141 protein-coding genes and 1 tRNA gene (1 of these 142 cut by a window edge) are annotated in these 230,686 nt (G+C 41.7%); 77 read left to right on the forward strand and 65 right to left on the reverse strand.

The window, feature by feature from the left end; genetic code table 11:
* Positions 1-250: 250 nt before the first annotated feature.
* The 8 genes from rimP to BACINT_RS06585 all read left to right on the forward strand — a co-directional run bounded on the left by rimP (position 251) and on the right by BACINT_RS06585 (position 10,626).
* Positions 251-718, forward strand: coding sequence for a ribosome assembly cofactor RimP (gene rimP / locus BACINT_RS06550; RefSeq protein ID WP_007661583.1), 468 nt, complete (start codon positions 251-253; stop codon positions 716-718).
* 4 nt (positions 719-722) lie between these two features.
* Positions 723-2,045 (forward strand): transcription termination factor NusA, encoded by a 1,323-nt coding sequence (gene nusA / locus BACINT_RS06555; protein WP_007661584.1) that lies wholly within the window; start codon positions 723-725, stop codon positions 2,043-2,045.
* Positions 2,046-2,112: 67 nt separating this feature from the next.
* Entirely contained in the window at positions 2,113-5,199 is a 3,087-nt protein-coding gene (gene infB / locus BACINT_RS06560; RefSeq protein ID WP_007661585.1) for a translation initiation factor IF-2, read from the forward strand.
* Positions 5,200-5,300: 101 nt separating this feature from the next.
* Complete coding sequence (locus BACINT_RS06565; RefSeq protein WP_007661586.1) at positions 5,301-5,807, forward strand: CvpA family protein; 507 nt, start codon at positions 5,301-5,303, stop codon at positions 5,805-5,807.
* On the forward strand, positions 5,807-7,264 hold the full coding sequence (gene sufB, locus BACINT_RS06570; RefSeq protein ID WP_007210913.1) for a Fe-S cluster assembly protein SufB: 1,458 nt from the start codon (positions 5,807-5,809) through the stop codon (positions 7,262-7,264). The genes BACINT_RS06565 and sufB overlap by 1 nt, the downstream gene beginning before the upstream one ends.
* Before the next feature lie 24 nt (positions 7,265-7,288).
* Positions 7,289-8,041 (forward strand): Fe-S cluster assembly ATPase SufC, encoded by a 753-nt coding sequence (gene sufC / locus BACINT_RS06575; protein WP_007661587.1) that lies wholly within the window; start codon positions 7,289-7,291, stop codon positions 8,039-8,041.
* Between the two features lie 3 nt (positions 8,042-8,044).
* A complete protein-coding gene (sufD, locus tag BACINT_RS06580) occupies positions 8,045-9,388 on the forward strand; it encodes a Fe-S cluster assembly protein SufD (protein ID WP_007661588.1) in 1,344 nt (447 codons plus the stop codon).
* Between the two features lie 23 nt (positions 9,389-9,411).
* On the forward strand, positions 9,412-10,626 hold the full coding sequence (locus BACINT_RS06585; RefSeq protein WP_007661589.1) for an aminotransferase class V-fold PLP-dependent enzyme: 1,215 nt from the start codon (positions 9,412-9,414) through the stop codon (positions 10,624-10,626).
* A gap of 66 nt (positions 10,627-10,692) precedes the next feature.
* Here the strand turns inward: BACINT_RS06585 and BACINT_RS06590 are convergent, their stop codons facing one another.
* A complete protein-coding gene (locus tag BACINT_RS06590; protein ID WP_044154808.1) occupies positions 10,693-11,736 on the reverse strand; it encodes a CNNM domain-containing protein in 1,044 nt (347 codons plus the stop codon).
* Positions 11,737-11,823: 87 nt separating this feature from the next.
* Entirely contained in the window at positions 11,824-12,165 is a 342-nt protein-coding gene (locus BACINT_RS06595; RefSeq protein ID WP_225663114.1) for a hypothetical protein, read from the reverse strand.
* 167 nt (positions 12,166-12,332) lie between these two features.
* Here BACINT_RS06595 and BACINT_RS06600 point away from each other — a divergent pair, with 167 nt between their 5' ends.
* Positions 12,333-12,653, forward strand: coding sequence for a heavy metal-binding domain-containing protein (locus tag BACINT_RS06600; protein WP_007210905.1), 321 nt, complete (start codon positions 12,333-12,335; stop codon positions 12,651-12,653).
* Between the two features lie 174 nt (positions 12,654-12,827).
* Here BACINT_RS06600 and BACINT_RS06605 read toward each other — a convergent pair whose 3' ends face one another.
* From BACINT_RS06605 to BACINT_RS06620, 4 genes are all read right to left on the reverse strand, one after another.
* Complete coding sequence (locus BACINT_RS06605; RefSeq protein WP_007660818.1) at positions 12,828-13,823, reverse strand: IS110 family RNA-guided transposase; 996 nt, start codon at positions 13,821-13,823, stop codon at positions 12,828-12,830.
* Positions 13,824-14,219: 396 nt separating this feature from the next.
* Positions 14,220-15,434 (reverse strand): sodium ion-translocating decarboxylase subunit beta, encoded by a 1,215-nt coding sequence (locus tag BACINT_RS06610; RefSeq protein ID WP_007661601.1) that lies wholly within the window; start codon positions 15,432-15,434, stop codon positions 14,220-14,222.
* 8 nt (positions 15,435-15,442) lie between these two features.
* A complete protein-coding gene (locus BACINT_RS06615; protein WP_007661603.1) occupies positions 15,443-15,874 on the reverse strand; it encodes a hypothetical protein in 432 nt (143 codons plus the stop codon).
* A 102-nt stretch (positions 15,875-15,976) separates the two neighbouring features.
* Positions 15,977-16,414: a hypothetical protein gene (locus tag BACINT_RS06620; RefSeq protein ID WP_232288748.1), complete on the reverse strand. Its 438-nt coding sequence runs from the start codon at positions 16,412-16,414 to the stop codon at positions 15,977-15,979.
* Between the two features lie 159 nt (positions 16,415-16,573).
* On the opposite strand from BACINT_RS06620, the gene BACINT_RS06625 reads away from it, so the two are divergent.
* Both BACINT_RS06625 and BACINT_RS06630 read left to right on the forward strand, forming a co-directional pair.
* Entirely contained in the window at positions 16,574-17,071 is a 498-nt protein-coding gene (locus BACINT_RS06625; RefSeq protein WP_007661606.1) for a hypothetical protein, read from the forward strand.
* A 24-nt stretch (positions 17,072-17,095) separates the two neighbouring features.
* The gene (locus BACINT_RS06630) at positions 17,096-18,754 is read left to right on the forward strand and encodes a flotillin family protein (RefSeq protein ID WP_007661608.1); all 1,659 of its coding nucleotides are present in this window, start codon (positions 17,096-17,098) and stop codon (positions 18,752-18,754) included.
* Positions 18,755-18,841: 87 nt separating this feature from the next.
* Here the strand turns inward: BACINT_RS06630 and BACINT_RS06635 are convergent, their stop codons facing one another.
* On the reverse strand, positions 18,842-19,648 hold the full coding sequence (locus BACINT_RS06635) for a LytTR family DNA-binding domain-containing protein (protein WP_007661610.1): 807 nt from the start codon (positions 19,646-19,648) through the stop codon (positions 18,842-18,844).
* 4 nt (positions 19,649-19,652) lie between these two features.
* On the reverse strand, positions 19,653-20,441 hold the full coding sequence (locus BACINT_RS06640; protein ID WP_007661611.1) for a LiaF transmembrane domain-containing protein: 789 nt from the start codon (positions 20,439-20,441) through the stop codon (positions 19,653-19,655).
* 259 nt (positions 20,442-20,700) lie between these two features.
* Between BACINT_RS06640 and BACINT_RS06645 the strand changes: the two genes are divergently transcribed.
* The 12 genes from BACINT_RS06645 to BACINT_RS06700 all read left to right on the forward strand — a co-directional run bounded on the left by BACINT_RS06645 (position 20,701) and on the right by BACINT_RS06700 (position 48,911).
* Positions 20,701-24,702, forward strand: a complete 4,002-nt coding sequence (locus BACINT_RS06645; protein ID WP_044154809.1) for a hybrid sensor histidine kinase/response regulator transcription factor — start codon at positions 20,701-20,703, stop codon at positions 24,700-24,702.
* A gap of 22 nt (positions 24,703-24,724) precedes the next feature.
* Positions 24,725-27,604: a glycoside hydrolase family 2 TIM barrel-domain containing protein gene (locus tag BACINT_RS06650; RefSeq protein WP_007661617.1), complete on the forward strand. Its 2,880-nt coding sequence runs from the start codon at positions 24,725-24,727 to the stop codon at positions 27,602-27,604.
* A 210-nt stretch (positions 27,605-27,814) separates the two neighbouring features.
* Entirely contained in the window at positions 27,815-30,073 is a 2,259-nt protein-coding gene (locus BACINT_RS06655; protein WP_007661619.1) for a sialate O-acetylesterase, read from the forward strand.
* 23 nt (positions 30,074-30,096) lie between these two features.
* Positions 30,097-33,123 (forward strand): DNRLRE domain-containing protein, encoded by a 3,027-nt coding sequence (locus BACINT_RS06660; protein ID WP_007661622.1) that lies wholly within the window; start codon positions 30,097-30,099, stop codon positions 33,121-33,123.
* Between the two features lie 128 nt (positions 33,124-33,251).
* Positions 33,252-36,311 carry a SusC/RagA family TonB-linked outer membrane protein gene (locus BACINT_RS06665; protein ID WP_044154810.1) on the forward strand — a complete coding sequence of 1,020 codons (3,060 nt, stop codon included), beginning with the start codon at positions 33,252-33,254 and terminating at the stop codon, positions 36,309-36,311.
* Positions 36,312-36,329: 18 nt separating this feature from the next.
* Positions 36,330-37,934 carry a RagB/SusD family nutrient uptake outer membrane protein gene (locus BACINT_RS06670; protein ID WP_007661626.1) on the forward strand — a complete coding sequence of 535 codons (1,605 nt, stop codon included), beginning with the start codon at positions 36,330-36,332 and terminating at the stop codon, positions 37,932-37,934.
* Between the two features lie 42 nt (positions 37,935-37,976).
* Positions 37,977-39,797, forward strand: coding sequence for a BACON domain-containing protein (locus BACINT_RS06675; RefSeq protein WP_007661628.1), 1,821 nt, complete (start codon positions 37,977-37,979; stop codon positions 39,795-39,797).
* Between the two features lie 20 nt (positions 39,798-39,817).
* Entirely contained in the window at positions 39,818-41,368 is a 1,551-nt protein-coding gene (locus tag BACINT_RS06680; RefSeq protein WP_007661631.1) for a hypothetical protein, read from the forward strand.
* 521 nt (positions 41,369-41,889) lie between these two features.
* Positions 41,890-44,274, forward strand: coding sequence for a DUF2264 domain-containing protein (locus BACINT_RS06685; protein WP_007661634.1), 2,385 nt, complete (start codon positions 41,890-41,892; stop codon positions 44,272-44,274).
* A 25-nt stretch (positions 44,275-44,299) separates the two neighbouring features.
* Positions 44,300-45,688 (forward strand): sulfatase family protein, encoded by a 1,389-nt coding sequence (locus BACINT_RS06690; protein WP_007661635.1) that lies wholly within the window; start codon positions 44,300-44,302, stop codon positions 45,686-45,688.
* Between the two features lie 30 nt (positions 45,689-45,718).
* Entirely contained in the window at positions 45,719-47,524 is a 1,806-nt protein-coding gene (locus BACINT_RS06695) for a family 43 glycosylhydrolase (protein ID WP_007661636.1), read from the forward strand.
* A gap of 19 nt (positions 47,525-47,543) precedes the next feature.
* Complete coding sequence (locus BACINT_RS06700; RefSeq protein WP_021967119.1) at positions 47,544-48,911, forward strand: sulfatase family protein; 1,368 nt, start codon at positions 47,544-47,546, stop codon at positions 48,909-48,911.
* A 180-nt stretch (positions 48,912-49,091) separates the two neighbouring features.
* Here the strand turns inward: BACINT_RS06700 and BACINT_RS06705 are convergent, their stop codons facing one another.
* From BACINT_RS06705 to BACINT_RS06760, 12 genes are read right to left on the reverse strand one after another with little or no spacing between them, the layout of a single operon-like run.
* On the reverse strand, positions 49,092-49,712 hold the full coding sequence (locus BACINT_RS06705; RefSeq protein ID WP_007661639.1) for a M50 family metallopeptidase: 621 nt from the start codon (positions 49,710-49,712) through the stop codon (positions 49,092-49,094).
* Positions 49,713-49,729: 17 nt separating this feature from the next.
* Positions 49,730-50,950 carry a hypothetical protein gene (locus tag BACINT_RS06710; protein ID WP_007661640.1) on the reverse strand — a complete coding sequence of 407 codons (1,221 nt, stop codon included), beginning with the start codon at positions 50,948-50,950 and terminating at the stop codon, positions 49,730-49,732.
* 11 nt (positions 50,951-50,961) lie between these two features.
* The gene (locus tag BACINT_RS06715; RefSeq protein ID WP_007661642.1) at positions 50,962-51,426 is read right to left on the reverse strand and encodes a hypothetical protein; all 465 of its coding nucleotides are present in this window, start codon (positions 51,424-51,426) and stop codon (positions 50,962-50,964) included.
* Between the two features lie 9 nt (positions 51,427-51,435).
* Positions 51,436-57,573, reverse strand: coding sequence for a hypothetical protein (locus tag BACINT_RS06720; protein WP_007661644.1), 6,138 nt, complete (start codon positions 57,571-57,573; stop codon positions 51,436-51,438).
* Between the two features lie 11 nt (positions 57,574-57,584).
* A complete protein-coding gene (locus BACINT_RS06725) occupies positions 57,585-58,415 on the reverse strand; it encodes a hypothetical protein (RefSeq protein ID WP_007661647.1) in 831 nt (276 codons plus the stop codon).
* A gap of 28 nt (positions 58,416-58,443) precedes the next feature.
* A complete protein-coding gene (locus tag BACINT_RS06730) occupies positions 58,444-61,110 on the reverse strand; it encodes an acetate and sugar kinases/Hsc70/actin family protein (protein ID WP_007661648.1) in 2,667 nt (888 codons plus the stop codon).
* Positions 61,111-61,122: 12 nt separating this feature from the next.
* A complete protein-coding gene (locus BACINT_RS06735; RefSeq protein WP_007661650.1) occupies positions 61,123-64,545 on the reverse strand; it encodes an acetate and sugar kinases/Hsc70/actin family protein in 3,423 nt (1,140 codons plus the stop codon).
* Positions 64,546-64,550: 5 nt separating this feature from the next.
* The gene (locus BACINT_RS06740; RefSeq protein ID WP_007661652.1) at positions 64,551-65,588 is read right to left on the reverse strand and encodes a hypothetical protein; all 1,038 of its coding nucleotides are present in this window, start codon (positions 65,586-65,588) and stop codon (positions 64,551-64,553) included.
* Positions 65,589-65,593: 5 nt separating this feature from the next.
* The gene (locus tag BACINT_RS06745; RefSeq protein ID WP_007661654.1) at positions 65,594-68,257 is read right to left on the reverse strand and encodes a hypothetical protein; all 2,664 of its coding nucleotides are present in this window, start codon (positions 68,255-68,257) and stop codon (positions 65,594-65,596) included.
* A 12-nt stretch (positions 68,258-68,269) separates the two neighbouring features.
* Positions 68,270-71,443 (reverse strand): acetate and sugar kinases/Hsc70/actin family protein, encoded by a 3,174-nt coding sequence (locus BACINT_RS06750; RefSeq protein ID WP_198136845.1) that lies wholly within the window; start codon positions 71,441-71,443, stop codon positions 68,270-68,272.
* Positions 71,355-71,888 carry a hypothetical protein gene (locus BACINT_RS06755; protein WP_007661658.1) on the reverse strand — a complete coding sequence of 178 codons (534 nt, stop codon included), beginning with the start codon at positions 71,886-71,888 and terminating at the stop codon, positions 71,355-71,357. The genes BACINT_RS06750 and BACINT_RS06755 overlap by 89 nt, the downstream gene beginning before the upstream one ends.
* Positions 71,889-71,919: 31 nt before the next feature.
* Positions 71,920-73,209, reverse strand: coding sequence for a hypothetical protein (locus tag BACINT_RS06760; RefSeq protein WP_007661659.1), 1,290 nt, complete (start codon positions 73,207-73,209; stop codon positions 71,920-71,922).
* A gap of 333 nt (positions 73,210-73,542) precedes the next feature.
* Between BACINT_RS06760 and BACINT_RS06765 the strand changes: the two genes are divergently transcribed.
* On the forward strand, positions 73,543-73,905 hold the full coding sequence (locus BACINT_RS06765; RefSeq protein WP_007661660.1) for a hypothetical protein: 363 nt from the start codon (positions 73,543-73,545) through the stop codon (positions 73,903-73,905).
* 282 nt (positions 73,906-74,187) lie between these two features.
* Here the strand turns inward: BACINT_RS06765 and BACINT_RS06770 are convergent, their stop codons facing one another.
* From BACINT_RS06770 to BACINT_RS06790, 5 genes are read right to left on the reverse strand one after another with little or no spacing between them, the layout of a single operon-like run.
* Positions 74,188-75,066 (reverse strand): helix-turn-helix domain-containing protein, encoded by an 879-nt coding sequence (locus tag BACINT_RS06770; protein ID WP_007661661.1) that lies wholly within the window; start codon positions 75,064-75,066, stop codon positions 74,188-74,190.
* A gap of 58 nt (positions 75,067-75,124) precedes the next feature.
* Complete coding sequence (locus tag BACINT_RS06775) at positions 75,125-76,507, reverse strand: KAP family P-loop NTPase fold protein (protein WP_004291661.1); 1,383 nt, start codon at positions 76,505-76,507, stop codon at positions 75,125-75,127.
* Positions 76,508-76,534: 27 nt separating this feature from the next.
* Positions 76,535-77,059 (reverse strand): hypothetical protein, encoded by a 525-nt coding sequence (locus BACINT_RS06780; protein ID WP_007661662.1) that lies wholly within the window; start codon positions 77,057-77,059, stop codon positions 76,535-76,537.
* Positions 77,022-77,756, reverse strand: a complete 735-nt coding sequence (locus tag BACINT_RS06785; protein ID WP_004291659.1) for an ImmA/IrrE family metallo-endopeptidase — start codon at positions 77,754-77,756, stop codon at positions 77,022-77,024. The genes BACINT_RS06780 and BACINT_RS06785 overlap by 38 nt, the downstream gene beginning before the upstream one ends.
* Positions 77,743-78,096 carry a helix-turn-helix domain-containing protein gene (locus BACINT_RS06790; protein ID WP_004291658.1) on the reverse strand — a complete coding sequence of 118 codons (354 nt, stop codon included), beginning with the start codon at positions 78,094-78,096 and terminating at the stop codon, positions 77,743-77,745. Before BACINT_RS06790 ends, BACINT_RS06785 begins: the two co-directional genes overlap by 14 nt.
* A gap of 489 nt (positions 78,097-78,585) precedes the next feature.
* On the opposite strand from BACINT_RS06790, the gene BACINT_RS06795 reads away from it, so the two are divergent.
* The 5 genes from BACINT_RS06795 (at position 78,586) to BACINT_RS06815 (ending at position 82,583) form a co-directional block, all read left to right on the forward strand.
* On the forward strand, positions 78,586-79,809 hold the full coding sequence (locus tag BACINT_RS06795) for a site-specific integrase (protein ID WP_007661663.1): 1,224 nt from the start codon (positions 78,586-78,588) through the stop codon (positions 79,807-79,809).
* Between the two features lie 225 nt (positions 79,810-80,034).
* Complete coding sequence (locus BACINT_RS06800; protein ID WP_044154815.1) at positions 80,035-80,547, forward strand: hypothetical protein; 513 nt, start codon at positions 80,035-80,037, stop codon at positions 80,545-80,547.
* 344 nt (positions 80,548-80,891) lie between these two features.
* Positions 80,892-81,275, forward strand: coding sequence for a hypothetical protein (locus BACINT_RS06805; RefSeq protein ID WP_007661667.1), 384 nt, complete (start codon positions 80,892-80,894; stop codon positions 81,273-81,275).
* A gap of 7 nt (positions 81,276-81,282) precedes the next feature.
* Positions 81,283-81,774, forward strand: a complete 492-nt coding sequence (locus BACINT_RS06810) for a hypothetical protein (RefSeq protein WP_007661669.1) — start codon at positions 81,283-81,285, stop codon at positions 81,772-81,774.
* A 35-nt stretch (positions 81,775-81,809) separates the two neighbouring features.
* Positions 81,810-82,583: a hypothetical protein gene (locus BACINT_RS06815; protein ID WP_007661671.1), complete on the forward strand. Its 774-nt coding sequence runs from the start codon at positions 81,810-81,812 to the stop codon at positions 82,581-82,583.
* Between the two features lie 415 nt (positions 82,584-82,998).
* Here the strand turns inward: BACINT_RS06815 and BACINT_RS06820 are convergent, their stop codons facing one another.
* Entirely contained in the window at positions 82,999-83,661 is a 663-nt protein-coding gene (locus BACINT_RS06820; protein WP_007661673.1) for a hypothetical protein, read from the reverse strand.
* A 147-nt stretch (positions 83,662-83,808) separates the two neighbouring features.
* Here BACINT_RS06820 and BACINT_RS06825 point away from each other — a divergent pair, with 147 nt between their 5' ends.
* From BACINT_RS06825 to BACINT_RS06845, 5 genes are all read left to right on the forward strand, one after another.
* On the forward strand, positions 83,809-84,219 hold the full coding sequence (locus BACINT_RS06825) for a helix-turn-helix domain-containing protein (protein ID WP_007661674.1): 411 nt from the start codon (positions 83,809-83,811) through the stop codon (positions 84,217-84,219).
* Positions 84,209-84,676: a hypothetical protein gene (locus BACINT_RS06830; RefSeq protein ID WP_007661675.1), complete on the forward strand. Its 468-nt coding sequence runs from the start codon at positions 84,209-84,211 to the stop codon at positions 84,674-84,676. The genes BACINT_RS06825 and BACINT_RS06830 overlap by 11 nt, the downstream gene beginning before the upstream one ends.
* 68 nt (positions 84,677-84,744) lie before the next feature.
* On the forward strand, positions 84,745-85,773 hold the full coding sequence (locus BACINT_RS06835; protein ID WP_007661678.1) for a hypothetical protein: 1,029 nt from the start codon (positions 84,745-84,747) through the stop codon (positions 85,771-85,773).
* Between the two features lie 28 nt (positions 85,774-85,801).
* Entirely contained in the window at positions 85,802-87,325 is a 1,524-nt protein-coding gene (locus BACINT_RS06840) for a hypothetical protein (protein ID WP_007661680.1), read from the forward strand.
* A gap of 3 nt (positions 87,326-87,328) precedes the next feature.
* A complete protein-coding gene (locus BACINT_RS06845; protein WP_007661682.1) occupies positions 87,329-88,282 on the forward strand; it encodes a hypothetical protein in 954 nt (317 codons plus the stop codon).
* 1,616 nt (positions 88,283-89,898) lie between these two features.
* On the opposite strand, the gene BACINT_RS06855 is transcribed toward BACINT_RS06845, so the two are convergent.
* The 5 genes from BACINT_RS06855 to BACINT_RS06875 form a co-directional block, all read right to left on the reverse strand.
* Positions 89,899-89,972: transfer RNA gene (locus BACINT_RS06855), tRNA-Ile, on the reverse strand.
* Positions 89,973-90,067: 95 nt separating this feature from the next.
* Complete coding sequence (locus tag BACINT_RS06860; RefSeq protein ID WP_007661686.1) at positions 90,068-90,379, reverse strand: DUF4491 family protein; 312 nt, start codon at positions 90,377-90,379, stop codon at positions 90,068-90,070.
* A gap of 10 nt (positions 90,380-90,389) precedes the next feature.
* A complete protein-coding gene (locus tag BACINT_RS06865) occupies positions 90,390-90,854 on the reverse strand; it encodes an Lrp/AsnC family transcriptional regulator (protein ID WP_007211685.1) in 465 nt (154 codons plus the stop codon).
* Between the two features lie 192 nt (positions 90,855-91,046).
* Positions 91,047-91,913: an FKBP-type peptidyl-prolyl cis-trans isomerase gene (locus BACINT_RS06870; RefSeq protein WP_007661689.1), complete on the reverse strand. Its 867-nt coding sequence runs from the start codon at positions 91,911-91,913 to the stop codon at positions 91,047-91,049.
* 21 nt (positions 91,914-91,934) lie between these two features.
* Positions 91,935-92,531 carry an FKBP-type peptidyl-prolyl cis-trans isomerase gene (locus BACINT_RS06875; RefSeq protein ID WP_007661691.1) on the reverse strand — a complete coding sequence of 199 codons (597 nt, stop codon included), beginning with the start codon at positions 92,529-92,531 and terminating at the stop codon, positions 91,935-91,937.
* 192 nt (positions 92,532-92,723) lie between these two features.
* Here BACINT_RS06875 and BACINT_RS06880 point away from each other — a divergent pair, with 192 nt between their 5' ends.
* Positions 92,724-93,425, forward strand: coding sequence for an SIR2 family NAD-dependent protein deacylase (locus BACINT_RS06880; protein ID WP_044154921.1), 702 nt, complete (start codon positions 92,724-92,726; stop codon positions 93,423-93,425).
* A 170-nt stretch (positions 93,426-93,595) separates the two neighbouring features.
* Here BACINT_RS06880 and BACINT_RS06885 read toward each other — a convergent pair whose 3' ends face one another.
* From BACINT_RS06885 to BACINT_RS06895, 3 genes are read right to left on the reverse strand one after another with little or no spacing between them, the layout of a single operon-like run.
* Positions 93,596-94,342: a glycosyltransferase family 2 protein gene (locus tag BACINT_RS06885; protein WP_007661695.1), complete on the reverse strand. Its 747-nt coding sequence runs from the start codon at positions 94,340-94,342 to the stop codon at positions 93,596-93,598.
* Positions 94,335-95,600 (reverse strand): glycosyltransferase family 4 protein, encoded by a 1,266-nt coding sequence (locus BACINT_RS06890; protein WP_007661696.1) that lies wholly within the window; start codon positions 95,598-95,600, stop codon positions 94,335-94,337. Before BACINT_RS06890 ends, BACINT_RS06885 begins: the two co-directional genes overlap by 8 nt.
* Positions 95,597-96,871: a glycosyltransferase gene (locus BACINT_RS06895; RefSeq protein ID WP_007661700.1), complete on the reverse strand. Its 1,275-nt coding sequence runs from the start codon at positions 96,869-96,871 to the stop codon at positions 95,597-95,599. Before BACINT_RS06895 ends, BACINT_RS06890 begins: the two co-directional genes overlap by 4 nt.
* Before the next feature lie 129 nt (positions 96,872-97,000).
* Here BACINT_RS06895 and BACINT_RS06900 point away from each other — a divergent pair, with 129 nt between their 5' ends.
* The 4 genes from BACINT_RS06900 to BACINT_RS06915 all read left to right on the forward strand — a co-directional run bounded on the left by BACINT_RS06900 (position 97,001) and on the right by BACINT_RS06915 (position 100,238).
* Positions 97,001-97,852, forward strand: coding sequence for a hypothetical protein (locus BACINT_RS06900; protein WP_044154922.1), 852 nt, complete (start codon positions 97,001-97,003; stop codon positions 97,850-97,852).
* Positions 97,849-98,601, forward strand: coding sequence for a cytidylyltransferase domain-containing protein (locus BACINT_RS06905; RefSeq protein ID WP_007661705.1), 753 nt, complete (start codon positions 97,849-97,851; stop codon positions 98,599-98,601). The genes BACINT_RS06900 and BACINT_RS06905 overlap by 4 nt, the downstream gene beginning before the upstream one ends.
* Positions 98,602-98,683: 82 nt before the next feature.
* Entirely contained in the window at positions 98,684-99,721 is a 1,038-nt protein-coding gene (locus BACINT_RS06910; RefSeq protein ID WP_007661707.1) for an N-acetylneuraminate synthase family protein, read from the forward strand.
* A gap of 13 nt (positions 99,722-99,734) precedes the next feature.
* Positions 99,735-100,238, forward strand: a complete 504-nt coding sequence (locus BACINT_RS06915) for a KdsC family phosphatase (RefSeq protein ID WP_007661708.1) — start codon at positions 99,735-99,737, stop codon at positions 100,236-100,238.
* Here the strand turns inward: BACINT_RS06915 and BACINT_RS23305 are convergent.
* The 5 genes from BACINT_RS23305 to BACINT_RS06940 form a co-directional block, all read right to left on the reverse strand.
* Entirely contained in the window at positions 100,213-101,205 is a 993-nt protein-coding gene (locus tag BACINT_RS23305) for a glycosyltransferase (protein ID WP_007661709.1), read from the reverse strand. The genes BACINT_RS06915 and BACINT_RS23305 overlap by 26 nt on opposite strands.
* 12 nt (positions 101,206-101,217) lie before the next feature.
* A complete protein-coding gene (locus BACINT_RS06925) occupies positions 101,218-102,231 on the reverse strand; it encodes a glycosyltransferase family 2 protein (protein ID WP_007661710.1) in 1,014 nt (337 codons plus the stop codon).
* A complete protein-coding gene (locus tag BACINT_RS06930; protein ID WP_007661711.1) occupies positions 102,231-103,676 on the reverse strand; it encodes a lipopolysaccharide biosynthesis protein in 1,446 nt (481 codons plus the stop codon). Before BACINT_RS06930 ends, BACINT_RS06925 begins: the two co-directional genes overlap by 1 nt.
* 3 nt (positions 103,677-103,679) lie before the next feature.
* Positions 103,680-105,719 (reverse strand): methionine--tRNA ligase, encoded by a 2,040-nt coding sequence (metG, locus tag BACINT_RS06935; protein ID WP_007661712.1) that lies wholly within the window; start codon positions 105,717-105,719, stop codon positions 103,680-103,682.
* Positions 105,720-105,975: 256 nt separating this feature from the next.
* Complete coding sequence (locus BACINT_RS06940) at positions 105,976-106,908, reverse strand: acyltransferase family protein (RefSeq protein ID WP_007661717.1); 933 nt, start codon at positions 106,906-106,908, stop codon at positions 105,976-105,978.
* Between the two features lie 494 nt (positions 106,909-107,402).
* Between BACINT_RS06940 and BACINT_RS06945 the strand changes: the two genes are divergently transcribed.
* Both BACINT_RS06945 and BACINT_RS06950 read left to right on the forward strand, forming a co-directional pair.
* On the forward strand, positions 107,403-108,095 hold the full coding sequence (locus tag BACINT_RS06945) for an HAD family hydrolase (protein ID WP_007661724.1): 693 nt from the start codon (positions 107,403-107,405) through the stop codon (positions 108,093-108,095).
* 99 nt (positions 108,096-108,194) lie between these two features.
* Positions 108,195-109,331 carry an AAA family ATPase gene (locus tag BACINT_RS06950; RefSeq protein ID WP_007661726.1) on the forward strand — a complete coding sequence of 379 codons (1,137 nt, stop codon included), beginning with the start codon at positions 108,195-108,197 and terminating at the stop codon, positions 109,329-109,331.
* Positions 109,332-109,340: 9 nt separating this feature from the next.
* Here the strand turns inward: BACINT_RS06950 and BACINT_RS06955 are convergent, their stop codons facing one another.
* Together BACINT_RS06955 and BACINT_RS06960 are read right to left on the reverse strand one after the other, a co-directional pair.
* Positions 109,341-110,801, reverse strand: coding sequence for a vWA domain-containing protein (locus BACINT_RS06955; protein WP_007661728.1), 1,461 nt, complete (start codon positions 110,799-110,801; stop codon positions 109,341-109,343).
* Entirely contained in the window at positions 110,773-112,383 is a 1,611-nt protein-coding gene (locus BACINT_RS06960) for an AAA family ATPase (protein ID WP_007661729.1), read from the reverse strand. Before BACINT_RS06960 ends, BACINT_RS06955 begins: the two co-directional genes overlap by 29 nt.
* A 181-nt stretch (positions 112,384-112,564) precedes the next feature.
* On the opposite strand from BACINT_RS06960, the gene BACINT_RS06965 reads away from it, so the two are divergent.
* From BACINT_RS06965 to BACINT_RS07005, 9 genes are all read left to right on the forward strand, one after another.
* A complete protein-coding gene (locus tag BACINT_RS06965; protein ID WP_229036214.1) occupies positions 112,565-113,020 on the forward strand; it encodes a radical SAM-associated putative lipoprotein in 456 nt (151 codons plus the stop codon).
* Positions 113,013-114,083, forward strand: coding sequence for a TIGR04133 family radical SAM/SPASM protein (locus BACINT_RS06970; RefSeq protein ID WP_007661735.1), 1,071 nt, complete (start codon positions 113,013-113,015; stop codon positions 114,081-114,083). Before BACINT_RS06965 ends, BACINT_RS06970 begins: the two co-directional genes overlap by 8 nt.
* A 212-nt stretch (positions 114,084-114,295) precedes the next feature.
* Positions 114,296-116,359: an acetate--CoA ligase family protein gene (locus tag BACINT_RS06975; protein WP_007661737.1), complete on the forward strand. Its 2,064-nt coding sequence runs from the start codon at positions 114,296-114,298 to the stop codon at positions 116,357-116,359.
* 18 nt (positions 116,360-116,377) lie between these two features.
* Positions 116,378-120,553, forward strand: a complete 4,176-nt coding sequence (locus BACINT_RS06980; protein ID WP_007661739.1) for a hybrid sensor histidine kinase/response regulator transcription factor — start codon at positions 116,378-116,380, stop codon at positions 120,551-120,553.
* Between the two features lie 100 nt (positions 120,554-120,653).
* Positions 120,654-122,816 carry an alpha-N-acetylglucosaminidase gene (locus BACINT_RS06985; protein WP_044154925.1) on the forward strand — a complete coding sequence of 721 codons (2,163 nt, stop codon included), beginning with the start codon at positions 120,654-120,656 and terminating at the stop codon, positions 122,814-122,816.
* A gap of 24 nt (positions 122,817-122,840) precedes the next feature.
* On the forward strand, positions 122,841-123,947 hold the full coding sequence (locus tag BACINT_RS06990; protein WP_044154817.1) for an acyltransferase family protein: 1,107 nt from the start codon (positions 122,841-122,843) through the stop codon (positions 123,945-123,947).
* 88 nt (positions 123,948-124,035) lie between these two features.
* Complete coding sequence (locus tag BACINT_RS06995; RefSeq protein WP_007661745.1) at positions 124,036-126,273, forward strand: GH92 family glycosyl hydrolase; 2,238 nt, start codon at positions 124,036-124,038, stop codon at positions 126,271-126,273.
* A gap of 26 nt (positions 126,274-126,299) precedes the next feature.
* Positions 126,300-127,724, forward strand: coding sequence for a glycoside hydrolase family 28 protein (locus BACINT_RS07000; RefSeq protein WP_007661746.1), 1,425 nt, complete (start codon positions 126,300-126,302; stop codon positions 127,722-127,724).
* On the forward strand, positions 127,721-128,956 hold the full coding sequence (locus tag BACINT_RS07005; RefSeq protein WP_052302171.1) for a histidine-type phosphatase: 1,236 nt from the start codon (positions 127,721-127,723) through the stop codon (positions 128,954-128,956). The genes BACINT_RS07000 and BACINT_RS07005 overlap by 4 nt, the downstream gene beginning before the upstream one ends.
* Before the next feature lie 18 nt (positions 128,957-128,974).
* Here the strand turns inward: BACINT_RS07005 and BACINT_RS07010 are convergent, their stop codons facing one another.
* The 9 genes from BACINT_RS07010 to xerD form a co-directional block, all read right to left on the reverse strand.
* Positions 128,975-129,583 (reverse strand): HU family DNA-binding protein, encoded by a 609-nt coding sequence (locus BACINT_RS07010; protein ID WP_007661748.1) that lies wholly within the window; start codon positions 129,581-129,583, stop codon positions 128,975-128,977.
* 256 nt (positions 129,584-129,839) lie between these two features.
* A complete protein-coding gene (locus BACINT_RS07015) occupies positions 129,840-130,391 on the reverse strand; it encodes a hypothetical protein (protein WP_007661749.1) in 552 nt (183 codons plus the stop codon).
* Complete coding sequence (locus BACINT_RS07020) at positions 130,388-132,664, reverse strand: GH92 family glycosyl hydrolase (protein WP_021967279.1); 2,277 nt, start codon at positions 132,662-132,664, stop codon at positions 130,388-130,390. Before BACINT_RS07020 ends, BACINT_RS07015 begins: the two co-directional genes overlap by 4 nt.
* A gap of 121 nt (positions 132,665-132,785) precedes the next feature.
* Positions 132,786-134,402 (reverse strand): RagB/SusD family nutrient uptake outer membrane protein, encoded by a 1,617-nt coding sequence (locus BACINT_RS07025; protein ID WP_044154927.1) that lies wholly within the window; start codon positions 134,400-134,402, stop codon positions 132,786-132,788.
* Between the two features lie 21 nt (positions 134,403-134,423).
* Positions 134,424-137,420 (reverse strand): SusC/RagA family TonB-linked outer membrane protein, encoded by a 2,997-nt coding sequence (locus BACINT_RS07030; RefSeq protein WP_007661754.1) that lies wholly within the window; start codon positions 137,418-137,420, stop codon positions 134,424-134,426.
* A 396-nt stretch (positions 137,421-137,816) separates the two neighbouring features.
* Complete coding sequence (locus tag BACINT_RS07035; RefSeq protein WP_007661756.1) at positions 137,817-139,355, reverse strand: YifB family Mg chelatase-like AAA ATPase; 1,539 nt, start codon at positions 139,353-139,355, stop codon at positions 137,817-137,819.
* 35 nt (positions 139,356-139,390) lie between these two features.
* Positions 139,391-140,425: a TlpA disulfide reductase family protein gene (locus BACINT_RS07040; RefSeq protein WP_007661757.1), complete on the reverse strand. Its 1,035-nt coding sequence runs from the start codon at positions 140,423-140,425 to the stop codon at positions 139,391-139,393.
* Between the two features lie 126 nt (positions 140,426-140,551).
* Positions 140,552-142,243, reverse strand: coding sequence for a tetratricopeptide repeat protein (locus BACINT_RS07045; RefSeq protein ID WP_007661758.1), 1,692 nt, complete (start codon positions 142,241-142,243; stop codon positions 140,552-140,554).
* 138 nt (positions 142,244-142,381) lie between these two features.
* Complete coding sequence (gene xerD, locus BACINT_RS07050) at positions 142,382-143,332, reverse strand: site-specific tyrosine recombinase XerD (RefSeq protein WP_007661759.1); 951 nt, start codon at positions 143,330-143,332, stop codon at positions 142,382-142,384.
* Positions 143,333-143,571: 239 nt separating this feature from the next.
* On the opposite strand from xerD, the gene aroQ reads away from it, so the two are divergent.
* The 3 genes from aroQ (at position 143,572) to BACINT_RS07065 (ending at position 146,204) form a co-directional block, all read left to right on the forward strand.
* Positions 143,572-143,994 (forward strand): type II 3-dehydroquinate dehydratase, encoded by a 423-nt coding sequence (gene aroQ, locus BACINT_RS07055; RefSeq protein WP_007661760.1) that lies wholly within the window; start codon positions 143,572-143,574, stop codon positions 143,992-143,994.
* A 22-nt stretch (positions 143,995-144,016) separates the two neighbouring features.
* A complete protein-coding gene (gene pyk, locus BACINT_RS07060) occupies positions 144,017-145,474 on the forward strand; it encodes a pyruvate kinase (protein ID WP_007661761.1) in 1,458 nt (485 codons plus the stop codon).
* Between the two features lie 100 nt (positions 145,475-145,574).
* Positions 145,575-146,204, forward strand: coding sequence for an O-methyltransferase (locus tag BACINT_RS07065; RefSeq protein ID WP_007661762.1), 630 nt, complete (start codon positions 145,575-145,577; stop codon positions 146,202-146,204).
* Between the two features lie 3 nt (positions 146,205-146,207).
* Here BACINT_RS07065 and BACINT_RS07070 read toward each other — a convergent pair whose 3' ends face one another.
* The gene (locus BACINT_RS07070) at positions 146,208-148,154 is read right to left on the reverse strand and encodes a tetratricopeptide repeat-containing sensor histidine kinase (protein ID WP_007661763.1); all 1,947 of its coding nucleotides are present in this window, start codon (positions 148,152-148,154) and stop codon (positions 146,208-146,210) included.
* The gene (locus BACINT_RS07075; RefSeq protein WP_007661765.1) at positions 148,151-149,242 is read right to left on the reverse strand and encodes a sensor histidine kinase; all 1,092 of its coding nucleotides are present in this window, start codon (positions 149,240-149,242) and stop codon (positions 148,151-148,153) included. Before BACINT_RS07075 ends, BACINT_RS07070 begins: the two co-directional genes overlap by 4 nt.
* Before the next feature lie 137 nt (positions 149,243-149,379).
* Here BACINT_RS07075 and rbfA point away from each other — a divergent pair, with 137 nt between their 5' ends.
* The 4 genes from rbfA (at position 149,380) to BACINT_RS24520 (ending at position 154,630) form a co-directional block, all read left to right on the forward strand.
* Positions 149,380-149,712, forward strand: coding sequence for a 30S ribosome-binding factor RbfA (gene rbfA, locus BACINT_RS07080; protein WP_007661767.1), 333 nt, complete (start codon positions 149,380-149,382; stop codon positions 149,710-149,712).
* Positions 149,709-150,941 carry an FtsX-like permease family protein gene (locus BACINT_RS07085; RefSeq protein ID WP_007661769.1) on the forward strand — a complete coding sequence of 411 codons (1,233 nt, stop codon included), beginning with the start codon at positions 149,709-149,711 and terminating at the stop codon, positions 150,939-150,941. The genes rbfA and BACINT_RS07085 overlap by 4 nt, the downstream gene beginning before the upstream one ends.
* A gap of 187 nt (positions 150,942-151,128) precedes the next feature.
* The gene (locus BACINT_RS07095) at positions 151,129-154,080 is read left to right on the forward strand and encodes a glycosyl hydrolase (protein WP_232288749.1); all 2,952 of its coding nucleotides are present in this window, start codon (positions 151,129-151,131) and stop codon (positions 154,078-154,080) included.
* A complete protein-coding gene (locus BACINT_RS24520; protein WP_007661776.1) occupies positions 154,067-154,630 on the forward strand; it encodes a glycosylhydrolase-like jelly roll fold domain-containing protein in 564 nt (187 codons plus the stop codon). Before BACINT_RS07095 ends, BACINT_RS24520 begins: the two co-directional genes overlap by 14 nt.
* A 79-nt stretch (positions 154,631-154,709) precedes the next feature.
* On the opposite strand, the gene BACINT_RS07100 is transcribed toward BACINT_RS24520, so the two are convergent.
* On the reverse strand, positions 154,710-158,765 hold the full coding sequence (locus BACINT_RS07100) for a hybrid sensor histidine kinase/response regulator transcription factor (RefSeq protein ID WP_044154821.1): 4,056 nt from the start codon (positions 158,763-158,765) through the stop codon (positions 154,710-154,712).
* A gap of 531 nt (positions 158,766-159,296) precedes the next feature.
* Here BACINT_RS07100 and BACINT_RS07105 point away from each other — a divergent pair.
* From BACINT_RS07105 to BACINT_RS07120, 4 genes are all read left to right on the forward strand, one after another.
* Complete coding sequence (locus BACINT_RS07105) at positions 159,297-162,371, forward strand: SusC/RagA family TonB-linked outer membrane protein (protein ID WP_044154822.1); 3,075 nt, start codon at positions 159,297-159,299, stop codon at positions 162,369-162,371.
* Between the two features lie 21 nt (positions 162,372-162,392).
* Complete coding sequence (locus tag BACINT_RS07110) at positions 162,393-164,117, forward strand: RagB/SusD family nutrient uptake outer membrane protein (RefSeq protein WP_007661782.1); 1,725 nt, start codon at positions 162,393-162,395, stop codon at positions 164,115-164,117.
* Between the two features lie 302 nt (positions 164,118-164,419).
* Positions 164,420-164,656 (forward strand): hypothetical protein, encoded by a 237-nt coding sequence (locus tag BACINT_RS07115; RefSeq protein WP_007661783.1) that lies wholly within the window; start codon positions 164,420-164,422, stop codon positions 164,654-164,656.
* A gap of 2 nt (positions 164,657-164,658) precedes the next feature.
* A complete protein-coding gene (locus tag BACINT_RS07120) occupies positions 164,659-166,734 on the forward strand; it encodes a polysaccharide lyase family 8 super-sandwich domain-containing protein (RefSeq protein WP_044154928.1) in 2,076 nt (691 codons plus the stop codon).
* 52 nt (positions 166,735-166,786) lie between these two features.
* Here BACINT_RS07120 and BACINT_RS07125 read toward each other — a convergent pair whose 3' ends face one another.
* Positions 166,787-170,842 (reverse strand): hybrid sensor histidine kinase/response regulator transcription factor, encoded by a 4,056-nt coding sequence (locus tag BACINT_RS07125; RefSeq protein ID WP_044154823.1) that lies wholly within the window; start codon positions 170,840-170,842, stop codon positions 166,787-166,789.
* Positions 170,843-171,082: 240 nt separating this feature from the next.
* On the opposite strand from BACINT_RS07125, the gene BACINT_RS07130 reads away from it, so the two are divergent.
* From BACINT_RS07130 to BACINT_RS07205, 16 genes are all read left to right on the forward strand, one after another.
* Complete coding sequence (locus tag BACINT_RS07130) at positions 171,083-173,758, forward strand: alpha-L-rhamnosidase (RefSeq protein ID WP_007661787.1); 2,676 nt, start codon at positions 171,083-171,085, stop codon at positions 173,756-173,758.
* Between the two features lie 535 nt (positions 173,759-174,293).
* On the forward strand, positions 174,294-177,455 hold the full coding sequence (locus BACINT_RS07135; RefSeq protein WP_007661788.1) for a SusC/RagA family TonB-linked outer membrane protein: 3,162 nt from the start codon (positions 174,294-174,296) through the stop codon (positions 177,453-177,455).
* Between the two features lie 12 nt (positions 177,456-177,467).
* The gene (locus BACINT_RS07140) at positions 177,468-179,156 is read left to right on the forward strand and encodes a RagB/SusD family nutrient uptake outer membrane protein (protein ID WP_007661790.1); all 1,689 of its coding nucleotides are present in this window, start codon (positions 177,468-177,470) and stop codon (positions 179,154-179,156) included.
* 33 nt (positions 179,157-179,189) lie between these two features.
* On the forward strand, positions 179,190-179,567 hold the full coding sequence (locus BACINT_RS07145; protein WP_007661792.1) for a hypothetical protein: 378 nt from the start codon (positions 179,190-179,192) through the stop codon (positions 179,565-179,567).
* 69 nt (positions 179,568-179,636) lie between these two features.
* The gene (locus tag BACINT_RS07150; protein ID WP_044154825.1) at positions 179,637-181,058 is read left to right on the forward strand and encodes a glycoside hydrolase family 28 protein; all 1,422 of its coding nucleotides are present in this window, start codon (positions 179,637-179,639) and stop codon (positions 181,056-181,058) included.
* Positions 181,059-181,193: 135 nt separating this feature from the next.
* A complete protein-coding gene (locus BACINT_RS07155; RefSeq protein ID WP_007661796.1) occupies positions 181,194-183,893 on the forward strand; it encodes a glycoside hydrolase family 2 protein in 2,700 nt (899 codons plus the stop codon).
* Positions 183,890-186,487, forward strand: a complete 2,598-nt coding sequence (locus tag BACINT_RS07160) for a beta-mannosidase (RefSeq protein WP_007661798.1) — start codon at positions 183,890-183,892, stop codon at positions 186,485-186,487. Before BACINT_RS07155 ends, BACINT_RS07160 begins: the two co-directional genes overlap by 4 nt.
* Positions 186,488-186,509: 22 nt before the next feature.
* Positions 186,510-187,700: a glycoside hydrolase family 88 protein gene (locus BACINT_RS07165; protein WP_007661799.1), complete on the forward strand. Its 1,191-nt coding sequence runs from the start codon at positions 186,510-186,512 to the stop codon at positions 187,698-187,700.
* Positions 187,701-187,712: 12 nt separating this feature from the next.
* Positions 187,713-189,176: a glycoside hydrolase family 28 protein gene (locus BACINT_RS07170; protein WP_007661802.1), complete on the forward strand. Its 1,464-nt coding sequence runs from the start codon at positions 187,713-187,715 to the stop codon at positions 189,174-189,176.
* 10 nt (positions 189,177-189,186) lie between these two features.
* Positions 189,187-193,950: a family 78 glycoside hydrolase catalytic domain gene (locus tag BACINT_RS23600; RefSeq protein ID WP_081450311.1), complete on the forward strand. Its 4,764-nt coding sequence runs from the start codon at positions 189,187-189,189 to the stop codon at positions 193,948-193,950.
* Between the two features lie 553 nt (positions 193,951-194,503).
* Positions 194,504-195,040, forward strand: coding sequence for a DUF4890 domain-containing protein (locus BACINT_RS07180; protein WP_007661810.1), 537 nt, complete (start codon positions 194,504-194,506; stop codon positions 195,038-195,040).
* 140 nt (positions 195,041-195,180) lie between these two features.
* Positions 195,181-199,227, forward strand: coding sequence for a hybrid sensor histidine kinase/response regulator transcription factor (locus tag BACINT_RS07185; protein WP_007661811.1), 4,047 nt, complete (start codon positions 195,181-195,183; stop codon positions 199,225-199,227).
* Positions 199,228-199,669: 442 nt separating this feature from the next.
* On the forward strand, positions 199,670-202,828 hold the full coding sequence (locus tag BACINT_RS07190) for a SusC/RagA family TonB-linked outer membrane protein (protein ID WP_007661812.1): 3,159 nt from the start codon (positions 199,670-199,672) through the stop codon (positions 202,826-202,828).
* 20 nt (positions 202,829-202,848) lie between these two features.
* Positions 202,849-204,705, forward strand: coding sequence for a RagB/SusD family nutrient uptake outer membrane protein (locus BACINT_RS07195; protein ID WP_007661816.1), 1,857 nt, complete (start codon positions 202,849-202,851; stop codon positions 204,703-204,705).
* A gap of 29 nt (positions 204,706-204,734) precedes the next feature.
* Positions 204,735-205,418, forward strand: coding sequence for a DUF3823 domain-containing protein (locus tag BACINT_RS07200; RefSeq protein WP_007661818.1), 684 nt, complete (start codon positions 204,735-204,737; stop codon positions 205,416-205,418).
* Between the two features lie 48 nt (positions 205,419-205,466).
* Entirely contained in the window at positions 205,467-207,863 is a 2,397-nt protein-coding gene (locus BACINT_RS07205) for a glycoside hydrolase family 31 protein (protein WP_007661820.1), read from the forward strand.
* A 113-nt stretch (positions 207,864-207,976) separates the two neighbouring features.
* Here the strand turns inward: BACINT_RS07205 and BACINT_RS07210 are convergent, their stop codons facing one another.
* From BACINT_RS07210 to BACINT_RS07260, 11 genes are all read right to left on the reverse strand, one after another.
* Positions 207,977-210,763 (reverse strand): glycoside hydrolase family 2 protein, encoded by a 2,787-nt coding sequence (locus BACINT_RS07210; protein WP_007661822.1) that lies wholly within the window; start codon positions 210,761-210,763, stop codon positions 207,977-207,979.
* 9 nt (positions 210,764-210,772) lie between these two features.
* On the reverse strand, positions 210,773-212,683 hold the full coding sequence (locus tag BACINT_RS07215) for a heparinase II/III domain-containing protein (protein WP_007661824.1): 1,911 nt from the start codon (positions 212,681-212,683) through the stop codon (positions 210,773-210,775).
* Positions 212,680-214,455, reverse strand: coding sequence for a glycoside hydrolase family 88 protein (locus tag BACINT_RS07220; RefSeq protein WP_007661826.1), 1,776 nt, complete (start codon positions 214,453-214,455; stop codon positions 212,680-212,682). The genes BACINT_RS07215 and BACINT_RS07220 overlap by 4 nt, the downstream gene beginning before the upstream one ends.
* 6 nt (positions 214,456-214,461) lie before the next feature.
* Complete coding sequence (locus tag BACINT_RS07225) at positions 214,462-217,155, reverse strand: glycoside hydrolase family 2 (protein WP_007661828.1); 2,694 nt, start codon at positions 217,153-217,155, stop codon at positions 214,462-214,464.
* The gene (locus BACINT_RS07230; protein ID WP_007661840.1) at positions 217,152-218,957 is read right to left on the reverse strand and encodes a hypothetical protein; all 1,806 of its coding nucleotides are present in this window, start codon (positions 218,955-218,957) and stop codon (positions 217,152-217,154) included. Before BACINT_RS07230 ends, BACINT_RS07225 begins: the two co-directional genes overlap by 4 nt.
* Positions 218,954-221,704, reverse strand: a complete 2,751-nt coding sequence (locus BACINT_RS07235; protein ID WP_007661841.1) for a sugar-binding domain-containing protein — start codon at positions 221,702-221,704, stop codon at positions 218,954-218,956. Before BACINT_RS07235 ends, BACINT_RS07230 begins: the two co-directional genes overlap by 4 nt.
* A 29-nt stretch (positions 221,705-221,733) precedes the next feature.
* A complete protein-coding gene (locus BACINT_RS07240) occupies positions 221,734-223,356 on the reverse strand; it encodes a glycoside hydrolase (RefSeq protein ID WP_007661843.1) in 1,623 nt (540 codons plus the stop codon).
* Positions 223,357-223,390: 34 nt separating this feature from the next.
* Positions 223,391-225,010, reverse strand: coding sequence for a RagB/SusD family nutrient uptake outer membrane protein (locus tag BACINT_RS07245; RefSeq protein ID WP_007661844.1), 1,620 nt, complete (start codon positions 225,008-225,010; stop codon positions 223,391-223,393).
* Positions 225,011-225,023: 13 nt separating this feature from the next.
* Positions 225,024-228,044: a SusC/RagA family TonB-linked outer membrane protein gene (locus BACINT_RS07250; RefSeq protein WP_232288750.1), complete on the reverse strand. Its 3,021-nt coding sequence runs from the start codon at positions 228,042-228,044 to the stop codon at positions 225,024-225,026.
* 22 nt (positions 228,045-228,066) lie between these two features.
* Positions 228,067-229,410, reverse strand: a complete 1,344-nt coding sequence (locus tag BACINT_RS07255) for a hypothetical protein (RefSeq protein ID WP_225663139.1) — start codon at positions 229,408-229,410, stop codon at positions 228,067-228,069.
* A 97-nt stretch (positions 229,411-229,507) separates the two neighbouring features.
* A protein-coding gene (locus BACINT_RS07260; RefSeq protein ID WP_007661860.1) for a DUF5107 domain-containing protein crosses the window boundary here: on the reverse strand, positions 229,508-230,686 show its final stretch. Its footprint extends 2,145 nt past the window's final position; 1,179 of the gene's 3,324 nt are visible here — the last part of the coding sequence; its start codon lies off the right edge, out of view; its stop codon occupies positions 229,508-229,510.

The raw sequence follows: 230,686 nt of genomic DNA on the forward strand, positions 1-230,686 counted from the left end.
TAGCGAAAAGAGATAAAAGTGGCGATGCGGCGGCTTAACCTCTGAAACTTATATTATTCATGCGAATCAGGAGGGGAAATTATGTTCATATCCCGTCAGAAATGAAATAGTTACGTCAACTAACCGTTAAAACATTCTTTTTTTCTCTAATATTTTGTAGTCGAATAGATTATTTATATCTTTGCAACCGCAATGGATGAAAGGTGGAGGGGCAATTAAGCTCCTTTTTTTGTTCTTATATAGTTAATCAATGATAGAAAAGAAAACTGTTTGTCAAATTGTTGACGAGTGGCTGGAGGGAAAAGAGTACTTTCTGGTGGAAGTAACTATCAGCCCGGACGACAAGATTGTGGTGGAAATTGACCACAAAGAAGGGGTTTGGATTGAAGATTGTGTAGAGCTGAGTCGATACATCGAATCCAAGTTGAACCGTGAGGATGAAGATTATGAGTTGGAGGTAGGTTCTGCCGGTATCGGACAGCCATTTAAAGTGTTGCAACAGTACATCAACCACATCGGAAAGGAAGTGGAAGTACTGAGAAAAGACGGACGTAAGCTGTGCGGCGTACTGAAAACAGCCGATGAACAGCATTTTACGGTAACCGTGGAAAAGAAGGTAAAGCCCGAAGGCGCTAAACGCCCCACATTAGTGGAAGAGGACGAAACCCTTGCGTATGATGAAATAAAATATACTAAATACTTAATCAGTTTTAAATAAGACTATGGCCAAAAAAGTAGAAACTGTCAGTTTGATAGATACATTTTCGGAATTTAAGGAACTGAAAAATATCGATAGAACCACCATGGTGAGCGTACTGGAAGAGTCGTTCCGTAGTGTGATTGCGAAGATGTTCGGCACCGATGAGAATTACGACGTTATCGTGAACCCGGACAAGGGGGACTTCGAAATATGGCGTAACCGTGAAGTGGTGGCGGATGAAGACTTGGAAAATCCGAACTTGCAGATTGCATTATCGGAAGCACAGAAGATTGATGCTTCTTATGAAGTAGGCGAGGAAGTGACGGATGAGGTAATCTTCGCAAACTTTGGACGCCGTGCTATCTTGAACCTTCGCCAGACGTTGGCTTCTAAGATTCTAGAACTGGAAAAAGACAGTATCTATAATAAATATATTGATAAGGTGGGCAACATCATTAATGCAGAAGTATACCAGATATGGAAGAAAGAAATGCTGCTGCTAGATGATGAAGGTAACGAGTTGCTGCTGCCTAAGACGGAACAGATTCCGAGCGATTTTTATCGCAAAGGAGAAACGGCACGTGCCGTTGTAGCCCGTGTGGACAACAAGAATAACAACCCGAAGATCATTCTTTCGCGTACGTCGCCGGTATTCCTGCAACGTCTGTTCGAAATGGAAGTGCCCGAAATCAATGATGGACTGATTACCATCAAGAAGATTGCCCGTATCCCTGGTGAACGCGCCAAGATTGCCGTTGAGTCATACGATGACCGTATTGACCCGGTAGGTGCCTGTGTAGGTGTGAAGGGTAGCCGTATTCATGGTATCGTTCGTGAGTTACGCAACGAGAATATTGACGTAATCAATTACACGTCCAATATTCAGTTGTTTATTCAGCGTGCTCTCAGTCCTGCGAAGATTTCTTCTATTCGTTTGAACGAAGAAGAACGTAAGGCGGAAGTCTTCCTGAGACCGGAAGAAGTATCGCTGGCTATTGGTAAAGGCGGTTTGAACATCAAACTTGCCAGTATGTTGACTGAGTACACTATTGACGTATTCCGTGAGTTGGATCAGGCTGTTGAAGATGAAGATATCTACTTGGATGAGTTCAGGGATGAAATTGACGGTTGGGTGATTGATGCCATCAAAGCGATTGGTATCGATACTGCAAAAGCAGTGCTGAACGCTCCGCGTGAGATGTTGATTGAGAAGACCGACCTGGAAGAAGAAACAGTGGACGAAGTATTGCACATTTTAAGTTCGGAGTTTGAGGAAAGCGAAGGCGAGCCTGAGTTTGAGGCTGAAGCTGAGCCTGAATCTGAAACAGAAACAGAGACAGAATAAGTGTCTGCTGACATTGGTTTCTGTTTGCACTAACTTCTTTCTCCACATTATTCATTAATTTTTTAGTATGACGATTAGGTTAAATAAAGTAACAAGAGATTTGAATGTAGGAATTTCGACAGTAGTTGAGTTCTTGCAGAAGAAAGGCTTTGCCGTTGAGGCAAACCCCAACACAAAGATTAACGAGGAGCAATACGCCTTGCTCGTGAAAGAGTTCAGTACAGATAAGAATCTTAGACTTGAATCGGAACGTTTTATTCAGGAACGACAGAATAAAGATCGTAACAAAGCATCGGTATCCATAGATGGTTACGAAACTGAAACTGCGGATAAACCGAAAGTGGAAGAAATTAAGACTGTTGTCCCCGAAGATGCACGTCCGAAGTTTAAACCTGTCGGAAAAATTGATTTGGATAAGCTGAACCGGAAACCGGTAGTAGAGAAAGTGGAAGAAAAGAAAGTAGAAGAACCCGTATCTGTGGTAAAGGAAGAACCGAAACCGGAGCCGAAGCCGGAAATCAAACCGGAGCCGAAGCCAGAGCCCAAACCAGAGCCCAGGCCTGAACCAAAGCCGGAACCGAATCCTGAATCCGAACCGGCTCCTGTGGTGAAAGAAATACTGAAACCGGAAGTTGTAGAGAAACCAGCTCCTGCTCCGGTAGTGGCAAAAGAAGAAGTAAAAAAGGAAACGCCTGCTTCCGTAGCACCTGCTGCTAAGGAAGAAGTGAGACCTGCAGTTGCAGAAGAAGCACCAGCAAAGGAGGGAGATGAAATCTTCACCATCCATAAGCCGGAGTTTGTTTCCAAAATCAATATCATCGGTCAGATTGACCTGGCTACGCTGAACCAGTCTACACGCCCCAAGAAGAAGACTAAAGAGGAGAAACGGAAGGAGCGCGAAGAGAAGGAGAAAATCCGTCAGGATCAGAAGAAGCAGATGAAAGAGGCGATTATCAAAGAAATCCGCCGCGAAGACAATAAAGCGAAGGATGGTAAGGAAAAAGAGGCCGATGCCAATGCCAACAAGAAGAAACGTCTTCGTATTAATAATAATAAGGAGAAGGTTGACATTAACAATGCATCCAACTTCCAGCGTGGAAATGACAATCGTGGTGGTGGAGGCAAAGGTCCTCATGCAGGCGGTGGTCAGCAAGGTGCCGGTGGTGGTAACAATCACCAGGGTGGCAACAAGAACAACAACCGTAACAACAATAACAAGGATCGCTTCAAGAAACCGATCATCAAACAGGAGGTTAGTGAGGAAGATGTAGCTAAGCAGGTAAAAGAAACTTTGGCACGACTCACTTCCAAAGGTAAGAGCAAGACTTCCAAATATCGTAAGGACAAGCGCGATATGGCGAACAGCCGTATGCAGGAACAGGAAGACCGCGAAATGGCGGATAGCAAAGTACTGAAGATAACGGAATTTGTGACTGCCAACGAATTGGCAAGCATGATGGATGTTTCCGTAACTCAGGTTATTGCTACTTGTATGAGTATCGGTATCATGGTGTCTATCAATCAGCGTCTGGATGCTGAAACCATTAATCTGGTGGCGGAAGAATTCGGATACAAGACTGAATATGTCAGTGCGGAAGTGGCACAGGCCATTGTAGAGGAAGAAGATGCCGAAGAAGATCTGGAACCGCGTGCGCCGATTGTTACCGTCATGGGTCACGTAGACCACGGTAAAACATCATTGCTCGACTATATCCGTAAGGCGAACGTTATTGCCGGTGAAGCCGGTGGTATCACGCAGCATATCGGTGCTTACAACGTGAAACTGGAAGACGGACGTAAGATTACGTTCCTCGATACTCCGGGGCACGAAGCATTTACCGCTATGCGTGCCCGTGGTGCGAAGGTGACGGACGTAGTTATCATTATCGTTGCTGCCGATGATAACGTGATGCCGCAAACGAAGGAAGCTATCAACCATGCTATGGCTGCCGGTGTACCTATCGTATTCGCTATTAATAAGATTGATAAACCGACTGCCAATGCTGACAAGATCAAGGAAGAACTGGCATCTATGAACTACCTCGTTGAAGAATGGGGCGGTAAGTATCAGTCACAAGATATCTCAGCCAAGAAAGGTCTGGGTGTGAACGAACTGTTGGAAAAGGTATTGCTGGAAGCAGAAATGCTGGATCTGAAAGCAAATCCGAACCGTAAGGCTACAGGTTCCATCATCGAGTCTTCATTGGACAAGGGACGTGGTTATGTAGCTACCATGCTGGTATCGAACGGTACGCTGCGCGTAGGCGATATCGTACTGGCAGGTACAGCGTATGGTAAAGTGAAAGCTATGTTCAACGAACGTAACCAGCGCCTGAAAGAGGCCGGACCTTCTGAACCGGTATTGATTCTGGGATTGAACGGTGCACCTGCTGCAGGTGATACATTCCACGTAATCGATACGGAACAGGAAGCACGTGAAATTGCTAACAAGCGTGAACAGTTGCAACGTGAGCAGGGTCTGCGTACTCAGAAGATGCTTACTTTGGACGAAGTTGGCCGCCGTCTGGCATTGGGTGACTTCCACGAACTGAATATTATCGTTAAGGGTGACGTGGACGGTTCTGTTGAGGCGTTGAGCGACTCACTGATCAAACTGTCTACCGAACAGGTACAGGTGAATGTAATTCATAAAGGTGTTGGAGCTATCTCCGAGTCCGATGTATCATTGGCTGCCGCTTCGGATGCCATTATCATCGGTTTCCAGGTACGTCCGTCGAATGCCGCCGCGAAGATGGCAGAGAACGAAGGTGTGGATATCCGCAAGTACTCAGTGATCTACGATGCTATCGAAGAGGTGAAGGCTGCTATGGAAGGTATGTTGGCACCGGAAGTGAAGGAGCAGGTAACCGCAACTATTGAGGTACGCGAAGTGTTCAATATTACCAAGGTAGGTCTTGTAGCCGGTGCGGTAGTGAAGACCGGAAAAGTGAAGCGAAGCGACAAGGCTCGTTTGATCCGTGACGGTATCGTAATCTTTACCGGTTCTATCAATGCGTTGAAACGTTTCAAGGATGACGTGAAGGAAGTAGGTACCAACTTTGAGTGTGGTATCAGCCTGACGAACTGCAACGATATCAAGGTAGGCGATATTATCGAATCTTACGAAGAAATAGAAGTAAAACAGACTCTGTAAGCGAAATAATCTTTTAGACACGGATTACACGGATTTCACGGATTGGTTTAAAAGAAGAACCGTGTTTATCCGTGTAATCCGTGTCTTTTTCAGATATAGTTATGACAATAATAGATATCATCCTATTGGTGGTGATTGGCGCGGGAGCAGTCATCGGTTTTATAAAAGGTTTCATCAGACAACTGGCATCTATCCTTGGATTGATTGTTGGGTTGCTGGCTGCGAAAGCGCTGTATGTGTCGGTAGCGGAGAGAGTCTTTTCTAGGATAACGGACTCTATGACATTTGCACAGATATTGGCATTTGTTGTGATCTGGGTAGTGGTGCCGTTATTGTTTTTACTGGTGGCATCTTTGTTGACGAAGGCGATGGAAGCAATTTCTCTCGGTTGGCTGAACCGCTGGCTGGGTGCCGGATTGGGGGCATTGAAATTCCTGCTACTGGTGAGCCTGCTTATCTGTGTTGTCGAGTTTATCGACTCGGATAATACGATGATCAATAGAACAATGAAGGAGGAATCCGTGTTATATTATCCTATAGAGTCGTTTGCGGGAATGTTTTTCCCGGCTGCAAAAGAAGTTACAGAACAATATATACTTAATACATAATGCAACCCGAAGAACCCAATAAATATGTAAAGGAACTAACGCAGGAGAAGTACAAATACGGCTTCACCACCGATGTGCATACGGAAGTCATTGAGCGTGGGCTGAATGAAGACGTTGTAAGGCTGATCTCTGCGAAAAAGAACGAGCCGGAATGGCTGTTGGAGTTCCGTCTGAAAGCATATCGTCACTGGTTGACGATGGAGATGCCTACATGGGCACATCTCCGTATTCCTGAGATAGATTATCAGGCTATTTCCTACTATGCCGATCCGTTGGCGAAGAAGAAAGATGCTCCGAAGAGTATGGACGAGGTAGACCCTGAGTTGATAAAAACCTTCAATAAGCTGGGGATTCCCTTGGAAGAACAGATGGCATTGAGTGGCATGGCTGTAGATGCTGTGATGGACTCTGTATCTGTGAAGACTACGTTCAAGGAAACGTTGATGGAGAAAGGAATCATTTTCTGTTCCATCAGTGAAGCTGTACGTGAGCATCCGGATTTGGTGCAGAAGTATCTTGGTTCCGTTGTGGGATACCGTGATAACTTCTTTGCTGCATTGAATTCGGCGGTATTCTCCGACGGTTCGTTTGTATATATCCCGAAAGGGGTACGCTGTCCGATGGAGTTGTCCACGTATTTCCGTATCAATGCGCGTAATACAGGCCAGTTTGAGCGGACGCTGATTGTGGCGGATGATGATTCGTATGTTTCCTATCTGGAAGGTTGTACGGCTCCGATGCGCGATGAGAACCAACTGCATGCTGCTATCGTGGAAATTGTGGTGCATGAGCGTGCGGAAGTGAAGTACAGTACCGTACAGAACTGGTATCCGGGTGATGCCGAAGGCAAAGGTGGTGTCTATAACTTCGTTACGAAACGTGGTAACTGCAAAGGTGCGAACAGTAAACTCTCTTGGACACAGGTGGAGACAGGTTCGGCTATTACGTGGAAATACCCTTCCTGTATTTTGACGGGAGATAACTCTTCGGCTGAATTCTATAGTGTGGCGGTGACGAATAACTACCAGCAGGCGGATACGGGTACGAAGATGATTCATCTGGGTAAGAATACCAGCAGTACGATTGTCAGCAAAGGTATTTCTGCCGGACATAGTGAGAACTCTTACCGTGGCTTGGTGCGTGTAGCTCAAAAGGCGGATAATGCGCGTAACTATAGCCAGTGCGACTCTCTGTTGCTGGGTGATAAGTGCGGTGCGCATACCTTCCCGTATATGGATATCCATAATGAGACGGCAGTTGTGGAGCATGAAGCGACTACCAGCAAGATCAATGAAGACCAGATATTCTATTGTAACCAACGTGGTATTTCTACGGAGGATGCTGTAGGGCTGATCGTGAACGGTTATGCTAAGGAAGTGCTTAATAAGCTGCCTATGGAGTTTGCGGTAGAGGCTCAGAAATTGTTGGCTATTTCGTTGGAAGGCAGCGTAGGATAAGTTTAAAATAAAAAAATAAATATCATGTTAGAAATAAAAGACCTGCATGCCAGTGTAAATGGCAAAGAGATATTGAAAGGCATCAACCTGTCGGTAAAAGCAGGTGAAGTGCATGCTATTATGGGACCGAACGGTTCTGGAAAGAGTACTCTTTCGGCTGTATTGGTAGGTAATCCTGCCTTTGAAGTAACAAAGGGAAGCGTGACTTTCTGTGGTAAGAACCTTTTGGATTTTTCACCGGAAGACCGTAGCCATGAGGGCATCTTCCTCAGCTTTCAATATCCGGTAGAAATTCCGGGTGTGAGTATGGTCAACTTTATGCGTGCAGCGGTGAATGAGCAACGTAAATACAATCATCTGCCTGCTCTCAGTGCAAGTGAGTTCCTGAAGTTGATGCGTGAAAAGCGTGCCATTGTGGAACTGGACAATAAACTGGCTAACCGTTCAGTGAACGAAGGTTTCTCAGGTGGTGAGAAGAAGCGGAATGAAATCTTCCAGATGGCGATGCTGGAACCGAAATTGAGCATCCTGGATGAAACGGATTCCGGACTGGATATCGATGCTTTGCGTATCGTAGCCGAAGGTGTGAATAAGCTGAAAACACCGGAGAACGGTACCATTGTCATCACTCACTACCAACGCTTACTGGATTATATCAAACCTGACGTCGTACATGTGCTTTATAAAGGTCGTATCGTGAAGACTGCGGGACCGGAATTGGCTCTGGAACTGGAAGAGAAGGGGTATGATTGGATTAAGAAGGAGTTGGGAGAATAAATTATGAATGCAGAACAACAATACATAGATCTTTTCTCCCAGACGGAAGCGATGATATGCCAGCACAGCACCGAGGTGATGAATACCCCTCGTGCCACTGCGTTTGCCGACTTTGAGCGGTTTGGCTTTCCTACCCGTAAACAGGAGAAATATAAATATACCGATGTCAGCAAGTTCTTTGAACCGGACTATGGGTTGAACCTGAACCGTCTGGATATTCCGGTAAATCCCTATGAAGTATTCAAATGCGATGTACCCAATATGAGTACCTCCCTGTACTTTGTAGTGAATGATGCTTTTTATAATAAAGCATTACCTGCTTCACATCTACCTGAAGGAGTTATCTTCGGTAGTTTGAAGGAGATGGCAGAGAAGTATCCGGAACTGCTAAAGAAATACTATGGCAAGCTGGCAGATACTTCAAAAGACGGAGTGACAGCATTCAACACTGCTTTTACACAAGACGGTGTGTTGTTATATGTACCTAAGAATGTTGCTTTGGAACGTCCTATCCAGTTGGTAAACATCCTGCGGGGGGATGTGAACTTCTTGGTGAACCGCCGGGTATTGATTGTACTGGAAGATGGCGCACAGGCACGTATGTTGGTGTGTGATCATGCCATGGATGCCGTGAACTTCCTGGCAACCCAGGTGATAGAAGTATTCGTAGGTGAGAATGCTGTCTTTGATCTTTACGAACTGGAAGAAACGCACACAAGTACCGTACGTATCAGCAATATGTATGTGAAACAGGAAGCCAACAGCAATGTATTGCTGAATGGCATGACCTTGCATAACGGTACTTCTCGCAATACCACTGAAGTATTGTTGGCAGGTGAAGGCGCTGAAATCAACCTTTGTGGTATGGCCATTGCAGATAAGAATCAGCATGTAGATAATAATACAATCATCGACCATGCTGTGCCTAACTGTACGAGTAATGAACTCTTTAAGTATGTGCTCGATGATCAGTCTGTCGGTGCATTTGCTGGTCTGGTGTTAGTGCGTCCGGATGCGCAACATACCAGTTCGCAGCAAACGAGCCGGAACCTTTGCGCCACACGCGAGGCACGTATGTATACGCAGCCACAACTGGAAATTTATGCCGATGATGTAAAGTGTAGCCATGGCGCTACTGTTGGTCAGTTGGATGAAAATGCACTCTTCTATATGCGCCAGCGCGGTATTCCGGCACGTGAAGCCCGCTTGTTGCTGATGTTTGCCTTCGTGAACGAAGTAATTGATACCATTCGTCTGGATGCTTTGAAGGATCGCTTACATCTCTTGGTTGAGAAACGTTTCCGTGGCGAACTGAATAAGTGCCAAGGCTGTGCGATATGTAAGTGAGAATATATTAATACCTAAACAACATGTATGATATTCAAAAGATAAGAGCCGATTTTCCCATACTTTCCCGTGAAGTGTACGGCAAACCATTAGTCTATTTGGATAATGGGGCGACGACACAGAAACCGCGTTGTGTGGTGGATGCAATAACGGATGAATATTATTCTGTCAATGCCAATGTGCATCGTGGTGTACATTTCCTGTCGCAACAGGCAACGGAATTGCACGAGGCAAGTCGCGAAACAGTGCGGAAGTTCATCAATGCCGGCTCTATAAATGAAATCGTATTTACAAGGGGAACCACGGAAAGCATCAATTTGTTGGCAGCCAGTTTCGGTGAAGAATTCCTGAGTCCGGGTGATGAAGTGATTGTTTCAGTAATGGAACATCATAGTAACATTGTGCCTTGGCAACTGCTGGCTGAACGGAAGCGTATCAACCTGAAGGTTATTCCAATGAACGACCGCGGTGAACTTCTGATGGATGAATACGAGAAACTTTTTACCGATAGAACAAAAATTGTCAGTGTGGTACATGTCTCTAATGTATTGGGTACGGTCAATCCTATCAAGGAAATGATTAAGGTTGCCCATAACCATAATGTACCTTTTCTGGTAGATGCGGCACAATCCATTCCTCACATGGCAGTGGACGTGAAAGAGCTGGATGCTGATTTCCTTGTATTCTCCGGTCATAAAGTGTATGGTCCTACCGGTGTAGGCGTGCTTTATGGTAAGGAAGAATGGCTGGATAAATTACCCCCTTATCAGGGCGGCGGTGAGATGATAAAGCATGTATCTTTTGAACGTACTACCTTCAATGAATTGCCATTTAAATTCGAAGCCGGTACTCCTGATTATATCGGTACTACGGGACTGGCGAAAGCGCTCGATTATGTTTCTGCCATTGGCATGGATCAGATTGCCGCTTATGAGCATGAATTGACGGAATATGCCACACAGCGATTGAAAACAATCCCTGGTATGCGCATCTTTGGTGAGGCAGCTGCGAAAGGGAGTGTCATCTCTTTCCTTGTGGGTGATATTCATCACTTCGATATGGGCACATTGCTCGATCGTCTCGGTATTGCCGTACGTACAGGACACCATTGTGCCCAACCGTTGATGCAACGCCTCGACATAGAAGGAACAGTGCGTGCTTCCTTTGGAATCTATAATACAAAAAAAGAAATCGATGTCTTGGTGGCAGGTATTGAACGTGTCGGTAAGATGTTTTGATTAGTGATTAGGGGGTAGTGATTAGTGATAACCATCCGCATAGCGCCAATCACTACCCCCTAATCACTAATCATTAATTTTCGCCTCTGCCAGCTTCTTCTGCCACTTATCCCGTGCCAGCTTCTGCATATCCGTTACGGAGTCTTTTTCATCCACAATCTCAAAACCTAAGGCTGTTTCGATAATATCCTCCATTGTGACAATTCCCCAGAAGCAGCCATATTCATCAATCAAGATTGAAATATGCTCTTTCTTTTCAAGCATCTGTTCCCAAACCGTGGAAACAGGACTATTCTTCGGGAAGGAAAGGATAGGGCGGGCCACATCCTTCAGACACATATCGAATCTGTCTTCTGCTAACTTTTCGAGTACAGTCTGCCGCAACACATATCCTGTGATATAATCTTCGCTATCATTATAAATTGGAATACGAGAGTAAAACTTATACTTTCCATCCTGATAGAACTCTTTCAGAGACATACTTTCGGGAGCTGTTGCCACTACAGTACGGGGAGTCATAATGGATTGTGATTTTACTTTATCCAGTTTAATGAGGTTTTGTATCATCTTGTTTTCTTTCATCTGGAAAACACCTTCTTCTACCCCGATGGAAATCATAGCCGAAACCTCTTCGCGGCTTACGGATAATTCTTGTTTGCCGGAAGAAAACAGACGGGTAATCAGCTCGGACAACCACACCAGGGGATAACAGATAATAATAAGGAAATTAATGATACGGGCTGATGGAAGTGCCAGTGTGCGCCAGTAGCAGGCGCCTATCGTTTTAGGAATGATCTCTGAGAGAACGAGAATTAAGATAGTCAGTATGGCGGAGATTACACCGAAGTAAGCTTCTCCGAATATCTTTACCGCTTCGGCACCGACACCGGCCGCACCGACGGTGTGGGCAATGGTATTCAGAGATAATATGGCGGCAATAGGCCGGTCGATGTCTTGTTTGAACTTCTTTAATAAAATAGCGCTTTTCCCGTGTGTTTTCTCTTTGGTGGAGATGTACGACATTGGGGTAGATAATAAAACAGCTTCCAGGATGGAGCATAAAAATGATAATGATAATGCAATGGTTAAATATAATATAACAAGTCCCATATATAAGTTTATTAATTAGACATAGCGGAACGAATGTATGATTCGTCCCGGATAGAATATAAAAATACGGTAATAGAAGGACTTGTGCTAAAGCCGGTATATACAAAGTAGGGAGCGTTCGGGTGAATATACGCTCCTGAGGTTGCACGGTTGGCTACCGTCACTGTATTGATATAAATTAGCGTTCTCAGTAGAGAAAGTATAAGTAGTCGTAGTCTCTGCACAGAGCTTGCGCGCACGGTTTAAAGAAAGTGTACGTGAGATAACAGCTTCATCGTTAAACTCTCCCGACGAATGATGCTCATTTTGTTCGATGCAAAGAAAGGGAGGTTCGTTCTCGGAAAAGGAATTATAATCTTCTGGTTGCAGAGCAAAAAGCACTACGACCAGATACATCATTATTTTAAATATAAAATGCTTTGTTTCCATTTCTTCGGCACAAAGATAGATAAATGCTGACTTTGCTCATATATAGGTGCTCTCTTTTTTGTTTTTTTATTATAATGAAGAGGTATAAAAGCTCTCGCTACTGCAACTTTTCGCTTTATTCGTGCGTCTAATAGGGTACAAATAACTTAAATAAATAGAGAAAGATTATGTTAGTAACAACAACCCCAACTATCGAGGGTGGACGTATCACCCGCTATTACGGTATCGTTTCAGGCGAGACGATTATCGGTGCCAATGTATTCCGTGACTTTTTTGCCAGCATCCGCGATGTAGTGGGCGGACGTAGCGGCTCTTATGAGGAAGTGCTGCGCGAAGCGAAAGATATCGCCCTGCGTGAAATGCAGGAACACGCCAGAGCTCTCGGAGCAAATGCCGTGATAGGCGTGGATTTGGATTATGAAACTGTAGGTGGAAGCGGTAGTATGCTGATGGTAACCGCTTGCGGTACGGCTGTGACAGTAGAATAATAAATACAGGAGGTTGAATTCTAAGTCCTCTCCAAACAATATCTATAAAATCTTACCCAAGTTTACGAACATTAACGTATCCTTGGGTAAGTTTGTATATAGACATAACTACTCTTCGGAAGTGTATAGCTACTTCCTAAACCTAAGATATTTTCGAAGTTAAGGACCTTTTTATTATACGGCTAATGTTACAAATGGAGTCTGCCTTCGTATCACAGCAAAAGACCTTGCTATGATTTTGGCTCTTACAGCATTGATTACAGCTGCTTTATGTTTCCCCTCTGCTATTTTCCTTTTATAGTATGCTTTCATCTGCGGATCCCAAGAGATGGCAGTAATAGCTGCCCGGGTAAGGTATACTTTTACTTCTTTGTTAGCCAATGAAGAAGTCTGCGTTTTTCCCCGTATGGAAATACCTGAAGTATGTTCAAATGGGGCGACCCCACAATAGCAGGCAAATTTCCTCGGGTTGTCAAATCTTTGAAAATTGTCAGTAACACACAGTAATACAATGGCATTGATAATTCCTATTCCTTTTATACTTCTTAATAGCAAGTAGTTTGTGTAAAGCGATGTACTGGCGGCTATTAGTTGCTCCATATCCTCTTCCACCTCCAGGATTCTTTCTTTTATCGACTTGAGCTGCTCTTCCAAAAAAGAAATAGATTCTGTCACATCAGCCAACTTAGCCATCCGGGAGAATGTTTCCAATAACTTTATGCTTGATACTTTTTGCTTGACTAAATTGTCACGTATAATAATCCATCCCCGCAGTCTCACCAAGTCTTTGTCAGGCAATTTGTATAACTCCAGTTTTCGATAGTGTAATACCGCATAGTTCGCTATTCTTTTGGCGTCAATGCGGTCATTTTTGCCTCGTTGCAAGCCTATGGACTTCTTGATGGTCAACGGGCAAACCAAAGCCAGGGAAAATCCCATGGAGACACTGGAAACAGATAACTCTGTGACATAACTTCCCATGTTTTCAGCACAGAACAAGAGTTTGGATAAAGAGAGATGATAACCAGCTATCCAATCCAATAAAGATTGGATCCCAGTTGGAGCGTTATCAAAAGACTTGTGAGACAACTCTTTTTCGTCTGCGGACATTAATGATGCATCGAAAGTTTTTTTTCCTACATCAAGACCTACAAAATGAGAATAATTCATAACTTTGTATTTACAGTATTAAACATGAAGGAGAAACAGCTAATACATTTATTAGGTCGTGAGCCTACAATTCTAACTGGCTAGGTTCTCCTATTAAGAGAGTTGCAGTCTGATTCAGCCTATAGTCATTTAAGACTAGTGTCAAAGTTAGTTCACTGCAACTCTACTTTTCAAATATACACTTATATTTTGTTGTGATATTTAATACTGCAAATGTAAATGTGTCAAAAGTAAGAATCACTATCATTTCGCTCTGTCATCCTGAACGTAGTGAAGGATCTGCTCCCCTGAATGCACAGAGAAGAGATCCTTCGACAAGCTCAGGATGACAAAATGATACGCTTGTCAGAGTTTCGACACAACCTCAAATCAGTGTACCTTTACTTTATAATTATCTTAAAGATATGGAATGATCGTGATATAAATACCCGTAATAATAGCCGAAGTGATGACCCCGGAGATATTTGCCCCCAAGGCATCCCCCAGAATAAACGAGTCAGGATTATCCTTACTAACCAGCTTTTGAGCTACCTTTGCTGTAGTCGGCACACAACTGACAGCTGCAATGCCGATCACCGGATTATAATTTCCTTTCTTAATGAAGTACATGATGTATCCTCCCATAATGCCACCGATACCCGAAAGCAACAGTGCCACTATACCCAATACCAGCAATTTCAGAATTTTCGGATCGAGCAGCAAGTGCGCATCGCAAAGCACGCCCAGCAATACGCCCAACATAAATGTAGAGCCATAAAGCAGCGGGCCGCTGACGAAATCATAAATATGCTTCATGCCTGATTCACGTACGGCAACTCCCAGGAAGAGAGAGAAGAACAACGGCGAAGCCACCGGGAACAAGAAGCACAACACTGCACACAGCACAGCCGAGAATGCCAGTTTCACCTTGGCATCGTAGTTTTTAGGTGCTTTCTTCGAAGTCATCTTGATGGCACGCAGGCGTTTTGGAACCAGTAACTTCACCAGATACGGGTAGCCGCCATACGTTAGTCCCAGATACAGATAAGCCACTGCTGTGATAGGTACAAATAAATGTTTGGCCAGAGCCAGTGATGTGAACAGAACCATAGGACCATCTGCACCTCCTACCATAGCTACAGAAGCACTTTCTTGCAATGTCAGTCCAAGGGCAGAAGCTACGGGTATAGTCAGGAAAGTCCCCAGTTCCGCACACAGCGCCAGGAAAAGGCTGACAAAAGGCTTCTGCAACAGAAAGCCCACATCCAGCAGCGTGCCTATCCCCATAAACACAAAGCAAGCTATCAATCCGTTGCTGAACGTCAGTGTATAGACAGGTTGCAAAAAGTCTATCTGCATCGTATTCATCAGGTCGTCCGTATCCGAAAGCATCGGATCGAGAAAGAGGTTGCCTAATGTGCCGTCCGGCATGAAAAGTGTTCCACAATTGATGGCAATCATACCCAGCCCCATCGGAATCATTACCATAGGCTCAAGCACTCCTTTCCAGCCCAGATATATGAGTAACAAACCTAAAAGGATTAAAAACACACGGGCTGATGCAAGTAGGTAGCCACTTTCCATCATTGTTCCAAAACCTTGGAATAGGGTCGCGAAATCTATATTTTCCATACTATTTCTTATTTGGTCTTACCGGTAGATTTTCCGGACTGTTTCTTATGATATAACATCTCTTCTTGTTGTTTCAGATACATCATGTGCGTATCTTCGGGATAGTAGTAATCCATCAGGTTAGCGTTGGAAACTCCGGCGCTTACTCCATGATAATATCCGCGATAATCGGAAAGCTCACGGTTGACTCCGCGGCTGAATTCTTCGCGTTTATCGTTATAGAGTTCATTTTCTTCTATAGGGATATCCCGTATCATGAGTTCCACCTTCTGGCGCAACTTGCGCAGGCGTCGCAGGCGAAGCAGTTCTTTCTGGTGTGAACTGTAAAAGTCGAATGAGTTGGCAGCAACGGCAATCATTTTGATAATGAAAGCCACGAAGAAGCCGATCACGAATGTAAGCCCCATCATTTCAAGGGTAGCTATTAATAAATCGAGCATAGTAATTACATTAAATTTAGATGTGAATAAACAATAGGTTGACCAAAGACATGCCAATGGCATACCTCCGGTAAAGGGGGGAGTAACAAGTAGAGTGGTGGTTTAAATCAGAATATGCTTCAACTCGTAGACGTAATATCCGTAAGAATAACGGATAGCGCTGGGAGTGAAAGAGAGGCTGGCATTTTGTTCCACCGATAAATGAGTGGAGAATATACGTTGCATCTGTCCTACAGACGGATGGATCTTAAGTTTCAGTAATTTCGATGGAGCGTTAGCTTGATTATAAGAGTTCTCCTGAAAGAGGATGCCGTTGATTTTACGTTCATTGTTTTCATCATTAAAGAACGGGCGGTGAGCAATGGTTGAGTAACAATCTGCTGACATTGAAATGAAACATCCTGTTTGTGTAGGGGTGACGGAAGTATCTGTCGAGGCTTCGGTAATCATCCGAAGTGCCGGCTGTTCCTCTTGCAGAATGACAGACATTCCTAATGAGAGGCACATAAACAGAAATATATAGTGTAGATGTTTCATCATAGCGTCCGTAAACATAACAAATATCTTTGTGTAATGTTGCTTTCCTCCTCAAGAAAATTTTGTTAAATAGAGAACGGTTTCTTTGTGTATGTTCTGCAAATGTGTATATTTGGAATAATATATCTAAATATATTGTAAACCACAATAATTCAAATTCCTATGAGCAGTAATATATTTCTGATTATCGCCGTGGTCACAACTGGTATTTTTGTGATACAGTTCATTCTTTCCATTTTTTTCGGAGACATTGATGCGGATACAGATGTGGATGCCGACATCAGCAGTGTGGTGTCTTTTAAGGGATTGACGCACTTCGGTATCGGTTTTGGATGGTACATGTATCTGATTGGAAATACTGACATTCAGAGTTATGCCATTGCCATTTTGATTGGTCTGTTTTTCGTTTTCGCTGTGTGGTTTCTTTATAAAAAAGCCTATCAGTTACAGCAGGTAAATAAGACAGAAAAGACGGAACAGCTTGTAGGGCGTGAATGTACCATCTACTTTAAACAGGGAGGCAGCCGGTTTACCGTACAAGTAAGTCGCGACGGAGCCATGCGAGAGGTTGATGTGGTATCTGAAATGGACATAATGTATCAGACCGGTGATAAAACCATCATCACGGGCTACGAGGACGGAACATTGTATATTCGGTAAAACAAAACTCAAAAACATAGATTTATGACACAAGAAATGATGATTATGGCCGCCATACTCGTGGCGGTTATCTTACTTACCTTCATTGGTATACTTTCCCGCTACCGGAAATGTAAAAGTGACGAAGTACTGGTAGTATATGGTAAAACGGGCGGTGATAAGAAGTCTGCCAAGTTGTATCATGGTGGTGCTGCATTTGTGTGGCCGATAATCCAGGGATATGAATTCCTGTCCATGAAACCGATGCAGATAGACTGTAAACTGACTGGTGCACTGTCTGCCCAGAATATCCGTGTGGATGTACCGACCACGATAACAGTTGCCATCAGTACTGATGCGGAAGTAATGCAAAATGCTGCTGAACGTATGTTGGGGTTGACAATAGATGATAAACAGAACCTAATAACGGATGTTGTGTACGGTCAGATGCGTTTGGTCATTGCCGATATGACGATTGAAGAGCTGAACTCCGATCGCGATAAATTCCTTTCTAAAGTAAAGGATAACATCGATACGGAACTTCGTAAATTTGGTTTGTATCTGATGAACATCAACATCAGCGATATCCGTGATGCTGCCAATTATATTGTCAACCTAGGTAAGGAAGCTGAAAGTAAGGCGTTGAATGAGGCTCAGGCAAACATTGAGGAACAGGAGAAACTGGGTGCCATCAAGATTGCCAATCAAATAAAGGAACGTGAGACGAAAGTTGCCGAAACACGTAAAGACCAAGATATTGCCATTGCCGAGACTAAAAAATTGCAGGAAATCTCTGTGGCTAATGCTGATAAGGATCGAATCTCGCAGGTAGCTATTGCCAACGCTGAAAAAGAGTCGCAGGTGGCAAAGGCTGAAGCTGAAAAAAATATCAGGATTGAGCAGGCTAATACGGAAAAGGAAAGCCGTATTGCCGAACTGAATTCTGACATGGAGATTAAGCAGGCGGAAGCAGGAAAGAAAGCTGCTATCGGGCGAAATGAGGCTCAGAAAGCTGTGGCACAATCTGATGCCGAACTGGCTGTAACGCGTGCCAATGCCGACAAACAGGCCGGTGAAGCTGAAGCACGTTCGGAAGCTGCCGTACAGGCTGCCCGCGAAATAGCTCAAAAAGAAGTAGAAGAGGCTAAAGCCCGTAAAGTGGAATCTTCTTTGAAGGCTGAAAAGATTGTACCTGCTGAAGTTGCAAAGCAAGAAGCCATTCTTCAGGCTGATGCTGTTGCCGAAAAGATTACCCGTGAGGCTGAAGCTCGTGCAAAAGCAACTCTGGCACAGGCTGAGGCTGAAGCAAGAGCCATCCAGATGAAGTTGGAAGCTGAGGCTGAAGGTAAGAAGAAATCATTGCTTGCTGAAGCTGAAGGTTTCGAGGCTATGGTACGTGCGGCAGAATCTAATCCGGCTATCGCTATCCAATATAAGATGGTAGATCAATGGAAAGAAATTGCCGGAGAACAGGTGAAAGCATTCGAACACATGAATTTAGGAAACATTACTGTATTCGATGGTGGAAACGGAGGTACAAGCAACTTCCTGAATACATTGGTGAAGACGGTGGCTCCGAGCCTCGGTGTACTGGACAAACTACCTATTGGCGAGACCGTAAAGGGAATCATCCATCCGGAAGGAAAGGAAGATAAACAGGAAACCCAAAAGGATGAACCAAAGAAAGACGATAAGAAGAAATAATCAGATAACCTTGTCTGCTAAAAAAAAAGCGAAGAATTCACAATGGGGCGGATTCTTCGCTTTTGTTTTATAGAATAGTTTAGGTCTTTATATTCCCAGTTGTTCTTTCAATAGCCGGTAGCCCGTCAGGCTAACCCGTAATTTAGTTCCGTTTTTCAATAACACTTGGTAGGTTTCTTTTCCGAATAGTTCTACCCGCGATATCTGTGTCACGTTTACAATGGTGGAACGATGGATACGCACAAAGTTGTCACTTGGCAGATGTCCTTCAAAATACTTCATGGTTTGCTCTTTGATGTACTCTCCTGTGGGGGTGATCAAAGTCGCATAATCTCCACACGCCTGGATATATAGCAGTTCATCTACTTTGATGATATGTATTCGTGCCCCGTCTTTTACAGTAATGCGATCAATGGTTTCCTCTTGCTCTTCCGTTTTTTCTGCTTTTACGGATTGCGGTACAATGAATTCATCTTCTTGTGCTTCCGGGGCTTTCACTACTATCAGGTGATACCACAATATAATGGCTATCCATGTCGGTATGCCGAACAGAAGTCTGAAAGGTATGGTAGAGGCAAAAGAGATATAAGGTATTCCTGCAATTCTTACCATAATGTCGCAGACCATGAAGCTGCCCGCAATCCAGAGCAATATTCCTGATACAACCGTAATGACATTTGTCTGGAGAATGGATACTTGGCCTACTACAAACCAAGCCAGGTATGCCAGTGCCGCAAGCCATCCGATTGTTGTGATTCCGTCGATGATGGCAGGTAGCCAGTCAGCTCCGGTATATCCCCACAACAGGGTTGCCTGGATGATTGCCAGAACCAATGCAAGCACAAGCATCGGAAACCAACGATAAGGATAATCTATAATTGGATGTGCTCTCATAGGATTAGTCTTTAATCTCTAATCCACCGAAGGAAATATTTCCACGGATTATTAGTGTACTTTCTTTATTAATATTTGCTCCTTGCCAACGCTTATCCTCGCATCCGCCGGCAAAAGCATTACATTGAGGTACAACATTCCAGTCTGAAGGAATGTACAACTCTATTCCACTACAAGTACAGTCGATATCAATATAGGTTTCTCCCGGTGCAAGATGCGTGTGGCGTAGATCAATGACGGTTCCTCCGAATGAAGCCCGGATACTGGCTCCTTTGAACAATTCATCCAATACGACATGACGTACAGAACCAAAAGCATTGTCGGAACGCAGATAACCGTTTTCCGATTCGCATTGTTGCTCATTGTTTTCCATATTCATGTGCATATGTCCACCTCTTCTTTTAGCCCAGTCCTGGTAACGGCCGTTCATATGGCTTTTCATCCAGCGTTCTCTACGGCGGGATTTTACAAAGAACAAAATACCCGCCACAATCAGTGCAACAGGCCAGACAATGGTTTGTGAGTTCTCCGGTAACCACGATAATCCTCCAACTAAAAAATAAACACCTATCAGGGTGAGGATAGAACCGCTCAGATAATGGCGGCGCGTTATCGTGTAGATACCTAATACAATAAGAAGACTATGCCAGGATACCACTATGCTAAATAAGTCATACGTAATCCAACCTACGTTACGGGCAAACAGTAATATTCCGGAGATGATGAAGAGTGAAGCTATCAGTGCTTTGCCCGATAAACCTGCATGAGACGGGAAGTTTTGTTTCTTTTCCATTATTTCTATTGTTATTGATTCATGGCTCAAAGGTAAGCGAATTATTCATCCCTGTATAGCCCTTCCGGGTGATTTCCGGTAGAAAAGCCGATGAGTTCCGGGTATGAATCGGTGAATTCGGAGGGCTTCCGTACGATATCAACATAGATTTGTTCTATTTTTATATAGGTCATTCATAGATTCCGCTATTTTTGTTTTGCAAAACAGGAACCTTATAACAAAATTGTACGATATGAAAAAGACTCTCTTATCAATAGTAATGTTGCGGATATTGTTGCTCCTTTTATTTCTGGCTCCCGGATTGTTGTTCGCACAGGATATCCATTTTCAAACATTCGGAGTAGAAAATGGCATCTCGCAACCAACAGTTACATCTATTTATCAGGATGAATTCGGAATAATCTGGATAGGTACTAAAGATGGTTTGAATCGTTATAACGGTACTGATTTTTATATATTCCGTCCGGTTGAGAATGATAAACATAGTCTTTATAATAATAATATAGGTACGATTTGTGGTGATAAGGACGGGCATATTTATATTCGTTGCAAGTATGCCGTAGTTGAATATGATATTAAGAAGAATATTTTTCATACAATTCGCGATAATAACATTCAAGCCATTAGTTACGGTAACTCTCGGTTGTGGGCTTGTACTAGGGACTCTTTATTCACCTATAACCGTGCGGAAGATAAGTTGGAATATTATTATCACCTAGAGGATGTACGCTTATCTTGTGTGACCGAAGACCATGAAGGAAACCTATATGTAGGAACCATGAATAATGGCTTGTACATGCTGGACAGTAATAAGAAATGGCTTAATTATCTCCCAACAAAGGATATAACCTGTATTTATGAAGACTCCAAAAAGAATATTTGGGTAGGTACCAAAGATGACGGGCTTTTCCGACTGGACAGGAACGGTGGAAAAACAAACTATGTGCATGCACCTTATAAGAATGGACTTTCCAGCAATTACGTCCGTTGTGTGGTCGAAGATAACTTGGGTAACTATTGGGTGGGAACTTTTAAAGGTTTGGATAAATTGGATGTCACCACCAATACTTTCACCAATTACAGTGAAGATAATAAACCTTATAGCTTGAGTAATTCTTCCATCATCTGTATGATGAAGGATCAGCAAGGAACTTTCTGGATTGGCACTTATTACGGTGGGGTTAATCTGTTTAATCCGGACTATGAGATTTATACCTATTATTATTCCGATGAATCTCAGCAAGGAAAGCTGACCTCTCCTTTTGCCGGACGAATGAAAGAAGACTCTAAAGGAAATATCTGGATTGCAACGGAAGGTGGTGGAGTGAACTATCTCGATCGAAAAACAAGAAGCTTCGCAGAGTTTAAGCATGATATAAATAAGAATTCCCTTGCATCCAATACGGTACAATCTCTGCATTTGGATGAGGAAAACCAGACTCTGTGGGTAGGTACATTACGAGGAGGATTGGATAAATTGGACTTGAAAACGCATCAGTTTACCAATTACAGGCATATTCCGGGGAAAGAGAATTCGTTGATCAATGATGTAGTACGCAAAGTTATTCCGTATAAAGGAAATCTTTTGCTGGCAACCCATAACGGAATAGGTTTGTTTGATCCTCAAACAGGAGAGTGCACAAAGCTACTGAAAGATAGTAGACTCAATAACAGACAGATCATTGATATGCTTCTTGACAGGAACAATAATTTATGGTTCTCTTATTCATTGGGACTGGTTAAATATAATCTTGAAACCCGGAAACGAGATGAGTATTTCGTTCCTAATAGTTCAAACCGGGTTATAGGCAGTAATTTGATAAATGTACTTTTTGAAGATAAGAAAGGTAATATCTGGGCAGGTTCTTCGGGAGATGGTATATTCCTATATGAGCCGGATAACAATTCATTCAAACCGTTTAACTCACACAATTCGGACCTGATCAATGATTATATCCTTGATATAAAAGAGTCTTTGTCCGGCTATCTCCTGATAGCCAGTAATCAGGGCTTTTCACGTTTTGATATGGAGAACCAGCGCTTTTATAACTATAATAAACAGAATGGTTTTCCGATGACGGCATTGAACCCTTACGGATTGTTTGTGGCCAGCGATAATGAGATATTCCTTTCCGGTCCCAAGATGATGATATCTTTCTTTGAAAAAGAATTGAATTCTTATGTAAAGCCCTATCAGCTTAACTTTACCTCATTGGAAGTGAATAACCAGGTTATATTGCCGAATGATGATTCCAATATTCTCTCTGAGTCTATTTTGTATCAGCCACAAATTACGCTGAATCATAACCATTCCATCATCACTATAAATTTCTCGTTGTCCAATTATGTATCGGTACTGAGAAACCGGATTTACTATAAATTGGAGGGATTTGATAAAGACTGGATGAGTGCAGGTTATCGTAAAGGCATTACTTACACCAACCTGAATCCGGGTAGGTATAAGCTAAAGATAAAGAGCTCTGAGGAATATTCCGGTAAAGAAAGTATTTTTAAGGAAATCGATATTGTGGTGAAGCCACCTTTTTACAAATCTGTCTGGGCATATTGTATTTATGTTATTATTGTGATTGTATCTGTCTATATAGTGGTTAGTTTCTATTCTTCCAAATTAAAGTTGCGGGCTTCACTTGAATACGAGAAGAAAGAGAAGAAACAGATAGAAGAACTGAACCAGTCCAAACTTCGCTTTTTTACCAATATTTCACATGAATTTCGTACTCCGCTCACATTGATTGTGAGTCAGTTGGAGATGTTGATGGAAAGGAATGATATTCAGCCGTTAGTGTACAATAAACTGGTAAATATTCATCGGAATACCTTACGTATGAAGCGCCTGATAACCGAGCTTCTTGATTTCAGGAAACAAGAACAGGGTTTCGAAAAGTTCAAATACAGCAAGCAGGATATTTATGCGTTCCTGGATGAAATCTATCTGTCTTTCAAAGAGTATGCACGGGGTAAACAGATTAATCTTGAATTTCTTAATAAGGATAGGAATCTGGAAGTCTGGTTTGATGTAGTACAGCTTGAAAAGGTGATTTATAACTTGCTGTCCAATGCTTTCAAATATACATCTCTGGGTGGTACAGTCTCCTTATCAGTACAGGAATATGAAAATAGTGTGGTTATTCTTATTTCAGATACGGGTATCGGTATTGCCGAAAAGAGTCTGGATAAGATATTCGATCGTTTTTATCAGGTCGACAGCACGGACAACCAGAAAGGTACGGGCATAGGATTGGCACTTGCTAAAAGTATAATTGAAGCCCATAAAGGCAAAATCAGTGTGCGGAGCATGGAGGGAAAGGGAACCACTTTTGTGGTTGAATTGCCTTTGGGAGATAGTCACATTGCCGATTCACAAAAAGTGGCAACTCCCGATATCGATTCATCATGCATTTCAGAGTTGACCATGTATGGTGACAAGGCACTGACTGATGTGATGGATGATGAGAATCCTGCTAATGAATTGGAAGATACAAAGAGTAAAATCCTGATTGTTGAAGACAATGAAGAACTCAGAGGTTTACTGGTTCGTCTGTTCTCCAAAGTATATTCCGTTTGCGAAGCGCAGGATGGTGAAGAAGGACTGGATAAAACAAAAGAAATACAGCCCGATATTGTACTGAGCGATATCATGATGCCCAAGATGTCCGGTATAGAAATGTGCAGGAAGATAAAGAGTAATTTTGAAACATCCCATATCCCAGTGATATTACTGACGGCCCAGACAGCCGAAGAATATACAATGCAAGGGTTAAAAATGGGTGCAGATGACTATGTGACTAAACCTTTTAATGTGAAACATTTGTTTATGCGTTGTAACAATCTGGTAAACAGCAGAAAGCTGTTACAGAAAAAATATGCAAAACAAATGGATAACAATGTGGATATACTGGCAACGAATAGCGCAGACCATCAGTTCATGGAACAATGTGTAGCGTGTATTGAACAAAATCTGGATAATCCGGATTTTGACGTGAATATGTTTGCTCAGGCCATGAATACCGGCCGTACCAAACTCTTCCTGAAGATTAAGGGTATCACAGGGCAGACACCCAATGACTTCATTCTGAATATCAGATTGAAGAAGGCGCAGATGCTACTGAAACAGATGGATACGAAGACTGTTTCGGAGATAGCATATGAAGTTGGCTTCAACTCCCCAAGCTATTTCATAAAACGTTTCAGGGAGTTGTTCGGGGTGACTCCCGCCCAATATCAGAAAGGAGAAGAATAAGTTTACTATTATAATTGATACTATGAAAACAAGATTATTGTGTGCTTTATGTGCATTCTTTCCGTTGTCTCTGTTGGCGGCAAAGGTTCATAAGATAACTCCTATCACTACCGATAAGGATATCAGGATTGAAGTAATGTTGTCTGCTGAGGCGAACGAAAGTTTGTCCCTTGATGCTGTAATTACGCATGCCCGGAATAAGGCGATATTGTGCAGCCATTCCGGAGAATTTTATTTTAAGAATAAAGTGGATACAACGGTGGTCTGGAAAATAGACCAATTGACTCCTGAACTATGGAGTCCTGTTAATCCTGCACTTTATGACTTGGAAGTAAAGGCAGGTACTGAAACTTTGCATAAGCGGATTGGGTTCAGAAAGTTTGAAATGCGGGATGGTGTATTTTATTTGAATGATAAACCTATCTATCTGCGGGGTAATGCCATTAATCCGCCTGAGCGGGGAATACCCGAACAGCTGGAAAGAAGCAAAGACTTTGCACGTGATTATGTTCGCTTTATGAAGAGCCTGAACATAAATATCATCCGTATTCCCGATGATCAGAATTGGATGGATGTGTGCGATGAAGAAGGTATGATGATATTTGCCGGTCGGTATGGTCGCCCCAAACATGCAACCAAGACTGCACCACCGACAGACTTTGACCTGTCACTCAGAACCTATAAGGAGATTGATCTGGGACCGTTCACTCCTCATCCTTCCGTAGTCATCTATATTTTATCCAATGAAATGCCTTATGAAGGTAAAACGGGCGATCTGTATCGGGAGTTCCTGACAAAGATGTGTCGTGAACTCAAGAAATGGGATGATACCAGATTGTATATAGGCAATACCGGTTATGGACTGGGACATTCGGGCGATATCTATGATGTACATAGGTATTGGGGATGGTATTATAATACTTTCCTTACTTATCTCAATATGCGTGATAAGGCGATGTGGCAAAATCCGGGAAGAGTACAACCGATTACTTTTACCGAATGTGTAGGAAACTATACAGGAATAGACGGGCGTTTCAACCTCTGTTCCAGAACCAAACAACCGGGTTCGCAGAAGTGTTGGACAGGACATCTGCCCGATGATGAACAAGCTGGAGCAGCTATGACCTATCAGGCTTTTGTACTGAAGAATGCAACGGAATTGTTCCGTCGGTTGAGAAGTCAAAATAGTTGCTTGGCAGGTACCATGCCCTTTACAATTATATTTCATAACTGGGATGGGGTAAAGTCCTTTGCTGAGATGAAACCGAAACCTGTAGCCTGGCAATATCAGATCAGCTATCAGCCTGTATTACTGAGTTGGGAGAATTGGCAGTCGCAGATTTATGCAGGGAGTAAGCTTGCGGTGGTAGCCCATGTTGTCAATGACGATGATTATGGCAATGATTTGGATGAAGTTCATTTGCAGTGGTGGATTGAAAAGGAAGGTGAGAAAGTATTGGCGGGAGAGATCGATCTTCCATCTGTTCCTTATTATGGCACTTGTAAGAGGCCTTTGTCGATAGATATTCCTCAGAATCTGCCTTCGGGAGACTATACGCTGAAAGGTGAGATTTGGTCGAAAGGCAGTAAGGTGTCCTATAATGAGAGTGAACTGTTCATAGCCGGAAAAGACTGGCGGGGTACAGAGGTGATGAAGAAAACCATTTATGTGTACGATTCTTCGGCAGGAGAGCAAACCTTGAACTGTTTGCAAAAACTCGGTTACCCTGTAAAAGCGGTTCGTATGGTTAAGGAATTACCCCGGAACTCTACCTTAATTCTGGCTAAGAATTCATGGGATGATTCACTGGATAATCAGTCAGGGCAGTTGAAAGAATATGTAAGTAAGGGTGGACGCATTATTTGCCTGCAACAAGATGCTACAACATTCAATCAATCGTGGTTGCCAACTTCCGTGGAGTTTCTGAAAGACAGCAATAATGATCCGGTTTATCTTTCACCGTCTCTGGCCTATGCGGATGGTATGAATATCAATCTCGAACGTCCGTATCATCCGGTTTTTAGCGGATTAACCCCTAAGCAGTTCCGCCTTTGGTCCGACTATACCTCCTATAATGAATCGAAGAAAGGCTTTCCTGCCATTTATCCGGTGGACAAAGGATATGATCTTCGTGAATCCGGGATGGAGAATGTAGCCGTCCTTGCCAACTATAGCCGTGCTTTGGCTGCGACAGCCTTGTCGGAGATGTTTATGGGTGAAGGCTCCATACTGTTGTCTGGTTTCGATTTGATTAATCATTGCGGAGTAGACCCCGTAGCTGATAAACTTCTTTTTAATATGCTTCGTTATATGTCTGTCGACAAGCAGCATGAACCGTATGTGGAAGTAACTGACTCAATTATCTGGGGAGACTATGCTTCCGAACGGGGAATCGTGAACGCACCTTGTAATGGCCTGATGGTAAACACTGTTCCTATCATTCCAAAAGGACAGGAGCATGACCCCAGATATGAAGTGAAGATTGATGAATATGGTTACCAGTACGCCGGTGCTTATGGTGGGTGGAATTCAAAACCGGGTGTGCAATATGTACCTTATGGAAGAAGACCTATGGCTCCATTCACTTTTTCAAAAGGAGGAAGCCCGTTGATCAGTAAATCATCTACCAGCGGTGAAGGATATTTCTACATGACATTGTCCGGGAAGAAGAAAACCATGATTACCATATTGGAGAATCCTGTGGACGAGCCTCTTTACATCAGCATCACCGTCAATGACAAAACAACAGGGAACTATGTGCTTCAACCCAAGCAACAGTTAAGTGTCGAAACAGATATCTCGCATATAAAGAATACAATGAAAGTTTCCCTGAAAGGAGACCGTCGGGTGATATTACTGAAAACAATATTAAGTACAGAGCGTCCGGATCATGCAGAATAAGGTTTCTGATAGTTGCCAATAAGGAGGCAAGACCTTGCCACCGTATTGGCAACATATTGCCACTCTGTTGGCAAAACTTTGCCAATCCGATGGCAAAATACCAGTATTAAACACGACTGTACAAAGTTGCTTCATAAAAGAACGATTGTTATATGTCTTCACTCGGTAAACGGACATCTTTGCAGAGTCATTTTTAAACCGAATTGAACTATGAAACGCATTTTATTTTCTTTATTTTTATTTCTGGCCAGCATCGTTGTTTTTGCTGACGGTGGGTTTACGGTTGCCGATGTTTTTACGGATCATATGGTATTGCAGCGTAATGCAAACGTGAAGATCTGGGGAGAGGCGGCAGACGGTTCGCAGGTTGAAGTGTTGTTTGAAGGACACAGTCGGAAAAGTAAGGCTGTTGATGGAAAATGGATGGTCACACTAAGGACCGGAGAAGCCGGAGGACCTTATAAATTAGAAGTTATAAATGGTAATAATAAGGTTAGTTTTAGAGATGTTTTCGTAGGTGACGTATGGCTGGCGGGTGGTCAGTCAAATATGGAGTTTGCTTTGCGCAGGGTGAAGGATGCGAAGGCGGAAATCGATTTGGCTGATTATCCTCAGATACGTTATTATAAAGTACCGAGAAAATATTATCCGGAACACGAAGTACCTGAAACATCCTGGAAGACTTGTACTCCTGAGACAGCACCAGAGTTTGCAGCTGTTGCTTACTACTTTGCGAAGAATCTGCATAAAGATTTGAATATTCCTATCGGTATCATTCAGCTACCCGTAGGAGGAACGACGGTTGAGGCGTGGACGAGCCGGAAGTTGCTGTTGTCCGATAAAGACTTCCGCCCTATCATAGAGCGTTATGATAGTATTGCTGATGCTTATCAGTCTGGAGAGTACGAGAAGATATATGACCGTTATATTAAGTCTTTGGCAGAGTATAACAAATTATCAGCAGAAAAGAAACAATACATTGGTAAACCTACGGAGCCTATGGGAAAATGGAACTTTCGTCGTCCGGTTGGTTTATCCGAAACGATGTTGAACGTTGTCAGTCCATATACTCTGAAAGGATTTATTTTCTATCAGGGAGAGTCGAATACAGCACGTGGGGCACAATATCGTAAACTGTTCCCCGCTATGATAAAGGAGTGGAGGGCATCGTGGGGACAGGGAGATATTCCTTTCCTGTTTGTACAGTTACCTCGATTTGAAACAAAGACCCGTTACTGGAATGAGTTGCGTGAGGCGCAATACCTCACCTCACTGCATGTGAAGAATACAGGTATGGCCGTTGCTTTTGACCAGGGAAATCCCAAAGATATTCATCCGATTGTGAAAGACACAGTTGGCTGGCGCCTTGCACAGATGGCTTTGGGTAAAGTTTATGGTAAGAAGATCGTTTATCAGGGACCTGAATTTAGAAAGAAAACGAAAACCAGAGACGGCAGTTTACTTCTGGAATTTGCGAATGCGGGTACGGGGATTATTGTCAAAGACGGTTCTTCCTCGCTTTCCGGATTTATGGTTGCCGGTAAAGACGGTCAGTTTTATCCGGCTGAAGCAGTGATTGTCGATAACAATCGGGTACGTGTAAAGAGCAATCAGGTAAATGATCCTGTAGATGTCCGTTATCTCTGGGTGAATAGTGGATACATAAATTTCTTTAATAAAGAAGGCTTTCCCGCCCTTCCCTTCCGCACGGATAAATACAGGTTGGAAACGGAAGGCGTATGTGTCAATCCTGAACCGATGATACCCCAGCTTGATCTGTTCCTTTTCATTGGCCAGTCCAACATGGCAGGACGGGGATATATTACTGATAACTATAAAGGCAGTATAAAGGATGTATACTTGCTGACTCCGAACGGTGATATGGAACCTGCAAGGAATCCTTTAAATAAGTACTCTACTATCCGCAAGCAAATAGATCTGCAAGGAGTAGGCCCGGCCTATTCTTTTGCAAAGGCCATTGCAGACAAAACGAAGCATAAACTTGGGTTAGTGGTTAATGCACGCGGGGGGAGTTCTATAAATTCGTGGTTGAAAGGAGCTAAGGATGATTATTATGGAGAAGCTTTGTCACGTATACGCCAGGCCATGAAGTACGGAACGTTGAAAGCGATTATCTGGCATCAGGGTGAAGCCGATAGTCGGAATCCGGAAGCGTATATGGCGAAGTTACAAAAGCTGGTTGCCGATTTGCGGGAAGATCTGGGAGATACAAAGCTCCCCGTCATTGTAGGAGAGATTGCCGAATGGCGGGTGAATGGGACTTCGGATGCATTTAATAAGATGTTGCGTACGGTTCCCCGGCATATTCCCTATTCCTATTGTGTGTCATCCCGGGAATTGGTGCCCCTGATCAATGAAAATGACCCTCATTTTAGTGCTGACAGTCAGATAATCCTTGGTAGGAGATATGCTGAAGCGGCTTATAAAGCCTGTTACTTTAAAGAATAGAAATACCCATTAAAAGATAATTTATGAGCTTGAAGAAACAACTATTTTTAGTCTGTGGTGCTATTGTTATGCCCTTTTTAGGGCTACATGCAGATAATGTCAATGTAGCATTACACAAACCGGTCACTGCCTCATCGCAGCAGAAAGAGTTTCCGGCATCCAATGTGACGGATGGAATCGTTTCGCGTAAATCTACCTGGATGAGTGGTAAAAGTGCGCGTCCGCCCCATACACTGGATATTAATCTCGAGAGATATTATAATATAAACCGGGTTGTTATCTATACAGGAATTCCGGATGCCGAACAAACAGAGCAGGAGAAAGGAAAAGCACCGGGATTCTGGTCGGTGAAGAATTTTAAGATTCAATACTGGGATGATGCCAATTGGACGGACCTGCCGGATACGGAATGCACGGAGAACAGGTTGGATAAGCTTGAGTTCACCTTTCATCCGGAGTTGCTCACTTTCCAGATTCGTCTGGTATCTACCGATGGTGAACCGATCCGGATTAATGAGTTTGAAGTATACGGTAAGGAAAAGGCGGGTATGCCGATTCCTGTTACTACAGGTGAAGCTCCAAGAGCTTTCCAGGAACCTTTGGAAAAGGAAATGCAGGTGACGGTGGCTAAAGAAATTATTGGTAAGTCCATGAAATATGTGGCTTACAATCAAGGATATTATTTACCCGGAAGTAATGTTTCCGGTTGGCTTGAATACTCTAATGTGAACAGTGTGCGCGTATGGACTTCTCTGAACGATTATATTCCCCAGTCCGTTGTGCTCAATGATAAAGAGCTTTCTACATTGGAGGCTTTTGAGTCCTGTAAGAATGAGTTGCGAAACAATCCGGAGCATAATCGTTTCATTCAATGGGAAACTATTCTGGCGAAGTGTGGGGAAGCACATTTTTCTACCAATTCCATGGTATTCGAATACACGTTGAAAGAATTGAAACGCCTGAATATCGATGCTATTCTTCAGATAAATTCCACCGATTTTGATGGAACGTGGAGTAATAAATGGAAGCAGTGGCAGCGTTTCTATGCATTAGCTTTTTATGCGGCTAAGACAGGGGATGTAACCATGTACGCCATGCACAACGAACCGAATCATCGCCATGCCGGACCAATGAAGATCACCCAGTATGTAGATGCCATGAAAATAGTTTCGGATGCTGTTTATTGTGCCGTGCAGGATGTGAATAGGCTGTATGGGAAGAATCTGAAATCACGTTTTGTGAGTCCGGTTACAGCGGGTTCCAATACAAACTGGTGGGCCGAAGTCGTGAAGAATCTGCGTATTGACTATCGAGGCTTGCCTTCGGACAGGGACTTGATGGATATATTTTCTACCCACTCTTATAATCTTCCGGCAGCAGGTTATGCGTCCAAGGTTTCTGATATAAGAAAGATTATAGTGGAAAATCATCCTTTGAAACAACCGCTTCCGATCGTTTATACGGAAACAGGGCGTTGGATGAATGCATATCTGATCGATAAGGAAGAGACGATGGATTCTCCTTCCTTGTTCACAGAGTGGGCCGGTGAATATACAAACAATACACTCAATCAAGGGTATGGAATGTGGGCTTTTAAGTTTGCCAATACTACCAGCGGAACATATCCGCGTGGCATTAAGTCAGGACATCACTTTATCTGGCAAGGCAAACGGATTGTGGAGGATGCCTATACCAATGTGGCATTGGGTAAGAAAGTAATGGATCTGACTTCATCTCGCCCAGTAGCGGTGAAAGTAGTAACCGATGGTAATAAGGCAGATGCTTCCATGTGGGTGTCTCAAGATACAGATGCAGAGAAATGCCTGGAAATCAATCTGGGAAAAAGTACTTCATTGGGTGGGGCTGTAGTCTATACGGGTTCGGCATATGGAGTTTATACGGCTCCCGACCGGGTGAAGAAATTCCGTTTGCAGTATTGGGACGGTACCGAGTGGGCGGATATAAAAGAAACCGTTGAGAAAGATGCACGTTATGCTCAATCCTTTTTTCTGTTCGATGCTCCTGTAACTACTTCTAAAGTCCGCTTTGTTGCAATGGATAAGGGGAGTATCAAAGTGAGGGAAATCAAACTGTTTGATGCGGAGTCCGTCAAAGAGATTCCTTCCTCTTTTGATATAAGTGGCATTCAGCGTACGGGTGAAGTTGTTCGCCTGTTTGCAAAAGGATTTAAGGAAGAACGCCCGTTGCTGAATACTGTGAAGTCGGTTGCTGATAATGATGTGGATGCAATAACTTCTTTTAATCCGGAAGAAATGAGATATTATGTATGGCTGGTACAACGGAAACTCTCTTCAAACCATCTCACATTGGACCTGAAGTCGCTGAACCTTCCGGTAGGAACCAAGGTGATTGCCGAGGAAGTAAGTGCAAATGCTTATGGTGAAGTGGTCTGGATAAAAGAAACCTCAGAAGAAGGACAGCTTTCGTTTGAACTTCCTGCCCAGAGTGTAATGCTCCTTACCATTCCTATCTGTTCCAATGCTACAAAGACACTGGTGGCAACGGCGGATGCAACCGTTAAGGCCGGGGCAAATAGTGAGAAAAACTTTGGTAAAGCCAAAGTGATGAATATAGAAATGAATGCTTCCCGAGCCAATGGCAATCAGGTTAGCTATCTCAAGTTCGACTTGTCGGGTATGAATAAAGAGGAAATGAATGCCGCTATACTCCGGTTGTATGGCAGTTCGTCAACCAAATCTCCCTATCGCTTCCATGTCTACGCGCTGGATAATAGTAATTGGGACGAAAGTACCCTGAACTGGAAGAATGCCCCCAATCTGGAAAAAGACCAGGTGCGCGTAACCGATGTAGGTAATGCGGCACATGTAGCCGGTGAGATAGTTGTTACTGAAACAGCATCTTGGCATCAGCTTGATGTCACTTCATTGATACGCAAATGCCGGCAGTCGGAAATTACATTTGTATTGATCAGGGAAGTCCGCCAATTGGGAGATGATTCTGATAATAATAAGAATAGTTCTTTCGGAACCAGGGAATCTGTGAATAAACCGGCTCTGATAGCGTGGTAAGCGGAAAAGATTTATTTCGTTCGTACGATTGTGCTTTCTTTCCGTATGATTTTTAGATTCCGATTCTGTGTTTTATGCGAATTTTGTCTTGTTCCTTTATTTAGTAATATATAAATCTAATGTATTAAATGAAAAACTGTTGTTTTAAACTAATCTTATCGGTTGTATTTCTATTGATTATGACCGATGTACATGCGCAGAACGTGCGGGTAACAGGTGTTGTGTCTGATACGCAAGGTCCGTTGATTGGCGTGAATGTTCGCGTGAAAGATTCTGCAACTGGTGTGATTACCGATATAAACGGTAAATATTCTCTTGAGGTACCTTCGAATTCTACACTTGTGTTTTCGTATATCGGTTATCTGAACCAAGAGCATAAGGTAGGTAATAAAGGTGTTATTAATGTAGTCATGGTAGAGGATACCAAACAACTGGAAGAAGTTGTAGTCGTGGGCTATGGCTATCAGCGGAAAAGTGATGTCGCTACTTCTGTCGCTTCGGTTAAGACGGATGAACTGAAAAGTTACCCGGCAGGAAACGTAGCTGATATGCTTCGTGGACGCGTGGCCGGTGTTAATGTAACAAGTTCGTCGGGAAGGCCGGGTTCCAATCCTAATATTACGGTTCGTGGTAACCGTTCTATCAGTGCATCCAATACTCCTTTGTATGTTATCGATGGTTCTATCTCAGACAGTGAAGAATTCAGTACGCTGAGTGCGGAGAACATCGAGTCCATCGAGATTCTGAAAGATGCCGCTTCGCAGGCTATCTACGGTGCCCGTGCCAGCGATGGTGTTATCTTGGTGACAACGAAACGTGGTAGCCAGGGTAAGATGGAGGTAAGTTACAACGGATATGTAGGTATACAGTCTTTATGGCGCAACTTTGATTTCTACTCACCCGAAGAATATGTAATGTTACGGCGTGAAGCAAAAGCCAATGATAAAGGTGTGATTGATGCACGCGAAATATCCATTGCCGAAGCCTTGGGAGATGATGTCATGCAGCAAGTGTGGGCAAGCGGACAATTTATAGATTGGGAGAAAGAGATGTTGAAGAATGCACTCTATCACAATCATGACGTAACATTGCGTGGCGGAAATGATAAGATACGGATGGCTGCCGGTGTCAATTACTTCGATCAGGACGGAATGGTAACTACAGGTTCTGGTTATCAGAAGGCGGCTTTTCGCCTGAATGTGGATTATAACATTAATAAGTGGATTAGCCTTGGTGTAAACTCGTCTTATGCTCTTACCAAATCCGATCGTGAAGACGGTAGTTTCAGCGAGTTTATCACCCGTACTCCGATTGCACAGATTTATAATGAAGATGGTAGCTATTCACGCTATATTAATTCTAATAATGATGTCAACCCGTTCTATAGAGCGGAAAACTATAAGCGTGAGATTTCCACCAATAGTTACCGTTTGAATGTCTTTCTGGAGTTGAAGCCTTTCAAAGGGTTCAATTACCGCCTGAATACATCGTTCTATAACAGAGAACAGGAAGATGGCGAAGCAAAAGGAGTGAATTATCCGGGTGGTGGAGCTACGGCTAAACTGACTGACAGGGAAGACAGAAGTTATCTGATTGAGAACATCTTTACATACAATGTCCCTATTAAAGACCAGAAGCATAAACTGACGATTACCGCAGTACAGTCTGTTGACCATAAGCAGACAAAGCAGTTGGGCTATGCTACCGACCAATTACCGGTGGATATGGATTGGAACTTCATAGCAAACGGACAGTTTACAGGTTCTCCCATACGCTCCTTTACCGAGAATAACCTGGTTTCTTTCATGGGACGTGCTTCTTATATCCTGATGGATAGATATATTATGAATGTTGCAGTCAGAAGAGACGGTTCCAGTCGTTTCGGAAAAAATAACAAATGGGGTACATTCCCGTCTGTTGCCCTTGCATGGCGTGTGAACCAGGAGAAGTTCCTTCAGAATGCAACCTGGATCGATAATCTGAAACTACGCTTGAGTTATGGTATTGTAGGTAATCAGAACGGTATCGGTAATTATACAACTCTTGGTCTGACTGACAAACTCAGATATGAGTTTGGTGATAATTCCTATATGGGTTATCTTCCCGGAGCAGAACTTACCAATCCTAACCTGAAGTGGGAACAATCCAGAACCGTCAACATGGGCTTGGATTTTGGTTTGTTCCGAAACAGACTGTCGGGTACCATTGAGTATTATAAAACCCGGACTACCGATTTGCTTGTTTATCGTGGATTGAATTCAGCCTTAGGTTACGAAAAGATGCTTGATAATCTGGGAGAAACGAAGTCGAGCGGTATTGATATCAGTGTTAGCGGTGACGTGATTCGTACGAAAGATTTCACATGGAGCCTAGGAGCTAACTTTAGTCAATACTCCAATGAGATCGTTAAGATTGACGATCAGGTGGATGAGAATGGAAAACCGTTGAGCCAGCCTGGAAATAACTGGTTTGTAGGTAAACCTATCAATGTATATTACAATTATGAACCGGACGGTATTTATCAATACACTGATTTTGATATTACCCGTGATGCTTATGGCAAACTGACATATACCTTAAAACCAACCATTGATACGGATGGAGACGGTATACCCGACAAAGTTCTGGTACGTCAGGATGCAGTGGCGCCGGGTTCTGTGAAAGTGAAAGACCTGAATGGTGACGGGAAGATTACGGCAGACGACCGTACACCCATCTCCAAAGACCCGGACTTTACCCTGTCATTGAACACAAGTCTTAAATGGAAAGGCTTCGACTTCTTTATGGATTGGTATGGAGTATCCGGACGCAAGATTCAGAATGCCTATCTGTCGGATGCAAACAGTGGTGGTTCATTACAGGGAAAATTGAACGGTGTGAAGGTGAATTACTGGACTCCGTTTAATCCTTCAAATGACTTCCCACGTCCTACCCATAATTCGAATGTGACGTATCAGAGTGCCTTGGCCATACAAGATGCCTCTTACATCCGTTTGCGTACTTTGCAACTGGGATATACATTCCCCACCGCTTGGATTAAGAAAATCCAGCTTCAAAAGTTAAGAGTATATGCAACCGCTACGAATCTTCTTACGTTCACAGACTTCCTGTCGTATAGCCCGGAGTTGACTCCCGGTGCATATCCTGAGTCAAGACAGTTTGTGTTTGGAGTAAATTTGTCATTCTAATTATTAAAGACCGAAAAAATGAAGAAAAGATTATATATAGCAGCTTTAGCAATTGCAGCAATTGCGACGTTGCCTTCCTGTGAAGACTTTCTTAATCCTGAATCGAAGACAGACATCACTTACAACTATCTGATAAGTACTCCCGATGGTCTGAGCCGCGCCGTGATAGGATTATACAATATGGAGAGACAGATAGCCAATGGAGATGGAGGTAACCTGTACGTTGTAAATATGTGCGACTATAATACGGACATCATGGTATTCCGTGCCGGAACCAGTGCAGCTATTGCCCGTCTCAATACGCTATTGCCTAACAATAGTGATATCGAATCATTCTGGACACACCATTATTCCATTATTGGTAAAGCCAATGAAATCATTGTAAGCGCCGAGAACTTGGGGCTTGATGACGAAGTTGTCCATAAAGCATGGGCTGAGGCTAAGTTCTTCCGCGGGCATGCATACTTTGAGCTATGGAAACGTTTTGAACGTCTCTATCTGAATACACTTCCTACTACGGTAGATAATCTGGTGCGTGACTATAAACCGGCATCTACGGAAGAAATATTCAATCAGATTAAAGGTGACCTGGAAGATGCAATAGCCACTCTTGCCTGGGACATTCCGAATAAGGACTATGGCCGTATCACTAAGGCGGTTGCCAAACATGTGAGAGCGCAGGTAGCCATGTGGGAAAAGGACTATGATAAAGCAATAAAAGAGTGTGAAGATATCTTCAGGGATGGCACGATGTACTCCATGATGCCGAAGACGGAAGATGTTTTCAGCGGGGCGGACCTGCGTAACTCCGAAGTGCTGTGGTCCTACCAATTCTCAGAGAACCTGGGAGGTGGTGGAAGCGGTACTCCATTGATGGGACACCGTCTTGCCATTATTACCACTACCCGCTATCAGTCTAATGCCGGATGTACCTTTGAAGCAGCTCAGGGTGGTTACGGTTGGGGACGTGTTTATCCGAATACTTACTTATTCGGTCTGTATGATAAGGAAAAGGACACTCGCTATGAAAAGCTCTTCATCCACAAGTTCTATTACAATGATCCCACTAATGCCAATTATGGCAAAGAGATACCAGCCGATTTGTATGGCAGTTCTGCCGGATACCTAGAGAAACTGCATCCGATGTCAAAGAAGCATTTTGACCAATGGACCAATACTACACAGCCTGACAGGACTTCCAGTTTCAAAGACCTGATCGTTTACCGTTTGGCAGAGACCTACCTGATGTGTTGTGAGGCTTACTTCCATCGCGACGGCGGTTCGAGTTCCGAAGCCATCGAATACTATAACAAGACGTGGAGCAGGGCAGGTAATGCTCGTGAGAACGGTCCGCTTACCCTTGATATGATTCTGGATGAATATGCCCGTGAGCTGCATTTCGAAGGAGTACGCTGGCCATTGCTGAAACGTCTTGGACTTCTCTACGACCGGGCTCGTGAACACTCGGGCGACTTGAAGTCGGAAGACCCGTATCTGGATACCGATTATGCCTTGTGTCGTGATTACTTCGTGAAAGGCAAACACGAAATATGGCCTATACCACAGAAGCAGATAGACCTGATGGGAGCAGAAAACTTCCCGCAGAGCGATCCGTGGAAATAGGAGAGTTGACTTTAAATTATAAATTAAAAACAGAATCATAATATGAAAAAACTAACTCTGGTTTCATTGATTTTGAGTATGATACTGATTTCATGTAAAGAGCGTGGGGAAGTGCGTATCATGCCGGAATTTAATTATGACCAAACCACTATAAACATATCGAAGAATGAAGGTTCTTCTGTAACGGCTCTTATTTATACGACGGAGGGTGAGGTTACCGCCGAGTATACGGCAGACTGGCTCTCGGTAGATGTGAATCCGAAACGTGCCATTTATAAAGCTACGGCTGCCAATGAAACAGGTGAACCGCGTTCGACTGTCGTGAAGCTGGTTTCCGGAGAGTTCTCTGTAGACGTAACAGTGACTCAATCAGATAAAGATGCTTCGGAAGAGAAGGCATTGAAAGTGGGACAAGTGACAGAAGACGGACTCGGTATGATATTCTGGGTTGACCCGTCTGATCCGGAATCCGGAAAGGCTATCTCACTGGAACGTTGGGGCGGCAATCCGTATGAAGCATCTATCATGCCACATGGTGCTCTGTCAGCAGTAGACGGCCCGGCGAATACAGCCCTGTTTGTAAATGCAGGCCCTAATGATGCTGCCGCCTTGTGTACAGCATTGGGAGAGGGTTGGTATTTACCGGCATCCAATGAATTGCTCGATTTGTTTGACGCATACAATGGTATCGGGCATGAAGATCCGGCATTCACCAATGCAGTGCCTGCCAATATCAGCGATACGGAAAAAGCGGCCCGTGCCATGTTCGACCAGTACTTGACCGATTTGGGTGGAGCTGTTATAAATGCAGCGGCTGATACAGGTAATGGTGAAAGCTACTGGGCAAGTACGGAAAGTGAAGATGGGCAGAAAGCAAGATACGTCCGCTTCGGTAAGTATGGATTTGACTTTGGTGCCAAGACAGGTACAAGCCGCTTCGTACGTGCCATGAAAGTGATAGGTAACTATAAGTTCCCCGAAGAACCTGCGACACTGACCGTTACCCCTACCCAGGTTGGACTGACCAGTGAAGCCGGTGCCACGGCAGAGTCTACCGTAACTACGAATAAGAGTTCATATACGGTAACCATTGAAGGTGATGGCTCCACATGGCTTTCTGTAAGCAAGGCAGAAAACAAGATTACATTCACCGCTTTGTCGGAGAATACCACGGATGGTTCGCGTACGGCGACTGTGACCGTCGTAGCCGGTTCCGGTGAAGGCCAGGCTACGGCTACCATTACCGTAAGCCAGCAGAAAGCTATAGCTGTGGAACCTTTCAAGATAGGCGAGTATGTGACGAAAGATGGGGATACGGAACTTGCTGAAGGCGGTATTGTGTTCTGGGTGGACCCGGCAGATCCTTCCAAAGCCAAGATCGTATCTTTGAAACGAGAGAGCCTGAAGTGGACGAACGGTTTTGCAGAAGGTTTTGGGGTAACGGACGGTGAAAATGGATATGCCAATACGCAGACTATAGCGCAGAGTGAACATGCAGCGGATATTCCGGCTATACAATATTGCAAGGAGAGAGGAGAAGGTTGGTATTGGCCGGCAAGAGACGAGCTGATAGCCTTGTATGATGCCTACAACGGAAATCATAGTTCAAGTTTGCTTCCCGGTCAGCTTCCGGCGGAAGAACAGGCTGCACGTGCTGCATTCGATAAGGTCTTCACCGATCATGGCGGCATTCTCCTGAATACAATGGGGGATACGGAAAACGGTGACAGTTATTGGGCAAGTACGGAGACTACCGACGGTAAGAAAGCTTGTTATATACGTTTTGGTAAATATGTCAGTACTAATAACGCCAAGACCGGAAGTGCGCGTTATGTTCGTTGTGTGAGAAGTGTTTCCAAATAAAATCTTTAAAGGCAAATATCATGAAAATAAAATCATTTTATATAACGGCATCCTTTGCGTGTCTGTTTATGTTGACTTCATGTGTAGACTATGAAGTGAAAGATCCTAACTTCATGCCGCCGGACGTTGTTCTGGACGAAGGTGACGACGATGAAATTATAGAGGGGTTGCCGACTCCCGGAGAAATGCAGGCTTACAGTCCTTCACTTCTGGGTAAACCGTATCGTCCGATCAAAGTGAAATATTCGAGCCAGTTTCCACCGGTTGCCAGTTGGACTGAAGCAAATACCCGCATCGTGGCTTATATGGGCGAGTATAAGCCAAGCATAAAAACAGAGAGTGACTACAAGGCTATCACCAATAAATATGGTAGCCTTACCACAGGTGCCAAGCAACAAGCCACAGGACGCTTTTATGTGAAGAAAGTCAACGGTCGTTGGTGGATTATCGATCCCGAGGGATATCCTCACTATGAAAGAAGTGTGACTTCCCTCAGGTATGGTTCTTCTTCGCGTAATAAGGAAGCTTGGAACAAGCGTTTTGGCAATGATAATATGTGGTTATCGAAGACGCAGGCAGAACTGGCCTCTATCGGCTTTCATGGCACCGGTGCTTTTTGTACCAATACATATAGTAAAATTCAGGCGCATAATCAAAGTAATCCCAATGCACCTATGACTCTTGCACCTTCGTTTGGCTTCCTCAGCCAGTTTAGATCGCAGAATGGGCATGCCTATCCAGGAAATACTTCTGATAATGAATTGGGGCTTGTGTTGTACAGTGATTGGGCGGACTTCTGTAAATCTTATATCCGTTCGGCTATGGCGTCTTATTTGAATGATGCAAATGTATTGGGATTCTTTTCGGACAATGAGATAAATTTCTCTTCACAGAATTCAAGAATTCTGGACCGTTTTCTGAAACTGACAGACCGGACGGATATCGCTTATCTGGAAGCTAAGAAGTTTATGGAAGAGAAAAATGCAACAAGTGTGACCGATAACCTGAATAGTGAGTTTGCCGGCAGGTTGGCCGAACTCTATTACAAGGGAGTTAAGGAAGCCATCAAGGAGATTGATCCGGGAATGATGTATCTGGGAACCCGTCTGCATGGAACACCGAAATATCTGCAACATGTGGTGGCTGCTGCGGGCAAGTATTGTGATATCATCTCTATCAATTACTATAGTCGTTGGAGTCCGGAGCTGACTACCTATGTGAAGCAGTGGGGTGAAGATTGGGCGGATGCTCCCTTTATGGTTACTGAGTTTTATACAAAAGGTGTGGAAGATTCTGACCTGAACAACCAGTCGGGTGCCGGATTCTCTGTTCCCACTCAGAATGACAGGGCGTACGCATACCAGCATTTCACTTTGGGTTTGTTGGAAGCCAAGAACTGTGTCGGCTGGCATTGGTTCAAGTATCAGGATGATGATGGTACGGATAATAGCAGTAAGCCCGCTAATAAAGGGGTGTATGACAACTATTACGAGATGTACCCCTATCTGAGTAAGTTCATGAAGGAAGTGAATTACAATGTTTACAACCTTATTGAGTATTTTGATAAATAAACAGATTTATCAGATTGACATTTTGCATTTCTAAAGCCCCGGGAGTCTCTGCTTCGCAGCCCGGGGAGAGGAGGCTTGCAAATTCGCGAATGAAAATCTATATTTGTCAGATTATGAGTTGGATATATAAATACGTACAACTCTAAAAAACGGGAAATAGCTTGTTCGGGCTCTTTGACTATAAGGCTTTTGCAGAATGTATGCTTCTTTGGTACAGAAACTATATACCTAATGTGCAGGAACTATATATCTGACGCGTTGGAACTATATATCTGATACGTCAGAACTATAGATGCAATCTGCAGAATATAGAGTTCCTGTACATAGAATATGTATAACGGGTGTATATTATGCAATATTCCGCATTTATATTCAAACCCAAGAGGCATTGACAGTCTGTTTGGTTTTTCCGGATAAAATGCGTTGTAAGGTAAAAGCCTGTTTCCCTCTCTTTTTGTAAAGACAAATAGGAAATTCAGGTATTATAAGAAATAAAATAATAAGTATAAACCTTTAAAAGGATGATGATGAGAAACGGAAATAAAGTTTTAGTTATAGGTTTGGTTCTGTTGGCAGGATTCGCCTCTTCGGCATCGGCAGTGACAAAAGGTATGAAAAAGGTTGTTGAGGATGCGCTCGACTTCTCTGTCAGACAGTCAATGTCCATGTTCGGTGAGATGAAAGACCAGAAAGGCATATTGCCCAGAACGGCGAAGGATGGAGAGATGATTACCTGCGATTCCGGTTGGTGGACAAGTGGTTTCTATCCCGGTACGTTATGGTATTGTTACGAGTATAGCAATGATCCGCAGGTGAGGGCAGCCGCCGAAGAAATGACTTCGCGTGTAGAAAAGCAGAAGTATACGACCAGCAATCACGATGTTGGCTTTATCATCAATTGCAGTTTCGGCAATGGCTACCGCCTTACCCGTAATGAAGCTTACAGGGAAGTGATAGAGACTGCGGCCAAATCCTTATCCACCCGCTTCCATCCGGTGACGGGTTGCACTCGCTCGTGGAACAGCAAGAAATGGCAGTTCTCCGTAATCATCGATAACATGATGAATCTGGAACTTTTTACGGTAACCTCATCCATGACGGGAGATAATTCTTACTATAATAAAGCAAAGTCTCATGCCGACCGTACAATGATCAATCATTTCCGTCCGGATGGCAGTTCATTCCACGTGGTTAGTTATGATACGATTACAGGAAAGGTGCTGAACCAAGTGACACACCAGGGCGTGGGTGATCAATCTGCTTGGTCGCGTGGTCAGGCATGGGGATTGTATGGATTTACTATGATGTACCGACAAACGGGTAAGAAAGAGTATCTGGACCATGCTATTAAAATCGGTAAGTACATTATGAATCACCCGCGTTTGCCTAAAGATAAAATCCCTTACTGGGACTTTGATGCTCCCGACATTCCGAAAGCTGATAGAGATGCTTCGGCTGGTGCCATTATGGCTTCGGCTTATGTGGAGCTGAGTACTTATGTAGAAGGCGAACTGTGCAAGCAATTCCTTGCAATAGGTGAACAGCAAATAAAGTCGTTGGCTTCTCCGGCCTATCGTGCCAGGAAAGTAGGCGATAACAATCATTTTATCATCAAGCATTGCACTGGTTTCATGGCAAAGCAGTATGAGATAGATGCTCCATTGACGTATGCCGATTATTATTTTGTAGAGGCTTTGCTTCGCTATAAGAATTTGTTGGAAGGGCGTCCGGTAGTTGAGACGATTACGGCTTTCTCTGAAAATCCGGATCGTTCTGCCTGGTTGAGTTCACTCCATCGTATCTCCTATCCGTTGCTGACAAATATGGCGAAAGGTGAACTTCGTAAAAATATGCCGGTTGAATCTATCGCCGCTGATATGCAGAAAAGAAGAGAAGTGACACATCTGGAAGCTTTAGGCAGACTGATTACAGGTATTTCGGCTTGGCTGGAACTGGGGCCCGACAATACGATAGAAGGTAAACTGCGTGCCCGGTACATCGATCTGGCGTTAAAGTCGATTACCAATGGAGTTGATCCGGAATCGCCCGACTACCTGAACTTCAATAACGGACGTCAACCCTTGGTGGATGCCGCTTTCCTAGCTCATGGATTACTGAGAGCCCGTACACAACTGTGGGATAAACTGGATAAGACCACTCAGGAACGGGTAATCAAGGAACTCAAATCATCAAGAGTGATAAAACCTTCCGAAACCAATTGGCTGTTTTTCTCGGCAATGGTGGAGGCTGCCTTAAAGGAATTTACCGGCGAGTGGGAGTATGACCGGGTGAAATATGCCTGTGACCGCTTTGAACAGTGGTATAAAGGAGATGGCTGGTACGGTGACGGGGCCGATTTCCATCTGGACTATTACAACAGTTTCGTTATCCACCCGATGATGGCGGAAGTGCTGGGTGTGATGAAGAAACACCAGATAGAAGGTGCCATACCTTACGAACTTGAACTCGAACGTTATGCCCGCTATGCAGAGCAACAGGAAAGAATGATTTCTCCCGAAGGGACTTTCCCGATAGTGGGTCGTTCATTAGCTTACCGTTTCGGGGCTTTCCATGCCTTGTCCGACGTTGCTTACCGGAAATTGCTTCCGGAAAGAGTGAAACCTGCACAAGTGAGATGTGCACTGACAGCAATTATCAATCGGCAGACACAAGCTCCCGGAACATTCAACCCCGAAGGATGGCTGCGGGTGGGCTTTGCCGGCTATCAGCCTCATATTGGAGAGAGTTATATTTCAACAGGTAGCCTCTACTTGTGCTCTGCTGTGTTCGTAGCCCTCGGTTTGCCGGAATCAGATGAGTTTTGGGCTTCGCCTGCAGCAGACTGGACTTGCAAGAAGGGATGGGCAGGCGTCGATCTGAATGTGGACAAGGCCTTGAAGAAATAAGGATGAATTCTAAGAAGAATTGCTTATGAAGAAATTCGCAAGTGTCGTGTTGTATGGATGTGGCATTTCATTGTTTGCTTCCTCTTGTGTGCAGAAAGCTGAAGAAAAGAAATTGAATGTCCTTTTCATCATGACCGACCAGCAGAGGTATGATATGCTGAGTTGTGCAGGCAATCGCTATGTCAGTACTCCTTCATTAGATCGTTTGGCTGAGAACGGTGTCCGGTTTGAACATAATTATTGTGCAAATCCGGTATCGATGCCGTCACGTTTTGCAATGGCAACAGGACGTTATGCCGGCGAAATAGGTTATACAAATAACTCTACTAAGCCGGATACTTTAAGAGTCTTGCCGGTTGCCCGTGAAAGTTCGGTTGGAAATCTTTTCCGTAATGCCGGCTATCAGACTGTCTATTCCGGTTATCCGGGCTTTTATTGTGGAAGGACTCACATGGAGGAGTATGGTTTTACCCAGAATGGTACGGATTATTACGAGGGTCCTGCCGATTTTGCCGAGAACTTTCTTGCTGGCTATAATCCGGCTCAGGATGAACCTTTTTTCCTATATCTCTCTTTCATGAATCCTCATGATATTTGTTATGGGGCAGGTTTTGATCCGAGATTTCCCGATGAGCTGCGCCCTCATCAGATAGCTGCTACGCAGAAGTACATAGATTTGCGTAAAACACTAAGTGATGAAGAATATCGTGCACAGATACCTCCCGTACCTGCCAATGTGGAACCCAACGGGACGTATGCCGAAATGAAAGCAATCGGTTCCGGTTCCCGTGACTGGACAGAAGAGCAGTGGGATTTCTATCGCTGGATGTATTGCCGGCTTGTAGAAGATGTGGAACAACAGATCGGACGTATCCTGGCTGCGTTGGAAAACTCCGGCCTGGCAGATCATACGATTGTTGTCTTTACTTCAGATCATGGAGAAATGGGACAGTCTCATGGCCTTGTTTTTAAAAGTCGCTTGCTTGAAGAAGCTACCCGTACACCGCTTATTATTTCCGGTCCGGGAGTGAAGAAAGGAGTTGTAGACTCAAAAAGCTTGACTAGCGGAATTGATCTGGTACCTACGTTATGCGACCTGACAGGAATTCCCGTACCGGAGAACTTGTCCGGTAAGTCACTGAAACCGGTTCTGACCGGGCAAACGGATAAGATTGACCGTGAATATATTATCGTAGAGTCTAGTTCAGGCTATCAGATTAATGACGGACGTTATAAGTATACAGCCTTTACGCGTGGAGATAAGGAAGCGTCTTTGATGGATATTCTGGCTGATCCTGGCGAAATGTCCGATAAAGTTGCTGATCCGGTTTATGTAGCAGAGAAAGAACGCTTGCACAGTTTATTGATGAAGGAAATTAAAAAAATAACAGAACAGCTTCCGGCAGAGAAATAAGCCGGAAACTCTATTAATCTCAGTATTGGCATGAAAAATAAATTATCCCTTTTATTGGTGTCTTTTTTTCTCTTCTCCTGTGCGGAGAACAAACAGGTAACGGAACAGCAGACAACGTTTTGTAATCCGATGAATTTGGATTACGGTTGGGGATGTTTCCAGAAGAGAGAGAAGAAAGCCCGTACGGCTGCCGATCCGGTAATCGTATTGTTCAAAGACAAATATTATCTCTTTACTACAATGGATATCGGCGGTTATCGTGTATCCGACGACTTGATTACATGGAAGGATGTCTATTTTAATCCGGAGATACATGCATCTGCCCTTGATATTGACCATTATGTGGCACCTGCTGTAGCTGCGGATGATAATTATGTCTATTTTATAAACTTTACCCGCGACCGTTCCAAAAAGAAAGTAGACGTGATTCGCTCTGCTGACCCGGAAAATGGAAAATGGGAAAAATGCGGTGAGGTACGGCGTATGGCCGATCCTTGTCTGTTTATTGATGACGGGCGCTTTTATTTCTATTATGGGCTGGGTGCAGAGCAATCTACCACTTTCTTTGAAGTGAATCCCGAGACTTTTGAGGAAATAGAAGGTACGAAGAAGGTGCTCCGTGAATATATCACGGACGTTAAAGAGTGCACTTCCGGTTATCACTTCGGGCGCAGAGAACTGTATGATGAAATCGACGCTTCTGCCTGGATGGGTAAGTTCGAGAAGATACCTTGCCCTGAGGGTGCCTGGATTGTGAAGAACAATGATAAGTATTACCTGCAATATGCCACACCGGGAACCATTTGTAACTGGTATTGCGATATCGTTATGGAGAGTGACAGTGCGAATGGAGGTTTTGTTGAACAGCCTTACAATCCTGTTTCGTTGAAGGTCGGTGGTTTTATTGGTGGGGCAGGCCATAGTTGTGTATTCAAAGATAAGTATGGTAACTGGTGGCAGGCAACTTCCATGTGGATTGGTAACCACGATGAATTTGAGAGAAGAATCGGATTGTTCCCGGTATCATTTGATGCGAAAGGGCGGATGAGAACTCATACCGTATTGGGTGATTATCCGATGCTATTACCTCAGAAGAAGTTTGAGCCGCAGGATATCTCTGCTTTTGGCTGGATGCTCCAGTCTTTCAATAAAGCTTGTATGGCTTCTTCTTCGCTTTCGGGTTTTGAACCGGAGAAAGCAGCGGATGAGAATGTCAGGACGTGGTGGTCGGCAGAAAGCGGTAATGCAGGTGAGCATTTCGTAATGAACTTTGGTAAGAAAGTGCAGATTAACTCTGTTCAGATCAACTTTGCCGAACAGGATATAAATCCGGAGGCTCCCAAAGAGACAGACTATCATGCCTACAAACTATATACTTCGAACGATGGGCATACCTGGAAGCTGCTTGCTGATAAGTCCGGAAACAAAACAGCGGTTCCTCATGAATATCTGGAACTCTCCAAACCTGTAGAAGCTTCTTATATGAAGGTGGAGAATGTACATACTCCCAAAGAAGGCAAATTTGCACTGTTGGATTTGCGGGTATTCGGTTCCGGTTATTCGGATAAGCCCGGACAGGTGAAAGAACTTTCTGTGAAAAGAAACCAGAAAGATGGAAGATACGCCTCGATTGCTTGGAATAAAGCATCCGGTGCCGACGGTTATTTGGTTCGCTTTGGTTATCAACCCGACTTTCTGAATCAATGTATTCAGGTGAAGGGAAATGAAACCACTGAACTTTTACTGCATATTCTCACTAAAGGCGTGAAGTATTATTATCGTGTGGATACCTATAATGACAGTGGAATTACGGAAGGTAATGTTATTTCGGAGTAGGACTTTGGTTCTTCTCCCTATGTTGACTTGTGCTGGGCTTATGCAAGCTCAGCACAAGCCTAATGTTGTTATCATCTTTACCGATGATCAGGGATATCAGGACCTTGGTTGCTACGGATCGCCGTTGATACAAACCCCGTCAATAGATGGGATGGCAAGGGAAGGACTAAAACTGACAGACTTCTATGTATCTGCTTCTGTCTCCAGTGCCTCACGTGCGGGCCTTTTAACGGGACGGCTGAATACCCGGAATGGAGTGAAAGGAGTATTCTTTCCGGAATCCGAAGGTATGCCTTCCGAAGAGATAACCTTGGCAGAAGCATTGAAAGAACAAGATTATGCAACAGGTTGTTTCGGTAAATGGCATCTAGGTGACTTGAAAGGTCATCTACCCACAGATCAGGGGTTTGATAAATACTTCGGTATTCCTTATAGTAACGATATGTATATCGGCCCTTCTCAAAAATTTGCGTCTAATGCTGTGTTTAGAGAAGGATATACTCTGTCTGAAGCTAAAGCGGATCAGGACTTTGTGAGAAATGCTCCCAACAGAGCGACGATAAAAAAGAGACTCAATAGTGTATCTCCTTTGTTTGAAGGAGATGAAATCATAGAATACCCCTGTGATCAGTCTACTACTACCCGTCGTTATTTTGATAAAGCGATTGAGTTTGTTGGGCAGAATAAAGAGAAACCTTTCTTTGTTTACATTACTCCTTCGATGCCCCATATTCCTTTATTTGCATCCGAGCAGTTCAGAGGCAAGAGTAAACGTGGGCTTTATGGAGATGTTGTGGAAGAAATAGATTGGAATGTCGGACGCTTTCTCGACTATCTGGATCAACAAGGATTGGCGGAAAATACGTTGGTTATTTTTGCATCTGATAATGGACCGTGGTTAGGCTATAAAGAAGATAGCGGTTCTGCCGATCCGTTACGTGGCGGTAAATTCTCGTATTATGAAGGCGGGGTGCGTGTACCTTGTATTCTGCGTTGGAAGGGTACTATCCCGGCAGGAGTAACCAGTGATGCGATAATTGCCAGTATTGATCTATTCCCAACAATAATGCATTATGTCGGTTGCAAATCGTTCAGGCAGGAGATTGATGGAGTGGATATATCATCATTCTTGAAAAACCCTTCTTTGCGGTTGCGTGATGAGTATGTCTATGTAAGAGGTGGTGAGGTGCATGGAATACGTAAAGGAGATTGGGCTTATTTGCCTAAAACGGGAAATAGTAAGTTTAAGGAAGGTGATGTGCCTGAGTTGTTTAATTTAAAACGGGATATTGGAGAGACTAATAATCTTCATCTGGAATATCCAGAGAAGGTGAAAGAATTACAGGAAGTAATGCAGCTATACCAGGCTTTCAAAGTTAAAAAATAGACTTTTAGGGTATCATTAATGAAAAAACACGCTGCTAAATTCCCATTTAACTACGCATTTTCCTGATGAACTAAAATTAAAAGGTTGTGCCAGCAGTTTATTCGTCCTCCGATAGCCCTTCCTGATGATTTGCGGCGGAAAAATCGGTGAACTCCGGACATGAATCGGTGAGTTAAGAAGCTAAAATGGTGCTAACAGATTTGTCCACATACCCTGGAACTGATAGATGACTGCCCGGTAAATGCCATATTTTACTGCATATAGTATGATGGAAGCATTGAATAACCACCACATGAAGATGAAGGAATAAGAAATCATCTTTCCGTTTTGCTTTATGTCTGTCTGGTTAGGGTGGGTTTGCTGGGTGAAGCAAAGTATGTGGAATCCCAATGTCAGCCCGATAAGAAATTGGAAAATGCATAAAGAGCGTACGGAACTGAGAAGCATCAGCAATAAGATGAAATAAGTGAAGATGGGGAAGCAATAGGGTGCCAATGTAATGAAGATGTTGCTTCTTCCCAGATATTGCGTGCTTCCCTCTTGTTCGTACACTTTCATGGAGTGCATCTTGTTGAGCATCAATATGCTTGCAATGGCGTGGGTCAGTTCATGGGAGAAAGTGGTGAGCCATGCTTCATTTTTCCTGAAGAAGGGACGGATGATGAAAAAGCAGACTATACCAGCTATAAACCACAGATACGCATTGAATGAGCCGAATACTATTTTCATGGTCTGCAGAAGTTGGAAGAATGAAAGTATGCTTACTATGGTTATAAGAATGTATCCTATTATCCGTTTCATGGGTGCATTGTTCTTTTTTAGTCGTTAATGATATTTCCTATTTTCTCAATGAATGGATATATGCGTCCCAGCAGTCCTTTCCGGGCTCCTGATGGCGTACCGTCTTTACCACTCTTACGAACAACAAACTCACCGATTTCGTTTTTGTGAACGATATAGGTCGAAACCATGCCTTTCTCTCTGCCTTGCCATACGATGTTGTTTTCTGCTTTCAGCGGGCAGATGTTTTCGATGATTCTGCTTCCATCGGTTATGCAGAATGGACTTGCTATGGGTACCCTTTGGACTACTGCGTATTCTTCTTGCCGGTTAATCCATATTTCGCTGACTCTGAACCATAGTTTGTATAGTTCTTCTGCCGGCAGCATCCGGTTGATTGTATAGAACAACTCAGGGGGTAGAGTAATGGACTGGGATTTACCGGAGTTATTCTGCCTTATTTCTGCCTTTTTCATCTCAATCATGAAGAACAGTAGCCACATGCAGGCGCGTACATGTTCTTTTGGAGGGAGAATGCTCGAATAGTTGGGCCTGTTGAGATATTCCTCAGTAATGGCAAGGATACAGTCGAGGAAATTGAAGTCGTACTGCAACAGGAAGGGAGCTATTTCGGAAGCTGCCTCTTCGGGAATCGCATAGTGGCGGCAGGTTTGGAATGTCTTCTCTTTAAAATAGGCTATCCAGAATAGGGCTCTTTGTCTCTCATCCACCATTTCTTCCGGTGCATTGATGAACAGAGCGGCACATTCGTTCGCTGTATAAAACTCCTGGAAAGCCGGCAAGTCGGCTTCCAGAACACTCAGTGAGAGTACGGTCTTGTTTCCGCCTTTATAGATTATCACTTTACTTTTTATTTCCAGGCTTTCCCACGGAAAGAATTTTGTCTCGACCGTTATCTCTTCATTATTGACTTTGATGTGCAGCATGTCTTTGCGGGCCAGTTCCCTGTCATTGCTGTATCTCATGATGGTAATACCTGTCGCGTGATTGGCGCATACGATGGCTTGCTGGAAGTAGGTGGAGAAGTTATTGACATTGTCAATCTTATTGCAACGGTTCTCCACTCTTTTCCACAAGGCTTTCGGTTCCCGGTTGACATACAGATATTCGTTGGTTATGACTTTGATTACCCGGTTCTTTATTTTATCAAAGTCTTCCGGCTTTATGCTGTCTTCATTCAGGATGACTTGAACGCATATCCATGCCGGTCTGTTTTCTGCCGCTGATAGATATTTCATTTTATGTATAATTAAGGGTGTAGATAACCTTTTATGTATAACTGGTTGAGCAGGCATACCGGTACTAAGGCAAATTCTGCTTCGTAACCTTCCGCATCCGCATCCTGAATGATGGAGAGTGAGAGGGTTTTGTCTACATTGTCTATCCCCAACTGGTCGGGAAACTCCTGTGCCAGACGGAGTAACTCGTTATTGCCTGCTATCTGGGTAAGTGTGGAGTCGTTTCCCCAATATAGGTCGATTCCTTTTTTCCAGAAACTTTCCTTAATGTCTCTGTTGGAGGCTCCGGCTTTCTGGAAAGCATTTACTAATGTATCCTTTTGGATGTAGGCAAAGAGGTTCTCTGTGGCGTAGTTGCTTTTCATATTTACCACATGAATGTTCTGGCGCAGGCAAAAATAGCCTGCAGTGGCAGTGATTGCTATTAAAAAGAGAGTCACTACGGTATATAAAATCAGTAATCTTATTCTATTCATAGCTTTTTTTTAGTTTTTCTTTTTTCCGTTTCCTGTTATGTAATTCTTGAAATGCTTGGAGTTGACAACTGCCTGTACACAGCCTTTCTGCAAGTCCTGCTTGGCCTTTCCGTTACCTTTGATGTTATCCATAAACATATAGATGACATAGAATTTGGCGGTCCTTCTCTGCTCCTTGTTGGCGGTCTGCAAATCGGTGTCCGAGATGATAACAGCCAATAAACCGGTTTCTTCGTTGATGGAACTATCGTTAATGGTACCGGTCTTGGCATACATGAAGACGTTTCTGTTTTCATCATGCAGCTGCTTCTTTATGCCTTTTAAGTATGTAGCTGTTCCGTAGTCTATGACGGATGCCATTCCTTTGAAGAGGTTGTTTCCCAAGAAACTGGTATATTTGTCTTCGCTGCCCCAAGAGTCATCTATGGAGAAGTCGGTGACTTCATTGTGATATTCCGGATTCACGGTCAGGTGGAAGCTTGTATTCATGGACGCCAGCTTTCCGAACATTTCGGCCATCTTCAGAGGAGTAATGTCCATAAAACGTCTCATACCTAAGGTAACTCCTCTGATGGCTGATGCGTAATTAACTTCGGTGGGATTCTTTCGAAGCTCAAAATCTATAAATGATGGTTCCGGAGCAGTCCACGACTCATTCTGTACGAGTGAGATTTCATAATCCTGTGCATACCTGCGCAAGTCTGCATCTAGTCCGTTGGTGGCGGATTTACGGTAACTTAATATGTTGGAATTCTTGCTTGATGCAAATAAAGACCGTGCAGGCATAGTGAAGTTCTGTTCAAACTGCTGCGCTATCAGGGGATTCTTTTCCTTGGTCGGTTCCAATATCTGATTGAACTTGCTCCTGCGATGATTTACTTCGACAACCGGGAAACTTTCTTTCTTTATATTGTGGGCGACAGTAAATAGAGTGTTGTCTGCACCGTCTGCCCTGCCCACCTGGCAGAATTCCTTGTTGAAGCGTGATGCATCGAACGAGCCTATATAGACCATTACGGAATTGAAGAAGTTACTTGAGCGGTAGATATACTTCTCGATATTGAAGGCCTCACCGGGACCCGGTTCATCCGAAGGCAACGACCTCCATCCGGTTTTCATCCCCAAGGTTTTTCCTGCATAATGGGTTGCATTGTTGTGGGGGGCTTCCATACCTACCAGGCGGAAACCTTCCCAACCTATATTGTAGCCGGAGGTCACAGCGGCAAATGTCATAGGTTTCAATGAAGACCCCGGACCGAAGCGTAGCGGAAAGAGATTCAGATTGCCGAACAAGTCGCGCTCTTCACCTCCCAATGCCAGCATGTTCAGTTTCTCTGCCCATTGGCTATATGATATCTCATCATTGGGATCCAGGCGCAGTTGGGGATTATCCTTAAAATCTACCATTGCCTTTATATGTCCGTCTGCATTGGCAACGATGACACTCATGTCTGCCTCTTTTTTTAGGTTATCCATAATGGCATATAACTCCTGGCTCAATCGCATATCCAATGTGGTTTGGTAAGACTCTATCTTTAGCTTTTGCTCCGGGGTGTCTTGTGCTGTCTGTTTCTGTTTTCTGGTATATACTTTGCTGACAAAGTCCGAATAGGGCTTGGCCCAATAGAAACCGTACTTTTGCGGATAGATAAAGGTGTGGTGTCCGTTCAGCCATATATTTTTTGCCACATATTCTTTGGTTTCAAACAGAAGCTGATGGTTACCCAGCTTGTCGCCCGGCAATACACGCATTACGCTATAGTTTCCGTCGCCTTCGTAAACATCATAGTTGTTCTGATAATAGCTGGTCAGTTGCATCTTCCTACCGGGGGTTGCAGTAAGAATCACAATGGGCGTCTGCTGTGATTGCGGAGTCCATGTGGTTGGTATCTGCCATAGCTTTCCTCCTTCAATAGGTATATCTATCTCTCCAAAGTCTGCTTTGCATACCTCCACTTGCTTCTTGCTATCAAGAAATACCGTTTCGTTGTGGTAGGCGGATGCGGCGGTAAGGTCTCCCTTCCAATAGTTACGGCTGTCGATGGGGTTGTCGTGCATATAGTAGTTTCTATGCAGAGCAAGTTCCAGCATACCTGTATTGCGGTTGGTACGCATGAATATAATATTGGAATATACATTGTTTTTGCAATACGAGTTCAGGAAAGCATATATCAGACCCTTGCCGAACTTGGTAAGCGCATACTTCCGGTTGATGCTGTCGTTGTCCAGTCTGTCCCGCAGTTTGTATGCTTTGTCAAAGTCGTAGAAGAAAGTGGAAACGTCTCCGTCACGAATCAGATTCCGGGCATATTCTTTGGCCATGGGCGAGATTCTGCTGGCACCGGAGCGCTGCTGGTACATTAAGAACAGGCGGTTGATGAATTCCAATTCATTCTTTTCCACATCCGAGAGCGGATTCTTCTGCGAATTATAGCTCATTCGCAGATAGGTGGCATTATCCTGAAGGTAAGTCTCCATCTTAATATTGCTGCTTCTCCATATCCTCTTGTACTGGGCAATGTGATTATTCAGCCTGTCGTTCTTTAGCAGGTAGACAGTGCCTGTGTTCGTCGGCATATCCTGCGTGATGCAGATGTTAAGTGAATCAATGGCATCTGCGTTTATTGTGGAAAGCACTTCCTGGATGGAGGTACCTATGCCTGTCTGATTGGCTACATCCTGGATTTCCTCCAAGTCTGCAACTTTTGTGATGTTAGACTCGAATGCCTTAAAGAAACTTATACATGCAGGACTCTTTCCACCTCCCTTTACAATGCTGTTTGCATATTTCTTGTTATAAGATTCATCCTGGCTGATTTGGTATTCGTTTAACCATTCATTTACAAGTTCCAGAGTCGGCTCGTTCATAGATAAATCAATGTTATAGGTCGAATCTGATTTTACCAGTCTGAAACGCGCTATAGCCAATACTCCGACCAAAATTATCAGAAAGATGGTGTAATGCTTTCCTATTCTTGCAGAAAACATATTGAATCTGACTTGACCTTCATTGTATTTGGCATCAGCTTTCTCCGGCTTCATGTCTTGTGACTCAGGGAATATGGACGCGATAACCATGCCTACCAGAAGCATGATATATACCAAAGAGAAATTACTTTGTATGGATATCATAGGGAAATCCTGCCCAAAGAATATGAACTGGTTCGTTACGGACATCCAAATAAAGATGCACTGAATGCATAAAAGGAGAATTATGCTGACTGCTATATTCCTGTTTATCGTCTTTTTCTTTTGTATGGGGTTAGTGTAAGTAAAGAAGAATAACAGGAAAAATAGTGCCATTATCCCCCAGAAGAATAGCTCTGAATGTTCTGCAATGCCAAAGCGTATGAGAGTAAGGTCTGTCATTTGTGCTCCCCATAATGCACCCAATTTGCTATGGGGGAGCATCTTGAAACGACTTTCGGACAGGTCGTTGGCATTGTCAAGGAAATAGTCGATAATCCATTTGTTTTCGGAAGCCTGCAAAAAACGGTTTATCTTGTTTTCGTTGTCCATGCTTTCTTCTTGCATGATGCTGTTCCAGTCTTTCACCAACACCATGGAGCGATACCGCATGTGCAGCATTGAACTGTCATCGATAAAAATCTTATAGCAGCCGAGTCCTGAAATAACAATCGTGAAAGCTATAACACCTATCCTCCAGTTGCGGTTGAACTTCAAGTTCTGAACCTTACAGCAGGCGTTGACCCAAAAATAAATGATTCCCGTAATGAGTACTGTGAAAAGAATGGCTCCTAAATAGGTCATCGTCAATATGTGTGGAGCCAGGATGCAAGCCAGCACAAAGACTACGCCAATAATGATGTATATGATGTTGAATTTGACCAGACGTTGCCTCTTAATATCTTTCAGTGTCTTCTGCAACCTGTCTTTCTCATTTGTATCCCCGGAATCTGATAATTCTTTAATCCTTTCCTCTAAGATGACTTGCTTCTCCAATAACTTGCGGTAGAAGTTGCCATATATAGGAACCTCATTCGCTTCTATGCATGCCCACTGATAATCACGGAACAGGAAAATGGTGCGCAATAGGACGAAGAATATGAACATTATGGCGTATCCGGAGTCGAATAGCAAGACTGGACCTAAGAAAATGAGGTAATTGAAGAAATGCCATAATGTTAGATTATAGTTGGCAAAACTATGTCGTGGCAATTCTCCATTATAGGATTTTTTGTAAAGTTCGGCAATAAGGTATTCTATAATGAAGAACAGAAGTAATGGAAGGGCTATCAGGAAATACCGAATATAGCCTCCAAAGAAAAAGTGTCCGATGAACGCTGATGAAAGACATATAACCCAGCATATTAGTATGAGCTGTTGCAATGTCAACTTTCGGGGATAAAGCTTTTGGCAAGCTTTGTTGATGCCCCGTGATAACCGGGATTGGGTATAATTCTTCAGATAATACCCTATCTTATATACAATAATAGCTAACTGGAAGCAAGGAATGGCCCACCACCAAGGCTTATAATTAATAATGTTGTTCCACTCAAAACTAGATACTCCTTCGAGGGGAGGGAACACAGATACCCGCCAGTTAAAAAAGAAGCGTACGGTAAATAACACGATTATTATAGTCCATAAGGATAACTCGGCATAAGGGGTATTATGCCGGTGGGATATTTTTCCGTGCTGTATATTGTATGGAGTAATTAGCAGTGAAAAACAGGCTAATGTGCAGATTATGAATAAGTAAATGAAGTACACTTCTGGCTGGAACGGAGTTGTCTCCCGGAAGTTGGTGACTTTAAACATCCAGCTAACGCCACTTTTCTCATTATCGGCCTTTAACAGGTAAACACCTTTTTCTGTCTCTGAGGGGATAAAACGGTTGCTCCACCTGACTACTAAAGAGTCCTCAGTATATCCGGAGTTGTAGGATAAAGACCCTCCTATATGGTTGATGTTACTTTGCTTATGTAAAATATCAAATAGATAATTATTGGATAATTTAAGGTCAACAATATGATTCTTGTCACTGGTGATATAGAATGTCATATCCTTTCCGCAAGGCTCGTCGCTCTTTAAGGGCTTATAATAAGGTAGGGAAAAATGTATCTGTTTGCTATGGGGTAGGACTTTCATTCTCGGAGTGACATATTTGCCGAAAGCATCTACATAGAAATATGAACTCGGAGATAATTGAATACTGCCTTCTGTCTCTTGATAATCAGCCAGACGATATTTTTTGTTATTGTCATTCTCAAAATCAAGAGAGTTATCATTTTGGTAAACTTGTGTGTATAATCCCAAATAGAAAGGTTGCGAACGACAGTCTTTAGGACTTTCGCTACGTATATAATGCTCACGTACGAGTGTTATGCCGTCGACAGAGAATCTGAGTCCTTGGGCTATCTTTACGGGTATCATGTCACGGAGTGCATAACCGCGTTGCAGGTCTTTATCTACAAGACTTGTGTCGATTATTGCTTCTTCGTTTCCATCTATTCCACTTAATGTAAATATGTATAATATCTCCTTCTTTTTCTTTTCAGTGCCCTTAAAAGGGAGAACAGAACAGATTAAATCCCACACATTCTTCTCATTGTACTCGATACGCATAGATAGCTTTTGGTGTTCTGCATTGCTTATCAGCGAGAACTGTGAATGGAACGAGGGCATATTGTTTGCATTGCCAAGATAATATTCCTGCGTGCCGGGAGTACTGACATAAATAGGACGGGAAAAACCTTTGTATTGTAATGTGGAACAACTGTCGGACTGGAAACATAGGTTTAGCTTCCCGGGAGTGATTTCCTCATCAAACAAAGCCGTACTGTCATTGGTAACCAACATTACTTGAGAATCGTTAATCTGGAACCCATTCAAGCCTAAAGCATGATGATCCACGTTCTTGTATATCTGGTCGTCTGCATAGAAATATCTGGAAGCAGTCCAGAAAGAAAATATGGTTATTATAATTAGAAATACTGCACTCTGAAAACGTATATCGATTCCAAACTTTTCCAGCAAACCATACGGATGGTTGCGTTTATTTAAAAGAAACGTAGTTAGCGAAACGATTACAACGGCAAACAGGAAGATAAAACTTCCGGGATGCCCCCAGATAATCAAGGCAATAATTATGCACAAGAAAGCGAAACTTCTCAGTGTATTCATAATCTGTAAATTCAAAATTTATATCCTAAAATAAAGACCTCCAATTGCTTGACGCCTATATTGGTTAAGAGTTGTTTTATCCCTCTGACATCTTTGGGGCATTTGTAGGGATTACCCGATACGGAGGGTACCTCGTTGAAAGTCGCATCCGACGTTTGCATCTGGTTCTTGACGAGGTTAATGTTATAGGTATATCGGTTCAGATAATTGAGATCCCTGGCATACCAACTCAGAAAGTCGTGGAGTGGTAATGCCAGTTCAAAAACAGCCTGTTGTATGTCAACCTGATTTTGAGGGCTGATAATATCTTCACACTCCGCAAGTTTGTCATTCAGCCTTTTCCATTGAGTGTTGTACAAAGCCGACAAGAATTGGTTTGCTGTTGTGAGCCGTTCTATTTTTTGTTCGACCCGGAGCAGCGATTGTTCGTTTACCGGGGATAAGTTTAAGTTAAGGAGAAATGAAATTATCTTCCCGAAGTCTTCGTTTATGGAGCTGTCGGACTGAATATCCGGGAAACTCTTGAATTTCTGGAGATTCTTTCTTATCACTTCAAATTCGGATAACTGCAAGTTTTGTTGCTGCATTTCTTTCCGGATATTTTCCATTGCATCTGCCATGCACTCTTTTTCGTAGAGAACGGATTGCACCTGCCGTTTGGACTTCTGGTACATGGCAAATAGTTTGGATACCAGAATAAGATTGCTGACGATGGCCAGCAGTCCCAAAACCACAAACAGAATTATGAGTGGAGAAGATTCCCATTCAATCAAGAACACAGTGACACTGATAGCTGCTAAAGTTGCAGCAATAGTCAAAAAAGCAACACCTTTTGTATTCATAATATAATTCCTCCTCTTACTATTTTATTTATACGTCATCCTCTATATCTGCAGAGGGGATTCCCTTGCCATTGTCTTGACTGGAACTATTCGTCTTCATATCATTATCTTCTGAAGGTTTTGCTGCAGCAACGGACGTTTCTTCACTTCCTTTTAGGACACTGATTTCTCCTTCATTATCGGCGGTGACGTAAGGAAACTGAGTTTCGAACACTAAATTATCTTGCAATTCTGCTCCTGCAGGTTCAAAATAGAAACAGCCGTCATTGCTGCGGGCAACGAATCTTTCTCCGTCGAAGAATACATTCAGAGATACGGCTTCCTCATTTTTTATATTTGTGTACCTGGGTATTTTAATGATATAGTATTTCCCTCCTATCAGATAGCGGCTGTTAGGTGTTAAGAGCGTCTTACTGCATAGCTCGTCATTGTATGTAATCTCGCGGTCTTCCGTAATCTCCTTTGGTTCTTTCTGTATTGTTGGTGTATAAACCTCACTTATGCTGTCAGGTTCAGAATCCGGGTTCTCAGAATCTCCTCTGATTCCCTTATAAATCTCGAAAATGCGTTTGAACTTGGAAGTAGGTTTATGGCCTTTGGTCTCATCTTGGTCATCCATTTCATTAGTCCCGTTCTTCAGTTCATATTTAGTGGGCCAACCCACCATATCCATATTGCCGTCGTAGATTAACGAGGTATTCAGCGGACCAAACAGACAGAAGTTTTTCACCGTGCCGACACTAACGTTCTTCTTGGTCAGGATTGTACATTTCTCCGAGAATTTACGTCTGATCATTTCCTCGATTTGGGTACGCAATTCGGGAAACAGCATACCACGTCCGGCCAATATCACATAATCGATGGATAAATTGGCCCGATCATTCCATGAATCAATTTCTTTTTCAAATTTGGTGGTGATGGCATTTACCGCATTGGCAATATAGCCATAGTCATCACCCAAGATACTTTTCTTCTTTTCACAGTAGGCAAATGCTTCGACAATGGTGGACAGTTTTATCTCATCTAAATTGGCATTTTTAGGCTCCGACGACATGAATGCCCGCCAATTCTTTTCAGAATTTGTGGCATGAACAGACGTATGGATCTTCTTGTATTTCTCTATAATATGTATTAATAGCGACAGATAATTCCTGTCTTCTTTCTTGTCGGGGTCTGTGATTTGTCTTGTATATTCCTCTACTCTTTGCTTTATCTGGAGGTCTGTGGCATTAGGTTGATATACTTGAAACAAGTGTGCCAATAAATTGGCATATAACGCGAAAGAGATAACGTTTCCTGCACCGATAAAACCGGATCTGTATTTCTCTTCTATCAACCAGTGGAAGCCTTTCTGCCGTGTTTGTACTACGGAGAAATCGGTGGTACCCTTGCCGACGTCAATCGTCAGGATATTCTTGTTTTCCCCAATTGTATTGATTAAGATGTCTTGATGTTGCGTCATCATGCCAAGGAAAGAGGCGTCGCTCTCCGAGAATGTGGAAATCTCACATCCTATAATTGATTTGTATTTCTCCTCTGCCAGAAGTTTGGTTATGTCGCAACGCAAGTCTTTCAGCATTTTGGTAACTACCTCTTGGGTATATGAATTGGGCACAAGTACAATTAGGTTGATTGCTCTATGAGTGGTGTATTCTTTTTCATCATCGTAAGAGTCCTCTTCTTCATCGTCAAGGATGTTTGAGACTGTGTCCAGTATCATTCGGATGAAGAAGTTCATAATGACCCTCCTGTAATGCGACAAGTGGTCGTTTACCGTTTGGCCACTGTTAATCATAGGTAACACAACTCCTCCATATTGCGCTACTTTAAGGTTGGGCATAACAAAATAGTTATTCTTTTCGAATACAGGAATATCCTCTCCCTTGTTGAAGAATATAAAGTTCTGGTTCGTAGGCTCATCCGTGCGTCTCCTGAAGTCTTCTTTCAAGAGAGTGCCGGGAGCATAATAGATTGATTTATAGAGTCTGTTCAGGCGGTCGCTATCGTCATGCTGAATGATTTCGGAATCATCGATTTCTTCTGATTCTTTGTTGCTTTTACTCATTTGCTCCCTATATTGCTTGCGTAAATCCTCGCTGATAATATTTGTCTCACCCTGTTCAACTTCAGATGCCTTCTTCAGCAATTCTTTTCCATATGAATGTTTCACCTTACCGTATAAAGGCATGATGTCGTTTATGCCGAGTTCCTTATCGCGTGCGTGGCATAAAATTTGGGAGGCTTCAGAACCGAAGTCGAATACAGCATCATAAATATGATGTTTATCTGCCACAACCACATAGACATCACCCTCATATTGGATTTCGTTGATTTTTACGATAAGGTGGATGTGGAAACGAGTGGCTTCGTTGGGAAACTGTTTTAAGCGCAAATAGCAATAATGGTCATTGGTCAGTTCTAATCCGTCTTGACTATAAGCTATGCCGCCTTGCTTGAACGTCGTAAATTCAACGGTGATGGCGTCTTCCTTTCTGCTGATGGCAGAAATATTCAGGATGTAGTCGTTACTGAGAGGACCGTCGTAATCTAACGCCAGTATTTTCTTGTAGAAACGGAGTAGTTCGGTATTGTCCACAACAAAAGTGTCAATAGCAACATTCTTCGTTGGCAAATCAGATGGATGCAATGCGATTATTACATCTCTTTGGTTGATAATAAGGGGTACTTTATACATAATGGTTATTTTTTATTGTTCTAAACTGGGCCATATACTCTTTTTGAATGATATATTGCTGTTCTTCTCTTCTGATACACAGGCGCCTACCATAATATCTATGGCAGTTCCCAGATTACAATCGGTTATGGAAATCAAGAGATCCATGTTGTTTGTAATTTGGAGGCGGATAGCTAAATCCTGATTCATGTTAGGATCAAAATTAGGCTGCTGCGTATATAAGACTGTTGTATAGTTGACAGCTTGATAGAGCGAATCGTTTTCGGTCTTCAAGCTTGGATTATCCTGTTGCATGGCTTTCCATACTATTTCCGGTTTTTTGTCATAAGTGCGTACAATATGTATGGCTCCTCTTTGCGTATTGTTAATCTTGATCGTATTATCATACAAGATGTTCTGTTGGGGCTTTATGGTACTGTTTGGTCCCAAGATTTCTTCAAATACCCAGTCTCCGCCATTATTGTACATGACTCCGTAGCGTGCATATATCTTGTTTCTTACAAACGTTACACCTTCCATGCGTTGGTATTTGATGTTTGCATAATTAAGAGCTCCTTCAGCGACAACGGTCTTGCGCTGGTCTCCGGTTAAGGATATTACGTTATACTTCCTGCCCAATTGTTTACGCCATTTGGTATTAATGTTGCTTATGATTTTGTCTGCAAGCCCGGTCAGCTGACTGGCTCTTCCCGTGAACATAAGGACATCAATGGGCACCCTCTTTTCTTTTGTAAAACCTAATGTGGAGAAGAATGCCTCAAGTAGCAGATGGTTGCAGGCAAAGTTGTATAGTTCTATCTCTTTGCCTTTCCTCCAATGACTGTATTCCAACAATTCGGGATTGGCATATAGAGTGTTCGCCGATTGGGCAAACAGGGGTGTGGGCAGTTCAAACTTCATGTTCTCGTACTGAGATGGCATGGTTTTTATGGTACGTATATAGTCTTTATACTTTTTCCGGTATAGCTCAATGCTTTCCATCTTATCTTCTTCTTTGATGTCCAGTGCCACTAACTGCTGCAGGAATTTTATCTGATCATCGTTTAGTGCCGCATGGTTGTTTTCCAGATATTCATCTATGACGTCAAAGGCGAAAGCGTAGTCCAGTATATTCCCGGCATAATAGCAACCTATATTTCCTATGATGTCTATTTCCGTAGCGGTAACCTTGCAATAGCTGATGTCGAGTGTGCCGGCTCCCATATCGTAAACAAGGATGTGTTCGCCTGCCCCTCTGAACAGAGACTCATGCTCTTTTAAACTTGCAGGCGGCAATAATGTATTCCTATTTGTGTAATAATAGCAAATAGCGGCTTCGCTTTCGCTTAGCACAAGTATGTTTTCGTCATCCCGCAGCCATTCGAATGTCTTTTTGGCTGTATCAATAACTTTTTTCGTGTCCGAAGGGCGATATGTATTAGGTACGGTTACCACCAGTTTGCTGATGGTACGGTTTTCTTGCTTCGTCAAAGGCAAAATATAATTCTTAAACAGGAATTGGTAGGCATTCTGAAAGATATAGTCTATTTTGATTAGGGGAGAACGGTTCAATAAAGGCTTTTCCAAGGCGCCTAATACTGTTTCCTTGCCCTGATCCTTAAACCGGATATGGAAATAGTTCTGATAGTTGATTAGCTTTTCACGGCCTACCATGATTTTCAGGCAGGGCAACAAATTGTTTGAGAGGTTGGCATCTTCCAGCATTGTTTTGGTCGGTGAGAGAAAGTAAGGGCTGTCCAATTCCCATTCTTCCTGTTGGGTATCATGCAGGAACAGGAGGTCGGATGACAATAAAGGGGAATTGACATTGCTCATCAAGTCTTTTTCCTCTGTGAACAGTCCTTTCTCTTCTAGGAAACGCTTCTTCTCTGTGTTCAGTGCCAGTATACTGTCGCCATAATAGGCCACGATTGCAGACGTTCCATAGTCTAGGCAGAGCCAGTTGTCTCCGAAGTCGGGTTGCATCGGAATGGTGAAGACTAATGAAACTTCTTTGGCCTGGATGTCCGTTCCTTCTTGATACTTTAGATGAAGTTCGCATTTTACATTGAACTTCATGCCCAATTCCGGCGGAAACAGAGTACGGTCTATCTGTTCTATTAAATTGGAATTTAACTTTAAGAACAGTTCAATGCATTCTTGTCCATTCAGCTGGTTCTGCTGGCGTAAGATGTCCGACCATGAGCAGTTCGTGGCATCTCCTAAAGAGAACACGTCAGATAAAGAACAGCCTTGCGCTATTTTCAGGAAATCACAATGCTTTATTTCTTCCTGCTTCTGGTTCATCAATGTTACACTGTATGTACATCCTTCGGGAAAGAAGGTGCAAGGCTCGATGTCCGGAGCGTCGGAAGCTATATTCTTTAGTTTTAAGGATGCGAAAGAGATGGATTCATTTACGGCGGAAACCTCGTTGATGGTTGCCAGCCGTGACTTCGCCAACGTTATTTCGCGTTTCAATGCATCAAGTCGTTCTCCCGGTTTTAGTAGTAGCAGGTTTTCAATACCTCCTTTCCATTGCTGGCAGGTGACGTATAGCGCGGGACGCGAATTGTCCGCCTTAACTTGAAATGAGAAGTTACGTGTTTCGGTTCTGGGCGGTATGTCTAACTGATTATAGGAATATTCATACTTTATCTGGATTTCATAAGAATCTTTGTCTACCGGATTGGGAGTTAATACCTGGTCTTCCAGGTTCAATGAGAGTGTTACTCTCACCTTGTCGTTCTTTAGCCCATCCACTTCCAGTTTTTGGCTTTCCAGGTTATAGTGCTGTGTTATGATACCATCACATTGTAAGGAGGTGAATGTCAGTTTGTCCAATGCCAGTTCAGCTCCGTTTCTTTTTAGAGAGCACAGACAGGCTGTTATTTTAATAGTGCCGTCATATTCCAGATTGGTTGGATAAGAGAAATATAAGTACCCGATGTCTTTGATGCTATGGGCATGTACGACATCCAGAGATTTGGACTCTACGTGAGGAGACTTTATCGGCTCCGGGGTACAATAAATGATGGCAGTGTATTCCTTTACTATCTGCTTACGGCCCTCAAGATTAATTTTGATGTCAAAATCAACAGAGACTTTGAGCTTTCCGGCTTCTAATATGTCTGATATAGCTTCCGGATCAAGTGCGACATGGAAAGTAATGTTTGCCTTATCAATGCCTATGGAATACCTTTGTAGGGTAACCTTTAAGAGTGTAGCCCCTTGTCTGATTGCCAGTGAATCGGATGCTACTTCTCCGAGAGCTATGGTGGGGGCTGATAATTGTCTTTGGGGTTTAAATATACTCCACACTTTCTTGCTGCTGATTTCTTCGGGTTCTAGGGCTATTTCTTCTTCGATGAGACGGCCCAGGCCTTTCTGTCCGCAGCTGTGCAGAGAAAAAGGAGATGTCTGAGTATTCAGTTCTAACAAAGTTCTATTAGGCATAATCTTTAAAGTGCTTGGTGAATAATAATACTTTTACTGCGCTCATTGTCCGGTGTTATATCGTCCGAATGGATGGAAAGAGTTCCTCCGTGCCTTGTATCTAAGGCAAACTTTATTTTTATCATTTCCGTTTTCTTCTGGATATACCAGATTCCAGCTCCTTCCAATATATTCTTTCCTTCAATTTCTATCTGGAAATAGGTGGATAATTTTAAGAAATCCTTTGCAGCCTGTTGGGGCATTTCTACGGTGAACATGAACTCCTGGGCTAAAGAAAAAGAAGGTATCTGATGCAGCAGTTGCCTGGATACCCATATTCCATTTTCGTCTTTACAAGGGCCATAAATGTTTATTTGACTTTTGAAGCGGCTGCATCCATCTATCGTATCGTGCATGCCGACGCGTTCGATGAATGCTTCTATCGGGTTTTCTATACCATTGCTTTGGTTGTTTATGGCTTGTTCTATGTATTCTTTAGAATATTTTATTTCGTTCTGTAATGTAAGAAGCTCTTGAAGATATTTCTTTAAAATCGCATGGTCAAACAGAACTATTGATTCTTTGCCTTCGATGAAAGCCCATAAAGTACGCCAATATTCAAAATGGAGCACTTTCTCGAATACTTTCTTCTCACGTTCGGATGCTGGTACCGGCAGTCTTTTCCGGATGTGCGATATAATGGACTGATGGATGTTCTGCACCCATATATCATCCCCTGCATTAGTACTGTTTTTTTTGTACTCCGAATAAACCAGCTCGGGCGTGAACAGGCTGCACAAGTAATTCTTGATTCTATCCTTATTGGCTTCGGGTTCTTGTGTGGAGAAAAGCAGAGTTAGTGCTCTGATTTTCCGGAGAGGGGTATTGTACGTCTCGCAGAATAGAATCATTTGCTGTACTATTCGTGTGATGTTGTCTTCTTGCCTGTAAAACAGACAGGGAGACAACATTGGTGGGACATGCATTACGTGCATATCTCCCGAAGCGGTTTTCATGGCGATTCGCACATTATTATAATCTCTTATGTCTAAACTTAGAAACATACGCTTTAATTCTTTTCATGTACAACGATTGGAGTAGCTATCCATTGACCGTTCTGGATGATGCCGATGGAATAAATGTCTATAATCAGGTCTCCGCCGGCTTTCATCAGTGACCGGTAATTGGGTATAAATCCGTTGATGGTCAGTCTGTCGCTTTCATGATATTTTGTAGCATCATACAGCTCCTTATATAATGTCGGTGTCACTAACTGTATGCCGAATTCGGCCAACAGATTTCTCGCTAACATATTCGCGTGAACAATCTTTTCGGTTTCAACCCCACGTGTTTCAAACCACTCTTTTATGCCGTCAGTCTGCATGTAGGCATCCAATATACTCAGGCGGTTCACCCATCCCAGTGAATTCTGCGCCATCTTGCATAATGCAAATGAAAGGATTTTGAATATCTCTTGCAAACTGATGTCTTGCCATAATTGGGTTCCCAAGACGTTCAATACGTTGGTTTCAGAGGTTTCTTCAATATTATTTTTTAGCTCATCGTTGGTTTCATTGATGAAACTGACAATGACTGCTTCTTTAGCGGTAGCTTTTACTTCTTCCAGTATTTCTGATATGTCTTCCAGTATTTTCTGGTATCTTGCACGATAAATCTCCGTATGCTCATTTTTTATACGTTCGTCCATCTCAAGCATCTTCTCGACTTCCGGAATTAAGCCTTTCAGTTGCTCCTGCGGTGTAGCGACATGTTGTAAATTTTGTGTCCTTTCTTTCGGAAATGCCTTTATGAGGCTGCCAACAGACGTTTCGATGCTTTCTTTATAATCTTTAGCCTTTTCTTTTTGCTCACGGGCTTTCTCGATTGCAGTATCAAGTTGGCGAGGCAGTTTGTCTTTTTGGTATGCCCACTCGGATTCCGTGTATAAGTCTTCTACTTTTCCGGCAATCTCTGACATCTGTTTTTTGATTGCTTCAATTGTTTCGGCTACTGTAGGATAGGGGGTATTTATGATTTCCAGTTTCCCTAAATCATTTAATTTACTTTGTTCTATCCTTGTATCAAGTTCCTTTTCCAAAGAGTTTGTGTTCAGAGCGCCTTTTTCCAGGTCGAATTTGTTCTTGACAATACTTAGCAGCTCTTGGCATTCTTGTTTTTCTTCTTTTACCTTTTGAGCAGCAGGCACGATGCGTTGGATGCACTCGGTCAAGGTCTTTGCGCCTTTCAGTACTTCGTCATTGTCGGTCAACTCCTTCAATAATGCAACCAGTTCATCGTAGTATTGGTTGAAACTCTCTTTGTCTGTTACTTGTATGTCTTTTCTGAGTTTCTTCTGGATGTGTGAAATCAAGTCTTGAGTAGCTTTCTTTTCTTCTTGACCTTTTTTCATAAAGGCTACAGCTTCTTTTATGTTTTCGCCTTTGATACCGGTTTTCTTCAAACTTGTCAGTATTTCTTTTTCGGCGATTTCTTTTTGCTTTTCACATGCTGCAGTTGCATCTTTGGTAGCCTTTTCTTGCTTCTCACATTTGTCTTTCCAAGTCTTTACGTCTACGGTAAGTCTAGCTTTTTCTCCTTTTAAGCTCGTAATGTCTTTTTTGTATTGACTCTCTTTTTGGTTCTGTTTTATTTCCGCTTTCTCGTATTCGCGGATGTCTCCTTGTAATTCATTACACTTTTCAGTGGCGTCAAGTAGCTCTTTCTCAAGTGCCTCCTTTGCATGAAGAAGTGCTTCTTTCTCTTGTTGGAGTTTAATGCTGGTTTGAGTCAGTCTTTCTATCTCTTTCTGAGCCATTTGTTTATCTTCTGATGGAGGCAGTTTGTCCTTTGAAATCTGTTTGCTTAAGTTGGCAATGGCAATAATAAGCACTATGACTATGATAATCAAGACGACTATGATAATCAAAGCACTCAATTCCAAAACTGTAAAATGATCGAATGCGAAGGATTGTTTGTTGATTGGCAGATTTTTTATCGGCAGTTTCACAATCTTGTATTCTTCTCTGTCATAGTTCGTCCCATCCGTACAGGTAAGATATGAAACTTTAATATTCACTTCTTCTATTCCCTTCTCTTTTACTGCATTTTCAAACTTCTCTTTGTCTGCTAAAGCAATCTTGATGGAATAGCTATTCCGTATGAATGGTACGGAATCTGTGTCTGCATTTATCCCGATTTCGCGAAGGGCTTCATTGTCTATTTTGAAATTTTTAATCATACCTGCCTTCATACGTAGTTTGAATTCTATTCCTGTAGAATAGATGCCATTGTAATCCAGACTGTCGGAGCACTCTGACAGTTCAACTTCTGCTTGTGGATTTTTAATGAAATAGACACTTGTATTATCCAATATGATTTGCGTATAAGAGGCATTGGTCATATCTAAGATGACAGGAATATTGTTATTTATTGCTACACTATCCCTTGATGAACCTGGAAATGTTGCAAATTCATTCTGCAGTTTAACCGCTAATGCAGCTTTCGGAGCTTTGCCATTGACAACTTTCAGCGTGCATACCGGACAAAGTTCATCACTTAAGTAAATAAAAGTGTCCTTTTGTAGGCTCCATCCTTCAGGGATATTTTTTGCCTTAACACCTTTCTCGGAATAATGTATTTCAAACTTAACTGGTGTTTCCTGGGGAACAACGTTAGCACAATAGAGGCTTACGCTATAAAATAAAGCAGTAATGATTGATATGAGATTTTTCATCGTTATTCTGTTTTAAAAGGTTTCTTTCTGATTAATGTTGAAAACAACCGGCCATACGCTCTTCTTGTAAGCGGAGTTGTCCAGACTGTCAATGGTGGCAGGTACTTCGGGCAATATATATTGGTTGATGGCGAACTTCACATTGTTATCTTTGGTTATGGACACAGAGATGGTCATATCATGTTTGTTGTCGAACACGTCTAACCCCACGGATTGCATGATGGACAGATATTCTGATTTGTTCCTCCATTCCCTTTCGGTCATCTGCTGTGACATATATGTCTGCACAAAGTGGATTCTGTCGGTGCTGCCCAAGTTTATATGTTCTTTTTCGCCTTCGAAGATAATGTTGTCTTGGGAGGCATCTGCTATTCGTTGGGTGCCTCGCTTCAGAATCTCTTCATACTTCCAAAGTCCCTCTGCATAATATAAAATACCATAAGATGCAAACAGTTTGTCCTCTGCGTTGAACTGTATGATGGAGTCTTTGCGGCTGAATATGGAGGCATAGACCATTGCTCCCTCCACCACTACGGTTTTTAGCTTGTCTTCTTTGACAGGGGCTTCCTTCGAGGAAACCTTGGAGGTTGGGGCAGCGTTGGAGCTTTGTACAGATTCGGCCACCCTGTTGCCTGCCGATTCGGCTTGCCGGGTATTGCCGGGCTGCTTGACTTCGTTTTTGTTAAAGCCTCCCAACAAACTGTTCTCTGCCTTTTGCGGAGTATTGGGATATGAGCTTAAGATAGAAGAGGACTTGCTTCTGTTATTGCCTTCGGCTGTATATATAATGTCGCTATAGTCAGTAGTGTCGTCTTCCTGGTCGGGACCTAATTGAACGATGTTGCAGTTGCTTACTCCCCATTTCTCCAAAGCTTCCTGGAAGCTGTCGCGGATTTCCTTCAAACGTGAACTACGTCCGGAAAAGATTACGGTATCAACCTTGGGGTGCTGGCTGGCATCGTAGCCAAGTCCTTCAAAGAAAATGTCCAATAGTTCAGAGGTGACTTCCTTCTTGAATTGTTTGTATAACCTATTATTGCGTACATCATTAATATCTACTTTCACATTGGTCGTTGTACGTGTGTTTCCTATCTTGACATTGTCGGCATACTCCGGCTGGTTCAGTTTTACTTTTACTACGTTTTTGATATAATTCTTATAGTAGTTTGTCAGGTCGCGTTCAGCACCTAAGACACTTTGGTCTAACTTTACGCAATTCCGCAGAGTATCACTGTTTTTTTCATTCTTGGATACTACTTCTGCCAAGATGTAGTCCAAGTAGTTACCGGCTTTATTGATTCCTATCTTTCCGAGGATTTTTACCGTCGTGTGCGGCGTAGCTCCATTTTCCTGCTTCTTGTGGAAATAGGTAAGGTCCAGCGTACCCGCTCCCATGTCATATACCAGTACAAGTTCTTCTTTCTTCAACTGTTCCTTTTGCCGGGCATTCATCTGGTGGTTCAGTGCATGCCAGTTGTGCAGATAGTAGCAGGCAACTGCGTCCGACTCGCTGACAAAGCGGATGTATTCCTCATAGATGTCAGGAAAGTTGTCTTTTACTATAGAGTTTAAGATGCTCTTATGCTTGGGAGTATACGTATTGGGAATTGTGAGTACAATTTTGTTTATAGCCTCTTTGGGCATGGCAGGCTTAATGAAGTAATTGAATAATATACGGTAAACTTCGGAAAACAACCTGTCAATCTTGCCTAACTCAGAGCAAGACTTTATTTTCACCTCATCTCTATCTTCATCCTCTTCAAATATGGCTACAGCCGTCTGCTGCCCTTGTGCATTGAGATATTTGTAGTCTTTGTAAGAATAGAGATTGGGCAGTTCGGAATAGCCCACCAGAGATTTCAGACATGGGAGCAACTGGGTATAGTTACGTATCTGTAATTTTGATGTGGGCGACAGGCATATTGCCAATTTACTATATGGTTTGGTGGTATCTGTTGCACCGAAGGAACCACCTTGCTGCAATATGATGTCCGACGAGATGAAAGGCAGCCCGTTTTCAAGGATGTCCTGCGAATAAGAAGAATCATTGTACCCGCCCCCTTCGAATACTCTTCTTTTTTGCTTGTTCAGGTTTAGGATGTTTGTTCCATAACAGGCGGCAATTGCCGATGTACCATAGTCTATGCACAACCATTTGTCTTGCGGGCGTATGTTGATGGTATGGATGAATCTGTATACGATTTCCTGCGTTGTATTCCGGTTGTCAGGGTTGCCATCCGGGTCTTCGTAGTACGAAATGCGCACATTGATGTCCACTGTGAAGCTGCGTTTGGTTTTATCTCTTGTCTCAATCCGGCCAATCCGTTCCGGATGAAATCGCATCTCGTAGTCAACATAGGAGTTGGGAGCATTGTACAGATTCAGCACGGATGACGATGTGTCTCCGTTGCTGTTTCTTATGGTGAAACAGTTCTCTGTTTCATAACCGTCCCGCATCTCAATCTTCGGGCAATTTTCATGCAAGATTACCCTTGTCTCAAAACTGCTGATGACTATTTTGGCATCTTGACCGTTGACGTTGGAAATGGCATTGTTCTGTAGGCGCAGGATAGAGACGGGTGCCGCATTCAATCCCGGTTGGTAATTGATGGGACGCAACGAAATGTCATATTCGGACACCAGGGGAAGTGGCGAGAATGCATCTGTGGTTCCATCACGGAAAAAGCATCTTAATTCAGAATGGACTTTATCTTTGATGATGAAAAACTCCTTGTCTATTGTGGCAGTGTTTTTCTCTTCCTCCAATTTCAGATAGGAAGGCACATAGTGAAATGTGGCTTTTATGCGAAATGTGGCTTTTTCTGCGGCAGGATTACCCAGACGGTTGGTGTCCAGGAACAAGCCGTATTGAAACTCTCTTCCCGATTCCAATCCCTGAATATCAGTATCCTGGACATAGTCATTGGTACTTTGCCGGCATAGATAGACATCTTGGGTAGCTCCTTCTTCTCCTTCCAAGTAGATGCTCAAGATGCCGTGCAGTCCGGGTGTCGCCTTAAAGGCATTGGGATTCGATACGGTGATATGCCCGATAGCTACAAAGCCATTTAGCGAAGGACGGTAGTTGTACCCATCCTCAAATTCCTTGTTGAGTTGTATCTCCACTTCCGGTTTCTTGTAGTGGTTTCTGAAGGCGACATTGAAGATATAGTCTTTGTGCAGCACATATTTCTCCTTTTTGTTTTTTTTGTCCTTCTACCACCCACCTATATCCTACCTGGTATCGTTTTTGTTTTACCAGCGCTTCTCTCCACTCGTCGGCATTCAGGTTCATTTCCTTGGAAAGCATAACAACCTCCATATCCGTTGTTCCTTTGATGTTGTGTGTGGAGGTGCCTTTATGGATGGCACCGTTATGCTTGATGTAGAGGCATTGCTGTCCATTTTCAATGGAAATGCCCTCTGTGCACGTCGCGTCTTCCAGGCGGACATCGATGTCGGAATTAATCTGCTTGCGTATCCGGGTGGGGATAAAGCCTAACAGCTTGATATAATCAGGGTCTATCTGAAGGATATGTTTGGCTACAGATATCTCCTCTTGATAGGCAAGATCAATGAAGACATCGTTTGTTATTGTTTGTTCATTGTCTGTTATCTTTATGCGTCCCATGATTATTACGTTTTTAGGTTGATAAAATGAATCATTTAAGGTGAATATGCTTTTCGTCGAAGAAGCGTTGATTGTACTGCTTGCTGATGTTTACAACGGCTATGCAAAAGAATATGATGCACAGGAGGGCCACTCCGATGCATCGCCATATCAACGCTGCTTTCTCCTGGTCGTCATCGCAAAAGAACCAGAGGAAAGGCATAGCCTTGAATACGGATGCCGTTTCTTCAAATTCTATCTTTAACTGTCGCACTAAGCCGCGCGAGGCATGCGTTTCGTCACCGTATGCACTCATCACCATAGAGTCGTAAAACCCGTCTTTAATATTTACCCACGACTGCAACTGTAGGGATGTGTTTACCGGTATGGTAGATTCTTTGATATGGAAGAAAGCTTTTCCGTCCGGCATTAATGTGACGGAATCCACCGCTCCCTTTTCATTTTGCAGGGTGACGACTGTCTTCCGTACTTTATAATTAGGATGGTTTCTGTCCTGACATTCAAATTCAATCTCGTATCCACCTTTAGCCACCCGTTTGGCCTTGACTGCCGAAGGATATTCCAGGGCCGTCTCTATGGTGAAATAGCGTTGTAGCGGAAGGATTTCGAAGACAATGGCGGATAAGAGCTTTCCCCGTTCGGTGCAGTCATACTTTTGGATGTACTTGAATTGATAGTTCTCTTGGATATTGGAACAAAGTTCCATTATGGAATTTACATCCAGCTTTTTTGTTTTGTCTTGGCATGCGTTTACGTCTTTTACTTCCTTATCGCTATTATTGCCGTTATAGTGGTCGTCCGTCACCATGACTAAGAAGGTGCGGTTGTTGAGGGCTGTTGCCTCGTCGCTGCCTAATGCTAATAAGGAATAAGGGCGGCTTAATGAAAGCATGGAAAACGAATCGCTCTTTTTTATCCCTTGGGTGGCAAGATAGTTCCACTGCGTATGCAGAATTGCGTTCCGCATTTCATCCTTATCGGGCGTGCTGTATTTCAGTTGCTTGCCGTTTGGGGTGGACAGAACCGTTACAAATTTGTCCATATCCTCTGCTGCTCCCAAGCTGAAACTGATGGCGCTGAAAAGGTCTCCGTCTCTGAAGTACGGTGGAATTTGGGAATCTCCATCCAGCAATATACGGTTTAATTGTCTCAGTATCTTGGGATTTTGGGCTGCAGGTACATTTAGGGATGAGTTTATATTGTAGCCTGCATTGTCGAACGCCAATATCACATGGTGCCTTATCTTGGAGTCAAGCTGTGCAAATAAGAGGCAGGGTAATAGAAATACCCATAGCATGAGAATGTTTTTTATGTATTTCATCGTTTTTAGATATAATAATGGCTGTAAGCTATGCCCACCGTCCTGGATATATATTACTAAGCCAAAGGAAATATAAAGAATGTTATTCGCAAAAATAGGTAAAATGTTTACTTAAAACAAGGAAAAGTTATTCTTTTTGAAGAATAATTTAATGATTAGTAGTCTGAAAACGTAGTGCGTTATGTGTACTATCGGTGATTATTCAACAATGATAAATCGATGGACAAATCAATAGTCTTGAAATGTGTCTTGTTGCTTCTTTCTCGAAATATTTTGTTTTTTTTCTGCAACCAAAGTTCATCCTTTTGCGTCTAATAAGAAAAAAGAAGAGCTATGAAACTAAATTTTTCCATGGATGAAATCCGTATTAAAGTAGAAGAGTATATAAAGAAAGGTGGCCGTGCTACCGGTCGTCCCTTACTGGCAGTCTATTATGTGATGACTGCTGATACGACTCCCGAAAGTGAACGAACCAATATCATGATTGCTTTGGTAGCGATTGTGTTCCCTACAAGCATAGAAGATATTCTGGGGCAACTCTTCATGGTAGGAAAGGGGGGTGCTGCCGTTTATGCCTATAAGAAAGTGAAGAAGTATATTACGCCTCAGATAAAAGATAAGGTGGAGGCTAAACTGGACGAATGGTTCCATGATAATGTGGCGGAGGTGGAGCCGCTATATCTGGAATCGAAATAAGAGCTACAGATTCATAATTTGTATGTCATACATAAAAAATAAAGGTTGCAACTTCTATCAATTGCAACCTTATTCTTGGTGTGGACCAGCCTGGGCTTGAACCAGGGACCTCCAGATTATGAGTCGCAAATATTTGATTTTCAGATATTTGTATTCTATTTCTTTTCATATCCATACCTCTTGATTTCCAAGCCCAAAGATAATATTTCCTTTTCAAATAATATCCCTTATTTTCTTCTATTTTCCTGAGATGTGTGCAAATTGTGTGCAATCAGATTTACTTCAAACATAGTTCATGAAATCATAGTCATCTTTGCTAACTTTACTTTTTATAATATTTTGTGCCTCTATAAAGTCATCTCCATAGTACTGCTTACGTTTTGCTATTTCAGTAGGTTCTAAATTTAAATCTAATAAATCTTCCCATCGGTAATCATTTAATCTATGACTGAGAATGTTGACACTGCATTTTCCAGTAATTAAATCAAAGAACTCATCTTCTGAAACTACTTTCCCATGAGTAAATGTATGGAAACGATTTAGGAAAAGCATAGTCTTATATAATGATACTAATTGATTTTGTCCAGTTCCACCTATTCCATTACTGCTCAAATGCCAATTACTTTCACAATGGATTATACGAAAATCATAATGAGTTTTTTGATAAGCTATTGCTGTAAAATGTTCTTTGACATCAGCGGTGAAAATATAAACAGTTTTAGGCTTGTATTCTTTATATATTTGGATTGCATTCTCTGCCCAAGTATAGGTAAGGCAGTGTTTGTGGAAAGGTGTATTACATCCTGTTTTTAACCAATCTAAATCGATCTCATACTTCTCTGCAAAGCATGATAACATGCTTGATGATGGCATAATACTCCCATTTATGATGTCCTCGATTAATGAAATGCTCTCTATTGATAAATCTTCAGCAATTGAAGCCCCATTAAGCATTGGATCTCTTTTGTTTACATTAAGAAGTTTTATTGCTTCAAGTATTCTTGTATTATATTCAGGGATAGATTGTTTTGTTGATTTATCTATTTCCAGTGTTTCATTTAGTATAGAGATAGGCAATGCAATTTTTTTATTGTTATCTTTCTTTTTGAATATCTCTAAAAGAAATCCTGAAATCAAATTTGAGAAGATTGTTTCTAACATAGGTGCCTTAATTATGATTGATTTTCAATATGGGATTGATAATTCATATATGATTGGATTACGAAATTAGTCTGCTATATAATTCTATTTTATTCAATAAATGTTTGAGTATATTATTCCCTCTATATTCTCCGTCACAATATCTCACATAGCTTCTTAATTCTTCAATTTTGATTTTTGTAGAAAATAAGGGATTTTGCTCTTCATTCAGTAAAACAATTTTTTCTGTTCTTTCATATTCGTTACAGTAGGTCATGTAAAATACGAGTAATTCCACTATTAAAAAGTTGTTTGTTGAGTTGCTAGAAGTTACATTAATTGTGGTTTCAAGAAATGTTACTAATTCTTGGATGTCAAATTGCTTAGATTTAATCTTATTATATATAACCGTTTTATGATTTCTAACATAAACTAAAAAGAAGAATAAAGGCGGAGTAACATATTCTTGATATTCGAAAGATTTAAGAGCTATTCTTGAATGAGCAAATAACTTTTCCAGTTGGCGTAATGTCAGTTTTGACGCATTAGCAAGCATTGCTGCAAATTTTATAAATTCTTCATCTTCTGATTTATTACGAAAAGAATCTAATCTGTTTTGATTGTTGAAAAAGTTCTTGAAATCAAAGTAGTCATATAAATATTCACAGAATACTTTCGGGTCAGGCTCAGGGAGTCTATACTCTAAATCTATAAATCGCAGTAAATAATCTTCGCTATCAATACTTTCGCTACCATAGAATCCTTTAATAGAATTACACATTTGTGATTTATCTATTGATAAAATAAAAACAATTCCATTTACAGAGAAAAAGTGTTTTACTTTCTCTAATACTTCAACAGCATAACTTGGACGACATCGATCTAATTCATCTATAATAAATACTATAGGCTTATCAGGACTTTCAGCTTTAACATATTCTGTTAGTAATTCCTTAAATTCATCAATACCTTTCTTCCTTTTGCAATATTCTTCTATTTCTTTCTCTAAAATTTCGGTTGTTGCTGATAAAGCATTTTCTATAGTTTCCGTTACTATTTCGTTATCTATATAATGGTTAGCTATTGCTTTTCCTAACGAAGGAATTATATTTCTCGTTACAGTAGCAGTAGTTTTTAAAATCTTATTAAATATCCTTTCATCATTCTTGTATAGTAATTTTTTTAATTCTCCAAGGATCGCTACAGAAGGATCAGTTAATAAATCATTTTCCCATGCATTGAAATAGAGGGTTTTATAATCATTGTTTTTTAGTTGCTGCTCCCACATTTTTACGAATGTAGTTTTCCCGCTTCCCCATTGTCCGTTGATGCTCAAAACAAATCCTTCTCTGTAAGAACTAATAATATCGGATAATATTGATGCATATATTTGACGGTTTAATTTGCAATTTTCAAATGGGTTTTCCTTTGAAATAATTATGTCATCGTGCTTTATTGTCATACTTAATTGCTTTTATTCGTGCGCAATTTAGATTTGCACACTGCATATATATTGAGTTATATCAATGATAGGAAGTTTACTTCCTGCATCATTCACAGCCTGCATAAATTCAGTACATTCTTGTTGCGTCATTTTCTTCCTGCAATAAGCATAATACAGAAAGTCAAGGGTTGTCAGATAAGTGATATTGTTTTGGGAACAATATTCTTTTATGTCTCTTAAATTGCTACTCCCTAATACATCTTGGTTATCTCTGCAATAAATCATACACGCACTTTCCCCTTGTCCCAATCTACGTTGCAACGAGAAATACTCTTTCATAGATTCTCCTTTGGGAGAAAATATCTCTTTTCTTAATTTAGAAAAGTAGCAGAGATAATTATCTATGAAACCTCTTGTTTTAGAGTTCTTTGAAACTTCATTGTAAACCACGTCTAATATTATATATTCATATTCGGGGAATATATTAGGCAATAGTGAAAAGTTACCCGCTTCTATAAAATGGATAATTACATCAGCATCGAGTACTATTTTCGTTTTCTTGTGTTCCATTGATACTTATTTTACTGAGTAGCTCCATATAATGGCTTTCTGAAATTTTTTCTTTATCGAATAAATTACGTGCCTTCTCTCCAAAATCACCGATAACCAACCCCTCATTTGCAGCTTCGTATAGAGCTGTATCATATCCGAAACATCTTGCAGAGTGTTTTACTCCTATTTCGGAAAGTTGGGTACGCGTGTTTTCTGATATGAGGCCAATATTTAATAATCGATATAACAGAGCCGAACGAGAGACAGAAAAATAGTGTTCAAGTTTTAAAATCGTTGCTATGGAAATGTTTCTAGTATTTAGTTCTGTTTCAGGTATTAACTGACAAATTCCGGCTTCCGGCATTAATAAGGAGGAGGCAAACATATCCGCATTCTGCTCTACTTTATTTTTACTGTATCCCGGGTTGCATTTATGCGGTGTCGGTTTTTCTTCTATAAATAAGTGATATAACTCGTGGGCAATTGTAAAATGCTGTCTTCCTCGCGGCTGATTAGAATTGATGAGCATGAAACGGTGTCCGGAATTATCCTTTAAACACATACCTGAAAAATTCTCAGACAGGGGTCTGAAAATTGTAAGTACATTCAGTTTTAGGAGCAGGCTTTTCAATGTAATAGGCTCGGATGAACTAAGCCCATTATCTGTACGAAACTCTGATACTTGTCTTTCTATAATAAATTTATTCAGCTTCATTTTGGGCTATTCGTTCCATTTTTAGGTATGATTTCACAATATCCTTGAAATTTGCTATTTCTTTCAAATCACCGTCTTCTAAATCGGAAATTCTAAAAGCGGTGGCCATAATTTCATTATCAGCTTGAATATTATCTTCAAACAGAATAAAAGGTTCACAACCAAATAGATTTGAAAGCCGTTCTAAAATATCGTACGGAACTTCTCTTGTTCCTCCTTCATAATTGCTATATGCAGAACGTTCTATCCCAATGGATTTAGCTATCTGTTCTTGTGTAAAACCGGATAACTCTCTAATTTTCTTTAGATTTTCTCCAATAATTTGATTAATCGTTTTCATGAGTGTCTCCTATAATTTCTGTGGCAAAATTACCTATAATTTGTTGTATATACAAATATTGCCACAAAAAGTTTACCTATTTATAGTTATTTAGATTACATTTTTTGAAATATTTTACAGTAATCGTTATTCGCTATATAGATGTTTGATTCTCTTTTTATAAGAGTATTGTATATTAACAAATGGAATTATCTGTATCTATTGGTTATAAGATATTTAATATTTTTTATTATTTAGTTTTATACGGTTTTTCGACACTTTCTTATGATTATTGAGAGAGCTTTGTCTTCTTGTAGCTGTAGTATATTGTTGTATTACAGTTGTTTATAGTCTTATACTGTCCTTTCTATTGTCTTTTACCCGTTTGAAATTAATGTCTAAACTACTCAAAACCAATATTCAAAAGGCTTCAAAACGTTTATATTTCCATTCAAATGAGGATATATAGACTATCGTAAGTAATTCCGCTTGCGGGTAATCACTAAAACCATGTATAATTATTCAAAAGACGGTATCGTAGTCTCTACGGTACTTGATGCACGTACTGCCAACAAAGAAGGTAAATATCCTGTTAAAATCAAGGTTTATTATCAAAGAAAGCCCAAGTATTATTCTATTGGTGTCTACATGACGAAAGAAGAATGGAACAAGCTGCCGGAAAGTAAATCTTCTGGAAGCCGGAAAATCAGACAAGCCATTGAAAGTAGTTTTTCTTTAGTCCGTATGAATGTTGAAGCTCTGGCAGAGAAAGGAACATTCTCTTTCAATACGCTCAATTTACGTTTGGGAAAAGCTACCGGTGATACTCTGAACAGTGCCATACGAGCTAAGATTGAGGAACTGAAAAACGAAGAAAGAATCGGGACAATGCAGTTCTATCAAACTACATTGGTAATGGTTGAGGAAGTCGGCGGCAAAGATATTCCATTTAGTGCCGTTACGGTTGAATGGTTGCAAAAATGTGAAAGACTTTGGTCAAAAACGAGAAGTATTTCTACAATCGGTATGCACATGAGAAATATCCGTACTTTGATGAATGAAGCCAAGAGAGCCGGCGTTATCAAAGAATCGCAATACCCATTCGGAAAAGGTCTGTTCGAGATAAAGACCGGTATCGGAAGAAAGAAAGGATTGACAAAGAAACAGTTGAAGGCCATTTTCGATTATAAGAGTGAAAATGAAACTACTAACAGATATAAAGACCTCTGGATATTCATTTACTTGTGCAACGGTATCAATCCGACAGACATGCTGAAATTGAAGTTCTCGGATATTGTGGACGGTGAAATATGTTTTGTAAGACAGAAAACAGAGCGCACGACAAAGAACAGGAAAGAGATACGTGCAGTTGTTTCTCCCCAATTACAGACAATAATTGACAAGTGGGGAAACAAGCCGTTACCCGATAATTACATATTTCCTTATATGAAAGGGCATGAAACGGCTATAGAGCGTAAAGCGATTGTACGCGATGTTGTCAAGCGAATCAACAAGCGTATGAAGTTGATAGGTGAAGAATTGGGTATCGGCAATATCACCACATACACCGCAAGACATTCATACGCTACCGTATTGAAACGAAGCGGAGCCAATATCTCTTATATAAGTGAATCCTTAGGACATACCGACCTGAGGACTACGGAAGCATATCTGGCGAGTTTCGAGAAAGAGGAGCGTGCTAAGAACACTAACCTTTTGACCTCGTTTTTGTAGCCTATATAGCCTATATGGGGCCTTTCTTACTTTCCTGTCCGGTAATTCTATTCATAAAGGAAACCGGGCTTTCTTTATGCAAAATTACCGGTGCGAGAGCTTAATTCTGGTTAAGAATATAGTTAAAATACCTTTTTCTTTTATATTCCGACAAAAAAGAGGATATATGTAATGTCCGATGATTCATGTATTCGGAGCATTACTAAATTCAAAATAAATAAAGTTATGGCACGAAAGAAAAAAGTAGAAGAAGAACAACCGGTGACTGCCGAAGTTGTAGAGACTAAAAAGAAATCTTCAAAGAAAGCACCAAAGACTAAAATGTCTGCTCAAAAAGAAAGCATACAGGAAACCGGTGTTCAAGAGCCGATTGTCAAAGAAGAAAATACGAAAGATTCTTTTAAAGACAAAGATTATACAATCGATGAGCTTATAGATATGTTAGGGCCGGATATTGATTGTGAGGATGATACAGAGTTTTCATTAACGGAAGATACTTCTTCACAAGAACAGGAATACATTATGGAGGATATGCTTGCCACATTGGATGAATCAAGCGAAAGTGATGATGAAAAATGTGTTTCAGATGAAGTACTTGATAATTTTGACAAGGCACTCAAAGGAAAAGGTCTTGGTGAAGATTATTTTCGGAAGAAAAAAGAACGGCTCAAAGAGATGGAGTTGGAACATGAGCTTCACGAATTTGCTATTGATGAAATGCTGGATGAAGAAAATTGATTAGATTTGTAATAGCGGCAGTCTCTTAAAGAGATGAAAACTTTTGTAATGTACTTGATTTTATCTAACTTTGTCCTGTCATAGCAATATGACGGACATATTAGAAATTTAAAGTACACGAAAGTGTCTAACTGATTCTCTACGACAAAGTCTGGTAAACTATAAGTAGAACGGGATAGGTTAGCATGTCTCGCGTCATATCTGTATATGGCGTGAGGCTGCTGCTTATTTTAGTTCAAGGTCTTACCAGAGCCCGTCGTATAAAATGAGTTGGCAGTCCTCACGCTTTCGCATTTTATGAACTCTTCTTTGAGGCTGGGGAGAAAACAAAAACTTTATTTAAAATGAAGACATTAAGAATGTTTGCAACCACTTTGATGATGGTTGTATTGTGTGTTGGTTTTGCATCATGTGGTAATGACGATGATAAGGATGAGCCTTCTCCTTATTATACAGCAGAAGAATTGGTAAACACTACTTGGACCGGTTCCAATGCAAAGCAGGATGCCTATGAAATTAAGCTAACGAGCAAAACTGATTTGACATTAAACATTAAGAGCAAGGGTGGAACTGTCTATGTTGATAATGCAGCTTTAAAGTATGAGTACAATGCTGAAAACGGAAACTTTACGTCAAGTTATGAAGGTACTTCCATTAAAGGACAAATAACAAAAACTTCAATGACGTTCTCGTTGGACGGCGAAAAAATAACATTGAATAAAAAATGACGCTCCTATGAACAATAAGAGTAAATTTAATATCATAGCCGGGCTGGCTATGATATTTTTATTTGTTACTTCATGTGATACGGAGAAAGAAGATGTACCGGAAAAAGGGGATGAAATACAAAAGGTAGAAATACCCTCTTCCGATGCAACGAATCCTATTGTAGCAGGACAAATGATAGTTATTCATGGGGAAGATTTCACTGAAAATAGCGAAATATGGATTCAACCTTCCACAGTAACCAAAGCAGAAGGAAAAGAAATGAAAGCTGAAATTATATCAGTTTCAGAAAATGGCATATCTTTCATAACGCCTAAAGTGTCCGGCCAATGCGATATACTTTTAAGGCAGGGCGGTAAAAGCCAAACATTAGGTTCCGTTTATATGGAAGAGAAAGATTTAGAGAGTCTTTCAGAGTATATGTATATTATAGGGGGGCAGAAGAAAATTCACTATCATTACACAAATACGACCAGTCTAATAATTCTTTTCAGAAAGTAAGTGAGTTACAAAAAGGGGATATTATCAAGTTTGTTTTGTCCGGCACTAATGGTAACGGAGTAGCTTATTATTTTCAGGACATATCTGCCTCCGATAAAGTAAGTCTATGTAGTTATGACTTGAAAACCAATAAAGAGCAAGTAATATGTAGTGATTGGCTTACTAAATTCAATAATTCTGCTAACGGACAAGCTATTGGCATGATTGAGGGAAGTTTATGTGGAGTTGAATGTTCCTGGGAAAAAGGTTTTGAAATTATCCAGTTTGGCAATAATGGGACGAAGACCTTGATTAAGACTTTTCCAACAAGTCAGTTAGTTGCAGGCAAAGAGGTAATCAAGTTTTATTGTGAAGACGACAACCTTCTTTTTAACTATGATTCTTCCTCTAAATCTGTATTGGTTACGGGCTCTATTCAATTTAAGGGCGAAGATGATACGTCGGAATGCCTTATATCCTTGAATATAAAGACTGGCGAGATTAAGATGATAAGAGACGAGCAGTCAAAGATATGGTTTCAGACATTGAGTACAGGAAAGCAAATACTATTGCTTGAAACTGATACGGAAATAGACGAAACAACTATCAAGACGATTAACCCTGTAACACTGGAAGTTGGAAACACTTTAGATGTGGTAAAACAATATATATTGCATCCGGTCTATAATGCACAATCCAATTCAATATGTTGGAAGAAACATAATGAATCGGAATATTGTATAATGAAGTATAGTTTGGAAGATAAGACTACCAGCAAAACAATTGCTTCTTTACCTTATATTGAAGCATTATTCTCAATTAAATATTAGAACTTTTAAAATCAAGTGAATCCTCTTGTTGTGACTGTGCAGCAAGGGGATTTTTTTATGCCTTAAAATCTGAACTACCGGAAAAACAAAAGTTCTGTATGTACTATGCTTCTATAAATCAAGCAATTTTTACGTTTCTTCTTTAGCCCCATGCAATCACGGGCTTGCCATATGTTCGTACCTAAAAAAGGCTGTTTTCGTCTCCTGCATCAAGCTTTTCTCTAGCCTCTAATACTCGATATAAAAAAGCAAGAACATATCTCGAATATGAAAGAATAAATTTGAAGTAGAAAATTGTTACAAGAAATGGTTAAGGTAATTAATTGGATTAATGGCTTTAAAGAGGTTTATTTATATTGCTGTATATTCTATTTCCTCTTTTATAAAGAGATTTATTTAACTAACTATATTAATTTTATAAATAATATTTTTTAGGGATTGTTGTAAGATCGCTCAATGTCCAATGTTCATCTTCAAGGTCATCATAAAAAGGTTCAAATATGATATCTGGAAAAGAAAATTCTTTTTTTTCCGGTGATAAATGAAATCCGGTAGTAAGAAAAGTAAACCCTTTCTTATTATACATATTTTTCTCTTCGATTATTGCAAATTCATATTCTCCTATACATCTCAAGATAGCATATTTATAAGGAGACCAACCAATGTGTACCTCCTCATCTTTTTTTATATGCGGAACATCGATAAGTTCAGGATTGAAAAATGCAGAAACTGTTTCGATAAGTTCAGGGGTGAAAGATTCCGGTATTTCGTTAGATTTGAGTTTGTATTTCTCAATGAAATCTCCCCAGCTAAGATAATCAATACTACGTGCTAAAATTCCTAAAGTTTTAGGAGAAACAATTGCTTCATTGTTTTTTCTATATTCCCATACTTTATAAATGGTCTCTTCACTGATAGACTCTGCTTTATTATATTCTCCTCTTCCTCCCAAAGTTTTAAGTTTCTCGTTAATCTTATGTGCCAAAGTTATATAATCCTGTTTTGTTTCAGGATGAACTTTGAATTCATCTTCTATCGCTTTTCTAAATTTACAGAGTTCTGCTGGTGGGTTCTTCATGCCGTTTTTCTATTATTTTTGGGGGTAAAAATACTGTTTTTTTTCAAAACACCAGAAAACACACTACTAACATTAACTAACACCAACTAACACCAACTAACATTTTTAGACATTATAGTACACCGAATAAAAGCCTTTCTTTGCAGCATGAAACAGAAAGATATAATTATGGAAGCTAAAAGTACCACTTATGACACATTACCGGAACGAATAGATTATTTGATTTCGGAGATTAGAGAAGTAAAGGAGTTACTAACGCAAAGGATTGAGAAACCGGAAGAGATTCCCAAATATCTGTCTTTAGAACAAACATTGCTCTACTTGGAAAAGAAAGGATTTTTGGTGAGCAAGTCGAAACTATATAAGATGACTTCTGGGGATATCATACCTTGCCATAAAAATGGCAACAGAATTTATTTTTTCCCGGAAGAACTGAATGACTGGTTAGAAAAACAGTTTGGAACGATGGGTGGAACGAGCCAATACCTTTCAGACCAGAAAACAATAAATAACATTATAAAATCGGCTCAAACTAAAAAATATTATTATGGAAAATAACTATCAAATTGATGATGAGAGAGCTAATTCAAATTTTTCTATCCATTATGACTGTGGTACTTTAATTGCTCAAAAAGACCGAATTGAATTTGAATCATTGGTAGGAGCACAGGGTAAAATTGTTATAGATTTCACCCCACCGAGAGTCTGTCCGTTTATAACGGAATGCTATGAGAAAAAATATGAAAAACTATTTTTGCCTTCTGACTCTGAAGGTTTCGATTTTTTTATTTCTAACAGTGGTTATGTTTCTTCTGATACGAAGTTTAAGACATTTGCTCAACTTTGGGTGGAATATCGCTCTTCGTGTATGGCTTGTTATAGTCTTTATTTTCACTGGCGAGATTTTTTTAAAAAGTTGGTTGGTCTTGGTTTTAAGATGGGACGACATCCGGAAAATAACAAATTGATAGTTTATTGCAAAAAAGATATTTCTGCAAAATGTAATTGGGATTAGTAAATTGAATAGAAAAAGGAGAACTGCCAATTGCAGCTTATTCTTTTTCAAAATTAAAAAATAAAATCATGAATGAAATAATGAAAACGAATCCTCCTTCAAGACTGGCAAAGAAACTAATTAGCCTTAGCGAGGCAGATAACTGGGAGGAGGCGAAAAATGAATGGAAAATGGGACGGTATTATCATATTTCGGAGCATTGCTCATGCCTTTGTAGTTCCAAAGGAGTACATGATATGACTGTAATTGAGAATATATTCAATACTAATCAGATGCATATTTGTAATTCTTGTGCAAGCTTGTATTTCGGAATACAGGAAAGTCTTAAGATTGAATCTGTAGTGCGAAGATTAAAAAAGAACAAGAATTCGCATATGGATAATACATGCTTGACATATTTACATGGAAACGGAATTCTTGGTCTTTTTGAATTTAAAAACTATGAGCTTGTCAGGTCATCCCGAAAAGATGCGTTTAGTGTTTTTTACAGACAAAGAATCAACGAGAGAATTATACATTTTACAAATTTCGCAAATAAATCTATTTTTGAAAAGATTGAAATTCTCATTGCGTGGAGTAAGAAGATGGAAAACCCACATTGTATTTCTGTATTTGTTGAAAAATGGAAGAAGTTAGCGGACACAGGACAAGTTAATATCGCTTGGTTGGATGATTTTATTGAGAAGAACGAAATAGCGCTGTCTCCATTTACAAAACAGGACAAAGAACTGGCTTTGGAAGCTATCCAAGGACAAGTATTTGCCACTTTAGATATAGAAGAATATTTCTGGTCTACAAAATGTAAGTTGACAAAGGATTTGGCGAAACGTATATTGTTTCCATTCTGTATTGAAGGTTTGGAAGATGGCGAAGTCAGTCAGGAAGAAGCTGAAAAAGAGGTGATGGAAAATATGAGGGAAAGAGAAAGAGAGCTTTGGGCATTTTATCTTGCGCAACAGCAAGATTCACAAAGCGATTCCTGGGATGAAGATAATGCTCGTATGAATAAAATTATTAAGGAAGGGATTGCTGCACAGGAAGCCGGTGGAGAGAAAAAAGTGAATGAAAAAGAAAATTCTGTAGCAATAGAAATGTAATTACTAAATCCAACAGAAAAATAAAATTATGGCTGAAATAATGAAAACGAAAGCTAATCCTCCTTCAAGACTGACAAAGAAACTGATTAGCCTTAGTGAAGCTGATGACTGGGAAGAAGCATCTAAAGAATGGGTAATGAGAGGGTATTATTGTGTTTTGGGATATTGTTCGTGTCTTTGCAGTCCTAGAGGAGTGCATAATATAACAGTGATTGAGAATATACATAATTTCAATCAGATGTATATTTGTAACCCTTGCGCAGACTTATATTTTGGTATTCAGGAAAGTCTTAAGATTGAATCTACAGTAAGACGATTAAAAAAGAACAAGGACTTGAATATGGATGATATATGTTTGGCATATTTGTTCAGGAATAAATTTATTGATAGACTTGAACTTAAAAATTACCGACTTGTCAGGTTGTCCCGTAAAGATGAATACAGCCGTTTTTACAGGCAAAGAATCAACAAGAGAATTATAAATTTCACGGATTATGCCAATAAACCAATTTTTGAAAAGATTGAAATTCTTATTGCGTGGAGTAAGAAGATGGAAAACCCACATTATATATCTGTATTTGTTAAACAAAGGAAAGAGTTAGCGGAGACAGGACAAATCGATGTTGCTTACTTGGATGCTTTCATTGAGAAAAACGAAATTGAGTTATCTTCATTTACAAAACAGGACAGGGATTTAGCTTTGGAAGCTATTGGAGAACAAAGACAAAGTACTTTAGATTTGGAAGAATATGTCAGGACTACGAAACTCCGGTTGACAAATGAATCAGACCAATATGTACTGTCTGGATTCTGTTTTGAAGGTCTGGAAGACAATGATACTTATGATGTGGACAGGCAGGAAGAAACTGAAGAATGTAGGGCTATAAGAAAATTGATAAAAGTGGCAAGGGATATTTCGTTGGATTATTCCATAGAACTACAAGATTCTCAAGACGATTTTCAGGATCAGCAACAAGAGCAGATATACGAACTCTTCAGGATTGGGCGCGCCCAACAGGAAGTCGAAGAAAAGAGAAGGGCAGATGAAAAGGAAAGAAAGGAGCAGCGCCTAAAGGATAAAAAGACAATGCAGGAAGAGCGAAAAGTCAGTAAACTGAATCAAGGAAATTTTGACTTTATATATCCTCATGGTTGCGACACCTTAAAATGGGATCACTTTCATGAAAGTGTTATTTCACCCATAGATAAAGATGTCTTAGATGACCTTTCGTATTTGATTTATACTTGGTTTTTGGATATAAAGAAATCTCGTTCATTGAAAAGTTTCATTTACTTTTTTACAAACAGAGAGATTGCTCATAAATTTAAACTTATACCGTATAGTAGAGAGTTTGTGGAAATCATGTATGTAGGCGCTTTGTTACAACTGATTGACATAGATGAATTGGGCGGTATCTTGAATGATTTATATAAGAGTACAGACGATAATATTAAAAGCGATAAAGTCGAATTGTTAAATGAAATATTATCAAAGAAGTCTTATGTAGCTACCCTTAAAGATAATGTAGAAATATTGATTACAAAAAAATAAATTATGAAAAAAGAAAATGGCAATATCGGGCGACAAGGCTTACTCGTTAATTCTATGATGTCTGGAAAAAGAGGTTACAGGCATGAGCTTTTTGGAGATACTTATCTGGAATTTGCTAAAAACAAGAAACTTAATTGGAAGTTTCGAGATTTAGATTCTGCATACAAAAACAGCACTTTTCCTATTACGGTAAATGCATTGGCGAAGCTTACTTGTTTCATGTGTAACTGGATAAAGGATATTGGTGCTTCCTCTGTAATATCTCCTTATTATATCGGTGAGTATTTTGATGATGATTCATTTTCTAAGATGCGTTCAGATTCATGTGGCTTATTTTTTCCTTTTAAGGAAGGCAAACAATGGGCTAATGTGTTTTGGGTTTTGTCACGGCTTAATAAATCATGTATTGAATCATTATTGGGTCGGATATATTCTGATACCAAGGAGGAGGATCAGGGCTCAAAGATTACGGAGCTCATTGGTTTATTAAGTGTTGATGGGTATACGGTACAGCCTCGAATAGGAGATCGTGTATATGTAGAAATAAAACAATCACAGGGAGATAATGAATCCGTTAGAAAGGTTGTAAATAAGGTAAGAACAAAGAAGATTCCAAGTGGAATAAAGCAAAAAACGCTGCAAGAATTGGCTTGTTTTATAGATGGTTGGGTTGAAGAGTTGAAAACAACAAGGGAACCACTTGTTGTTTGGAAGTACAAGAATCCTTACTGGTTTGTTCCCCAAAGGAGAAAGCGTAAAGACTTATATGATTATCTATTATCATGTAAACTTGAGCAGATTACAGCGGTAATTAAAATTGTATATGGTAGTACGGAAGAATCGCAAAAGAGTGAGAAACTGGATAAACTGAATGAAATTTTTAACAAGGATTTTTATGAGATAGCATTTACTTCCAATATCCTGGAAATAAGAAAGATAACAATTGTTTATTTATAAAATAATGAGAGTCTGTATTTGATAATGATTGAATACAGACTTTCTTCTTGTTATTCATTAAATAAAATAGTTTAATTCAATAATAAAATAGTGTTTCGAGAATAAAAGTTATTTCTGCTTGAAGTGATCTCATCAAACAATCACGCATGGTGATGTATGGATAACCAATTGATCGATAAATATTATAAGAATCAATAAGCCGTTTCTGCTTGAAGTGATCTCATCAAACAATCACGCATGGTGGTGTATGGATAACCAATTGATCGATAAATATTATAAGAATCAATAAGCCGTTTCTGCTTGAAGTGACTTCATCAAATAATCATGCATGGTGATGTATGGATAACCAATTGATCGATAAATATTATAAGAATCAATAAGCCGTTTCTGCTTGAAGTGACTTCATCAAATAATCATGCATGGTGATGTATGGATAACCAATCACTCAATAGATATTATGAAAATTAAAAAGCCGTTTCTGCTTGAAGTGGCTTCACCAAACAATCGCGTATGGTGATGTATGAACAATCGATTGATCGATAAATATTATAAAAATTAACAAGCTGTTTCTACTTGAAGTGGCTTCATCAAATAATCGTGTATGGTGATGTATGGATAATCGATCGATTGATAGATATTATAAAAATTAATAAGCCGTTTCTGCTTGAAGTGGCTTCATCAAACAATCGCGTATGGTGATGTATGAACAATCGGTCGATCGATAAATATTATAAAAATTAATAAGCCGTTTCTGCTTGAAGTGGCTTCATCAAACAATCGCGTATGGTGATGTATGAACAATCGGTCGATCGATAAATATTATAAAAATTAATAAGCCGTTTCTGCTTGAAGTGACTTCATCAAACAATCGTGTATGGTGATGTATGGATAATCGATCGATTGATAGATATTATAAAAATTAATAAGCCGTTTCTGCTTGAAGTGGCTTCATCAAACAATCGCGTATGGTGATGTATGAACAATCGGTCGATCGATAAATATTATAAAAATTAATAAGCTGTTTCTGCTTGAAGTGGCTTCATCAAACAATCGTGTATGGTGATGTATGGATAATCGATCGATTGATAAATATTATAAGAATTAATAAGCCGTTTCTGCTTGAAGTAACTTCATCAAACAGTTACGCATAGTGATGTATAAATAACAAAGTCTTGTTTTTCTTATTATGTCTGCTTGAAGTTATACTTCTTGAATCGCTTTTGTTTGGTAGCGGTACAAAAGCTACCTGTTTTCAAAATAATTATGAATTGTAATATCTCTATAACCGGAGAAATAAAGATAGAATCTTGGTTTATTGGAAAATATTGCGAAGAAAAGGGATAACTACCGGTGTGTAGCTTATCTCTTTTCTTATTATCCGTTTATGCAAATTATATGTAAAAGCCTCATCATGGGCATAAATTTGAGAGAACTCTTTGTCAATAGAAGAAGCAGAAAGAAAAAGAATATCATTTACCGGTGTGTCACGTTTATCATTGATTATCACCACTTTCCAGAGGTTGTGTGCAAATTGTGTGCAAGGAGTTTCCGGTAGCATGAAAAAAGCCGCTACAAGGTTGCTTGTAACGGCTTAATTTTCTTTGCTTTATGTCTTGTGGACCAGCCTGGGCTTGAACCAGGGACCTCCAGATTATGAGTCTGTTGCTCTAACCAACTGAGCTACAAGTCCGGTGTTATCCTCATCGGATAGCGGGCACAAAAATAGTATATTCAGTTGAAATATGCAAACCTTTCGGGTAAAATATACTGTTTGCTGCTTTGTTTTTAGAACTTATACGTACGTTTGGGGTTCTTGGGGAACCATCCTTTCTTTACGCGGTCTTCCTGTTCAAAGACTTCTTTGATCGTCCAGAACGAGGAAAAAGCAAATACACCTAAGAGGGAAGCAATCAGGATATTTTCTACACAAAGTGAAGCAGCGACACCTCCGATGCCCAGTACAAGAAAAATCCACCAGCACTTGGTACCCCAATAGTACTCGGCCTTTACTACCACAGGGTGAAACAACCCGATGATAAGAAAAGTACAAATGCCGATGAACAGTCCCGAAAGATGATATTCGTTTAAGAATTCCATAAACTATCTGTTATTTCTCCGGGCAAATGGGAATTTCCTTTTTGATGCTTTGCTCCAGTGAAATCAAAGTTTCAGTAGCGGTTACGCCCGGAATTTCCTGCATTTTGTTATTCAGCAAGTCCATCAGGTGCTCATTATCACGTGCATAAACCTTTGTCAGCATTGTATAAGGACCTGTGGTGAAGTGGCATTCCACGATTTCCGGTATCTTTTCCATTTCGGCAACCACTGATTTATACATGGAACCTTTCTCAAGCTTGATACCTACATACGTGCAGGTTCTGTATCCCAGAGATTTAGGATTCACATGATAACCGGAGCCGACAATAACGCCTAAATCAATCAAACGTTGTACACGTTGATGAATGGCAGCACGTGATACGCCACACTCAGCAGCTACATCTTTGAAAGGAATGCGGGCATTCTGAGAGATGATTTCCAGAATCTGCCGGTCAAGATTGTCTATTTTTTCCATAATATCAATTTATGTAAGTTCTTGTTTTTATCAAATAGTAAGCAAATATAGGACTTTATTTTAATTTCTCTATAAAAATGGAGGAAAAAATAGGGAAAGAGTAAAAAAGAAGCGGACGAAGCAGATGTTTTTGTTTACATCCGTTTTGTCCGCTAAGTTTATGCAGGTGAAGAAGAAATCTTCAGCTGATATTTATTTTTCGATACCAACGAGCTCTACTTCGAATATCAGAGTAGAGAACGGTTTGATCTGACCGCCGGTTTCTCTGCCACCATAAGCCAGGTCCTGAGGAATATAAAGTTCCCACTTAGAACCTACAGGCATCATAGTGAGGGCTTCTGTCCAACCTTTGATAACTTGATTAGCACGGAAAGTTGCAGGCTCGTTGCGTTTGTAAGAGCTGTCGAACTCAGTACCGTCAATCAAAGTACCCTTGTAGTTTACTTTCACTTTGCTGGTGTCAGCAGGAATCTCACCTGTACCTTTGGTGATGATTTTGTATTGCAGACCGCTCGGAGTAGTTACAACACCTTCTTTACCTTTGTTGTCAGCGAGGAATTTTTCACCTTCAGCTTTGTTATCAGCATACTTAACTGCCAAAGCTTTCTCTTTGATGCTTTCCATACCTTCGCGCATGTAAGTTGTTGCAGCTTCTTTAGTCATAACGCCAGTCTTACCTGTGATACCTGCAATGAAACCTGCCAGCATGTTTTCGCGGCTGATAGTCTGAGTAGAGTCGCTACCGAAGATTTGTTGGTTGAAACCTTCTACCCATTGTTTGCCTACCATTTGACCGATTTGCATACCAGTCATATAAGCGAGGTCTTTTTCGCTGGTCTTAGCAGCGCCTTCGTTGAAACCTTTGATGAATTCAGCCATCTGAGTAGTATCAACACCTTGTTGCATCAGATACTGAGTTAAGCCTTCTGTACGAGCCATACCGATGGCATAAGACAATGAGTCAACTTCTGTTTTCAGATTTGCTTTCGGACTTTGTGCAGTACAGGAAGCTAAACCTGCGCCTACTGCAAGAGCCATGATCAATGTTACTTTTTTCATTTTGCTTTTACTGTTTATTTTTTATTTTTGGGATAATATTTCAAGTAATTCTACTTCGAAGATCAGTGTGCTGTGAGGCGGTATCATTTCGCCTGCACCTTGTGCACCGTATGCCAGGTCGGAAGGAATGTAGAGTTTCCATTTGGCGCCTTCGGGCATGAGTTGCAAAGCTTCTACCCAACCGGGGATTACCTGGTTTACACCGAACACGGCAGGTTGTCCGCGTTTGATAGAACTGTCGAACAGAGTTCCGTCAACCAGTGTACCTTCGTAGTGACATTTCACCTGGTCGGTAGCTTTTGCATATTTGCCTACGTTGCCTTCGTTGATGACTTCGTACTGCAAACCGCTTGGCAGGGTAACAACACCCGGACGCTGCTTGTTTTCTTCCAGGAATTGTTTGCCTTGTTCTATGCTGGCGGCATTCATTTTCTCTTCCAGTTCGGCGAAGTATTTGTTCACTATATCGCGGGCTTCTGCATGCGATATAGCGGTTTTGTTTCCTTCTAATACGTCTTTGATAGCTTGTGCAAAGTCATCTACTTCGATGCCTTTTGCACCCATGCTTAATAAATTTTGACCTATTCCAAGGCCGATAGCGTAACTGAATTTATCCATATATCTTTTGGGTTGCGACTGAAAGTGATGTATCTTTCAATCAGTTGCAAAATTACAAGTTGCAAAAGTAAGGGTTTTATTTGAATGATTTATGCTTTTAGGATTTAAATTTTCTTATATCTGTGCCAACTTCGGCAATCTTCTGTATTTTTGTAGGAAAGAAACTGCGATAAATAGAAAGGAGATATGGCAATGAAGAAGAATTTAGTGATTTTGTCCGGTGCTGGAATGAGTGCCGAGAGTGGCATTAGTACGTTTCGTGATGCAGGCGGACTGTGGGATAAATATCCGGTGATGCAGGTAGCCAGTGCCGAAGGGTATGTACGTGATCCGGAGTTGGTGATTGACTTCTATAACGAACGCCGTAAACAATTGCTTGATGTGGAACCGAATGCAGGACATACAGGGCTTGCCGAGTTGGAGAAAGACTTTAATGTGACGGTAGTTACGCAGAATGTGGACAATCTGCACGAGCGTGCGGGAAGTACGCACGTCATTCATCTGCATGGTGAGTTGACAAAGGTTTGTTCGAGCCGTGATCCTTATAATCCTCGTTATGTAAGAGAGTTGAAACCGGAAGAGTATGAAGTGAAGATGGGCGACAAGGCTGGCGATGGTTCTCAGTTGCGCCCGTTTATAGTCTGGTTTGGTGAAGCTGTACCGGAGATAGAAACGGCTATCGGCTATGTGGAAAAGGCGGATATCTTTGTAATCATAGGTACTTCGATGAATGTGTATCCGGCAGCAGGTTTGCTGAATTATGTACCGCGGACGGCAGAGGTGTATCTGATTGATCCGAAACCGGTGGATACGCACTCGATGAGGCAGATACATGTCATTCAGAAAGGAGCTTCGGAAGGAGTGAAAGAACTGAAGACAGAGATTCTTCACTAACTCCTTGTGTTGTCTACAGACTGAAACTTTTGCCATATCTTGCCATCGTTTTGGCACAGTTGTGCCATAGGCATGGCATAGTCTTGCCAAGGCGATGGCAAAACTGTGCCAAGGCTGTGGCACAACTCTGGCACTGTATTAGGTGGAAAGTGTGAGGCTTACTTTGAGTTTTACTTCTTTAATATCATCCGCAATACAAACCATGTATGATGTGCCACGGTACTTACCAGCCCGTAATGTTTCACCATGATGCGGAAGCGTTCCCGTAGGGAGGCTTTCTGATTCTGCGTGGTCATGCCTTCTTCCAGATAATCGATAAGCGTGAGGTGCGTGTTGTGTAACGTCCGTGCTTTTTTCATGATGCGGATGCACCAATCAAAGTCGGCAGAGAAGCGGTATTGCATATCGTAGGGTATGGCCAGACTTCGTTTAGCGAAGAAAGCCTGATGACAAACAAGCATCCCTTGCTTGAAACTCTTCCATGTCAGCACTTCGGGTGCGGAGAGGCGGCGCATACGGAGGAAGTGCCTCTCTTTATTAACCAGAGCCGTTTCACCATAAATAACGTCCGGCAGTTCACCGATTCCCAGGGTATGTACCATCTGCTGCAAAGTGTCATCTTCGTGGAAACTGTCTCCGGCATTGAGGAAACAGAGATAGTCGCCGGTTGCCAGGTTGATGCCTTTGTTCATGGCATCGTACAGTCCCTTGTCCGGTTCGCTGACGATTTGCGTAATGCGGTCGCGATACCTTTCGGCAATGGCGAGGGTGCGATCTTTGGAAGCACCGTCTATAATGATGTACTCTATGTGGTGGTAGGTTTGGGAGATCACACTTAGTATCGTGTCTTCCAATACGGCTTCGGCATTGTAAGTCACGGTGATGATGCTGAACTTGGGCGTAAGGCGATTATGCATGTCTTCCGGTTATTTTGTTGTAAACGTCAATGTATCTTTTGGCAATGGCGCGTTCCGAATAATTGGAAACAGCTTTCCGGCAGGCTTGTTCGGCGAGGGTGGCGTATTCCGGTTCAGTGAGTATCCAGTAGATGCCGTTGGCGAAGTCTTCAACCGATTTATATTGCGCCACATAGCCGTTGTGCAGGTGGTCTATCATTTCCGGTATGCCGCCTACGTTGAAACCTACGCAAGGTATGCCGCAGGACATGGCTTCCATAATCATGTTCGGTAGATTTTCTTCCAGGGATGGGGTGACGAAGAGGTCTACGGAATTGTAGATATCTACCAACTGATGCTCGTTGCTGACGAAGGCGAGCGGATAAACCTTGAAAGGCAACATGTTCTGTATTTGTTGCGACTGGTTACCGAAGACCACAACACCCAATTGTTCTTTCAACTCCGGATATTTCTCTGCCAGCAGTTTGCACGCCTTAATCATGTAATCTACCCCCTTGCGGGTATCCATAATCTTCACCGAACCGAACAGAATCAGTTTACTGTCTTGCGGAAGCATACACTTCTCCCGTGCTGCCTTTTTATCATGAGGCTTGTAGAGGTTGGTGTTGATGGGATTAGGGATATTCGTAATGACGTGTCCGCTGAAAAGGGCACTTTTCTTGGCTCGTTCTTCCAGCCAATGACTACAGGCAACGAAATTGATGTGGCGTCCTTCGTACAGTTTCTGCTTTTTAAGAAATATACGGTGGGAGAGATCTTTCTTTCTGCTTCCGTTATGGATAAAAGGGCAATGATGGCACTCTTCTTCGTAATGCATGCATCCGCCGGAGTAGTGGCAGATGCCGGTGCATGGCCACATATCGTGCATGGTCCAGACTACAGGCTTGCCCGAAGCAAGAATCTTTTCGATGTTCTTTAAAGAAAGCATTCCCTGGTTGATCCAGTGAAGATGTATGACGTCTGCTTGTTGGAATTCCGGCAAAGCGGTGATATCCGTACCGGTATTGGCTATGTCTACAGCAAAGAGATGTCTTTTATTGAAGTGATTGGCCTTCCAGATAACGATTCGTTCCCATACGAATTTCCATACCATGCGCAGGTTGTGGGGCAATTCTACTACGGTGATCTGTTCGGTTTGTTTGTCGCGCACCAGTAGTTTGGCTTTGATGCCGTTATTCTTCAGGGCTTCCATCAGGCGGCTGGCGGCTACAGCCGGACCGCCTATCTTCTCTGTAGTATTAATAAGTAGTATTCTCATTGTGTTACCTTTCTTCTGATTAAGTTCTGGTAGAGGTCGAGATATTGCTTGGCAACGACTTCACCAGAATATTTTTCGGAAACTTCGTTTCGCATATTTTCTTCCGATAGGGTGGCTCGGGCTTCGGTTATTCCCCATCGGATACCCTCCGCCAGACTGTCCGAGGAGAGGTAATCGGCTAAGAAACCATTCTCCTTGTGACGAATAATGTCGGCCTGTCCGCTATTGCCGAAAGACACGGGGACACAGCCGCAGGCCTGTGCCTCGATTAATGTCTGACCGAATGTTTCATAAAAAGATGCGGATACGATGACGTCTGCAGCCGAGTACAGCTGTGAGAGTTTGTCCGTATCACCTATTCGTCCAAAGTAGGTGTAGCTGACGGGGAGGGTGCTGAATAGTTTCTCCGGGTATTTGATTCTGCCGAATAAGGCCAGATGGAGTTTCTCTTGCGGGAATTCTTTCTTTTCAATCAATAGCCGGATTGCCTGAATCAGGTATTCCACTCCTTTGATAGGATCGTCGATACGGGCGGCTCCGAACAGAATGATATATTTGTCGGGCAGGGACAGTTCTTTGCGGGACAGTTCCTTGTCCATGATCCGGAAGTCGGCAAGTGAAAGCGTGTTGGGAATAACGGATATCGGCTTCTCTTTGAGCAAAGTGCTTTGCTGTACTTGTGAGGAGAGCCATTTGCTAACTGCAACGATATTCAGTTGATTGGTGGCATTGAACAGTTTCTGTTTCTTCTTGAATGTCCGGTGTGCCAGGTCGTTTTTGCCTGGGAAACGTAGGAAGGGACAGTTTCCGCATTCACTTTTGAACAGGCTGCAGGTATGGGCATGGTGGCAGATGGCTGTACATTCCCACATGTCGTGCAATGTCCAGACAATGGGCTTACCCGATTCGATGATTTCCCGTATGTTTCTCAGTGAAAGCATTCCCTGGTTTATCCAGTGGAGGTGTATGATATCAGCTTCCCGGAATACGGGTAGTTTGGTTACATTGAAGCCGGTGTTGGCTATGGATATGGTAAAGAGGTTTTTCCGGCTGAAGAGATTGTTTGTCCAGATAACCACTCTTTCCCATAAGAAGGTGTATTTTTTTTGCCAGTTTTTACCTACTGAAATCACCTGTTCCGATTGGCTTTCCTTGTGGAGGACGAGCATCTTCACGTCTGTTCCCGCTGTATAGAGCGACTCCATCAGGCGTCTGGCAGCAATGGCGGCTCCGCCTGTTTTCTCGGACGTATTGATTATAAGTACTCTCATGTTGCGGAATGTTTTGGCAAAAGTACAGCTTTTACCGCTTTATATCCACAAATTCGCGGTTTTTTTAGCCAATAAAGGCGAAAGTATCTATCTTTGCAGAGGAAGTTTTATTATCATTTGACAATGAATATGGGAGAAAAAGGTTTGAAATGGTTGGAACAGCTCTGGCAGTGCTTTCTCAGTATAGTGAAGATTCTGTTGCAGTCCAAGTGGGGTACACGTTTACCGTCTTCTTTCAGCAATCCGGATGAGTTGCTGATATTGGCTAACGGTCCTTCGCTGAACCGTACCGTAGAAGAATCCGCGGACTTCATACAAGGAAAAACTTTACTGGCTGTGAACTTTTGTGTAAGCTCACCTATGTTCGAGCGTCTCCGCCCTGAGCTTTATCTGATTGCCGATCCGTTGTTCTGGATTGTTCCTGAGAAGCGCGTGCAGCTTTTCAAGACAATGGCCGAGAAAACTACCTGGGACATGAATTTTTTTGTTCCTGCCCGTGCTCTGAAAGATAAAGAATGGCAACCCTTATTGGCCGGTAATCCTCATATCAAACTCTATATTTATAACACAACGCCCATTGAAGGCTTCCAGAGTTTCTGTAACTGGATTTTCCGTAAAGGATGGGGTGTTCCCCGTCCGCACAATGTGCTGATACCTTCTATTGCCATGGGGTTGCGTCTGCCATTCCGGAAGATTTATATGGCAGGTGCCGATCACTCTTGGTTGCCGGAAATCACAGTAACAGATGATAACGTAGTATTGATGCACCAGAAGCACTTCTACGACCAGAACAAATCGCAGGCCGACACCGTGAAGCAGGAGAATCTGAATAGCGCACGACTTTATACGATTCTTTATCACATGCATGTAGCCTTCAAGTCTTACTTTATTCTCGAAGCCTACGCCCGCAAATTGGGTAAGGAAGTAATCAACGTTACCCCCGGTTCTTATATCGATGCTTTTAAACGGATGAAAATATGAAAGATGGAATAATTATTCAGGCACGTACCGGTTCCACCCGGTTGCACAATAAGATACTGCTCCCTTTCTATGGCGAACAGCGCATTATCGACATTCTGATAGCCAATATCAAACAGGCTTGTCCGGATAAGTGTATCATACTTGCCACGACCAACCGTCCGCAGGATGATGTACTTGCCGAAGTAGCCCATCAGGCAGGCATCCTCAGTTTTCGTGGTGATGAGGACAATGTGCTCGATCGCTTTATCCGTGCTGCCGAAGTCTTCGGCGTGGATCGTTTTATCCGTGTTTGTTCGGATAATCCTTTTCTGCGTCCCGAAACTTTCAATACTTTCTTTGCTGAACATGCTTTTTGTCCGGCAGATTATATCGCCTATGGCTTTGCTGACGGGCGTCCTACTATTAAATCTCACTTGGGTTTATATTCCGAGCTGACAACGATCAATGCTCTGCGTCGTGCGGCAGTTTCCACACAAGAGAAACTCCACATCGAGCATGTCACCATCTATCTTTATACACATCCTGAAAAGTTCAAGGTGCGTCTGCTTCCTTTGCCTGCCGAGTTGGAGGGCCGTTTCGATCTTCGTTTCACCCTCGATACGATGGAAGACTTTACCCTGCTACAAGAGCTTTATGCTACTTTCTATGAAAAGACTGATCGTAGTGTTCATGCCCTGTTGCAACTGGTGCAATCGCATCCCGAATATCGTGCCAAGATGCTGGAGAATATTGCAAGAAATGAAAAATAGGAAATTAATTATGAATAGTGAGTGATGAATATCTTCCGCTACGCTCACAATCCATAATCCATAATTCATAATTCATAATTTCATGAGTACTTATATAATAGGAGAAATCGGACAGAACCATAACGGTTCCGTCGACATAGCCAAGTTGATCGTAGACCTGGTGTCCCGCCCTGTTCGTGAAGAAGTGTTCAATATAGAACTCCGTCCGATGGATGCGGTGAAACTGACCAAGCGTGATCTGAATGAGGAACTGACGGACTCGCAGATGAACCGTCCGTATGATTCTCCCCATTCTTTCGGACGCACCTATGGCGAGCATCGCGCTTTCCTGGAACTGACGGACGAAGAGCATCTGGAAATCTATAAGCATGCCAAGGCTTTAGGCCTCGATTTTGTGGAAACGCTTTGTTCCAAAGGCTGTCTCTCCTTGTTGAAGCTCTTCACTCCCGACCGCCTGAAAGTGGCAAGCCGTGACCTTACCAACTTGCCGTTGCTGGAAGTAATGGCCGAAACGAAGATACCTATTATCCTGTCTACCGGTATGGCAGGCAAGAAGGAACTGGATGATGCTTTGGAAGTTATCACTCGCTATCATGATAACATTTCTATCTTGCATTGTGTATCCCAGTATCCCACACAGCCCGATAATCTGAATTTAAAGACGATTTCTTATCTGAAACAGCATTATGGTCAATACTGTATTGGTTTTTCAGATCATACCATTGGCATTGCTGCCCCTATCGTTGCTGTAGGTATGGGTGCGGAGATCATCGAAAAGCATGTCACTATCGACCGTCGCATGAAAGGAACCGATCAGCAAGGTTCGCTCGGACCTGATGGTGTGAACCGCATGATACGTGATATCCGTATTGCCGAACGCTGGCTGGGAAAAGAAGAATTGTATATCGACTCCTCGGTGACTTCGGCAAAAGTGAAACTGGAACGTTCTATTGCAACGAATAAAACCTTGCATCCCGGAGACATTATTACTGAAGATGATATCCATTTGTTAAGTCCCGGTGATGGCTTTAAATGGGCCGAACGTGAGAAGGTAGTAGGGCATAAAGTATTGAAAGAAATTCCCCGTAATGAGATCATTTATCCGAGTTCTATCATTTAACTGTTATTGAATTATGTTGCCGAAATTAGTGATTACCGATATTGATGGTGTGTGGACCGATGGCGGAATGTATTATACTGCTGAGGGAGATGTTATGAAACGTTTTTCAGTGAAAGATGGTTGGGGGGTGATATTCCTGCATAAATTGGACATACCTGTTGCCATTATGACCGGAGAAAATTCACAAATCGTTCAGAAGCGTGCGGATAAGCTGAAGATCAGCCATTGCTATATAGGCGTGAAAGATAAAGTCGCTCAGGCCGAAGAAATCTGTCGGGAACTGGGTATCACACTGGATGAGGTTGCCTTTATCGGTGATGATTTGAATGACTTGCCTTTACTGCGGAAAGTAGGCTTTAGTGCCTCTCCTTGCAATACTCCTGACTATGTGAAACAGGAAGTAAAATACGTAACGGTTGCTCACGGTGGGCATGGTGCTTTCCGTGAGTTCGTAGAAAAGATATTGCAAGACAATGGAGCATTGCAGTCGGTTATTGCATCTTGCCTGGAGCGTTGAGTTGTACTTTGGAAGGACGAATAATTCCTAATCCGTAATCGCGAATAAAGAATAAGGGCAAGAAGAAACTTTTTAAGATACAGAGAACTCCTTTGTCTTTCTGAGGGAACAGTTCGTTCCTGTAATGGACACAAATCAATCCGGCCTTGATTATCTCATACAGGGTTCCTGTTTTCATGCATGCAATTACCTGGCGGTCCGGTTTAAATTTAAATTGAATTCGTTGATACAGACGAAAATACTCGCGGCTGATTTGACGCTTCGTGTGGTCGTGCAAAGCACATAATGCAGTATAATAACCATACAACTTATTCTTGTTTGCCTGTCTGCTCGTAAAGGTGCTTGCGTTTTCGTGCCTGCGCCAGTGTACAAGTACTTGGTTGATGTATTTTACATCTCCCATGCTGCTGCATAGTGTGTAAACGAGGCTGTCGTATGATACATTATATGTTTCGAACTGGTGGATAAGCGGAAGCACTTCCCGACGAAAAAGAATCTGATGCCCGTATGCTTTAGGGTTGACAAGTACACTAAGGGGATGCGGATGTTCTCCCCAATCCTTTTTGTGCAGCAGTCCCATATTCGGATTCTTTTGATTAAACAATACCGAATTGTGAAAGATAAGCGTGGAATCTCCGATCTCTCTGATCAGGATTTCTATTTTGTTCGTTTCCCATATATCATCCTGATCGGCACTGGCTATATAGTATCCATTTGCCTTTTGGTAGGCTGACAGGAAATTCTGATTATATCCCAGTCGCCTTGAATTCTGGAACAAATGAATGATGCCAGGGTATCTTTCCTGATAATCATGAATGATTTCAAGGGTGTTATCAGTAGATAAGTCATCCTGGATAATGATTTCTATGGGAGAGTAGGTTTGGTTTAGGAGAGACATTAATTGCTCTTTTAAATATCTCTCTCCATTGTAAGTGCACATTACAATGGAAACAGTTTTATTTGTCATTTTTGCGTGTCTTTAAGAATGCTCAATTGCCTTGATAATTTCTTCTTTTTCCGGTGTGGAGAATGTACAGGGGTAGCTTTGCATACCTCGTACCGCTTTCAATCCTTTCTGATTATATCTCCAGTTAGCCAGTCTGTTTACCCAACGTAACAGGGGATGTTTATGAGTGAACTCCATAATCTTCCTTTTGCCGGAGATTTCGGCAGTGTCTTTAGGCATGTCGCTGATGCTGCAAATAAAGGAGAAAGCATCTTCAAGCGTGTCACCTTCCCGGGCTGCCAGTAATTCTGATAACGCCAGAAGGAAACCTTGATATTCCTCCCGATATTTATGAGAAGTTTTGATAACTGAAACAGGTACGGTGGTTTCGGCTGCGGAACCTGTAATATGTTCGCGGGCACTGTAGAAGTAGGGCAGTGTGGCATATTTGCCGAAGATGAGCGCAGCGTGATTAAAGAACTCTTCCGCTAGGAAAAGGTTGCGGAAGCGCAGGCTTCCATCCGGGTTGAAACAAGCTGCATACATCCTTTGAAAAGCCCGTGTCCGGATGACGGAGTAGAGCAATGAGGCATACATGTTCTTCTCTTGCAAAAGTCTTTCCCGGGGAGTCTCGCCCGTTACTTGTTTATCGAAGTAGCGGATATAGCGAGGGTAGAATGATATTTTCCCTTTACGGGGAGTGAAGGTCAGGTAATGTCCCTGTGCAGTGCTGTAATCAGGGTGTTCGTCCAGAAAGGCAGTCATTTGTGCAATGCCGGAAGGGACAGCGAAATCATCATCAGCACAATAAAGTACATAGGGTGTACTAATCATGGGGAGCACCTCTTTCAGTTTCAGTAGGAAATGCAGTTTAGGGCGGTGCAGATAAGTGATGTCCGGGTACTTCTCCGCATCGGCAAACGGATGGTCGGATGAGTCGGGAACAAGAATCTTGATATCTGTGCGGCTATAGTAGTCGAGCAATCTGCGCAAGCGCTTGGGACGGTTGTGCGCAGGGATGATTACAGTTACATTTTGCAGTGTCATTATTGTATGGTTTTCTTTTTAAACAGATATTGAAGGCTTTCCCTGAATACGATCGACTTCAGGCTCCACATCAGGAATATGTAGAGTGAGGCGGCTAAAGCGACTTTCACTAATAAGGAGAGATAGATATTCTTCACATAACCTGCCACCCAGTAAGTAAAAGTCATTACGGCTACAGATATAATGAGGTAGGGAGCTATATCCTTCAGTGTATTAAACAGGGAAATTCCGATATGTTTATGAGCAAAATAATGCCAGATAAGTAGCCAGAAGATATTGGCTGCTGTATAGACTATCAGCATGACATTCAGTCCGTACGGGTAACTACCCCACACGCATAATAGCTGGAAGATGCCCAGTGCGATGGTGTTCCACATGTATATGTTCGGTCGGCCGATACTGTTCATCAGGTTGGAGTAAAGAGTTGAAATAGGCATGAAGGCCCCCCATACGCACAGTATCTGCATGACGGGTACACAGGGTAGCCATTTCTCTGTGATGCTTATTACAATCAGTTCCTGCGAAACAATGGCGAGCCCCAGCATAGCGGGGAAACTGACAAAGGCGGTGAAGCGCATCAGCTTGCGGAATATGTTTTGCAAACGCTGCGTATCTTCCGAGGCTTCTCTGAATACAGGTTGCCCTACGCTGTTTATCATTCCGAAAATGGTGGAATATCCCATTGTTGTCCATTTGCTTCCCTGTGAGTAGTAACCGGCTTGCTGGATGGTGTAGAAACGTCCCAGCAATGCGGAGAAGATGTTGTTATTGATATGAGTGAAGAGCGAGGTAAAGAGTAATTTACTGCTGAAAGGCAATAATTCCCGCAATGGGTGAAAGCGGAACGAAAAAGTAGGTCGCCAAGGAGAGAATATCCAAAGCAAGATGGTGTTGGTACTGACGTATACAACGGTTTGTACGGCAATTCCCCAGTATCCCCAGCCATGGTAGGCACAACTGACACCTGTAATACCCGAAATGAGGATGGCGGCTATCTGTATCTGACTACGCTCTTTTACCATGAGATTACGGAAAAAGTAAGCCGTAGGGGCAGTACCGAAACTTCCGATGAAGAAACTCAGAAATTGGAAACGGGCCAGCCGGGTAAGCTCGGGGGTATGGTAGAAGTCAGCGATAAAGGGGGCACAAAGAAAAAGTATGAGGTAAAGTGATGCACCGATACTGATGTTGAACCAGAATACGGAATTATAATCTTCATGCTTTACCTCCTTCTTATTGACAAGTGCCAGGATGAAACCACTCTCCGAGAAAATTCCGGCCATGGCAGAGAAGATGGTCAATACGGCCACCATACCATAGTCTGTTGTAGATAACAACCGGGCAAGGAATATGCCGAAGACGAGGTTTAGCAGTTGCATGGCCCCGTTGCCTATTCCGCCCCAGAATAATCCTTTTGCTGTTTTCTCTTTGAGTGACGCTTCCATTAATTACTTCACTTCGCTACCGGGTTTCACTTCTTTCATGGTAGTAACCACGGAGAGTGAACCGTCAAAATTCTCGGCAGAAAGGATCATACCTTCACTGACGATACCTTTCAACTTGCGCGGAGCAAGGTTGGCCACGAAGCATACTTGCTTGCCTACCAGCTCTTCCGGATTGTAATGCTGTGCAATACCGCTGACAATGGTACGGTTCTCCAATCCATCGGCAATCTTGAATTGCAGCAATTTATCGGCTTTAGGAACTTTCTGGCATTCCAATACGGTACCTACGCGAATATCCAGTTTCATGAAGTCATCGAACTCAATGTTCGGGCGGATGGGGTTGGCTTTGTAATTAGCTTCCTCATTGGCCTTCTTTGTATCGAGCAATTTCTGTACCTGTGCTTCGATAACGCTGTCCTCTATCTTTTCGAACAGTAGTTCAGGTGTCGCTAATTGGTGACCGGCCGGCAATAGATCAGTGCTGCCCAGAGTAGCCCAGTCAAAACTGTCCATGTTCAGCATGTTACGCAACTTCTCGCTGCTGAACGGCAGGAACGGTTCGAATGCAATGGCCAGATTGGCAACCAGTTGCAGGGAGATATTCAGGATAGTGGCTACACGATCCATATCCGTCTTGGCGATCTTCCAGGGTTCGGTATCTGCCAAGTATTTGTTTCCGATGCGGGCCAGGTTCATGGCTTCCTTCTGTGCATCGCGGAACTTGAATACATCCAGTAGCTTTTCTACTTCTGCTTTTACGTCAGAAAATTCTTTCAATGTTTCGCGGTCGTAATCCGTAAGTTCACCGGCAGCAGGCACTACACCATCGAAATACTTTTTGGTGAGTTGCAGGGCACGGTTCACGAAGTTACCATAAACAGCCACTAACTCATTGTTATTGCGTGCCTGGAAGTCTTTCCAGGTGAAGTCATTATCTTTTGTCTCAGGTGCATTGGCAGTCAGCACATAGCGAAGCACATCTTGCTTACCCGGGAAGTCTGCCAGATATTCGTGCAACCATACAGCCCAGTTGCGTGAAGTAGAAATCTTATCACCTTCCAGATTCAGGAATTCATTACTCGGTACATTGTCCGGTAAGATGAAACTACCTTCCGCTTTCAACATGGCAGGGAATACGATGCAGTGGAATACGATATTATCTTTACCGATAAAGTGGATCAGACGTGTTTCGGGGTCTTTCCACCAGGTTTCCCAAGTGTCGGGCAACAATTCTTTCGTATTGCTGATGTAACCGATAGGGGCATCGAACCATACATATAACACTTTTCCTTCTGCACCTTCTACAGGCACCGGAATACCCCAGTCGAGGTCACGGCTTACTGCACGCGGTTGCAAACCCATGTCAAGCCAGCTTTTGCATTGACCGTATACGTTGGGACGCCACTCTTTATGGTCTTCCAAAATCCATTGGCGCAACCAGCTTTCGTGTTGGTCGAGCGGCAGGTACCAATGCTTTGTTTCACGCATTACAGGCTTACTTCCACTGATGGCACTTTTCGGATTAATCAGGTCTGTGGGGCTGAGGCTTGTACCACACTTCTCGCATTGGTCGCCATAGGCACCTTCTGCATGGCAGTGGGGGCATTCGCCCGTAATATAGCGGTCGGCAAGGAAAGTTTTGGCTTCCTCGTCGTAATACTGCATACTGGTTTTCTCGATGAATTCACCTTTGTCATACAGCTTGCGGAAGAATTCCGAAGCAGTGTCGTGGTGAGTTTTTGAAGTCGTACGACTGTATACATCGAATGAAATGCCGAACTCTTTGAATGATTCTTTGATAAGTGTATGGTAACGGTCTACTATATCCTGCGGCGTCACGCCTTCTTTCTTGGCGCGTATGGTGATGGGTACTCCGTGCTCGTCCGAACCTCCGATAAAGATTACATCTTCTTTTTTCAGTCTCAGATAGCGAACGTAGATATCAGCGGGTACATAAACTCCTGCCAGGTGTCCGATATGAACCGGTCCGTTAGCGTAGGGCAATGCCGACGTAACGGTAGTGCGTTTGAATTTCTTTTCCATTGTGATATATGTATCTCTTTTGTTATGAGCGCATTTTGGTGTGCAAAGATAGCAGTTTTCCACTCAAAGAAAAAGAGAAGACAATGAAATATCCAACTACATGTGGCAGAAATTTATATTTATTGGTGGCTTAACTGGAATAATATCAATATCGGATTACTGTCTTCGCTCCATCATTTCTTGTCTCAAAGATAGGCTTTTTTATCAATGATTGCAATATTACAGAATTGGTTTTTCAATCCTGGATTTCTTCTTGTTAATTTAATATTGCATCTTGTCCAAAGAAGAAGCGTGAAAAATGTAGTTTATCCATGCTCCATGCTATTACTATACATCCACTCACGGTGATTGCAACGGATATGATCATAAAAAGTATTCCGGTGGGTTCAAAGAATAAAAATGGTAGGAACATCTTGCATAATATTGTGAAAAGAGGGGAGAAGAGAAATATGACAAGAGTATTTCTACCTATAAAATAAGAGCATTGCCTGATCCCCTTGGATAGATAACTGTGTGCATATAGTGATATAATGATAGCCAGATAAGTAATAGTGATACCTGCCAGCGTCCCTCTGTTCAGATTGTCTGGAAAACAGCAGAGTAGTATCATGGGGGCAAGGGCAAGAAGCGATGGCTGAAAGATGCGGATAAATGGTAATTTGCTTTGTTTAATGATTACCCCTGCAAGGAAGTAAATGGCATTGGCAAGCACTATAATTCCACCCCAGTATGATACTGCGAATAGACCAAGACCCAATAATATTACCTGTGATATTGTTTTCATGCGGGTATAGCGGAAAGTCAGGTAATATAGTAGACTACAGATAATAAGCGTGTGGAGATACCAGTAGGGACCCAATGGCTTTATAAATATCTTATGCAATAAAATGCTTGAACTGATTTCCGGTACATTTTCTCTCACGGGTAAGATATGCGACATGAGTACGTAACCTGTTTCCAGACACAGATAGGGAATGAAAATCCATAATAGTTTTCTCATAAAGCTTTTGATATCTTTCTGTACATTAGTCAAATAACCGGATATGATTAGGAAAGCGGGCATGTGGAACGTGTATACGATCTGTTTGATATAAGGATATTTATCTCCTATATATACCAGGTGGAAAGCAACCATTAGAAGGATAAGAATGCTTTTCAGATAGTCTAATTCTTTAATGCGATGCTCCATAGATTGAGTTTTGTATGTTATTGCAAGAATAGCATCCCGATCTCATAAAGGTAATGATTCGTGATAGTTTAATAAGTCTTATATTTGTGTGTAATTTCGTTGCTAATGCTTTCGCCTATACAAAAATAGATAGCTTTTTATAAAAAACAGGATAATAATACTTCTTTATGATAATGTAACTATATTTTAAAATATATATATAAGTATTATTAGAGCTATCTTCCAATCATATTTGAACCGTACCTGAGCTATATCAGAACCATATTTGCTCCGTACTTTCTCCATCTGGAAGTACCTCTGGGTGGAGAAAGTGCGGGGTTGGTACGGAGCAAGTATGTCTCAAGTATGTTCCGTGCAGCTTTTTGAGTTATCTTTTGGATAGAAAGGCGTTAAAAAATGTTCCTCATTTGCTTTGCTCGATATTTATTCCGTGTTTTGTATAACGTAAAACATGTAACGTAAAGTGCGTAATACTATTTATAAAAATAGAGAAGATGAAACATGCTATTAAAGTCATCGCTTTCGATGCAGATGATACCCTTTGGAGTAACGAGCCATTTTTTCAAGAAGTGGAACGAAAATATACAGACTTACTGAGTGAATACGGAAGTACTGAAGAGATTTCGGCAGAGTTGTTTAAGACAGAAATGGGAAATTTGGAATGTTTGGGCTATGGTGCCAAAGCATTCACCATCTCAATGGTTGAAACAGCTTTGCGGGTGAGTGGACAGAAGATTTCAGCAGAGAAGATACAGCAAATAATTCTTTTAGGTAAATCTCTGCTCCAGATGCCGATTGAATTGCTACCCAGTGTGGAAGAAACTCTGAAAGCTTTGAAAGAACAAGGGGACTATCGCCTGGTAGTGGCTACGAAAGGTGATTTGTTGGATCAGGAGCGTAAATTGCAACGTTCCGGACTGATGCCTTATTTTGATCACATTGAAATAATGTCTGATAAGACGGAGAAAGAATATACTCGCCTGCTGCAAGTCCTTCAGGTCGCTCCGGAAGAATTCCTGATGATCGGTAATTCTTTGAAATCCGATATTAAGCCGGTACTGGCTATCGGGGGATACGGAGTATACATTCCTTTTGAGGTGATGTGGCAGCATGAGGTGGTGGATACATTCAACCATCCCAGACTGAAACAGATGAAAAATCCGATGGAATTGTTGGGCTGGCTTTAATAATACAGGTTAAATGTTTGCGCCTATTTGCTTTATCCAATATTTATTCCGTATTTTGTGTTACGTAAAAAGTGTAACGTAAAATATGTAATACTGCTTATGAAAGCTCAGAAGATACAACCCCGGAATCCTTTTTTAGTGTATGGTTATGCGAGTCCTCGTTATTTCTGTGATCGTGAAGCTGAGACACAACAGATATTGTCGGCTTTGGAGAATGAACGAAACCTGACATTGATAGCACCTCGCCGTATGGGTAAGACGGGATTGATAAAAAATGTCTTCTATACCCTGCAAGAGCAGAAGCCGGAAGTTGCCTGTTTCTATATGGATATTTTTGCCACGCGCGATTTATCCTCTTTGGTTCGTTTGTTGGCAAAGACTGTATTAGGGCGACTTGATACACTCAGTGAGAGTGCTTTGCATAAACTTACCTCCTTTTTTCGTTCCTGTCGTCCGGTGATCAGTGCGGATGAGTTGACGGGAGTTCCTACAGTTACGTTAGACTTTGTTGCCGATAAGTCTGAACAGACATTGAAGGAAATCTTCGATTATATGGCTGCTTCCGGTAAGAGTTGTTATCTGGCTATTGATGAGTTTCAGCAAATCACTTCTTATCCTGAGGAAGGCACGGAAGCGTTGCTTCGTTCTTATATCCAGTTTATCCCGAATGTCCGTTTTATTTTTGCAGGTAGCAGCCAGCATTTGATGCAGGAGATGTTTGTTTCCGCCAAGCGTCCTTTCTATCAGAGTACTCAATTGATGGTGCTTCGTGAGATTGATGAAGAGTCCTATTATCGGTTTGCAAGGAACTTTTTTGAGTTGCAGGGGCAAAAGTTGGATAAATCTGTATTTCATTGGATATATAGCCGCTTTGAGGGACATACCTGGTATATGCAGGCAATGCTGAATCGGTTGTATGAGCGAAATGAATCGGTTGTAGATGCCACTCAGGCAGAACAAGTGTTGATGGGACTCCTTGAAGAAAATACGCCTGTTTATCAGAATCTGATCATTATGTTGACAGACAATCAGCTGGCGCTGATGAAAGCTATCGCGCATGAAGGGAAAGTAACGGCACCCAATAGTGGAGAGTTTATTTTGGGGCATGGGCTGAAGACTCCGAGCAGTGTCAATGCAGCTTTGAAATCGTTGGTGGAGAAAGAGCTTGTTTATAAATCTGCTGACGGATATATGGTTTACGACCGTTTTATGGGGATGTGGCTGTTGCGGAACTGACGAGCCGGTCTAATATTTACGGTCTACGTGATACTCTACTCGGTAGATATGATCGAAATGTTCCGTCCATTCGTTCGGGGCAATGCCGATTTGCAGACCGTAAAAGCGAGTACCCTTTTCACGGTGTACACTCATTTGTTCTAATAATTCCGGTTTACATTCAGGGATGCGATAATCGCTGATAAGTAAGACATCTGCATTCATGTAGCGGTTTTCATCAAGCATTCTGAAAGTGTCTTTCAGCATTTGGGTGGCATCTGTGTCTCCACTAAAAGGATGGCTGAAGAATTCCATTAGTTTCAATCGGTCGCGTCGTATATCAATGGTTTTGGTAGACACGGAGAATGAAATCAGAAAACATTCCCTGTTTTGAAGTTCTGCGATCTCTATGAGCTTTATCAGTAGGGAATTAGCCATCTTCTCCGGTTTTCCGGTCATGCTGCCCGAGGTGTCGAGGCATACAATCATAGGGCCTTTCAGGACTGCCGGTTTTACTTCCAGACGTCTGCAGGGTTGCATGATTTCCGATTTGTAACGGAAGGTTTGCAACTTCTGTGTGAAGTATTTCAGCATAAAGACATCTTGCAGTTCATTGTCTGCATAGTATAGCAGTTCCGAAGGGAGCAGGGCATTCAGGTCGTTGCCGATGGTGACACCCAGAATATCACTCTTTTGAGAGTGAGCCAGTTTGTAGGTACTGCCTTCCGTCACATATACTTGTTTGCTACCCTCATCGTCGGCTATTCGGCCCATGCGGTTGGCTACTTTCAGCAGTTCGGGGTATTCCTTTTGCAGTTTTACAATCTTCCGGATATTCTCAAAATCTATGGTATTCCATAGTCCGTTCATCATGCTCCATGCCTGATAGAACTCTTCTTTATCCACTTGGTGCTCTTCCAGATATTCCGGTATCTTATTCAGGCTGGTTTTTAGTTTCTTTTCCAGAAAGTCCTTCTTGATATCCAGGTTTTTCTCTTTCTGCTCCTGTTGCTTTTGATGAAAAGAATCTTCCCAATCTTTCAGCATTTTCTCCCAGACAGTAGAGTCATGCTGCTTATCTTTATCTCCGAACATGTGTTCGTAGAACGGTTCATCGAAAGCATTTTCTTTATAATCGTCTTTGATTTTTCTTAATAATGCTTGCCAACCGTCCCGCTTCTCCTTAACCCAGTTCAAGGCACTTCCCATTTCTCCAAGTTCAGATTGAGCTCTTTGCATCTGGAACTTTTCCTGTTCAAGAAACTGCCAGACAAACTGCGTGGTGATGTCATAGAATATGCGTGCACGGACCTCATCGCCTAACACCAGAACTCTGATGGAAGGATTGTTCATGATGGCCAGTAGATAGAGCAACAAGGGATCTTCCGTTTCGCCGTATAGAGTCTTGGCGCATTCTCCTGTTTGCACAAATTTCTCGACTATCTTTGTATAGAAGTGGATGTCATACTTCTTTTTGGTTAGCCCCGCCATATTGTTGCAAATTGAATTGTAACTTTTCCTCTTCGATCTCTACATTCCGCAGTCTTTTTAATACTTCGTCCGAGTAGCGGGTGATTAACTCTTTATCAGCCGGTGTGACGAACAGATTGTCCGTACATAAGGAACTGGTAAAGGTTGATAGTTGTTGGAAGAGTTGATTCAACTCGTTCCGGTAATTGCGGAGAGTGATCTGAGGCAATTTGTCGAACAGGTTTTGGGAAGATTTGCCGGATGTAGGGAGTGTTTTTTCTCCTTTTTTCCTTTGGCTCATCGGATATCGCACACCGTCTATCAACAGGTATTCTGTTCCTTCCCTGTACAGGTTTACCCGTTGCTGGGAGGCAGATGATGAGGGCGTTCCGCCCGGGTAACAACGAATGATGGAACGTCCCGGATTCAATGGGTCGGGATAGATAACAGCTTGTTTCGGTGCATTTTCTTTCTTCTGTTCCTTCAGAGCCAGATAGTCTACGGCAAAGATGTATGTATGGCCTGTTCCGTGTTCCTCTACATGGTAATAGAAGTAGTCTGTAATTTCCAGTTCATTCCTGGGGGAACAGTTGTTCTTGAAGTCTTCCAAAGCCTGGCGTACACGGCTGATCCGGATGTCGCTTTTAATCGCTTCAGTGATTTCTTCCATTTTTTCCAGGCAGGAGGTGAATAGCTCCCGGATGACCAGTTGATGAATCGGCTCACATTCATCTGCTTCATTCCACAAACAATGGTATAGGGGCAGCAAGTCTGATGAGTTGACCTCTGTACGTCCGTTAATGAAAGCTGAGGCTTTCAGCAATTGTACAATGTTTTTCCAGCGGCGGTCGCTTATATATACGTTTCGGGCAGTGCCTTCATCATCCAGTAGAAGCCGTTTCAGTTGGCGGCGAACGTTAGTAATGTAGTGCAGAATCTCGGCAGATAGTGAAATCCGGTTGATCCGTCCGCGCCAGTCTGCATATTCTTCTTCACTGATTTGCAGTTCTGAAGGCACGTTTATTTCTTTATCGTTGTCATCGAGCAGCATGTTGTAAAAAGTCTGTTCGTCCTTTACACAGGTGCAGATGATACGCAGCAGGAACCGATCCCACAGAGCCTCAAGTCCTTCGCCGTGTGCTGGTAACTCGTTACTGGCGGCAATCAGAAGTTTTAGTGGTAACTTAATTTCGCTATCGCCATTCCGATAGATTTTCTCGTTGATGGCGGTGAGCAATGAATTTTGTATGGCAGGTCCCGCTTTCCATATCTCATCCAGAAACACTACGCTTGCCGTAGGCAGATACCCATCAATGGCACGTTCGTATTTATCAAACTCTTTCAGTCGGTTGATGCTGATAGGACCGAATATCTCGTCGGGAGTAGAAAAGCGTGACATCAGATATTCAAAAGCTTTTGCTCCCTTAAAGGCAGATTTTAGTCTACGCGCCACCATGGACTTAGCTATCCCCGGAGGACCCAGCAAGAGAACACTTTCGCCTGCCAATGCTGCCAATAGTGACAAGCTGAGTTCAGTATCCTTCTCGTAAACCCCTTGGTTGATGGCGGTTAATAGTTGTTGTATTCTGTTTCTGATGTCCATAATTCTTCTTATTTACACTTCATTTTAGGTATGAAGCTTCAAAGATATGAAATCTTTATACGGAATACTGACAAATATTTTGAATTATTGCAGATAAAAAGTTATCTTTGGTGCAGTATTCCCAAAAGAACAGCATTTTACAAAAAGGATATCTAATTTAAGAATGAACATGAGAAATGCTATGAAAATGAAGGAAGAGAAGAAACGATGGTTACATTTCTATAACCGGATATTGTCCGGAGTATTGGTCTTACTCGGTTTTAATGCATGTGACGGGACGGGGGCTGATGAATATGGAACACCTTATTGCCGTTTTGAGATTAAAGGTAAGGTACTCGATGAACTACGCGAACCTGTAAAGGATGCAAGGGTTATCGTAAAGGAACTTACGTCGGATGGAGAACCGATGGGAGCTTATTACACTGATACTCTGTATACTCAAGAGAATGGAGAGTTTCGATTCTTAAATGAGCAGGCAGGTGGCTATGGTAAATATCGCTTAGTGTGTGAAGATTCACCGGGTATTTATAAAGCAGACTCAACTGACATAAAAATGGAACCGACAGGTGGCAAAGGCTGGTATCAAGGCAGTGACACTAAAGAAGTAGATTTTGTACTGAAGAAAAAGAATGAATAATCTTTCATTACGTAAACAGCTTGCTCTGGAAATAAACCGGAAAATCTGGAATAACCTGAAAGAACTGCACCCTCTGAAGCAGCTCTTCTGGGAGTGTACTTTGCGCTGTAATCTCCACTGCAAGCATTGCGGAAGCGACTGTAAACGAATGGCGGCAGTGGAAGATATGCCTGCTGAAGATTTTTTGCGTACTATCGATTCCATTACTCCTTATGTAAATCCCAATAAAGTAAGTATCATCATCACTGGTGGAGAACCCCTGATGCGGGAAGACCTGGAAAAAGTCGGGCTGGCCCTCTACCGTCGTGGTTATCCGTGGGGCATGGTCTCCAATGGACTTTATCTGACAAAGGAACGCTTGCAACGTCTCATGGCTGCCGGATTGCATTCCATAACTATCAGTCTGGATGGTTTTGCCGAAGATCATAATTGGTTGCGGGGACATCCTGAGAGCCATCATAATGCTTTGGAAGCCATAAAGATGCTGGTACATGAACCGGAGCTGACCTGGGATGTGGTGACCTGCGTTAACCGACGTAACTACCCTTATCTGGACGAATTAAAAACATCTCTTTATAAAATAGGCGTTCGCCAATGGCGGATGTTTACTATCTTTCCGGTTGGCCGTGCTGCTTCGCATCCTGAGTTCCAGCTGACAGATGAAGAATTTACCGGACTTATGGACTTCATTAAAGAAATCCGTAAGGAGGGAAAGATACATTTGAGTTATGGCTGCGAAGGCTTTCTCGGCAAGTACGAAGGAGAAGTACGCGATAGCTTCTTTGCTTGTAATGCCGGTGTTACTGTCGGTTCTATCCTGATAGACGGTTCTATCTCTGCTTGTCCCAGTATCCGGAGTGATTTTCATCAAGGGAATATCTATCGGGACAATTTTATGCAGGTATGGGAAGAACGCTTCCAGCCATTCCGTAACCGCGATTGGATGAAAAAAGATGCTTGTGGCGATTGTTCCTTCTTCCGTTATTGCGAGGGTAACGGGATGCATCTTCGTGATGAAAACGGTAATCTCCTGTTTTGTCATTCAAAGAGATTAGCTCCTTGATTTATTTTAGTAACGCTTAAAAATCGTTTGGTACATCAATGATAATTTATCTCCCATTTTATTATCGGCTATTACTAAATTATTTTTCTCCTATTGGGAAAAAATAAATCAGTCTATTCTTCCTCTTCGTATTTCTTTTGTTTTCCGATTGCAGGATTGCATAAAAGGTGTATATTTGTGACATCGTATCCTGAACTTAAAGTGAATAAACTATGATAACAAACCAATTGCTTCGTCCTGCCAGTATTGTAGTGGTGGGAGCATCCAATAATGTGCACAAGCCGGGAGGCGCCATCTTGCGTAATCTTATTAACGGTGGCTATACCGGAGAACTCCGTGCCGTAAACCCCAAAGAGACAGAAGTACAAGGTGTAACAGCTTATGCCGATGTGAAGGATATTCCCGATACGGATATGGCTATACTTGCCATTTCGGCACAGATGTGTCCGGATGCTGTGGAGGTGCTTGCTGCTGAAAAGCAGGTACGTGCGTTTATCATCCTTTCCGCCGGGTTTGGTGAGGAGACACATGAGGGTGCGTTGCTGGAAGACCGTATTCTGGAAACGGTGAATAAGTATGGAGCTTCCCTGATAGGGCCGAATTGCATTGGACTGATGAATACCTGGCATCATAGTGTGTTCAGCCAACCCATCCCGCAACTGCATCCACAAGGAGTCGATTTGATATCCAGTTCCGGTGCGACCGCCGTTTTCATTCTGGAGAGTGCCGTAACGAAAGGTTTGCAGTTCAACTCCGTCTGGTCTGTGGGAAATGCGAAGCAGATAGGTGTGGAAGACGTATTGCAGTATATGGACGAGAACTTCCAGCCGGACAAAGATTCTAAAATCAAATTACTCTATATCGAAAGTATCGGTGACCCCGACCGCCTGTTGTTCCATGCTTCTTCTTTAATTAAGAAAGGTTGTAAGATTGCCGCCATCAAGGCTGGCAGTAGTGAGAGCGGGAGCCGTGCGGCATCTTCGCATACAGGAGCCATTGCCAGTTCGGACTCGGCAGTGGAAGCTCTGTTCCGTAAAGCCGGTATTGTACGTTGCTACTCACGCGAAGAGCTGACTACAGTAGGATGTATCTTTACCCTTCCGGAATTGAAAGGGAAGAACTTCGCTATCATTACTCATGCCGGAGGTCCGGGCGTTATGCTGACTGATGCATTGAGTAAAGGCGGACTGAATGTCCCTAAACTGGAAGGCCCGGTTGTAGATGAACTGAAAGGAAAACTCTTTCCCGGTGCGGCTGTAGGAAATCCGATTGATATCCTGGCTACGGGAACTCCCGATCATCTCCGGCTCTGTCTGGAATACTGCGAAGAGAAATTCGATACGATAGATGCCGTTCTGGCTATTTTCGGTACGCCGGGACTGGTTACCATGTTCGAGATGTACGATGTGCTGCATGAGAAAATGCAGAGTTGCAGTAAACCTATCTTCCCCATTCTCCCTTCTATCAATACCGCCGGAGCAGAAGTTGCCGCTTTTCTTGCTAAAGGTCATGTGAACTTTGCTGATGAAGTGACGCTGGGCACAGCCTTGTCACGTATCATGAATGCTCCCCGCCCTGCTGCCAATGAGATCGAACTCTTTGGTGTGGATGTGCCGCGTATTCGCCGTATTATAGATTCTATTCCCGAAGACGGGTATATCCAGCCGCATTATGTGCAGGCGTTGCTTCATGCTGCCGGTATTCCTATCGTTGAAGAATTTGTGTCTTCTAATAAAGACGAAGTACTGGCCTTTGCCCGTCGTACAGGTTTCCCCGTGGTGGCAAAGGTTGTGGGGCCTGTTCATAAATCCGACGTCGGTGGCGTAGTGCTTAATATAAAAGGAGAACAGCATCTGGCGTTTGAATTTGAACGTATGATGCAAATTCCCGAAGTGACGGGGATACTGGTACAACCTATGCTGGCAGGTACGGAACTTTTTGTAGGTGCCAAGTATGAAGCTAAATTCGGTCATGTGGTGCTCTGCGGTTTGGGTGGTATCTTTGTGGAAGTGCTGAAAGACGTTTCTTCTGGTTTGGCACCACTTTCGTACGAAGAGGCTTACTCTATGATTCATTCTCTCCGCGCTTACAAGATTATCAAGGGAACGCGCGGACAGAAAGGGGTGAATGAAGATAAGTTTGCTGAGATTATCGTACGCCTCTCCACTTTGCTACGCTTTGCTACAGAGATTAAAGAAATGGATATTAATCCGCTTTTGGCTACGGAGAAACATGTGATTGCAGTGGATGCCCGTATCCGGATAGAAAAGAAGTAGCTCGTAACTTGAATTCATATGAAACAGCGTATCCTGATGTTCCTCATTTGTCTGATGCAGCTTCCCCCGCTTTTTTCGGAAAGCATGGATCGTTTTTTCAGCCAGTACAACTTTAAGTTTATTACTGAAACTGCAGGGTTACCCTATAGTTTTGTGAGTGATATCTTCAAGGACTCCGAAGGATATGTATGGGTTGCTACGCATTACGGAATAGGTCGCTATGACGGTTATCAATTCCTGAACTATGGCACTCAAACGGAACCGATATGTCTCAAGAACGACTTTGTTCATAAGGTCTGCGAAGATAACTTCCGGCGCCTTTGGATAGCCTCCGAGGGTGGCATTGACATTCTCAGCCTGGATACTTATGCTTTGGTGGAGTTGTCTGTTCCCTCAGACAGTCCGCTACAAAAGTTGATGAATGAAAACGTAAGTACGGTTTACAAAGACAAGCAAGGTGATGTCTGGATTTCCGCTAACAAGGATTTGTGGTGTATAGAGCTGGATACCGAAGGAGCTATAAAGAATTACTATCATCTGGAGAGTGAGTGTGCTTCTCCGGTGCATGCTGTCACCGATCTGGGGTGGACCGTTTGTGCAGGTATTGACAATGAAGTGTGCCGCATCACGAAACATGAAGGACACCTCCTGAAAGTGGAGAAACTGTCTGACAGCCTGGTTTCTTTCAGTGAAGATTGGCGGATCTCCTGTATGCAGGTAGACGGCGATTTGTTGTGGATTGGCTCTAACCGTGGCTTATTCAAATACCACCATGCCGGGCAAAGTCTGAAACGCTATCGTTACTCCACCCACCGCCCCGGGATGTTGAGCCAGGCTTATATAACGGATATCAAACTGACGGAACGGGGACACCTGATTGTATCCACCCTTAACGGACTGAATGTCTATGATAAAGACACGGATACTTTCTCGTTCATTCGTCAGACCAGTGAACGAGTGGGAGTTACCATCAACTGCAATGCCATCAACTGCCTGTTTACCGATGGTGAGACCATTTGGCTGGGTACTGAAACCGGTGGCATCAACCTGCTTTCTCCGAAGCGGCTTCAGACAAAACTGTGGACGTGTGGGAGTGCGGATACCGAAAACGATGCCCCTACGCCTGTGAATGCGGTGGATGAAGACAAAAACGGAAATCTTTGGGTTGCCCTGGTAGAGCGCGGTTTGTTGAAGTGGAATGAAGATAGTAAATCTTGTGTCCACCACCTCTTTTCTCCTAATGACATAACCTCTGTCAGCAACAATACCTTGATGGGTATCCTGATAGACTCCGATAACCGCCTGTGGGCATATACTTGGGGTGTGGGGATTAATGGGATCGACCTGAATATCCCCAATAACCGTACCTTCAAACGCTATACCCGCGAGAATATTCCTGAATTGGAAGGCGATTTTATCAACAGTGCCTGTGAAGATGTGATTAATCATGGAATATGGTTCGGTTCCACGCGCGGAGTACACTTCTACGACAAGCGGAAGGATACTTTCGTTCGTGTACTGTTCGATCAGTCTGATAATGAGTTTGAGGCCATCTATGCTTTACTGATTGACAGCAAGAAACGCCTCTGGGTAGGTACTACACAAGGTGTCTTTATCGTGGACCTTGCTTCTTTTGCCAAGTCGAATAAACGTTTTGATTATAAGTATCTCAAGTATAAACTGGATAATCCGCAGTCCACTCAACTGGAAAAGATCAACAGTATTCTGGAAGACAAAAACGGTACCATCTGGCTGGGTGGTAATGGAAGCGGCTTGTATCAGTTGACGAGTGACAAGAATAATCATTTTGTATTCAGAAACTATACGACGCGCCACGGGCTGCCTAATAATACCATTATCGGCATGGCGGAAGACGGACAGGGAAACTTGTGGCTGACTACGAACGATGGAGTATCCCGGTTGAATATCCAGTCAATGACATTCAGCAACTATACGCAGGCCGATGGATTGCCTGCTACCCAGTTTTATTGGAATGGTATCCATTACTCGGAAAGGCATGATTTTATTTATATGGCAACCATAGACGGACTGGTTATTATCCACCCTGACGATGAGGCTTCACAGCCTGCGGATTCGCATGTGAAACTTTCTTCCCTGGCCATTGGTGGAAATATGATTTATCCTTCCAGTGGTGATTATCTGAAAAAAAATATCACTCTTGCTTCTGGTATTTTTCTGCATGAACGGGAGAACCGTTTCTCCATAGGTTTTACTACGCAGAATTATGGAAACAGTAGCCGTATCCGTTTTGCTTATCGTCTGCAGGGGTACGAGGAGGAATGGAACGAAACTCAGCCGGGTGATGGCATGGCCCGGTATACGGCTGTTCCGCCGGGAAACTATACATTGCAGGTTCGTGCAACGGATGAGCTGGGACGTTGGTCGGAAGAAACGACCGAAATAAAAGTCGGAATCACGCCTTATTTTTATAAGTCCGGTTGGTTCTACCTGCTTCTTGCCATAGCCATTTGCTTTGCTATCTATTTATTCTATAAGCGCAAGACCCGGAGCTATCGTGAACAGAAAGCACGACTGGAAAAGGAAGTGGAACTGCGTACGCAGGAACTGGCTGTCCAAAACAAGCAATTGGAGACCATGGCCCAACACGTGAAAGAGATTACGGAAGAGAAGATTGCCTTCTTTACAAATATCACGCATGAGTTCCGCACTCCGGTTACATTGATTCACGGTCCCATTGAGCATGCCCTGAAGGAGACACAGGACGAGGCGGTGAAGGCACAGTTACAGATAGCTGAACGGAATTCACGGTATTTGCTCTCCCTAGTCAATGAACTGATGGACTTCCGAAAACTGGACATCGATAAAGTGGTGTTGGATAAGCGCTCCTCGAATTTTGTCGAGTTCTTATCTGAGTTGCTGATACCTTTCAGGGTTTTTGCAAAGGAGAGGCAGATTGATATATGCACTTATTTCCGATTGGAGAATCCTTTCCTGATGATTGATCCCGGATATATGCGTAAGGTGCTGGTTAATCTGGTTTCGAATGCCATTAAGTTTACGCCCGATGGTGGTCGCATTGATATATTTGTGGCATCCATTAAGGGTGAAGGCGGAGAGAAGTTGCTCTATATGAATGTATGTGATACGGGACACGGTATTGTGACAGAAGACATGGAGAAGATTTTCGACCGTTTCTATCAATCTAAGAAGAGTATGAAATATCCGGTTTACGGGCAGAGTGGTACGGGTATCGGTCTTTTCCTGTGTAAACGGATTGTATACTTGCATGGGGGAGAAATTTTTGCCCGTAATAATCCCGGGCGAGGGGCTTCATTCCGTATGTTGATGCCGTTGGTTTCCGGTGAACAAGTGGGAACAAGAGGAGAAATAGTGGAAGATCCCGGTACTGTATACCTGCCGGATACCTTACAGCCGGAAGATACACAGAAGAAAGAGACCATCTTGATTGTGGAAGATAATAAGGATATGCGCTCGTATATCCGTACGTTGCTTGTAGGCGATTACCGTTTGTTTGAGGCAGGCGACGGGCAGGAAGCTCTTGAAATAGTTCAGAAGCATACGATAGATTTAATAGTTAGCGACCTGATGATGCCTGTGATGGATGGTATGGAGTTGTCCCGCCGCATCAAGGAGAATCTGGCCACTTCGCATATTCCGTTCCTTATGCTTACGGCACTTCGCTCGGATGTGCAGGAAAAGAGGAGCTTCGAAATAGGCGTGGACGAGTATCTCTGTAAGCCTTTCGATGAAGAAGTGCTCCGGCTTCGTATTCGCAATATCCTGAATTTACGGAGGAAATATAAGAAGATGTTCTCATCCAGCAGCAATGTGGAAGAGCTGCATGTAAAGGAAGAGTCGCGGGACAAGACATTCATTACGAATGCCGTCAACCTGATGAAGGAGCACTATGCCGATGCGGAATATAACCTGGAACGTTTTGTGCGTGATATGGGATATAGCAAGACGCTCGTCAACAAGAAAATGCAGGACCTCACAGGGCAACCTATCGGACAGTTTATGAAGAATTACCGTCTGAACGTGGCGCAACGGATTATACAGGAAGGATCTGGAGACATCAATGTTTCGGAGATAGCATACGCTGTAGGTTTTAATGACCCGAAGTACTTCACTAAGTGCTTCAAAGAGTTCTTTGGGTATTTACCGAGTTCGAAACTGGGAAAGAAGGGGTAAGGTAGCTCGTTTACTATATTCGTCCCAAACTTTTCTATTTTCTCCTTATATAATAAAATAAACGCCTACTTTTGCACATCACCCAGAAGTAATGAATACCATGAAAACCAAACTCTATTTAGTTATTTTGTTAGTAGTAGGCTTGTCTACTTATTTATCTGCCAACCCTGTTAATGGCTTGCTTGAAAGAATTGATAAGGGAGCATCTAAGAAATTTGTTATTGAACTCAATAAAGGTGCGGACGACTTTTTTGAACTGGATCAGAAAGGTAGTAAAGTTGTTGTCCGTGGTAATAACTATGTGAATATAGCGACAGGTATCAACTGGTATCTGAAATATTATGCCGGTATCCAGCTATCATGGAACGGTATGCAGGCATCGCTCCCCGTGGTACTTCCTCCCGTTACTCGGAAAGAGCGTCACGAAACGTCCCTCTCACTTCGTTATGATTTCAACTATTGCACCTACTCTTATACGATGGCTTTCTGGGATTGGGAGCGCTGGGAGAAAGAAATAGACTGGATGGCTCTGCATGGCATCAATCTTCCTTTGGCCGCTGTAGGGCAGGAGTGTATCTGGTTCAATATGCTCCAAAAACTGGGATATTCCAAAGAAGAAATAAACAGCTTTATAGCCGGCCCCGCCTTCCTGGCTTGGTGGGCCATGAATAATCTGGAAGGATGGGGCGGCCCCAATCCGGACTCTTGGTATGCACAGCAGGAAGCTCTGCAGAAGAAAATATTGAAGCGCATGCGTGAGTATGGCATTAAACCTGTATTTCCGGGATATTCCGGAATGGTTCCGCATGATGCTGACGAGAAGTTGGGACTGAACCTGACCAAGTCCGATCTGTGGAATGGCTTTACCCGTCCGGCTTTCTTGCAGCCCACTGATGCTCGTTTTGCCGAGATAGCCGATTTGTATTACCGGGAGCAGGAGAAGCTTTTCGGCAAGGCCGATTATTACTCTATGGACCCCTTTCACGAAGCAGAAAATGCCGCTTCGGTAGATTTCGATGCAGCCGGAAAGGCCATCATGACGGCTATGAAGAAAGTGAATCCGAAAGCCACCTGGGTAGTACAGGGTTGGACGGAGAATCCTCGCCCTGAAATGATAAAGAATATGCAGAACGGAGATCTGCTGATACTGGACTTGTTCAGTGAATGTCGCCCTATGTGGGGAATCCCTTCCATTTGGAAGCGCGACAAAGGTTATGAGCAGCACGACTGGCTTTTCTGTATGTTGCTCAATTTCGGCGGCAATGTCGGTCTGCACGGTCGCATGGATCAGTTGCTCAACAACTTCTATCTGACAAAGAACAACCCGTTGGCAACTCATCTGAAAGGTATCGGTCTCACCATGGAAGGCTCAGAGAATAACGCCATGATGTTCGAACTGATGTGCGAACTGCCTTGGCGCCCGGAGAAATTCACGAAAGAGGAATGGCTGAAAGATTATCTCTTTGCCCGTTACGGTGTGCGCGACGAGAAGATAGAACAGGCATGGACTCTGCTTGCCAATACTATTTATAACTGCCCCTTCGGAAATAATCAGCAAGGCCCTCATGAATCTATCTTCTGTGGACGTCCTTCGCTGAATAACTTTCAGGCATCGAGCTGGTCGAAGATGAAGAACTATTACGACCCCACTGTTACGGAAGAAGCTGCCCGGCTGATGCTGGAGGTAGCCGATAAATATCGTGGTAATAATAACTTTGAATATGACTTAGTAGATATTGTTCGCCAGTCCCTTTCGGATAAAGGGCGCATTGTTTATAACCGTACCATTGCCGACTTCAAGAGCTTTGATAAACGCAGTTTTGCCCGTGACTCCCGGAAATTCCTGGATATACTGCTGTTGCAGGATAAATTGTTGGGTACACGCAGTGAGTTTCGTGTAGGTCGCTGGATAGAGCAGGCACGCAAGTTGGGCACTACTCCCGAAGAAAAAGACTTGTACGAATGGAATGCCCGTGTACAGATAACTACTTGGGGCAATCGTGTTTGTGCTGACGACGGCGGTCTGCGCGACTATGCCCATAAGGAATGGAACGGCATTCTGCGCGATTTTTACTATAAACGTTGGGCGGCTTATTGGCAAACCCTCCAAGACCAACTGGATGGTAAACCCGAAGTGAAATTGGATTATTATGCAATGGAAGAACCCTGGACATTGGCGAAGAATCCGTATGGTTCAACTTCCGAAGGAAACTGTGTGGATGTGGCAAAGGAAGCATTTGAGAAAGTGTTTGAGAATGAGTGATTAGTGATTAACACCCTACAGATGATGGAAAATATTCAACCCCCAATTTCCGGCTATCCGCAGAAGAAGCGACTCTTGTCTCTCGACGTGTTACGTGGAATTACTGTTGTCGGAATGATTCTCGTCAATAATTCCGGTGGAAAGCTATCCTACGACTCCCTGCAGCATTCTGCATGGAATGGGCTGACGCTTTGTGACCTGGTCTTTCCGTTCTTTTTGTTCATCATGGGCATTTCCACTTACATTGCTCTGAACAAGTTCCATTTCCAGGCATCAGGTCCGGTGATCCGTAAGATACTGAAACGTACTCTTGTCATTCTGTGCATCGGCTGGGCCATTCATTGGTTTCACTTTATCTGTGAGGGCGATTTCTTTCCCCTTGCCCATCTCCGGCTTACGGGGGTGTTGCCACGTATCGCTTTATGTTATTGTGCCGTTTCTTTCGTAGCTCTGTATGTCAAGCCTAAGTATATCGGCTGGATGATCGGTTTCCTTATTATCGGATATGCCGTCTTGCTCGGCATTGGCAATGGATATACCCTCGATAGTACAAATATCCTGGCAATTATAGACCGGAATGTATTGGGTGCAGACCACCTTTATCATAAAAGTCCGATAGATCCGGAAGGACTTACCAGCACCCTTGCAGCTATTGCTCATACATTGATTGGCTTTTGTTGCGGGAGGATCATACTGGCTAAGGAAGCTTTGGAACAGAAAACCCTGAAACTGTTTGTGGCAGGCTTTATTCTGATGGCATGCGGTTTTGTGCTGACGGAGGCTTTGCCATTGAATAAGCGTATCTGGTCGCCTACCTTCGTATTGGTTACTTGCGGACTGGCTGCCATGCTTCAGGCTGTACTTATTTACTTCATCGATATGAAAGAGAAGAAGAACTGGTGCCGCTTTTTTGAGGTATTCGGAGTCAACCCTTTGTTTCTCTATGTACTCAGTGAGGTGGCGGCTATTGTTATCGGTGCCACCGGAAGCAAACCGATTGTTTACGAAGGGATACATTCATTGATAACCGATCCTTATCTGGCATCTGCCGTTTACGCTCTTGCTTTCACGTTGCTGATGGGAGCATGCGGCTATCCATTGTATAAAAAGAAAATCTATATAAAAATATAACATGAAACGGACGATCTATACATACTGCTCCCTATTATTGGTAACTGCCTTGCTGCCGGGTACCACTTCGTGCACCGGACGTTGTGGAATGGATGATGAGTCGCGGTTATCCTATATCGACACCCGCGTCGGCACTGCCCCCAGTGCCACCCATACAGCCGGATTGTTCGGCAAAGATACCGAAGAATACGGGCAAACTCTTCCAGCAGTACTCGAACCCAACGGAATGAACTTCTGGACTGCGCAGACGCGTGATACGGAACAAAAATGTATAGCTCCCTATTATTATGCAGATTCCCTGCTGCAAGGTTTCCGTAACTCCCATTGGATTGTGGGCGGATGTACGCAGGATTACGGTTCTATGACCCTGATGCCCCTCTTCGGTACATTACGTTGTCAGCCGGAAGCACGTTCCACCCGTTTCTCGCATGCCGAGGAAATGGCGACTCCCGCCTATTATAGGGTTTCTCTACCGGATGAGAATATCTTTGCTGAAATGACGGGCCGTTCGCGTTCCGCTATCTTTCGTTTCACCTACGGAAAAGCAGGAAAAGGTTATTTGGTGGTGAATCCCAACAGTGATGAAGGTCAGGGATACATCTGCATCGATACCCTCAACAATCAGATCTACGGATACAATCCCGTTCACCGCATTTATCAGGGCTGGGGAAAACCGGCAGGGTATAACGGACATTTCATCGTTCAGCTGCAAAAGAAGCTGACGGGGTACGGTGTGTTCAGGGGAGATTCCCTGTCTCCAGGTGTCATCCGGATAGGTGATGCGGCCCAGATAGGTGCTTATGTAGAATTTAATGTAGCTGAAGGCGAAGAAGTGCTGGTAAAAGCTGCTTCCTCCTTTACCGACCGGGACGGTGTTTTGCAAAACCTGAAGGCTGAAATCCCTCATTGGGATTTCGGTCAGACTTGCACAGATTTGAGACAGATCTGGGAAAAACACCTCTCTGCCATTGATGTAGAAACCGAACAGCTTGCGGACAAGGAAATGTTTTACGGTGCTTTCTATCGTGCCTCTTTCTTGCCGCATACATTCAATGATGTAGATGGGCGTTATCCCTCTTTTGCAAATGGAACCCCGATACGGCAACTTCCTGAAGGAGAAACGTATTATGAAGATTACAGCATGTGGGATACCTACCGTGCCCTGCATCCAATGATAAATCTGCTTTTCCCGACCAAGGGCGGAGATATGATGCAATCTCTGGTGCATAAATATGAGCAAGGTGGGTGGCTACCCATTTTCCCTTGCTGGAATAGCTATACCGCCGCTATGATAGGCGATCATTGTATCTCCGCCATCAGTGATGCCTACTGTAAGGGCATTCGTAATTTCGATGTGGATAAGGCTTATGAAGGAATGCGTAAGAATGCTTTTGAAGTTCCTTCCAACCCAGATGAATATAAAAACGGTATGGGGCGCCGTGCCCTGGCTTCTTATCTGGAATATGGATATATTCCTCTTGAAGACGGTGTACCCGATGCATTCCACACGAAAGAACAAGTGTCGCGTACTCTGGAATATGCTTATGATGACTTTGCCCTTGCACAGATGGCGAAAGCTCTGGGTAAGACAGATGATTACCAGGCATTGATACAGCGTGCTGCCAATTATCGCAATGTGATTGATTCCCGTACCGGATATGCCCAGGGACGTCATGCCGATGGTACTTTCCTGAATGATGCCAATGCTTTCAATTTCGCCCGTTTCATTACTGAGGGCGCTCCTTGCCATTATACCTGGTATGTGCCGCAAGATCCGTACGGGTTGATGGATTGTATGGGAGGCAAGGATAAATATGTAGCCAAACTGGATTCCATGTTCAGCGAACAGCGTTACTGGCATGGAAATGAGCCCTGTCATCAGGTTGCTTATATGTTCAATTATGCAGGCGAGCCTTGGAAAACTCAACGTGCCGTCCGGCATATTATGGAAACGGAATATCTGAATGAACCGGGTGGACTTTCCGGTAATGACGATGCCGGACAGATGTCGGCCTGGTATATGTTTGCCGCTATGGGGTTCTATCCGGTATGTCCCGGTACCCCGTATTGTCTACTTGCCAGCCCCTCATTCCCCAGCTTTACGCTGAATCTTGAGAATGGAAATACATTCACCGTGAAAGCCCGTAATGCGTCGCAGAAGAATATTTATATCCAGTCGGCAACACTAAATGGAAAGCCTTATACACGGAATTATATTACCCATCAGGATATAGTGAATGGTGGTGTGATGGAGTTTGTAATGGGGGATGAACCGAATAAAGAGTGGGGAGCGGGAGCAGAAAACTGTCCGCCGGAAGTAATGTAGTTTAATTTAAGAAAGATATACTTATTATGAGAGTAAAAGCATTCTTGTTTGCCCTATGCTGTATCTTGCTGTTAGGGGCTTGCGGTACTCCGAAGACTGGAGGAACTGTTTACAATATTATGGATTACGGAGCCAAAGGTGACGGCGTGACCGATGACGCCGCTGCTATACAAACCGCTATCAACCAGTGTTCCAAGTCGGGTGGCGGAACGGTACTTGTTCCGGCGGGGCGTACTTTCATGTGCAGTCCTTTCCATCTTGCCTCGTTTGTAGAACTGCACCTGGAACCTAATTCCTGCCTGCTTGCCAATCCCGATGAGGCTGCCTATACCCTGAGCGCTTTCCGCGATAACCGTGGTGAAGGCATGATGTGGATTTATGGTCAAGACCTGAAAGAGGTATCTATCACCGGAACAGGAACTATAGACGGAAACGGTGTCTCCTTTATGGGCAAGGAACTGGAAGATTCTTACGAGCTGAAACCGGTGACCGACTTTGATCCCCGTCCGCATGTGCTGACGCTTATCAATATAGAGAAGACAGTGATTCGTGATGTAACCATCCGCAACAGTGCCTATTGGACGGTTCATCTCATTGGTTGCAACGATGCCTCCATTGATGGCATCTCTATTCTGAACAATCTGAAGATACGCAATGGCGACGGCATCGATGTAGACCATTCCAAGAATGTGCGCATTGCCAATTGCCATATAGAATCAGGTGATGACTGTATCTGCCTGAAGAACCGCCGCGAGTTTGAGGAGTACGGTTCGTGCGAAGACATTGTGGTAACTAACTGTACCATGGTCTCCCGTTCCTGTGCCATCAAGATCGGTTCGGAAAATATGGATAAGATTAATAACGTACTGTTCAATAACTGTATTATTAAGAATAGCAACCGCGGCATCGGTATTCAGAACCGGGATGAAGGAACGGTTACCAACGTAATTTTCTCTAATATGATTGTGGATTGCATGTTCTACTCGGATGTCTGGTGGGGAAAGGCGGAACCCATTTACGTGACTTCTTATCCGCGTGCCGTAGGCAATCATAAGGATGCCGGTTGGCGCTTTCCGAAGGGAGCTACCGAAGGACGTTGCGGAGAGGTGAGCCGTATTTATTTCACAAATATCAAGTGTACCAGCGAGAACGGTATTTTTGTAGGCGGGGATACACAAGACAAGGTGAACCATATCTACTTTGAAAACGTAGATCTGCTGTTGCAGAAACGTACTGCCTATGAGGGCGGTATTTATGATAAACGTCCGTGCGTAGGCGAAGGATTTATCCATGATAAGACGTATGGGTTCTATATCGATACGGCATCCGATATCCTGATAGATGATTGTACGGTTACTTGGGGAGATATCCGTCCCGATCAGGCAGCTGAAGGTATTGGACAGAAGGATGTTCGTAATCTGAAAGGTAACTTAAATTCGTCACGAAGATGAGACAATGCATAATTTTTATATTGTATTTACTGTGTACTTTCACCGCCCGTTCCCAGTCCGTATTGACGCCGGAGCAGACAGGGAGTATTTATTATGCTTATCCTGCCCCTCCATCTGTCCATACCCCTGCTCCGGCAGGATACGAGCCTTTCTATATCAGTCACTACGGTCGTCATGGCTCCCGTTGGATGACAGCGGATGAACGTTATACGGAAGTCATCTGTGTTTTTGATTCCCTTTATCAATGTTCTGGGCTTACTCCTCTTGGCATGGATGTCCGTCAGCGTCTGCACAAGGTTTGGGAAGATGCCCGCGGATGTAGTGGAAGTATTACTCCCCTTGGCGAACGTCAACATCGTGAGATAGCTGAACGCATGTATCACAATTTTCCGCAAGTATTCCGGGAAGATGCTTTCGTAGACGCCCGTTCGTCCACTTCTCTGCGTTGTGCTATGAGCATGAGCTATTTTACGGAACGCTTGAAAGAACTGAATCCTGCCTTGCATGTGGAGCGTAGGGCTTACCATCGGTATATGGATTATATAGCTTACACCTCTCCCGAAGGTGAGAAGTTTTCTTCAGAGAAAGCTTCATGGAGACGTGGGTTCAGGGAATTTGAAAAGAAGAATGTTCGTCCCGGACGCCTGATGGCTTCCCTGTTTGTGAAACCTGATGCGATAGCTGATCCGGATGCCATGATGCGCAGCCTCTATTGGATTGCTGCCGATATGCAGAATGTAGAGTTGGATTTGTCTTTCTATGATATCTTTGAATACGAGGAGTTGGTGGGTATTTGGAAGACGGTGAATGCTCGCATGTACGTGTGTAATGCTGCTGCTCCGCTCAATGGCGGTCTGATGCCTCGCTGTGCTGTGCCTTTGTTGCGCAATATTCTGGAAAGTGCGGATGTTGCTATAATGAAAGGTACTCCTGCGGCAGATCTCCGTTTCGGGCATGATACCCACCTCATCCGTCTGCTTGCTTTGATGCAAATAGAAGGATGTAGCAATCAGGAGGCGGATATGGAAAAATTCCATCTTGCCTGGCAAGATTATCGGGTCTCTCCTATGGGAGCCAATCTGCAAATCATTTTCTATCGTGATAAGAAGAATGATATACTGGTGAAATTCCTGTTGAATGAATGTGAAGTGACGCTACCGTTGAAGAATAAAACTGCTCCTTATTATTCATGGAAGGAAGTTAAAACTTTTCTGGCTGGAGTACTGGAGTAGTCGATTCAGCTCCTGTTACTATTGTTGTACCTTTCCGTAAACCACCTGCTTTCCCGCTCCGTAGCGTATCAAAAGCCCGTCGGCAATAAAGCCATTCAGTTCTTTCAGGGCAAGTTTCTTACTGCATCCTGTCAGCCGGCAGTAGTCGGCACGGGTGAGGCAGGGGTATTTTGCCAGATGGCTGTTGATTATTTTTAGGCATTTCTCTGCATCGCGTTCTTCCCTGTTGGGACGGGTAAAGGATTCACCGCGTTCCGGCTTTATTTTCCAATGCACTTCTTTTTTGAACCGGCTACTCGGACGGTAATTGATGTTTTTTAATTTGATGGACTGTGCATGCACGTCCTTTTTATTCATTACAGGAGGTCCCTGCAGGGATACGGAGAAGTAACCCATCTCTCCCATTTCCACAATCCACCCGTCGGCAAGTAAATCTCTCAATTCATCTTGGAAAGACTGCATGGCACCTGCGAGCAGGCTGCGGCTCAAACCTGTGAATTTGTGAACGCGGTCCAGAAATCCTTCCCGACCGATGGTTCCTTTGAAAACTACGCGGGGATGGAGCGGTTGTTGCTCGCCGGTCTGCTGTATGTCGGGAGTTTCGTAAAGGTCGTATTCTAAGCTCATAATTATAATTGTTTTATATAGGCATTCCGATTCATCCTGCTGCCTGTCGGGATGCGGCTCATTCGTTACTTTTATTTCGTTCTACTACAGTATATCTTTCGTTCCACTATGGCGGTTCGCAAAGTATACTATAGTGATTCTTTCGTTTTACTATAGTGGAACGAATTTATGTTAGGCGACAAAGATAATAAGAATAGGCGGAAAAGGAAATAAAAGTGGCAGGACTTGCATAAATTTTTATATTGAACCCTTCCTTTTAGTTGGATGGTTGAACAGTGACTTCCCAGTTAACCCCTAACGGATTATTACAAGTTCTCCATACTAACGCTAACTTAGGATTATCCAGTATCCACATCTCGCATCCTTCCGCGGCATCCTTCACATGAATAAGCGGATAACCTAAAGCCCGTTCGTTACTGTCCAGAACGGAGTACGTCGTTTGATTGTAGACAAGTGTTTGCTGCTCCTTTAGTTGCTTGTAGGCGGAACGGGAAAGGATATAAACAGTTTCCTCCGGAGAGAGCTGTACATGCTTACCATCTTCCGGTTGCAGGAAGCTGAGCCGTGTAGCTTGTTCTACGGATTCGGGTCCCATGGCATAGCTTCCCGATTGCCATTTCAAATTGCGTTCTATTCCCCAATGCAGGTATATGGAATCCTGCTTTTCCTGGAAAGACATTTCGTATTTCCGTGTCTGCCCGTGTAATTTGAATACAAATAGCAATGTGTCGGGAAGAATGCTCTGTGCAAATAGACTTCCGGTGAAGCCCAGACATAGCAAGACGGATAGAATCATATATTTCTTCATAACTTCTCGTTCTCTTCGTTCAACAATAATTGTTTGCCCCATTCACTCGGTTTCTTTCCCATCTTCAGGATCAGTTCACCACCTGTAATGATGTCTTTATGCCGTATGGCTGAGTAGGGGTAAGTTTCTCCATTCAATGTAACGGATTGTATATATCTGTTCTTATCCGAAAGCCCCTGAGTGGAAATCTTGAAAGTCTTTCCGTTATCTAACCGGAAGATTGTTTCTTCCAGCAAAGGAGTATTGATCAGGTAATAGTCCTGTCCGGCATTGGGGTATAGTCCCATCATGTGGAAGGCAAGCCATGAGGACATGGCACCGGAGTCATCGTTACCCGGTAGTCCTATAGGTCCGTCATTATAGTTCTTGGCAATGATTTCGTGGATACGGTCACTGCTGCGGTAGGGCTTTCCCAGCCAATGGTAAAGACAAGGGGAGAGGAAAGAAGGTTCATTGTTTACATTGAAGAATCCCCGGTCGAAGAAAATGTCCAAGCGTGCTTCAAACTTTTCTGCACCACCGCATTTCTCTATCAGCCCGGGAACATCGTGCGGAATGCTTAAGGAATATTCCCATGAGGAAGCCTCGTAGAAGAACATGTCCCACCAAGGTGTGTACCAGGGACCTTCGAAAGTGACGGGGGTATAGGTAAAGGTCGGTTTTTGTATATTGGACTTTCCGAAAGTGATTTCATCGAGCCAGTTGCCTTTTTCATCGCGGGGCAGGATAAAACCTTTGGCACCGGCATGTTCATAATCGTCACGCCAGAGGTTCTTCCAGTTTCCGGATTGCTTCAGATAGTGCTGATAAAGATCTTCTTTTCCCAGCCCTTTGGCAACTGAGGCAATGGCATAATCGCAATAGGAGTATTCCACGGTGCGGTTTCCGGCACGAGGAATGCCGTAGGGGATGTAGCCCAGTTGCAGGTAATGGGTCAGGCCACCGCGTCCTTCCGCTTCATGGCGGTCGCCGGGGTCTACGGTTGCATCTTTCAGCATGGCTTGCAGGCCGAGTTCGTAATCTATTCCTTCCAGGCCTTTTACGAAGGCGTCGGCTATTACGATCTCAGCATTGGAACCGCCTTGTGTGCGTCCGTTGCAGTTGCCACTCCGGGCATCAGGCATGTAACCGTCTCGTTTGTAGATGTTGATGAGTGAGCGGACGATGTCTGTTTCACGTTTTGGATCTATCAGGGTAATAAGTGGTGAAGAAGTGCGATAAGTGTCCCAGATGGCATAGAAGTCATCATAATAGGGCTCATTATCTGCCCAGAGAGGATTCTCGCCGCTACGGTCTACAGGCATAATCATGGTGTGATAGAGGCCGGTATAGAACATACGTTTTTGTGCTTCGGGGGTACGGGGAGAGATTTCAATTCTTTGGAGTAAGTCTTCCCATTGGGTCAGAAGTTGCTGATGTGCGGTCTCGAATGACCAATGAGGAATATCGGAATGAGCATTCTGGCGGGCTTTTAGTGAGCTGAGGAAGGATATACCTACTTTCAACTGCACTACTTCTTCAGATGAATTGAAGCGTAGTAATGCTCCAGTCTTCTGATGTGAGTCGTATTGGAACTTTTCATTTGTTATCTTATCACCTTTCCAAGTAGCTGTATTTACGAAAGGTTTATCCGTTTCTGCATAAAAGTAGACAGTGTAGGCACGACCATTGTTCCATCCGCCACGGATACGGGTATAGCCGATGACTTCGCGGTCGGAGATGATTTGTATTTCGGAGCCTACAAATTGTTGTGCCTCGCGTGCATCGGGTACGGGACTTTCACCTAAGAAGAATCCGGCATCGATGGCCAGTGACTTCAGAGAGTCTTTGGGATAGGTGAAACGATAGAATGAGGCTTTAGGTGCGGTAGTTATTTCTGTTTGTATACCGGAAGCTTGGAATTGGGTGGTATAATATCCTAATTTAATAGTTTCGTACTTGCGGTGATCGATATGCTTTGTTCGGTCCATTCCGTCGCCGAAAGGCATTACAAGGATATTGCCATATTTAGGTCCGCCACCTGTTCCGCTGACGTGTACCTGCGAGAAACCGTCTACCTGTTCGGGCATGGGTAGCCAGCCGCTATTAGGGCGTGGAGTACAGTCCGGTGAGGGTTTCACCATCCCGTAGGGGCAGGAGGGGCCGATAAAGACGCGTCCCAGTCCTTCGGAGCCGATGCGGGGATCTACGTAATCTGTGAGTTTGGTGTCCTGTGCAAAGGTATTTGCAGAGAACAGTAGCAGGACGGATAGTGTGATTATTTTGCTTTTCATTGGCGGAGTTTTTTTAATGGAAAAGCCGAGCATTGCAACCGACTGATTTGGGTGTATCGGCTGCAATGCGGGGCTTTGAGTTAAAAGAAAACAATAGTTTATTTTACCTTGATGGATTCAATTAATAGCCTGGATTTTGTTTCCAGTTGGGATTCGTATTCATTATATCCTTATGAAGTGGGAATATACGGCGTGTCTTATCGAAGTTGGCAGTTGGGAATCCTTTATAATGTGGGAAGAACTCGCTTTCGAATGTACCGAAACGTATCATGTCGTTCCTACGCCAGTTCTCATCAAGGAACTCACGTCCACGCTCATCAAGAAGTTCCTGAAGCGATGGAGTATGGTCAATTGTAGGAGCAGTAACGTAGCTACGAATCTCATTGAAGAGGCTCATCGCTGTATCACCGTTGGTTGCGGAACCTCCACGTACTATAGCTTCAGCCTTAGTTAGCAAGATGTCTGCATAACGGAATATAGGAAGGTCGTTTGACTGATTTCTGCCATTCTTGAAATCATCGTCTATAACGAAGAACTTCACAGAACGATAGCCTTGGCTATAACCGTTGATATTATCACCTACACCAAGCTCAATATCTCCTTCTTTTACAAGGGTAATCTCTTTAGTAAGTACAATAGGATTACCGTTTTTATCTACGGCAATTTCATCTGTTGGAAGATAAGTCTTAGGATCATATACATGAACAGTGCCACCTATTACGCAATTGTTACGTTGATCACCTTCAAGATTGAACAAACTTGCGAACTCAGGAGTCATAGTAATGTAACCACCGCCGGACTGACTCAGTTTCATACCGAAGTAGCTTTTTGCACATGATTTGATATCTTTCCAGCAACGAGAACGGCCATACTGCATACCTTGTGCTGTATATGTATCGTATGGCATAACGTATATGAAATCTTCAACATGTGAACCATTGTCCGGACCGAACTTCTTGCTATACGACATAGAGCCAAGATTGAACTTGCCAGATTTGATTATATCATCACAAAGTGCAATGCAATCATTCAGCTTTTCATTTTTTGCAGTAGCTGCATCATATAGATCAACAGAAGCTGCTGTATATACAGGCCAGTTGATGTATATCTTTGCTAAAAGAGCCTCTGCCATCCATTTTGTCGGTTTGCCGTATGTATTTGCATTTACTTCATCGGTAAGTTGAGGGATAATCTCTTTAAGTTCGCTCTCTATGAACCTTGCTACATCAGCACGAGGTGAACGGTCTATAGTCTCACCTTCAGCCATTGCATGGTCAAGGATTGGAGCATCACCCCAGCAGTCCATCAATATGAAATGGAAGAAAGCGCGCATTGCACGGGCAGGAGCGACAGTTGCACCAGCTTCATTGCTTCCCAATTCAATAATAATCTTGTTTGCTTTTGTTATACCTGATGTAAGTTGTCCCATCCAGTCGATGGTTGCATCTTCGTATGTATAGTTGTGAAGACTTGGATGTGCGTATGCACCACTGTCATACCATCCACCACCGTATGATACAGCTGTATATTCATCACTTGACAAAGCTTGTGCTTCCATGTATCTACGTCCGAATACATCCCGCATCTGATAGTACACATCAGCCATCTTTGCTTCAACAGCAATCTCATTGGTAGGATATTCTGTATATTGAGATTCTACATCAACATCTAAATTAGTACAGCCGGTTACTAAAGCAGCTGCACAAGCCGTAAATAATAATCTTATATTAGTTTTCATAAATATCATCTCTATTTATAATTAGAAGTTAACCTTTAAACCGACCATTGTTGTACGAGAGTGAGGGTATGTACTCCAACGATAGTCAACACCCGGAGCAAGACCACCCATGTTTACTTCAGGGTCAAGTCCCTTATATCCTGTGATAGTGAACAGATTGTTGCAAGTAACATAGAGTTGAACATTCTGTAACCAACCGTCAAGATTCTTAAAAGTATAACCTAATGTCAAGTTAGATAAACGAAGGTATGATCCATTCTCGATGAAACGGTCAGAAGGAACATTACCTCCGGTATCTGTCGCAGGACGGTCTGTTATAAATTCTTTAAGTACATTCTTTCCGTTTGCAAACATTTCAGGACTTGTATAGTTGGCACGTGCACCATTGTAGATCTTGTTACCGAATACACCTGTAATGAATATGGTAGCGTTCCAGTTCTTGTAGTTGAATGAGTTGTTCCAACCAAGATTTAGCTTAGGCTGTGCGCAACCTGTGATAGTACGGTCTTTGAATGCAGGTTCGCTTGTAGTCTCGCCAGTACGTTCACCTGTCTTTTCATCTCTTACATAGTAAGTAGCCTTACCGTCTTTATAGCCTGCAAATTCATAAGTATAGAATGTACCCAGAGCTTCGCCCTCTATAATACGTTGAGTGTAACCATTGGATGATACACCTGCTACCATGGGGTCGCCTTGTGTAAATGTACCTACCTGATATTTGTCGTTTGACAATTTGTCTACTGTATTCTTGTTGTGAGAAAGGTTCAATGTTGTATTCCAAGTGAAGTCTTCAGTCTGTACCGGAGTAGCATTGATAGAGAACTCGATACCTTTGTTGGTTATCTTACCTACATTGGCTGCAATTGTTCCAAAAGGATAGATGTTTGTAGAAACCGGATAATCCCAGATTAAGTCTTTGGTCTTTTTGTTGTAGACCTCAATAGTACCGTTGATGCGACCATTGAACAAAGCATAGTCAATACCGACATTGAGCATACCTGTGCTTTCCCATTTCAAATCGGGGTTGGCGTTCTTTGTCGCAGCCAGTGTACGCCAGTCCTTGCCATTGTAGTTGAAGAAGCCGGATGCACCGTAAGTGGCAACTGCTGTATAGGCACCGAAGCCAAGGGCATTACCGCTGACACCGTAACCTATACGCAGCTTCAAGTTGCTGAAGAGGTTCTGATTCTTCATGAATCCTTCTTCTGTGATGTTCCATGCTACAGATACGGAAGGGAATGTGCCCCACTGGTGGTCTTTGCCGAATACAGAAGAACCGTCACGGCGTATCGTTGCTTGAATCATATATTTGCTATTGTAAGAGTAGCTTGCACGACCATAGAATGATATATTACGTATAGTCTCTTTTGTTCCGCTCTCTACAGCAGGTATACCATCAATAGTACTTGCATAAGTCAGTTGATTCCATTTCAAGACATCATCATAGAAGTCGTGAACTGTCAAGCCAAAGCCGTCGTTACTCATCTTCTCTTCCCAAGAGTAACCAGCCATAAGAGAGAGCTTGTGTACATTTGCGATAGTAGTATCGTAGTTACCGTAAGTCTCGAATGAATGTTCGTGACCGAAATATGTAGAACGGGTTGCACGGCCATTGTATGCACTTACACCCTCTAATTGAGTGTTGTGTGTATCGTATGAACTATATGTGCGCTGGTTGTTTGTAAATGAGTAGTTGGCATTCCAGTTGAGACCTTCAATAACCTTCAGAGTTGCCTTGCCAATCACCTGAGTATTCTTGAAGATAGTTTCAGACGTATCTTCATTGATTAGAGACAATGGGTTGTAGTTCTTTGAACCTGAACCTTTTGTCCATGAACCGTCTTCGTTCTTAACAGGAAGAGTCGGTGAGAAGTAGTTCATCGCATCAAGGACGGACGCACCTTCGTTATTCATAGGAACACCTACAGCCTTGCCATATCTTGCATTTACACCTACCGAAAGGTCCAGATGGTCTTTCAATACCTTAGTGGTAACTAAGGAACGCACATTCAGTCTGTTCATTTTAGAACCTTTCACTACACCTTGGCGATCCATATAGTTAAGACTTGCCATGTAGGTAGTCTTTTGTGCTCCACCATTGATAGAGATATTGTGGTTTGTACTGATAGCAGTGCGAAGAACCTCATCTTGCCAGTTTGTATTTGCGCCTTGGTCGTTGGCAAGTGTTAGTCCGTTCTTTTTTGCGTATGCTCGCAGGTCGTCTGCGGTAGCCATATCCATCTTCTTCAAGATGTTGTCGAAAGCAACGTATCCGCTATAGCTTACGTTGGTACGTTCCATGCCGTTCTTACCTTTCTTAGTGTTGATGATGATAACTCCATTTGCTGCTTTAGAACCATAGATTGCAGTAGCAGTAGCGTCACGAAGAACATCGATACTTTCTATGTCATCAGGAGCAACCATGGAAATATCCACTCCGGGAATACCGTCGATGACATAGTAAGGACTCATGGCAGCACCTTCACGAAGAGAAGAAGCACCACGAAGAGTAATACTGGGTGAACCGTTAGGGTCGGCGGAAGATGTAATAGTAAGACCTGCTACCTTACCTTGCAACATGCTTGCTGCATCCGAGAATACACCGACATTCAACTTGTCAGCCTTAACTGTAGTAATAGAAGATGTTACATCCTTACGGCTCATAGAACCATAACCGATGACCACTACTTCGTCCAGTAACTCTGTATCCTCACTCATTGTCACGTCGATGATGTTTTGAGTGACTTTTACTTCCTGTTTGTTATAACCTATAAAAGAGAAGATAAGGGTTTCTCCTCTCTCTACGTTCAGGGAGTACTTTCCGTCGACATCGGTAATACATCCGTTGGTGGTACCGGCTTCCAATACATTGACACCGATTAACGGCTCACCGGATTTGTCTGTTACAGTACCGGTCACCTTGTTCTGGGCGAATGCTAAGGTACTGCTTAGCAAGAACACTACAAAGAGCATGCTTTGTGCAAATGTTCTCTTTCTTTTTAATTGTACATTCAGCATAAAATAAAGTTTTAGTTATGAATTATGTCCTTTTCTATATATTTATAAATATTATTCTGGCTGCAAAAGTAGGTTGTGCCTATTACAGATATATTTCAAGTATATTACGGAATTATTGTAATATTTTGATATATAATTGATTGAATAAGATAAAGGATAAAAGGGTATTTGCTTTATATTACTATCTTTGGGTAGATGTAATGTAAAGAATAAAGGTGAGGTTTCCGTGCTGCCCTTTATTATAAGTGGCAGCTCTGGGAAAAAACGGGATGATGTCTTTGTCTCCATAGTGTTTTAGATTTTGATTACCGCAAATCTACACCAATACTATTGGAGTCAGGGGGAAAATGATGCAAATTAGGGGGAAAATAGTGAACTATCGTTTTTTTCCTTGAATTACCCTGCCCAGTCCTCTCTATCCAGGTTTCTGTAGCCGATGGCTTCTGCTAAATGCGAAGTCTGTATTAGGTCACTATTCTCAAGATCGGCGATGGTACGTGCTACTTTTAATATGCGGTCGTAAGCGCGGGCAGAAAGATTTAGGCGGTTCATGGCATTTTTTAATAATATGAGTCCTTTGTCGTCCGGACGGGCATATAACGACAGCAGTTTGCTGTTCATTTGCGCATTGCAGTAGACACCAGCAACCTCGGCATATCTGTTTTCCTGAATTTGACGGGCATGTATTACGCGCTCTCGTATGATGCTACTTGCCTCTCCGGGGTGTGCATCGGACATTTTTTCAAAAGGTACGGGGACAACTTCGATTTGCAGGTCTATACGGTCGAGTAAAGGACCGGAAATGCGGTTCAGGTATTTTTGTACTTGTCCCGGACTACATACACAAGCTTTAGTGGGATGGTTGTAGTAGCCGCAGGGACATGGATTCATGGAGGCAACCAGCATAAAGCTGGCAGGGTATTCCACATTGCTTTTTACACGGGAGATAGTAATTTTACGGTCTTCCAGTGGCTGGCGGAGAACTTCCAGCACACTGCGATTGAATTCCGGAAGTTCATCCAGAAACAAAATGCCATTATGTGCCAGACTTATTTCACCGGGTTGTGGATAACTGCCGCCTCCTGTCATCGCTACTGTAGAAATAGTATGGTGAGGATCACGAAACGGGCGTTTGGAGATAAGCCCTGCATTTGCCTGCAATCTCCCTGCCACTGAGTGTATTTTGGTTGTTTCAAGGCTTTCTCCCAGTGAGAGAGGAGGCAAAATCGAAGGCAGGCGTTTGGCAAGCATGGATTTTCCACTGCCTGGCGCACCAATGAGAATAATATTGTGTCCACCAGCTGCGGCTACTTCCAATGCACGTTTTACATTTTCCTGCCCTTTTACATCCGAGAAGTCAAGATCGAAGTCACTTTGTTGCGCATAGAATTCCTCACGGGTATTGACGATGGTAGGGGTTAGTTCCTGATTGCCATTGAAGAACTCTATGACTTCTTTGATGTTCTCCACTCCATATACTTGAATTTTATTGACCACCGCTGCTTCACGAGCATTCTGCCGAGGGACGATGATGCCTTCGAAGCCTAATTCCCGTGCTTTGATGGCAATAGGCAGAGCACCTTTAATAGGTTGCAAACTACCGTCCAGGCTCAGTTCACCCATCATCAGATAACGGTTCAATTTATCGGACTGAATTACTTCTCCGGCGGCAAGCATGCCTATGGCAAGTGGAAGGTCGTATGCGGATCCCTCCTTACGGATGTCTGCAGGAGCCATATTAATCACGATGTTACTGGTAGGTATCCGGTATCCGTTTACCTGTAGTGCGGATATAATGCGTTGGTGGCTTTCTTTTACAGCAGAGTCCGGTAGCCCGACAAGATAAAACATGCAACCTCGTGAACTGTTTACTTCAATGGTGATGAGGGTTGCGTCAATGCCTTGTACAGCCGCTCCGAAAACTTTGATTAACACGTGCTTATTTGTGATTAGTGGTTAGTGATTAATGGTTACTTTTCTTTTTCTTTCCGGGCTATTTCTTTCAGTTTATCTTCAATAGCCTTTTCATCTAGATTTTTTCCTTCTATTTTACCTGTAGGACTGATTAGGATATTGGCTGGGAGAGTATGTATGGAGAATAGTTTGGCAACATCTCCATCCCATCCAGAATATTCGCAAGTCTGTTCCCATTTCAAAGTATCTTGTTTAACTGCTTCCAACCATTTCTCCCTGTCCAAGTCAAGGGAAATACCCATTAATGCGAAGTTTTTGTTCTTTTGTTCTTTCTTATAAATACGGCGGAACATTGCATTCTTTTCCCGGCTGATGGTATCCCATGAAGCCCAGAACTGTATCAGTAGATATTTATCTTTGAAATCGGAACGATTGATATCTTTGCCTTCTGTATTGCGTATACGGAAATAAGGAGCTGTTTTTCCTATATCTACTTTTTCTTCTTCCTCAATACGCTTTAGCAATGTTTCCATGTAAGGGCGGTCTTTCAGGTCACCGGTCATACGGTCGGTCAATTGTTTTATTTGTTCCAGATTGGGCTGGGGCTTCTGTACAAAGTATTTATCCAACAGATAAATGTTGGCTAATGAAGAGGGATGTTTGGTTATAAAATTCTCTACTTTCTCTTCCAAAGCTTTCTCGGAAGGTGTACCCAGACCTTTCAGTTCTTGATTGAAGTCTGTTAGATCTTTGTTAGGAGCATTACCGCTGATTTGCAATGAGGACAGCTCAGCTGCGGATCCTTTTATTTGTATTTTATGTCCTTTATCCAGGAAGAGCGGGTATTCCGTTCCATCACTGAATAATAAGATTGTACTCACTAATGTATCAACGGAAAGCGTTGTAGAAAATTTGTCGTTTTCGACAATCAGTGTATCCATACGGTCATACATTCTATCCGAACCATATAAATAGATGGTATCATTGCCCAATCCCTTGATTTCTCCGTTGAGACTGATACTGTCGGTTTTCTTTTCACTACAGGCAAAAAGGGCGATTAATAGAAAATATAATAGACAGACTTTCTTCATTTTGAAATACTTTTCCGCGAAAGTACGGCTTTTGCAGATAATAAAAAAGAAATGCCCGACATTTCTCAATGTCGGGCACCCTATAGTTTTTTTAATAGGAACTAATTAATATGAGTTAAGAGCTCCTTACTGAGCGATGCTCATAAATTCTGCATTCGTGAAATACTTAGCAAATTCCAAGTCAGAAGCAGCTTTCTTAGCCAATGACGGTTCTTTAGCAACAGCGTTCTTCAAACTGCTGGTTACCATAGAAGCATTGTTGGTTCTTGCACCTAATACAGCCATCAGGTAGTCAGTATAAGCGTCAGGTTTTGCTACACTAGCCAAAGTGTTTTTAGCCTTGTTGTAGTCCTTAGCCAAGATCTGTGCCAAAGCAGCGCTGTTAGTCTTAGTGTCACCGAATGCGCTTACAGCTCTGTCATATTGACCTTGAGCAATATACAGGTTACCCAGTGCTTCGTTCAGTTCTTTTGCACCTGAAGCTTTGCTCAGATAGCTTTCTGCAGCAGCTTTGTCACCCTTAGTCAGAGCGATCAAACCGAGATTCATATTAACTTCAGGAGCATCTTTGATAGAAGCAGCTTTCTTGAAGTAGCTTTCAGCTTTGTCAAGGTTACCTGCCTGATAAGCCAACTTACCTAAGTTGTTGTAAGCACGGAAATCGTTCGGATAGATTTGAGTAGCTTTAGTGAAGATGACTTCTTGCTTAGCCGGATCGTTAGTCAGTGTAGTTGCATACAGCAATTCTTCTATATTCAACTGCTTAGGATCAGATGCAGCCAGACTTGCAATTTCTTCGTCAGACTTACCGATGATTTCATAGTTCAAAGTCAGACGTGAACGACGCAACTGCGGCAAAATGTCGTCAGCTAAGTTCTTGTAAACAGAAGAGATGTTCTTGATTTCCTGTTCTCTTTGTTCAGGATCAGAATACATAGACAGAACACGAAGGATCAGTTCTTTATCCTGGATATTGGATTTAGATACCAATTCCTGGAAACCTTGCCAGTCCTGAGCAGTGTATTTAGTATCGATAGCTGCGTCAACTTTAGATTTCTTTAAGTTCTGGTTGATAACTTTTGCAGTGTTATCCTGACGGTTTTCAGCCAACTTAGTGTTCAGGCTTACACCACCATCGGGAGATGCATAAGCAGAAATTTCAATGTTACTGATCTTCTTGTTTACAGCACCGTCTATATTCTTCACTTCTTCATTAAATTCCTTAGCGGTCTTCAATTCGCTGGCGCGAACGTTAGCTTGCTGGATAAGGAACATGATGTTAGCATCGTGTTTTTCCTTGATGATACGTTGGAAAGCATCGTCACCATTAGCAGGATTAGCACTGCCCAATGTCTGTCCAATCATTTCGGAAGTAGAAATCACACCATCAGCTACTTTTACAGCAGGGATAGTTACTGTTTTCTTGCCGATTGTAGCTTTGAACTCCAAATACAATTCAGACTTAGCCATTTCCGGAACATAGTCGAAAGAAGTTTTCATTGTGTAATTACCACCCATCTTGTAAGAGATAGTCTGGTCGTTACCTTCTACTTTTTCTCCTTGGAATACAGCAGGCTGACCTTTAGCTTCGCCACCATTCCATTTCAAAACCGGGGTTACTTCCACTACGGCTTTCTTGTTAAAATACTTTTCAGGGAATTTTCCATTAATCGTGGCCGGTACTTTGCCGCCTATGGCTTCAAGAACCTGAGGAGTCACGGTGAAATAATCAGAGGATAATTCACCCATTTTGCTGCTACATGATGAAAGAGCAACAACCAGTGCCATTAACAAAGGCAGATACAATTTCTTAGTCATCTTAGGTATAAATTAATTGTTTGTAATTGAAATTAGTCTACTCGTTTTTCTTAGTGCCTATTACCACATAATAATAGCCTCGCAAAGATATTAAATCTATCGGCACAATCTAACACGAATAGCCAATTTTATTATAATTTAATGAAATCCTGTATCTTTTCTGTACTTAATGTTCCGTGGATGGTGCTCAATGATCTCACTTCGCAACATATTCCGGTCGATATGGGTGTAGATTTCAGTGGTCGCAATAGACTCGTGTCCCAGCATACATTGGATGGCGCGGAGGTTGGCACCTCCTTCCAACAAGTGGGTGGCGAAGGAATGGCGGAAGGTGTGCGGACTGATATTTTTGGTGATGCCGGCTTTCTCTGCCAGCTCTTTAATCAGGTGAAAAACCATGATGCGGGAAATGCTATTTCCCCATCGGGCAAGAAAAACGTAATCTTCAAATCCTTTCTTTATTTTACCAAGATTGCGGTCGAGCAGCCAGTATTTTATTTCTTTGATGGCACGGGGAGAAATAGGGACTAAACGCTGTTTGCTGCCTTTTCCTTCTACCTTGATAAAACCCTCGTCAAAGTAGAGCTCGGATAACTTCAGGTTACAAAGTTCCGAGACACGCAATCCGCAGCTGTATAGGGTTTCCAGGATGGCACGGTTGCGTTGTCCTTCCTTCTTGCTCATGTCTACGGTGGAGATAATAGTATCTATTTCTTCGACGGTAAGCACTTCGGGTAGTTTGAATCCGATTTTAGGACCTTCGAGTAGTTCGCTGGGATCATCTTCTCGATAGTCTGCCATGACCAGAAAGTGGAAGAAAGATTTTATTCCCGACAGGATACGTGCTTGCGAGCGGGGATGAATACCGATGTCGTGTAATCCGGCAGCAAAGCGTTGCAAATCATCCAGAGTCACAGCCAGCATATCGATGTTTTCTGTTTTCAGAAAACACAGCAGTTTGTTAAGATCGGTCAGGTAGGCATCAAGCGTATTGGCAGAAAGAGCCTTTTCTAACTTTAAATATTGCTGGTACTTTCTGATTATCAACGCTTGTCTCTCGTTATTCGTTGATTTTTCTTCTGTTTTCATTTCTTTTTTCTACCTTTGCTCCGCGAAAATAGGCTGCACTTTAGCAGAATACTGATAAATTTGCTTCTGCGTACGGTCTGCACTATCTTTGCAACTCGATTTAAATATTTCTTAGGGCATATCTGAGCCGTGTCTGCTCCGTATTCGCTCCGTATCTATACACTTGGACTTGGTACGGACTTGGTACGGACTTGGTACGGAGCAGGTACTTCCGGGACAAAGGTATAAAAAATTGTGTTATGAGGATACAAATAATTAATGGCCCGAATATCAATCTGCTGGGCAAACGTGAACCTTCCATTTACGGCAGTGTTACTTTTGAAGATTACCTTGCCGAACTTCGTCAGAAGTATACTGATATACAGATAGACTACTTTCAGTCGAACATTGAAGGAGAGCTGATAGATAAGATTCAGCAAACCGGTTTTGATGTAGATGGGATTATCCTGAATGCGGGTGCCTACACGCATACCTCTATCGCCCTGCAGGATGCTATCCGTTCGGTTACTTCTCCGGTTATCGAGGTACATATTTCTAATGTGCATGCTCGTGAGGCTTTCCGTCATGTATCTATGATAGCTTGCGCCTGCAAAGGCGTTATCTGCGGTTTCGGGTTGAACTCCTACCGCCTGGCACTGGAAGCGTTGATAAGTGATAAATGATTAAATAAATAGGTATAAGATTATGTTATTAAAACAGACTAAGATCGTTGCAACCATTTCTGATAAACGCTGCGACGTTGATTTTATAAAAGGCTTGTTTGAAGCCGGTATGAATGTGGTGCGTATGAACACGGCACATCTCGGCCGCGAAGGCTCGGAGATGTTGATAAATAATGTGCGTGCGGTATCTAATCGCATAGCTATCCTGATGGATACTAAGGGACCGGAGGTGCGCACTACCATCTGTGCTGAACCTATTCCGTATAAAGTAGGGGATAAGGTAAAAGTAGTAGGTAATCCCGATTTGGACACTACGCGCGAATGTATTTCTGTCTCTTATCCGAACTTTGTGCACGATGTGGCTGTCGGCATACATATTCTTATAGATGATGGCGATCTGGAAATGGTCGTTGTGGAAAAGACGGATGATTATCTGGTGTGTGAGATACAAAATGATGCTACTCTGGGAAGTCGTAAGAGTGTAAATGTACCGGGTGTACGTATCAATCTTCCTTCTCTGACGGAGAAGGACCGTACAAATATCCTGTATGCCATTGAGAAAGATATTGATTTTATTGCTCACTCTTTTGTACGTAATAAACAGGATGTTCTGGATATAAAGGAAATACTGGATGCCCATAACAGCGATATCAGGATTGTTGCCAAGATAGAAAATCAGGAAGGCGTTGATAACATCGATGAAATTCTGGAAGTAGCTGACGGTGTGATGGTAGCTCGCGGTGACTTGGGCATTGAAGTTCCGCAAGAACGTATTCCCGGTATCCAGCGTGTGCTCATCCGTAAATGTATTCTGGCTAAGAAGCCGGTAATTGTGGCTACTCAGATGCTTCATACGATGATTACGAATCCGCGTCCTACCCGTGCAGAGGTAACGGACATTGCAAATGCTATCTATTACCGTACGGATGCTTTGATGCTGAGCGGTGAAACAGCTTATGGTAAATATCCGTTGGATGCTGTGAAAACCATGACAAAGGTTGCCGCACAGGCAGAAAAAGATAAATTGGCTGATAATGATATCCGAATTCCGTTGGATGAAAACAGCAATGATGTGACAGCTTTCCTCGCAAAGCAAGCAGTAAAGGCTACTTCAAAGTTGAAGATACGTGCGATCATTACTGATAGTTACAGTGGACGTACAGCCCGTAATCTGGCTGCATTCCGTGGTAAATATCCGGTGTTGGCTATTTGTTATAAGGAAAAGACCATGCGTCATCTGGCACTTTCTTATGGCGTGGAAGCCATTTATATGCCGGAGCTTGCTAACGGACAAGAATATTACTTTGCAGCTTTGCGCCGTCTGCTGAAAGAAGGCCGTCTGTGCGAGACTGATATGGTCGGTTATCTAAGTAGCGGCAAAGCCGGTACACATACTTCTTTCCTTGAAATTAACGTAGTGGGAGATGCTTTGAAGTATGCAGAAGAAAGTGTATTGCCCAATAAGAATAGATACCTTTGATTAATTGACAATTGACAGTTGACAATTACTATGCAGTGTGACAGCGCAGCTAATTGTCAATTGTCAATTATCAATTGTCAATAGTTAATTGTCGATTGTTATGACCATAGACGAATATATTTTACAGCATATCGATGATGGAGGCGATTATCTGAAAGCTCTTTATCGGGATACGCACCTTAAATTGCTGTATCCGCGTATGGCGTCAGGACACTTGCAGGGTCGGATGCTGAAGATGTTTGTCAGGATGATTCGTCCCCGGAGAATATTGGAAATCGGTACATATAGCGGTTATTCAGCTCTTTGCATGGCCGAAGGGTTGCCGGAAGACGGAATGTTGTATACGTTTGAGATTAATGATGAGCAGGAGGACTTCACACGCCCTTGGCTGGAAAATTCTGTTTATGCAGATAAAATTAAGTTTTATATAGGTAATGCCTTGGAAATGGTCCCACAGTTTGATCTCACTTTTGATCTTGCTTTTATTGATGGTGATAAGCGCAGGTATATAGACTATTATGAAATGGTGCTGCCACGTCTGTCTGATGGTGGTTATATCCTTGCTGATAACACCTTGTGGGATGGACATGTGCTTGAAGAACAACCGCATCGCACCGACTTGCAAACCATCGGCATCAAGGCTTTCAATGACCTTATTGCACAAGATTCGAGGGTGGAAAAGGTGATCCTTCCTTTGCGTGACGGACTGACGATTATACGTAAGAAATGATATTTAAGCCAGCGGATAGGTGATTGTAACCACTTTTTGTTCTCCTTCCGAAACCAGATAGCTTCCTTTAAATGCTTCCAGACAAAGTTTGTTGATGTCATGCAGGATGCGTTGCTCCTGTTCGTCTTTCCATATATGGTAAAGTGGACTTCCTGTGACAGTAATTCTGAGGTATTGCCCCTCTTTTGTCAGTGTATATTCTACTTGGCAAATATCTCCGGTATACAATTTGGGTACGCACAATAGTGATGACAGTACTTTGAGGAACCATCTGCTATCTGCCTGAATGGGTAATATCTCTAAATCTGTATGGAAGTATGCATTCACCATTTTTGTTTGCATATTTACCATCATTTTTACTTCCCGACAGAGTTCCACGGCATCACATTCTTGTACGTTAAATCGCATCATTCCTGCTTCAAGACGTGATAAATCAAGGATATTGTTTATCAAGGCCAGTAACTTTTCAGAATTATGCTTTATGGTAACCGAGTATTCCTGTATTTCTTCTTCGGAAAGGTTTTTCTCGGTGGACAACAATTCAGAGAAGCCTACGACGGTATTCAGTGGTATACGGATCTCGTAAGTGATATTTTTCAGAAAATACTCTTTCATTTTATCTGTTGCTTCTATCGTTTCTAATGCTTGCCGGGTTTCTTCCTCCGAACGACGTAGTTGCCGGTGAATACGAAAGGCACGTATGATGGCAAGAAGCATGAGGATCAGTATGATGGCAGAGGCTCCGACGTATATCCAGCGATATTGTTTGGTCAGTAGTTCCTTGTCTAATAACGCTTTCTGGATTTTATAGTTGGCCTGATATACTTCTTCATGGCGTTGCAGCATATCCTGATTGAGAGAATCTCCTTTTAGGGCTGCTGTTTTATAAATATTGGCTGCTTCTTCATATCGACCGGCTTCTAGCATAGCTTCTGCTTTCATCTTAAGGATACTATTTTCGTGAAAGGGTTCTGCTCCTTGGCAGGATGATAAGGCCAGATCGAAGGCTTGGAAACATTTGTCCCAGTCTTTTATAAGTTTATAATATACCCCCCATAAAGCATGGTAATCAATATAGTAGCTGAAATATATTTCTTTATCGTAATATTTCTTTGCTATTGTCAGGTGCATTTTAAGATTATCTTTGTCTTTGGTTTTAGCATAAACCATACCGAAAGATACTTCTATTTCTAAATAGATGTTTTTCAGTACATTGATAGATTGTGTGTCCTCTTTTATCAACTTTTCCACTACCTTTTGTTGCTGCTCTAATTCGCTGAGGGCTTCTATATATTTCTGTTGCGACAGATATATTTCAGCTAGGCTTTTGTGTATCAGTAGGAGAGAATAATTGTTGGCATTCGGATTTATAGTCAAAGCTTGTTTATAGCTTGCAATCGCTTCATCATATTGCTCTGCAAAATTTTGTGCCTGCGCCAAGGCTATGAGTGAAACGAATACTCCCCTGTCATACTTGATCCGTATGGATTCTTTTTGCATTTCTTTGGCCTGCATAATGGCGTATTCCGTATCTCCCTGGGCACACCTGGCTTGTAGGATGGATAACCAGATGGTATAATAGAGTGAGTAATTTTTATATCGGTAGCTGGCTTCCTTCAGGTTCAGAAAACATCGTTCCATCTCAGACGCTTCAGCCCGGAATTCATAGTGACGGCAGTAATCAAAAAGGACGTATAACTCTTCTTCATGTATCCCTTTTTGTCTGGATAGCGCAAGAGCTGAGTCCAGGAATTCTAAAGCTATATCTTTGCCCATATATTGCTGGAATGCATTTCTCAATATCTTTGAGCGGAGTGTATCGTTTGACTCAAATTTGACGGTCTGAAAGATGCTGTCACGGAATTGCTTGTCCGTTGAGATAGATGATTCTGCTCTTATCTGGAAAAGTATTCCTATTATAAACAAAAGTATAAATATTATTTTCTTCATGCTCTGCCCTCCTGCTTTAATGGGTGTGTGAAGACGAAGCGTGAACCATCGGTATACTGCGGGTCTATCCATATTCTTCCGCCAAGACGGCTGATGATGAGCTGGCAGATAGCTAATCCGAGACCTGTTCCCTGAGATTTCTCGTTTACTCTTTCGAAACGTTCGAATATGCTGCTTTGTTTTTCTGACGGGATACCGCAACCGGTATCTGTGATGGAGAATTGAGCCATCCCTTCTTCATTCTGTTCCAATTGCAGAATGATGCTTCCTTCTTTTGTAAACTTAGTTGCGTTGACCAATATATTGATTAGTACCTGGTGTAACCGCAGTGTATCAGTTTCGATTTCCAAAGAAGGAAGTTCTGTCCTGAAGAATATTTCAGCCTGTGTTTGTTTGATACCTTCCAGTGTTTGTATGATACCTTCGCACAAGTTTACTGCATTGCACTGCTTGAGATTGAATTTCATGTTTGTTACGTCAAGGCAAGAGATGTCCACTACATCATTTACGAGATTCAGTAAGAGGCGTGAATTTAGTTGGATGATGTCATTGCATTGTTTTCGGGTTTCTTCATCAATGCCCGGAGTAGTAAGTACGTCAGAGAAACCGGATAAAGCGTTTAGAGGTGTTCGGATTTCATGACTCATATTTGATATGAACAAGCTTTTATTGCGTATTGAGTTTTCCACGGCTTTTTCTGCCTTTTGTAACTTCCGTTTTGAAAGCATTAATTTTTTTGCTTTTCTTTTTAGGTAAAGGAAGCCGAAAATCGTGATAATGATAAGGCAAGGCAATACGATAAGGGCTAATAACAACAAATGATTCTGTTGCTGGTTATTGGCCAGTTGTAATTCGTCAATAGAATATGTATTACGTAGATCTTTTACTTTGTGAGTACTGATTTCTTTGTAGTCAGCATCAATCTTTTCTCCTAATTCTTTGTATAGATTGGCAGCTTTTTCATACTGCTGCTCTTTCATATATTGATCCGCAACTTTTCGGAGGCTATCTTGTTTACTGTCCTGATTAGCCTGACTGCAAAGAAGCAAGGGAGGCAGGAATAGCAATATGAAGACGAGTCTTTTCATGTTTTTTTGATTAGTGTTGTTGCAAAGATAATTCTATTGTGAATTGATTGGCTCGATAATCGTGCTAAAAAAAGTATAATTTGTCAACTAACCCAGATATTTCAGTAACTTTGTCTCTAAATAAAGGAATAAATAGTATGGAAACTACCAGACAGAACAAAATATGTCGTTTACTTCAAAAGGAATTGAGCGAAATTTTCTTGTTACAAACAAAATCTATGCCGGGCATATTGGTATCAGTCAGTGCTGTGCGTATCAGTCCTGACCTGAGTGTTGCACGTGCTTATCTCAGCATCTTTCCTTCGGAAAAGGCAGAAGAGATGATTAAGAACATCAATGAAAACATGAAGTCTGTTCGTTATGAGTTAGGAACTCGTGTACGTCATCAGCTTCGTATCATCCCCGAACTGAAGTTCTTTGTGGATGACTCACTGGATTATCTTGAGAAAATAGATGAATTGTTGAAGTGAACCTTCCCTTCTACATAGCCCGGCGCTATCTCTTCTCTAAGAAGAAACACAACGCTATCAATATCATTTCCGGCATTTCGGTGTGTGGAGTGGCATTGGCTACGTTGGCGTTGGTCTGTACACTCTCCGTGTTCAATGGTTTTCAGGATATGGTGGCAGGTCTTTTTACGGCTTTCGATCCGGAACTGAAGATTATGGTTCGTGAGGGAAAAGTCTTTGAACCGAATGGAGCTGCTTTTCAGGAGGTGCGTTCTTTGCCGGAAATTGATGTCTGGACAGAGACACTGGAAGATAACGCCATGGTGCAGTATAAAGACCGCCAGGCTATGGCAATCATAAAAGGGGTGGAAGATAATTTTGAACTACTGACGTCTATCGACAGTTTGCTATACGGTGCAGGGGATTTTATCTTGCACGATTCCATAGTGGATTACGGGGTTTTGGGTGTGGAACTGATCTCTGAGCTGGGGACTGGTCTTCAGTTCGTAGATCCGCTTCAGGTATATGCCCCTAAGCGGAATGTACGTGTGAATGTGGCTAATCCTTCTGCTTCTTTTAATCGCGATTACCTCTTTTCTCCCGGAGTTGTGTTTGTGGTGAACCAGCAAAAATATGATGCGCGTTATATTCTCACTTCTCTTGATTTTGCACGTAATCTTTTTAATTATGATACGGAGGTATCTGCTGTTGAACTGAAGTTGAAATCGGATACAGATGCCTCTGCCGTACAGAAAAAGATTTCCCGCATCTTAGGTGATGATTTTGTGGTCTTGAACCGTTATGAGCAGCAGGCTGATGTATTCCGTATCATGGAGATAGAGAAGTTTATATCTTACCTGTTCCTTACGTTTATCCTTGCTATAGCCTGTTTCAATGTGATTGGTTCTCTTTCTATGCTTATTCTTGATAAGCGGGAGGACGTGGAAACCTTACGTAATCTTGGAGCGGATGATCGGTTAATCGCTCGCATCTTCTTGTTTGAAGGCCGGCTTATATCTTTGTTCGGTGCACTTTCCGGCATTATCCTTGGTTTGCTGCTTTGCTATATTCAGCAGCGTTTCGGCATTATCTCCTTGGGCGGTGGTGGCGGTGGTTTTATTGTGGATGCTTATCCAGTCAGTGTTCATGCAACGGACGTTATATTGATATTTGTTACTGTGATTACCGTTGGCTTCCTTTCAGTATGGTATCCGGTCCACTATCTGACGAAGCGGCTACTGAAGAGATGATTGTACCTGTGATTCTTCTTTTAATGGGTAGAAAGTGTATGCAATCTGGCCATTAGTGTATTCATTCTGTATTTTGCAGGTTTGGATATCATTATGGCAGAATACCATATATGTATCCATTGTTGGGCTCTTATATTTGCATGTAGAAACAATGATTAATAGAACCCACCTAAAAATCTTTTTATTCATGGAACGACGTACTTTTCTTAAAATTTTGTCATCAGCGGGTATCGTTAGTTTGGTTAGTCCTGCTTTTGCTATGGGAGTATGTAGGAACAAGGTATCTAAATCTTCTTCAACACTTCTCGAATCTACTTTCCGTAATCCGCCTTTCTCTTCCGGAGTTTATACGTGGTGGCACTGGATGAATGGTAATATTACTAAAGATGGCATAACCTGTGACCTTGAAGCCATGAAAGCAAATGGCATTGCAGGCTATCAATTGTTTGAAGCAGGAAGTGGCATTCCCATTGGTCCGGTAGAATCGCTTAGTGATGAGTGGGTAGATCTTATTTTACATACGCTCAAAGAGTCAGAGAGATTGGGCTTGGAGTTTGCAATGCACAACTGCCCCGGCTGGTCATCTAGTGGTGGACCTTGGATTACTCCGGATAAAGCTATGCAGATAATAACATGGAGCGAAACAAAAGTAACAGGTGGAAAACAAATCCGGATGCCGTTGCCTACTCCCAAACATATGTTTGATTATTATATAGATACATTTTGTTTGGCTATTCCGGCAAATATGGAAGTGATACCTAAGTCATCGGTTCTTGAATTGTCAGGGCAACTTAAGGATGGCGTTTTAACTTGGGCGGCTCCCGCTGGTGAGTGGTTGATTATGCGTTTCGGACAAACAGCTAAAGATCAGAAGAATAAGTCAGCTCCCTCTAAATCGACCGGATTGGATTGTGACAAATTCAGTACGGAAGCACTAGACTATCATTTGGATTGTATGTTTAAGAGGCTGATGCCTGCAATGGAGAAGGTAGCCAAACATTCTAAGATTGGCTTGCTGATAGATAGCTATGAAACGGGCGATCAGGATTGGACTTCCGACATGCCTGCCTACTTTGAACAAAAGCATAGGTATGCGCTTTATCCGTTTTTGCCTGCGTTAGCTAATAAGGTGGTTGAGAGTGAGGAAAGTACGAAGCGTTTCCTGTTTGACTTTCGCCGAACCAGAGCTGATCTGTTTGCTGAGCGTTACTATGCGCATTTTCAAAAACGGTGTAAAGAGAAAGGTATAATAACTTATACAGAGCCTTACGGTGGCAATATGATGGAAGAATTGCAAGTGGCACAACAGCTTGACATTAATATGGGAGAATTCTGGTGTGGCCAGACTGTGCTTTGGGCAAATTATAAATATAACCGTACCGTTAAACAAGTGGCTTCAATAACACATACGCTTGGTGGAAAGATTGTTGGTGCTGAGGCTTTTACTTCTGAACCAGATGCAGACAAATGGCTGTTGTATCCATATGCTCTAAAGTCACTAGGTGATTATATGTTCACCCGGGGACTTAGTAGGATTTATTTTCATCGTTTTGCCCACCAACCGCATCCTACTGCCGCTCCGGGAATGACGATGGGAGCATGGGGATTGCACTTTGACCGTACCAATACGTGGTGGAAACCGGGGAAAGCGTGGATTGACTATTTGAATCGTTGTCAGCACATTTTCCAGAGCTCAACTTTCTATGGTGATATTCTTTATCATAATGGTGATGATAGTTTTGGCAGTACCATTGAACCGGAACAAACCCCATTGGCACCTCCAGAAGGGTATGATTATGACATGGTAAATACTGAAATACTGGACAAGGCACACATCAAGGATGGAAAGATTCTTCTTCCTGCTACACGCTTTGATGGCTATAAGCTCTTAGTGTTGCTTAAATCGGAAACAATGTCATTGCATACGTTGCGGATACTGGATCGATTGGTGGATGAGGGAATGGTGTTGGTTGGTCAAAAGCCACAGCATACATTAGGTTTGTGTGATGGGGAGAAAGAAAATGAGTTTGTTGCATTGGTGAAAAAAGTCTGGCAGTACCCGAACGTATATGAAGGAGAGGATTTACAAATCATTCTCAATCGGTTAGGTGTATCTCCTGACTTTGTTTATTATTCTGAGACAGGAAATTCAGCTGTTCATGCTATCCATTATCAACAGGAAGGAGTCGAGATATACTTCTTGGCAAATCGTAAGCGAGCGTATGAAAAAGGAACAGCTCATTTCCGGATAAAAGGTTATATTCCGGAGTTATGGGATCCTTATACAACTGAAATTTTACAGTGCCCGGTCTATCGCACTGATAGTGAAGGTGTAGAAATTCCTCTTAATTTTACTCCTGCAGGATCTATGTTTGTTGTTTTTCGTAAGGCTGAAAAACAACGGAAGTGTACAAATTTGAAATACAATGGAGTTTCTTTGTTTCCAACTATTAAAAATGTAGTGGAACAGGATTCTTTATCTGTAAATTTTAGTATTACTTGTTGGATAAAGCCTGAGGTGGACATAGCCATAACCGAAGAACAGGAACTTGGTGATATGTGTGCTCGTTTTTTTGCAATTTACCCTTTAGAAGGAGAGAGGCGACATGGAAACGGGCATAGTGCTGTTGGGTTGTCAGTGGGGCGGAATGGAGTGGTTGTATATGAGCGGACTATACATAATAAAGCTGTATACCGAAATCTCAGACCATTATCGGGGTGGACTCATTTGGCTTTGATCTATCAGAATAACGTACCGCATCTTTGGATAAATGGAGTATATGCTGGGGCAGGAACAACTTCAAGCACAATTGTACACCTCGAGACATTGCATTCGGATTTGTTGTGTAAAGCGGATGCTTATGAAGGTGGACTTTGTAATTTATGTATCCATTCTTCAAGTATTGACCAGACAGAGATAACCAAACTTTACCAAAAAGGGGTACCTGCTCCGTTCCATCCAAGTGAGCAGGTGATATCATGGTTGCCCAATTATCAGTTTATTGCATGGCAAGCTGGTATTTATGAGTTTGTTTCAGAGCATACAAGTTTTCGGAAGCATGTTGACATTCTTCCTGCGCGTATTTTGTTAGAGGGGCCCTGGAGGGTTCGATTTCCAAAAAAATATGGGAGTAACTGAAGAAATTACTTTAAGCCAGTTGCATTCATTGCATTTAGAAGAAAATTTTGGGGTTCGTCATTTTTCGGGAACGATGAATTATCTCTATTCGCTGTCTATCAATAGTGCCTATTTACAAGACGATATTTGTTTACGTTTGGATCTAGGGCGTGTAGAAGTACTTGCTGAAGTGTTGGTGAATGAGAACTGTGCTGGAATCTGTTGGGCTCCTCCCTATTCTGTTGATATACAACAATTTTTGCACGAAGGAGATAATACAATAGAAATTCGTGTAACAAATTTGTGGGTCAACCGATTGATTGGTGATGAGTACATGCCTGAAGAGAATATTTATGGTTATCAGGATATTCCAAATAAATATTCTACATTGCGCAACGGTGGTATCAAAAAACTTCCTGAATGGTATATACAGGGTAAACCGAAACCTGCAGGAGGCAGAATTGCATTTACAACTTGGAAGCATTATGACAAAACCTCACCCCTTGTTGAGTCCGGTTTATTGGGACCGGTCACGCTAACGGCTGGGAAAATAGGGAACTTGAATAGGTAAGGTGCTTTCTGGATATAAATTTGAGGCAAGAGTGATATCATTTTCATTCTTGCCTTAAGTATCTATGTACAAGCTCTTTTTAGTTGAGAGAATTGTCTTTGTGCTTATTGCTTTCTCTGTATTCCTTAGGAGTTTGATTGTATCGTTTGCCAAATTCTTTATAGAAATGTGACCGATTTGTGAAAGCTGTCCGATACATGACTTCTTGTATAGTCAACGTGGTGGTTAATAGTAGTTTCGCGGCATAATTAATTCTTTGTTCTTTAATGAAATCTTTAGGTGGTAGCTGCTCCAGATTTTTAAACTTGCGATATAAGTTTCTACTGCTGGTTTGCATGGCTCCTGCAAGTTCTTCCGGTCCGAACTTGGTGTTGTCCATATTTCTATTGATTAGTTCAACAGCAGTTTCTATAAACTTCTTATCTTCCTGTTGTAGCAAATGTCCACCACTAAATTCAAAGGCACTTGCTGAGGAGTTGTAATATTGCTTTAATTCTTCCTGCTTTTTTAATAGTTGCTTGATGATGCTCTTCAGATATTGAGTATTGAATGGTTTGGGGATATAAGCATCTGCTCCAGATTCTATACCTTCAATCTTTTCATCGGTTGTATTCTTTGCAGAGAGGATAACTAGTGGAATATGCATTGTATGTTTGTTGCTTTTGAGCTGTTTGATTAAGGTGATTCCATCAATTTTAGGCATCATAATATCTGTAATGATGAGGTCCGGTGTTTTTTGTTTTAATATGGTAAGCCCTTCTTCGCCATTTTCTGCGGTTAAAACAGAGTATTCATCGGATAGTATATCTTTTAGCATCCACAGTAGCTCTTTGTTGTCATCTATCATCAGAATGGTTGGCTCCGGTTGATTGGATTCTTCCTGGTGATTGTCTCTTTCAGTTATTTCAGTACTGGTTTTATGGTTAAAAGGTTCAGATTTAGGAACTTCTTCATTTAGTATACGTTCCGCTTTTCCTGTTACTTCAAGTTGTGGCAGGTTCACTATGAACTGAGCATATTGGTTTACTTCACTTTCTACTTCAATAGTACCTTGTAGCAGTTCTACCATGCTTTGGCAGATGGCAAGTCCCAAACCATTTCTGGAAGAAAGCCCTTTAATACTATTCTCTTGAATATTATCAAGTACACTATATCTGTTAAATATAAATGGAATACTCTCTTTGCATATTCCTTTTCCCGTATTATAAACTTTTAGATTTAACTTGTCTCCTTCGGCTTTTATGGATATGCGGATTATTCCATTCTCGGGGGTATATTTAAATGCATTCGAGATAAGATTATTCAGGATCTTTGTGAATCCACTATAATCACTCTTCCACATAATTTCCGGATAGATATCGGTTTCTAGATGGATTTGATTCTGCTCTGCCAACTCACTGAATGAATCTATAATTTCCTTTGCCAGTTTACTGATATTCAGTTCCTGTATGTGGCATATCTGATTACCGGTTTCCATACGGCGGAAATCTATGACCTCCTGTATCAGGCTATTGAGGCGCTCTGTATTTGATTTAATAATCTGAGCATATTTCCTGATGAAAGCATCACTGTTCTCATGCTGCAATATTCTTTCACATGGTCCATAGATCAGGGTAAGTGGTGTGCAAAATTCATGTGTGATGTTAGTGAAGAAACGTAGTTTACCTTCGTACATTTCTACTTTATACTTTTCGTTTAATCTCTTGGAAATAGCGGCTTTTCTCCGTTCGTATTTCCGCCGGATATAGTGCCAGAATCCGAATCCTGCTCCAAGGGCCAGTAATACATATATTATCTGAGCTGCAATACTTTGGTACCAAGGGGGAAGAATGACAATACGGATACTCTGGATTAAATTATCATTGTTATTTCCTCCGTCATTGTATTTCACTCTCAATGTATAGTCTCCGGGAGGAATATTTGTAAATTGAGCTTCATTGGAACGTGTATTCATCCATACATTGCTGAAATTCTCAAGTTTATAAGAATACTTACAGTTCTCACCATTGATAAAGTCGGTGGCAACAAAAGAGATTGCAAAGAAATTCTGGTCATAGTTCAGTACGATATTTTGGGGATTGCTGCCTTTCTTTTCAAATTCATGAATATTATATTCCTTATTGAATATCCTTACTTTAGTAAAATGAATATCAGGTACGAAATTGCTTCTTCCCTTTTTCTCCTTTTTTATCCAGACTATGCCATTTACTCCCCCAAAAAAGTATCTGTTTCTTACTTTGTCTTGAAAATATGCGTTATCACTGAATTCTGTTATATCTAATCCTGTCCTATGATTAAAGTTTTTGAATATATTTTTTTGAGAATCAAATAATATAATACCGGTATTACTGCTTAACCATAGATGTCCTTCTTGGTCTTCAATGATTCCGTGTATTGTATTATTGGGTAAACCCTCATTCTCATTAAAATTCTTATAGTCATAATTGCCATTGGATGAGAATTTTAGTTTAGTTAACCCATAACTTGTACCTAACCACATATCTTCATGTTGGTCTTGATGTATACATAATATATCGCTCATGGGAGCTATGCCATTCCTATCAAAAGAGATGAAAGAATAATCTTCAGTATGCGAGTTTAATCTGATGACACCATTACCACGCATCCCAATCCAGATGATAGAGTCGTTTTCCGGATATATGGCATATATTTGATTATTTTTCTGCTTATGCGGAACCTTAAAGTTAAATGCATGAATCTGTTTAGCTTCAATCCCTTGCTTATGTCGTTGGGTGCTTATTTTCAATAGAGTATTTCCTGCCCCTATCCACAATAGTGAGTCGTTTGTCTCACTCATGGAATGTACGTGGGCGATATCTTGATTAGTATTGTTGATTAATGAGTGAATTTTATTGTCCGAGAAAGAGTAGTAGTTTAAACCGGGGCCATTGGAGCCTATCCACAGAATTGGATACACATTGCTTGGTGCAAATGCGAAAACTGCATTATTAGTGAGTCCTTCTTGAGTTGTAAGATGTGTAACGTTATCATTTGAATACTCTTTTGAAGTATCGTAATTTCTGATTTTTATTACACCGTTATCTTTTGTACCTAACCATAAGGTGTTATATTTATCAGTGTAAACGGCACGAATCGGCCTTTTCTTGCTGATCGGAAGTTCATTGAGTAATATATTGGTAAATGTGTATTCGTCTTTTGTCCATGCATATACCCCTTGGCCGTCTGTGCCAATCCAGATAATATCTTGTTGTTTATCTTTCCACAAAGAGAATACACCACAATTGATGTTGAACTTCTCAACTTGGTAGTTTTGTTCAGCTATTAGTCGTATAAGACCATTTGTTTCAAATCCAATAAGAATGTCTTTATTATCAAAAGCAATAGCTCCGATTTTACCACTTTCCTGAATCGATTGCTTTAATTTTTTGATAAAATGTAGCTTCTCTTTGTCTTTGTAAAATATGTTTCCTTCAGAATCTACCATAATTATTTTCTCGTCACTGTAGAAAGCATATTTTATGAGGTGTGGATATATAAAATCCGGATGTCTGACTACTTGAGGGTTATTTGTTTTTTTACCAGATATGGTATACTTTTCCATTATGCCTTTATGGTTTATCCATACCGTATCTTGTGAATCAATTATGAAACTCGATACATTGTCCAATTCCTTCTCATTATAGAAGGGGAAATTTATAAATTTATTGTCTAATTTCGAATATAGCGATAATGTATTGGGTCTATTAAATACATATAAATAGTCTTGGCTGTCTTTGGCGATATACGAATTTTCGCCAAATTCATTATAGTATTCTTCTATAGTATTACTTTGCTGGGATAGTTTATTTAGCCCCCATTTTGTGCTAATCCATAGATAGTTCTTATCTGTTTCTATAACTTTTCTGATAACGTTACTTGAAAGACTATTTTGATTGTTGATATCAGGCTTATATACATATATCTTTTGGCTGTCGTACATATTGAGCCCGTCATAAGTACCAATCCATAAGAATCGTTTTTCATCCTGAAATAAACAGGTAACGGAACTATTTGATAGCCCGTCACGATTACTAATTTGTCTAAGGTTATGTGAATTGACATTTTGTATAAAACAAAATAGTAGCAGCAAAGAAAATTGAATATAATATTTCATTAGTAGTCCTCTTGGCATTAATCACTTTTACTGGCGAACAAAGATAGTGCTCTGATTGATTTTTCCAAAATTCTATCTGGTTGAATTTAGGTTTTAACAAGATCAACTTTAGTTAAAACTAAGGTTTTATTGTCCGGGGGGATAACCTCTGCTAAAAGACTGTTGTATTCAATTTCGCCATAACTGTATTCTCTTTGTGCATTGCGGATATGAGCATGATATTGGCGAGATATTGTATATATACATATTGCTTGTACGCTAATTTTGCATGTAGAAACAACATCAAACGTTTTCAATAGTGTATTAGTCTTTTTGCAGGTATTGAGAAAAGATACATATTATTAATTTTTGATAAATAGCGATGAATATGGAAAAACATTCTTTTAATTTTTTGAGTATTTCTAAGAAGATGTCATTAGAGTACTTTTTGATAATTTGAGTTTTGGAGAATTACTCATGCTGATGTTTTAAAGGTATTTGTCTCTTTAATAAGTGTCTTTTAAAATAGAACCAATTAAAAAATATATTAATATGAAAAACATTTTTATGCTAACAAACAAAAGTGAACAAAGACTAGGAGGAAAACGGTTCTCTGCAATCCTTCTATTATTGTGTTTATCTCTGTTTACTGTTTATGGTCAGGGAAAGAAAAATATTAAGGGATTAGTCACTGATGAGAAAAATGAACCATTAATAGGAGTCAGTGTAGTGGAACTTGGTACTTCTAATGGTACAGTAACGGATATAGATGGAAAGTTTGATTTAAATGTTTCATCAAATTCGACTTTAAAGTTTAGCTATATCGGCTACAATGTACTTGAGAAAAAGGTTGGCATACAAGCAATGATGAATGTTGTTTTAACTGAGGTTGCCTCAGAATTGGATGAAGTTGTAGTAGTGGGTTATGGAACTGTAAAGAAACGTGATCTGACAGGCTCTGTTACATCTGTTGATTCTGAAAAACTGTTGCAGAGTCCGGCGTTATCCGCTGCTGAGGCTATTCAGGGTAAAGTTCCGGGAGTATTGATACAGAACACAAGTTGGACTCCAGGATCTACTCCGTCTATTCTTATTCGTGGTACACGTTCTATCAAAGCAGGAAATGATCCGTTGTATGTAGTGGATGGTATTCCTATTTCAACAGCTCCTAATTTATTTGCCCCTGGTGATATAGAGTCGATAGAGGTTCTTAAGGATGCCTCAGCCACAGCGATATATGGGTCTAGAGGTGCTAATGGAGTTATCATTATCTCAACAAAGAAAGGTAAGAAAGGAAAAGTACAGGTTGACTATAATGGCTATTACGGAATTCAGACCATTCAAAATAAGTTGGAATTAATGGATGGATCAGAATATGCGGAGTATGTGCGTGAAGCTTATAGAGCTGCCGGACAATATGATTCAGCAGTACCTAATATGGAACTGGATAAAACATTACCTTCGTTTACTGGCGATGATTATACTTGGCAGTCTATTGCGATGGCTTACGATGAAAACGGTAATTATGATCCTGGTAAAGTGCGTTCCGGTGCTTTGTGGTGGAATGAAGTAGAGCGTACAGGTATAGTGACTGATCACCAACTCGGCATCAGAGGGGGAGGTGATAAAATGCAGTTTGCTTTTAATACTACATATTTCAGGAATGAAGGCATTTATAAGAATCAAGACTACTCGCGTTATACGGTAAAGTTGAGTGTTGATGCGGAGGTTACTAATTGGTTGAAGATAGGAGGACAGTCACATTTTAGTCATTCATTACAGGATAGAGGTTCGAATTTTCAGGATTGCTGGCGTGTTAATCCGCTTGGACGATTGTACGATGATGATGGAGCACCTACGTTGATGACCTCGGGTGGTGACTCTCAATGGTGGAATCCTCTTCAATATTTGGAGCCTGATGCTGTAGTAAATCCGTTGAAGATTAACCGTTTCTTAGGTAGTTATTATGGAGAAATCAAACTTCCGTTAGATGGACTTAAGTATCGTGCAAATATTGGCATTGATTTCCATTCTCGGCAGGATTATTCTTTTTTATCTTCAAATGCAAGACAAGGCAATCCTAATCAGGCAAAGAATGCTACTCAACAAACCTATGCTTATACATTTGAAAATCTGTTATTCTATGATAAGCAATTTGGAAAACACTCTATCGGGATTACTTTGCTGCAATCTATTCAGCGCAATAGAACTGAAAGTTTAAGTACTACTGTTCAGGATTTACCTTCGGATGATCTGCTTTTTAATGATATTGCGTCAGCATTGGATATAACAGGATATGACAGTAATAACCAGGTATGGAGCCTTGCTTCTTTCATGGGGCGCTTGAACTACAATTATAAAAGCAGGTATTATGCAACATTCTCAATGCGTTATGATGGCTCTTCACGTTTAGCAGATGGACACAAATGGGTTTCTTTCCCTGCTTTTTCATTGGCATGGAGAGTAAATGAGGAAAACTTCCTTAAGAATTTTGATAAACTTGATAATTTGAAACTGCGTTTCGGATATGGTGTAACTGCCAATACTTCTATTAATCCTTATCAAACAAAGGGATTGTTATCAAAGAAGTATTATAATTATGGAGAAAATATGGTTATTGGTTATACCTCATCCAGCTTACCGGATAAAACATTGACTTGGGAAACTACCGGACAATGGAATGTAGGTGTTGACTTTAGTTTTTTCCGTGGACGTTTGAGTGGAACAGTTGATGCTTATCTGCAAAATACACATGATTTGCTGCTTGACCGTCAGTTACCTGCTGTCTCTGGCTATACGAGTGTACTTACTAATGTTGGTAAGACAAGGAATAAGGGTATTGAAGTTAGTTTATCTACTGTGAATATACAAAATAAAGACTTTACATGGTCTACAGATTTTATGTATTCAACTAATAAGGAAGAAATTGTAGAATTGTATAATGGGAAAGTAGATGATATAGGCAATAGTTGGTTTATAGGCGAAGCGCTTGGGGTATATTATGATTATAAGAAAATCGGTATCTGGCAGGATACTCCGGAAGATCTTGCAGAAATCGAAAAATATAATAAGAATGGTCATAAATTTGCACCGGGAATGATTAAACTGCTGGATATTGATGGAGATCATAAAATTACTGCAGACAATGATCGTATGATCCTTGGACAAAAACGCCCCAAACATATTTTTAATTTTAGCAATACATTTGTTTATAAAGGTCTTGACCTGAATGTTGTTCTTTATGGAACTTTAGGCGGAATGTTGAGAAATGCAGTTCGCGTGAATCACCAGTCTTATCGTAATAATAGTGTGAAATTTGACTATTGGACTCCTAATAATCCCACTAATGCTTATCCGCGTCCTAACAGGTTGTATGACAATATAGAGTATGAATCTTCATTATATTATGAAAAATCTGATTTTTTACGTGTTAAAACAATAACATTAGGGTATACATTACCTAAAAGTCTGGTTAATAAAGCAACTTTATCTAATTGTCGCTTATACGTTACTGCACAGAATCCTCTTGTGTTTACAAGCTACACCGGAGTCGATCCGGAAGGAGCGGCAACCTATGCTTCACCAAGTGTAAGTAGTTGGATATTTGGTATGAATGTTTCTTTTTAAACTAAATAAAATAAGAATAAAATGAAAACGATGAAATATAGAAAAAGCATCGACATAATTTTTACGATGGTTTATGGATTTATCTCCCTGATAAATGTTAGTTGTGATGATTTTCTTTCAGAGAAAGAAGTTCCTCGTATAACAAGTGATTTTTATAAAACTGAACAAGGTATACTGGCAGCTGTTGATGCCACCTATGCTTATATGCGTTTTGGAGTTGGTGGAGAGTTCTCTAATGTTTTTACAGAATTAGGCACTGATCTGATAACAGGTGCGGAGGGAGCTTTGAGTTATCCCTATAATTTATATAGTGCAACTTTGTCACCAACAGAATCGAAGTTATATAGTTTGTGGGAAAACCATTATAAAGCTATCGGAGTGACAAACTTGGTCTTAGATGCTCTGCCGGAGGCGAGTGTATCGGAAGCAGAAAAAGAGAGTTATGGTGCTGAGATGAATTTCTTTCGTGCGTACTTCTACTTTGACTTAGTTCAACAATTTGGCAAAATACCTTTGGTTACTAAGGCAATACAAGAACCTCAAACTGACTTCAAACGCTCTTCTGTATCAGATGTCTATAAGCTTATTGTCAGTGATTTAAGATATGCGGCAGAACATCTCCGTGAATCGGCAACTGGTACAGAACAAAGTAAGGCTACTAAATATGCTGCTGCTCATTTATTGTCTAAAGTTTATCTTACACGTGGTAGTGCAGTAACTGATCAGCGTGGACAATTATCAACTGATATGGATAGTGCTTATTACTATGCAAAAAGGGTAATAGACAGCCCTAAGTATACTTTATTGAATAACTATTCGGATTTGTGGGATGTTAACAACATGGGAAATCGTGAGGTTATCTTTTCCATTCAGTTTACTCTTGATCCGATATATAATGGAGATGGAAATAAATCTCATTTATATTGGGGATCGTGGTATGAAGATCAACCTGGTATGAAGCGTGATATAGCTAACGGCCGTCCTTATCGTTTTCATCGTGCTACCAATAAGACGATGTTTGAGTTATTTGATCGTAAAAATGACTCCCGTTTTTATAAGAGTTTTAAATGGACCTACTATTGTAATAAAGTAACTTCTTCTTTAGCCATAGGAGATACTGCTATTTATTATAGTTTAAATGCTCCTAAGAACAGAACATATAAATATAAATATTTTCAATGGAACAAGGATGATCCAAGTAAGAATAACAGATATTATCCCATTGTGTTGAAATATGAGGATCCGTTAAGAGAAACGGCAAATGAGCAGAAAGGGGTACGCGAATGGGTACGTATGCGTCTTGGCGAGACTTACCTCATTGCTGCGGAAGCAGCAGGACGTAAGGGGGATTACAACTTGGCTGCTGATTTGATTAATGTTATTCGTGAGCGTGCTTCTTGGAAGTCCGGCGAAAAAAAGGTACCTCAATATTGGCTGGAAGAAGGTGGAGAAATGGACAACACGGAATCTACTTATGAAAATATAAAAGTGACTGCAGATGACTTGAAAGAGAACTTTGTAGATTTTATGTTGGATGAAAGAGGACGTGAACTTTTGGGCGAATACACAAGATGGGAAGATCTGGTACGTTGTGAGAAATTGGTTGAGTATGTAAAAAAATGGAATCCAGACGCAATGAAGAATATCCAAGAGTATCACAAACTGCGTCCAATTCCTCAAAAGCATATTGACCGACTGAATCCTCGCGGTTCTGATGAGGAAGAGCAGAACCCTGGATATTTCTAATTCTACCTAAAAACTTATGTAATGTAAGGAGTTGGTTCATTATTGGGCTAACTCCTTATTAAATAGACTTTTATTTTTGAAGATAAAAAACTGATATTTAATACCATGAACTTGACTAAATTATTAAAAAGGGGAAACAATTCTTTTGTTGTTGCACTCCTTTGGGGGGTTACTACAGATGTAGATACTTTTTCAAAATTTGTAGGCTTAACCGACTGAAAGGTTATTGTGGGCTGAATCAGGGAGAAAAAATTCTGAAAAAACTCGAATGAAGCTGCATATGTAGCAAAACGATTTAAAGAATGCTAAAAGATAAGTTACCTAATGTTACTATAGCGGGACTGGCAGTTGCTGGAAGTATCCGTTGGCTTGAGTCTTTCTTGAAAAATTCATTAGGAATATATTTTGCTGATGCTGAAGTAGAAGCTGATGGAAGTTTTCAACTAAATATAAGAGAGAAATATCAACCACAAAATGAATATGTTAAAGTATCCGTCCCGGCAATGAGTGCGGCGGTGATAATTATAGATAAAGAATGATTATGAAAAGGTTACTAATTATTTATCTAGCGTTATGCTTTTGGGGAGAATGCAGCTATGCTGTAGAGAAGCAGAAGGATATAGAGATTTTATATAATAGATTGTTGGAAGAATACCTATCGGATTCGATAGACGTTTCTCAAGCAGAAAAAGATTTGGCTGTTATGCAAACTGATGGTAGTTGGAAAGACATTGATTATAAGACAGTGACTTTCTATTTCGATGCAGACCGTCATCTCAAAAGATTAAGAAACATAGCATTGGCCTATAGTAAGCCTGGAAATAAGCTATTTCATAAGCCGGAATTGAGAAAAAAGATAGTATTGGGGTTAGACTATTTCCGGACAGTTAATCCCGATTCCGGAAATTGGTGGTATCGGGATATCGGGGCTCCTTCCCAATATATGGTTCCTCTTCTTTTGTTGAAGAAAGAACTGAAAAGAGAAGATTTGATGAGGCTTTCTGCTTACCTAGTTGATAAGACAGATAATGTAGCACATAGAGGTAAGAACAGGACATGGGTGTCTGCAGTCTTGATACATAAGGGCTGTATAGAAGATAATTATGAGTTAATAGCCAAAGGATTTTCTTCCATTGCTTCTACCATATATGTAGAGGAGAAAGATGATGAAGGAATGAAAAGAGATAATAGTATCCATCAGCACCGTCCTCAACTTTATTCGGGTGGATATGGAATGTCACTGATGTCTGACTTGGCAGAGTATATTACTTTAGCTAATAAGACATCTTTCATAAAATTTTTTACTCCTGATAAGATTAAGTTGGTATCAGATGTTTTTCTGAAAGGAACACAGATGTTCGGATACAGGGAGGCATATGATTTTGGGACGATTGGACGGGGAATATGTCGGCCGAATTGCTTGAGTAATATGTCCACGTACACATTAGATTTAATGAAAGAAGTTGATCCTATTCATGCAGAAGATTATGAAGCATGGAAAAAGCATATTAATGGTGCAGCCTTTCCGGTACCTGGAAATACACACTTCTGGAAATCGAACATTATGACTCATCATGGAGCTGATTATTACATGTCTGCCAAAGTCATATCCGTGCGCACAAATGGTACGGAAATGCTGAATGGGCAGAATTTGAAAGGTTATTATCTACCATTAGGAGCGACTAATATAATGACTACCGGTCATGAGTATGATGACGTCTTTGTAGCTTGGGATTGGACGCGGGTACCGGGAACAACGGCGGTTGCTAATCAGTCGACTGCCGAATTACGTTGGTATCTGTTCGGATCGAATCAATTTGGCGGAGGCGTTAGCAACGCCCATAATGGAGTAATGGCTTATGAGCATGCCTATCAGGGTGTGGAAGCTCGGAAAGCTTACTTTTTTATGGGAGATGCTATGGTATGTATGGGAAGTGGTATTAAGGCAGCCCGTACGCAGGAAGTTCGTACTTCGGTAAATCAATGTCTGGCAAATGGTGAGGTTACATATGGCTTGTCAGGGCATACATACCGGCTAATGGATAACTTGTCCGACAAAAAGATAGACTGGGCTTACCATGATAATGTAGGGTATATTTTCCCGCAAAATGGGAGTGTAACATTGAGAAAAGCCAAGCAAACGGGTACCTGGCGGGAACTTGAAGTAACGGCAAGTGAGCAACCTGTTACAAAAGAGGTTTTTAGTTTATGGATTTCGCATGGCACTACTCCACAGAATGAGGATTATTGCTACATAATAATGCCTGATAAACCTCTTTCTTATTTTACAGATAAGAAGTTTGAGAATGAAATCAAAATTATAGCCAATACGGAGCAGATACAAGCGATTGCCAATGAGAATAAGAGACAGTATGCTGTCGTCTTTTATGAACCGGGTGAAATACGGTTCTCAGATGATCTGGTAGTGGCAGTCAATAAAAAAGTTTTGTTATACATTGAGAAGAAAGACGGGCAATATGAAATAGCTGTAGCTGATCCTTTGTATAAAGAGGAGTCTGTTCAATTAAGCCTGAATGGAGAACAGATGGATATAACATTCCCTTCCGGTGACTATTCCGGTAGTTCGGTGATAAAGCATATAGCCCAAAAGCATTAATAAGCACACAAAGGCACTACTTACGTAGTGATTGCTAAGAATAAAGAACTCGTCAAACAAGAGAATCATCTTTTTGTTTATTGGCTTCCCTGTACTCCCTGGGAGTTTGATTATAGCGTTTGGCGAATTCTTTATAAAAATGCGACCGGTTGGTAGCCGCTATCCGGTACATGATTTCTTGTATATTTAATGTTGTTGTTAACAGCAATTTTGCAGCATATTTCATTTTTTGCTCTTTTATGAAATCTTTGGGAGATGATTGGTTCAGTTTTTTGAACTTTCGGTATAAATTTCTGCCACTGGTTTGCATCGCCTCGGCTAATTCGTCAGGGCCGAACTCTGCATTATCCATATTTTTATTGATTATTTCTATAGCGGTTTGCAGGTATTCTTTATCCTCATTTTGTAATAACTGTCCTCCACTATAGTCAAATGCACTTGCAGAAGAGTTATAGTATTGCTTTAACTCTTCTTGTTTTTTTATAAGTTGTTTGATAATGGTTCTAAGATATTGTGTATTGAAAGGTTTGGGAATGTAAGCATCCGCTCCGGATTCTATACCTTCTATTTTCTCATCGGTTGTATTCTTGGCCGAAAGAATTACCAATGGAATGTGTGCAGTATGCTTATTGTTTTTCAGTTGTTTAGTCAGGGTGATTCCATCGATTTTAGGCATCATGATATCTGTGATAATCAGATTCGGAGTTTCTTGTTTCAATAGTTCCAACCCTTCCTCTCCGTTTTCGGCAGTTAAGATTGCATATTCATTTGATAATATATCTTTCAACATCCACAACAATTCTTTATTATCATCAATAATCAGTATTGTGTTTTCCGGTTGGTTAGTTTCTTCTTCGTTATTGACTGTTTCGGGCAGTGTTACCTCTGTTTTATAATTGGACAGTTCAACTTTGGCAATTTCATGTGGTTGTATATTTCCCACTTTTTCTGTGGTTTCAAGCGCAGGTAAAGTCACAATAAATTGGGCATATTGATTTACTTCACTTTCTACGTTAATGGTTCCATGTAGCAATTCTACCATACTCTGGCAAATGGCAAGCCCTAATCCGTTTCTGGATGATAAGCCTTTTATACTATTTTCTTTGATGTTGTCGAGTATACTGTACCGGTTAAATATTAACGGAAGGTTTTCTTTACTGATACCTTTCCCCGTATTATACACTTTAATGCTTAGTTTATCTTCTTCTTTTTTTATGGATATACGGATAGTCCCATTTTCCGGTGTGTATTTGAAAGCATTGGAAATAAGATTATTGAGGATTTTAGTAAAGCCGTTGTGGTCACTTCTCCAAATGATATCCGGAGTGATGTCTGTTTCCAACTGAATTCGATTCTGTTCGGCCAATTCATCAAATGATTCAATGATTCCGTTGCCCAATTCGCTGATATTCAATTCTTGTATGTGGCATATCTGGTTACCGGTTTCCATACGGCGGAAATCGATGACTTCTTGTATCAGGCTGTTAAGCCGCTCGGTATTTGATTTTATAATCTGGGCATATTTTTTTATAAAGTCATCACTATGTTCATAATTGAGTATCCTTTCGCATGGTCCGTAGATAAGTGTGAGCGGAGTACAGAATTCATGTGTAATATTGGTGAAGAAACGTAACTTCCCTTCATACATTTCTTCTTTATATTTTTCTTTCAGCCTTCTGTCGATAGAAGCTTTCCTCCGTTCGTACTTCCAACGAATATATCGGAAAAGGCCTAACCCTGCTCCTATAAGTAGTAGAACGTAGATTGTTTGAGCAGCAATGCTCCAGTACCAGGGAGGAAGGATGGTGATGTATATACTTTGAGTTAAGTTTTCATTACTACTGCTCCCATCATCATACTTCACTCGCAAGATGTAGTTACCGGGAGGAATATTGGTAAATTGCGCTTCATTGGAGCGCGTGTCCATCCATACATTGCTAAAATTTTCCAGTTTATAGGAGTACTTGCTATTTTCTCCATTGATGAAATCCATGGCAACAAAAGAAACAGCAAAGAAATTTTGATCGTGCTTCAATACAATTTCTCTTTTATTACCTTTGCTTTTTTCAAATTCGGATATGTTATAATCTTTATTGAATATCCTGAGCTTGGTAAAGAAAATATCCGGAATGAAATCTTTTCTCTTTTTTTCCCCATTTTCTATCCATACAATACCATCTACGCCTCCAAAGAAATATCGTTTTTTTGTACTGTCTTGAAAGTAAGCATTATCACTAAACTCTATTACCTTTAATCCTGTTTTATGATTAAGGTTTCGGAATGTATTCTTATGTGAATCAAATAGAATGATACCAGTATTACTGCTTAACCATAAGTTACCTTGAGGATCTTCTGCGATACCATGTATTGTATTATTAGGTAATCCTTCATTTTCATTGAAGTTTTTATAATCGTATTCACCATTGGGTAATAAGGTCAATCTGGTGAGGCCGTAACTGCTGCCTACCCATATAATTTTATTTTTGTCTTGATGTATACAGAGAATGTCATTCATTGGAGCTATTCCGTTTTTATCGAATGAGATAAGCTGATAGGCTTCGGTCTGCGTATTCAGGCGAATGACTCCATTTCCCCGCATTCCAATCCAGAGAATAGAATCATTCTCCGGATAAATGGAATATATTTGATTGTACTGCTGTCTGTTGGGGACTCTGAAATAAATGGTACGTATATCTTTGGCTTTAATCGTATTTCCATGTGCTTCAATACTGATTCGGAGCAATCTGCTTCCAGAACCTACCCATAGCAATGAGTCGCAGGTCTCACTCATGGAATGTACACGTGCAATTCTAGAGTTGGTATTGTTGATAAGCGAGTGTATTTTGTTGTCCCGATATGAATAATAGTTTAGTTCAGGACCGTCCGACCCAATCCATAATATAGGATGGCTCTTACTTTCAGTAAAAGCAAAGACTGCATTATTGGTTAATCCGTCTTTGACAGTGAAATGGGTTACATTAGCTGTCGAATATTCCTGGGCAACATCGTAATCTTTAATTCTGATGATGCCATTATCTTTAGTTCCCAACCACAGAGTGTTTTGTTGATCTGTATGAATAGCCCGGATGGGTCTTCTTTTATTTATGGGCAATTGATTTAATGACAGGTTGTTGAAAGCGTACTCATCTTTGGTCCATGCATATATGCCTTGCCCGTCTGTACCAATCCAGATAATGTCTTGTTGTTCATCTTTCCATAATGAGAATACCCCACAATTAATTTCTATTTTTTCTAATTCATATCCTTTAGCTGCATCGAGCCGAATAAGGCCGTTCGTTCTAAAGCCAATGAGGAGATCATCGTTATCGAAAATAATAGAGCCGATTTCCCCGCTCTCATTAATAAGCTTATTCAGATTTTTAACAAAATGAATGCCTTGGGTTGTTATATAATAAATGTCTCCGATAGAATCGACTATGATGATTTTCTCGTTATGGTAGAATGCATACTCTATGGGCTGAGCATGTTTAAAATCACTATGCCTTTTAATGCTGGGTTGATCAGAGCCTGTGTCAGATACAGTATATCTCTCCAGAACTCCTTGGTGATTGATCCAAATAGTATCTTGTGCATCAATTAGCATACCCAATACTGTATTATGTTCTATTCCTTTATGTACAGGAAGGTCGATAAATTTATTTTCAACTTTAGAATAGAAAGACAAGACATCCGGTTTGCTAAGAACATACAAATTATCGTGGCTGTCTTTAGCCATATAAGAGTTTTCTCCGAATTCATTGTAATACGCCTCTATGGTATTGCTTTGTTGCGATAGCTTGTTAAGTCCCCACTTGGTACTGATCCACAGATAAATGCTGTCTGTTTCTATAATATTTCTGATAACATTGCTTGATAAACTGTTTTGGTTGTTGATATCGGGCTTATAAATATAGATATTCCGGCTGTCATACATATTAAGCCCGTCATATGTTCCGATCCATAAAAAACGTTCGTCGTCTTGAAACAGGCAAGTGACAGAACTGTTGGATAAACCGTCCCGATTACTGATCTGTCTCAGATTGTACGAACAAATGTTGCTTGTTAAACAAGAAAAAAAGAATAAAAGCAGCAATGTATGTTTTCTCATGGGGCTATTCATATTTATTTAAGTATTAGATGCAAACAAAGATATGTTTTTTTTCTGTGCTTCAATCTGAAAAATATGCTTTAAAATGGTATAATTATGTCTTAGGACGATAACCATACAAAAATGGCGAAGATGGGCACGTTCTTTGTCATGTCAGCGTATACTATTGGCACTTTTGTAGATATTACTATATTGATTATTGCCTATTTTTGTATCATTCACTAAAAAGTAATCTATATTATGAAACGAATCTTATCAGTATTCTTTTTTATTTCATTATTTCATCTATCATTATTAGCCGGATCAATAGGGAAGCTTAATGTTCTTCGCTGTGAATATTTAGTTGCCCCGTTAGGAATAGATGTGCCTTCTCCGCGTTTGAGCTGGCAATTGCCAGTTGATGTTGATGTTCAGGAAGCCTATCAGGTTATTGTAGGCACAGATTCCGTTCGGGTTGCTCAGGGGATGGGTGATAGCTGGAACTCCGGTAAACAGACTATATCAAATGTTCTGGCTGTTTATGCCGGACAAAAACTTCAACCTTATACACGATATTACTGGAAGGTGTGTGTCTGGGATAGTAATAAGATGTATACAAGTGACGTAACTTACTTTGAAACCGGAGTAATGGATGAACACAACTGGAAGGGTAACTGGATATCAGATACCCATAATATACATCTGAAGCCCGCTGCATATTTTAGAAAAGAATGGGATGCAAAACGTACTATTCGGGAAGCCCGTGCATACATTGCTGTTGCCGGATTATATGAACTTTATATTAATGGCTCACGGGTTGGAGATCATCGTCTGGACCCTGCATATACTCGCTTTGATAGACGTACTTTATATTTGACACACGATGTAACGCAACTATTGAAGCAAGGAAATAATGCCATTGGTGTACTGTTGGGAAATGGCTGGTACAATCACCAGTCTACTGCTGTGTGGAACTTCGATCAGGCGCCTTGGCGTGGCAGGCCTAAATTCTGTATGGATATCCGTGTGGTATATGACGACGGAAAGGTAGAATTTATTTCTACTGGTCAAGACTGGAAAACCTCTTTGAGTCCGGTTATTTTCAATAGTATTTATACTGCTGAACACTATGATGCACGGTTGGAACAACCTGATTGGAACACTCCGGGATTTGATGATAAGAAATGGAAAAATGCAAGTTGCACTTCCGCTCCGTCACCTCTGATTGTGTCGCAGCAGATGCATCCTATCCGGGACGTGGAGATGCTCCGTCCGGCAAAGATGATTAAACTTTCCGATTCTATTTATTTATTTGACTTGGGCAGGAATATAGCAGGTGTCAGCCAATTGACAATCAAAGGAAAACCTGGTACGGAAGTTCGTTTGAAGCATTCTGAGAGAATCGGAGAAAATAATAGAGCAGATATGTCTAATATTGATTATCACTATCGCCCTACAGATGATTCAGATCCTTTTCAAACGGATATCTTTATTCTGAGTGGTATGGGAGAAGAAACATTTCGTGCCCGTTTTAATTATAAAGGTTTTCAGTATGTTGAAGTAACAAGTAGCGAGCCGGTTGAACTGACTGATAATAGCTTGAAAGCCTACTTCATGCACAGTGATGTTCCTGTTGCCGGCAGAATCTCATCATCTGATGAATTATTGAATAAGATATGGAAGGCGACGAATGCTGCATACCTGTCAAACTTATTTGGCTATCCTACGGACTGCCCCCAACGGGAGAAGAATGGGTGGACGGGAGATGCCCATATTGCTATCGAGACCGGACTTTATAATTATGATGGCATCACGGTCTATGAAAAATGGATGGCCGACCACCAAGATGAACAAGCCCCTAACGGAGTGCTCCCTGCCATTATTCCTACTGCCGGATGGGGGTATCATTGGGGGAATGGTGTTGACTGGACAAGTACGGTGGCTATTATTCCCTGGAATATTTACCTGTTCTATGGAGACAAACATTTGCTTGAATCTATGTATGACAATATCAGAAGATATGTGGATTATCTGAATTATACATACCCTTCGGGCATCACGGACTGGGGATTAGGAGATTGGATTCCTATAAAGTCACATTCCTCCAAAGAGCTGACTTCATCCATCTATTATTATGTCGATACGGATATTCTGGCTAAAGCAGCCAGAATATTGAACAAACAACAAGATTATGAAAAGTATTCTGCTTTAGCGCAAAAAATAAAGAATAGCATCAATGCCCGCTTTCTGAATGAGGGAACAGGTATTTATTGTGGTGGAAGTCAGACAGAGTTAAGCGCACCACTCTATTGGGGAATAGTCCCTGAACATCTGAAAGAATTGGTGGCTCATAACTTAGCAGAGAAAGTGAGTAAAGACGGCAGTATGGATGTAGGCTTACTGGGTAGTAAAACTATTCTGAATGCTTTGAGTGCGAATGGATATGCAGATTTGGCTTATCAACTTGCTTCTAAAGAGACCTATCCGTCCTGGGGCTGGTGGATAAAGAATGGAGCAACTACTCTTTATGAGAATTGGCGTATTGATGGGAAAAAAGATATTTCATTAAACCACATCATGTTTGGAGAAATCAGTGCTTGGTATTATAAAGCATTGGGAGGACTTTACCCTGATTCTTCAATGCCCGGCTTCAAACATATTATGTTAAGACCCAATTTTGTAGCAGGTTTGGATGCTTTTGAGGCAAGTCATATTTCCCCTTATGGAGAAATAGTTTCATCATGGAAAAAGAACAGGGGTAAGGTGCAATATACGATTACTATTCCTTCAAACAGTTCTGCTACCTTATATCTAAAGAAGTCTTGTAGAATAAAATGTAAAGAGATAGAAGCTACTACTTTATCTGCCATGCGCGAGAAAGGAAATGGCATCGAATTGCTAACCGGTACCTATCATTTTGAAATTAAAACTAAATAATTGAAGGAGGGCGTGTCCAAACTGAATGAAAGTTTTTATTTTCTCCTCACTTATTACCTACCTTCTCCTTGTTTTATATAGGGAGATGGTAGGGAGTAGATACGATTCTGATATAGTTTAAACACATCTGAAGCACCGGCTCACTACATAATACATGTCCAATTTCGCCCAAAATGTATGTTTTCTCAATATGTCCGTTTTTGCCATATTAATGGCGATATTGGATGTACTTATGTACTATTAATCGTCTAACTTTGCCGATAGAAACAACATAATTAGTATGTTTTCAATATGCATTGATTGCACATTAAGGTAAAAAAGATTTTTTGTAAAGCGAGAGGGTGAAGACTGCATGTGCATGATTCACCCGCTCCTTTCGGAAAGTAGAAAAACATTTGTTTAACCTCTAATATATTTTTAAGTATGGAAAAACACTCTCCTTGATTTTCTTAGAGTAAGAAGAATTCATTCTTTATTATACTCTACTTTGGTAAGTTTCTTAATGAACTATTTCTAATATTAATAATACACAATTATGCGAAACAAACTCAATGTCCAAAAGAAAATGATTCTTAGGCATTACTGGCTGAAAGATATCATGCCACTTTCTAAGAAATCCATTTTAATGGCGACACTTTTGTCGCTTGGCTTAGTTACAACTGCTGACGTTTATGCTGCTAAAGACAATCAGACACACATCGGTGAAGTTGTGGCAAGTACTCAAGGTGTTATGCAAACTGCTAAAAAACTAACAGGAAAAGTAGTGGATGCAAAAGGTGAGTCTATCATTGGTGCAACAATTAAAGTGAAAGGAACCACGCAGGGTGCTATCTCTGATATTGACGGTAACTTTAATTTGCCTGTTGATGTTTCTAATCCCACAATAGAAATCTCATTTGTTGGTTATCAAACCAAAACAATGAAGGCTACGGCTGGAGCACCTCTGGTTATTACTTTAGAGGAAGACACCCAATTACTTGATGAGGTGGTGGTGGTTGGTTACGGTACCCAGAAGCGTATGACAATGAGCTCGGCTGTTGCCACCGTACAGGGGGATAAGATTAAGGCTCCTGTTGCTAATGTGTCCAATCAGTTGGGAGGACAGATACCGGGTATTATTACCCGTCAGACTTCCGGTGAGCCGGGAAAAGATGCAGCGACTGTGTTGTTGCGTGGTAATAAACCGCTGGTTCTGGTCGATGGTATCGAACGCCCGTGGGAAAAAGTAAACCAGGCTGATATTGAATCTATTTCTGTTCTGAAGGATGCTGCTGCGGTTGCTCCTTACGGTTTGAAAGGGGCCAATGGTGTAATCCTGATTAATACGAAACGAGGAAAAGAAGGTAAAGTAACCTTGACTTATGATGGTTCGGTTGGTTTTCAGACTCCGATGAATACTCCTGATTTCCTGAATGCTTATGATGCATTGACCTTATATAATGAAGCGTTGAGAATGGATGGACGTGACAAAGAAGTATATGGTGATGATCTGTTGCAGAAGTATAAGGATGGTACTGACGACCGTTACAAAAATACAGACTGGATGGATGAGTACATGAAGACTACCACTACTACTCGTCACAATGTCTCTCTGAGTGGTGGTAATAAGTTTATCAATGCGTTCGCCTCTTTCGGATATATGTATCAGGGCAGTATGATGGGTAAAGACACCGGATATGACAGATTTAATCTCCGTTCTAATGTTGATTTCCATCCGATAGACATTACTAAAGTGAGTGTTGATATTAATTTAGCCTACGATACTAAAAAGAGCCATTATTATGATGGCAAAAAGATGATGGAAGACTTGTATCGTTTGTGTGCTCCGACAGTCCCCAATATGGTTGGCGGAAAACCAGCCATGCAGGGTGGTGGTTCCAGTATGTATATGGGAGTGCATGATGGAGCTGATAAGACATACAATAATAACTTTCAGAATATAACAGTTTCTTTAGATCAGCAATTGCCATTTCTGAAAGGTTTGTCTGCAAAAGCTTTATTCAGTTACGACCGTCAGATTTATGATGCAAAAGAATGGCAATATCCTTTCACGGCTTATGCCTATAATGATGCTGGTGAAATTGAAGAACAACAAGGTGGTGAAGCGAAACCGTCTCTTAACATCACAAATAAGCAATGGACTTATTATACTATTCAGGCTCATTTGAATTATGAAAGAAGATTTGGTAAGCATGAGGTTGGTGTATTAGGTGTATTTGAAAGGAGATGGGGTAATACGGTAGAAACCAAAGCCGGTAGAAAGAACTATGATTTTATGATTCCGGAATTGAATATGGGTAGTCCGGTTGCGGAATTTATCAGCAACTCCGGTACCACCACCCGCTTTGGTCAACAGGGGTATGTTATGCGTCTGAACTATAACTATGCCCAGAAGTATATGCTTGAATTGGCAGGACGTTATGACCAGACTTACCAATATGCTCCTGACCGTAGAAGTGCATTTTTCCCTTCCGTATCTTTGGGTTGGAGACTTTCTGAGGAATCATTTATAAAAGATAATTTCTCATTTATCAATAACTTAAAGTTGAGAGCTTCTTATGGTAAATCTGGTAATCCTGTCGGTGATGCATTTTCTTATCTTTCACAATATAAAATTGAAAATGGTGCAGTGTTCGGCAAAAACCCTACCCAATTGCAGAGTTTGGTGGAGGGGGCTGAACCTAATATTTTCCTGACTTGGGAAACAGTCTGGAAAGCTAATATAGGTTTAGACATAAATTTTTGGAATGATTTGTTGATTGCTGAGTTTGATGTATACCGGGATAAGCGCACGGATAAAATTTTGAGTCCGAATGCGATCGTATCTTCTGAATATGGCATTGGCCTGGCTAAAGAAAATGCTGGTGAAGATGAAAGGTATGGTTTTGATGCAGCATTGAGTAGCCATTATACTTTCAATTGTGGATTAAAGATGTCTAATTCGGTTTCTTTCGGGTTTACTCGTGATAAGCAGATTGAGATTCGTGAAGCTCCCGGAACCAAGAATAATCCAAGAAAGCGTAAGACCGGGCAACCGAGTGGACGCACATGGGGATATAAAGCTGCCGGATTATTTAAGGATCAGGCAGATATTGATAACTGGGCTTATCAGAAGGGCGTATTGCCTGGTGATATCAAGTATGTGGATATCAATGGTGATGGTAAGATTGATAGTGAAGACCAGGTTATTATTGGTTTCAACGAGACTCCTGAAGTGATGTGGGGGTATAACCTTCGTTTGGAATATAAGAACTTCGATTTCAGTATGTTCATTCAGGGAGCTGGTGGTTCTGACTATTATTTGGGTAGCAATGGAGACCGTAATGTTCGTTATCCATTCAAGGATGCCATTCATCCACGCCGTGAACACTTGGATTCATGGACAGAAGCTAATCCGAATCCAAATGCAAAATATCCGCGTTTGTCTGCCTCTATCCGTAACCAGAACTATGAAACATCCTCTTACTGGATGGTAAATACTGCTTATGTGAAACTAAAATCATTGCAGATTGGCTATACTTTTAAACCGCAATTACTGAAGAAAGCCAAGATGCAGAGTTTACGTTTATATGCTGATTTCTATAATTTGTGGACCATTTATAGCAAAATGCCTGACGACTTTGACGTTGAAAACCAAGCTTTCAACTCATATCCACAACAGATTATCAGCTCTTTTGGTGTAAGTGTAACCTTTTAATGCAATATAATTATGAAAAAAATAATATATGGTATCCTTTGTTCCATACTTTTGTTGAATGCTTCGTGCACGGATTTTATGGACAATATAAAACCAACGAATTCTGTTACCGATGAAGGTATCTGGTTGACAGAGTCAAGTGCTATGCTGTTTATGAGTAAAGTTTACAGAGACTTGGATGGACCTTATTATAGCGTAAATGGCTTGAACGACCATGCTGTCGATATCCTGTTTACGGATGATTGTATCCAGATTGGTGAGAAGGCGTCTAATCAATGGAATTTGTTTGACTTCAATGCTTCTTCTGCTCCGATTGACAGATGGGGTAATCGTTATTCTTCTATTCGTAGAGCTAACATTGCTTTGAAGAACTTGCCGGACTCTCCGCTACCTGCTAATGTGAAAGAACGCTTGATGGGAGATTCGTACTTTCTGCGTGCGATGTTCTATCTGGAATTATTCCGTTATTATGGAGCGGCTATACTGATTGACAAACCGCTTGATCGCAATACGGATGATATTTTCCTAGCTCGTGCTACACCGGAGGCTACATTGCAGTTCATTATTTCTGATTTCCAGAATGCTGCCGATCGTTTACCGGTGACGGTACCTGATGACGAGTTAGGGCGTGCGACTAAGGGAGCTGCGTTGGGCATGATGGCGGCCACTTATTTATATGCAGCCGGAATCATAGATTCCAAATATTATGCAGATGCGGCTAAAACTGCCCGTGTTTTAGTTAGTGGTGATCTGAAAGGTACTTATTCTTTGTACCAGAACGGGTTTGCTGAGATGTTTTATGAGGATAATGAACACAATAGTGAAGTTATTTTTGATATCCAGTTTGCATATCCGTATAGATGGTCGAGTGCACAGACTGTTTTGGCTCCGCCTGAGCCCGGCACACCGGCTGAATATGGATGGAGCAAAGACCACCCGACTGCAAGTCTGGCTGATGAATTTGAAATGGCTACCGGTGAACCTTTTGATTGGAATAATCCGGAACATGCCGCAGCTCCTTATGAGAATCGTGACAAGCGCTTCTATGCAACTCTCCATTACAATGGAAAACCTTGGAAAAACAAGATATTGTATACAGCCCAGAATACTCCGGGCAATCTGAATCTGAAGGAGAACCCCAACGGAATGTATAGTGCTGGTAAACCTTCATGCACAAAAACCGGGTATTACATTGGGAAATACATGAATCAGGATGTGCTATGCGGCTATGATAATCGTGGGCGTGGTGTAGGCGGCGGACATAACTTTATCGTTTTGCGTTATGCGGAAATATTGTTGACTTTGGCCGAGGCAGAGAACGAAGTGAATGGACCGACTGCTGAAGTATATGGTGCAATAAATGAAATACGTGCCCGTGCCGGACAACCTGCACTTCCTGCAGGCTTGGACAAAAGTGAAATGAGAAAACGTATTCGTCATGAACGTCGTATAGAACTGGCTCTTGAGGGTAAAAGATGGTTTGATATTCAGCGGTGGAAGATTGGTGAGGAAGTGTTGAATAAGGATGCGCAAGGTTGCCTTGTGACTTATATAAAACGAGCTGATGGAGAAATTGTGCCTACTTATGAAACGGTATTCGTATGTAAAAAGACGTTCATGGCTCCTCGCGATTATTTGCTGCCGATTCCACAGTCTGCACGTGACAAGAATCCTAATTTGGATCAGAATCCTTTGTGGTAAATGATGATTGTATAATTTAAAAGTAGCTATAAGATGAAAAAGATACTATTTTTTATGTTCGTTGCTTTGGCGCTGACTTTTGTGTCATGTGGAGATGATGACTATGCAGTAGACGAAGCTTATGAAAAAGCAGAGATTACAAATGTGACAGTATATAATAGGGCAGAGGGGGTTATGAGTGATAAGACTCAGATTGACTCTGAAGCTGGGACTGTCATGGTTACTCTGAAAAAAGACGCTGATATTACTGATCTGAAGATGATAGCAACCATTTCTGCGGGAGCAACCCTGACTCCGGGTATGGCTGTTGGTTTCCAAGATTATTCTACTCCCCGTACATATACGGTGACTTCACCGGGTAAAACGGTCGTGAAGCAATGGACAGTGACTGTAATACCTGCAGCTAATTAATTAATAACTATGATGAGGCTGTGTCAATATTATTTTGCCGCAGCCTCATTCATTTAAAGAATTGGAATAATGAATAATACTATAACATGGGGACTGTTTTGCTTCTGTTTATTCTTTATGGCTTGTACCAATAAAGAACAGAATAGTTCGGAACCTATAACAGACAAATACGCGATTCATACGGATGGGAAGACCTTAACTACTACTGGTCTTCAAAAAGCGATTGATGACTGTGCCAGACAAGGGGGAGGCGTTGTATCTTTACCCGCCGGAAAGTATCTGACCGGAACACTGGTGTTGAAGAAGAATGTTACTTTAAATCTGGAGAAAGGTGCTACGATTCTGGGTAGTAAGAATATTGCTGATTATCCTAATAAAGGAAGACGCAAAGCTCTGGTTTTTGCAGAAAGAGCAGACAATATTTCAATTACAGGTGAGGGAGAGATAGATGGTAATGGATCGGCTTTTAATAAAGGAAATGATGCTCCGAACCGTCCCACTCTGGTACTCCTGCTCGATTGTAATAAGGTTTATGTAAATGGAGTAAAATTATCAAACTCTGGGTTTTGGACATTCCGTTTTGTGCGTTGTGATGGGGTTGATATCAGTAAAGTGTATGTGGAAGGACATGCGAACTGGAATAATGATGGCTTTGATATTGAGAGCCGGAATGTTACTATCACAGATTGTGTAGTTGATACAGATGATGATGCCATCTGTTTCAAGAGTGAAGACCCGGATTATGTGGTCGAGAATGTTACAGTGAAGAATTGTGACCTGTCTTCTAACTGTAATTTTATTAAATTTGGTACTGCCAGTGCCGGAGGATTTCGCAATATCCGGGTTTCTGATTGCACTCTTCATAAATGTAGCAGATCTTTGCTTCGTTTTTGGGAAAAACGTGTTCCGGGAGTTTCTGATCCGATTACTGGTATAGCGGGTATGGCCCTTGAAGTGGTTGACGGTGGTTTTATGGAAGATGTTGTCATTTCTGATTTGACGATGGAAGATGTGCAGACACCCCTATTTATTCGCTTGGGTAGACGTAAAACTTCAGAGAAATCTTATCTGAAGGATGTATTGATAAAGAATATCACAGCAAGTTCTGCCAGTTATGTTGCAAGTTCCATTACAGGTGTTCCCGGACTTCGTGTTGACAATGTGGAGATTCGTGATATAGACTTTAAGTTGAAAGGTGGAGGAAAAGTTTCGGATACGATGGTAGAAGTACCGGAGGTTGAAAAAGCCTATCCTGAGAATCGAATGTTCGGCATGATGTTACCTGCTTATGGAGTTTATATACGACATGCTGACAATATTCGTTTTATAAATATGAAGCTCTCAACCATTGGTGATAAAGAAGAACGGCATGCGGTTGTTGCTGAAGATGTAAACGGACTTGAAATTACCGACTCTGCATTGCAATCTCCGGATAGTGAACTCTCTGTGATTCGCTTGAAAGATTGTAAGAATGTGAAAGTGCCCGAATAATTGTATGTATCCTTGTCAAAAATGTATGCTGTGTGTATTTTCCCTTTTTCTATCTATATCTGGCAAGAATGCGCACGTCTCGTTTAGAACTCATTGGCTATATTTGCTTGCAGAAAAAAATAAATAAAGAATAAGATGAATAAACTATTGATTTTTTTGCTTTTGTTCCTGTCTCTCTCATATTCCGCACAGGGCAGTGATAAAAACTATGCAAAGACAACCGATAGAATCTGGTTGGATTCGAAAGAAGTGCATCAGGGAGAATATACCTGGAAGATGATGAAAGTGGGAGACGTGAAAGCATCGGCTGAGGAAATTTCATCACTTGGGTATAATACGAGCAACTGGTTGCCGGCCATTGTTCCGGGAACGGTGCTTAATTCTCTTGTGTATAATAAGAAGTATCCTGAACCCTATTACGGGCTGAATAATAAAATAGAATCCAATAAGATACCGGATATCTCAAAAGTGGGTCGTGAGTTTTATACTTATTGGTTCCGCACAGAATTTGAAGTCCCTGCTTCTTTCGCAGGAAAAAATATATGGTTGCAGCCTGATGGTATCAATTATCGGGCAGAAGTATGGGTAAATGGTAATTTGCTGAGTACAATCAATGGAATGTTTGTCAATGATTACATTAATATAACCGACTTTGTGAAAGTAGGTAATAAGAATGTTCTTGCCGTCAGGGTTTATCCGGTAGATGTGCCGGGAACTACTATGCCAAAGCCTTGGGGTGCTGTAGGTGAATTCCATAATGGAGGCAATGGAAACATTGGCTTAAATACTACCATGCTTATGAGCGTTGGATGGGATTTTACCTTTATGGATGGTATTCGTGACCGTAATACTGGTATCTGGAAAAGTATATCTATGTATACTACAGGGACATTGGCATTGCGTCATCCGTTTGTGAAGTCGGAACTACAAAAGCCGGGGTATGATGTAGCTCATGAAACTATATCCGTTGAAGTGGTTAATCCGCTTAATTCGATGGATACGATCAGCGGAGTGATCAGAGGAGAGATCACGGGAGAGAATATTGTAGTGGAAAAACCTTTCCGTATATTGCGGGGTGAGGAGAAAATGGTGACTTTCACTCCGGAAGAGTTTCCTCAACTTACTATCCGTAATCCACGCTTGTGGTGGCCGGTCAACAAAGGTCCTCAGAACTTGTATGAACTGAAATTGACAGTAAACGTAAAAGGTGCAGTTTGTGATTCTGTCAAGACACGATTTGGCATCCGTGAGATTACCTCTGATACAAATACTCCCGATAAATCGCGTGTATTTTACGTGAACGGTAAACGTATTTTTATTCGTGGCACAAACTGGATTCCTGAGGGAATGTTGCGTACTTCGGATGAACGCACCTATGCTGAGTTGAGGTATACTCGTCAGGCAGGTATCAACTTAGTTCGTTTCTGGGGTGGTGGCATAGTCGAGTCTGATTATTTTTATCAACTTTGTGATGAACTGGGATTATTGATCTGGCAGGAGTTCTGGATGACGGGCGATACACGCCATCCGCAGGATAAGAGTGTATATCTGAATAATGTGGCATCTACCGTGAAACGTATCCGTAATCATCCGGCTCTGGCCTATTATGTAGCTTCGAATGAGAGTTCCGAAGTTAGTGGTACACCTGAACTACTGAAACAACTTGATGGTACACGTGGCTATCAGATGCAATCGGAATGTGCAGGTGTGCATGATGGAAGTCCATATAAACAGGTGAATCCGATGCAGCATTATGAAAACACTGCTTCTGTGAGAGGTAGCCGTGTAGATGGTTTTAACCCCGAATATGGTGCTCCGACACTTCCTACGGTAGAAATTCTCCGGGAGATGATGGACGAGAAAGATTTATGGCCTATTAATAAAGAGGTTTGGGATTATCTGGATGGGAATGGATTCCATCTGATGTCTACCATGTATACTGACTTGGTTAATAATTACGGGCAATCTTCTTCTATTGATGAGTTTGCACAAAAAGGCCAGTTTGTGGGTGCCATGAACTCAAAAAGCATTTGGGAAGTATGGAACTATAATAAACTTGATTATGGTGACCGTTTCTGTTCCGGTTTACTATTCTGGTATCATAATTGTCCGGTGCGTCAGGTCTGTGCCCGCATGTGGGATTGGTCGTTGGAACCAACGGCTTCACTCTATCATACAGCTAATGCGTTGGAACCTTTGCATGCACAATTTGATTATCTAAAGAATACGGTGTCGGTGGTGAATGATTTCTATCAGGAATTTAAAGGGTATACAGTAGTGGCTCAGGTTTATGATATCAATAGTAAAAAGGTATTCGAAGAGTCTGAAAAAGTTGACCTTCCTTCGGATGGTGTGGCAAATGATGTATTGGCCATTCGCTTTCCTGGAGATATCTCACAGGTACATTTCATTAAGTTGAGATTGAAAGATGAGAAAGGCAAGGAAGTCTCGTCCAATTTCTACTGGCGTTCCAATGATAAGTATGAAGGTAAGGAAACGCTGACTGGTCCTACTTCTTCAGGCTTTGAAACATTGTCTCAGTTGAAAAAGGCCAGATTGAATACTTCTTATAAGACAAGAAAGAGCGAAGGCAAGTATTTCGTAGATGTTACAGTGAAGAATGTGTCTGGTTCTATCGCCTTTTTCAATCAGTTGCAGTTCCTTAATCAGGATTTGAAACCTATTCGCCCCTCTTTTTATACGGATAATTTCTTTTCTTTGATGCCGGGTGAGAGTAAATCCGTAGTTATCGAAACGAATGCTGAAAAGATAACTGAAGAGCCGGTGATAGTAGTGAAAGGATGGAATGTAGATCGTAAACAAATAAACAAATGAATACGAAAGTAAAGACAAGAACATGGGTAGCTTTGTTGAATCTGCTGTTTTTGTTTACAGCAGTCAATGCACAGCCTGTCCGTCAGTACTTGCATGAAGGATGGAACTTCCGGCAGGCGAGGGGTACTAACTGGTATGAAGCCACTGTTCCGGGAACAGTTCATACAGACCTGATGAATAACAAACTGATAGATGACCCTTTCTACAGGCTCAATGAGCGTGGTGTACAGTGGGTGGATAAAGAAGACTGGATTTACCGGACGACATTTGAGGTAACCCCTGAGTTACTTGCAAAGAAGAATATTGTGCTACATTTTGAGGGACTGGATACTTATGCTGATGTGACATTGAACGGAAAGAAGATTCTTTCTGCTGATAATATGTTTTGCGAATGGCAGGCGGATGTCCGTTCTCTCTTAAAGGAGCATGGCAATGAATTGCAGGTTTATTTGCATTCTCCTATTAAGATAGCCATGCCGAAATGGGAAGCTGTTCCTTTCCAGTATCGCAGTTCGAATGACCAGTCCGAGAATGGAGGATTGCTTAATCGCAAGGTCGGAGTGTTTGTTCGTAAAGCGGGTTATCATTTTGGTTGGGACTGGGGACCTCGTTTGGTTACTTCAGGTATCTGGCGTTCTGTTAGTCTGGAAGCATGGGATGAGGCTCGTATTAATGATGTCTTTTATAACCAGCAGTCGGTGACAGCCCAGAGGGCCGTAGTGGATGTCACGGTGGAAGTCTTGGCGGATAAGGAGACAGAAGCAAAGGTAGCTGTAATTAATTATACGGACAATCGTACCGAGTGCCGGAAATTGATTCGTTTGAATAAAGGCTTGAATAAAATTCCGGTATCTTTTACGATGAAGAATCCCCGGTTATGGTGGACAAACGGTTTGGGCGAACCTTTCTTGTATAATTTTGCAACGACGCTGGAACTGGATGGTAAGCAAATAGATATTACGGAGGAAAAACTGGGTATCCGTTCATTGAAAGTGATAACGGCTCCTGACAAATATGGTGAAAGTTTTTATTTTGAACTAAATGGACAACCTTTGTTTGCCAAAGGAGCGAATTACATTCCTTGTGATAACTTTCTGACACGTGTTACTGATTCCATTTATGAAAAAACAATTCGGGATGCAGTCAGTGCAAACATGAATATGCTACGCGTGTGGGGTGGCGGAGTTTATGAGAAAGATATTTTTTATGACTTGTGTGATAAATACGGCATTTTAATTTGGCAGGACTTTATGTTTGCGTGTAGCGTATTTCCTGCCGAGGGTGAATTGCTGGAAAATATCCGCAGGGAAGCCATTGATAATGTACGACGCTTGCGCAATCACAGTTGTATAGCTCTTTGGTGTGGGAATAATGAATGTCTCGATGCCTGGTTCAACTGGAACTGGAAAAATACCTATGACAAACAGAATCCTGCTTATTCGGATATTATATGGAAACAATTCAAAGATCAGTATTTTGTGACGTTGCCGGCTGTGGTAGAAGAGTTTCATTCGGGTGCTTGTTATCGTAAGTCATCTCCTTATTCTGATGATAAGGGAACGCGCAATCATACGGTGGGGGATATGCACTATTGGGAAGTCTGGCAAGGATTGAAACCTCTTTCTGAGTTCAATCATGAGCGGAGCCGTTTCTTCAGCGAGTATGGTTTTCAGTCATTCCCGGAATTTGAGTCAATCAAACGGTATGCACCTTTGCCTGAAGATTGGGAGCTGACTTCGGAAGTCATGATGTCGCATCAGCGAGGGGGAACAGCAGCTAATAAGCGTATCAATGATTTCCTTTTGTCGGAATACCGTCAACCGAAAGATTTCCGTTCGTTTACCTATATGAGCCAGCTTTTACAGGCTGATGCTATGAAAATGGCTATGGAGGCGCATCGGAGGGATATGCCCTATTGCATGGGGTCATTGGTATGGCAGCATAACGATTGCTGGCCGGTGGCATCTTGGTCAAGCCGCGACTATTACGGACGTTGGAAGGCGCAGCATTATTTTACGGTAAAGTCTTTCGCCGACTTACTGGTATCGCCAATAGAAAAGGAAAACATATTGCAGATTTATATGGTATCAGATAGGCTAAAGAGCACTTCTGGTAAATTAACGGTCTGTGTGTTCAGATTGGATGGTAGCGGAGTAGTGAAAGAATTCAAGAAACAGATAACTGTTCCGGCTAATACAAGTACAGTTGTGTGGAAGGAAGCTGTGGACGAGTTATTGAATGGAGAGAAAAAAGAAGACGTCGTTGTACACGTTTTTTATAAGGATAAGACAGGAACAGAGTATACTAATAATTATTTTTTGGCGAAGCAAAAGGATATGCATTATGCAGCAGCCCGGATTAATAAAGACTTTGTACCGACTGAAGGAGGTTATGAGGTAACTCTGTCTTGTGATGTGTTTGCAAGAGGCGTTTTCCTGTCGCTCCAAGAGGATATCGACAATTTCATATCCGACAATTATATGGATATTTTGCCTGGCAAACCGGTTACGCTTAAAGTGACTACTGAACTACCTTCGTTGCAGTTTGCCGAAAAATTGCAGGTTGCTTCTTTCTCGGATGCAGTGGAACAATAGAATATGAATTTAAGATATAACCATGAAAAAAAGTACATTATTGTTTGTTACGATTCTAATTAGTTTTTTTCCCTCCGGCGACTTATTCGCCAAGGGTAAGGTAAAAGTTGATAAGGCGTTAGAGCAGGCTGCTCGTCAGTATCTCTATATGAGGAGCGAACTGCAAGGAAGCAACCAGTTTCCTAAAACGTATGACAAACACATGCAACGCTTGAAAACCAGTAATTCGGAATGGTGGTGCAGTGGCTTTTATCCCGGAACTCTGTTCTATCTGTACGAGGATACAGGAAACAAGGAGTTATATGCTGAAGGAGTACGTATGTTGAAGTTGCTGGAACCGGAACAATACAACGTGAATACACATGACGTCGGTTTTATGATGTATTGCAGTTATGGCAATGCAAACCGCGTTGCTCCGAAACCTGAGTATAAAGATATTATGGTGAACAGCGCCCGTTCGTTGATTTCCCGTTTCAGTCCGGTGGTAGGCTGTATTAAATCCCATAATCGCAAGCCGGATGACTATGTCGTTATCATTGATAATATGATGAATCTGGAATTGCTTTTCTGGGCTACTCAAGCCACAGGAGACAGTACATTCTATGATATTGCTGTGAAACATGCCGATACAACTTTGAAGAATCATTTCCGGGCAGACAATAGTCTTTATCATGGACTGAATTATAACCCGGCAACCGGTGAAATAAAGCATTACCAAGGTGGACAGGGCTTTTCCGAAAAGTCAGCTTGGGCTCGTGGACAAGCTTGGGGATTATATGGCTATACAATGATGTACCGTTTTACAAAAGACCGGAAATACCTTGAGCAAGCCATAAAGATAGCAGAATTTACGTTGAATCATCCTAATATGCCGAAAGACCTGATTCCTTACTGGGACTATAATGCTCCTGATATACCGAATGCCTTGCGTGATGCCTCTGCTGCAGCTATTAACTGTTCCGGACTGCTGGAATTGTCTCAGTATGTATCCGGAGAACAGGCTGAGAAGTATTATAAGGCAGCCGAAAAAATGCTCCAGACATTATCCTCACCGGCGTATACGGCAGAGGAAGGAACTAACGGAGGATTCATCCTGAAACATTCGGTAGGCAATATTCCTTCCGGTACGGAAGTAGATGTGCCTTTAACCTATGCTGATTATTACTATGTAGAGGCGTTGTGCCGATACAAATCCTTAAATGATAAACCCTAAAACAATGATATCATGATGAATAAATGTAATATAGTCTTGCTTGTAGTATCTTTGCTATTTTCATCTTCTCTTATAGCAGGAACAATTGATGTGACTAAACGTGGAGCTAAAGGAGACGGTGTAACGGATAATACAATTATTATACAGAAGGCCGTAGATGAATGTTCGAAGAAAGGAGGAGGAACCGTCTTGATACCATCCGGATCTTATTTGATACGCCCTATTGAACTGAAATCAAATGTGAACCTTCATCTGGATTTTGGCACTTTATTGTTGGGAAGTACACGTTTGTCGGATTATGATCATGCTTTTCCATTCAAGGACGGTACAATGAATCAGTCTTCCGGGCTTTTGTTTGCACGTGGACAGAAGAACATCTCGATTACTGGATTCGGAACAATTGACGGACAAGGCGGAGATAAAGCTTTTCAATTTGGCAATGATGCGGATGGCGGACCGAAGCGCCCTAAGATAATCTATTTTGTAGAGTGCCGCGATATCGTTGTGACCGATGTCACCCTCCGTAATTCTGCCTATTGGGTACAGCATTATGAAAAATGTGAAGATGTAACTATCCGTGGTTTGAAAGTATTCAGTCATTGTAATTATAATAATGACGGGCTTGATATAGATGCTAAGAATGCGACTATATTCGATTGCTACATTGATGTGGAAGATGATGCTATTTGTTTCAAGAGTGACCATCCGGAATTTTGCGAGAACATAACGGTTACGAATTGTGTAACAGCGAGCAATTGCAATGCAATCAAATTCGGTACAGCTTCTCATGGAGGATACCGGAATATCGCGGTTTCCAATTGCGTTGTTCGTCGAGCAGCAGAAGATAATATTCGTCATTGGAGTAAACAGCTTGAGCATATTTCTGCCGATGTTACCGTTATTTCGGGTGTTGCCATAGAAATGGTTGATGGAGGTATTATTGATGGCATCACCGTTTCCAATATTTCTATGCGCGATGTCCAGACTCCTATATTCATCCGTTTGGGAGACAGAAATCGCACTTACCGGAAAGAAGGTGGTGTACTGAAGAATATAAATATCAGCAACATTGTAGCAACTGCCGAAAGCTTGATAGCTTGTTCTATAACCGGTGTGGAAACGAGCTGTGTAGAGAATGTTTCGATTAATAATGTGCAAATCAGCTATCCGGGAGGAGGGACTCTGGATATGATTAATAAGTCCGTTCCGGAGATGATAAAGAGCTACCCTGAGAATAGAATGTTTGGTAATACATTGCCGGCGGCAGGCTTTTATGTGCGCCATGCTAGGAATGTGAGGTTCAATAATGTACGTTTTGATGCGACTAAACCAGATGCACGTCCGTTGTTCTTTTTGGATGATGTTGTCGGAGCAGAACTGAATCAGTGCAAGGGAGCAGCTCCTGCTGATGCGAAATTTATTCGTACAGTGCATAGCTCAGGGATAGTAGCTGATGGTAAGTATCTGGATAAATAGGAGTATGTTTATGAAACGCTTGAAACTAATATTCTGTTTGCTTTGTCTGTGTTGCTCCCTGACAGAGGCTAAAGAGGTGCAAGTAGATGCACAGAAGGAAGTGGACGAAATGACCGGACGACTGGTCGCTTCCTATTTGGAAGCGAAAGTAGATGAGGACGTCATAGCGGGTTATGCGACTGCATTACGTTCGGATGGAAGTTTCCCGGACCTGGATTATATAACTGTGTACGAAGGTTCTTTTTATCCGGCCGGCTCCCATTTGAAACGATTGAAATCAATGGCTATTGCATACCGTAAACCTGGAAATAAGTATTATAATTCAGGAAAACTGCTGAAACAGATTGTTGCTGGTATCGACTATTGGTATAAAGTACGTCCTAAATCCGGAAACTGGTGGTTCGGTGATATCGGTGCTCCCCAGGACTACATGGTTCCGTTAATTCTGCTGAAAGGCAAAATTAGTGAAAAGAAACTGTTGCATTACTCTTCTTATCTGAGGGATTTGACAGGGAACAAAGGGCATAAAGGCAAAAATCGTACATGGGTATCTGCCGTTACTATTCATAAGGGATGTATTGAAGATAATATTGAGCTGATACGAACCGGAATCAAGTCCATAGCCTCTACTATTAAGATTGTTCCGGAACAAGGTGACGAAGGTATTAAGGTGGATGGCAGTTTTCATCAGCATCGTCCGCAATTATATTCCGGCGGGTATGGTTTATCGTATGTAGATGATATTGCCTATTACTTGCAGTTGGTGAAAGGAACTGCTTTTGAGCCTTATTTTACACAAGAGAAAAAAGATATATTTATCAATCTCCTGATGGGGGGTCATCGGTTGTTGGGCTATCGGGAAACGTTCGATTTTGGTGCCATCGGCCGTAATATATCACGTCCCGAGGGACTGAGTAATATTTCCCCTGTCACGCTGGAATACATGGAGCAGAATGATCCTGGTCGTGCTGCTGATTATTCGGCCTGGAAGGAACATCTTTCCGGTGGTCCCTTTCCTGTTCCCGGTAATAAGTATTTTTGGAAATCGGACATGATGGTTCAGCATGGTGCCGGCTATTATCTTTCTGCCAAGGTGATTTCTACCCGGACCAATGGAACCGAAATGCTTAATAATGAGAACCTCAAAGGTTATAACCTGCCACTTGGTGCTACGAATATCCTTACTTCCGGGAAAGAATATGAAGGTATCTTCCCTGTATGGAATTGGAATAAAATACCGGGCACTACGGCTGTTCAACATCCGGATTCTGCTCGTCTTGAAGGGTATCTGTTCGGAAGAAACCGGTTTGGAGGTGGGGTAAGTAACGGTCGGAATGGAGTCATTGCTTACGAGCATTGCTATAGGGGGGTAAAGGCAAAAAAGGCTTACTTTTTTATGGATGATGTACTTTTGTGTTTAGGGACAGATATTGCGTCAGATGCTCCCGAAGAAGTGGTTACAACTGTTAATCAGTGTCTCTTTAAACGCGAAATGGTAGTTGGCAAAGAGGGAGTAACTACATCTGTTTACAAAGAAAATGCATCTGCCAAAAATCCGGCTTGGGTATATCATGATAAAGTAGGTTATTTATTTCCTTCAGGGGGGGATGTAACTGTCAGTAGTCCGAAACAAACCGGGGCTTGGAAGGATATTAATATCAGTGGGAGTGGGAAAAAGATTTCTGCTGATATATTTAATCTCTGGATCAGTCATGGAACAAAGGCTAAGGAGGGGAAATATGCGTATATGGTCGTTCCAGACAGAACTTTAGAGGAGTTCCGGACATTTGCGGCTGCACAGAATTATAAGATTATTCAAAATAGTTCTGTGGTACAGGCTGTTAAGTTGAACCATCAATACGCCGTTGTTTTTTATCATCCGGGAACAATTGATTTGGGAGAGGGGCTTACATTGGCTGCTGATAAACAAGTGATTGTCTATCTTGAACAGAAGGGAACAGGGTACGATATCTGGGTTGCTGATCCGCTTTATAGTCAGAAGAAGGTTTGTCTCTCTCTTAATGGCAGAGAAGTGCAGATTGCTTTTCCGGAGGGTGAACTGACTGGTAGTACGGCTTTTACGAATATTGCCACTCTCCAACCTTTTGATTTGCAATGTGAATATCTTAGTAATCCTTTAGGTATTGATATACAGCAACCTCGTTTGAGTTGGAAAATGGGAGCCACTATTCCGGCACGAGGACGGAAGCAGACTGCTTATCAGATTCTTGTAGCAAGCTCCCGGGATTTGCTTGATGCAGACCGTGGGGACCTTTGGGATAGCGGCTGTGTTAATTCTGCTGAGTCGGTGAATATTGTTTATGGAGGAGTACCTTTGCCTGCAGGACAAAGATGTTTCTGGAAAGTCCGTTTCTCCGACGAACATAATCACTGGTCAGCGTGGAGCACTCCTGCAAACTGGCGTATGGGGCTATTTGCTGCTGATTGGGTAGCACAATGGATAGGCAGTGCAGAAATGGAATCTCAGAGTGTGGGAGGTAAGAAAGTTAATAATGTAATGGCAGATCCCTGGTTCCGTAAAACATTTAATATGTCGGATATTCCACAGGATGCTGTTATTTATGTAGCTTCCATTGGTTATCATGAACTGTATGTCAATGGTCGGAAAGTAGGGGACGCTGTCCTTTCACCTTCAGTCACGGATCATAAATCACGTGCCCGCTACATGACATATGATATTAAGAACTATCTGAAAAAAGGTACTAATGTTATTGCTTTGTGGCTGGGTACTTCCTGGGCTGTTTTTCCGGCTTATCAGCAGAAGGACAGGCCGGCTATTCCGATGGCACTGGCTCAAGCTGAGATCGTATTATTTTCCGGGAAGAAGTTACGAATTGTTTCGGATAATACCTGGAAGACCCATGCAAGTCCCAATACCTTGTTAGGTTACTGGGAAGCGCATCACTTTGAAGGAGAATGTTATGATGCTGCTTTGGAAAAAGATGGGTGGAATACTCCGGATTTTGATGATTCCGGTTGGGCTATGGCAAAGGTCTATTCTACCGACGTTGTAGTATCCTCAGACCGTACGGAACCTAATCGTTTGATTCAAGAGATAACTCCTCTCTCTATTCAGGAAATTACTCCTGGTGTTTATAGAGTTGATATGGGCGTCAATTATGCCGGTTGGTTTGAAATGCAGCTTAAAGGCCAGCCTGGCGATTCAATCGTATTCCAATTCTCCGAGAGGGAAAAGGATGTTTGCAGTTATGGCATACACAGTATTTATAAAGTGGGGCCTAAACGGAAAGGAACTTTCTGCAATCGTTTTAATTATATGACAGGTCGTTGGGTACAAATCAGTGGTTTGCGCTATAAGCCAACAACAGACCAGATACGTGGTTGGATGATTCGTCCCGATTATCGCAGAAGCGGTGGATTTGAATGTGATATTCCCTTACTGAATAATATCTATCGTACCACTTTATGGACTTTGGAAAACCTTAGTTTAGGCAATTATGTGGTAGATTGTCCGCATCGTGAACGCTGTGGCTATGGTGGAGATGCTTTGGCTACCACGCGTACGGCTTTGGGGAATTATCAATTGGGAGCTTTCTATAATAAATGGATGGAAGATTGGCGGGATGTTCAAGAGGCAGATGGTAATGTTCCTTATACAGCTCCTACTCGTATTGGTGGTGGAGGTCCGTCTTGGAGCGGATTCTGTATCACATTGCCGTGGGAGTTTTATCGGCAATATGGAGATATACGCATCCTTTCGGAAAGTTTTCCGACAATCCAGCGCTGGCTTGATTTTTTAGAAACGAAGTCTCAGCATAATATGTTGGTACGCTGGGGAGGCAAGTGGAGTTTCTTGGGAGACTGGCTTTGGCCGGATGCATGGTCGGAACGATCAGCCATGGAAAAACAAGGAAAAGCACTTGGAGATACACGTGAGACGCTTTTTTTCAATAATTGCCATTGGATTTATAGTTTGGAGACAGCAGCAAGGATAGCCGATATTTTAGGCCATAAAACTGTGGCGGCTACTTATAGGAAGCGAGCCTCAGAAATCCGTAAAGCAGTACATACGACTTTCTTTGATTCCCGGAATAATAGTTATGTGAATGGTTATCCTTCGTATTTGGCCATTGCATTAATGGTTGATCTGCCTCCTGAAAATCTGAGGACCAAAGTCTGGAAACGTCTTGAACAGGAAATTCTTGTAAATCGTAAAGGGCATTTCTGGGGAGGGATAACTGCCGGTTCATTCCTGTTGCATACTTTACTGGATAATCATCGTGATGATTTGATTTTTGAGATGGCTATGAAAGAAGATTTTCCAGGTTGGGGGAATATGTTGGAAAAAGGTAATGGTACATTCTTTGAAGACTGGGAATGTCGTGGCTCGGCTTTGCATAGTTCTTATTTATACATAGGAAGCTGGTTTATTGAGGCTTTGGGAGGTATTCGACGTACGGAATCGGGATATAAACAATTTATCATTGAACCTTGGATTACGGAGAAAGGGCCTCAGCAGGTTCGTTCACATTATAATTCGATGTATGGGAATATAGAGTCCAACTGGGCGGTGAATTCTGGTGTCCTGAATCTTGAAGTTACTGTGCCTGCTAATACTACGGCTATTTTGAAGCTGTCCGATATAGATTTGGAAACCCTAAAAGAAGGAGATTCTATATGGAAAGAAGCGAAAGGAGTTAGCTTGTACACGCAGAAGGGAAAGGCTATCTCGCTTGCGTTGCAGTCCGGAACCTATCGTTTTTCAGTTACCATGAACTCAGGGCTTCAATAAAAAGTTGGATCAAGTTACTCTCACTTTCGCAGTCACCCATATCAGGACGATGCATTTGTTTGTTTTATATCAGGGATATATTCCTTCTCCCTTAGGAGTAGTCGGGTGTTGACCTTGGTTAACAAGCCTATCAACCTTGGTTGACGAGCCGATTAACCTTGGTTGATAGGCTTGTTAGCCAAGGTTAATACTCGGTAGTGTTTACTGTGGGGATGCAAAACCAACTGGGCAAAAAGAAATAATCAACGGCTTAGTGCTGATTCTCTGCATGAGCAGAATGTCAATACCTGCTCTTCTTTGCATATCAAATGATACATGATATGAAAACTCCTCTCGGTTCAATTATGGCTTGTACAAGTCTTCTTCATAGTGGCAAGACGGATATATATACCATTAAGGACAAATGGTTTATGATGATGTTGTGATGATAGTTCATTACATAGCGTTTCCTTATTTGGCTATTCCGTCGACAAAACTTCCCCTTTCGTAGATTTTATTTTCAGCTCTTCTTTCTCTCCCTTACATTTGCATCGTAATAAAAAAATGACGCAAAATGAAAAGTACCGGAAGATTATGGTTATTAGCTGTATGTCTGTTGTGTGGACTGGTCTGTACGCAAGCGCAGGAACAGGAAAAGAAGCAATTGCCTCGTGAAGTTCCCTCACCGAAAAAGGTCGCCCGTAAAATGACGGACCGGATGAAAGAAGAACTGCAATTGACAGACAAGCAATATGACAAGCTGTACAAGCTGAATCTGAAGGAACAACAAGAACATTTTGCAACCATGACTGAAAGAGGAAGCGGCCAGCGTCCTTCAATGGGAGGAGGTTTTGGAATGGGCGGCGGTCGCCCGCCAATGGATGGTGGAATGGGCCCCGGTATGGGAGGCGGTCGTCCGCCAATGGGAGCTCCAGGTGAACGTCCTGTAATGGAAAAGGACAATGTGGAGAAGATGCAGAAAGCTGCTGCCAAGAAGGAAAAGAAAATCAAGAAAATCCTGACGGCGGAACAATATGCAAAGTGGCAGGAAATGTGCCAACCACAAGAACCACCCCAACCACAGGATCATCCCCACAAGCCAAATTTGTAGAGACTCTCTCTAAATAGCGTTTTTTCATGTATTATTGACTGTGCCGTTCCACCCCCGTGAGGGGAGGGGACGGTTTTCTTTTTATGGGAATCTTTATCAGATATATTTTTTCTATATCTTTGCATCACTGATAATCTAATATGGAAAACATAACAATGAAATTGTCAACGATCAAAGTGATAAGACTCTTGCTGTTTATTGTCTTATTGCTTAACTCCCCGCTTCATGCACAAGATCACTATGCGTTTACTCCCATCGATTGCAGTGACGGACTTTCGGGCAACAGAGTCCGCAATATCATTCAGTTGCGGGATGGGCGCATTGCAATCAATGCCAATGAGATCGTCAGCATCTACGATGGAACTTCTTTTCAATATTTCCATTATAATAAAAGTAACATAATTCCTCTTAATGACTATGCCGGGCATCATCGCATTTATGTGAATGAGGGCTATATTTATATCAAAGACTGGTATAAGCTAATGGCCATCAACATTAATGAAGAACGCTTTGAACAGCATTTGGACGATCTGTTTAAGTCTTATGGTGTAAAGGGGGCGTTGGTGAACTTCTTTGTGGATGAGGCAGGTAATTATTGGATGCTGACGGATGATGATGTACTGCTGTACAGGGATTATGCCGGTGGGAAGACTGTTGAGTTTTTGAAGAATGTTTCAATGAACGGAGATGTACGTGACAGGCTTTTGGATATAGCGGTAGTAAATCAACAAGTCTTTTTGTTCTACAATTCAAGTCTCATGGTCTGTTATGATCTGGAAACATCCAGAGAATTGTATCGGGAATATGCACTGGATGAAAAGCAGGACAGGTCTGCTACTCTGTTGGTTGTCCCCCGGGGAAAGTACTTGTACTATTTGATGAATGGACGAAAGACTGAAGCTTTACGTTTTGATATTGAACTGCGTAAGTGGGAAGTAATATTAGAAACTGAATATAGGCTGAATGTGCTTTCTGTAGGCAAAGAGCACGATATATGGATAACTAGTCAGGCTGGCCTGTGGGTGTGTGACGAAAAACTGCAAAACAAACAATTTATCCCTACGCTGGAATTTGTAGATGGTAAAGAGATAAAAACGGAAGTCAGTACAGTCTTTAATGATAACCAGGGAGGAACTTGGATCGGGACTTTGGACAGAGGAATATGTTATTACCATCCTAATCGTTTCAAATTTAAAAATGTAGGTAAAGTGTTTTTCCCTAATATTGATCAGAATGGGGAAGTTAGTGTGTCGTGTTTTGTAGAAGATGCTCATGGTGGAATCCTGGTAGGTACCCGCCAGGGACTTTTACGGTACTCTTTATCTGAGAGCAAATTATCTTTTGAGGCAGGATTGCCCCGCAATTTACGGTGTAACGGGTTAACTAAAGATAGCCGGCAGCGGATATGGCTTTCATCGGTTGAGGCACTGTTCTGTATTCAGAATGGAAAGAGCAGAAGTTATCCTGTACGTGATGTAGCAAAGGTATTTGAAGCACCGGATAAGAACCTGTACATCTGTTCATATATAGATGGCCTGTGTCTTTTGAATCCTGATACTGGAGAACTTAAGAAGATAGAGGAAAGTGAAGGGCGACAAATCAACTCCGTTTCGCAGATCAGGAATTATAAAGAGGGCATGCTGATAGGAATCTGCAATTTAGGATTGTTTACCTATGATTATAAAAAGCAGGTTCTGACGGCACCGGTGTTTAAAGATAAAAAGGCCTGGCAAGATTTCTACGATCTTCATCATTATTCCGATCTGTATGTAGATAGCCGTAATTTGATTTGGCTTGCCACACAGGATGGCCTGATAGTCTGGAATCCGAAGAATGAAGAGATTAGGATGTTTTATATGGAAAACGGTTTGGTAAACAATAGTATACAGGCAATATCCGAAGATCGTCACCACGTGATGTGGATTACTACTTCTTATGGAATATCTTGTGTGAATGTAGTTCAGGAAGGAGGAAGAACAGAATACTCTTTTTCCAACTTTAATCATAGTGATGGAGTGATAGAACGGGAATTCTTGGAAAGATCCGTATATGTAACGAAGGATGATGTAATTCTGATGGGAGGAATTGATGGTTTCAACGAATTCCGAATTAATAAACTGCCTCCGGTGAAACAAGATATGAAACCTCTCTTCGTGAACTTTCATCTTTTCGGGAAAAAGGTGGAGATGGATAAGGCTTATGATGGCAATGTACTATTGAGCGAGCCTGTAAGCGCAACTCAAAAGATTATCTTGAATTATGACCAGAACTTTGTATCATTTGATTTCTCTGCACTGAACTATATCAATAGATCACAGACTCACTATCGCTACCGGCTGACGGGGTTGGATAAGGAGTGGCACGAAATAGTTTCTCCTACAGGGACAGGAACTGCCTCTTATGCCAATCTTCCTTCGGGTACGTATGATCTGGAAGTATATGCGGCAAACAACAGTAAGCAGTGGGGAAGTAACTGTGCAACTATACAAATCATTGTAAAGGACCCGTATTGGAAAACTCCTTTGGCTTATTTCATTTATTGCCTGTTGATTGCCCTTTCCATATATTGGGCTCTTTACAGTTATTTGCGAATGAATAAGAGGAAGTTGCAAAAAGCTCAGGAAGAAGAACTGAATCAAATGAAATTTCGCTTCTTTACCAATATAAGCCATGAATTCCGCACACCGCTGACTCTGATCATAACCCCATTGGAATCTCTTATTAAGGAAGTCGGCGACATAGCCCTGAAAAAGAGATTACAATCCATTTACCGTAATTCCAAAGAACTGTTGGACCTCGTCAATCAATTGTTGGACTTCAGGCGTTTGGAGGTTCATGGAGAGAAGCTGTTTCTTGTTAAGGGGAATATAGCGGAGTTTGTGTCTTCGATAAAATCCTCTTTTGATTATCTGGCTCAGGAAAAGGAGATTTCTTTTGAGATAGATGATAAGATTGCAGAAGATTTATATATAAGTTTCGACCGTGAGAAGATACAAAAGGTACTGAATAATCTATTGTCTAATGCATTCAAGTTCACACCTGCAGGAGGTATGGTGACGATAACTCTCGATACTTGTAAGGAACCGGACGGGGTACAGTACTTCCGTCTTTCCGTGAAAGATACCGGAGCAGGGATTCCTCGAAAGAACCTTTCCCATATTTTTGAGCGTTTCTATCAAGTGAAAGAGGAAGAAGATAAAATAGGTAGTGGAATCGGTCTTCATCTGGTGAAAGAGTATGTAGAGTTGCATTCCGGAAAGATAGAAGTGGAGAGTGAAGTAAATAAAGGCAGTTTGTTTACTGTATATCTACCTGTGCGTACTGATGTAGAAGTGGATACGGAGTTACCGAAAGAGGAAAATACTTTCATCGGGGATGAATTGAATCCTGATGTGGAAAGTGATCAGGACCTGCAAACGGATAAAGAGTACACTATACTTCTGGTTGAAGATAATAAAGAATTCCGGCATTACATGTTTGAACTGCTTTCCAAGAAATACAATGTATTGGAAGCCGGTGATGGGGAAGAAGGAGAACGGATTGCTACTACAAAGTTTCCCGATTTGATAATCAGTGATATCATGATGCCGAAGGTGGATGGTCTGGAGTTATGTAAACGCATCAAGTCCAATATACAGGTGTCGCATATCCCTGTCATATTACTGACTGCCCGTTCTACGGACGAAAGTAAATTGTTCGGGTACGAATCCGGTGCGGATGAATATATATCCAAACCGTTTAATCTGGATATTCTGTTATTGAGAATACAGAAACTGATAAACGAAGAGAAAGCCCGTCAGAGATCTTTTTCACAGGGAATAAATATTAATCCGGGAGAGGTTACCATCACTTCTATTGATGAACAGTTTATAGAGAAGGTTTGCGCATTGATTCAAAAGAATATAGATAATCCCGAATATTCAGTAGAGAAGCTGAGTGCTGATGTTGGGATGGAGCGTACGGTACTATATCGTAAATTGAATGCTATTGCCGGCCAGACTCCTTCTGATTTTATCCGTTCCATTCGTTTGAAGCATGCTGCTCAATTGCTGAATAAAGGATATCAGGTAGGTGAAGTGGCCGATATGGTTGGTTTCAATACTCCTAAATATTTCACAAAGTACTTCAAACAGGCGTTTGGTGTAACGCCTTCGCAGTATAAGACTAATATGACTGGGGAGAGTTGATTCATAACTTTCGGGTTATGAGCAAAATGTGATAAGGTGATAGGGTGATAAAGTGATAGCGGGATAACGCTCTGTGATATATAGCGCAGCCACTTTATCACCCTATCACCTTACCGCCTTATCACTCTTTTATTCCTTTCTTTTCCGATTAGTGTAATTAGTCGTATCTTATTGAATGTCGGTTTTTGCCAGTTAACTGGCAAGATTCAGGTAAACCCCTTGCCTACTGTGCATTTTTCCTTTGAAAACAACGAAATGTACCCTAAAAAGCAACAAGCTGACCCCTACTCAGAGTCGTCTTCCCGGTACTTTTGCAATTGAAATAACCGAGTATTAACCCATAAATCAATTGCCATGGAAAATGCACCTTAAAAGTCGTATCATGTTTTTTACCTTTATTTCTAACTTTAATTAATTAACCGTTTTATGAATTATTTAATGCATGAAAAATCATAATCTGTTTTTAACACCAGATTACCGGTATCGTTTACCGGAATCTAATTTTAAGAAACTAATACTTTCACTGATTATCCTTCTGAGTTTTGTTCATGTGGCAGCACAGAATAATATAAATATCAGTGGAACTGTTGTGGATGATCAGGGGGAAGCTGTGATAGGAGCCAGTGTAGTTGCTCAGAAAAGTAAGAATGGTACAATAACCGATGTGGAAGGTAATTTTAAACTGTCGGTTCGTTCTAATGATGTCCTGACTATCTCTTTTATAGGATATATCACCCAAACAGTTCCGGTGTCCGGCAAAAACAATATTGTTGTGACACTGAAAGAAAATAGTATGTTGCTGGATGAAGTAGTAGTCACTGGTTTTGGACTTGCCCAGAAGAAGGCTTCTGTTACGGGTGCAATTTCTTCTGTGGGTGCACAGGAATTGGCGCATGCAAAGTCGGTAACGGCTACAGGTGCACTGGTAGGTAAGCTCCCCGGTGTAAATTTCCGTCAGGATAACGGACGTCCGGGTGCCGCTCCCAATATCCAGATCAGAAACATGGGAACGCCCTTAATCATTATTGACGGTGTGCAGAAAGATTCCGGTAACCTGAATAACCTGGATTTTAATGATATCGAATCTGTTTCTGTATTGAAGGATGCTTCGGCGGCTATTTATGGTATGCAGGCCGCTAATGGTGTAGTGGTAATTACTACCAAAAGAGGACAGAAGAACCAAAAGTTGAAAGTCAATGTGAATGGGTATTATGGATGGCAGTTACCTTCTAACTATCCGAAACCCGCTTCGGCAGAAGATTATCTGGCAGCTATCATACAAACTGAAACTATAAATGGAACTCCGAGAACCGTTACGAAAGAAGAATACCAGAAATGGGTGGATAAGGTTGACGAAGAACATACCTCTTTCGACTGGTATAAATACATATGGGTAAGTGCTCCGCAATCCTATATCAATGCCAATGTTTCTGGTGGAACGGAGAAAGTTAGATATTATTTAAGTTTAGGACATATTGATCAGGAAGGAAATATCAGAGGCTTTAACGGTTTCAACAGAACCAATATGCAGTCTAATATCGACATTGATATTACGAATAGGTTCAAAGTCGGTGTAGCAATTAACGGACGCATAGAGACTACCGATAATCCGGGATTGCCGGGTGACGACTATAATCTGCCTATCTATGGGGCTTATAACAACCTGCCGACTAAAAAGCCTTATGCCAATAATAATCCTAAGTATCCGGCTATATCGGCACCTTGGGCTCAAGACAGTTTCGGCTGGATGAATTATGAACATGCGGGGAGATATAAAGATCAGTGGAAGGTCATTCAGATTAACGGTACTGCCGAATATGAAATACTGAAAGGCCTGAAAGCAAGAGGACTGTTCAGCTATTGGTTGGCAAACAGGAGACAGTCGAACCGGGAATACTCCTATAAATTCTATGAGTATGACAAGGAAAATGATGTCTATAATGTTGTGGAAACAGGTACGGCACGTTATACGGAAAGAAGTATGGAGATGAAAGAAGAACTGACTTCCAATATTCAACTGTCGTATGAAAATACGTTTGCACTTCATCATGTGAATGCGGTTGTGGGCTTTGAGGCAAAGAAAGGCACTTATCCAAGAATGTATGCATTGGGAAATCCTCCGGCAAACGGAATCCCTTATATTGATAAAACCAGTCTGTCTACTTTTACCGATGGTATTGGTAACCCGCAGACACGTATGGGATATATAGGTCGCCTGAACTACGACTACGCAAATAAGTACATCATCGAATTATCCGGTAGATATGATGGCTCTTACCGGTATAAACGGGGGAAACGTTGGGGATTCTTCCCATCGGCTTCTATCGGTTACCGGGTTACGGAAGAGAAGTTCTGGCAGGATGTCGATTTCCTGAAAGACAATATCACCAATCTGAAAATCCGTGCTTCTTATGGTGTGTTAGGTGAAGAATTGGGTACGGCTTTAAGCCATATTGTTGGCTATAATTATAATGACGGTGGTGCTGTGATTGACGGTGGGCTGGTTACCGGTAGTACTGTTACAGGATTAGCGACCGATAATATCACATGGGGTAAATCGAAGATACTGAATATCGGTATTGATCTGGGCTTCCTGGATAATCGCCTGAATGCTTCTTTTGACTATTTCAACAGAGATCAGACTGGATTGCTGGCAAGCCGTTATGATGTGCAGATCCCGGAAGAAGTGGGATTCTCACTGCCTCAGGAAAACCTGAACTCTAATTATGCCAGGGGATTCGATGCCTCTGTGAATTGGAGAGACCGAATCGGAGATGTGAATTATACAGTAGGAGGTAATGTTACTTATTCACGTTGGTATGTGGGAGACCGGTACAAGCCCAGATTCTCCAGTGAATGGCAGAAGTTCCGTTATCAGGCAGGAAATATAACAGGACGCTATACGGATGTGGAGTTCTCGCTCGTTTCGGATGGACAATTCCAGAGTTGGGAAGAAATAGCAAATCACCCTATTGATCAGGACCATCAAGGTAATATAACTTTGAAGCCCGGTGATGCAAAATATAAAGATATGAATGGAGATGGCTTAATTAATGATGCTGACTGGCGTGCAATTGGTTATCGTAAAGGAGGTACTCCGTGGGTTAATTTTGCATTTAATTTGGCCTTAGATTGGAAGGGGATTGACTTCCGTGCAGATTTCGTAGGTGCGACTGCCTATACTTATGTTCAACAAGGTTTTTTGAGATACTTTGATTCTAATAAAAATCTATCTCAATATCTTTGGAATAATTCAACCAGACTCGTGGATATCTGGGATGCTGACAGTGGTTTTAATATTGGTAAATATCCGTTGGCTTTACGTACCCGGAATAGCAGTGATTGTACACATTGGCCTAGTGATTTCTGGTATACCAATATGACTTATCTGAAGATGAGAAATGTTGAAGTCGGTTATACCTTGCCTCAGAAATGGACGTCAAAGGTAGGGATATCTCGGTGTCGTTTTTATGTTTCAGGACAGAATCTGTTCTCATTGAAGAATATTGATATTGATATTGATCCTGAAATTACTGCGGAGAACGGTATGGCTTATCCGAATATGAAAGTAGTGAACTTTGGTTTTTCCGTTGATTTTTAATTACCTTTATACGTATCAAGATGACTAAAATAAAATTGATAATCATATCCGCCCTTTTCTTAATGGGGGCTGCCGGTTGTTCGGAATCCTTTTTGGATCAGGAACCTGAAAATGTGATACCTGAGAGCATGATTTATGAAGATAAGGAACTTGTATTATCCGTACTTTCAAATTTGTATGGCAGAGTAAACTGGGGACAGAATAATGGGGATTATGGAAGTTACGACCAGTTGGACGAAGCTAATAAATGTTATGGAAGTCCGTGGGTGATATTTACGGAGTATGACCGGAACTCATGGAGAGTCCGTGATTATGACTTTGTACGCCGGGTAAACTTGTTTTTGCAGGGCGTCAGAGGCAGTAGTGCACTTCAGGATAGTGAGAAAAAGGCTTTTGAGGGAGAGGCTCGTTTTCTGCGTGCCTGGCATTATTTCCACATGGCCCGTACTTTGGGTGGTATGCCGCTTGTTGGAGACCAAGTGTTTAATTATGAATCGGGAATAGATGTGGAAACCTACCAGATGCCACGTTCCACAGAGGCGGGAATCTATGATTATATAATCAGCGAATGTGATGAAATTGCCCGCCAGCTAACCGAACAAATGACTATAAATTCTGCTCGGGCCAATAAATGGGCGGCTTTAATGTTGAAGGCACGTGCTGCCGTGTATGCAGGTTCCATTGCAAATTATGGTAATAAGATTACTCCGACTCTGAAGACTGATAATGGAGAAGTCGGTATTCCGGCTGATTTAGCAACCAAATACTATGAGACTGCATTGGCTGCTGCTGAGGAAGTTATAGAAAGCAGCCCTTATGAATTGCAGATTTCCGATCCTCAGGATTTAGGGTTGAGCTTTTATAAGGCTGTATGCCAGAAATCGAATAATAAAGAAGTTATTTGGGCTTTGGACAGATCTGTGACGGATAAGGTAACGACTAACTTCACAGCTTGGTGTATGCCTTTCTCTTTGAAGGATGGAATACAGGGAAATGCTCTGGGAGCACTTCTTAATTTAGTGGAATCTTTTGAAAACAAGGATGGAAGCAACTCCGAGATAAAGACGCATGATGCTAATGGCGACTTTGTGTTCTATGATAATCCGGAAGAGCCTTTCGAAATGAAAGATGCCCGATTGTGGGGGACTGTGATATGGCCTAATGCACTTTATAGAAGTGAGCCGGTGGCTCTACAAGCTGGTTTGCTGATTAAGGATACAGAGAATCCGAGCCAATGGAAAACAAAGATCAGTTCTTTAGGTGCAACCACTGAAGACGGGCAGCTAATTACTGCACTGGACGGACCATTAGCAACGGCAGGCGACAGATTTAATAAGACCGGCTTTTTGGTACGTAAATTCCTGGATGAAGCCGCCAATGCAGGATCGGATACGCAGAATAGTGAGATGTGGTATCCCCGTTTCCGTTTCGCAGAGGCTTTGCTGATTGCAGCGGAAGCAGCTTATGAATTAGGGGGAGTGAACAAGGTGAAAGCCGTCGAATATATAAACAGAGTTCGTGCTCGTGGTGGAATTAAAGAATTGACGGAATCCACGATTACTTTTGAGCACATTGTGAATGAGTATAGGGTTGAGTTTGCCTTTGAAGATCATCGTTGGTGGGACTTGAAACGTTGGAGACTTGCCCATACTGTATGGAATGGAGTCATTGACAGTCCGACTGCACAGATGTATTCTCTTTTCCCCTATAAGGTGTATGCACCCGGTTCGCCATATGATGGTAAGTGGGCTTTCGAGAAAAGCAGATCTTACATGGCGCCGAATGCAAGGAACTTCACCATGCGATGTTATTACGGTTCGATTGATGATGGCTGGATTAACAAGAACCCGAAGCTGGTTAAGAACCCATTACAGTAATATAGTAACTAACGATTAGATTAAATAAAATGAAAAATATCAATAGCCTTATATTAATTCTTGGTTTGTTTCTGGTAACCGGTTGCGAGCTGGATAATTTCGATGAGCCTAAAAGTGAGTTTAAGGGCAGGTTTGTCTATGAGGGTGAAGCACTGCAATTAAGAGGGACTGCCTATGACAATGATTGTATGATGTATGCTTATCAGGAAGGACCTGAGTATGAAGATCGGGGTGCTATCAATTTGTTTGTTAACTCTGATGGCGAATTTAATTCTTTGATGTATGACGGCTTCTATAAGATTGTGTTGAGGCAGGACAGAGGCCCGTGGATTCCGCGGAAGGATACGATTGAAGTAAACATTAAAGGTAATCAGATATTGGATGTTGAGGTTACTCCTTATTTTCTTATCAAGGATACTGAAATTGATTTCCAGAATAAGGTGGTAAAGGTGAAATGCAAGATAAATCAGATGGTTGAGACTGCTTCTATTGACAGGGCCGTGATCTATATATCCAAAACGAAACTGGTGGATAATGTTGCGAAGATAGCGGAGAAATCATTCACCAATCTGACTCCGGGTGAGCATGAGTTTACTTTCGACCTGAATGATAATGGGGTTACTGATGCTGCCAAGTTTTTATATGCAAGAATCGGGGTTAAGGCACGGGAAGGAAATGATTATATATTTTCCGAGGTCACTCAACTGAGATAGATTATTTTCATTAGGTAATTCATAATATAAACAAGTAAAAAAGAAACCATGAACATGAAGTTTTATTTAAAAATCAGTAGTATACTGGTGGCTGCAGCTTTCTTATCGACCTTGCCTGTCGAGGCTCAGACTTTCCGGCAAACTAAGCAGGGAATAACGGGTACTACGCAGGGAATGGATATTGAAATCCAATTCGTCAGTCCTGAAATTGTACGTGTGGTGAAGGCGCCCGAAGGACGTAGCTTTACAAAGAAAAGCCTTTCTGTAGTTAAAAGCCCTGAAAGCATGTCTGTAACGACCGAGAAGAAAGGGGAAACCGTTTCCCTGAAAAGCAATGCTGTACGCGTTGATTTCAATGTGGAGACCGGACGGATTTCTTTCTTTGACAAGCAAGGAAAGGCATTATTTACCGAGAAAGATTATGGTGCTCAGTTTACTCCGTTCAATGATGCGGGGAATCAGACTTTTAGTGTGCGTCAAGCTTTTTTGTTGGATAAGGATGAGGCTATCTATGGTCTGGGACAGCAGCAGGTTGATGATCTGAATCAGCGCAATCATAAACATTTCATGCGTCAGCGTGCATTATATGCCAGTGTTCCAATTATTCAGTCTACAAAAGGGTACGGAATGTTTTGGGATAATTATTCCCCAACCACTTATACAGATAATCCGCAGGAGATGTCCTTTGATTCGGAAGTGGGAGAGTGTATGGATTATTACTTTATGTATGGCGGCAATGCAGATGGCGTGATAGCGCAGATACGCGACTTAACGGGACAGGCACCTATGTATCCGTTGTGGACATTCGGTTTCTGGCAATCGCGTGAGCGTTACAAATCACAACAGGAAACGATGGAAGTCGTGGATAAGTATCGTGAGTTAGGGATTCCTTTGGATGGAATTATTCAGGACTGGCAATATTGGGGGCCGAACTCTAACTGGAACTCTATGAATTTTGATAATCCGGAGTTCCCTGATCCTCAGAAGATGATCGATCATGTGAAGAAGAAAAATGCGAAGATTATGATCTCTATATGGGCTTCATTCGGGCCGGATACGAATCCGTACAAGGACTTGGAGAAAATCAATGCCCTGTTCAACTTCAAGACATGGCCTGCAGACGGGGGAGTGAAAGTTTATGATGCTTATAATGAAAAAGCACGTGATATTTATTGGAAACATTTGAATAAAGGCCTGTTTAGTAAAGGAATTGATGCCTGGTGGACAGATTCAACGGAACCTGATCATCTGGATGTTCAGGAAAGAGACTTTGATATTCCGACGGCAATGGGAACTTATCGTAGTGTAGTAAATGCTTTCCCGTTGATGAGCAACAAGGGAGTTTATGAGCATCAGCGTGCTGTAACCTCTGATAAACGCGTGTATCTGCTGACTCGTTGTGCATTTGCCGGACAACAGCGTTATGCGGCGAATACTTGGTCGGGAGATGTTATGTGTAATTGGGAAACATTCCGTAAGCAGATTCCCACAGGTTTGAACTTTTCTCTATCGGGAATACCTTACTGGAATACGGATATAGGTGGATTCTTTAACTGGCCTTATTATGGTGGGGCTGAAAATAAAGCTTATCATGAACTGTATACCCGTTGGTTTCAATATGGTACATTCTTGCCCATGCAGCGTTCGCATGGAAGTGGCGTGAAAAAGGAAATCTACAATCTGGGTAAAAAGGGTGACTGGGTGTATGATTCGGAAGAGAAATACATAAACCTGCGCTATGCACTGCTGCCGTATCTGTATTCAACAGGATGGCAGGTGACTGATAATGCAGGTTCTTTCCTCCGTGCCTTGTTCATGGACTTCAACGAAGATAAGAAGGTACACACTATCAGTAATCAGTATATGTTTGGAAAGGCATTTCTTGTGACTCCTGTAACCAGGAATATGTATGTATTCTCTGATAAGGAACAGTGGAAAGATCCGTATGAAGATTTTAGTAAGACAGGAACACAGGATGTTTATCTTCCTAAGGGCACCAAATGGTTTGACTTTTGGACGGGAGAAGCATTGAATGGCGGACAGATGGTTACCAAAGAGGTTCCTATCGATATTATTCCATTGTATGTACGTGCGGGTTCCATTGTTCCTTTTGGACCGAAAGTGCAGTATTCTACAGAGAAGAAATGGAATAATCTGGAGATACGCATTTATCCCGGAGCCGATGGCGAATTTGTGCTGTATGAAGATGAAAACGATAATTATAACTATGAGAAAGGTGCCTATTCAATCATTAAGTTTACTTGGGATGATGCAAAGCGGACGTTGAATATCGCAGATCGGGAAGGAACTTTCCCCGGTATGTTGAAATCACGTAAGTTCAATATCGTTGTGGTGGATAAGGAGAATGGGACAGGGAGTGTTCAGTCGACGAATTTCACGAAATCGGTTTCATATGGCGGGAAGAAGAAATCGGTTAAATTGTAATTTTAGTATATGGTATCCTTATCTTGAGGATATTATATAGAAATCATTTATAAAATATGGAGATGTGGTTTTGGTCGCATCTCCATATTCTTATCTGATTTTAGAAATTTAAATTACTCATAGATTGATTTCTTTTCTTCTTTTGTCCGGTTCACATTATGGAGTACCTGTTTTATCTGTTTAAATGCAACCTCTTCTTGTGGATTGAACTTATCACTTTCCATATATTTCAGGAGGCTATAGCGTAATTGACGGGCTACAGGTCGGGTATTGAGATCCTTTGCCAAGTCTGAACTACATACTAATAGCTTTCCGTATCCTGCTTTTACCTCGAATAGTAAACCTAAGTTTCTGTTCTTATAGAAGTTATCTACCATTCTGACAATCGGTTGCATATTGTTTTTTAAACTGTCGAGTTCCATGGTTGTAGCATTCTTGCAAATATTCCACCATTGCCAGTTACTGTGCATTTCAGTTGGAAAGTCTGCTAATGCCGGATGGGTGGGATCACAGAAGATTCCCATTGTTCCCGGTTGGTTAGGGAAGTGTACAGGGCTCCAGAATACTTGTACAAATTTGCCTTCCAGCCCATTAATTTCTTCTTTTTCCGGGTTCAGCAATACCTTTTTCCCTTGACTTAATGCTTTCTCTGCATCGGCAAAGCTACGGGTGTAAAAGATTTCCTTACCAACTTCCGGTACTTCCTGAGGATATACCCAAACATTCCAGGAGTTTTGATACTGGGTTCCTGTAAAACGGATGGATAAAGTTAATTGGTCGGCAACGGATATGGATTCCAGAGGAACAGAGATGCTTCCCAGATTAAATGCATTCCCCACAGGTATTTCTTGTTTATCCAGATTGCCTTGTGCAATGACCGTTCCTTTTGAATCACTTAATGTCCATTCCGGTTGAATATCACTCAGGACTTTATCGCTGAAGTTTGTAGCTTCAAACTGAGCTTTAAAGGTTTCATTGTTCACATAGGTAGCTTTCTCAAAGCGTGCTAACGGTACTACCGGAGAACAGAAATTCCGGAATTCTTCAGGAGTGATTAAACCTTTGCTCTCCCAGAATGCATCGATAATTCCGACGAGTGCAGTGCCCTGTCCGGGGAAGTCATGCAGGTCCAATAGTTGGAAACCACTGAATCCGGGAGTCTTTAGTGCCCGTTCTATTTCTTCTTTGTATAAGATAGTTGCCAGTTTGCCACTTGCCATCAGGTTGCTTTCTGCCAGATGGAGCCGTCCTTTCTTTTTAAGGTCTGCAGCTACGGCTTTAAAGTTTAATGGTATCAGATTACCTGTGTATTTATCAATTTCTTTTAGATTTGGGAATACACTGTATTGTCCGATTTCGTGGGTAATAAGTGGGACAGGCAAACCCTCTATAGCACTGGAGAAGTCTTTATTGAAACTTACAGGTTGGTCATCGAAAATTCCTTGCCCGCGTACCCAGCCGTTTTTAGTCCACTGTGTAACCCAGAAGTCGTCATTAGGTTCGGGCCAACTGCCATGTCCTGGTTCAAAAGTGAATGTAGTAGTCATATACAAATGACGGCTATCCTGCTGCTTAATGGTGGTGAGTAATTTATCCATGACACTAAAATCTCCTTGCAGCTCATTACCCAAACTCCAGAAACAGAACGATGGGTGATTGCCATATTCTTTCATGATGTGGGCAGCTTCGTTATACAGAAAATCGACAGTGCCTTTATCTTCACCTACGTTGAGTGTCCATAGAGGCAATTCAACCTGAATGTAGAATCCCATTCTATCAGCTACGTTGAAAGCAGCTTCCGGAGGACACCAGGAGTGGAAGCGCAGGTGGTTCATGCCATAATCACGGGCGGCACTGAATACTTTTTCCCAACCGGCTTCGTCCATCGGCGGATATCCCTTTAGCGGGAAAATGCAACATTCCAGTGTTCCTCTAAGGAAGAGTCTTCTGTTATTAATCTGTAGGAGAGCATTTTGGTTCGTCAGTTTTCTCATACCGAATGTTTCACATTTCGAATCAGTCATGCCTTCCATTTCAAGAGTTGCGGCTGCTTCGTAGATATTAGGGTTGAATTCATCCCACAACATTGGGTTGTTTATGGGATAAGTGAATGTCATTTCAGTATTGTTAACCTGTACTTCTTTATTTGCCAATTTATTTCCTTTGGGGTCTTTGACAGCGAACAGAAGCTTACCGGATACCGGGGATGAACCGTTACTTCCGATTTTTATACTGACATTGACCGTTTGGTTATCAATATCGGGTGTTAAGCGCAATTCCTCAATCTGTACCTTATCTTTTGCTGTCAATGCTATTTTTCCCAAGATGCCATTCCACATAGTCTGGGTATCATTCGTATAAGCATGTGCAAGGTTTTTGACTGATATATCATGCTGTCTCCGGTTATCGATGCGTATAACGATTTTGTTATTCTCTCCTGGAACAAGATACTTGCTCAAGTTGAAATAGTGAGGAGTGGTAAGACTTTCATTGAATCCTTCTACTTTAGTACCATTGATCCATACTTGCGAATTCCATATCACGCGTTCAAGAGTAAGGAAGACATCTTTTTCGTTCCATTCTGCCGGGATGAAGCATTCTTTCTTGTACCAGGCTGGGCCGAGATAGTCGAATTTACGTTTCAAATTTAAGAATATCTCCTTGTCCATGGTAGGTTCGAGGGTACATGGAGTTCCATAGCCGGCATCACAAAGTGTTCCGGGGAGAGTGATCTTATCTGGAAACGATTCCATATACCATTTTTCTGAAATGCCTTTATCCAGACTGTCCAGTGCTATTTCCCATTCTCCGGAGAGATCCATCTCGCGTACTACTTGTTTACACGAGGTTGCCAATAGGACCATGATGCCCCAGGCGATTAAAACTTTACTTATTCTCATAATATCAAATTAAAATTTCCATTCTGTCTTAATTCTCAGTTTCTTATCTTTTACTCTTACAATCAAAGGATAGCAAAAAGGTGAATCATATTTTGGCAGAACACTTCCGTTTCCCGGTGGAATGCCAGGAGCTTCCCCCGTAATAACTTCAAACTCTTGTCCATCGGGCACTTCGATCTTCATATATGCTTTTCCTATTTTGCAACTAAGGGGCGATGATTGCTTTCGCACTATTGCGTTTTTTATATAGTTGTAGCTTGGCGAGTCATTGAGGATGATAGCTTCTCCGGTTTGGCTGAATACAGGTTTCTCTGTAAGCATCAAGACATAATCATAGAGATGCTGCTCATCAGAACAGGCGGTAAGTATATCTGTAAGTTTATTCTTTTTTAAAATTAACTTTCTTTCCGTTGTGACTCCAGAATATGCCCCCAGAGCTTCTGCCGAAACTTCTCCTCCGTCCTTATATGCTTTGAATGCCAACAATTTGCCGGTTGATTCTTTTTGATCTTTAGCATCTACGGTTAGTGTGCTGTGTGATAAAGTTTTCCGATACCACTTCGTAAATGCAGGTACTCCATAGGCACATGTCCCCATGTCAGATACAATCTCCTTTTCACCGTCATGAATGGAAATGGATAGTTTATCTGGATGACCGTGTCCTCCACCATGTGGACCGTATTTCATGACTACTGTCTTTGTGCCTGATCTGAGTACAGCATAGCCCGTTTCCTTAAAATGAACGGATGGCCATGCTGCCATTGCTGTTACTTGAGGAATTTCTATATTATTCTGTAATGCTTCACCGAAGTTCCTGTCTGTATATCGGTAGCACTGTTGAAGTACACTCAGGAAAAATGGATCCTTGTTGTAGCGTTGGTAGGCAATTTCATATAGGCTGACCTGAGCAATTAAAGACTCTCCATACCATCCGTCATTGTGGGCTGGAAAATATAGATCTGCATATACTCCGGATGCAGGAGCAGCAAGCATTTTATATAGTTTTCTGTCATATAGATTAATATTACGGCAACGTACGGCATCAGCTGACAGAAGCATAGCTCGTAAAGGATAATAATGATAGGTAGGAGAACCTTCGCCCCACCAGCCGTCATCCATAACGTATCTCTCCATTTGGGCATGGTATCCACATTCTGGATCATTGATAGCTACGTTGATGATGCTGTCATTTTGTAATGCTACTCCTAATGCTATCAGACCGCTATTGTGCCATACTTGCCAATTGGCAGTTCCTCTTCTTCTCAGCAAAAGCTCGGAACAGGGTATAAGATAACCTTTTTCTATCTCTCTTATTTCGTTAGTTGTCATTATGGATTTGGCTACCATATAGGCTCGGCAGACATCACTGGCCCATGCAGATTCATCAAGGCTTTGACCAAACATTTTGCCTCCCCAGGGACCTACTTTCCTAGCTGTGTCGTGGTCTAGATAAGTAATATATTTGGATGCATAATCCAATAACATATTCCGGATGTATTCAGCATAGACTTTATTGCCAGTGGCAAGGTATAAATACATACAGTTGCGCAAATATGTATAATTATGAGTATGCGCCACATTTACCCATGCCCAATCATAACGCTTATTTCCTGTCCAATAATGCTTGCATTGTGAACAGTAATGTGCTTCCGGCTTATTCCAGTCGAATGAAAAACGTACTTTGTGTTCGGGACAAAAATAATCGTGTATATGTCCTCCTTCCAGTAAAGGTACGGTTAGGGGATATTCTCGCCGGGCTTCCACGGTATCTTTCAGTGATTCTATAATGCTCTTTCCCCATTCCGTTTTTGCGGCTGAGCGTATTTGGCTGATGTCGCTTTCAGTGAAGAAATAATATCCGTTTTGCGCTGAAAGCAGGCAAGGGATAAAGATCAGTACGAGTAAAAGTCTATTTTTCATTTTGTATGCTTTAAGTATTTGACATATTCGGTTGCAGCTAGCAGGAAAGCCCCCGTACCATACACTTCTGTGTCGTTTATATCTACCTTCTTCGGGTCAGCTCCTATTGGTTGTACATAGCCTATCTTGCCGTCTTCGTGTACGACGGAAGCTAATGCATTCCACGCTTTTTTTGCAATGGGCAGATATTCTTCTTTTTCAAGATATCCATGATTAAGGCCCCAGAACAGGCTATATGTGAAGAAACCTGATGCACTGGTTTCCGGCATGGGATAGGAAGCTGTGTCCAGTAGAGAAGAGTGCCAGAAGCCTTGTTTATCCTGAAGCGTAGATATCTTTTTCAGCATTTGCCTGAAAAGACTGATATAGAAAACGCGTGAGGGATGTTGGGCAGGCATGTTGTCGATGATGAAGGTCAGTGCCCCTGTTACCCAGCCGTTTCCTCGTCCCCAGAATACTTTCTTCCCGTTTTGCTCACGCATATTGATATATCTGGTATCTCTGAAAAATAAACTATCGGCAACTGAGTAGAGACTGTCGTAAGTGATTTGAAATTCTTTATCCATAAACTCAAAATACTTTGGTTCTCCTGTTATTTTTCCAATACGGGCAAAAGAAGTCGGAGCCATAAACAGGGCATCGCACCAACACCAGCGGGAATGTGAACCGTCAGCATAATAGCTTAGGCTGTTGTGTCTGGGGTTGGCAATGAGAGTATCTAAGGTCTTAACGGATTTTTTGATCATGCGTGGTTCCTTGTATTTATTGAATAACATAGCATAAGGCTGGATGATGCAGATGTCATCGGCAAAATAGATACTAGGGCCAGTCTGCCATTGATTCTTTTCGCCTATGGTGAGCAGGAAGTTCCAGTATTTGGGATCATCAGACATCTCCGCCCATTCTGCCATACCGATATACATGGTCGCGTTAGTCCATGCCCAGTAGGCATGCGAATTTGTCCATTGGGAGCCTTTCCGTACTTGATTCTCAAAATTCATCAGCTGCCAGTCGGCTATCTTTTTCATAATCGTCATGGTTTGATTTTGGCAGTATTCATTCCATTGTGCCTCCTCGAAGAAATAGTTCAAGATGAGTCTGGTTACCACCTGATGTCCTTTCTCATTGGGGTGATTGCTCTGGCTCATATATATTTTTAAATCTTCTCCATTTTTTCTTTTCTCCTTGAAGGTTGCATAGCTGTCTATCAGTCCTGTTTTATAGTCGTGGGCTAAACGACGTATCTGGCGGCTATGTTGTTCAAGTGGAGAATTATCGTCCAATATATCTTCGGTTAAATCGGGTGTTGGGGTTAGGAGAATGATTGGGATGTTTTGCTTCTGTGCTTCCTTTATCATTTTTTCCCAGGCTTTCAAAGCTCTTTCCAGTCCGATGCTACGGTCATTCAGAGCATAATCTATGAATAAAATGTCCGGACGATGAGGTAAGACCTCTTGTTTGAATCGTTTGGCCCCCTGTTCGGCATTTTCACCACCAATAGATGTGGTAATAGAGTTGACTACTGCATATGGATATATTTCTTTGACAGCTTCCAAGACTTGATGGGGATAAGCTTGAAGCGTTTTTACATTAGGTGTGTTGGCATAGCCGGAAGGTACACTGTGTCCATGAAATACAAGGTTTACAGTTCTGTTATCCGGCCATTTTTTTTGCAGTTCTTGGCGGATTTGCGTGAATTCGAAGGATTGACCGGTCTGTGCCATGACGTCAAACCCTAACAATGTGCATAATAGTAGATACAGATATTTCATATTCTTTTATTTTTGTTTTTTCTCTGTTTTCAAATAGTTTAATAAACTGTGGAAAAGTGCCTTAACTTCCGGTTCGTCAGCTATTGCAAACAAGTCGGAAGAACATACTAATGCTTTTGTTCCCGGTAATTGGTATATTAACCCTAGCTTATGATTTCGTTCGAAATTGTCGATTACCTGTACAATCGGGTAATAATCTTTTGGCATTTCATCTAGTATTATAGGGCTGGATTTCTTTATAATATTCCACCATTGCCAGTTAGAGTGGAAATCCGTTGGAAAAGAATTGAAAATACTGTGTTCCGGACTTTCAATTAGTAATCCCAGTGTTCCGGGAGAAGACTCTTTTCCAAGGCTTTTGGTTACATTGTCAAAGACTTTGTAGTTCCAAAAATCACTTATGAAAAGTCCTCCTACCGATTTATCTTTGATATCCTTTTCTTTGGGGATATATAAAACCGGTTTTTTCTCCTGATATAATTTTGCGAAGACTTTACTATCGCGGGTCACGGTCACTCCGTCTATGACTCCTTCTTTTATTTTATCATAACGGGGATATACCCATATATTCCATGAGTTGTGGTAAGACGTATTCTTTAGGGCAATGCGGAAAGTCAGCTTTTGGGATTCCTTTACGTGGTTAAGTGGTATATGTAAACTTTTGAAAGTTGATAATTGGCCTTGCGGAATGGCTGTATTTCCGATATCTTCTGAATAAAGAATTTCTCCGTCTTCGGTAGACAATGTGCATGATATGATTTTGTCCTTTATATCGGACTGTCCATAGTTGGCAATCTGGACTTCTGTAATAAATGTTTCGTCCGTGTTCCAGCAGTATTTAGAAAAACGTGCCAATGGGACTATGTCATTGCAGAATTCATTCCATTTTTCTGTGGAGATAACATTCTTGGATTCCAAAAATGCGTCAAGGATACCTACCAAGGCAGTGCCTTGTCCTGGATAGTCTTGCAGATCGAGCAACTGGAAGCCACCAAATTGTGGAGTACGGAGCGACATTTCGATTTCTTCTCTGTAACACAATGCAGCCAATGCGCCTGATGCTTTCAGAAAAGCTTTTGCCTTAGTACTCATACCGGTCTCTTTCAGCCTGTTTTTGAATACTATGAAGTTCAGTGGACGTAATACTCCTGCATATTTGTCTATTTCCTCAAAATTGGGATATACTTGATATTGTCCGGTTTCATGTCCTATTACTGGCTTATTCATACCTTGTATGGCTGTTGTAAAGTTGCGCATGGCGTTTGGAACGTTGCAATTTATTATACCTCCCTGATTGGAATCGGCAAAAGAGAAAGAACCGCGTAGGTCTGTACTGTTATTGTTGGCCGCTTTCCCATGTCGCATAGCGACGAAGAAATCTTCTTCTGTATGGGTTTGAGGATTCCAGTAATGATTGTTGGTTCCTAAAATATAGAGATGGCGTTTATCATATTTCTTCAAATCTTTCACTATACTTGCCATTATAGCGGTGTCTCCTTCAAGCTCGTTGCCCAAACTGAACATGACAAATGAGGGATGGTTTCCATATGTTTGAATGATTCTTTTGCCTTCCTGTTTCATATAAGAAATGAGAATGGTGTCTTTTTCCCGGTATGTTCCCCATAAAGGTAGTTCGGGTTGGAGAAATATACCTGTTTCATCAGCTGCATAAAAAGCTGCCTGGGGAGGTGTCCATGAATGGAAACGTACATGATTGATACCATAGGAACGGATGGTTTCGAAGTATCGTTTCCAGTCATTGATTTCCATACTTGGATATCCAGTCAATGGAAAAACTCCACCTTCATTTTTTCCACGCAAAAAAACAACCCTTCCGTTGTTTATGAATTGTGTCCCTGCCGTTTTGAAGTCTCTGAATCCGGTCTGAACACATTGGGAATCATAATTGGGTATCTCTATTCGGAAGTTATATAGGCAGGGGGTATATTCATCCCATAACTGCGGAACGGGAATTCTTACTTTTATTGTATGTTCCGATTTACCTTGGGGAACAGATGCTTTTACAGTTTCTTCTACTACCTTGCTGTCATCGGAATTTACAACCACTATTTTTATTCCTATATCTGTTTCCTTTGAATAATTGGCGAGTGATACCGTCACGAGGCAGTTACCGTTGGATGGACTGTCTATTCGTATTTGCCGGATACAGATATCAGGTAATTTCCTTAAATAAAAATCACCGAGAATGCCATTCCAGTTGCTTTGAGTATGTTCTGAATATGCATGCGAACCGCCCAATGGGAGCAGACTTTTAGTGTTGTCTATTTTGATTCTGATACTGTTCTTGCCGATTTTAAGCAGCGAATCAATCATATATATATGTGGAGTGGACACGCTGTTCTGGCTCCCCAAAAATATTCCGTTGATAAATACTTCGGAAACTTTTGTTCTTTCCATAAACAACTCTACGGGATGATTTTCCCATGAAGCCGGAATTTCAATATCTTTTTCATACCACGCTACTCCTTGGTAGCTATAGGTTTCGGTCAGAATATTGGTTACGGAATCCTTAGGCTGAAAACCAACTTTATTTTCGGCAAGAGAACCCGGCAGCATTATTTTGTATTGTACAGAATCAATTTTTACTTTCCACTCGCCAGACAAATCTATTACTGACTCTGTCGGTGTACAGGAAAGCATCAATAATGCAACGCAGGAAAGTATCAAGATCTTTTTCATTTTAGTACCTCCTTCCAATTGCCTGAATAATATGCTTTATCCAGTCGTTTTCGCATTTTAGTATCTTTGTTCAGTTCTGCCAGATGGCAAAGATCTTTATAAATATAGAAATTAAGCCAATATCCGTATGAATATCGTTCGAACGGAGTGTGAGGTTGTTTCCAGAATGAGTACCAGCTTGTGTTCAGGTTATATTGTCCTGTTACTTCTATGGCCTCTTGTCCCCGTTCCCACATTCCATTTGTACATATATCAAATAATGCTTTGACATCTTCATATTTCATCTCAGAGGTATCATAAATCATCCCCGAATCATCGATATTCAGTTCGAGCAAAGATACACGTTCTTCAAATATTTTGTCTCCGTTAAGGTCATATTCTATCAAGTCGAAAAATCCATTGTTATCGGTATCCGTATACTTGACTGTTGCGAAAGACTCTGGGTCTTTGTGTAAACGTTGCTCTTTTTCTCCTGGGGGATATAATCCGCCGTATCCCTGAAAGCATTTTGCATTTTGGTCAATGCGCCAGGCGCCCCATTCAGCACCGAAAAGATGTATCTTTCCGTCGATGGGGGAGAGGTATAGTTTCCCTTTTCCAGAGTTATCCTGATCGAACTCTCCACGGTCACCGGCTGCATCAGCTTGCTTGTGGCTATCGAGTCCGCCTTGTGCAGCACCTACTTTGAATAGGTCGTATGGATAGTAGAACTCTACACGCTCCCAACGGTTGCAGTCGTCGTCCTCATCAAAGACAAACCAGCAGTAATCCCACTTCCCTTTTCGGAAAATCATATTATAAGCCACTTTTTCGTCCGGATAGATAAGTTCGGACATTTGTCGCCAACGTGGGTCGTAAATATATCTGTCAGCCTCCGGAAGTCCGCGCAGGTTTTTAAATTTATGTATCTGATCAGAATAATCGAATCCTTTTCCATAGAAATGGACAGTCATATCAAAATCGAATTCGTTGCCCTGCCCGTTATCATTATCCACATCCCAAGAGATACTTGCCCAAGGAATGCGGCCGCTATACACAACATCTATTTCATCAGACACTTTTCTGAATGTTTCATGGGGAGTGTCCCCGTTACAGGGACGAACGTGTGGAATATCCATTAGGCGGACAGACATTTCAGTCAGGTTATCATTGTCGTGATCGTAGAAGATAAAAGGATTTTCGCAGTTGAAGCGAGTGTCGGCAACTCTGAAACTAGATGAATGCATTTTCAGCAATAGTGTGTTCCCATGATAATCTTGAAAGAAATTAGAATGACCATTATGTTCCCAGCATAAAGGGAGTAGTTGGTTCCAGTCGATGAAACTTTTGATATCATCCTTCTCAATATCTATAACAATAATGAAATCAGAGTCCCAGTCATAGCCGCAACGAGCATCGGCACTGCCGTTATAAATAACCAATTGCATATCGGCTATTCCGTCTTCGTCTGTGTCCACCCAGTCTATGCAGAGGTCTTTCGGACCACCGAAGATGCCATCTTTGTTCAGGTCTATCAGCAGGCAATCATTATCTGTATCACCTTCCAAATCATCGTATCTCATATCTCCGTCGTCATCAATCCACATGACGGGAATGCTGTCGAGGACGAAAGCACGGATGATATCTGGCGTACCGTCTCCCGTGAGATCTTCATAAGTGAGTCCAGCCTTGTCTGCCGTTAATGGAAAACGCCATGGGGTGAGTTGAGTGTGCTCATTCCAGTATTTCTGCTGGGCATATAAATTATATGTCACGGCTGAAAAAAGGATCAACAATATCAAAGGGATATTCTTGTGTTTCATGGCTGAATAAATATCTTGTCAATCATTTCGTTAGTAAGGGTCACTTCTGGAGAGAAATCGGGTGAATTAAGGTAGTTTACCAGACTGTAATACATCTGCCGTGCAACAGGGCTATGAGCCATAATCCGGTCAAAGGCGATAGAAGTAACCATTAGTTTTCCTTTACCTACCTTAGCTTCAAAAATTAGGCCTATCTTTCGATTGTTGTTCCAATCTGGAATAATCTGCACTAAGGGTTTAAATTCATAAGTAGTATGATCAAGCAACATAGGTTTCGAATTACGCACCAAGTCAAACCATTGCCAGTTTGAATGTTCTTCTGTAGGAAAATGTCTGAATAAGGCATGTTTGGGATTACATAAAATACCTAAAGTATTTGGAGGTGTACCAGACCAGACTGCATTCCAGGATATGCTGGAAAAACAAGGGGGCACGTCAGATTTTACTTGGGCAGTATCAGCAAGTAACAATACCGTTCCTCCTTTCTGCAAATAATGTTTGACTCTATTATTCCATTCTCTGGCCAACATTACTTTTTTTTCTGATATTTCTGGTAGCTTGTCTGGGTAAACCCATATAGCCCAGTTATTGGAAAATGAGGTGTTTCTAATTTCCATCTTCAATACCATCTTTGCAGCTTGACAAATTTCGGTCAAGGGAATAGAAATTCTTCCCAAGTCAGTAATGCCACCATTCGGAATATCTAGTTTAAAGGAGCCGTCTTTATAAACATTGCCATTCAGATATTCAAGTTTCCAGTCCACTACTGCTCCTTTTAGTTTTTCTTTCAAAAAATTAGCTACTTGGGCATCTCCTTCAAAAGTTTCATTTTGACTCCACACCAACTTATCAGTACGTAATAAAGGAAGACAAGGACTTTGTATCTGTTTGAATGTTTGGGCATCCACATAAGGCTTAGCATCATAGAAAACATCAACAACTCCGACCGGTGAAGTACCCTGACCAGGGAAGTCATTTAGTTGAAGTAAATGATAGCCTCCGAAACCAGGGGTGCGGAAATAAGATTCAAATTCTTCCTTTTTTTGAAGAACTTGGAACTTACCTGAAGCGATGTGAAAATCATGAGCCTGATCAAGCATTTTTTTATTACGGAGATCTTCTCTAAAAAGTTCATAGTTATAAGGTTTTAAAACCCCTATATATTTAGATATTTGGTTAAAATCAGGATAAGCACACCATTGTCCTATCTCATGAGTCACCATAGGTATTGAGAATTTTTTTACATAATCTATGTAATCATATCTTGTGTTTAATGGCTGCGAGTTAAAACGTCCTTTCAGGCCTTCCTGCCAACGCTGTGGACGAGCACCATAAAAATCGAAAAAATCACTTCCTTCCACTGTAGGATAACCAGATGCAGCTACATAAAGATGACGTGAGTCTTTCTTCCATTCAGTTAGCATTTCTTTTAGAAAATCCACACAACCTTTTCCAACTAATTCATTGCCTTCGCAAAAGAAGGCAAAAGACGGATGATTTCCATATTCCTTAATAATGCGTTGAGCTTCATCTAAATAGAAAGCGTTGGTTGCCTCATCTTCCCCTACCGTAAAACGCCAGTCCGAGTTTTCGACTTGTAAATACAAGCCCAATTCATCTGCAACTTGAAATGCGGACTCAGGGGGACACCAAGAATGAAAACGAATGCAGTTCAATCCGTAATCTTTATATACCTTCATTACCTTTTTCCACTCTTCATAACCCATCGGAGGATAACCGGTAATGGGGAACTCGCAAGAATTTACAGCACCGCGAATAAATGTAGGAATATCATTTATCGTGAAATGCGTACCTTTTGTTCCAAAGTCACGAATACCAAATTTTATTTTTCGCACATCACTCTTACCGCAACACTTTATCTCATAGTCAATTTCATACAGATTAGGCTCAAATTCATCCCAAGTGTATAGCTTATCTCCCAAATCATAGTAATGTACCAAGTGTATTAAAGAATCCGAACTATTAAAAGTTGTATTTTTCTCCTTTAGATGCAAATCTTGAGAATCATTCAAAAAATGACAATTTATCCGTATATCGCCTTTAACCGGCAGGTTACTATAGTTCACAATCTGCGCCACAATCTTTAGCCTTTTTTCTTTTTGTAAAGGATATATCTGTACATCAGCAATATGTACCTTACTTACAGCCTGGATTTCCATACGTCCAATAATGCCATTCCAGTTAGTCTGTGTTTCAGCACTGATGGCATGTGTATAGGCTATATCATGGATGTTCCCATTATCTACTCTAATGCGAACAGTATTCCAGTCTCCAAACTTTACATAAGAAGTTATATCATACAAATGTGGTGTAGAAAGACTTTCCTCTTTTCCGACAAATTTCCCATTAATCCACACTTGGCTTTCCCAATGTACTCGTTCCAAAAACAGAAAAAGTTGTTGGTCTTTCCAAGATTCAGGAATAAAAATATTTTCTTTCTCATACCAAGCTGCTCCACTATATTCAAACATGCGAGTAAGCCGAAGCGAACTCATATCTTGCGTTTTAAATCCTTTTCCAGCTTGGTCTGTAGACCCCGGCAGAGTTATTTCTTCTGGAAACTTAGATACAAAATTACTTCCTTTTACCGGAATACTAACATTCAAAGGATCCAATTTAAAGTTCCAGATACCAGCTAATGAAATATGATCTTTTGACGTTTCATTCTGTGCGTGTACTGAAAGCAGACAAAAGCAACTTAATATGAGAAAGAAAATATTACGCATAGAGTCAATATTTCAAGTTATTCATTACATTATTCTAGTTCACCAACAAAAGTTACGACAGACTTTGCCGGAACAACAATCTCATTAGTTTTTATTGTCGTTCCCTTTCCTAAATTGGATGTTTCAGAAGTGGTGTAAGGAGTTAAAGTCTGATTCTTCAGTTTCAAATCTTGAAGATTATATTTTCGGTTGACAGAACCGACATTAACTGCTACCAAAACTATCTTTTTGGAAGAACCGTCTTTGTATGCGCTAATCATAACATCTTTACTCTCTTTCTCAGGGTCTGGATTTTCGGTAATAACGGCAACACGTTTCATACCCGGACGGACAAAAAAAGAATAATTACCTAGCATCCACATAAGCTTAGAGTCCCTGGCAAATCCATCTTTTTTGCAATAGTCTGTAACTTGTGAACCATTATTTGTTCCATCATCCAGATATACCAAACCGTCCTTGTAGTCTGCACGGGTAAGAGCTGTCCACCAAGACCAAGAGGAAGCATTTACCAATGTCAAATCATTGTGAATAGTACGTGCAACAAAAAGTGCCGTTTGCATACCCAAATCGCGTTTATTTCCGTTTCCGTTAGGAATTTCGGACTCTCCGGGGCTTTCGAGGATAGAATACTCAGTTTGCCAATATTTTAAGCCGCTGTGCTCTTTTATTTTATCATTCAAGGCTTTACGATGTGAAACTAAATCCTTGACGGGCCAAACAGTCCAATAACTGTGTCCAGTCATTACTCGCTCTACATTGGGCAGAGAAGCAATGCTCAACGGAGATGATGGATTCCAAAAATCATCAATCTGATTATCAAAGTTCTCATTATCTACATTTTTATACAAATATTGAATACTCCCAGCTTCTCCCAATGCTATTTTGGTAGCCAATCCTCTTTTGCTGAGTCTTTCTGATAGTAATTTTACGAACTGAGATATTTCTTCATTAGTGGCGGGAGTCCCTTCCTGACTGCCTTTACTCCAATCCCATTGTGGTTCATTCACAGGACTTAAATAATCAAATTTAACTCCTTCTTTCTTCTGCAAGTTATCAATGCATTCTACTAAAAAGTCTGCATAATCAGGCATCATACCTGCCTTGATATTCATCCTTTTCTCTTTAATTGAAAAGCCTTTCCCATTTATGGACATATGAACCGGAGCGCTTAGGTTAAAAGCAAGAAAATGTTCAACCCCTCTGTCTCGAGCGGCTTTTAAAAACCATTTCTGTCCTTCATATTTATTCCAATTGTAAGTACCATCAGCTGATAAAAAGCATTCAGACCGTCTCCACTCATCCGCAATGTCGCTATCAAGTCCTTGTTCTGTGCTTCCTGCACCAATGTAAAATCTCCACATGGACAAGCCGATGCCTTTTGGATTTCCATTTTCATCGACTTCCTGGCTAAACAGCCAATCGGCAATTTGATTTCTCTTCTCTTCCGGCCAATATTTTCCTACCATCTGACAGCGCCAAGCATCTGATGCCCCAAAGCCGTCAATCGTCTGCATTTCCTGATTCAAGTCTACTGAAATATTTCTCACCTTATTGTAAACAGGCGGTTCTGGAATCTCCAATTTGGAACTACATGCCGTAACTGAAAACAGTGTACAGATACCTAATATCTGCAAATATTTGCTATTTCTCATTTCTATAAAATTTAAGTTTGATCTCTTATGTTTATTAGTAATTAGGATTCTGTGTTACAGTACCAAAACTACGATCTATTTCCGATTGAGGAATGGGCCATACCAAATGTTTATTGATATCGAAGTTGATACCTTTGTTCTGTAGCTCTTTAAGGTTGCTCGTTTCATACTGATCCGTTGATTCATACATATTGTAACGAACAAAACTTCCATTCGGACCGAACAAACCAGCTATAACGGGTTGATTAGTGACCGGATCTATCTGTCTCCTAATATCAAACAGACGCAATCCTTCAAATGCCAATTCCATTCTGCGCTCTTTCCAAATAGCATAAAGTATTTCGTTACCGGTTACAGTTCCTTTTTTCGGAGAAAGTTTTACTCGAGCACGAATGATGTCTACATCATCCATTGCTTCATCAAACATACCCAAGTGAAAAGCTGCTTCTGCACGCGTCAGATACATTTCTGCCAAACGGATAATTGGAGTATTCAAAGGAGCGTTATATCTTTTATCTTCCAATGTTCTACGAGTAGCAATGGGAATATAATACTTACGAATTACACGCCCAGACTTATTTTGTGCTAAGTCAAATACATAAGTAGGGTTTAAATCCTCATCACCATATACAGCGTCACCACAAACCGTTATTGTACTGCGCCTTCTTATCTCATCTTCTTCCGAAAGATAACAATTTTCCAAATCGCTGGTGGGTACTCCCCATCCCCAACCATCCATAATGTCATTGGGGTCTTTACTGGGGAAATTTTCCAAACTTTCACCACGTCCTCCACAAAGTGTAGAAAGGGGATTGCCCAAAATTTTACCCACTTCAGTGCTTGTCTGAACTTCAATAAGCGATTCTATGCCATTGTGATTATTGACGTTCCAAATATCTAGAAAATCAGGTTCGAGTTTACAGCCACTATTCATGATTGTGGTATCTGCATAATGATAAGCTTCTTCCCATTTTCCTTGATATAATGAAACTCTTGCTAATAATGCAGTACAAGTCCATACAGTAGCCCTACCTTTTCCTTCACTTCCATACGTAGTATTTACCATGTGAACGGCTGACTTAAGATCATTCTCTATTTGCTGATATATTTCTTCTTTACTAGAACGCCCTAGATTCATATCATTGGATGAAAGCATTTTAAGTACCAATGGTACACCCCCAAAATTGCCTACAAGATCCAAGTAATTATATGCGCGACAAAATAGAGCTTCACCGACATAGGACTTTTTTTTGTCTTCAGAAATAGGAGCTTCGGGAATAGAGTTTATGGCAATATTACATGCCATAATATTCTTATATCTCTCCTTGAATAAATCTGTAAGATATCCCATTCTATTGGGAGTGATCAAGTATTCCGAAGCTGGACTGAATCCATCAGCAGATTGTCCGGTATTTCCCATCCAAGCATCATCGGTAGCCGTTTCATTCGTTATTCTGGTATGAGCTATCGGCTGCCAGTCATTATTTAGCAATGCACGCTTATACAAGTCAATGACAAAGTCACGACATTCTGTATCTGTCTTAAAATAGTTATCCAAATCTTGAACACCTCTTTTTTCGTGTTCAATAAAATCTTCACAAGACATAAATCCCAATGAAGCCACTATTATGAAAGCAAATATATTCTTTTTCATGATTTACAATCTATTAAAATGTTACATTTACACCTACTGAGTATATACGTTGTACTGGATAAGTCCATCCGCCAAATCCAAAACTCAACACACTACCTGAAACTTCGGGCTCAACGCCATTATAGCCAGTTAAGGTAAACAAGTTTTGTCCTGCTATATATAATCTCAGTTTATTGACGCCAGGGATTTTCTTAAAAGTATACCCCAATTGTAAATTCTTTAGTCTTAAGTAAGAACCATCCTCTATGTAGAAAGATGAGAATTTGGTAAAGTTCTCATTATGATCTTGAGTAGATAAGCGAGGAACATAGTTAGAAGTTCCTTCACCGTGCCAAGCCATATCAAGTAAACCGCTCACCTTATTCACTTTTCCACCACTGCCGGCAGCATTGTACAATTCTTGAATATTCTGATTGACAAGATCATTACCGATACTGGCATAGAAGTTTGCCACTAAGTCAAAGTTCTTATAACCTAAGTTCAGATTAAGTCCCATCGTCATATAAGCCCATGGAGAACCAATCTTTGTACGGTCATCTGCATTCAATTGTCCGTCTCCGTTTATATCCTTAAATCGAATATCGCCAACTTGTGCGTTAGGTTGTAAGAACTGTCCTTTGTTATTAGTATGACGATTCACTTCAGTCTGATTCTGGAAGATACCGTCAGCCACATATCCATAGAAGAAAGCAGGCTCTTCACCTTCTATTGTCTTTGTCTTTTCACCATTTCCATACAATGGGTCTTTATCGCCTGTCAACTCTGTCATATTGACGTTGAAAGTAGTCAAGTTTAAAGTAGTTCCAAAGGTAAAATCTCCCCAACGGTCATTGTAGCTGATTGCCATTTCAAAACCTTTGGTACGCATAGAACCTACATTTGTCCAAATCTTGGCATCACCCGGGTAGCCGGAATAACTGGGATAAGCTTTCTGAAAAAGCATATCTTTAGTATTCTTTATATAATACTCAAAAGATCCCGTTAAACGATTATCAAATAATCCATAATCAATACCAAAGTTATAATCTTCTACAGTTTCCCATTTCACATCCTCATTTTTAACCAAACTGGGGTAAACAGTATTCACCACATTATCGCCCAATACATAGTAACCTTGTCCTAATTGAGACATATAAACTCCTGAAGGTAGATTCTGATTACCTACACGCCCCCAACCTATTCTAAGTTTAAGGCTGTTAAGTACAGATTTTATACTTTCCATAAACGGCTCATTAGACATACGCCAAGCTATAGAAGCTGAAGGGAAAGAAGCCCATTTATTCTTGGACAGGAATTTGGAAGAACCATCCACGCGATAAGTAGCTGTAAGATAATACTTATCATTATAATTGTAAGTTAGTCTACCTAAATAAGACAAAATAGAAGTGGTAGAAGAATTACCTCCGGTCTGTGGATTGACGGTACCAGCATCCAATTCATGTAAATTATCTGAGTTGTTGGGCATTTTTTCATAGCTTCCCCACAAAGTAGTACTATTCCATTCTTCCAAGGTGTTACCTACCATAAAAGAAAAATTATGCTTATTTGCAAAAGTTTTTAGGTATGTCAATGTATTCTGCAAACTCCAATTACGATAAGTGGGTTTGTTACGCGTGAACTTGTTGTTCGTCTGAAATTCATGAGCTGCATCAATAACAAAATCCGGTGCAAACGTATTGGAAATTCGAGTATCTAAGTCTATAGAGAATTGAGATCTAAATATCAAATCTCTTATCGGCTTAATTTCAAGATAGGCAGAAGATGACAAAGCATAAGAATTATTACTTTGATTCCATCTGTGAACATAACCAACTGGATTCCAAATTTGAGAAGGAGAACGGGAATATACACTATATTCATTTTCAGTACCATTTAATTCATCCTCTGGTTTAAAAATGGGGGTAATAGGATCCACTCTGTCAAAGTCCGACCAATTAGTAGGATTCCCCCATGATTCATAACGCGGATTTAATGAGAATCCAGCTGAAAAATACTTATTAAATTTATAATCATTGGTAAAACGAGCTGTAAATCGCTTATATCCTCCCTTCTGGTAGAAAGAATCTTGCTGAAAATAATTTAAACTAACCGAATACTTATTCTTCTCCGTTCCACCCTGTACACCCAAACTTGCATTCAATTGAGGGGTAAACTGACGAATACCCGCATCCCACCAATTTGTTGTTTTACCTGCAAAAGAAGCGGGATTTTCAAATTCCTCCGGATAGCCGGCCTGGCGGGCGGCTGTATTCAATATTTCAGCATACTCCACAGCATCTGCCATATTATAAGGATTTTTCATTTCCTGTACGCCATAATGCATATCGAGATAGAATGAAGGTTTGCCTTCCACTCCCTTACGAGTAGTAACCATAATAACTCCATTTGAGGCACGACTACCATAAATGGCACTGGCAGAAGCATCTTTCAAGACTTCAATGCTCTCAATCTCATTAGGATTAAGGAAATTGATTCCTTCGCCCATAGGAACCCCATCAACCACATACAATGGGTCAGTGGACAAGTTGATGGTAGAGAAACCTCTAATCAAAACCTTTGGCTGACCACCTGGATTCCCTGCTCCTACAATTGTTACACCAGCCACCTTTCCTTGAAGACTTTCGGTAGCATTGCTTACATTCATTGATCTCACTTCTTTTCCTTTCACAGAAGAGATGGAACTTGTTAAATCACTTTTTTTCTGTACGCCATAGCCTACTACCACCACTTCTTGAAGCAACTCTGAATCTTCTACCAAAGTTACATTAATGACAGTTCTATTCCCTACCTTTTCTACAATGGTTTTGTAAGAGATAAAAGAGAATGACAGTTTGGAATCTATTCCAGCTACTGTTATACTGTATTGTCCATTCACATCAGATATACTACCATTGGTAGTTCCTTCTTCTTGGATATTAACACCTATCAGAGGCTCATTTTTGTCGTCAACAATAGTTCCTCGAACCTTTATCTGCGCATTAGCTGTAAGGCAGAAGAAGAAAACAACAAGAGAAAATATAATATTTCTTTTCATGACTATATACATGATTTAATGATTATTCTTTCAATAATTTAGCACGCGCAATCTCAGTATCAATAATGAATTTATAACTTCCCTTTTGATTTACCTTCAAGTAAGGTTGGCTTGAACCCATATAATCAATAATACCATTTTCAAGTAAGCGCCAATATTTACTCCAGCCCGGATAGGTAATGGTTACATTAAGCTGGGTTTCGTTCAATATAAGAGTCCGTCCAAGTATATATGGATTTTCCGCGTCCGGTGTGAGTAGACAGTTTTTATTAGAGGGATCCCATCCGGCACCTTCAAATCCGTAACCACACATCGTGATATCAGGAGAATCGTGCACAGCTGAAGAAGGTATATAAGGAGTCACAGTATATGTTTGCTCTTTGGTATTTGCCACAATCTCATAGTATCCCTTTGTTGGTAGCACTATTGGTGCGGCAGAAGGACTATTTAGCAATTTACCGTTCTCTTCTGATACGCCAAAGCAGTGAGGTTCAAAAGCGCTCTCCTGTCCCAAAAAGTAGATTTCCTTATTATCACAATCCGCATAATATTTGAAAGTAAATATACCATTTGATTTTTTATGATAGAGCATCGGTACCCCACAAACATCGGCTGTTAAATCAGTTCCCTTAGGAACATCGGCCAGGAACAAAGTAACCATTTCACTGGAAACAATATATTTAATTTTCTGTGTTTTCCTGTTAGCTTCTACAAAGTTATCAATTGCTGTTATTTTTAGTTCATACTCTTCCGGTTTGGATGGTAAAGAATAAGTTTTGTTGAAAGAGTACTCTTTCTCGCCGTTTAATTTGATTCTTTCCATGATACCCAATATCGGTTCTTCCACATATACTGAATCTAAGCCTGAATCATCAGTGACTTTAAAGGAAAGTGACAATTCCATCTTGCTTTCCAATAGCTGTACTGTTCCGTCTTGTGGTGATACATTTGAAAAATTAGGAGCATTAAAGTCTCCATCCAAATGTAATGTAAGCTCTTTGGTCACAACATTTCCAGAAACATCCTCCAGTGCAAGATTTACTTTATATACATCTTCATTTTTCGTATCCTTTGGTGCCAGAAACTCATAAGCCAACTCATATTCTGTAACTAAAGTATCTGTCGGGAATACAATTTCCTTATCCAGATAAAATTCTGGAATCACAATTTTCAAAGACTTAAGGCCTAAATCATCTTTTAAATCAGCCTTAATCACAAACTTTCTGTTGGGATTAGAATACAATTCATCACGCAACACTTTTATTTCCGGGGCATCAGATGTAGGATAGGAGATACCCTCATCGTCCGAACATCCCATAAAGCAAAGCAGCATTAATAATGCTGATAATCTAAATAAACTTTTCATAATATTAATATTGTTGTTAACTAATAGTTTATTTCTAAGTGAATTACTGTACAGGGAAATGTGTCGATTCTGGCACATTCCCGTACAATAAGAGCAATCACATCCTGAACACTTGTTTATTCACATCAAGTCTTTTCACCTTTTCATAATATTCTTCTGCTAATTCTTCCTCTCCTATACCACTATATCCTAATGCCATAACATAATAGCAATGAACCTTGTTACGTACATTCAGGTCATCCTCCCAGATCGCAAGCTCTGGTAAGGATACTGCGAAATAATCGATTTTGCATTCATCGAAGAGATGCTTCTTGCCGTGGTCTATCAGCTTGTTGAAGCGGCTACGTGCTTTGCTCTCTTCTCCTAATGCCCTCCAGGCAAGTCCTTGATAGAAAATCTTGTCAGGTTGTTGGTCATTGTAATAGAATGCTTGTTGAGGCTCGCTGGAACCTTGTGTTGCTTTCATTAAGTATTTTATGGATTCGGCTTCGTTGCCCAGCTTTTGGTAGGCTATTCCTTTATAGTAGTCTACCTCATTCTCTTCGGCGTTGATCAGTTTACCCTCACCTAAATTATGCGGATAATGATCTGTCTCTTTTAAAAGACTGATGGCTTCAAGATATCGCTTTTCCTTAATAGCTTTTTTGGCAAGTTCTACCCGACAGAGAATATATTGCCCTGTAACTTTACCTTCGCCACCTTCCCACGGATGGAACTTCCGTGCGGCTATCAGTTCTCTTGCCTTTTCATAGTTGCCTAATTGATTATAGAGGGTTATTCGTTCTATGCATAAGTCATCCCGCTGTGCCACCAGTTCCAAATGTGCCTCTAGAAAGGTCAGGCGTTCTGCATGGGCTCGTCCCATTTTCTTATATAGTTGATCCAGCTCCATAAAGATGCGTGAGTCCGTTTGGTCCAGTTCAAATGCTTTCTCCAACAATCGGCATGCTTCTTCTTTCCTGCCTTTTTTGTTGTAATAAGCCAATGAAAGGTTGCGCAGAGCTGTAGGGAACTGATTATTTATCTCTACTGATTTCTCCCAGCATACAGTAGCTTCTTCATAACGGCGGTGTGCATACCAGAAGTTCCCCAGATAATAAGGAGCCTTGAAATCTTCTGGATTCATCTTCATAGCATCTGCCAGTACATTGACTTCATCGATTCTGTTTGGAAAACACTTGTCAGGAGATAGGCTTTGTGCCTTCTTATACCATTTCTGGGCTGTTTCTTTATCTCCTGCCATTGATGCAAAGTATCCTAACATATAAGCAGCTAT

The organism is Bacteroides intestinalis DSM 17393 (assembly GCF_000172175.1).
In the GTDB taxonomy this organism is placed as follows: domain Bacteria; phylum Bacteroidota; class Bacteroidia; order Bacteroidales; family Bacteroidaceae; genus Bacteroides; species Bacteroides intestinalis.

Bases quoted from the DNA above. Each gene is read 5' to 3' on its own strand.
- rimP (WP_007661583.1), top strand. From the start codon at position 251: ATGATAGAAAAGAAAACTGTTTGTCAAATTGTTGACGAGTGGCTGGAG.
- nusA (WP_007661584.1), top strand. From the start codon at position 723: ATGGCCAAAAAAGTAGAAACTGTCAGTTTGATAGATACATTTTCGGAA.
- infB (WP_007661585.1), top strand. From the start codon at position 2,113: ATGACGATTAGGTTAAATAAAGTAACAAGAGATTTGAATGTAGGAATT.
- BACINT_RS06565 (WP_007661586.1), top strand. From the start codon at position 5,301: ATGACAATAATAGATATCATCCTATTGGTGGTGATTGGCGCGGGAGCA.
- sufB (WP_007210913.1), top strand. From the start codon at position 5,807: ATGCAACCCGAAGAACCCAATAAATATGTAAAGGAACTAACGCAGGAG.
- sufC (WP_007661587.1), top strand. From the start codon at position 7,289: ATGTTAGAAATAAAAGACCTGCATGCCAGTGTAAATGGCAAAGAGATA.
- sufD (WP_007661588.1), top strand. From the start codon at position 8,045: ATGAATGCAGAACAACAATACATAGATCTTTTCTCCCAGACGGAAGCG.
- BACINT_RS06585 (WP_007661589.1), top strand. From the start codon at position 9,412: ATGTATGATATTCAAAAGATAAGAGCCGATTTTCCCATACTTTCCCGT.
- BACINT_RS06590 (WP_044154808.1), bottom strand. From the start codon at position 11,736: ATGGGACTTGTTATATTATATTTAACCATTGCATTATCATTATCATTT.
- BACINT_RS06595 (WP_225663114.1), bottom strand. From the start codon at position 12,165: ATGGAAACAAAGCATTTTATATTTAAAATAATGATGTATCTGGTCGTA.
- BACINT_RS06600 (WP_007210905.1), top strand. From the start codon at position 12,333: ATGTTAGTAACAACAACCCCAACTATCGAGGGTGGACGTATCACCCGC.
- BACINT_RS06605 (WP_007660818.1), bottom strand. From the start codon at position 13,823: ATGAATTATTCTCATTTTGTAGGTCTTGATGTAGGAAAAAAAACTTTC.
- BACINT_RS06610 (WP_007661601.1), bottom strand. From the start codon at position 15,434: ATGGAAAATATAGATTTCGCGACCCTATTCCAAGGTTTTGGAACAATG.
- BACINT_RS06615 (WP_007661603.1), bottom strand. From the start codon at position 15,874: ATGCTCGATTTATTAATAGCTACCCTTGAAATGATGGGGCTTACATTC.
- BACINT_RS06620 (WP_232288748.1), bottom strand. From the start codon at position 16,414: ATGATGAAACATCTACACTATATATTTCTGTTTATGTGCCTCTCATTA.
- BACINT_RS06625 (WP_007661606.1), top strand. From the start codon at position 16,574: ATGAGCAGTAATATATTTCTGATTATCGCCGTGGTCACAACTGGTATT.
- BACINT_RS06630 (WP_007661608.1), top strand. From the start codon at position 17,096: ATGACACAAGAAATGATGATTATGGCCGCCATACTCGTGGCGGTTATC.
- BACINT_RS06635 (WP_007661610.1), bottom strand. From the start codon at position 19,648: ATGAGAGCACATCCAATTATAGATTATCCTTATCGTTGGTTTCCGATG.
- BACINT_RS06640 (WP_007661611.1), bottom strand. From the start codon at position 20,441: ATGGAAAAGAAACAAAACTTCCCGTCTCATGCAGGTTTATCGGGCAAA.
- BACINT_RS06645 (WP_044154809.1), top strand. From the start codon at position 20,701: ATGTTGCGGATATTGTTGCTCCTTTTATTTCTGGCTCCCGGATTGTTG.
- BACINT_RS06650 (WP_007661617.1), top strand. From the start codon at position 24,725: ATGAAAACAAGATTATTGTGTGCTTTATGTGCATTCTTTCCGTTGTCT.
- BACINT_RS06655 (WP_007661619.1), top strand. From the start codon at position 27,815: ATGAAACGCATTTTATTTTCTTTATTTTTATTTCTGGCCAGCATCGTT.
- BACINT_RS06660 (WP_007661622.1), top strand. From the start codon at position 30,097: ATGAGCTTGAAGAAACAACTATTTTTAGTCTGTGGTGCTATTGTTATG.
- BACINT_RS06665 (WP_044154810.1), top strand. From the start codon at position 33,252: ATGAAAAACTGTTGTTTTAAACTAATCTTATCGGTTGTATTTCTATTG.
- BACINT_RS06670 (WP_007661626.1), top strand. From the start codon at position 36,330: ATGAAGAAAAGATTATATATAGCAGCTTTAGCAATTGCAGCAATTGCG.
- BACINT_RS06675 (WP_007661628.1), top strand. From the start codon at position 37,977: ATGAAAAAACTAACTCTGGTTTCATTGATTTTGAGTATGATACTGATT.
- BACINT_RS06680 (WP_007661631.1), top strand. From the start codon at position 39,818: ATGAAAATAAAATCATTTTATATAACGGCATCCTTTGCGTGTCTGTTT.
- BACINT_RS06685 (WP_007661634.1), top strand. From the start codon at position 41,890: ATGATGATGAGAAACGGAAATAAAGTTTTAGTTATAGGTTTGGTTCTG.
- BACINT_RS06690 (WP_007661635.1), top strand. From the start codon at position 44,300: ATGAAGAAATTCGCAAGTGTCGTGTTGTATGGATGTGGCATTTCATTG.
- BACINT_RS06695 (WP_007661636.1), top strand. From the start codon at position 45,719: ATGAAAAATAAATTATCCCTTTTATTGGTGTCTTTTTTTCTCTTCTCC.
- BACINT_RS06700 (WP_021967119.1), top strand. From the start codon at position 47,544: ATGTTGACTTGTGCTGGGCTTATGCAAGCTCAGCACAAGCCTAATGTT.
- BACINT_RS06705 (WP_007661639.1), bottom strand. From the start codon at position 49,712: ATGAAACGGATAATAGGATACATTCTTATAACCATAGTAAGCATACTT.
- BACINT_RS06710 (WP_007661640.1), bottom strand. From the start codon at position 50,950: ATGAAATATCTATCAGCGGCAGAAAACAGACCGGCATGGATATGCGTT.
- BACINT_RS06715 (WP_007661642.1), bottom strand. From the start codon at position 51,426: ATGAATAGAATAAGATTACTGATTTTATATACCGTAGTGACTCTCTTT.
- BACINT_RS06720 (WP_007661644.1), bottom strand. From the start codon at position 57,573: ATGAATACACTGAGAAGTTTCGCTTTCTTGTGCATAATTATTGCCTTG.
- BACINT_RS06725 (WP_007661647.1), bottom strand. From the start codon at position 58,415: ATGAATACAAAAGGTGTTGCTTTTTTGACTATTGCTGCAACTTTAGCA.
- BACINT_RS06730 (WP_007661648.1), bottom strand. From the start codon at position 61,110: ATGTATAAAGTACCCCTTATTATCAACCAAAGAGATGTAATAATCGCA.
- BACINT_RS06735 (WP_007661650.1), bottom strand. From the start codon at position 64,545: ATGCCTAATAGAACTTTGTTAGAACTGAATACTCAGACATCTCCTTTT.
- BACINT_RS06740 (WP_007661652.1), bottom strand. From the start codon at position 65,588: ATGTTTCTAAGTTTAGACATAAGAGATTATAATAATGTGCGAATCGCC.
- BACINT_RS06745 (WP_007661654.1), bottom strand. From the start codon at position 68,257: ATGAAAAATCTCATATCAATCATTACTGCTTTATTTTATAGCGTAAGC.
- BACINT_RS06755 (WP_007661658.1), bottom strand. From the start codon at position 71,888: ATGGGACGCATAAAGATAACAGACAATGAACAAACAATAACAAACGAT.
- BACINT_RS06760 (WP_007661659.1), bottom strand. From the start codon at position 73,209: ATGAAATACATAAAAAACATTCTCATGCTATGGGTATTTCTATTACCC.
- BACINT_RS06765 (WP_007661660.1), top strand. From the start codon at position 73,543: ATGAAACTAAATTTTTCCATGGATGAAATCCGTATTAAAGTAGAAGAG.
- BACINT_RS06770 (WP_007661661.1), bottom strand. From the start codon at position 75,066: ATGTTAGAAACAATCTTCTCAAATTTGATTTCAGGATTTCTTTTAGAG.
- BACINT_RS06775 (WP_004291661.1), bottom strand. From the start codon at position 76,507: ATGACAATAAAGCACGATGACATAATTATTTCAAAGGAAAACCCATTT.
- BACINT_RS06780 (WP_007661662.1), bottom strand. From the start codon at position 77,059: ATGGAACACAAGAAAACGAAAATAGTACTCGATGCTGATGTAATTATC.
- BACINT_RS06785 (WP_004291659.1), bottom strand. From the start codon at position 77,756: ATGAAGCTGAATAAATTTATTATAGAAAGACAAGTATCAGAGTTTCGT.
- BACINT_RS06790 (WP_004291658.1), bottom strand. From the start codon at position 78,096: ATGAAAACGATTAATCAAATTATTGGAGAAAATCTAAAGAAAATTAGA.
- BACINT_RS06795 (WP_007661663.1), top strand. From the start codon at position 78,586: ATGTATAATTATTCAAAAGACGGTATCGTAGTCTCTACGGTACTTGAT.
- BACINT_RS06800 (WP_044154815.1), top strand. From the start codon at position 80,035: ATGGCACGAAAGAAAAAAGTAGAAGAAGAACAACCGGTGACTGCCGAA.
- BACINT_RS06805 (WP_007661667.1), top strand. From the start codon at position 80,892: ATGAAGACATTAAGAATGTTTGCAACCACTTTGATGATGGTTGTATTG.
- BACINT_RS06810 (WP_007661669.1), top strand. From the start codon at position 81,283: ATGAACAATAAGAGTAAATTTAATATCATAGCCGGGCTGGCTATGATA.
- BACINT_RS06820 (WP_007661673.1), bottom strand. From the start codon at position 83,661: ATGAAGAACCCACCAGCAGAACTCTGTAAATTTAGAAAAGCGATAGAA.
- BACINT_RS06825 (WP_007661674.1), top strand. From the start codon at position 83,809: ATGAAACAGAAAGATATAATTATGGAAGCTAAAAGTACCACTTATGAC.
- BACINT_RS06830 (WP_007661675.1), top strand. From the start codon at position 84,209: ATGGAAAATAACTATCAAATTGATGATGAGAGAGCTAATTCAAATTTT.
- BACINT_RS06835 (WP_007661678.1), top strand. From the start codon at position 84,745: ATGAATGAAATAATGAAAACGAATCCTCCTTCAAGACTGGCAAAGAAA.
- BACINT_RS06840 (WP_007661680.1), top strand. From the start codon at position 85,802: ATGGCTGAAATAATGAAAACGAAAGCTAATCCTCCTTCAAGACTGACA.
- BACINT_RS06845 (WP_007661682.1), top strand. From the start codon at position 87,329: ATGAAAAAAGAAAATGGCAATATCGGGCGACAAGGCTTACTCGTTAAT.
- BACINT_RS06860 (WP_007661686.1), bottom strand. From the start codon at position 90,379: ATGGAATTCTTAAACGAATATCATCTTTCGGGACTGTTCATCGGCATT.
- BACINT_RS06865 (WP_007211685.1), bottom strand. From the start codon at position 90,854: ATGGAAAAAATAGACAATCTTGACCGGCAGATTCTGGAAATCATCTCT.
- BACINT_RS06870 (WP_007661689.1), bottom strand. From the start codon at position 91,913: ATGAAAAAAGTAACATTGATCATGGCTCTTGCAGTAGGCGCAGGTTTA.
- BACINT_RS06875 (WP_007661691.1), bottom strand. From the start codon at position 92,531: ATGGATAAATTCAGTTACGCTATCGGCCTTGGAATAGGTCAAAATTTA.
- BACINT_RS06880 (WP_044154921.1), top strand. From the start codon at position 92,724: ATGAAGAAGAATTTAGTGATTTTGTCCGGTGCTGGAATGAGTGCCGAG.
- BACINT_RS06885 (WP_007661695.1), bottom strand. From the start codon at position 94,342: ATGCATAATCGCCTTACGCCCAAGTTCAGCATCATCACCGTGACTTAC.
- BACINT_RS06890 (WP_007661696.1), bottom strand. From the start codon at position 95,600: ATGAGAATACTACTTATTAATACTACAGAGAAGATAGGCGGTCCGGCT.
- BACINT_RS06895 (WP_007661700.1), bottom strand. From the start codon at position 96,871: ATGAGAGTACTTATAATCAATACGTCCGAGAAAACAGGCGGAGCCGCC.
- BACINT_RS06900 (WP_044154922.1), top strand. From the start codon at position 97,001: ATGGGAGAAAAAGGTTTGAAATGGTTGGAACAGCTCTGGCAGTGCTTT.
- BACINT_RS06905 (WP_007661705.1), top strand. From the start codon at position 97,849: ATGAAAGATGGAATAATTATTCAGGCACGTACCGGTTCCACCCGGTTG.
- BACINT_RS06910 (WP_007661707.1), top strand. From the start codon at position 98,684: ATGAGTACTTATATAATAGGAGAAATCGGACAGAACCATAACGGTTCC.
- BACINT_RS06915 (WP_007661708.1), top strand. From the start codon at position 99,735: ATGTTGCCGAAATTAGTGATTACCGATATTGATGGTGTGTGGACCGAT.
- BACINT_RS23305 (WP_007661709.1), bottom strand. From the start codon at position 101,205: ATGACAAATAAAACTGTTTCCATTGTAATGTGCACTTACAATGGAGAG.
- BACINT_RS06925 (WP_007661710.1), bottom strand. From the start codon at position 102,231: ATGACACTGCAAAATGTAACTGTAATCATCCCTGCGCACAACCGTCCC.
- BACINT_RS06930 (WP_007661711.1), bottom strand. From the start codon at position 103,676: ATGGAAGCGTCACTCAAAGAGAAAACAGCAAAAGGATTATTCTGGGGC.
- metG (WP_007661712.1), bottom strand. From the start codon at position 105,719: ATGGAAAAGAAATTCAAACGCACTACCGTTACGTCGGCATTGCCCTAC.
- BACINT_RS06940 (WP_007661717.1), bottom strand. From the start codon at position 106,908: ATGGAGCATCGCATTAAAGAATTAGACTATCTGAAAAGCATTCTTATC.
- BACINT_RS06945 (WP_007661724.1), top strand. From the start codon at position 107,403: ATGAAACATGCTATTAAAGTCATCGCTTTCGATGCAGATGATACCCTT.
- BACINT_RS06950 (WP_007661726.1), top strand. From the start codon at position 108,195: ATGAAAGCTCAGAAGATACAACCCCGGAATCCTTTTTTAGTGTATGGT.
- BACINT_RS06955 (WP_007661728.1), bottom strand. From the start codon at position 110,801: ATGGCGGGGCTAACCAAAAAGAAGTATGACATCCACTTCTATACAAAG.
- BACINT_RS06960 (WP_007661729.1), bottom strand. From the start codon at position 112,383: ATGGACATCAGAAACAGAATACAACAACTATTAACCGCCATCAACCAA.
- BACINT_RS06965 (WP_229036214.1), top strand. From the start codon at position 112,565: ATGAAAATGAAGGAAGAGAAGAAACGATGGTTACATTTCTATAACCGG.
- BACINT_RS06970 (WP_007661735.1), top strand. From the start codon at position 113,013: ATGAATAATCTTTCATTACGTAAACAGCTTGCTCTGGAAATAAACCGG.
- BACINT_RS06975 (WP_007661737.1), top strand. From the start codon at position 114,296: ATGATAACAAACCAATTGCTTCGTCCTGCCAGTATTGTAGTGGTGGGA.
- BACINT_RS06980 (WP_007661739.1), top strand. From the start codon at position 116,378: ATGAAACAGCGTATCCTGATGTTCCTCATTTGTCTGATGCAGCTTCCC.
- BACINT_RS06985 (WP_044154925.1), top strand. From the start codon at position 120,654: ATGAAAACCAAACTCTATTTAGTTATTTTGTTAGTAGTAGGCTTGTCT.
- BACINT_RS06990 (WP_044154817.1), top strand. From the start codon at position 122,841: ATGGAAAATATTCAACCCCCAATTTCCGGCTATCCGCAGAAGAAGCGA.
- BACINT_RS06995 (WP_007661745.1), top strand. From the start codon at position 124,036: ATGGATGATGAGTCGCGGTTATCCTATATCGACACCCGCGTCGGCACT.
- BACINT_RS07000 (WP_007661746.1), top strand. From the start codon at position 126,300: ATGAGAGTAAAAGCATTCTTGTTTGCCCTATGCTGTATCTTGCTGTTA.
- BACINT_RS07005 (WP_052302171.1), top strand. From the start codon at position 127,721: ATGAGACAATGCATAATTTTTATATTGTATTTACTGTGTACTTTCACC.
- BACINT_RS07010 (WP_007661748.1), bottom strand. From the start codon at position 129,583: ATGAGCTTAGAATACGACCTTTACGAAACTCCCGACATACAGCAGACC.
- BACINT_RS07015 (WP_007661749.1), bottom strand. From the start codon at position 130,391: ATGAAGAAATATATGATTCTATCCGTCTTGCTATGTCTGGGCTTCACC.
- BACINT_RS07020 (WP_021967279.1), bottom strand. From the start codon at position 132,664: ATGAAAAGCAAAATAATCACACTATCCGTCCTGCTACTGTTCTCTGCA.
- BACINT_RS07025 (WP_044154927.1), bottom strand. From the start codon at position 134,402: ATGAAAACTAATATAAGATTATTATTTACGGCTTGTGCAGCTGCTTTA.
- BACINT_RS07030 (WP_007661754.1), bottom strand. From the start codon at position 137,420: ATGCTGAATGTACAATTAAAAAGAAAGAGAACATTTGCACAAAGCATG.
- BACINT_RS07040 (WP_007661757.1), bottom strand. From the start codon at position 140,425: ATGAAGAAAGTCTGTCTATTATATTTTCTATTAATCGCCCTTTTTGCC.
- BACINT_RS07045 (WP_007661758.1), bottom strand. From the start codon at position 142,243: ATGACTAAGAAATTGTATCTGCCTTTGTTAATGGCACTGGTTGTTGCT.
- xerD (WP_007661759.1), bottom strand. From the start codon at position 143,332: ATGAAAACAGAAGAAAAATCAACGAATAACGAGAGACAAGCGTTGATA.
- aroQ (WP_007661760.1), top strand. From the start codon at position 143,572: ATGAGGATACAAATAATTAATGGCCCGAATATCAATCTGCTGGGCAAA.
- pyk (WP_007661761.1), top strand. From the start codon at position 144,017: ATGTTATTAAAACAGACTAAGATCGTTGCAACCATTTCTGATAAACGC.
- BACINT_RS07065 (WP_007661762.1), top strand. From the start codon at position 145,575: ATGACCATAGACGAATATATTTTACAGCATATCGATGATGGAGGCGAT.
- BACINT_RS07070 (WP_007661763.1), bottom strand. From the start codon at position 148,154: ATGAAGAAAATAATATTTATACTTTTGTTTATAATAGGAATACTTTTC.
- BACINT_RS07075 (WP_007661765.1), bottom strand. From the start codon at position 149,242: ATGAAAAGACTCGTCTTCATATTGCTATTCCTGCCTCCCTTGCTTCTT.
- rbfA (WP_007661767.1), top strand. From the start codon at position 149,380: ATGGAAACTACCAGACAGAACAAAATATGTCGTTTACTTCAAAAGGAA.
- BACINT_RS07095 (WP_232288749.1), top strand. From the start codon at position 151,129: ATGGAACGACGTACTTTTCTTAAAATTTTGTCATCAGCGGGTATCGTT.
- BACINT_RS24520 (WP_007661776.1), top strand. From the start codon at position 154,067: ATGGGAGTAACTGAAGAAATTACTTTAAGCCAGTTGCATTCATTGCAT.
- BACINT_RS07100 (WP_044154821.1), bottom strand. From the start codon at position 158,765: ATGAAATATTATATTCAATTTTCTTTGCTGCTACTATTTTGTTTTATA.
- BACINT_RS07105 (WP_044154822.1), top strand. From the start codon at position 159,297: ATGAAAAACATTTTTATGCTAACAAACAAAAGTGAACAAAGACTAGGA.
- BACINT_RS07110 (WP_007661782.1), top strand. From the start codon at position 162,393: ATGAAAACGATGAAATATAGAAAAAGCATCGACATAATTTTTACGATG.
- BACINT_RS07115 (WP_007661783.1), top strand. From the start codon at position 164,420: ATGCTAAAAGATAAGTTACCTAATGTTACTATAGCGGGACTGGCAGTT.
- BACINT_RS07120 (WP_044154928.1), top strand. From the start codon at position 164,659: ATGAAAAGGTTACTAATTATTTATCTAGCGTTATGCTTTTGGGGAGAA.
- BACINT_RS07125 (WP_044154823.1), bottom strand. From the start codon at position 170,842: ATGAGAAAACATACATTGCTGCTTTTATTCTTTTTTTCTTGTTTAACA.
- BACINT_RS07130 (WP_007661787.1), top strand. From the start codon at position 171,083: ATGAAACGAATCTTATCAGTATTCTTTTTTATTTCATTATTTCATCTA.
- BACINT_RS07135 (WP_007661788.1), top strand. From the start codon at position 174,294: ATGCGAAACAAACTCAATGTCCAAAAGAAAATGATTCTTAGGCATTAC.
- BACINT_RS07140 (WP_007661790.1), top strand. From the start codon at position 177,468: ATGAAAAAAATAATATATGGTATCCTTTGTTCCATACTTTTGTTGAAT.
- BACINT_RS07145 (WP_007661792.1), top strand. From the start codon at position 179,190: ATGAAAAAGATACTATTTTTTATGTTCGTTGCTTTGGCGCTGACTTTT.
- BACINT_RS07150 (WP_044154825.1), top strand. From the start codon at position 179,637: ATGAATAATACTATAACATGGGGACTGTTTTGCTTCTGTTTATTCTTT.
- BACINT_RS07155 (WP_007661796.1), top strand. From the start codon at position 181,194: ATGAATAAACTATTGATTTTTTTGCTTTTGTTCCTGTCTCTCTCATAT.
- BACINT_RS07160 (WP_007661798.1), top strand. From the start codon at position 183,890: ATGAATACGAAAGTAAAGACAAGAACATGGGTAGCTTTGTTGAATCTG.
- BACINT_RS07165 (WP_007661799.1), top strand. From the start codon at position 186,510: ATGAAAAAAAGTACATTATTGTTTGTTACGATTCTAATTAGTTTTTTT.
- BACINT_RS07170 (WP_007661802.1), top strand. From the start codon at position 187,713: ATGATGAATAAATGTAATATAGTCTTGCTTGTAGTATCTTTGCTATTT.
- BACINT_RS23600 (WP_081450311.1), top strand. From the start codon at position 189,187: ATGAAACGCTTGAAACTAATATTCTGTTTGCTTTGTCTGTGTTGCTCC.
- BACINT_RS07180 (WP_007661810.1), top strand. From the start codon at position 194,504: ATGAAAAGTACCGGAAGATTATGGTTATTAGCTGTATGTCTGTTGTGT.
- BACINT_RS07185 (WP_007661811.1), top strand. From the start codon at position 195,181: ATGGAAAACATAACAATGAAATTGTCAACGATCAAAGTGATAAGACTC.
- BACINT_RS07190 (WP_007661812.1), top strand. From the start codon at position 199,670: ATGAAAAATCATAATCTGTTTTTAACACCAGATTACCGGTATCGTTTA.
- BACINT_RS07195 (WP_007661816.1), top strand. From the start codon at position 202,849: ATGACTAAAATAAAATTGATAATCATATCCGCCCTTTTCTTAATGGGG.
- BACINT_RS07200 (WP_007661818.1), top strand. From the start codon at position 204,735: ATGAAAAATATCAATAGCCTTATATTAATTCTTGGTTTGTTTCTGGTA.
- BACINT_RS07205 (WP_007661820.1), top strand. From the start codon at position 205,467: ATGAACATGAAGTTTTATTTAAAAATCAGTAGTATACTGGTGGCTGCA.
- BACINT_RS07210 (WP_007661822.1), bottom strand. From the start codon at position 210,763: ATGAGAATAAGTAAAGTTTTAATCGCCTGGGGCATCATGGTCCTATTG.
- BACINT_RS07215 (WP_007661824.1), bottom strand. From the start codon at position 212,683: ATGAAAAATAGACTTTTACTCGTACTGATCTTTATCCCTTGCCTGCTT.
- BACINT_RS07220 (WP_007661826.1), bottom strand. From the start codon at position 214,455: ATGAAATATCTGTATCTACTATTATGCACATTGTTAGGGTTTGACGTC.
- BACINT_RS07225 (WP_007661828.1), bottom strand. From the start codon at position 217,155: ATGAAAAAGATCTTGATACTTTCCTGCGTTGCATTATTGATGCTTTCC.
- BACINT_RS07230 (WP_007661840.1), bottom strand. From the start codon at position 218,957: ATGAAACACAAGAATATCCCTTTGATATTGTTGATCCTTTTTTCAGCC.
- BACINT_RS07235 (WP_007661841.1), bottom strand. From the start codon at position 221,704: ATGCGTAATATTTTCTTTCTCATATTAAGTTGCTTTTGTCTGCTTTCA.
- BACINT_RS07240 (WP_007661843.1), bottom strand. From the start codon at position 223,356: ATGAGAAATAGCAAATATTTGCAGATATTAGGTATCTGTACACTGTTT.
- BACINT_RS07245 (WP_007661844.1), bottom strand. From the start codon at position 225,010: ATGAAAAAGAATATATTTGCTTTCATAATAGTGGCTTCATTGGGATTT.
- BACINT_RS07250 (WP_232288750.1), bottom strand. From the start codon at position 228,044: ATGAAAAGAAATATTATATTTTCTCTTGTTGTTTTCTTCTTCTGCCTT.
- BACINT_RS07255 (WP_225663139.1), bottom strand. From the start codon at position 229,410: ATGAAAAGTTTATTTAGATTATCAGCATTATTAATGCTGCTTTGCTTT.